Below are 221,815 nucleotides of genomic sequence, written 5' to 3' on the forward strand. Positions count from 1 at the left end.
AGCATCAGATCCTTGTTCGCGATCGGACCGAATATTGTGGCAATCATGCTTGCTTTCCCAATTCTGCGTCAGTTGGCGGTATCGGACGAACCATGAAGTGCATACTTGCGCATCGGAGGCGTCGAGCTGCTCCTGAAGTGGTCTCTGGAAGCGGGCTTCCCGACCGGGCGGTGGAGTCAGCGAGACGCGTCCTGCGAAGCTCGACATCCGACCGGAACCTTAGCAGGTTGGACCTCACGCACAACCGGAAACAGCGATCCGATCGTTTCGGAATCGATCGTTCCGCGATTGGTCTTGCCGCACGGGATCGTCTGGTTTTGACCGCTCACAAACTTGCCTCGCATTGATGCTACCTTGAAAACCGTTCCGGTCAAGGTGGGAATTCGTGTCAGGGATTGAGGCAGACATGGCGGCCAACGAAACGAGGGACCGCTGCCCTCCCACTATTCGAGAACCAGAATTTCCACGAGGCCGCGACGATATCGCTTCTCGTTTTGCTTCACAAAGATTTCGCGCCCCAGAAAGCTATAGCGTAAATGTAGTGATCATCACTATCGGTCGCGGCCCGCCAGCGACTTGAAATCATTCACTTTTCAGAACGCAGGGTTTAGGGGCACTCCCCTTTCCCCAACACTTCAAACCAGAACAAAACGTGTATTCCCCCATGAAAGTGGGGGAAAATCCGGGGACTCTGTTCTCTGGCTGTTCTGGTTCCGACAACTGAAAAGGAGATTCCATGCGCATCAAGGACGCGCGGGCGGTTCGCCAAGAGCCGAATCCGCGAGGCTTTAGAATGGTGGCGCGCTTCGGCCTCGAAGTGGTCGATGGCGTCGTCATATTCGATTGCTCAATTGTACAGGCACCAGACGGGCGAATGCTGGTCTACGGCCCGCTCGCCAAAAATGGCGCGCCGATTCTCGCGCTTGCGCCAGACATCCGCCGAGACATCGTTTCAATGACGCTACAGCAGGTAGGTATTGATGACCGTGAATACGCAAGCGCAGCCTAACTCAACTCCTTCGACCAACAGCCGCGACCAGCCGAAGGGGGCGACCGACCCCCGCAGGGCCGCGTGGAGGCCCTTCAGGGATATGTGCAACAGGCTGGCTGGCGATTCCGTTCTTGTGCCGCCATTGATGCGCCGGGACAGATTGACCCGCTATGACCTGACGCCCGTCGCGCACTGGTCCGATATTACAGAAGACGACATTCCCCGCCTGGCCATCCTGACGGATAGCTTCGCCAGATTCATCGGTCACGGTAACGATGCCAGCGTTGTCACGGTATGGCGCGAGGGAACGCCCATCGTGGTGCAGGTCGACGGCGAGCCGAACGAGGAAGCGGTCGATCTTGTGACGGATGTTATTTGCGGAAATATCGCTCGGATCGACCGTGCCGAGCGGGAATCCGTTGCCCCTGTGGCCGCGAATGACAATCGTCCGCAATCGGACGAGGTTCGACTGCGCGAGATGTTTGGCTCGGGCACGATGGGCTTCGATGGAGATACGCGCAGGCACTTCCTGTCGAATTGCTGGCACGAGGGCAAGCTTGGTGTTGCCATCATTGGCGATGACGGCGAGCCATATTTCGAGCCATATCAGACACAGCCGCGGCCTCCCATCCACGCTACGCCCTTCGTCCTTCGCGATCCCTCTAGCCTGCCGGAACGCGATTGGCTGTATGGCAAGCATTACATCCGGAAGTACCTGACATCGACAGTCGGCGCCGGTGGCGGCGGCAAGTCCGCCCATGCTGTTTCGGAGACCCTGGCCATGGTGACGGGCCGGCCATTGCTCGATCCCGACGGCCCGCTCATTGCGCCGCTGCGGGTTTGGTACATCAACGCCGAAGACCCGCAAGACGAAATCGATCGGCGCTTCCACGCGGCGGCCAAGCACTTCGACGTGACTGCGGAGCAGATCGGCGATCGGCTCTTTACAGACTCCGGTCGCGAGCAGGAATTCGTCATCATGCGGCAGGACGGGCGAGGCTTCAAAGTCTGCCAGCCACTGATCGACGAGATGGTAACAGAAATCCAGCGTCGCCAGATCGATGTCGTCATCATAGACCCGCTGGTTTCGACGCACGAGGTGCCGGAGAACGACAATGGTGCGATGCAGCGTGTGGCAAAGGCCTGGACGGAAGTTGCTGACCGGGCAAACTGTTGCGTTGAGGTGATCCACCACGTCGTCAAAAGCCAGAGCGAAGTCACCGCCGACAGTGCGCGTGGCGGCGGTGCGCTGAAGGACAAGACGCGCGGCATGCGCGTGCTTAACGCCATGACCGCCGGCGAAGCCGAGAAGGTCGGGCTGGAGAAGCCGGACGGCTATTTCAGGATCGACCACGGCAAGGTGAACATGGTCGCTTCTGGCCGCAGCCAATGGCGGCGCTTTGTCAGCGTTTCGCTTGGAAACGGTAAGGGCCTGGTGAAGACCGGCGACGAGATCGGCGTCGTGGAGCACTGGCGCTGGCCTTCCGCCGACATCCTTGCCGAGCGGGCAGCCGAGCAGCGGCGGGCTGTCGTGGCGGACGTGCCGGACGATCTGCTTGCCGGGTTAAAAGTGCGGCTGGGGGCAGGCGGCTACAAGTACGATCCGAAGGGCAAGCCGTGGGCCGGTGATGTTCTGATTGAGACCGGCATTGCGGCGGACAAGGACGAGGCAAGGGCCATGCTGGTCGCATGGATTGAAAGCGGTGAACTGGAAATATCCGATGAAGTTGACCCCGTGACCAGACACGAAAGGAAGTTCGTAAGGCCGGCTGCGACGATGTAAAAAGCGTCGTCGCAAAGGGTTGTCGCAGTCGTCACAAAAAGCACTGCGATGACGACGCAATCCCTTGAGGATGCGTCGTCGTTGCGGTGTCATCGCAAGAAAATCGTATCGTCGCAAATGGCCTTCGGCGCAGGGTGTCGGCGCAGATAAAAAACTTGACTCCAGCCCCGACTTGGCGGGTGTTGACATAAACCGCCGAGTCGCTCCTAATATTATAGATTGGACCATGAGTCCCGCCGCCTTGCCGGCCTCCGCTGCGGCCTTGCCGCCCCATGTCGACGGGACAGTCGATTTTTCACAAGACAGCCCGCCCCACACCGCCCCCGCGGTTTTCGTGCGCGCGTACTATATTAACAGCACCACCACCACGCCAGGAGGACCCATGAACCTTGCCGCCACCCGAGCCCGTGCCCGCCGCTGGACCGAGCACGACGCCAAGGTGCCGTTCCGAGACGAACGACTCTTTAGAATGAACGGCACCAACCCAACAGGCCGGCGGCCGCGCTCGTTCGATCTCCCGCAATTGCTGCGCCCGGCGAACGATAATCGGGAGGATGTCAGCGATGCGGCGTGATCTGATGAGCCGGCCGGCGCGTTTTGACGGTGCGCTTCGGGGGCGACGGATGAGCTGGCAGGAGTTCCGCGAGATCGTCCACGATCGGCAGACCGAAACCGAGGCTCGCAGCGCAGGCCTGCCTGTTCCGCCGGCAACAGCCCGCCGTCGACTGATTCCGGCCCCGGCCGTCGTTCTGAACCTGCCTCCACCGCCCAAGCCGCGCGCGCCCGTCGCCGCAAACGACAACGGCCCTGCCGCGGCTCCGGTGGTGCCGACGACCGTCAGCACGCCCGACCGCATACCAAACGCCCTGCGCAAATCGTCACCCGCGCTTTATCGGACGTTGTGCCGCCTTCGCGAGCTCGCCCGGCCTGCCGAACTTGACCAGCCTGACCTGACCCTCGCCTCGGCAAACGATAATACCGGCGTCGACGTCGATTACCGTCATGATATCGACCCCGGCAATGTCGAAGACCTTCTTGACGCCTATGCGGACGGCATGCGCAGCCGCGTCGTCGTCCACCGCAATGGAACCGTTGAACGTTTCGAGGGTGGGGTGAAGTACACAAAACCGTATCGCGGCAATGGCGAGATAGTCGAGATCGGCGGGCGCAGCAGTCGCGGCCGGTTTTTCGGGATGCGTTTCCATCGCGGCGCCCTCGTCGCCTATGCAAAAAACGGGAAGCGCGTCACGCCGTCTTATGACATTGGCGACGCGCGCGGCAGCGATGACGCTGAGATGCCTCGGGAAACAACCGCGTCGCCATCGGCGCACCCTGCGCTAGCCGAGATCGACAGGGCAGATGCGTGGGCGGACTTCCTTGCGCGAACGCCCGCCGCGACGGCGCGGATGCTTCGCGTCATCCTCGATGCGGACAACTTCCAAGAGGTGGCGCGCGCCGCCGATTTGACGCCGACCGCGCACAATGGTCGCCGCGTCACCGAGAAAATGTTGGCAGAAGCAGAAAAACTTCTCGCAGCATGACCGTTTCGGCCTGCGCCGCGCGGGTATGAGTAGGGGAGCACCCCATCCTCGACCGCCATTTCACAGCCCCGGCTTCGGCCGGGCTTTTCTTTCACCCTTAATTCGAAATCCCACAAAAATTGGAGGCGACCATGCGTTTGTCGGAGGTCGTACAAATCCTTGCACGCCGTCTCGACGTGCGACCGGGCCGCGTTTCAGCAATCGCTTCACGGCTCCAGCACGCAGGACTGCTTCCTATAACAGAGGGCAGCCGGCGATACCCCCCTGAGGTCGAAGTGGGTCATGCAGCCACGTTGCTACTAGCCGTTATCGGCGACCGTGGCCTCGGCTGTGTGCCTGATACTGCCTCGGCAGTTGGCGATTACCGCAGCCAGGACGGGGGGCGCCTCGCCGACGCCCTACTGGCCGTTCTCCGCGGCCAGGCTCAGCCCGGCGACCTGATAGTCAAACAGGACGGCGCGTCAGCGACGTTCAACGGCCACCACCTCGTGTTCGGCAATCCCGCTGAAGACGGCCCGGCACGGTTCGTAACCGGACCAACGCTGGCGGCGATCGTTGCCGAACTCTCGGGCGCACCGCCGGACCACGCTGATGCGGTGGCGGCAATCACGATAATAAGGAACCACTAATGGAAATATCTGACCTGATCGACGCGGCCGCTCGCGCTGCCGTCGAACACGACGACACGCCATCGGCGGATGTCGATCCATCGACCAACATTCGCCTCGCCGCAGCGATCCACGATGCCAGGCAGGCTTTGGCATCGCAAGGAATCAGCGACGACCGCATGTCGGCGGCTATCTCTTTAGCCAAACTCGAAACACGCATTGAAGCCGGTACTGCGACGCCGGCCATCCAAAACGAAATCAATCTTCTGAAGGAATTTTTGAATGACTAATATCGCCTCGATGATCACCGAAGTCGGCGAACAGTTTAACTCAAAGGCCGCCGACCTCGCCTCGCGTCTCTCTGAACTGGAAAAACGCGCTGCGCGTGAGCCTTCCGGCGACTACATCGCGGCTAACGACGATCTCCCGCTTGCCGCCGCACTGCTCGACAGCAAGGACGTTCAGAACCTCACCTCAACCTTCCGCGGCCGTGCCGTAGTCAAACTACAGGACGAGCGCGCTGACATCACCAGCGGTAACGGCACTGTAGGCGCCGGCAGGTCCGCGGGCACTAGCCTTGTTCCTGGCCATCGTGTTGACGGCATTGTCACGCCTTACCAGCGGGAACTCCGTATCCGCGACGTCATCGGTTCAGCCCGTACCACGTCTAGTTCTGTCGAGTTCGCGAAAGAGACTGGCTTCACCAACAATGCCCGCCCGGTTTCGGAGGGCACTACGAAGCCCAAGTCGGACCTGACCTTCAACCTGGTAACCGCGCCCGTCCGCACTCTGGCCCATACCTTCAAGATTTCGCGCCAGATGCTGGACGACGCTCCGGCCCTGGCAGCTTATGTTGGTCGACGCGGTACGTACGGCCTGCAGTTCGTCGAGGAACAGCAGGTGCTGTTTGGCGACGGTACGGGCCAGAATCTGAACGGTATCATCCCGCAGGCCGCCGTCTTCGACCCGCAGTTCTCTGACGCTGCTGACACGGCTTTTGATCGGGTGAATCAGGCGATCAGCCAGGCTGAAGATGCCGATGTGCCCGTGAATGCGATCGTGCTCAACCGCAGGGACTGGCGCCGAATGCTTGGAATCAAGGATGGCGACGAACGATATATCTCCAGCCAGTCGCCTTTCGGATCGCAGGCTCAACAGCTTTGGAACCTGCCTGTAGTTGCCACCAACGCGATGCCGGCCGGTGAATTCGTCGTAGGCGCATTCCAGGACGGCGCCACTATCTTTGACCGGCTCGATGTCGAGGTGTTGCTGTCGACCGAGAACGAGGACGATTTTGTTCGCAATCTCGCGACAGTAAGGTGCGAACTGAGATTGGCTCTCGCAGTCTTCAGGCCTGAAGCTTTCGTGGCTGGCGAATTGTACCCCGCGACCAGCGGCTAACAGCTAAGGCGGCAACCTCCTTGGGCTTCAAGCGCGCGCCTACAAGCGTCATGGTTGCCGCCGCCGAATGGTCATAGCCATGACGTAGCGCACCTCGCCGCACCGGGCCAGCCGGCCCTATGGGCGGCTACCGGCAGGCCACTTCCCGCGCCCGAGAGACCCCTTCGCCACATATGGCGTTGCTCGCGGCGCGGGCTTTTTTCTCATAGCAATGGATGGTTGGATGCCCTTCGGCAAGATTGAAAAATGGATTGAGGACCGTGGCTTTGGCTTCCTTAGCGATGACCAGCAGCCGCTGGCGCGCGGCGTGTTCGTGCACATTAGCGACATTGGGCACGCCCCTAATGTAGGTGACGCCTTCAGTTATGACCTTGTTGATGGTCGGGACGGCAGGCCGAAGGCATCTAATGTCAGGTCGATCTCCGTCGCCCGCGAGGAAGTCGACCGCGTTTTCGGAGCGGCCTGATGCACACTGTTAGTGTGTTCCCACGCGGCTCGGAGCCCCTGTAAAGGTCTCGTCGGCGAACATAGCGATTGCGATCGCTATGTGATCGCGCTGCCAGCCGGCGGCCTCCGCCATCTCGACCAGCTTCGAAAGCGATGGGGTTAGTGCGAACTTGCACTCCTCCAGGGTCGCGAGTGTCCCGCGCGCGTCGTGCGCTGGCGCATTGATGCGGTTGCGTTCCGCCATGTCACCTCCAGACCGTCTCCGCCCGAAGACTCATCTTCGCTGAGTCACTCCATGGCGGCAATTCACGGGTTGTAACTGGTTGTGACAGGGGGGCCTTCTGAAGTCCGGCGACGTAGGGGTCGCGTACCGCCGGGGTCCCCGCGCGTTGACGAGCGCTGCCCCGGTTCAAACAAAAAATCCAAAGGCGTTCAATAATGGTGAACAATGCAAGACCACCGGGCCACCTTCGGGCGGCAACCCGGCGCTGGTTTACGTCGGTCGTGGCCGATTACGACCTTGACCCGCATCATGTGCGGCTGCTCACCCTTGCCGCCGAGGCATGGGACAGGGGGCAAGCCGCTCGCGAGGTTATCGATCGCGACGGGATGACCTTCGCCGACCGCTTCGGTCAGCCGAAAGCCCGACCGGAAATCGCCATCGAGCGGGATAGCCGGATCGGTTTCGCGCGCCTCATTCGGGAGCTTGGCCTCGACGTCGAGCCGCCGCCGGAGGCGCCTCGCATGGCAAGAACCCGAGATTATGGGAGTCGAGCCTGATGCCGGTGCGCACCCGTAGAAACAGGCGCGCCACCCGCGCCGAGTTCAACGTGACGCCGGAGATTCGCGAAGCGTTCCGCGCCTATATCGAAAGCGCCCCCCCCCCAACGGTGGGTTCCATCCTTGGCCCGAACACTGGCGCCTCCACGACCTCCTCGACGAGACAGGCGCGCTGGCCATGCCGCTGTGTCCGCCTTGCTGTTACCACCCGCGGCTTTTTGGGATTCGGTGGGAATACCTGCCCAAAGCGATGGCAATCTATCGCAGTTTGGAGGCGCGGCATGCCCGTCCGTAAACGCAAGGACCGGCGGCGCCATGCGGTGCCCGACTGGAAAACCGAGATTGACCTAGACATTGGATGGCTTTCCGACCGCAGCGACGACGAGATGCGCGCGGCATGGGAAACCTACCGCGATTATATGATGGCCTTGCCTCGCCCGGCGGGCGAGGCCATGCGGCTCGGCGGGGTAAAGCCGGCCGCGATACAGGCGCCGGTGATGCCGAAGCTGGCGGCTATGGGTGGGGGCGGTGGCGGCAACGTCACGGTGTCGGTGCCGATCAACATCAGCGCGCCGGGCGCTGATTCCGCCGCGCTGGCGCGGGTTGAGCAGCAGGTGGTCAAGCTACAGCGCGACCTGCCGGCGACGGTTATTTCCACCGTGCGCAAGGCGCAGAAAAGCAACGTAAAACTTTAGGAGATAGACAATGGCCCTTTTTACGGCCGTCGCCGGCCTCGTCACTAGCGCCATCAGCGTTTTTATGGCTGGCGGGATCGGCACACCGCTACTTTCAACCAACTTTGAAGAATACAATCCGGAGGGCTGCGAATGACGGCAATCAACGTTTTTGTCAAAGACGATGGGATCCACTTCATCACCGACGGCATCACATACATGCCATCAGCAAAAGCGGCGGTGGGCCGGTTGGCCAAGGTTTTGTCCTTGCCATGGCTTGATGCGGCGATCGCGACATCTGGCACCGCAATTGCCGGATATATGATCGCTGCCGCCATTGGTGATGCTGCCATAGAGACATTCGACGGCTTGGTCGAGCACCTGCCGGAGATAGTGCGCAACGGCACATTGGAACTGCGCCGGGCTGGTCAGGCCCTCCTAAATAATTGCGAAATCGTAATCGGCGGCTGGTCTGAAAGTCGCGATCGATATGAAGCTTATGCGCTCGCCACGATGTCCCATAACGGTCAGCCTGCCTTCACCCTGCGTCCGGTGACGCGCTATCTCCGTCCGTATCCGAGCGCGACAATCTCTGCGCTGTTCGACCCGGCCTACGGCGCGCGCGATGGCATGGCCATTCTATCTGCGCAGCGTGACGCGCCCGGTGAAGGCGTGGACGGTCATCTAGCGGGGCGTGCGGTCGGAGCGTTTGGGCAATGGTCGCATCTGTCGCGCGACGGCCTCATGACCCGGTGTATCGGGACGTGGCCCGAAGACCTCGCGAAGATTGCGGGCCGGGAGGCGGGATGGCTGGAGGCGGCTTAGAGCGGCCAGCCCGACCTCGGTCCACGGAACGGGCTGGCTCATGGCTCGTTGTTCCTGCATGAAACCGAAGCGATCATTCTTCGCGTATTTTCTGGGACGAATGCTTATGGGCTTCGCTACCCTCCTGCTTGGCGGCGTTCTGGGTCTGGCGATCATGACTCAGATGCTTCTGTCCGAACGGAAGCCGTCAATTTCGCTCCCAGACACTCAGCAGGAGGGGCACCTAAAATGAAATCGAAAGCGCCGAGATGATTGTCCGAACCCCAAGCAGTGATGCAGCCACCCAGACTGAATGCGAAGAAGCAATTCGTGATGCAGTTGGAGAATTGATCGCTGCCGCCGTTGATGCTGGCTGGACGCGAGAGTGCGTTGTTGCAGCGATGGAGCAGGTGATTGTCGACGATAAGCTTTCTCGTGACAAAAGCGGCCCGGCCCTTTGAAGGGGGGGGCGGGTGGACCGGGCCGCTGGGACTGCTGAGTGCAGCGAGAGAACAATATAAGAACGTCGTCAGGAGTCAATGGCAGGGTGTCCCCAATTTGGGGAGGTCCCGTGAACGCCATTTTGTGTTCAATTCTTCCGCCGCAGCCCACATGGCGGCGGCGCGTTCATGATCGTTGGGGGCAACCGACAAGTTGTCGGTTGTAATGCTGGTGATCCAATCCGAGAACCGCGCATTGTCTCCAACCGGAAACAGCGCCCGCCCTTCGTTCAACGCCGCGCCGTATGCCAGCCAGCCGTCGATCGCGTCCGCGCACGCGCGCGGGCGTAGCAAGTGAAAGGGGAGGACGCCCAACCACTTCACTCTCGTCGCCCCTCGTGCACGCGCGCGAGGATGTAGGAGATAGGTATGGGCACCCATACCCAATTAGGCCGGCAAGCCGCCGGCGCGTGTGCGGAAAGACTGGTGCGAGAAATTCTCGCACCTACTCCTTCCGCGTCTCAACATTAGGGCAGCTACCCTCCCTAATGTTTTCACTTGCGCCCACAAAGTGCGAGAAATTCTCGCACTATTCCTTCCGCAGCCTAACGCCCGGTCCGTCGCCATTGTCCACCAGCTTCAGCACCTGCCAGCCTGCCGGCGTGATCCGCATCCACCGTGGACCGTGGATGTCGCCCTGCCATTCAGCCCAGCCGCGAAGACCCAGGCGTCGGCAGACGTCGACCATGTGGCTGGGCATTTCATTGTAGCCTCGCGGGCCACCGGCGAGAAACCGCAACGCAGCGATCTGTGGTTCGGTTAGGCGAACAACCGGCTTCTTGGAGAAGTAGCCGTTCGCACGGACCTGCTTGCCGAGTTCGGTCAGGACGATAGCGAGCTTTCGCCTCTTGGGGTTCGTGCGCACCATGCCGAGCTTGTCGAGTTCCTGCCAGACCACGACTTCACGGTATTCCATATCGTCCAATACCAAGCCGTTCTCGGCCCCGGCAAGACGGTCAACGAGGGCGATCTGGCTCGGCGTCAGCTTGTATATCAGGATGGGCTTGGAGGGCACTACGACTTATCCCGCAACCTCACCACGCCGTCGCCACGCTCGTCATTGATGAACTCTACTCCGGCTGCTTCTAGGGCGGTGCGGATGGCCTGCACTGTGCGCGGCATAAGTTCTTCCCCGCGCTCTAGTCGCGAAACCGTATCGGCTGACACGGCAGCGGCCTGCGCCAAGTCCCTTACGCCCCAGCCGAGCGCCGCGCGGGCCATTTTGCTTTGAACAGCGTTCATCGTAACCCTGTGCCGATTTCCTGTTGACGTACCGATTGTGTTAGGTTATCAGTACCACATACCGATTTCGTGACGCAACAAGGAGCCAGCCAGCATGCTTAACAAGGTCTCAACGCCCGCCCTCACCACCATCCCCGATGGCGGCTATATGTTCGAGGGTGACCTCAACGCCTTGCATCGCCTTTGCCGGAGGCCATTCGGATCATGGAGCTTGAACGCTCCGGGATACGCGATGGCAATGGCTTCTGGACCGGAAGCGATGTTGTGGGGGCGATTTGCTCCGATCTTATCGCCGCTGCCGAGACAGTCGCCTACGGCGCACCAAGAGACCGCGCAGCCCCCTGATGCGCACCGCTGCGAATGATAACTGGCCGTCATTCAGGACGGCGAGCGAACTTGCTGGCAGGGTCTTCCCTGTCAGCGAGCGCTGCATTCTGGACCAGGCACGCAAGTTTGGCGTGGGCCGGAAGCTTGGACGATGTATTGTTTTCTCGATTGATGACGTTCACAAGCTATATGAGGCGTTACCATGCCCCTCAAACTCGTCAGACGGCACGGGGCCGTCAACTGGTACTTGCGCGGCACCGTCCGCGGCATCCGCGTTGACGAAAGCGCAGGCACTCCTGACAAGAAAAAGGCCGAAGAAATCCGCGTAAAGCGGGAAAACCAACTTTTAGAAGAGTCGATCCACGGCCGCGCCGTCACCATGACGTTCGCGCAGGCCGCGCTCGACTATCTGGAAAAGGGCGGCAATCGCCGCTTCCTCGACAAGCCGCTTGCACATTTCGGCACGATACTCCTGTCGCGCATCGACCAGTCAGCCATCGAGAACGGGGCGCTGAAGATGTACCCGAAGGCGAAGGCGGCGACGCGGAACCGGCAGTTCTTCACGCCGACCAGCGCCGTCCTGCACCATGCTGCAAAGCGTGGCTGGTGCGCCGCGCCCGTCATAGAGCGCCCGGAACAGCCCGAGGGCCGAATCCGCTGGATCGAGATCGACGAGGCGAACCGCCTGATTGACGCTTGCGACCCCGCCTTCCGTCCGCTCATGGTGTTCCTGCTCTATACCGGCGCTCGCGCTGGTGAGGCTGTATGGCTGGACTGGCGGCATGTAGATCTTGAGCGTCGGCATGTGAACTTTGTCGACACGAAGAACGGCGAAAGCCGGGGCGTGCCGCTGGCCGAGCGTGTGGTCGAGGAGCTTCGGAAATCCAATCGGCGGGAAGGCCCAGTGTTCCTGACGAGGCGCGGCCAGCCGACCGGGCACGACCCAGCGCCATGCTTCAGCACCGTCTGGCTGACATAGTAGCGGTACAGCCGGTCGCCCTTGCGGGTATGCGTCGGCGAGAATGCGGCGCCATCGGGCCCGAACAGTAACCCCTTCAGCAGCGCGGGCGTGTCGGCGCGTGTACGGGCGGCGCGCTTCCGGGGGCTCTCCTGCAGGATCGCATGGACACGGTCCCACATCTCGCGGTCGATGATGGCGTCGTGCTCGCCGGGATAGCTGTCGCCCTTGTGGACCGCCTCGCCGAGGTAGGCGCGGTTGCTGAGCATCCGGTAGATGTATTTCTTGTCGATCCTGTTGCCGCGCGGCGTCCGGAGGCCCCGCGTGCCGACCTCCCGCGCCAGTTCCGTGCAGGACCCGATCTCAAGAAAGCGGTCGAAAATCCAGCGCACATGCGTTGCGGCTTCTTCGTCGACCACCAGTTTCCGATGCCCGACGCGGTAGCCGAAGGGCGGCACGCCGCCCATCCAAATGCCCTTGCGGCGGGAGGCCGCGACCTTGTCGCGGATGCGCTCGGCCGTGACCTCGCGCTCGAACTGCGCGAACGAGAGCAGGATGTTCAGCGTCAGCCGCCCCATCGACGTGGTGGTGTTGAACGATTGCGTGACCGAGACGAACGTCACGCCGTTCCGGTCGAACACCTCGACCAGCTTGGCGAAATCGGCCAGCGAGCGGCTGAGACGGTCGATCTTGTAGACGACGACCACGTCGACCAGCCCGTCCTCGATATCCTCCACCAATTGCTTCAGGCCGGGGCGTTCCAGAGTGCCGCCGGAAATGCCGCCGTCGTCATACTGATCGCGGACCAGCACCCAGCCCTCGGAGCGTTGGCTGGCGATGTAGGCCTCGCAGGCCTCTCGCTGGGCGTGCAGGCTGTTGAATTCCTGTTCCAGCCCTTCCTCGGAGGATTTTCGGGTGTAGACCGCACAGCGCAGCTTGCGGACGACCTTCGATTTTTCGGGCGGCTTCGTCATGTCCGCCCTCTGTGGTTCTTGAGCCCGAAGAACACCCAGCCGTTCCAGCGCGTGCCGGTGATGGCGCGCGCGATGGCGGACAGCGACTTGTACGGCCGACCTTGCCACTCGAAGCCGTCGGTGGTGACGGTGACGACCTGCTCGACACTGCGACGGCTGGGTTCCGGTCCGTGCGCTGGCCGAGAAAGGTGCCGGCGACGGCCCGCCGCATGTCCCCTTCATCGAAGCGGACGCCACGCTCGCGGCGAAACTGGCGCTGCAGGCCACATGGGCCAGCGGCGTCGGCATGGCGCTGTTCGTGGCGCCCGGCACAGTGTCCGCCCCTGGCGACGCCAAGGCGGAAAGCATCGTGCAGACGCAGGTCGTGCTGGTCGATCTCGACAATGGCGACATCGGCGCGAAACGCGACCACCTCGTGCAGCATCTCGGATGCCCGACGCTTGAAGTGGCGTCCGGCGGTGTCACCGCCGAGGGCCAGCGCAAGCTGCACCTCTACTGGCGCCTACGCGCGCGCATGTGCGCGCCTGTGGAGCGGATAGGGAACCATCCGTCACATCCGTCACACCCGTCACCAACCCTCCGGTTCGGATGGAGGACGGTGGCGGACTGCTCCGCTGCATCCTCGCGCTCGACCTCGGCACCACGACCGGCTGGGCGATCCGCGGCCATGACGGTCTGATCACCAGCGGCACCGTCTCGCTGCGCCCCGGCCGCTTCGACGGCGGCGGCATGCGCTATCTTCGCTTCACCAACTGGCTGACCGAGATCGACCGGCTGTCCGGGCCGGTTGCTGCGATCTGGTTCGAGGAGGTCCGCCGCCACGCGGGCACCGACGCGAGCCATATCTACGGCGGGCTCATGGCCACGCTGACCGCATGGGCCGAACTGCGCGGCGTTCCCTACGAGGGCGTTCCGGTCGGCACGATCAAGCGCCACGCCTCGGGCAAGGGCAACGCCGACAAAGCCGCCATGGTCGCCGCCGTCCGCGCCCGCGGCTTCAGCCCGGCCGACGACAACGAGGCCGACGCCATCGCCATCCTGCTCTGGGCGATCGAGACGAACGGGGGTGTCGCATGAGATGGCATCCCCACGGTTACGGCGGTCGGCGCCGCGATCCCGAGCAGGTCAAGCGCGAGGGCTGGCGGGAACAGGGCGTCCTCGCGGTCTCCGCCGATGACGATCGCCTCACCTGGCCCGAGCGTGAACTGGTCCGCCAGCTGGGCGAGAAGCTCTACGGCCCGCGCCCTTCCGATAGGGAGGCGCGCCATGGCCGGGCGCTTGCCCGAGACGTTAATGCCGGCCGCTCGGTCTACGAGAGCCGCGGCATTCTGATGCTGTAGCGGCGGCACGGCTTACGAAAGAACCCCATGGCATTCTGGTCAAACTGGTTCGGTGGTTTCAAACCGCCGGCTGCATCTCCGCGCGCCTCGTTCCAGGATGGGGGTGGCGGGATCGTCATTGCCACGAGCCAGCAGTTGGAGGAGGCGCTACGGTCGGGTGCCGTGACGGCATCCGGAACCATGGTGACGCCGGACGCGGCCATGCGGGTGGCAGCGGTCTATGCCTGTGTGCGCATCATCTCGGGCGCCGTGGCGACCTTGCCGCTGCATATCAAGCGCCGTGTCGACGAACGCACCCGTGAGGACGCCTCGGACACGCCGATCTGGTCTGTGCTGCGGAAAAAGCCCAACCGCTGGCAGACGCCATCGCAGTTTCGACGGATGCTGCAGGCGCATTTACTGCTGCGCGGCAATGCCTATGCGATGATCGTCCGGTCACGGGGATTGGTGCAGGAACTGATCCCGCTGCATCCTGACCGCGTCGTGGTGAAGCAAGGTGACGACCTCGGGGTAGAATACACCTACACCCGCCAGGACGGGCGGCATATAGAGGTGGTGCCGGTTTCTGAGACAGGGGCATAAGGTGGATCGCCCGATGGAAAGGACGATCCAGCATGAAGACACGCAGACGGTTTACGGCCGAGTTCAAGGCCAAGGTTGCGCTTGAGGCGATCCGCGGCGAGCGGACGATTTCGGAACTGGCGACGAAGCACCAGCTTCATCCGAACCAGATCACGCAGTGGAAACGGCAGGCCATCGAGAACCTGGCCAAGGCATTCGACGACAGGGCTTCGGATGCGCAGGCCGGCCGGGAAGCCGAGGTGACGAAGCTGCACGCCAAGATCGGCCAGCTCGTCGTGGAGCGGGATTTTTTGGCCAAAGCCTTCGATCGCTGAGCCTGGATCGGAGGAGAATGATGATCGATCCCGATCACGAACGGCTCTCGATCCGCCGCCAGTGCGAACTGGTCTCGATCTCGCGGGCCTCGTTCTATCGACAGCCGGCGGGCGAGACGCCCGAGAACCTCGAACTGATGCGCCTCATTGACGAGGCGTTCACGGAAATGCCGTGGTATGGCTCGAGACAGATGGCGCGGCACCTACGCCGTCAGGGCTGGTGCGTAGGCCGCAAGCGGGTCCGGCGGCTGATGCGCAAGATCGGCCTGTCACCGATCTACCAAGCGCCGAAGACCAGCGAGCCGCATCCCCAGCACCGCATCTATCCCTACCTGCTGCGGCATCTCAACATTGAGCGCCCCGATCAGGTCTGGTGCGCCGACGTGACCTACATCCCCATGCGGCGCGGCTTCCTCTACCTCGTCGCCATCATGGACTGGTTCAGCCGCAAGGTGCTGGCCTGGCGGCTGTCGAACACGATGGATACCGACTTCTGCGTCGCCGCTCTGGAAGAGGCGATCGCCCGCCATGGCAGGCCCGACATCTTCAACACCGATCAGGGAGCCAGTTCACCAGCTTTGCCTTCACCACGACGTTGAAGGATGCCGGCATCCGCATCTCCATGGACGGGCGCGGCCGGTGGATGGACAACGTCTTCATCGAGCGGTTGTGGCGCAGCCTCAAATACGAGTGCGTCTTCCTCAACGCCTTCGAGACAGGCGGTGAGGCCCGGGCTGGCATCGGTTCATGGATCGACTATTACAACCGGCGACGCCCCCACTCGACCTTCGACGGCAGGACACCCGACGAGGTCTATGCTACGGCAGAAATGATGGAGAAATTGGCGGCGTAAAAACCAACCCGATCCACCTTAGCCAAGCCGCCAAACTGTCTCACCAAGCGGGTCCACCTCATATCCGGCTCCGCCAGGATGAAGTGTTTCATCTCGTCGGGCTGACGCTCGATGGTGTCCATGGTGTCTCGGCTATTGCCTACGCCCGCGAGACCATCGGCCTGTCGCTCGCCATGGAAGATCATGGCGCTACCACCTTCCGCAACGGTGCTCGCGTCAGCGGCGTGTTGAAACACCCGAACAAGCTCGGGCCAGAGGCCGTCGCCCATCTGAAGGCTGGTCTGGAGGAGTTCCGGTCCGGCGGTGAGCAGGAGGGCAAGAACCTGATCCTCGAAGAAGGCATGGATTATGCCCGCATCGCCATGACCGCGGAAGATGCGCAGTGGATCGAGAGCCGGAAATTCTCGCGCACCGACATTGCCATGTTCTTCGGTGTCCCGCCGCACATGATTGGCGACACGGAGAAATCCACCAGCTGGGGCACCGGCATCGAGCAGCAGTCGATCGGCTTTGTTGCATATACGCTCGAAGACCATCTGACCATGTGGGAAGAGGCGATCAACCGCGACCTGATCGGCGCGGACGACATGCTCTATGCCCGCTTCAACCGGGCGGCGCTCGTCAAGGGCGACATCAAGGCCCGTTGGGAGGCCTACGTCAAAGGGCTGCAATGGGGCGTTTACAGCCCCAATGAGATCCGTGCGCTCGAAGACCAGAACCCGCGTGAGGGTGGCGACATCTTCTATCCGCCGCCGAACACCGCCGGGGTGCCGGCAGGTGGGGACCGCGATCGCCATGAGGATGATGGCGGCAGCGATGGTGACATTGACCCCAATGATGAGGACGAAAGCAGATGAGCCTTCTGGATAGTTTGAAACTGGCCGCGACGATGGTGGTCATGGGCGTTGTCAGCCTCGCGGTCATCAACCCTGCTTTCCACTTTGGCACCTTCATCGCCGGCATCACGCTTGGCGGATACTTTTTCCTGTTGGCGCTGGAGAACGTTCGATGAGCCTTCGCAGATTGCCCGAAGCGCGGGTCTTTCCTCGGCCGCAGAACTACCAGTGGGACGCACCGAGCGACGTGCTGGCTAAATGGGCCGAACATCCGCTTGTTGCCGCAGACGATGCCGACACCACGATCTCCATGTTCGACGTCATTGGCGAGGATGGCTGGTCCGGTGGCGGCGTCACCGTAAACCGCATCTCGGCAGCGCTGCGGTCGATCGGGAGCAAGGACATCACCGTCCGCATCAACTCGCCGGGCGGCGACATGTTCGAGGGGATCGCGATCTACAATCTCCTGCGGGCCCATCGAGCGAAGGTCACGGTCGAGGTGCTGGGCTGGGCGGCTTCCGCTGCTTCCATCATCGCCATGGCCGGTGACGACATCCGCATGGGGCTCGGCTCCTTCATGATGGTGCACAATGCCTGGGGCATCCTCGCCACCGCCTATCATGAAAGCGACCGCTTACGCACCATGGAGGAGTACGCCTCGGGCGCTGCCTATGAAGGGCGGGCCACGCTCGGCAACACGCAGCCGGGCGACGGCAGGCGCTTCAAGGGGCGCGGCTTCGTCCAGATCACCGGCCGGCGCAACTACACCGAGTGGGCAAATCGCCTCGGCGTCGACCTCGTCGGCAACCCGGCGCTCGCCGCTCGGATCGACCATGCCACCACGATCCTGATCGACGGCATGATGCTCGGCACCTTCACCGGCAGGAAGCTGCCGGATTACGTAGCCGGCACAAAGAAGGACTATGTCGGCGCGCGCCGCGTCGTTAACGGCACCGACCGCGCGGCCCCGATCGCCGGATACGCCCGTGCGTTCGAGACGGCACTGTCCGGTGCGGGATATGAAACCGCCGCGTCTCGGTCGCCGAGCGCGCCTACGCGCAAACCTGTGACATCACCCGTCGGCGTTGCGCCGGCCGCCGGAAGGCGCGACCTGCCGGCCGCCGTGGTCCTCGTCATCACCGTCCTGATGCTGGTCGCGGTCGCTGCATCGATTCTCGGAGGCTGACATGAGCACGCTCGCATCGATCCTGCTCGGGGCGGCAAGTGAACTTGCCGTGCCGGTCATCAAGAAGATCCTTGGCGACAGGCTCGGTGACGCAGGCGGCGAGATGGCCGGCGAGGTGATCGACGCCATCGCCGAAAAGGCTGGCGTGTCGCCTGACAGATTGCCCAACGTGCCGGCTGGCGAGCTACAGGACGCCATCATCGCGGCCGAGCCGAAAGCCGCCGACATCCTCATGCAGCATGTCGAAAGCCAGCGCCTGATGAACGAGACGCTGAAAGCCGAACTCGACAAGGGCGGGCCGACCTGGACATGGGCCTGGCGGCCCGGCTGGATGTGGCTGCTCGCCTTCGTCTGGCTCTACGCGCTGATCCTGCGCCCGCTCGCCAATGCAACCTTCGGCGCTGCAATCGAGGCCGTCGATCTCACCATCCTCATGACGCTGACCGGCGTGTTCACCGGCCTCTACATGGGCGGCCACACCGCCAAGAGCATCGTATCGGGATTGCGGAGGCACATCGATGACTGATCAGGCGCCGAAACGCTTCGAGGACCTGCCCGAGGAAACGAAAGCCTTCCTGCTTGCCCTGCGCCCTGACGAAGTGAAGACGCTCGACGACGGCATTCGTCTGGTCCGCTCGATCAGCACCGTGTCGGCCTTCGTCAAATGGCTCATCGTCGGCATTCTCGGCATTGCCGTCGGCATCGCCATGTTCGGCGAGAGCATCGCCAGGATCGTCAAATGGTTCCACACGTCAGGATGATCCGTGTCAAATGCCCCCGCTTGCGGTGCTGCAAGACTTCCAGTTAGATTCAGGAGCATGACAAGACCGCAAGAGGTGGCGGTGCTGGCCACCACCACACCCAATTTGCAGAACTTGATGCACAAAATCTGCTTTATGATTACAAGAAATCTGACACGGAATACCAATAGGCCACGCAGAGGCTGCCGACACGCAGGAATAGCAGGATTGGATCGTCACCGGTGAGCAGGAGAACGGATGGCGCGGAGAAGCCCGTTGTATCGGTCGATCTCAGCGATTTTGAGTTTGCATTAATAAACCCACATTCGGTTTCCACCGATGGGTAGAGACCTGCATGGCTGCGACTGGAAATCGAGGCCTTAGCTCAACGGATATTCTGACTCTTCACGCTGTCAACCACAGGGCCAAGGGGCGCCGCCTTGCCGAGATATGCATGGTCCTGAATATCGATGACACGCATCTCGTCGCCTATTCCCTGAAGAAACTCGTTGCTGCCCGTCTGATCGTTGTCAAACGCCAGGGACGGGAAAGCCACTATGAACCGCGCCGGGTTTGCCGGAGGCTCCAACTCCTGAGTAAGGTGGAGCATCATGAGCAAGACAACGAACAAGTTTTCTCCGGAAGTGCGTGAACGCGCGGTGCGGTTGGTCCTCGACAATGAGGGTTAGCATGGATCGCGGTGGCAGGCGGTGATGTCGATATCCGCGAAGATCGGCTGTTCGCCGCAGACCCTGAACGAATGGGTGAAGAAGGCCGAGGTGGACAGCGGCAAGCGCGCGGGTATCCCAACCGATATGGCCGAGAAGATGAAGGCGCTGGAACGCGAGAACCGCGAGCTGCGCCAGGCGAACGAGATCCTTCGCAAGGCGTCAGCGTATTTTGCGATGGCGGAGCTCGACCGCCGGTCGAAGTGATGGTGGGTTTCATCGACGCGCACGGGGTCGACCGGCGTCGAATGGCACTACATCGCGCCGGGCAAGCCGACACAGAACGCCTTCGTCGAGAGCTTCAACGGTCGCTTCCGGGACGAGTGCCTCAATGACACGCTGTTCTCGACGCTCTCCGAGGCCCGTAGCGTCATTACCTCATGGAAGGAGGACTACAACCATCACCGACCACACTCGGCCCTCGGCAACATGCCGCCGGCCGAGTTCGCAATGAAATCCACGCTGGAAAAACAGGCCGCATGAGGCCTAAAACAAAACCAAGGACTCTCCCTCAAGCCGGACGAGATTCGGGTCTCAGGTCAGAAGGGGTCCCTTTTGGAAGCCGATCACCCCGCCAACGGGGTCCTTATTCCATGCCTAATCACACCATGGTGCCATAGATCCCGATGAATTCAGGTCGAATCGACCTGAATTCATAAGCACGATCGATTCCAAAGAGATAGAGCAGGATGCGGGCGGAAAACCGCTTCACACTTTTCCTCATCCCGCTCTAGTGCCAGGGAATGTCTGACACACCTGCTGCTTCCGGCATGATCTGGTCGATTTGGACATCCGCGCACGCAAATCGAATTTTTCCTGTCCGCAAGTTTGATCCGTCCGGGGGCGACCTGCGTAATGACGATGGAGGGTACGGATATTGTCCTCTGCGAAACACTACTTGACACAATGGAGAAACGGAATGCTACGCAAGTTTCTGATGGGGGCTGCGGCAACGACCATGCTGGCAGGTGCCGCCATGGCGCAAGATGCGACCTCGGACATTGTTGATACGGCAGTTGCCGCGGGCGATTTCACGACGCTGGTTGCTGCGGTTCAGGCGGCCGGGCTGGTGGACACGCTGAAAGGTGAAGGTCCCTTCACTGTCTTCGCGCCGACGGACGCGGCCTTTGCGGCCCTTCCCGAAGGGACCGTGGACACGCTGCTGAAGCCGGAAAACAAGGATCAACTGGTCTCGATCCTGACCTATCACGTGGTTCCGGGTGCGGTCATGTCTTCGGATCTGACCGAGGGGATGTCGGCAGCCACGGTTCAGGGCGGCGAGGTGACCTTCACGCTTGATGGCGGCGCGAAAGTCAATGACGCCAACATCACCACGGCCGATATCGCGGCCTCGAACGGAGTGATTCATGTCATCGACGCGGTGATCATGCCTCCTGCCAACTGAGGCGAATGGCACAGTTGATCATATGTAAACCAGATAGACCCCGGCTGTATCAGCCGGGGTAGCGTTTTATAGCGATCAGCCGCGGCTGGATTTGGGGATGAACCGGTCGAACATTGCGAGCATGATGATTCCCGCGCCGCAGATCATGGCGATCAGCCAGTCGCCGGCGCCCGCATTGGCCACAATGACGCCGAACAATGCCCAGATGACACCGGCGCGATAGGACCAGACGTGCGGACGGACGAAGGCGACCGCAACAGCCGCAATCAGGACGCAAATGATCAGCGCAATGGCTGCTGTTCGCGGCGGCAATATGCCATATCCCGTCGCCACCACCGACAGGGCGACCCCTGATGCAGCCGTCAGCCAGCCGGTGTATAGCCCGATGGGTGCCCATTCGCGCCAGCCGGGCCCGACCCGCAGCATCGCCATGATCGCAGCCGCCGCCATCACCAGGATCATCGCCGTGGCGATCGATGGGGAACGGAGGGCAGCCTCGATCCAGAACACGCCGATGAACAGGCTGATGCCAAGGGGCCAGGCAGCGCGCCCCCAGCCCGGCATGGTTTCAGGGCGCCAAAGAGCCCATACCGAGGCAAGAATCAGCCCCAAATAGATCAGCCCCCAGATTGAAAAGGCCCATCCAACGGGTTGGGCGGGCCAGCGGTCCACCTGCACGGGAAAGCTTTCCGTGTAAAAGCCGCCAAAGCCATTCGACAGGACGGGCGAAACGGCGAAACCCACAGCCAACAGCAGTATGATGATCCTTGCGTTGCGGTCATTCATTTCAGGTCTCCGATATGGTGGCGCGAAACTGTGCCAAGGCCGCCAGCGCGGCATTGCGCCCCTTGGCCAGCATGGATGGGGGACCGGGGAGCCAAGGTCCGCGGTTCCACGCCGGTGGAATGCTTTGCAGCCAGACCTCAGCCTCTGGGTAAGAGGCACCGTCAAATCCAGCAAGCCAGCGCCGGCGATAATCGCCCTGAGGGTCGTATTGTTCCGCCTGCCTCTCGGGGTTGAAGATGCGGAAATAGGGCGCCGCATCGGGGCCGCAGCCCGCCACCCATTGCCAGTTCATCGCATTGGCGGCCGGGTCCCAATCGGTCAGGCAATCGGCGAAATGCGCCAGCCCCGCGCGCCAGTCGATCAGCAGATGCTTGGTCAACCAGCTTGCAACCACCATGCGCACGCGGTTGTGCATCCGGCCCGTCAACCACATCTGGCGCAATCCGGCATCGACCAGCGCCACCCCGGTTTCCGCCCGCTGCCAGCCGATCAGCTCGGGGGCGTCTTTGCGCCAGGGAAAGCCCTCCCATTCGGGACGGCAGCAGGCAACCGGCATCTGCGGGAACTCGATCAGCAGATGCCAGGAAAAGTCGCGCCAGATCACTTCGGACAGGAACTTGCCGATGCCGGCTGCGTGTTCGGGCGACACCTCGGCCCTCAGCATGGCTCTGGCCCAGACCACGCGTGGACTGATTTCTCCCACCGCAAGATGATCGGAGAGGCCGGAAGTCGCGTCGAGATCGGGGCGATCACGCCCGCCGGGATAGGCAGAGGCTCGGTCGAGAAAGTCGTCCAGCCGGGCAAGCGCGGCGCCTTCGCCCGCAGGCGGGGCAAACTGCTCCAAGGCGGCGCGGCCACGGTGCAGGTCCGGAGCGAGATCCAGTTTCAGTGGATCAAGCCCCTGAAGCGGCTCGGTGCAAGCTGTGATCCGCCGCGGCGCGTCAGCGGCGGGCCGATCGGGGCCGAGCTGCCGCACTGCCCGCGCAAAGGGGGAATAGACCCGATAGGCGCCCCCATTGCCTGTTCGGATCGCCCGGGGGTGCACCAGAAGATGGCCCGGATGCAGGACCAGCTCGGCACCCGCAGGCCGCAGGGCCGCCCGCATGCGGCCTTGCAGCGTCCGCATTTCGGATGTGGGCCAGTCGGACTGGTGCAGCCTGCGCACTCCCAGCCGCTTCATCAACGGTGGCAGGATCTCATCCGCCTCGCCGCGCAGGATCGTGATGCCCTTGCCGCCGGTGCGTTGCCGAAGGGTGGCATCCAGCGATTGCAGCGCGCGCATCAGCCGCCAGCGGCTGGCCGCGCCCTGCGTCATGGTCAGCCGGTCGATGATGAAAACCGGCAGCAGTGGACCATCGGCAATGGCGGCCTGAAGCGCGGGGTTGTCATGCAGACGAAAATCACGGGTCAGCCAGAGGATGCCGGGCGCCGTCATTCAAGCCGCCGCATCCGCGTGGTCAAGCGTCACCTGCACCACATCGCAGCGCCCTGTGGCAAAGGCAGCGGCGCAGCCCTCCAGATAGAACTGCCAGCCGCGCAGGAACGCGTCACCATAGCCAAGCCGCTCGATGCGCGGGCGCTGTTGCATCATCCTCTCGCACCAGATCCGGCAGGTGCGGGCATAATCCGGGCCGAAAGCGTGGCTGTCTTGGACGCGCAGCCCGGCCTTTGCGGCCTCATGGATGATGATCGCAGAACAGGGCAGCATGCCGCCGGGAAAGACATGCTGACGGATGAAATCCGAGCGGCGGCGATATACCGAAAACTCGGCATCAGGCACGGTGATCGCCTGCAAGACCGCCCGCCCACCCGGTGCCAGCCGCGCCTTGAGGGTGGCGAAATAGGTCGGCCAATAGCGTTCTCCCACCGCCTCGATCATCTCGATCGACACGATGTTGTCAAAGCTGCCCGTCACCTGACGGTAATCCTGAAGCCGCACCTCGGCGCGGCCATCCAGCCGGGCATCGGCATAGCCCTTTTGCGAGGGCGACAGCGTGATCGCGGTCACGTCATGGCCGTGATCCGCAGCAGCTTCGGCGAACCCGCCCCAGCCGCAGCCGATTTCCAGCAGGCTTTCGCCCGGTGTCAGTTGCGCCAGGATGCGCGCGTTCTTGCGGGCCTGCGCGCGCGGCAGATCATCGCCTTCACCAAACAGTGCCGAGGAATAGGTCATGCCGGGATCAAGCCACAACTGGTAGAACTCGTTCCCCACATCGTAATGCGCGCGGATATTGCGCCGCGATCCACGCAGACTGTTTGGCCGCATCAGTCGGTCGACCAGCCGCATTCGCATGGCCTGAAGCCGCCCCGGCTCTCCCCAACCGGCCCGAAGGCCAAGGTTGCGCAGGGCCAGCGACAGCGTCGCCTCCAGCGTCTCGCTGTGCCACTCGCCGGCGATCCAGCCTTCGCCCAAGCCCACATCGCCGCGCAGCGCCAGACGCGGAAGCAGCCGCCAGTCGCGGATCTGCAAGTCCGCCTCGGGGCCGGCGCTGCCAAAGCGGTGGCGCGTGCCCTCGGGCGTGGTAAGGGTCAGGATTCCATCGCCGATCCCTTCAAGGGCGGAAAGAAAGCGGGACTTGAGGGAGCGTGTCGCAAGGCTCATCGACTGATTTCCTGATCGGGTGGGGTGGGAACGCGGCGATAGGCAGCGCCTTTGAGTTTCAGGCGCAGCGCGTGCCAATAGATCTGGGCAATCACCCGCAGCGCACCGCCCGGCCGGCGAAAACTTGTTGCAAGAACCCCGAGGGTGGTCAGCGGCACCAGGCGCCCTGTCATGGCGGTGTCGATGCCGCCCGCGCCGTCCTGTTGTGCGATGCGGATGGCGATGCGGTCGGGGTGCAGGGCAAAGCGGAAATGATACTCCCCCGCCACGTCCTGAAAGGGCGAGACGTGAAACACCTTGCGCGCGGTCAGTTCCGTTTCAGCGGTAATCGGCGCAAGGTCGGGGCGGGCCAGCAGATAACTGTGGCGTTGGCCGAAGGTGTTGTTGACCTCGGCAATCGCGGCGATCAGCGCGTCGCCCTGGATCAGCATCCAGAAGCTGACTGGGTTGAACCAGTAGCCCAAGAAACGTGGCTGCGTCACCAGCACCAGCACCAGCCCCGGACGGCGGGCGATCCCGGCCGCGCCGAACTGCGCCCAGGCCCAGTGGGCGCCGGTGCCCGCGCCACGCGGGCCGCCGTGGTCGGAGTCGTAAAAGGCGATCAGGCCAAACCTGTTATGCCCCATCAGCCGGGGCGGGTGAAAATGTTCAGGCGCCAGCAGCAGATGATCGGCATGGGTACGGAATGTGTGGCGCAGGGCACCGCGCCGGGCATGGGTCACCAGCGCGGGCATCGCCAGCACCTCACCCGCCTCAAGCCGCGCGGCGAGGGTCATGGCAGCACCGCCACAGGCAGCAACCGCCGCGCGATGCGCATGGCGCTGGCAAAGCCGTCTTCGTGAAAGCCGTTGCGCAGCCATGCTCCAGCAAACCAGGTGTTGCGATTGCCCTGCATCGCGGCAATCCGCGCCTGTGCGTCCAACGCCGTAAGATCAAAGACCGGATGACGGAAGGTTACCTGATCGTAGATCAAACGCGGGTCGATCCCGTCACCCGCGTTCAGCGTGACAAACAGCGGATCGTCGTCCGGGACATTCTGCAGCCTGTTCATCCAATAGGTGACGGCCACACCCGCTCGCCCGGTATCGCCCCGGCTGACCCATGAACTCCAACATCTGCGGCGGCGCGGCATCACGGATGGGTCTGCGTGAAGGACAGCGTGGTTGGGCTGGAACCGGATTGCCGAAAGGGCGGCCTGTTCGGTCCCGTCAGCATCACTCAGCATCGCGAGCGCCTGATCGGCATGGGTTGCAAGGATGACATGATCGAAACTTTCGGCCTCTGCCCCTTTGGCGCGCAGGGTTACGGTCTCGCCGCTGCGCGTGACCGCCCCCACGGAAGTGCCGGGGCGCAGATCGACTCCGGCCTGCACCAGCGCCGCCAACAGGCGCTCGACATAGGAGATCGAGCCGCCGTCCACCGTCCACCACGGGTGATGCTGGCCGCGCGACAATAGCCCGTGGTTGCGCATGAACCGCACCATCGCACGGGCCGGGAAGGCCCCGATGTCGTGATCGGGCGTGGACCAGATCGCCCCGCAGAACGGATAAAGGTAATGGTCGCGAAATCGTGCACCCAGACGCATCCGCGCGATCAGGGCGGCGATGGTCATCTCGGGCGCTGCCGCCACTTCGGCCTCGGCCCCGGCATTGAAGCGCAGGATGTCGCGGATCATCAGGTGAAAGCGCGGGTCCACGATGTTGCGGCGCTGGCCGAACAGCGCATTGCCGGACCGCAGCGCATATTCCACCCCGCCAGCGTCCAGCGAGACGCCAAAGCTCATGTCGCTTTTGGCGATTGGCACGTCAAGGTCGCGAAACATCGCCGTCAGATGCGGGTAATTGACATGGTTGAACACGATGAACCCGGTATCGACCGGCTGATCGCCCCGCTTGCCGGCAAGAACCGTGCGCGCGTGGCCGCCAAGCCGGATCGCTTCTTCGTATAACGTAACATGATGGTGGCGCGACAGAACCCATGCGCAAGCCAGGCCCGATATGCCCCCGCCGACGATGGCAATTCGCTGCGGCGCGCCGTTGGTGATGTCAAAAGGCATCTGGACTCCACTAACTCTTTGAGAAGCTTACGCGTGGAACCTGGCCTTGGATCAATCAAACCGAAAAATTGCCGTAAGAATGATCTGCTACGCCTTGTCACCCGTATTGCATGGCATGAACACTGCATTTGCACCTGTCGAGCCTTGCACTTATAGAACGCTCAGTCCGATGGCACCGCCACTGGTCGATAGCGGTGCCGTGGGTGCCACAGTGGTGAGTCAGCAGCCGATGAGTGATCTTTCCGAGTTGAGTCGAGATTTGATCGCTGTCCGCGACAGCCGTGACCGCGCGGCGTTCGGACGGCTCTTTGACCATTTTGCCCCAAGGATCAAGGCGATGATGCTGCGCGGCGGGCTGCGCGACGGCACTGCCGAGGATGTGGTGCAGGATGTGATGCTTGCGGTCTGGCACAAGGCAGGGCAGTTTGACCCGCATCGCGCCGACGCGGCCGGTTGGATCTATGGCATTGCCCGGAACCGGCGCATCGACATGGCGCGCCGCCGCCCGCTGGCACAACCCGACGAGATGCCCGAGCTTGAGAGCCTGGAACCCGACGCAGACCAGATCATCGCTCTGCAGCAGGAGGCGCGCCACCTGGCCGAGGCACTTGCGCGACTCGCTCCCGAACAGGTCGAGGCGCTGCGCGCCGCCTATTTCGATGACGTTCCCCATAGCCGTATCAGTGAAATGACGGGCTTGCCGCTTGGCACCATCAAGTCCCGCATCCGCCTTGGCCTTGAACGCCTCCGGCACGAGCTGAAGAAGATAGCACCATGACCGCCATCCGCCACCACATCCCCGACGACATGCTTGACGCGTATCGCGCTGGAACCTTGCCACATGCCTTCGGCGTGGTCGTGGCTGCGCATCTGTCACTTTGCGACCAATGCCGCGCCCGCCACGAGGCGGCAGACATGATCGGCGGCGCGTTTTTGCTGGGTGCAGAGGGTGCAAACCTGCGCGCCGATGCACGCGACCGTATGATGGCGGCACTGGACGCACCGGCGCCGAAACCGCCCCCGCGCGCCTCTGGCCCGTTTCCCTCGGCTGTGATGCACGAATTGGGCGGAAGGCCGCCGCACTGGCGCATGTTGGGCGGTGGCATCCGCCAGCAGATCCTGACCACCGATCGTGAAGGCTCGCTGCGGTTGTTGTATATCCCGCCGGGCAAGGCCGTGCCCGAACACGGGCATAGCGGGCAGGAATTGACGCTGGTGCTGCAGGGCAGCTTTTCCGACAGTGCGGGCGCATTTCATCGCGGCGACGTAGAAGTGGCGCATGACGAGATCGACCACCAACCCGTGGCCGGCCCAGGCGAGCCTTGCATCTGCCTGGCGGCAACAGATGCGCCCCTGCGCTTTCGCGCGCTGATCCCGCGGCTGTTGCAGCCGATCTTCCGGATTTGAAGGATGGGCCATGCAGGCCGCCGCATCTGGATCATTGGTGCCAGCGCCGGGATCGGCGCTGCACTTGCCCGGGCGCTGGCCGGGCAAGGTGCGCAGCTGATCCTTTCCGCCCGCGATGGTGACGCGCTGGAGGTGCTGGCCACGGAATGCGGCGGTGCGCAGGCCCTGCCGCTGGATCTGGGACAACCCGAAACGCTGGCAGCGGTGGTGAAGCGGCTTGCGCTTGAGGCGCCGCTCGATGCGATCATCTGCACCGCCGCGCTTTATGATCCCGGTCGCGTCGCCGACATCGACCCCGCCCAAGCCGAGGCGATGGTGCGGGTCAACATCCTGGGCATGATCGAGGTCGCCCGCCAATGCCCCCCGCTGCTGCGCGACGGTGGACAGTTGGTGCTGTTCGGCTCGGTTGCGGGCTATATCGGTCTGCCGGGGGGGCAGCCTTATTCAGCGACCAAGGCTGCGGTGAACAACCTGGCCGAAACGCTTGCGGTCGAACTGGCACCGCGCGTGGACGTGCGGCTGGTCTGTCCTGGCTTCGTCCAGACCAGATTGACAGCAAGAAACGACTTTGCCATGCCCGCAATCATCACTCCCGAGCAGGCGGCAGAGGCGGTGCTGCGCGGGATGCAGCGGCGGGGATTCGAGATCCATTTCCCGCGCCGCTTCACCTGGGTGATGAAGCTGGTGCGGGCCTTGCCTTATGCGCTCTCGCTGCGCCTGTTGCGACGCTTGGGCTGATCGTTCAGTTAAATCGCCCCGAAAGTGCCAGAACGCCAATCCAGGCTGAAAATCCGGTCAGGAGCATGCCCCACAATCCATCGATGATGACCTGCTCCCACGACCAGTCGGCGAGCGTGGCGTAATTGGTCATCTCATAGGTACCATAACACATTAGCCCGATGACCATGCCTCCGATCAAAGCCTGTAGGGGATCGTTGCCCTTCAGCGCGGGCCAGGAAACCAGCCACACAAGCCCGGCGATATATCCCAGATAGAACAGCGCTGCCGGACCAAGCCGCAGCGGATCGGCAAGAAGATGGCCGACATTGCGCTCGAACACCGGCCGGATGAGAAACCGGATCCCTATCGCATCCAGAGCGAGAAACACCGCGGCGGTTGCAGTATAGAGAAGCGCGACTTGAAGCATGGGGAGTCCCTCGAAATTCTTGAGCTGCCAGTTGTCGTACAGCCGCCGCAGATAGGGCGAACCTTCTGCTATTCGGGCCATTTTCTTTGCTTTACGCACATAACCTCGCAGCAGATCAATTTTTGCGTGCAGAACGGCAGACTGATCGTCCCTCATCATAGACGACAGCGCCGAGCGCATTCGGGCCCCAGGGACGGTGTGGACGTCAACCTCCGCTGACACCTGACGGCATAACAATGCGCCAAACCAATGCTTTCCAAGCACGATCTGAGATCGTGTTCAAAAAAATATAATACAATCAATGCGTTACAATTGGAGAAGGTTGGATATCAGGCCCATCCCCTCCGCCAGTTTTTCTATTAACAAGCTGATTTACTTAATGTATTTGACCTCATTGGTCCTGTGACATACGAAATGACATACATGTTTTCGGTGGGCATGCATGGCCTCTGACGGCACGTATCGGACACTTGGTGATCACAAAGGCATCTGGTTTGGCCCGGTGCCTACGCCTTAGAAGGCGTTCCCAGCCCACGGCATTGTAGTTGCCAGCAACAGAAGGAACCTCGAGGAACATACTTCGGCACAGCCCGAGGTGATGGCGACGTCGACGGCTCTTTCTGCCGAAAGCTCGAATCGAGCCTTATGAATGACTACAGCCTCGCAGGTCTGCTATCGCGGCTGGCCATTGCTGCGCTCACCGGTTCCGCGAGTGAGATTAGGGGTATCGGCAGAAATGACGAACCGGATGCTGGCCGCGTTACACCGCCGACGGGCTTGACCAACGAGCTAGAGCGAAAAGTGCCGATCCCACCGGTAGGCAAATCGGCACCAACGGCTATTCGTCGTCGGCCGAAATCAGGTCCAGCGCCGACAACAACGCGTCCCTTTCGATCGCGCCGGCGAGGATCAGTTCCTTGCCGGTTTGCGTATCGGAGAGGCGGTCCACACCCACACCTTCCAGTACATCGTCGAGAGTCTCGGCCTGGACGAGGGAGAGCTGTTCAACATGTATCGCGAGGTGCCGTCGATCACCGACAAGGCGGCGTGGGCGCTCGACTACACCCGCCATCTCGACGATCCCGAGTTCAAGACCGGCACGGACGAGACCGACCAGGCCTTCCTGCGCGACCTGGTCGCCTTCTACGTCGTATTCGAGGGCATGTGGTTCTACACCGGCTTCGCGCAGATCCTGTCGCTCGGCCGGCGCAACAAGATGGTAGGCATCGCCGAGCAGTACCAGTACATCCTGCGCGACGAGTCGATCCATCTGAACTTCGGCATCGACGTCATCAACCAGATCAAGCTGGAGAACCCGCATCTGTGGACCTCCGCCTTCCAGGACGAGGTGCGCGGCATGCTGAAGGACGCGGCGGAGCTCGAGGCGTCTTACGGCCGGGACACGATGCCGCGTGGCTTCCTCGGCCTCAACGCGGCGTTGTGCGAGGAATATATGCACTTCATCGCCAACCGCCGCTGCGCCCAGCTCGGCCTCAGCCCCGTCTTCGCCGAGGCGGAGAACCCGTTCCCGTGGATGTCGGAGGCGATGGACCTGAAGAAGGAGAAGAACTTCTTCGAGACCCGCGTCATCGAATACCAGAACGGCGGCGCGCTGAGCTGGGATTAGGAGAAGGAGGAGGGGCCGGTCGCTGCCCGGCCGGCCTTTGCCCTTATTCGGTCTGCGTGCCGGGCTCGTGACCGGCGACGAAGATGGTGACGCCGTTGTCGTCGCCGAATTCCAGCGCGATCACGTCGTTCAGCAGCACCGAGCGCGAGTCGAGCGCGTGGTAGAAGATCGCGCTGCCCTGGATCTCGTTGCGCAGCTCGGTGATCTGGCTTTCGAACTCGGCCGCCTTGGCCTCGACCGCGGTTTCCTCGTCGCCGAAATCCGGCAGGAAGACGATGTCGACCCGGTCGATGCTGAAGCGGCGGCGCACCTCGCCGGTGTTCTGCGGCGTCTTCTCGATGGCGGCGACGATGCGGTCCTCGTCGTCGGCGACCGCTTCCTCGTTGGTGTTGACGTCGGAGCCGACGATGGCGTCGATGGTGCCTTCGGTGTTGAGGCCCTGCGCCATCAGCGGGCTGCCGGGCGCGACGGCGACGGCCAGCGCCGCCAGCAGCACGAGATGGAGGAAACCGGGCTTTTCCGGGGTGCGTATTGCGTTCAAGGATCAGTCTCCCTTTCCTTTACGCGGGACAGGTTAATGGGCTCGAAAGAACCCAATGCGCGAACGGCGCGATTGTTTCGCGCCTTTTTCCCGGCCGCGAACGGCGGGATGCGCCTCGCGAACGGCGAACCGTCCGTCGAGGGCGGGGAGGGTTTGGCCCTTTATGGCGGCGAGGTCAAGCGCCCGGGGGGAGGGAAGGCGGCGTGGCGCGGGGCCGCGCCCTCAGAGCGTGTCCTTCACCGCGCGGATCGCCTCGGCGATCGTTCCCGCCCACTTCGCTGCGTTTTCCGGCGTCCGGATCAGGTCGTTCCTGACCTCGAATTCGACGCAGGGCAGGCCGCGCTTCTCGCCGTGGACGGGGATGGCGTAGTCGGTCTCGTCGCCGACGCTGTAGGGCTCGTTGATACCGACGCAATAGCCGGTGTTCCGCTTCAGCCACTCGCCCACCGCCGGGGCGAACGCAGTGTCGCGCTTGTAGAGGACGCCGATTTCCCACGGCCTGCTGATGCCCCGGAACACCGGCGTGAAGCTGTGGATGGTGACGAGCAGCGTGCGCCGGCCCTCGGCCGCCCGTTGGTCGAGCGCGCCCGCGACAGCGTCGTGGAACGGCCAGAAGATCGCCTCGGCGCGCGCCTTCCGTTCCGCCTCGCCGATGCCGGCATTGGCGGGGATGACCGTGTCCTCGCTGCGGGCCGGGGTAAAGTCCTGAACGTCCGGCCGGCGGTTGCAGTCGCAGACGAGGCGCGAGTAGCGCTGCGTGAACAGCGGCGCGTCGAGCATCGCCGACAGCGTCGTCGCCACGTCCTTCGCGCCGATGTCCCAGGCGATGTGGCGCTGAAGGTCGGTGTCCGACAGCCCCATGTCGCCATAGGCGCGCGGGATCAGCCGGCCGGCATGCTCGCAGATCAGGAAGAAATCCGATTGCCCCCCGGCATTGTGAATCTCGAGCGGGTGCGGCTCGTCCTGCGCCAGGATCGGGAAGACGGCGGCCTGAACGGAACGGGTCAAGATGAAACCTCCTGGGCGAAATTGTCTGAAATCGTACAAAACCGCATGAAAAATTCAACTTGTATCTTTTCGTTGACGTTGCCGCGACGAGGACCCTATCATCGCGGCAACGAAAACATCGAGACATGAATTGAGGGGATGACGGGCCAGGCGATTATCGAGGCAAGGGGGCTTTCCATGCGCTTCGGCGGCGTCGTCGCCGTCGACGGCTATTCGCTGACCCTCGGCCGAGACGATCTCGCCGGGCTGATCGGGCCGAACGGCGCGGGCAAGACCACGGCCTTCAACCTCCTGACCGGCGTGCTGCGCCCCTCGGCCGGCTCCATCGCCGTCGACGGCCATGACATGACCGGGCAAAGGCCCCATCGGCTGGCCGCGGCCGGTCTGGCGCGCACCTTCCAGAACATCCGCCTGTTCGCCGACCTGTCGGTGCTGGAGAACGTGATGTGCGGCGGCCACATGCGCCGGGGATCCTCGCTGTTCCCGACGCTCGCCTGGTCGCCGTCCTTCCGCCGCAACGAGGCCGCCATCGCCGCGGACGCCGCCCGCATCGTCGGCGAGGTCGGGCTGTTGGCCGCCATCGACCGGCGGGCGGGAGACCTCTCCTACGGCGACCAGCGCCGCGTCGAGATCGCCCGCGCGCTGGCGACCGGCCCGAAGGCCCTTCTGCTCGACGAGCCGGCGGCCGGCCTGAACCCCAGCGAGACGCAGGCGCTGGTCGATCTGATCCGCCGCATCAACGGCGAGTTCGGCATCGGCGTCCTCGTCGTCGAGCACGACATGCGCCTCGTCATGGACCTGTGCCGGCGCATCCAGGTCATCAATCGCGGCCGCCTCGTCTGCGAGGGCACACCGGCAGAGGTTCAGGCCGACCCGGCCGTGATCGAGGCCTATCTCGGCACGCGGCGTCAGGGGGCGGCCCATGGCTGAGTCCGCCATGCTCGATGTGAAGGGGCTGAACGTCCATCGCGGCGCGACGCATGTGCTGAAGGATGTCTCCTTCGAGGTGGGCAGGGGCGAGCTCGTCGCGCTGATCGGCGCCAACGGGGCGGGCAAGTCCACCACCTTGCTCGCGCTCTCCGGGCTGCTGCCGGTCAAGGCGGGCAGCGCCGTGATGGCCGCCGAGGCCGGCCCGCTGGAGCTGACGCGCGCCTCCACCGAGGCGATCGTGCGCGCCGGGCTGATCCACTGCCCCGAGGGCCGGCAGATCTTCCAGTCGCTGACGGTCGAGGAGAACCTCGCCCTCGGCGCCTATACCCGCACCGACAGGGAATGGATCGAGCGGACGACGCAGGAGGTCCATGCGCTGTTCCCGATCCTGCGCGAGCGCGCCTCGACGCCGGCCGGCGCGCTTTCCGGCGGCGAGCAGATGATGGTGGCGATGGGCCGTGCGCTGCTCGGCGCGCCGAAGCTGCTGCTGCTCGACGAGCCCTCGCTGGGCCTCGCCCCCAAGGTGATCGAGACCATCTTCGACGTCATCGCCGAGCTGAAGGCGCGCGGCGTCACCATCCTGCTGATCGAGCAGAACGCGGCGATGGCGCTGGAGATCGCCGACCGCGCCCATGTCATGGAGAACGGCCGCATCACCCTGTCCGGCACCGGGGCGGAGCTTGCCGGGAACGACAGGGTGCGGCAGTCCTATCTGGGGGTCGCGGGATGAACCAGTACCTCTTCCAGCAGCTCATCAACGGCCTCGCGCTCGGCAGCCTCTACGCCCTCGTCGCCATCGGCTTCTCGATGATCTACGGCATTGTGCGGCTGATCAACTTCGCCCATGGCGACCTCGTGATGATCGGCGCGTTCTCGACGCTGGGCATGGTGCTCTACGGCGTGCCGTGGCCGCTCATCCTGATTTTCGTGCTGATGATCGGGGCGCTGGCAGGCATGACCATCCAGACCCTCGTCTTCCGCCCGATCATCGGCGCGCCGCAGGTCACGGGCTTCATCGCCACGCTCGCCGTTTCCATCGTCATCCAGAACACGGCGCTGATGATCCTGTCGGGCCAGCCGCGCAACTTCCTGTTCCCGGCGGCGATGCGCCAGCGCGTCTCGCTCGGCGGGGTCAGCGCCTCGATGACCGACCTCGTCATCATCGGCCTGACGATGGCGCTGATCGCGCTCCTGTTCGTCGTCGTCTACCGCACGCGGCTCGGCCGGGCGATGCGCGCCACCGCCGAGAACCTGATGGCGGCGCGGCTGATGGGCATCGCCGTCAACCGCACCATCCTCGCCGCCTTCGCCATCGGCTCGGCGCTCGCCGCCGTCGCCGGCCTGCTGTGGGGCGGCAAGTTCGGCCAGATCGACCCGCTGCTCGGCTTCGCGCCGGGCCTCAAGGCGTTCATCGCCTGCGTCATCGGCGGCGTCGGCTCCATCGGCGGCGCGATGCTGGGCGGCTATATCCTCGGCCTCGCCGAGGTGCTGTTCGTCGGCCTCCTGCCGCAGGAATATGCCGGCTATCGCGACGTGTTCGTGTTCTCGCTGCTGATCCTCATCCTTCTCGTCAAGCCGTCGGGGCTGTTTGTCCGCCATGTCGAAGAGCGCGCCTGAGACATCCGGGGCGGTGCCCCCGGCCGCAGGATCTGCCGCCGCCGCGCCGCTGCGGGCAGTGCTGGCGCTGATTGCCACTGCTGCGCTGGTGTGGCTGCTGACGCGGGGCGCGAGCCCTTACCTGACGACGCTGGTGGCGGTGATGTTCATCAACGCCGCGCTCGCCGTCTCGCTGACCCTCACCAACGGCATGACCGGCATGTTCTCGCTCGGCCATCCCGCCTTCATGACCATCGGCGCCTATGTCGCGGCGATCCTGACCTTCCCGTCGCGGCGCAAGGGCTCGATGCTGCCGGACCTTCCCGAGTTCATCGCCGGGCTCGACCTGTCGCTGCTGCCCGCCGCGCTGATCGCCGGCGTCGTCGGCGCGGCCATCGCCTTCCTTGTCGGCCTGCCGGTGCTGCGCCTGCGCGGCCATTATCTCGCGGTGGCGACGCTGGGCTTGATTGTCATCGTCCAGGGGCTGGCGATGAACTGGAACGGCATCACCCGCGGCGGCGCGGGCCTTTCCGGCATTCCGCGCCTGTCGAACATCTGGTGGGCCTTCGGCTTCCTGGCGCTGACCTTCGCCGCCGTCTGGCGGATCAAGCATTCCTCGCTCGGCCGGGCGATGATGGCGACGCGCGAGAACGACCTCGCCGCCGAGTGCACCGGCATCGACACGGTGCGCATGCGCATGCTCGCCTTCGTGCTCGGCGCGTTCTTCGCCGCCGTCGCCGGGGCGCTGATGGTGCACCTGATCAGCGTCGTCACGCCGCGCACCTATTCGATCCTGCTCGCCTTCAACCTCGTGGTGATGATCGTCATCGGCGGCTCGGGCAGCATCGTCGGCGCGGTGCTGGCCGCCTTCGCCATCACCGGCCTGTCGGAGGCGATGCGCCCGGTCGAGGAATCGTTCGGCCTCTACGGCATGAGCCAGGTGATCGTGGCGCTGAGCCTGATCCTCGTCCTCTATTTCCGGCCGCAGGGCCTGTTCGGCAGCGGCGAGCCATGGCCGGTGACGCGCTATCTCAACGGCAGGAGACGCTGATGGGCGAGCCCCGCGCGCAGGACGTCTTTAGCAGCCGCGCCCGGCCGCTCGAAGCGGCGCGCATGGCGCTGCTCGTCATCGACGCGCAGAACTGGGTGATGGACGAAGAGAACCGCCAGCCGCGCCCCCACTTCTACGAAGACGCGCGCGGCTTCGTCATTCCCAACATCGCCCGGCTGGCCGAGGCGTCGCGCCGCCTCGGCGTCGAGGTGATCTACACGGTGATGGAGAACTTCACCGAGGACGGGCGCGACCGCAGCCTCGACTACAAGCTGTCGAACTTCTTCATCGCGAAGGGATCGCACGACGCGAAGGTCATCGACGAATTGCGCCCCGGCCGCGACGAGATGGTGATCCCGAAAACCTCGTCCAGCCTCTTCAACTCGACCAATTTCGAGTATCTGGTGCGCAATATCGGCATCGACACCGTCGCGGTGACCGGCTTCCTGACCGACCAGTGCGTCGACCACACCATCCGCGACGGCGCCGACCGCGGCTTCCACATGATCTGCGTCAGCGACGGCGTCGCCACCGACACGCGCGCCCGCCACGAGGCCGCGCTCAACGCCTTCAAGGGCTATTGCCGCACCGAGACCACCGCCTCGCTGATCGCCGCGATGGAGCGCGATTTTAGCGCCGCGTGAGCGGGCAGGGGGCGCTTTGCCGAGTCCCGTTCGCGCCGACCCCTCACTGACCCTTCGGGCCACCTCTCCCCAGAGGGGAGAGGAAAAGGCCAAGCTGAATAAAATGCCGGCAAGGCGGCCGCGATTTTCCTCTCCCCTCTGGGGAGAGGTGGCGAGCGCAGCGAGCCGGTGAGGCGTCCGCGCCGACGTTGAACGTTACCTGGCCCCCCCTCAGTACGCCGCCGCATAGCGGGCGCACTGCTCCTCGACGGAGAGCTTGTCCATCATCTCGGCCTCGAAGCGCTTGTGCGCGAGATAGGCCTTCTTCAGCTCCGCCCCGAAGCTCTCCGCCAGCACGGTGTCGGCCTCGAACAGGTCGAGCGCCTCGCCGAGCGACTGCGGCAGGCGCACGATATCCAGTTCGCGCAGGCGTTCGGGCGAGAGGTTCTGCGGCGCGCCCTCGCACACGGCCGGGATCGGCAGGCCGGAATCGAGGCCGTGGAGGCCGGCGGCCAGCATCGCGCCGAGGACGAGATAGGGGCTCGCCGCCGCGTCGGCGGCGCGGAACTCGAAATGGAACTGCTTCGTGATGTCCGCCGTCTGGAAAACCGGGCAGATGCGCACGCCCGCCTCGCGGTCGCGATAGCCGAGATTGTTGTAGGCCGCGCTCCAGCGGTTCGGCGTCAGCCGCAGGTAGGAGATCGAGGCGGCGGCGGTGACGGCGGTGATGGCCGGCAGGCACGCCAGCATGCCGGCGACGAAGCTGCCGGCCCGCGCCGACAGGCCGTCGGCATGCGAGGGATCGTGGTTGACCGGCGCGCCGGTCGCGGCGTCCATCAGGCTGAAATGGACATGGACGCCGTTGCCGACCGCGTCGGGCCGCAGGATCGGCGTGAACGAGACCCGGCTGCCGAGATCGTGCGCGACCGCGCGCGCGATCTCGCGCACCGCCACCGCCTGGTCGGCGGCCGCGACGCCGACGGCCGGGCCGACGGTGACCTCGTACTGCTTCGGCCCATATTCCGGCATGAAGGTGTCGAGCGAAAGGCCCGCCTCCTTCAGCGCGCCGAGATAGCGCTCGGCGAACGCGCCCTGCCGGCGGAAGGAATCGAGCGCGTAGCTGGCGTTCGGCTTCTCCTCCACCGCCTCGTAGACGAATTCGTGCTCGAACGCGGCCTTGACCTTCAGCCCGTGGCGCTCCTCGATCGCGGCGAGGACGCGCTTGAGGAAGCCGCGCGGGCACACCGGCCACGGCGTGCCGTCGAGATGCAGGATGTCGCCCATGACGAAATGCTCGGCCGCGGCGTCCGACCCGAAATCGATGCGCACGCGGGTGTCAGGGTCGGGGATCAGCACGAGGTCGCCGAACGGCCCCCACGGGCTCGGCGCGATCGGCCCGTGCGCAGTGATCATGCTGTTGGTCGGCGTCCAGCCGATGCCCTTCTTCAGCCGGTCCGCGAGATCGGATGCCGGAAACCCCTTGCCCCGCGTCTGGCCGCCGAGGTCGGTGGTGCACAGCATTACGATTTCTTCTTTTTTCATCCTGGTCCCCTTCTTTCCCGTTCGGGCCTGTCCTATCCGGCGCGCTCGCCGCGCAGGACTTCGAGCCGCTCGATCCTCTTCCTGCCGTCGGCGCCGATCCGCGCCGCGGTCGCGCCGACCATCGCCTCGCCCAGCGCCATGCCCACCGTCAGCATGTCGAACACCGAGGGCGCCTCGACCGGAAACGGCAGCACGTGCCGGGCCACGCGCGAGATCGGTGATTGCCACACGTCGGTGAACAGCACCACGGTCGCGCCCTGCTGCGTCGCCGCCTTGGTGGCGAAGTCGATGACGTCCTGCTGGTAGCGGCGCACGTCGAACACGACGAGCACGCTGTTGCGGCCGATGTCGAGCAGCTGGTGCGGCCATCGCTGCGTCTGCCCGCCGATGACATGGATCTTGCCGCGCACGGCCGAGAGCAGTTCCGCGATATAGGTCGCGAGGTTTGAGGAATAGCGCCCGCCGAGGAAATGGATGTCGCGGCGCTGCTCGGCCAGCAGTGCGGCGACGTTGTCGAACTCGCTCGCCGGGACGACGCGCTCCAGCTCCTCGAGCCGCGCCGCGACATTGGCCGTGAACCGGCCGAGCGAATGCGAGGGCGCGCCGGCCTCCCGTTCCTCCGGCCGGCTGAAGCGCAGCAGCGGCGATTGCAGCGTCACCTCGAGATGCCGGCGCAGCGAATCCTGGAAATCGGCGTAGATGGAAAAGCCGAGGCGGCGCACGAGCCTGAGCACCGTCGCCGTGCTGACGCCGCTCTGCTCGGCGAATTCGGCGACGGTGTTGAGGCCGGCCATCGGGTAGTTGGCCATCAGGTGGCGCGCGGCGCGCGCCTCGCGCTGGCTCAGCGACGGCAATTCCCTTCTCAGGCGTTCAAGCACGTCGGCGGGTTCCGTTCCTGCCATGGACTTTCCTCCCCTTCCTGTATCAAATCAGACAAATTTGATTTGATGAAGAAAAATGTACCGTTCTGTTGACGAATGGCGCCAGCCATTGCATCCTTGTTTCATAAATGCCGCACGTTTTGCGGGCTGTCCGCAAGGCGTTGGGCAGGCGGCATAACAAAGGGGAAGCGAGATATGAAAGCACTTCTTTCCGTATCGGCCCTGGTCATGGCGGCCATGCTCGGCACCGCCGGCGCCCAGGATGTCATCAAGATCGGCGCGCTTTACAATCTGACGGGCGGCATGTCGTCGCTCGACGGCCCGTCCCTGAAGGGCGCGCAGCTCGCCGCCAAGCAGATCAACGCCGCCGGCGGCCTCCTCGGCAAGCAGATCGAGCTCATCGCCCCGGACGGCAAGACCGACCAGCAGGAAACCGCCATCGCCGCCCAGCGCGTGCTCTCGGAGGGCGTCGTCGCCGGCTTCGGCCAGTCCGACACCACCTTCGTCATGGCCGGCGCGCCGCTGTTCCAGGAAAAGGGCGTTCCGTTCCTCACCTCCGGCGCGACCCACCCCGAGCTGCCGCAATGGGTCGGCGACCACATGTTCATGACCGCCTTCGGCGACGACGACCAGTCCTACGCCATCGCCGACTACGTCTACGACAAGCTCGGCGCCCGCCGCGTCGCGGTGTGGACCGACAACTCGATGGACTTCACCAAGGCGCTGAGCAAGTTCTTCGTCGAGCGCTTCAAGGAGAAGGGCGGCGAGATCGTCGGCGAGGACATCTTCATGATGGGCGACACCGACTTCTCGGCCCAGATCGCCCGCCTCGCCGCCATCGATCCCAAGCCCGACGCGGTGTTCGTCTCGGCGATCCCGTCCGAGGCGGGCCTGTCGGTCAAGCAGATCCGCGAGCAGGGGCTCGATCTCAAGATCGTCTCGGGCGACGGCTTCGACACCCAACTCGTCTCGACCGTGCCCGGCCCCGAACTCGCCAACGACGTCTACTTCTCCACCCACACCTATCTCGGCGACGACCGCCCGGAGGTGAAGAAGTTCATCGAGGACTACAAGGCCGAATACGGCATCGAGCCGGAGAACTCCTTCGCGCCGCTCGGCTACGACGCGCTCAACCTGCTGGCCGACGCCATCAAGCGCGCCAATTCGGACGAGCCGGCGAAGATCCGCGACGCGCTGGCCGAGACCCGCGGCTTCAAGGCGGTCACCGGCGAGATCAGCTACACCCGCGAGACCATGGTGCCGCCGAAGCCGATCTCGATCATCAGCGTCACCGGCGGGGAATTCAAGGTTGAGGAAATCTGGCTTCCCGAGTAAGCCGGACTTCCTATGAGCGGACGGGGCCTTCGGGCTCCGTCTTCTTTTGTGTCTTACGAGCAAGAGGCAGGAATGAGCGAACAGGCCGGCAGCACCCTTGCGCGCTACGAGGGCAGGGACCGCAAGCTCGTCGCGGCGCGCACGGCCGTCCTCGTCGTCGACGCGCAGAACGCCGAGCTCGTTCCGGAAGTGCTGGCGCAGTATCCCGACTTCGACCGCGCCCTGCACGGCCGCGCCTTGCCGGCGATGAAGAGGCTGGTCGACGGCGCCCGCGCGAAGGGTGTCGAGATCGTCTACACGGTGATCGAATCCCTGACGCGCGACGGCCGCGACCGCTCGCTCGACCACAAGCTCTCCAACATCCACATCCCGCGCGGCTCGCATCTCGGCAAGGTCATCGACCTCGTCGCCCCGCATGACGACGACATCGTCCTGACCAAGACCTCGTCCGGCGTCTTCAACTCGACCAATATCGACTATGTCCTGCGCAATCTCGGCGTCGAGAACGTCGTCGTCGCCGGCTTCCTGACCGACCAGTGCGTCGACATGGCGGTGCGCGACGGCGCCGACCGCGGCTATTACATGATCTGCGCCGAGGATGCCTGCGCCACCTATACCGACGAGCGGCACACGACCGGCCTGCGCGCCTTCGGCGGCTATTGCCGCGTCCAGGACGTCGACGCGGTGCTGGCCGACCTCGTCTGAGGATCGGGCGTGCCGCGGCCGCCAGCCTTGGCGTAACATCGGCGTAACATTATCGTGACCCACGGCCGTCCGGCCGCGCGCCGCATCGTCCGCGAACGGGCGAAACGGCCGGCTGTCGCAGCGATTGCGGCTTTCGGCGGGGTGAAAATGCCGATCCGGCGCTTCGCCGCGTTGAAAGCGGTCGCGCGCGTCCCTATAACCCGATGAAACGGCAATGCGCGGCGGCCGGAATCGCCGCGGGCACTCCGGACAGAGAGGATATTCATGCCCTGGAGCAATCAGAGTGGCGGCGGCGGGCCCTGGGGCGGCGGCGGCGGAAACGGTGGCGGCCCGTGGGGCCAGGGACCGCGCGGTCCCGGCGGCCCGGGCGGGCCCGGCGGCACGCCGCCCGATCTGGAGGACATCATCCGGCGCGGCCAGGACAGGCTGAAGAACGCCCTGCCGGGCGGCGGCGGCGCCAACCCGGCCATGTTCGGCCTCATCGTCCTTGGCCTGGCCGTGCTGTGGCTGTTCCAGGCGGTCTATACCGTGCAGCCTGACGAGCTGGCCGTCGAGCTGCGCTTCGGCAAGCCCAAGGACGAGATTTCCGAGCCGGGCCTGCACTTCCACTGGTGGCCGATCGAGACCGTCGAGCGCGCGACCGTGGCCGAGCGCCTGATCAATGTCGGCGAGGCACGGGGCGGCAACGCCTCCACCGGGCTGATGCTGTCGGGCGACCAGAACATCGTCGACGTCCGCTTCTCGGTCGCCTATCAGGTCAACGACCCGAAGGCCTATCTGTTCAACGTCTCCGATCCCGACGCCACGCTCAGGCAGGTCGCCGAGAGCGCCATGCGCGAGGTGGTCGGCCGCCGTCCGGCACAGGACATCTTCCGCGACGACCGCCAGGGCATCGCCGAGGACGTGCGCGAGATCATCCAGAACACCATCGACGGCTATGCCGCCGGCCTCGCCGTCACCGCGATCTCGATCGAGGACGCCGCGCCGCCGCGCGAGGTGGCCGACGCCTTCGAGGAGGTGCAGCGCGCCGAGCAGGACGAGGACCGCTTCGTCGAGGAATCCAACCAGTATTCGAACCAGCAGCTCGGCCGCGCCCGCGGCGAGGGCGCGCAGATCCGCGAAGACGCGGCCGCCTACAAGAACCGCGTGGTGCAGGAAGCCGAGGGTGAGGCGCAGCGCTTCATCTCGGTCTACGACGAATACGCCAAGGCGCCGGACGTGACGCGCAAGCGTCTGTTCCTCGAAACCATGGAGACCGTGCTGAAGAGCTCGAACAAGGTCATCGTCGAGCAGGGCAGCGGGCAGGGCGTGATCCCCTACCTGCCGTTGCCCGAATTGCGCGCGAACCAGCAGGCCGGCCAGGGAGGCAACTGACATGGCAAACCGTCTTCCCTTCATCGCGGTCGCCGCCGCGATCGTCCTGTTCCTGATCTGGTCGTCGATCTTCGTCGTCAACGAGCGCCAGCAGGCCATCGTCCTGCGCTTCGGCGAGATCGTCGACGTCAAATCCGAGCCGGGCATCTACTTCAAGCTGCCGCTGCCCTTCATCGAGGCCGACAACGTCCAGATGATCGAGGACCGCGTCATGCGCTTCGACCTCGACGACATCCGCGTCCAGGTCTCGGGCGGCCGCTTCTACGAGGTCGACGCCTTCATCGCCTATCGCATCTCGGACCCGCGCCGGTTCCGCCTCGCGGTCTCCGGCTCGGTGCCGCTGGCCGAGCAGCGCCTGCGCACCCGCCTCGACGCGGCCCTGCGCCGGGTCTATGGCCTGCGCGGCTTCGAGGCGGCGCTGTCCGAGGAGCGCGGCTCGATGATGCGCGAGGTCGCCGAGCAGCTTCGCCCCGACGCCACCTCGCTCGGTCTCCAGATCGTCGATGTCCGCATTCGCCGCACCGACCTGACGGCCGAGGTGTCGCAGCAGACCTACGAGCGCATGCGGGCCGAGCGCCTCGCCGAGGCCGAGCGCCTGCGTGCCCGTGGCCGCGAGGCGGCGCAGCGCATCCGCGCCCGCGCCGACCGCGAGGTGGTCGAGATCGTCGCCGACGCGCGCCGCGAATCGGAGATCCTGCGCGGCGAGGGCGAGGCGGAGCGCAACGCGATCTTCGCCGACGCCTTCAACCGCGATCCCGACTTCTTCGAGTTCTATCGCTCGATGGCGGCCTATACGTCCGCCCTGCAGGGCTCGGGAACGACCATGCTGCTGTCGCCGGATTCGGACTTCTTCCGCTTCTTCGGCAGCGCGCAGGGGCAGGCGCAGCCCGCCCCCGCGGCTCCGGCGGCTCCGGCTGCGCCGGCGGCCCCCGCCGGCCCGGCGACACAGCAGTAGCGTGGACGATTTTCTCGTCGCGCTCGGCCTCGTGCTCGTCATCGAGGGCGTGCTCTATGGCGGCCTGCCGAACCTCGCGCGGCGGCTGGCCGCCGAGGTTCTGGCGACGCCGGAGCAGACACTGCGCACGGCCGGGCTGGTCGCCGCCGCCATCGGCGTCGGCATCGTCTGGCTGGTGCGGACCTGAGGGCGTGAAGGCCGGATCGTCCCGTCAGCGGGAAAATCCGGCCCGGAGCAAGTCCAGGAAAAGTGTGAAGCACTTTTCCGTCCGGAATTGCGTAGAAACGATCCAGCGCCGCAAACGCGCCTCAATCCCGGAAAGGATGGGGCGTCACGTCGGTTCCCAGTTCCACCCGGAGACGATTTCCATGGCTTCGACCTTTCTGTCTTCCGCAACCGGCCGGGCGCTGATCGGCGCGACGGCGCTCGGCCTCGCCGCGTCCGTGATCCCGCTTCACGGCGCGCATGCGCAGGAGGTCGCCCCCGCTCCCGCGCCGGCCGTTCCCTCGCACGGCCCGGCCTCGGTGGCCGACCTCGCCGAGGGGCTGCTCGACGCGGTGGTCAACATCTCGACCTCGCAGACCGTCGGCCCCCGGGGCGGCCAGCGCGGCGGCCCACGCGCCACCCCGCCGCGTCCGAGCCTGCCCGAAGGCTCGCCCTTCCAGGAATTCTTCGACGAGTTCTTCAACGAGAACAACCGCGGCGGCGAGGGCGGCCGCCGGGTGCAGTCGCTCGGTTCCGGCTTCATCATCGACGCCGCCGAGGGCATCGTCGTCACCAACAACCACGTCATCGCCGACGCCGACGAGATCGAGGTCAACTTCGCCGACGGCGGCAAGCTGAAGGCCGAGCTGGTCGGCACCGACCCCAAGACCGACATCGCGGTGCTGAAGATCGACCCCGGCCAGCGCAAGCTCACCGCGGTCCAGTTCGGCGATTCGGCGGGAATGCGCATCGGCGACTGGGTGATGGCGATCGGCAACCCGTTCGGGCTCGGCGGCTCGGTGTCCATCGGCATCGTCTCGGCGCGCGGCCGCGACATCAATTCCGGCCCCTATGACGACTTCATCCAGACCGACGCCGCCATCAACCGCGGCAATTCGGGCGGGCCGCTGTTCGACATGCACGGCCGCGTCATCGGCATCAACACCGCGATCATCTCGCCGTCCGGCGGCTCCATCGGCATCGGCTTCTCGATTCCCTCGCAGCTCGCGGTCTCGGTCATCGAGCAGCTGCGCGAGTTCGGCGAGACGCGGCGCGGCTGGCTCGGCGTGCGCATCCAGCCCGTCACCGACGACATCGCCGAAAGCCTCGGCATGGACGAGGCGCGCGGCGCGCTGGTCGCCGGCATCATCAAGGGCGGGCCGGTCGACGACGGGTCGGTGCAGCCCGGCGACGTCATCATCCGCTTCGACGGCAAGGAGGTGCGCGCCATGCGCGACCTGCCGCGCATCGTCGCCGAAAGCCCGGTCGGCAAGGCCGTCGATGTCGTCCTGATCCGCAAGGGCGAGGAGCAGACCGTCAAGGTCACGCTCGGGCGGCTGGAGGATGGCGAGCGCATCGCCGAGGACGGCACGACGCCGCCGGCCGACGAGGCGCCGGTCGCCACGGCCGCCGTGCTCGGCATGACCGTCGCCGAGCTCGACGACGCGGCGCGCGAGAAATTCGCCATCGCGGCCGAGGTCTCCGGCGTCGTCGTCTCCGAGGTGGCCGAAGGCTCGGCCGCGGCCGAGCGCGGGGTCGCCGCCGGCGACGTCATCACCGAGATCGCGCAGGAATCGGTCTCCACCCCGCAGGAGGTGGTCGACCGCATCGCGGCGCTGAAGTCGCAGGGCCGCCGCAACGCGCTGCTGATGCTGGCCTCGAAGACCGGCGAGCTGCGCTTCGTGACGATCAGGATGGATTGACCGCCGACGCGGTCGGGACTGAATGAGCGGCGGCTTCAGGCCGCCGCTTGGCGTTTGCGCCACTCATCGCGGGCGAGCGTGTAGAAGACGTGGCGCTTCAGCGCCGGGTGGGTGTCCGGCACCTTGGGATGGTCGAAATCACTCCCCGGCACGTGGCGCATGCCGAGGCGGCGCATGACGCCGACCGAAGCATGGTTGTCGTGGACGGCGAAGGAGACGATCTCGTCGAGGCCGAGCGTCTCGAAGCCGAAGCGCAGCCACGCCTCGCCTGCTTCGGTGACATAGCCCTTGCCCTGGAATTCCGGCGCGAGCCGCCAGCCGATCTCGGTCGCGCCAGCCGGGCGCGGCGGGATCGGCCCGGACGGATAGAGCCCGGCGAAGCCGGCGCAGGCGCCGCTCTCCTTCACCTCCAGCGCCGCGAAGCCGTAGCCGCGTTCCTCGTTGCCGGCGCGCAAGCTGTCGAGGAAGGCGTCCGCCTCGTCGCGCGTGCGGCGGAAGGGGAAGAAACGCATCACCTCCTCGTCGGAATTGATGCGGAAGAAGAGATCGCGGTCGCGATCCTCCCAGTTGCGGATGATAAGGCGTGGCGTTTCCAGCCGGATCACGCGACGAACTCCTCCCGGCGATAGCCCTGGAGGTAGAGCAGGGCGGTCAGGTCGCCATGGTCGATGCGGATCTTCGCGCGCTCGGCGACAGCCGGCTTGGCGTGGAGCGCGACGCCGGTGCCGGCGAGGTCGAGCATGTCGAGGTCGTTCGCCCCGTCGCCGACGGCGATGGCGTCGGCCGGCGTCAGGCCGAGCCCGGCCGCGATCTCGCAAAGCGCCTCGGCCTTCGCCTCGCGCCCGAGGATCGGGTCGGCGACCTCGCCGGTCAGCCGCCCGTCGCGCTCGATCAGCGTGTTGGAGCGGTGCTCGTGGAAGCCGAGCTTCGCCGCGATCGGGCCGGTGAAGGTGCGGAAGCCGCCGGAGACCAGCGCGGTACGCGCGCCGGCCGCGTTCATGGTGGCGACGAGCGCGCGCGCGCCGGCGGCGAGCGTCAGGCGCGTGTCGATGATCCGGGCGATGACGCCGGCATCCAGCCCCTTGAGCAGCGCGACGCGCTCGCGCAGGGCCGGCTCGAAGGCGATCTCGCCATTCATCGAGCGGGCGGTGATCGCCGCGACATGCGCCTTGACGCCGACCTCGTCGGCCAGCTCGTCGATGCATTCCTGGTCGATCATGGTCGAATCCATGTCGGCGAGCAGCAGCTTCTTGCGCCGCGTCGCCGCCTCCTGCACGGCGACGTCGACGGGCGCATGACTGAGCGCGGCGCGCAGCGCGGCGAGCGCGGCGCCGGCCTCGGCGCCCTCGGGCAGGTGAAGATCGGCGGCGACGCCCTCGGCCAGCCAGTCGATGGCGCTTGCGCCCACAGCGCGCAAGGCTCTATCAGCGAGGTCGGACCTGAGTTCCGGCCGGGAAGGATTGGCGATCAGCGTGGCGACGAGCGGCATGGGTGAACCTTGGGACATATCCGGGAGCGCGGCCGGCAGGCGACCGCTGAAGGGCGCGATCCTGATAGCCGGGCCGACCGCCAGCGGCAAGTCGGCGCTGGCCCTGAAACTCGCCCGCGAGACGGGCGGGGTGATCGTCAACGCCGATTCCATGCAGGTCTATGCCGGCCTGCGCGTGCTGACGGCGCGGCCGGACGCGGCGGACGAGGCGGAGATCCCGCATCTTCTCTACGGCCATGTCGATCCGGCGGAAAGCTATTCGACCGGCCGTTATCTGCGTGATGTCCCCGCCCTTGCCGGGGACGGGGCTTTTGCGGGACGAACGGCGATTTTCGTCGGCGGGACGGGGCTTTATTTCCGCGCCTTGATTCAGGGTCTTTCCGAAATGCCCGAGGTGCCTGAAGAGATTCGGCAAAAATGGCGCGCGGCGGCGCGGGAGGAGGGTGCGCCGGCGCTCCACCGGCTGCTCGGCGCGCGCGACCCGGCGGCGGCGGCCGCCATCCACGAGGCCGACGCCCAGCGCATCGTGCGCGCGCTCGAGGTGCTGGAGGCGTCGGGCCGGCCGATCTCGCATTGGCAGAAGGCCGCGGGCGCGCCGGCGGTCGATGCGGACAGCGCGCGGCTTCTCGTCATCGAGCCGGACAGGGACGAACTGGCGGCGCGGATCGCGCGCCGCTTCGACGCCATGCTGGACGAGGGCGCGCTGGAGGAGGCGCGGGCGATCGGCGCGCGCGGCCTCGACCCGGCCCTGCCGGCGATGAAGGCGATCGGCGTGCGCGAGCTTCTCGTCGCCGACCGGGGCGAGATGCCGTTCGAAGAGGCGGTCGAGCGGGCGAAGACGGCGACGCGCCGATACGCCAAGCGGCAGATGACGTGGTTCCGCACCCAGTTCGGCCCCGAATGGCGACGCATCGCCATGGGCGAGGCGGTCGATCTCCGTTGAAGGGAGCGCCTTATTCGTAGAGCCGCCGCAGCCCGTCATCGTCGCGGAAGCGGCGGCGGAAGCGGTCTTCCGGCTGCGGCGCGCGCTTTTCGGGCGGGACCGGCGGCAGGGACGGCGGCGGGTCGCCCGCCTGGAACAGCGGGTCGACCGGCAGGCCGAGGCCGGAGGGCTGCGCGGAGCCGGGCGTGGCCGCGCCGCGCAGATTGGCGACCAGCGTCTGGATATCGATCTCGCCGTCGCCGGCAGCCGGCTCGCTTTCCGGCCGGCGGCGCGCGCCGGGCAGGAGCGAGGGCGCGAGATACTCGAACTTCATGCGCATCGTCGTCGCCACGCCCTCGCCGAAGGCGATGGCCTCGCGCTGGCCCATCGACGACAGGAAGGACAGCGTCGAGGCCGAGGAATCGGCGATGGCCGAGCGGATGATGTCCTGGTCGACCTCGTTGGCCAGCCGCATGGCGAAGATGGTCGAGCATTGCGACAGGACGGTGGGGTCGAGCTCTCCCGGCCGCTGGGTGACGACGCCGAGATAGCAGCCGTACTTGCGCCCTTCCTTGGCGATGCGCGACAGCGCATGGCGGGTGGGCGCGAAGCCGAGGCGCGGGTCGGCCGGCATGTAGCGGTGCGCTTCCTCGCACAGCACGAGCAGCTTCAGCCGGCCCTGGCTGTTGACCGTGAGGTCGAAGGCCATGCGCGCCAGCACCGAGCACACCGAATTGACCACCTCCGACGGCAGCACCGAAAGATCGAGGCAGGTGATCGGCTTGCCCTCGTGCGGCACGCGGAAGATGCGGCCGACCGTCTCGTGGATGTTGTCGTCGATCAACCGCGAGGCGAACATGAAGCGATAGGACGGATCGTTCATCGCCGCGTCGATGCGGATGCGCAGCGCGCGATAGATCGGCCGCTCGCTCTTGGCCTCCAGCATGCCCATGCGGTCGTCGATCAGCCTGAGCACGTCGGCGATGCGGTAGGGCACGGGCGTATCGGCAGTGATGCCGCTGGCGTCGGCCGGGCGGCGCATCAGCGCGGCGCCGGACGGGGCGCGGTAGCTCTGCTTCGCGAGCGGGATCAGGTCGCGCAGCAGGTCGACCTCCTCCGGGATCGGCTCGCGGCCGCGATACAGCACCTCGACCAGCTCCTCCAGCCGGAACAGCCAGAACGGCAGCTCCAGCGTCCGGGTGTTGATGCGCACCGACTGGTCGGGGAAGGCGGCGGAGAACTCGTTGTGCGGGTCGAGGATCAGCACCCGCAGGTCCGGGCGCGCGCCGATGGCCTTGCGCACCAGCAGCGATACCGCCGTCGACTTGCCGACGCCGGTGGTGCCGACGACGGCGAAATGGCGGTTGAGCGTGTCATCGATGGCGATGCGCGCCTCGACCGTCTCGTCCTGCGCAAGCTGGCCGAGGGTCAGCCCCCGCCGGCCGGCGAGATCGTAGACGGCCTCGAGGTCGCGGGCGCGGATGCGATGGGCGATCGCGCCGATATGCGGATAGGCGGTGATACCGCGGTCGAACACCGGGCCGCGGCCCTCGACGTCGCGCACCTCGCCGACCAGCTCGATATGGACGTTGATCGGGTTGCGGCCGTTCTCGTCCCACGCCTGCACCGGCGTCTCGATGCGATAGACGAGGCCGACCGTGCGGATGGCGCCGAGATTGATCGAGACCATGCGACCGACGTTCCACTGGGCGAGAACCTGCGCCTGCTCGTCGCAGGCATAGGCCGCGAGCGTGGCGCGCGCGCCGTCGCAGTGGATGACGTGTCCAAGGACGCGCAGGTCGGGCTGCGCCGCGTCGCGCCGCTCCTGACTGGTCGTTTCGCCGGGTTCGGCCCGTTCAACGAACATCGATGGTTCCTACCCCCTGCCTCGAACCGCCACCCTAGCCGTACCGGGTTAAGGTCGCGTGTTTTCCGATGGTTAAGAATGATTGACGAGAAATCCCGTTAACCTTTCGGAAGCCACCGCGCTTAAGGGCCCGGAAATCGCCGCGTGCGACAAATACGTCCCGGCGTCCGTCCCGACGGTCGGCGCGGGCAGACAGGAGCTGCGGCTTTGGGCGGCATAGCGCTTTGCGACATCCTCGAACGGGGGCGCAACAATTTCGACCTCGTGCGGCTGGCCGCGGCCGCGTCGGTCATCGTCAGCCATTCCTTCCTTATCGCCGGCGGCCCGCTTTCCGCCGAGCCGCTGTCCGGCGTGTCGTCCTTCACGCTCGGCCAGCATGCGGTCAGCGTGTTCTTCATCCTGAGCGGGCTGCTGGTCGCGGCGAGCCTTGAGCGCAATCCCGAGCCGGTCGCCTTTCTCGGCGGGCGCGTGCTGCGCGTCTTTCCCGGCCTCGTTGCGTGCGTCCTCGTGACCGACATGGTGGTGGGGCCGATGGTCTCGCGCCTCGATCCTTTGGCCTATTTCACCTCGCCGCAGACCTGGCGCTACCTCTTCGTCACGCTGTCCCTGTTCACCGGGTACGGCACGCTGCCCGGCGTGTTCGAGCAACTGCCGGCGGCGGGGCAGGTCAACGTCTCGCTATGGACGCTGAAATACGAGATGCTGTGCTACCTCCTCCTGGCGCTGCTGGCCGCCCTCGGCCTGTGGCGGCGGCCGCGGCTGATGTGGCTGGGTTTCGCGGTGCTGGTCGGCATGCAGCTCTTCCGGCTGACGAAGGTGAGCGTCCCGGAGTTCGGCGTCGTCGATCAGGTGCTGCGCCTGGCGATCTGCTTCTTCATCGGGGCGGGCGCGTATCGCCTGCGCCACAGCTTGCGCCTGTCCGTGCCGGGGGCGCTGGTCGCCGTCCTCGCCTTCCTCACGGCGTGGCGGACAACGCTCGAGCCGCTGGCGAGCTATTTCGCCCTCGGCTACCTCGTGCTGTGCTTCGCGGCCCTGCCGCTTGGGCCGCTGCGCCGGCTCAGCGCCCGCGGCGACCTGTCCTACGGCCTCTACATCTATGGCTGGCCCGTCGGGCAGGTCCTCTTGCTGTGCGCTCCAGGCCTCGGGCCGGTCGAACTCGCCGCCGCTTCCATCCTCCTCGCCGCGCCGCTCGCCGCCCTGTCGTGGGCGCTGGTCGAGAAGCCGGCGCTGGCGCTGAAAGGCCGGCTGCCGGCGTGGGCGGCGGGGCGGCGGCAAGGCGTGCCCTCCGTTTTACCATTGACAGAAGAACGGAACGGCAATTACTGTCCGCGCCCATGAACAGGATCATTCTCATCGTAGGACAGCGCATGGGCAGGGCGGCGTAGCCGCCGGGCAACGACCACCCATGCGCGACCAAGGCTCCCCAGGGGGCCTTTTTTATTGCCTTCGACAACGGTACAGACGCAGCGGAACGCGTGAGCACAGGACGGGAAGAAAAAGATGAGCAACGCAGCCAACGAAGCCGGCAGGCGCGAGATGACCGGCGCGGAGATCGTGATCCAGGCGCTGAAGGACAACGGCGTCGAGCACATCTTCGGCTATCCCGGCGGGGCGGTCCTTCCCATCTATGACGAGCTGTTCCAGCAGGAGGAGATCACCCACGTCCTCGTCCGCCACGAGCAGGGTGCGGGCCACGCCGCCGAAGGCTATGCCCGCTCGACCGGCAAGGCGGGCGTCATGCTCGTCACCTCCGGCCCCGGCGCGACCAACGCGGTGACGCCCCTGCAGGACGCGCTGATGGACTCGATCCCGCTGGTGTGCATCTCCGGCCAGGTGCCGACGACGCTGATCGGCTCCGACGCCTTCCAGGAATGCGACACGGTCGGCATCACCCGGCCCTGCACCAAGCACAACTGGCTGGTGAAGGACGTCAACGATCTCGCCCGCATCATCCACGAGGCGTTCCACGTCGCCACCACCGGCCGGCCCGGCCCCGTCGTCGTCGACATCCCGAAGGACGTGCAGTTCGCGCGCGGCATGTACACGCCGCCGCAGCAGGCGCCGCGCACCTCCTACAATCCCAAGGTGCAGGGCGACATGGAGTCGATCCGCGAGGCCGTCGCGCTGATGGCGGGGGCGAAGCGCCCGATCATCTATTCGGGCGGCGGCGTGGTCAATTCCGGGCCCGAGGCCAGCCATCTCCTGCGCGAGCTGGCGGAACTGACCGGCTTTCCCGTCACCTCCACCCTGATGGGGCTGGGCGCGTATCCGTCGTCCGGCAGGCAATGGGTCGGCATGCTGGGCATGCACGGCACCTACGAGGCCAACATGGCCATGCATGACTGCGACGTGATGGTCTGCCTCGGCGCGCGCTTCGACGACCGCATCACCGGCCGGCTCGACGCCTTCTCGCCTCACTCCAAGAAGATCCATGTCGACATCGACCCGTCCTCGCTCAACAAGAACGTGCCGGTCGACATCGCCATCCGCGGCGATGTCGGGCGGGTGCTGGAGGACATGGTCCGGCTGTGGCGCGCCACGGTCAAGGCCGAGAAGGGCGCGCTGAAGCCGTGGTGGGAGACGATCGACCGCTGGCGCGGCCGCGACTCGCTTGCCTTCCGCAACAGCGACGACGTCATCATGCCGCAATATGCGATCCAGCGGCTGTACGAGCTGACCAAGGACCGCGACACCTACATCACCACCGAGGTCGGCCAGCACCAGATGTGGGCAGCCCAGCATTACGGCTTCGAGAAGCCGAACCGCTGGATGACCAGCGGCGGCCTCGGCACGATGGGCTACGGCCTGCCGGCCGCGCTCGGCGTGCAGATCGCCCATCCCAGCGCGCTGGTCATCGACATCGCCGGCGACGCCTCGGTGCAGATGACGATGCAGGAGATGGCGACGGCGGTGCAGTACGAGGCGCCGATCAAGATCTTCATCCTGAACAACCAGTATATGGGCATGGTGCGCCAGTGGCAGCAGCTGCTGCACGGCAACCGGCTGTCGCATTCCTATACGGAGGCGATGCCCGACTTCGTGCTGATGGCGAAGGCCTTCGGCGCCCACGGCATCCGCTGCGAGAAGCCGGGCGAGCTCGACGACGCCATCCGTGAGATGATCGACGTGAAGAAGCCGGTGCTGTTCGACTGCCGGGTCGCCAACCTCGCCAACTGCTTCCCGATGATCCCGTCCGGCAAGGCGCATAACGAGATGCTGCTGCCGGACGAGGCCACCGACGAGGCCGTCGCCAACGCCATCGACGCCAAGGGCAGGGAGCTGGTGTGATCTCTTCCGCGAGGAAGGCCGCCAATTCCTGAACGGGAACACGAGAAAGAGACGACACCATGAACGCCCAGCTTCAGCCCACCGGCTCCGCCTACTTCATCGCCCGCGAGACGCAGGCCGCCGAGAAGCACACGCTTTCCGTGCTGGTCGACAACGAGCCGGGCGTCCTTGCCCGCGTCATCGGCCTGTTCTCGGGGCGCGGCTACAACATCGACAGCCTGACGGTCTCCGAGACCGAGCATGAGGCGCATCTGTCGCGCATCACCATCGTCACGCGCGGCACGCCGCACGTGCTGGAGCAGATCAAGCACCAGCTCGAGCGCATCGTGCCCGTCCACCGCGTCAACGACCTGACCGTGGTGGCGCGCGCCATGGGCCAGGAGCGCCCGCTGGAGCGCGAGCTCGCGCTCGTCAAGGTGCGCGGCGAGGACAATGCCCGCGTCGAGGCGCTCAGGCTCGCCGACGCCTTCCAGGCCAAGGTGTCGGACGCAACGACCGAGCACTTCATCTTCGAGATCACCGGCAAGACCGCCAAGATCGACCAGTTCATCTCCATCATGCAGCCGCTCGGCCTGATCGAGGTATGCCGTACCGGCGTCGCCGCCATGAACCGCGGCCCGCAGGGCATGGAAGCCTGACGCGCCGCGCCGCCCGGGCCAGACGAGCGGGAGAGGCCGCCGCCGTTCCTTGCGCGCGGCCCGGCCGCTGACGCGTCCCTCGCGCAGCGCGATGCTGCGCCAACCGGCGGCCCGCCGCTGCCACAAGCTGCCGTTCCGGTTTCCGGCCAGTCTGGCCGGCCCGTTTCCGAGAGGACCGTAATGTCGCTCGATATCTTCGCGGCGCTGATCGCGTTCGCCTTCGTCACCTCGATCACGCCGGGGCCGAACAATCTGATGCTGATGGCGTCGGGGGTGAATTTCGGCTTCCGCCGCACCATCCCGCACATGCTGGGCATCGGCGTCGGCTTCCTTTCGCTGCTGCTCGGCGTCGGCTTCGGGCTCGGCGCGGTGCTCGCTGCTTACCCGCCGCTGCATGCGGCGCTGAAGGTCGCGGGCGGCGCCTACCTTCTTTATCTCGCCTGGCGCATCGCCATGGCCCGCTCGATGGAAAGCACCAAGGACGGGGGCGAGGAGTCGCGGCCGATGACCTTTCTCGAGGCCGCCGCCTTCCAGTGGGTCAACCCCAAGGCGTGGGTGATGGCCGTCACCGCCATGGCCGTCTACACCAACCCGCAGGCTCCGTTCCTGTCGGTCATGCTGGTGTCTGTGGCTTTCGCCCTGGTAAACGTGCCGTGCGTCTCGACATGGGCCGGATTCGGCGTCGCGCTGCGCGGCTTCCTCTCCGATCCCGTCCGGCTCAAATGGTTCAACATCGCCATGGGCCTGCTGCTCGTCGCCAGCCTGTGGCCGATGCTGAGATAGGCAATCGACGCGGTTTTGCCGAACTGGTAGAATCCGCCGCATGCTCGAAAGGCTCACGCCCGCCCGACTGCTCGCGGCCGCATGCGCGCTGCTGGTGCCCCTGTTCGTGCTCGGCTGGCTGACGCGCGAGGACCCGGCCGAGAAGCCGTGGCTTCAGGTGATGGGCGGCGGCTTCATCTTCAACTACCGCGTCGCCGACGTCTATTACGGCTTCACCGCGGCCGTGATGCGGCCACTGCCGACAGGCACCATCGTCGAGGCCGCGTTCGAGGACCCGGCCGGCGGCCCGCCTCACGTCGTGCGCCAGCGGGTCGGCGGCGCCGAGATGACGCGCCTCGCGCTGCGCTCGCCGCCCGTGCGCGGCGTGGAGGCAGGCAGGGACTACGCCGTTTCCCTCCGCGTCCTCGACCGCGAGGACGAGCATCTCCTGTGGTCGCGCGACCTCGCCTTCCGCAGCAACATCTCCGACACGGTCGTGCCCGACGTACCCCTGACCATCGGCCCCGGCTACACCCGCAACCCCGCGGCGGGTGGGTGAAGCGCCTGCGCCCTTGCCCCCGGCGCGCGAATCCAGCACTGATCGGCCATGCAGTTTTCCCCGCAACAGGACGAGGCGCTGAAGGCCGTCGCGCGCTGGCTGAAGGACGGGCACCGGCCGATCTTCCGCCTGTTCGGCTATGCCGGCACCGGCAAGACCACGCTCGCCCGTCATTTCGCCGAGCATATCGACGGGCAGGTGCAGTTCGCCGCCTTCACCGGCAAGGCGGCGCAGGTGCTGCGCTCCAAGGGCGCGGTGAACGCCCGCACCATCCATTCGCTGATCTATCGCCCGCGCGGCGAGGAGGCGGTGGAGGACGAGACCACGGGCAGGACTTCGATCAACCCCACCTTCTCGCTCAACCGGCAGAGCCCCGTCGCCAAGGCGGCGCTGATCGTTGTCGACGAATGCTCGATGGTCGACGAGCAGCTCGGCCGCGACCTGATGAGCTTCGGCACGCCGATCCTCGTTCTCGGCGATCCGGCGCAGCTTCCGCCGATCTCCGGCGGCGGTTTCTTCACCGAGCACGAGCCGGACCACCTCCTGACCGAAATCCACCGGCAGGCCGCCGACAACCCGATCATCCGCATGGCGCTCGACGTGCGCGAGGGGCGCGAGCTTTCCCATGGCGATTTCGGCAGGGCGAAGGTCATCACGCGCAGTGAGGTCGATCAGGACATGGTGCTGGCGGCCGATCAGGTGCTGGTCGGCACCAACCGCACCCGGCGGCGCTACAACCAGCGCCTGCGCGAGCTGAAGGGCTTCGACGCCTCCTATCCGCAGGCCGGCGACAAGCTGGTGTGCCTGAGGAACGACCCGGCCAAGGGGCTGCTCAACGGTTCGCTGTGGAAGGTCATGACTTCCTCGCGCGAAACGGTGAAGCCCGGCATCAACCTGCTCGTGGCGCCGGAGGAGGACGATCCCGACCGCGGCGTCGCCAAGATCAAGCTGCTCAAGGCCGCGTTCGAGGACCCGGACGCCGACATCCCGTGGCAGCAGAAGAAGCGCTTCGACGATTTCGACTACGGCTACGCCCTGACCGTCCACAAGGCGCAAGGCTCGCAATGGGACGAGGTGGTGCTGTTCGACGAGAGCTTCGCCTTCAAGGACACGCGCCAGCGCTGGCTCTACACCGCGATCACGCGGGCGGCGGAGCGGCTGACGGTGGTGAGGTGAGGGAGAGCGAATAGGGAATAGCGAATAGTGAGTAGGGAGTAGGGAGTAGTGAAAGGGGCCGGTGGCCCATTTCGCCGCCTTGGCTGGTCGCTGGCGCAGCATTCTGCCGCAGCTATCGTTCCCTACTCCCTACTCCCTACTCCCTACTCCCTACTCCCTACTCCCTACTCCCTACTCCCTACTCCCTACTCGCTCCCCTTCTTCCCTTGACTTTGACGTAAAGGTCAATGTTACCCTGCTCTGAGCAGTGGCTTTCGAATGGAGGAGAAGATGCCGAAGCCTCGACAGGGAGGCGCTTCGTCGCCTGCGGATGCCTCGCGGCGGGAAGGGAGCGGCGGGCGGGCATCGGGTGAAGCCGGTGCCGAAACAGGCCGCCCCGGAACACGCGGCGCCGCTGCGGGTGGTCCTGGCGCAGGTGTCGTCGGAGCAGGTGCTGCCGGAGCAGGTGATGCCGAAGCACGCGCTGCCAGCATGGGCGATCTTGAAGCGGCTTCCGCTGGCGCAGGTGGCGCCGGAGCGGGCGCATCCGGGGCGCACGACGTAAGGCGCGAGACGGCATTGTCCTTTTCCGCGGCGGACGGCTTTCCGCTCGGCGGGATGCTGTTCGAGGGCGCGGGCGAGGGGCCGCTGGTGCTGGTTTCCTCGGCGACGGCGACGCCGCAGGGGCTTTATGCCGGCTTCGCGCGGGCGCTGGTGAAGGCGGGCGCGCGCGCCGTCCTGACCTACGACTATCGCGCCACCGGCCGCTCGCCGCGCCCGGCCGGCTGGCGCGGGCGGATCAACTACAAGGACTGGGCGCTGCACGATTTTGCCGCCGCGCTCGCGGCGCTGGAGGCGGTCACGCCGGGCCATCCCGTGGTCGGCGTCGGCCAGTCCTATGGCGGCCACGCGCTCGGCCTGTCCGGCGCCGCCGACCGCTTCGCCCGCTATGCCATGGTCGCAAGCATGACCGCCTGGTTCGGCTTCCTCGACGACCGCCACGCATGGGCGCGGATGAACCTCGTCGGCGTTCCCGCCTCGCTGCTGTTCCGCGACACGCCGCGCTGGCTCGGCATCGGCGAGCCGATCCCCGGCTCGTGCTTCCGCGACTGGGCGCGCTGGTGCCGGATGCGCAACTATTTCTTCGACGATCCGGACCTGCCGGAAACCGCGCGTTTCGAGGCGGTGCGCCTGCCGATCCTCGCCATCGGCCTCACCGACGACCTTTGGGCGACACCGCGCGGCATCGCCGACTTCATGGCCCGCCACCCGAATGCCGAGGTCGAGGAGCGGTGGATCTCGCCGCAGGACGGCGGCGGGGCGATCGGCCATCTCGGCTTCTTCCGCTCGCGCTTCGCGACGACCCTGTGGCCGCCGCTGATCCGCTGGCTGCTGGCGGGGAGGGAATAGGGAGTAGTGAGTAGGGAGTAGGGAGTAGGGAGTAGGCTATGGACCATAGCCCCATGGCCCAGCCGGTAGCGGTCGATTGGCGGTTGCCGCCATGCTCCACACCCACTACTCACTACTCCCTATTCGCTACTCCCTATTCGCTATTCGCTGGTTTCACCATGCCCGCCAAGCTTTCCGTCAACCTCAACGCCGTCGCGTTGCTGCGCAACCGGCGGGACCTGCCGTGGCCGAGCGTGACGCATCTCGGGCGCCTCGCCCTGGCCGCCGGCGCGCACGGGCTGACCGTGCATCCGCGCCCCGACGAGCGCCACACCCGCCGCGCCGACCTGTCGCTGCTGCGGGCGCTGATCGACGACGAGTTCCCCGAGGCCGAGTTCAACATCGAGGGCTTTCCCGACGCGGCGTTCCTCGACCTGGTGGAAGCCAGCCAGCCCGACCAGGTGACGCTGGTGCCGGACGATCCGGCGCAGCCGACTTCGGACCATGGCTGGGATTTCGAAGCGCAGTCCGCTGTCCTCGCCCCGGCCGTCCGGCGGCTGAAGAAGGGCGGCTTCAGGGTCTCGCTGTTCGCCAACCCCGACGCCGCCGGCCTCGCGGCCGCGAAGGCAACCGGCGCGGACAGGATCGAGCTCTACACCGGCCCCTATGGCGGCTGCCACGACGACCCGGCGCGGGCGGCGCAGGAGCTTCGCCTGCTCGCCGCCGCCGCCGAGGCCGCGCGGGCGCTCGGCCTCGGCGTCAATGCCGGCCACGACCTCACCGTCGCCAACCTGCCGGCGCTGGTCAAAGCCGTTCCCTTCCTCGCCGAGGTCTCCATCGGCCACGGCCTGACCGCCGACGCGCTCGAATTCGGCATGGCCGGGACGGTCGCGCGGTTCCTGAAATCCTGCGGCTGGTAGGCGGGCAGGAGAAGGGCGGCACAGCCGCCCGCTCCCTCGGCGTCAGCCGGCGTAGGCCGCCTTGCTGGCGCGCAGGAAATCCTCCAGCCGGGCCGGGGCGCGGCCGGTGAGGGTGCGCAGGTCGTCCGTGGTCGCGGCAATGCGGCCCGAGCGGGTGTTGGCGTCGAACGAGGCTAGGAGCGCGGCGACGGGGGCCGGCAGGCCCGCTTTTTCCAGTCCCGCCGCCAGCTCGGCGTCCGAGACCTGAACGACAGTGATCTCCTTGCCCGCGATCTTCGAGACCAGCGCCGCGATCTCGCCATTGGTCGGGGCCTCGTCGCCGGTCAGCGTGTAGGTCGCGCTCTCGCCGACGGGCGCGGCGAGCACGGCGGCGATGGCCTCGGCGATGTCGTCGCGCGCAACATAGGCGGTGCGCCCGTCGCCGGCCGAGGTGTACCAGCGGCCGCTCGAAACCGCCTGCGGCAGGCTGCCGAGCAGGTTCTCGAAATACCACGAATTGCGGAAGATAACGTGGGGGATGCCCGTCGCCTTCACCGCCTCCTCCGAGCCGAAATGGTCGGGCGCGAACAGGATCGGCGAGCCCGGCTCGGGCTCCGGCATCGAGGTGTAGAGGATCTGGCTCGCCCCGGCCGCGGCCGCCGCCGCGATCGCCGCCTTGTGCTGGGCGAGGCGCTTGCCGGGCTCGCCGACCGCGTCGGTCGAGACGATAAGGATGCGCCCGCCGCCGGCGAAGGCGTCGTTCAGCGATGCGGGGTCGTCGAAATCGGCCCTGCGCGTCTCGATGCCCTTCGCGGCCAGCGCTGCGAGCTTTTCCGGGCTGCGGCTCGCCGCGACGATGCGGGACGGCGCGACCGCGAAGGTCTCGACGAGGTGACGGACGATCCGCTGCCCGAGATGGCCGGCCGCGCCGGTGACGATGATCCTGTCGCTCATGTCGGCGATTCTCCTGTTGACGATACGCTCTCTTTTTGAGACTTGCTCCTATCTAGAGACTTGCAGCCCGCGGTAAAGAAGGCAGTTTCGCGGGAGATGGTTACGCGCAGGGAACCGCCATGGACGCAAAGCCCGCCTCGCTGAGAACGAAGCTCCAGATCTACAAGGCCGGCGCGCCGGGCGGCGGCATCGGCGATTGCCCGGTGCGCGACGTCATCGCCAATGTCAGCGGCAAGTGGAGCTCGCTGCTGTTGATGGCGCTGGCCGAGCAGCCCTATCGCTTCGGCGCGCTGCGCCGTCTGGTGCCCGACATCTCGCAGCGCATGCTGACCCAGACGCTGCGCGACCTCGAGCGCGACGGCTACGTCCACCGCGAGGTGTTCCCGACTAAGCCGCCGAGCGTCGAATACAGCCTGACCGACCTCGGCCGCTCGCTCTACGGCTCGATGGTCCATCTGCTGAGCTGGGCGGAGAACCACCACGGCCGGGTCGTCGCCGCGCGACGGCGCTTCGACGGCGCGGGGGAGTGACCGGCGCGCGGCCGGCATTCGGGCTTTCGCCCGCCGGCCGGCCCGGTGTCCCATGGGTCTCGCCCGCCCGTTGCAAGGCCGGAATTTCCGCGACCGCCCGCCTTGGCGGCGTTTTCTTTTCCATCATGCCTCTTGCGCGCAAAACCATGGCGCTGTAAGCCGAACCGTAACGTACGGTACGGCATTGCGGAAAGCGGCGTTGACGGTGAAGACAGGGCAGGTGGCCGCAAGGGGCCAGGACGGGGACAAGGGCGCGCCGCGCGCGGCCGCTGCCCAATCCGCCGATACGCGTCTCGCCGGCGACGAGGAGTTCGGCTCCGAGGCGATCAGCCCGCGCCAGCGCGAGGTGCTCGACGCCGTGCTCGCGCTTCTCGTCGAGGGGCGCGAGACGCTGACCATGACGGCCGTCGCCCGCCGCGCCCGCTGCTCCAAGGAAACGCTGTACAAATGGTTCGGCGACCGTGACGGCCTGCTCGCCGCCACCGTGCGCTGGCAGGCCTCGCGCGTGCGCGCCGGCAATTTCGACCGCCAGCGCCTCGATGCGGCCATGTTGCAGGAAAGCCTGGAGCGTTTCGCCGCCAACTGGCTTTCCGTCATCTCCTCGCGCACCTCCATCGCTCTCAACCGCGTGGCGGTGGCGCATGCCGGCTCCGGCCGCAGCAATCTCGGCGCCATCGTGCTGGAAAACGGCCGCTTCGCCATCGGCGAGCGGCTGAAGCCGCTGCTCGAGGCCGGCCGGGAGGTCGGGCTGCTGGAGTTCGACGACACCGAATCCGCGTTCCGCACCTTCTTCGGGCTGGTCGGGCGCGACGTGCAGATCAGGCTTCTGCTCGGCGACGGGATCGAGATGAGCAAGGAAGGGATCGCCCGCGACGCGGCAGACGCGACGCGGCAGTTCTTCGCCCTTTACGGGGCGAATGGGACGCCGGCGCAAGCCGGCTGAGTTCACAGCAAGCAAGGGCCAGCAGGGCCGAAGGAAGGAGAAACCAATGCGTGTCTATTACGATCGCGACGCCGATCTCAATCTCATCAAGGGCAAGAAGGTCGCCATCATCGGCTACGGCAGCCAAGGCCGCGCCCATGCGCTCAACCTCAAGGATTCGGGCGCCAAGGACGTGGCCGTCGGCCTGAAGGCCGGCTCGGCGACCGCCAAGAAGGTCGAGGCCGACGGCCTCAAGGTCATGACCGTGGCCGAGGCCGCCAAGTGGGCCGACCTGATGATGATGGCGACCCCCGACGAGCTTCAGGCCGACATCTGGCGCGACGAGATCGCGCCGAACATCCGCGACGGCGCGGCCATCGCCTTCGCCCACGGCCTCAACGTCCATTTCGGCCTGATCGAGCCCAAGGCCACCATCGACGTCCTCATGGTCGCGCCGAAGGGCCCGGGCCACACCGTGCGCGGCGAATACCAGAAGGGCGGCGGCGTGCCGTGCCTCGTCGCCGTCCATCAGGACGCCTCCGGCAACGCGCTCGACCTCGGCCTCTCCTACGCCTGCGGCGTCGGCGGCGGCCGTTCGGGCATCATCGAGACCACCTTCAAGGAAGAGTGCGAGACCGACCTTTTCGGCGAGCAGGTCGTGCTGTGCGGCGGCCTGGTCGAGCTGATCCGCGCCGGCTTCGAGACGCTGGTCGAGGCCGGCTACGCTCCCGAGATGGCCTATTTCGAGTGCCTGCACGAAGTGAAGCTGATCGTCGACCTCATCTATGAGGGCGGCATCGCCAACATGAACTACTCGATCTCCAACACCGCCGAGTGGGGCGAGTACGTCTCCGGCCCGCGCATCATCACCGCCGAGACCAAGGCCGAGATGAAGCGCGTCCTCGACGACATCCAGACCGGCCGCTTCACCTCGGAGTGGATGCAGGAGTACCGCTCCGGCATGGCCCGCTTCAAGGGCATCCGCCGCCGCAACGACTCGCACCAGATCGAGGAAGTCGGCGAGAAGCTGCGCGGCATGATGCCGTGGATCGCCAAGAACAAGCTGGTCGACAAGGCCCGCAACTAGTTGGCCCGCAACTAGGAGGCCCGCAACCAGAAGCGGTCCTCACCGCCTTCCGGGCCGGCGCATCGCGATGAAGCGCCGGCCCGATTCTTCCATGCCCTCCCGCGTCGTGACCTCGGGCTGCCAGCCGAAGGCGCGCATGAAGGGCAGGGGATCGACCGTCAGGTCGTCGAAGAGCATGCCGGCGAGATGCGCCCGGCCCGTCGCCCGCGCGCCGAGGCGCAAGAGGGCAGCCGGCACGGGAACGAGCCGCGCCGGAATACCCATGCCGCGACGCAAGGAACGCAGCATGGCGGCGAGCGAGATCGTGCCTTCGTCGGCGATCTCGTAGCTGCCGGTCGCCGCTCCGCGCAGGCCGGTCGCCAGCGCCGCCGCCACGGCCGAGCACAGATTCTCCACCGCGAGCAGCGAGCGCCGGTTGCCGACCGCCCCGAAGGGCAGCGGCACGCCCGAGGCGGCGAGCTTCTGCAATCTCTGCCAGTTGCCCGGCGCGTCGAAGCCGTAGACCAGCGGCGGCCGCAGCACGATGCCCGTCCGGCCGCCTTCGGCGAAGCGCAGCACATGCGCCTCGCCGGCACGCTTCGAGCGGCCGTAACCGTGGTCGATCTCCGGGCCGGCGAGCCGGGCGGCGATGCTGCCGACATGGACGATCGCGCGCATGTCCGCCTCGGCCGCCTGCTCCACGAGACGGCGCGTGCCGTGATCGTTCACGGCGACGAAATCCGCCTCTGGCGCGTCCGGCCTGTGGGCGAGCCCGGCGAGGTGAATGACCGCGTCCGCTCCCTCCAGCGCCGCGCGCCATTCCGTGCCGCCATGGATGTCGCCGATGGCGACGAAGGGCGCGCCGTGCGGCCCCGGCCGCCGCCCAGCCTCGACCACGGCGTAGCCTTGCCCGGCCAGCAGCGGCACCAGCTGCCGGCCGATGAACCCGCTTGCGCCGGTGACGACGATCCTTCCGCTCACGCGCCTGTCGCTCCATTCATGCCTCGCCCCTTCCTTGCGCGAATGGCGGCGGCAGGCAAGAGGAGGGGATCACGGCTCGACGAACCCGCCTATCGCGACGGCGAGGCGGTCGGGCGCGATGTCCGCGTCGGGAAACACGAACGCGCCGTGCCGCACGGCGTGGCCGGCGACGTAGTCGAACTCGATCGACCGCTCCGCGCCGCCGTCCACGGCGTGGACGGTGACGCCCGCCGCCGCCCGGTCGCCATGGTTGCGGACCGCGACCCTGACCACCGCGCCGCTCTCGCCGCGCTCGACCGCCTCGACGGTCACCGACAGGCGGGGCGGGCGGGAATCGCCGGTCAGCGCCTGGAAGACGAGGAAGCCGACGAGGCCGGCGATGGCCACGCAGGCGATGCCGCCGACGATCCATTCGACCAGCGGCCTGTCGTTCGCGGATTTGCGCTTCGTCGTGCCCGGCATCGGGTCCTCCTCAAAGGATCAGCCGCGCGGCGGCCGCGCCGATGGCGCAGGGAAAGGCAAGGACGACCGCGGCCATGACGACGCCGTCGACGGGCATGCCGTCGGTGCGGGCGAAGATCCACAGCAGATAAAGGCTGATCGAGAGCGCGATGACTTAGCCCGGGAGGGTGAGGCGCACGAAGCCGCTCCACCACGGCTCCTCCGGCGAGACCTCGGAGCCGCCGGCGAATTCCAGCGCGAAGACGAAGCCGTGCATCAGCGCCAGCGAGAGCGCCGCCAGCGCCAGCGCGTGCCAGTGCGTCATCTGGTAGGAGATCAGCATCATCTCCTCGGTCGGCGCGACGTTGAAGCCGAGGAACAGCGCCCCCACCGCCATCAGGAACAGCTCGCCGCCATAGGGCTCCTCCTCGTCATCGAAATCGTCGTCCGACGAAGCGGCCCCGAACTGGCTCTTGGCCAGCAGCGCGCCGATGGCGGCCGGGACGACCTGGATCGTCAGCTTGCCGATCCATTCGCCGAGCGGCGTCCCGACGGTGATCGCGCCGAAGAGCAGCAGCAGGCCGGCGCAGACCGCGACGGCGATGCCGAGCGCGATCAGGCTGTCGAGCAGGTCGTCGCGCCAGCCGCGCGTGCGCTCGAAGCCGATGTGGCGCGACAGGAAGAACAGCAGCGGCAGCGCGCTGAGGACAAGGACGATCAGGCGGGGCCGGTCGAGGTAGAAGCCGAGCCACCACAGCTCCATCGTCATCAGCATCGGCAGCGAGAACACCAGCGCCCCGCCGGCCGCCCGCCCGAGGTCGCGCACCACCCGCGAAGCGCCATACCGGGACGCCGGCCGGGATGAATCCGTCTTGCCTGACAACGCGATGTCCTCCGTTGGCCGAACAACCGATAACCGCCCCCGGCGTTCCCGCGACGGTCGTCTTTTCCGGCGGGAACATTCGCCGCCGCTTGCCGTTCGAAGGCCACGATCACCGCGACGTGATCGGTCATTGCACCGAGAAAGGGAATATCCGTCATGGCCAAGGAAAAGACGCTGGAAGACCTGTTCCACGACACGCTGAGGGACATCTACTATGCCGAGAGGAAAATCCTCAAGGCGCTGCCGAAGATGCAGCGCGCCGCGCAGTCGCAGGAGCTGAAGGCCGCCTTCGAAAAGCATCGCGAGCAGACGGAGGGCCATGTCGAGCGCCTCCAGCAGGTGTTCGAGATCATCGGCAAGGCGCCGCGCGGCAAGACCTGCGACGCCATCGAGGGCATCGTCGCCGAGGGCGAGGAGATCATGGACGAGTTCAAGGACACGCCTGCGCTCGACGCGGGGCTGATCTCGGCCGCGCAGGCGGTCGAGCATTACGAGATCACCCGCTACGGCACGCTCAGGCGCTGGGCGAGCGAGCTCGGCCTCGCCGATGCGGCCCGGCTGCTCGAGGCGACGCTGAAGGAGGAGGCCAGGACCGACGAGGACCTGACGAAGCTCGCCGAGACTTCGGCCAACCAGCGGGCGCGCAAGGCGGCCTGATCCGCGTCGGCCCGGGAGCGAAAACCCGCTCCCGGGCCGCTTTTTATCGCCGGCAAGCCAGTCAGGAGGACCAGCCAGATGCCCGCACGCTCCCGCAAACCCGAAACCGCCGCCATCCACGACCAGACGCTCGCGCGCGGCCATGGCGGCGAGCTGCACCAGTTCGCCGAGGGCGAAACGCCCGTCCTCACCACCGCTCAGGGCGGCCCAGTCGCCGACGACCAGAACACCCTGCGTTACGGCGCGCGCGGCCCGAGCCTGATCGAGGATTTCCATTTCCGCGAGAAGATCTTCCATTTCGACCACGAGCGCATCCCCGAGCGCGTGGTCCATGCGCGCGGCTACGGCGCGCACGGCTATTTCGAAACCTATGAATCGCTCGCGAAATACACCCGTGCCGACATCTTCCAGCGCGCCGGCGAGAAGACGCCGGCCTTCGTGCGCTTCTCCACGGTCGCCGGCTCCAAGGGCTCGTTCGACCTCGCCCGCGACGTGCGCGGCTTCGCGGTCAAGCTCTATACGAAGGAAGGCAACTGGGACATCGTCGGCAACAACATCCCGGTCTTCTTCATCCAGGACGCGATCAGGTTTCCGGACGTGATCCATTCGGTAAAGCCCGAGCCCGACCGCGGCTTTCCGCAAGCCGCATCCGCGCACGACAATTTCTGGGACTTCATCTCGCTGACGCCGGAATCCATGCACATGGTGATGTGGGTGATGTCCGACCGGGCGATCCCGCGCTCGTTCCGCTTCATGGAAGGCTTTGGCGTCCATACCTTCCGCTTCCTCAACGACAAGGACGAGTCCAACTTCGTCAAGTTCATCTGGAAGCCGAAGCTCGGCCTGCAATCGGTGGTCTGGAACGAGGCGGTCAAGATCAACGGCGCCGATCCCGACTTCCACCGCCGCGACCTGTGGGATGCGGTCAAGGCCGGCAATTTCCCCGAATGGGAGCTGTGCGTGCAGCTCTTCGATCAGGATTTCGCCGACTCGTTCGACTTCGACATCCTCGATCCGACCAAGCTGATCCCCGAGGAGATCGTCGAGCCGGTGCCGGTCGGCCGATTGGTGCTCGACCGCATGCCGGACAATTTCTTCGCCGAGACCGAGCAGGTCGCGTTCATGACGCAGAACGTGCCGCCCGGCATCGACTTCTCCAACGACCCGCTGCTTCAGGGCCGCAACTTCTCCTATCTCGACACGCAGCTGAAGCGGCTCGGCAGCCCGAACTTCACCCATATCCCGATCAACGCGCCGAAATGCCCGTTCCACCATTTCCAGCAGGACGGCCACATGGCGATGCGCAATCCCGTGGGCCGGGCGAACTACCAGCCGAACTCGTGGGGCGAAGGCCCGCGCGAGAGCCCGGAGCGCGGCTTCCGCTCCTTCCCCGACGCGGTCGAGGGCCCCAAGGTGCGGCTGCGCGCCGAGAGCTTCGCCGATCACTACAGCCAGGCGCGGCAGTTCTACCGCAGCCAGACCGTGCCGGAGCAGCGCCACATCGCCATGGCGCTGACCTTCGAGCTGTCCAAGGTCGAGACGCCGGCGATCCGCGAGCGCATGGTGGCGCATCTGATCAACATCGACGACGTGCTGGCGAGGACCGTGGCCGAGGGGCTCGGCCTTCGCGACATCCCGGAGCCCGCCGACGCGGCCGTCGCGCCGCGCGACGACCTCGCCCCGTCGCCGGCGCTGTCGATCATCGAGAACGGCCCGGAGAGCTTCGCGGGCCGCAAGCTCGGCGTGCTGGTCAGCGACGGCGCCGACGCCGGCCTGCTGGCGGCGTTGCGCGCGACCTTCGAGGAGGAGGGCGCGACCGTGGAGATCATCGCCCAGACGGTCGGCGGCGTCGAGGCGTCGGATGGACGCCCGGTCGAGGCGAAACACAGGATCGACGGCGGCCCCTCCGTGCTGTTCGACGCCGTCGCGCTGCTGGTCTCGCAGGAGGGCGCGCGGATGCTGGCGAAGGAGCCGCCCGCCCGCGACTTCGTCACTGATGCCTTCGCGCATTGCAAGTTCATCGGCTATGCCGCGCCGGCCGTGCCGCTGCTCGAGAAGGCGGGCATCGCGCTCGACGAGGAGGACGAGGGGCTGATCGCGCTCGACGGAGGCGAGGCGGCCGCCGACTTCCTCGTCGCCTGCCGCAAGCTGCGGCTGTGGGCGCGCGAGGACCGGGCGCAGCCCTAGCGGAGCGGCGCCGATGTCGGACGCCGAGGTGGAAGCGGCCTCGCTCGCCGCGCTCGCGCAGGCCGAGGCCGCCTGCACGCGCTGCCCGCTCTATCGCGACGCCACGCAGGTCGTGCCCGGCGAGGGCCATCGTCAGGCGCGCATGATGGTGGTGGGCGAGCAGCCGGGCGACAGGGAGGACCTCGCCGGCCGGCCATTCGTCGGTCCCGCCGGCCGCCTGTTCGACGCCGCGCTGGCCGAGGCTGAGATCCCGAGCGATCGGGTGTTCGTCACCAACGCGGTCAAGCACTTCAAGTTCGAGCGGCGCGGCAAGCGGCGGCTGCACAGCCGGCCGAACGCGGGCGACATCGACCGCTGCAACTGGTGGCTCGGGCAGGAGCGCAAGCTGGTGGCGCCCGCCGTGCTGGTTGCGATGGGCGCGACCGCGGTCCGCAGCCTGCTGGGCAAGCCCGCCTCGATCTCGTCGCTGCGCGGCGAGGCGATCCGGCTGGAGGACGGGACGCAAATGGTGGCGACGGTCCATCTGTCATACCTGCTGCGCATCCGCGACGCCGATGCGCGGGAAAGCGAGCGGGCGGGCTTTATCGCCGATCTCAGGCGCGGCTGGGGGCTGGCGAAGGGCTGACGTTAGCCGGCACGGGCACGACGATGGTCGCGGAGAGCGGCAGGTGGTCGGAGGCGGTGCGGGCCATGAGGTCGGACGGGACCTCCGCCGCCACCGCCTCGATCCCCTCACCGATGAAGATATGATCGAGCCGCAGCAGCGGAAAGCGCGAGGGAAAGGTGGCTTTCGGCCGCGCGCCGGCATGAAGCTGCACGTCGCGCCCGTGGCGGGCGAGGTTGCGATAGGGCGCGGAAGTCGGGACGGCGTTGAAGTCGCCGACGAGCACGGTGGGGTTGTCGCGGCATTCGGCGCTGCCCAGCCATCCGGGCCCCAGCAGCGCGGCGACCTGCGCCATGCGCTCGCGCCGGCGCAGGCCGAGATGGGTGTTGATGACCTGAAGCCGCGTGCCGCCGATGTCGACCGACACCCAGATCGCACCGCGCGGCTCGCCGAGCGAGGGCAATGGCGCGGCCCGGACCAGCCGCGAGGGCAGCGCGGTGAGGATCGCGTCGCCATACTGCTCGTCCGCAAGGTGAAGGGCGGGGTGGAAATGCGCCTCCATGTTGAGATGCGCGGCGATCAGCCGGGCCTGGTCGAAGCCGCCGCTGCGCGCGCGCCCGACATCGACCTCCTGCAGCGCGGCGATGTCCGGCCGCGCCCTTGCGACGACCTCGGCGATGCGCGCCGGGTCGATCCTTCCATCGGTCCCACGGCAGGAATGGACGTTGTAGGTCATGATCCTGATGTGGCGCGGCGGCGGATGGCCGCCCGGTTGCTCCTTATGCATGGAAGGGGGAACCCGCGCGGCCCGGTTCCGTTCCGAACCTGAACACCCGGATCGCGCGAGGCCGCCCATGCCCTTTTCCAGACTTCTCATCAGGCTTGCCGTCGCGCTCGCGATAGGCGGCGCGGCGGTGCTTCTCTATCGCGCGCTCGGACGCTACACGCTCGAGGAGATCACCGACTCCGTTGCGGCGATCCCGGCCGCGTCCTTCGCCGGCGCGGCGGCGTTCGCGGCCGCCTCTTATCTGTGCCTCACCGGGTTCGACTGGCTGGCGCTGCGCTATGCCGGCAAGCCGCTCGCCTGGCGCCGCGCGGCGCTTGCCTCCTTCGTCAGCCTGTCGATCGGCCACAATATCGGCGTCGCCGCCCTGTCGAGCGGCGCGATCCGCTACCGCTTCTACACGCGCTGGGGGCTGGATGCGGGCGACGTCGCGAAGGTGATCCTGTTTTCCGGCGCGACGGTGGGGCTCGGGCTGGCGACGCTGGGCGGGTTCGGCCTGCTGCTCTACCCGGCCGAGGCCGAGCGGCTCGTCGGCATGGGCCGCCCGGCGCTGACGGGCGTAGCGGCCGCCTGCCTCGCCGTTCCCGTCCTCTACCTCGCGGCGAGCGCCTTCGTGCGCGGCAAGCTGCGGTTCCGCCGCTGGACGCTCGACCTGCCGGCCCTGCCGCTGGCGGCGGCGCAGGTCGCGGTCGGCACGCTGAACTTCGCCTGCGTCGCCGCCTGCCTGCACAGGCTGCTCGCCGCCTTCTCGGATGTCTCATATCTCGAGGTCGCGGCGATCTACGTCATCGGCAACGTCATGGCGCTGGTGAGCCATGTGCCGGGCGGGCTGGGCGTTCTGGAGGCGACGGTTCTCTATCTGCTGCCCGGCGGCGCGGCCATCGGCGCGCTGATCGCCTTCCGCGTCGTCTATTTCTTCGTGCCGCTGGCCTTCGGCCTGCCGCTGCTGCTGGCGAGCGAATATGTCCTGCGCGGCGCGTCGGGCGATCAGGACGCCCGGCGCGTCAGCCAGGAGAAGGCCGCGGCGGCGAGCTCGCGCGCCTCATAGATCGGCCGGAACGGCCGCGACGGATCGAGAAGGGCGGTTCCGGGCAGCGGCGAGGTCGGCCCCGTCAGGCCGATGGGGAAGGGCCGCAGCCCGCGCGGGCGCGTATTGAGGCGGTCGATGGCCCCGACCAGCGAGCCCCGGCGGATCGCGGCGGCGACGTCGCTTTCGCATGCGTCGAGATGCTCGGCCAGCAGGCGGCTGCGCAGCGCCGCGATCGCCTGCCGTTCGGCCAGCGTCCGCGCCTCGACGGCGACGTCGCATTCGGTGTCCAGCCCCTCGGAACGGTTGTTGAGGTTCGACGAGCCGACCCGCACGAAGACGTCGTCGACGACGACAACCTTGGAATGGATGAGCACCTCGCATTCGCCGCCGTCCCCGTCCGGCACGACGGCGTACATGACGCGCAGCCGGCCGAAGCTGTCCGCCTTCTTCAGCCCGCGGATGAGGCGGTCGCGGTTGTTGGCCATGACGAACTGCTCGAGCATGCCGCGCGACGAGCAGGTCACGAGGATGGCGACCTCCGGCCCGTAGGGCTCGCGCAGGCGCTGCGCCAGCGCCTCGCCGACGCCGAAGGACGCCAGATATTGCGTCTCGATGTAGATGTGGCGGCGCGCGGCCGCGATGGCGTCGTGGGTGAGGCGGATCGCGTGGCGCTGCTCGTTGAGGCCGTGAAGGTCGGGCGTCGTGCGCACGATGGCGGCGGCGCATCCCTCCATCGCCGCCGGCACGCCCTCGGGCCATTCGGGCGGCGGCGTCACCACGGGGGCCGGCCGATGGTCGGTCGCCGTTTCCCAGCGCCGCCGAGCGAGGTCCGCCACCGCGCGGGCGGCCGGGCCGCGGAACATCGTCTGGACATCGTGGACCGGGCCGTAGGACTTGCCGTTCGGCCTCACCCGGTGCGGGCAGTCGGGCGCATGCTCGCGCGTGTCCCAGCGCCCGGCGGTGACGTCGATGCCGCCGACGAAGGCGATGGCGTCGTCCACCGTCACCATCTTCTGGTGGTGCGAGCCGCGCAGGGCGTGGCGCGCGTCGAAGCGCAGATGGATGCGTGGATGGTTCGACCAGCCGTTCCGCCGGAACACCTTCAGCGAACGGCTCGAATAGATTGGCCCCATCGCCCAGACGAGGATGTGGATTTCGAGCTCCGGCCGCTCGTCGACCAGCCGACGCAGCAGCGCGCCCAGCGTCTCGCTTCCCTTGCGCGGGCGCAAGCGGATGTCGGGGTTGAAGTCCCATCCGACGATGCGGATCGAGCGGCGCGCAAGCGGCAGCGTCCGGTCGAGCGCGCGGAAATACTCCGCCCCGTCGACGAGGAAGGCGAGGGAATCCGCCATCTCGATCCGCCACGCATTGCGGCCGGGCATCACGATGGGTTGCTTCGACGGATCGGGGACGTGATGGTTCATGGCGCTTCGGACGATGGTTGAGATGCAAGCCAACTCGCGGCGCGGCCTTTGGTTCCTGCCGCTGGCGCCTGGGATGGAACAAGCCAGGTGCCGCATGGTTCGGGGCGAAAGGAGACGCCGCCATGAGCACGCCATTCCCCCGCCCGGAGCCAGATCCCGTCCCGCAGCCGCCCGCGCCGGCGCCGTTTCCGCCCAAGCCCGTGCGCGAGCCCGATCCGGAAGGGCTTCCCGACGAGGTGCCGTTGCCCAATCCCGACGAGAACGACAGCCCGCCCCAGCATGCGGACGGCTATCGCCCGTCGCAAATGCCAAGGGCCGGGCCGCAATCCTACCTGTCTTGCTGGTAGCCCTGATGGTGGGTGTTGATCCAGGAATTTCCCTGCTGGCCCTGTTTGTCGGGGTCGGCGGGCTTGTCGGGGCCTCTGGCGCGGGCCTCCTCCTTCGATTGCCTCGGGTCGGGCGGCCGCTTGGCGCTCCGGTTCTCCGGCGGAACGGGGGGCAGCTTCGAGGACATGGGGTTTCCTTTCCTGATTGGGGAGGCGAACGGCCTTCCGGGACCGAACCGTCGTTGCGCGGGATTGTTCCGGCCACGGACCGACCGTGGTTCATTTGCCGCATCGGCCGGTAAAATGTCCGTGCGCCGGCCTCCATCGGTCCCGTCCGGCTTGAAACGCCGGGAAAACCCGTCGATACCAAGGGTGAAGGGCGAGCCCGAAGGAGTGGGGCGAACGATGCAGAACCAGTGCAGCCAGGGGGATCTCCCCCGCGTCGATGTCGAACCCGCCCCCGGCGAATTCAACGACCTGCTGCGGGAGATCGAGAAGGAGCCGGTCTCCGAGCGGCTTCTCGAGCTTGCGCGCCAGTTGCAGGCAGTCCTCGTCAGCCAGCGCAAGCTGCGCGAGAGCGACGGCGTCCGAGCCGGGGACTGATCCCGCCGCTCCGCCCGACCGCTGGCCCGAACCCTTCCTTCCCTTCCTCGGAGCGATCCGGCGCCGTCGGCGCAACGGATTGATAAGTTTCCCGAAAGATAGCCGGCTCACGCCTTCGCGGGATCATGACAGCGATGGCCGATGAGGTTATCCTGCTGCACTTCGGAGTGCCGGACATTCGTTGCGATCGACAGATCGGGGTCGGGTGAGGGGTCGGACAGCGAAGGTTCTGAGGATGCTCGATTCGATGAAGTTCCTCAATGGCGGCGGCGAGATGGCGGTGGCCATCCGCAACCACGACTGGTCGGCCACCGGGCTCGGCTTCCCGCAGAACTGGCCGCCGGCGCTGAAGACCGCCGTCAGCATGGCGCTCAATTCCAAGTTCCCCAAATGCATCGTCTGGGGACCGGACCTCGTGTCGATCTACAACGACGCCTTTCGCCCCATCCTCGGCGACAAGCCGCCGGCGCTCGGCCGCTCGTTCCGCGATGTCTGGAGCGAGGTGTGGGACACCATCGGGCCCATCGCCGAGCGCGCCTATGCCGGGCAGGCGACGTTCATCGAGGATTTCCCGCTTGTCATCGACCGCTACGGCTATCCGGAGCAGACCTACTTCACCTTCTGCTACAGCCCGATCCGCGACGAGCACGGCGTGGTCCACGGCCTGATGGACACCGTCATCGAGACGACAGGAAAGATCGAGGCGCAGCGGCAGGCGCGCCTGCTCAACGGCGAGCTCGAGCACCGCATCAAGAACGCGCTGACCGTGATCCAAGCGATCATCAACCAGACCTTCCAGTCGGGGCGCGAGAAGGAGGAGATCCTCGGCGATCTCGGGCGGCGCATCGGCGCGCTGGCCGACGCGCAGACGCTGCTCACCCGCTCCAGCATGGCGGAAGCGGATATCGGCGAGATCGTCAACCATGCGCTCGCGCCGTTCCGCACCCGCGGGGAAAGCTTCCATGTCGAGGGAACCCCGGTCTCGCTGTCGGCCAAGCAGGCGCTGTCGCTGTCGCTCGCGCTCAACGAGCTGGCCACCAACGCCCTGAAATACGGCGCCCTTTCGCGCGGCGGCGGCATCGTGAAGATCGCGTGGAAGGCCGGCCGGCCGGGAACCGAGGACGAGTTCCGCCTCGACTGGAGCGAGAGCGGCGGCCCGCCCGTCTCGCGGCCGACGCGCAGGGGGTTCGGCTCGCGTATCATCGACACGGCCCTGCCGCAGGATTTCGTGGGCGAGGCCCGGCTTTCCTACGATCCCGACGGCGTGCGTTACGCGCTGACCACGCAGATGATCCATGTCGGCGCCGATCCCCGATTCCCGGAACAGGGCGGGGGATAGGAACCATTCCCGCCGCTGCCGCATTCCTGTCCGAGCACGGGAATCGACATGGGCATTCGCACCTTTCGCAGAAACTACCTGACGCGGCCGATCTATCGCTGGGCCGCGACGATCCTGCCGCCGATCTCCTCGACCGAGCGCGAGGCGATCGAGGCCGGAACTGTCTGGTTCGACGGCGAGCTGTTTTCCGGCAATCCCGATTGGGGAAAGCTGCTCGACATGCCGCCGGCGCAATTGTCGGCGCGCGCGCAGGCGTTCATGGACGGCCCGGTGCGCGCGCTCTGCGCCATGATCGACGACTGGAAGATCGCCTGGGAGGACCATGACCTGCCGCGCGATGTCTGGGATTTCATGCGCGAGAACAAGTTCTTCGGCATGATCATCCCCGAGCGCTATGGCGGCCTCGGCTTTTCCAACACCATGCATTCGGAGGTGGTGCGCACCGTCTCCTCGGCCAGCGTCGTCGCCGGCGTCACGGTCATGGTGCCGAACTCGCTCGGCCCGGGCGAGCTGCTGATGCATTTCGGCACCGAGGAACAGAAGGACCACTGGCTGCCGCGGCTCGCCGACGGGCGCGAGATTCCCTGCTTCGGCCTGACCTCCGAGGAGGCCGGCTCCGACGCCGCCGCCATGACCGACCGCGGCGTCGTCGAATACGGCGTCCATGAGGGCCGGCGCGTGCTCGGCGTGCGGCTGAATTTCGCCAAGCGCTACATCACGCTCGGGCCGGTGGCGACCGTGATGGGCCTCGCTTTCAAGCTCTACGATCCGCAGAACCTTCTCGGCGAGGGCGAGGAGCGCGGCATCACCGTCGCCCTCCTGCCGACCGCGACGCCCGGCGTGACCCATGGCGAGCGCCACATCCCGCAGTTCACCCATTTCCAGAACGGCCCGCTCTACGGCAAGGACGTGTTCATCCCGCTCGACTGGATACTCGGCGGCCGGGAGCGGATCGGCCAGGGCTGGAAGATGCTGATGACGGCGCTGGCCGCCGGGCGCGGCATCTCGCTGCCCTCGCAATCGGCCGCCTCGGCGGCGATGTGTGCGCGGGCCACGGGCGCCTATGCGCGCGTGCGCCGCCAGTTCGGCATCCCGATCTCGCAGTTCGAGGGCGTGCGCGAGCATCTCGCCGGCCTCGCCGCCAACGCCTACCTGATCGACGCGGCGCGGCGGCTGACGGTGGCGGCGCTGGACGAGGGCCACAAGCCCTCGGTGATCTCGGCGATCATGAAGTATCACGCCACCGAGCGCATGCGCCGCTCGATCGAGAAGGCGATGGACATCCACGGCGGCAAGGCGATCATCGACGGGCCGAGGAACCACATGGGCGGCCAGTACCGCTCCGCGCCCATCGGCATCACCGTCGAGGGCGCCAACATCCTGACCCGCAACCTGATGATCTTCGGTCAGGGCGCGATTCGCTCGCACCCCTTCATGTTGAAGGAGATGGAGGCGCTGTCCGAGCCCGACGAAAAGGAAGGGCTCGGCGCGTTCGACCGCGCCTTCTGGGGCCACGTCGGCCATGCCCTCGCCAATGCCGGCCGCTCCTTCGTGCGCGGCTGGTCGGGCTGCGCCATCGCGCCCGCGCCGGACGCGGCCGACCTGCCGCATCACTGGCAGCGGCTGTCGCGCTACGCCTCGGCCTTCGCGCTCCTTTCCGACATCGCGCTGCTGACGCTCGGCGGCGCGCTGAAGCGCAAGGAGGCGATCTCGGCGCGGCTCGGCGACATCCTGTCGGAGCTCTATCTGCTCGCCGCGGTGCTGAAGCGCTTCGAGGACGAGGGGCGGCAGAAGGCCGACAGGTCCATCGTCGACTATCTCATGGTCGAGGGCGAGGAGCGCATCTGCGCCGCCTTCGACGGCGTGCTGCGCAACCTGCCGGCGCGCTGGGCGGCGCTGCTCGTCCGGCTCGTCGCCTTCCCGTTCGGCATCGCCCATCGCGCGCCCTCCGACCGCCTGACCGACAAGGTCGCCGAGACCCTCTTGTCGCCCTCGGCCCAGCGCGACCGGCTGACGCCCGGCCTCTATCTCGGCGAGGGCCGGCAACACCACCCGATGTGCGACCTCGAGGAGGCGTTCCGGCTCGTCGTCGAGGCCGCGCCGCTGGAGAAGAAGCTGCGCGAGGCGAAGCTCGACGATGCGGGCGAGGCGCGCGAGCGCGGCCTGATCTCGGACGAGGAATTCGACCGGCTCGCCCGCGTCGGCGAGGCTGTCGCCCGCGTCGTCGCCGTCGACGCCTTCCCGATGGAGGAGGTGTCGCCGCAGCATGCCGTCGGGACGCGCAGCGAGGCGGCCGAGTAACTGCGCCGCGCACAGAACTTTTCGCCGCCTTGCGCGTTCGCCCTGATCGAAGAAGGAGAACTCCCATGCCTGCGAAATCCAAGGCCCAGCAGAAGGCGGCGGGCGCCGCCCTCTCGGCGAAACGCGGCGAGACCAAAAAGAGCGCGCTGAAGGGCGCGTCGAAGGAGATGGTCGAGTCGATGAGTGAAAAGCAGCTCGAGGAGCTGGCCTCGACCAAGCGCAAGGGTAAGCCGGAGCGCGTTTCCGGCTCATGACCAACGAGGAGATTCTGCTTCGCCTCGGGGTCGCGACGCTTGCCGGCGTCCTCCTCGGTCTCGACCGCGAACTGCGCGGCATCGCCGCCGGCATCCGCACCCATGCGCTGGTGGCGCTGAGCTCCGCCCTCATCACCGTCTCGGCAATGATGATCCATGAGGACTTCACCCGGCAGGGCCATTCCGGCGTCGACCCGCTGCGGGTGGTCCAGGGCCTCGCCCAGGCGGTCGGCTTCGTCGCGGCAGGGGCGATCTTCTTCGCCAAGGGCACGGTCCACAACCTGACCTCGGCAGCCAATATCTGGCTCGCCGCCGCGGTCGGCATCGTCGCCGGGGCCGGGCAGACGGTGCTCGTCGTCGCCGGCGTCGGCATCGGCATCGCCGTGCTGACCGTCGTGCGGGTCCTCGAAAAGGCGATTCCGGGCACCACCAAGTCGGATGACTGAGAGGTCTTTGCGGAACATTCCCGTTGTTGCGGCATTGCTTAATGAAGGCACACGGGAGGGATTGGATGCATGGCTGAAGCCTATTGCGGCCCAGCGCCGGCACCGGAGGCGCTGCTCGCGGCTTGGAACGCCGATGCCGTGGCCGTCGCCCTGTGCGCCGCGCTGGCGCTGGCCCATGCCCGCCGGGGCGAGCCGGCCGGCCGCTGGCCGCTCGGCGCCGCCATTCTCCTCATCCTTGCGCTCTTCCTGTCGCCGCTCTGCGCCCTGACGGTCGCGCTGTTTTCCGCCCGCGTCGCCCATCACGTCCTGCTCGTCGCCGTGGCTGCGCCGCTGCTGGCGCTGGCCTTTCCCGAACGGGCGGACGCGCCGCGGCGGATCGGGCTTTCCCTCCTCGTCGCCGTCCACACTCTCGTCCTGTGGCTGTGGCACGCGCCGCCGGTCTACGAGGTCGCGATCCGCGGCGCGCTGCCCTACTGGACGATGCAGGCGAGCCTGCTCGCCAGCGCCGTGCTGCTGTGGCGGCGCGTCCTTGCGCCGCGCACCGGGATCGGCCCGGCCGCGCTGGCGCTGCTCGCCACCGTCGTCCAGATGGGCATGCTGGGCGCGCTGCTCACCTTCGCGCGCGACCCGCTCTACGCGCCGCATCTCACCACGACGCTCGCCTATAGCCTCTCGCCGCGCGCCGACCAGCAGCTCGGCGGCCTCATCATGTGGGTCCCGGCGGCGCTGCCCTATCTCGTGGCCGCCGCGCTGTTGATCGGCAGCCGCCTCGAGCGGCCCCCGGCGCAGGCCGGCCGCCGATGATCTGGCTGAAGGTCCTTCACCTCGCGGCCATCGCGGTCTGGAGCGCGGGCCTCATCTGCCTGCCCGGGCTCTACGTGCAGCGCGCCCATGTGCCGAGCCGCGACTCGAAGCACCGGCTTCAGGCGATGGTGCGCTTTCTCTATGTCGCGGTCCTTTCGCCCGCCGCCTTCGTCGCCATCGGCAGCGGCACGGCGCTGATCTTCGTGCGCCAGTCCTTCGAGCCGTGGTTCTCGCTCAAGCTCGTCCTGGTCGGCGCGCTGGCGACGATCCACATCCTCACCGGCCTCGTCGTCATCCGCCTGTTCGAGTCGGGCAACATCTACCCCGTCTGGCGCTTCGTCGCGGTGACGGCGGCGACCCTGGCGGTGGTGACGGCGATCCTGGTCGTGGTGCTGATGAAGCCCGAGCTGCCCGACCTCTACCCGCAGGCGATGGCGGAGCCGGGCGCGCTGGCACGGCTCGTCGCCGACCTCAATCCTTTTCGGAGATGAGGAGGCCGATGCCGTGATCGAACACCAGCTTGCCGCCATGCCAGCCCGCCAGCGCGGTGAAGATGCAGGCGAGGACCGACACCATCAGCCCGTGCGGCAGCACCACCGTCTCGTCGACGAGGCGCAGGCCCCAGTTGAGGCCGGCGATCGAGATCAGCATCATCGCCGCGACCGCATGGGTCCAGCTCGCGACGCGCTTGCGGATGCCGGCGACGATGATCAGCTCGGCCGTGCCGAAGAGCCCTGCGCCGACGCCGGAGACGAAGGCGAGGCCGGCCGCCCACAGCCCGGCGCGCAGCCAGAACGGATCGGCCGTCCACCAGTAGAAGACGTCGCAGCCGAGCGTCGCGATGACGAAGGCGATGGGGAAATGCACGCTCATGGCATGGAGCGGATGGCCGGCGACTGCCACGGCCGACGCCACCGGCTCGCTGGCGACCTCCTCGATGACGGGGTTGCCGATGTCGCGAGTTTCGTTGTCGCGCGTTTCGTTCATCGCCGTTCTCCTTCGCGCAAGGCAAGCGCGGGAAGGGCCGGATGGTTCCGTGGCGCCCACGTTTTCCTCGCGCCGGCGCTCATCGCCGCGCCGTTCCTCACCGGTTGCGCCGGGCCGCTCTCGGCTCTCGCGCCGGAAGGCCCGGCCGCGCGCGGCGCGGTGCGTCTGTGGTGGATCATGCTCGCCGGCGGCGGCGCGATCTTTCTCGTCGTCTCGGCCGTCCTGATGCTGGCGATCCTGCGCCCGGCGGCGCTGCGCGCCTTCGGCCCCCGGCGGATCATCCTGTGGGGCGGGCTCGTTATCCCGACGATCATCCTCGCCGCGCTGGTGACGGCCGCGCTGGCGCTCGGCGAGCGGCTGCTCGCCACGCCGCGCCCGCCCGAAGACGCGCCGCTGCGCATCGAGGCCGTGGCGCGGCAATGGGTGTGGGAGTTCCGCTATCCCGGCGGCGCGGTCACCTTCGACCGGCTGCACATGCCGGCTGGGCGCGACGTCGATTTCACCGTCACCAGCGCCGACGTGATCCACTCCTTCTGGATCCCGCGCCTCGGCGGCAAGATCGACGCCATCCCCGGCCACGAGACCGTCGTGCGCCTGCGCGCCGACCGGCCGGGCGTCTATGGCGGGGTCTGCGCCGAGTTCTGCGGCACCGGCCACGCCGCGATGGCCTTCACCGTCGAGGCGCACGAGGAAGTCGGGTTCGCGGCCGCGCTGGCGGGGGAGGTGGAAGAATGAGCGCGCGCGAGGACAGGCCCGGACCGATCCACCTCCACCGCGAGCTGGCGGCGATCTGGGATACCCCCGCCGGCTGGGGCCGGCTGTCGGCGGTCAACCACACCGTGCTCGGGAAGCGCTTCATCGTCGCCGCCTTCGTCTTCTTCGCCATCGGCGGGCTGCTTGCCATGCTGATCCGCGTCCAGCTCGCCACGTCGCAGACCGCCTTCGTCGGGCCGGAGCTCTACGGCCAGATCTTCACCATGCACGGCACGGTGATGATGTTCCTGTTCGCGATCCCGATGTTCGAGGGCTTCGCCATGTACCTGCTGCCGAAGATGCTCGGCGCGCGCGACCTTGCCTTTCCGCGCCTGTCGGCCTACGGCTTCTGGTGCTATGTCTTCGGCGGCTCGATCCTGATCGGCGCGATGCTGGCCGGCGTCGCGCCCGACAGCGGCTGGTTCATGTACACGCCGCTGTCGTCGTCGGCCTACACGCCCGGCATCAACGCCGACGTCTGGCTGCTCGGCATCACCTTCGTCGAGATATCGGCGCTGTCGGCGGCGATCGAGATCGTCGTCTCGATCCTCAAGGTGCGCGCGCCGGGCATGAGCCTTGAGCGCATGCCGATCATGGCGTGGTATCTCTTGGTCACGGCGCTGATGATGCTGTTCGGCTTTCCCCCGCTCATCCTCGGCTCGATCCTGCTCGAGCTGGAACGCGCCTTCGACCTGCCCTTCTTCGATCCCACGCGGGGAGGGGACTCGCTTCTGTGGCAGCACCTGTTCTGGCTGTTCGGCCATCCGGAGGTCTACATCATCTTCCTGCCGGCGGCCGGCGCGGTGTCGATGATGATCCCGACCTTCGCCCGCCACGAGCTGGTCGGCTACCGCGCCGTCGTCGTCGCGGTCGTCGCAGTCGGCTTCCTGTCGTTCGGGCTGTGGGTGCATCACATGTTCACCGTCGGCATCCCGCATCTGGCGCTCGCCTTCTTCTCGGCGGCCAGCGGGCTGGTGGCGGTGCCGACCGCGGTGCAGATCTTCGCCTGGGTCGCCACGCTGGCGCAGGGAAAGAAGGTGCGCCTCGACGTGCCGATGCTCTGGCTCGGCGGCTTCTTCTTCATCTTCGTCATCGGCGGGCTGACGGGGGTGATGCTGGCCATGGTGCCGTTCAACTGGCAGGCGCACGACACCCATTTCGTCGTCGCGCACCTGCATTACGTGCTGGTCGGCGGCTTCGTCTTCCCGATGATGGCCGCCGCCTATTACTGGCTGCCGCACCTGACCGGCCGGGTCAGCGACCACCGGCTCTCCGTGCCGGCCTTCTGGCTGGTCTTCGGCGGCTTCAACCTGACCTTCTTCCTCATGCACCTGACCGGGCTGACCGGCATGCCGCGCCGCGTCCATGCCTATCCGCCCGCGGCCGGCTGGGACTGGCTCAACCTCATCTCCTCCGTCGGCGGCTTCCTGATGGCGGCGGGCTTCGCGCTGTTCGTGGTCGATCTTGTCGTACAGGTGCGCTACGGCACCGCCTTCCGGCGCAATCCGTGGGGCGCGCGCACGGCGGAATGGGCGACCCCGACGCCGCCGCCGTCCTACGCTTTCGCCTCGCTGCCGAAGATCGACGACCGTGCCGACCGGCTCGACCCGGACAGGCTCGGCGCGACGCTGGCCGGCGGCCGGGGCTATCTCGGCTTCACCCGCAACGGCTGGATGGAGACGCTGGGCGTCGACATGGCGAGCGGCAAGCCGGGCGAGGTGATCGTGCTGCCGCGCCAGACCTACAGGCCGTTGATCAGCGGCCTCGCCACGGGCTGCTTCGTGCTTGCCCTGCTGTTCAAGTTCTATCTCGCGTCGCTCGTGCTGCTCGCGCTGACGATCGCCTCGCTCGTCGCCTGGACAGCGGGCGTCGGCACCCGCGCCGATCTCGGCCCGCTCGCCATCGGCCATGGCGAGACCGCCCCGGTCCACTGGGAGACGCAGCGGCCGCCCTCGTGGTGGGCGATGGCGTTCGCCTGCGCCGCCGACGCGACGCTGTTCGCCTCGTTGCTGTTCGGGGCGCTGTTCCTGTGGCTGGTCGCGCCCGGCTGGCCGCCACCTTCCGCCGCCGCGCCGGCAATGGTGCCGGCGCTCGCCGCCGCGCTCGTCCTCGCCGCCACGGCCGCCTGCGGGCGCAGGGCCGTCGCCGCGCTCGGGAACGGGGCTTCGCCGGTCGCATGGCTCGCCGCCTGCGCCGGCGCGCAGGGCGCGACTGTCGCGCTGTTCGGGTGGATGGCGGCGGGCGTCCCGGCCCCGACCGTCCATGCCCATCACGCCACCGTCTTCGTCATCCTCGTCTATGCCGGAATCCGCGCCGCGCTCGGCGCGCTCCTCGCCGGCTACGGGCTGTGGCGCAACCATGCCGGCTATGTGTCGCCGGTGCGCAGCCTCGACCTGCGCATCGGCGCGCTGTGGCACGACTATGCGACTGTCACCGGCCTCGTGGCGCTCGGCGCCGCGATGCTGACGGCGTTCCTCGCTGGAGCGGTGGAGGCAGGCGGATGAGCGGGCGCGAACTGCTCCTGCTGGCGGCCGGCTTCACGCTGTGGGCCGTCGCCTTCGTCGCGCTCTACGCCATGCTCTCGGTCGGCTGCCGCTTCGGCTGGGACGGGATCGACCTCGCCGGCGGCGTAACGGTGCAGCGGGCGCAGCTCGTCACGCTCTTCCTCGCCTTCCTTGCCGTCGGTGCGTGGCTCGCGGTACATCTGCGGACAGGCCCCCGTGCACCGTTCCTCTCCCGCGCCGCCTATCTCGCGGCGCTCGCCGGGCTGGGCTCGATCGTGTTTTCCTTCGCGGCGGTGTTCGCGCTTTCGGAGTGCGTGTGATGGCGGGGAAAGAACTCCCAAGGGTCGTCATCGTCGGCGGCGGCTTCGCGGGGCTCGCCTGCGCGCGCGAGCTGGGCGGCGCGGACATCGCCGTCACCGTCATCGACCGCCGCAACCACAACCTATTCCAGCCGCTGCTCTATCAGGTGGCGACGGCCGCGCTGTCGCCGGGCGATATCGCCGAGCCGATCCGCAAGACGCTCGGCCGCCACCGCAACGTCACCGTGCTGCTCGCCGAGGTGACGGGCATCGACCTCGAGGCCCGCACCGTGCTGACCGACCGGCTGGAGCCGGTCCCGTTCGATCACCTCGTCATCGCCACCGGGTCGGACTACAACTATTTCGGCCATGACGACTGGCGCGAGATCGCCCCGGGCCTGAAGACGATCCGCGAGGCGCGCGCCATCCGCCAGCGCCTGCTCACCGCCTTCGAGGAAGCGGAGATGACCGCCGACGAGGCGGCGCAGCGCCGGCTGCTCACCAGCGTCGTCATCGGCGGCGGGCCGACGGGCGTGGAGATGGCGGGCGCCATCGCCGAGCTCGGCCGCTTCATGGTCTCCCGCGACTTCCGCCACATCGGCGCCGATCGCCTGCGGGTGGTGCTGGTCGAGGGCGGGCCGCGGCTGCTGCCCGCCTTTCCCGAGCCGCTCGCCGCCTATGCGGCGCGCCGGCTGGAACGCCTCGGCGTCGAGATCATGACCGAGCGCATGGTCGAGACCATGTCCGCCGAGGAGGTGGTGGCCGGTGGCGAGACCATCCCGGCCGGGGTCGTGGTGTGGGCCGCCGGCGTCAAGGCCTCGGCCGCCGCGCGCTGGCTGGGGGTCGAGGGCGACAGGATGGGCCGCGTGCCGGTCGATGGCTGGCTGGAGGTCGCCGGGCTCGACGGCATCCATGTGCTCGGCGACACCGCCCGCCTGATCGACGAGGCCACCGGCGAGCCGCTGCCGGGGCTGGCGCAGGTGGCCAAGCAGCAGGGCCGCTGGCTCGGCCGCGCATTGCGCCGCCGCATCGCGCGTGGCGAGCGCGGCGCGCCGTTCCGCTTCCGCGATCGCGGCAACGCCGCCGTCATCGGCAACAATGCGGCGGTGTTCGATTTCGGCTGGAGCCGGTTGAAGGGCCGCGCCGCGTGGTTCCTGTGGGCGCTCGTCCACATCCTCCTTCTCGTCAGCTTCGAGAAGCGGCTTCTCGTGTCGGTGCAATGGGCGTGGCGCTACGTCACCCGCCAGCGCGGCACCCGCCTGATCGACGAGCCGCTTCCAGTCGAGCCGCAGGAGGAGCCGGCCCCGGAGCTGACCGAAGGCTAGCGCCGCCTTTCGTCACGCGGGGAGAACGGCGGCCGGCGGCGCAGCGCCTGGGCGCGCACCCAGCCGGGCAGCAGCTCCGCCATCAGGCTTCTCAGTCTCTGCCACATCCTTGCCTCCTGTCCTGCCGTCTGCCTGAGAAGGGAACGAAGCCGGAGCGCCCGCGTTCCCGTTCTTTCACCGACGGTCCGTCCTCCATGGCGCCACGCAATTTCTGGAAAGGCTATCTGCGGCTTTCGCTCGTCACCTGCCGCGTGGCCATGACGCCGGCCATCTCGACCCGGCAGAAGGTGCGCTTCCACACCATCAACCGCGCCACCGGCAACCGCGTCGAAAGCCGTTACGTCGACGAGGCGACCGGCAGGCCGGTGCGCGAGGAGGACCAGCGGCGCGGCTATCCGGTCTCCGACGACCGGCTGGTCGTCATCGAGGATGAGGAGTTGGAGGCGGTCTCGCTCGAAAGCACCCGCACCATCGACATCGACATGTTCGTGCCGCGCGACGACATCGCCTGGATCTGGCTCGACCGGCCGCATTACCTGACGCCGGACGACAAGATCGCCGAGGAGGCCTTCTCCGTCATCCGCGACGCCATGGCCGCGACCGGCACGGTCGGCATCTCACGCCTCGTCCTCTACCGCCGCGAGCGCGCGGTGATGCTGGAGCCGCGCGACAAGGGAATCGTCGTCTGGACGCTGCGCTACGGCGACGAGGTGCGCGAGGCCGAGGACTATTTCGGCGGCCTCGACCGGGCCAAGCCCGACGCCGGGGCGCTGAAGCTGATCGGCCGGCTGATCGACGAGCGCACGACGGACTGGGACCCGGCCATGGTCGCCGATCCCGTGCAGAAGCGTCTGAAGGCGATCATCGCCGCGCGCAAGCGCAGGCAGAAGCCAGCGCCGCGCCGGCGCGGCGGCGAGGACGAGCCGGTCGCCACCCTCGACAACGTCGTCTCGATCATGGACGCGCTGCGCCGCAGCGTCGAGGCGGAGAAGAAGGCGAAGAAGCCGCGCTGAGTGACTTCGGAGGTTACCGACGACCCGACCGCCGGCGCCGCCCCTCATCCGCCCTTCGGGAACCTTCTCCCCGTGAATGGGGAGAGGATGCCGGCAGGTGAGGGGTGGCGCCGATGGTCGACGACTAACCCCGCGCTACTTCCTTTTGCCCGTCGCCCCGGCGACTTCCAGCGGCCGCGCCGCCTTTCGGAAATCCGCCCACGGATCGGCGGCGAGGTTGTCGAGCCGGGCGGCGGCGTTGGCGACCGTGAAGTGGCCCGAGCCGACGGACGGCTCCAGCTCGTCCCAGCCGAGCGGCATGGCGACGGTCGCGCCGGCACGCGCCCGCGTCGAATAGGGAACGATGGCGGTCGCTCCGCGGCCGTTGCGCAGATAGTCGATGAAGATCCGGCCCTTGCGCTCGGCCTTCGTCGCCTTGGCGATGAAGCGCTTCGGTTCATCGGCCGCCATCGCGATCGCAAGGTCGCGGGCGAAGCCCTTGACCGTGTCCCAGCCGGCCTTCGGCTTCAGCGGCGCGGCGACGTGCAGGCCCTTGCCGCCCGTCGTCTTGACGAAGGCCGCGAGCTTGACTGCCTCCAGCCGCGCGCGCACCTCGCGCGCGGCGTCGAGCATGACGCTCCACGGCACGCCGTCGCCGGGGTCGAGGTCGATCACAAGCTGGTCGGGCTTTTCGAGGTCGTCGAGCCGCGCCTGCCAGCCGTGGATTTCGAGCGCCGCGCCCTGCACCAGCCCGATCAGCCCGTCAAGCGAGTCGACGGCGAGGAGCGAGTTGTCGCCCTCCTCGTCCAGCGGGTCGACGGCGGTGAGGATCTCGCGGCTGACGCCCTTCCACGCATGCTTCTGGAAGAAGCATTTGGCCGCCGTGCCGCCGGGGCAGCGCAGCAGCGCCAGCGGCCGCCGCTCGACATGCGGCGCCATGAAGCGCCAGACCCGGGCGTAATAGCTCGCCAGCTCCTCCTTGGTGACGCCCGCATCCTTCCAGTAGACGCGGTCGGGATGGGTGAGCGCAACGGTGGGCTTCGCCCGCGCCGGCACCTTCGCGGCCGACGCGGCCTCGTCCTCGCGCACCACCTCGGCCGCCGGCTTGTCCTCGCGCAGACCGCGGAAGGCGGCGTGGCGCAGGATGCCGTCGGCGGTCCAGTCGCGGAACTCGACCTCGGCCACCAGTTCCGGCTCGACAAAACGCACGCCGCGCCGCGCGACGGCGTCGAGCCGGCCCGCGAAGGGGGAGGTGTCGCGCTCGATGCCGCTCAGGCGCTTGAACAGGTCTTCGGCGACCACCCGGCTGAAGCCGGTGCCGACCCGGCCGGCATGGCGCAGTTCGCCGTTCTCGTTGACGCCGAGCACCAGCGAGCCGATCGCCTTCGCCGAGGTCGAGGAGGGCACGTAGCCGCCGATCACCAGCTCCTGCCGATTGCCGCATTTCGACTTGATCCAGTCGCGGCCGCGGCCGGAGCGGTACTTGCCGCCGGCGAGCTTGGAGACGACGCCTTCGAGGCTGAGCCGGCAGGCATGGCGCAGCACCATCTCGCCGTTCTCCTCGAAATGCTCGCTGTAGCGCAGCTCGGGCGGCGCGTCCTTCAGGAGACGCGCCAGCGCTGCCTTGCGCGCGACGAGCGGCGTCTCGCGCAAATCCTGCCCGTCGAGATAGAGAAGGTCGAAGGCGTAGAAGGCGAAGCGGTCGCTGCGCCCGGCGCTCAGATCGGCCTGAAGCGCGGAGAAATCCGACGCGCCGCCCGAGGCTTCGACCACCAGCTCGCCGTCGATGAGCGCCTGGCTCGCCGGCAGGGCGGCGAGTGCCTTCGGCACCGCCTTGCCGAACCTTTCGGTCCAGTCGAGGCCGCCGCGGGTGAGGAGAGTCGCCTTGCCATTGTCGAGGCGCGCCTGAAGCCGGTAGCCGTCGAACTTGATCTCGTGCACCCAGCCGGCCGCGTCGGGCGCGTGCGGCTTCAGCGTCGCGAGCTGCGGCGGCACGAAATCCGGCATCGCCGCCTTCTTCGCGCCCTTGATCTTCGGCTCGGTCGCCTTCGCCTTGACGATCCGGCCTGTCTTCGACGACCAGCCGGGTTCCTCCTTTTCCACCTCGGCGATCCCGCGGCCGGTCTTCACCGAGTCCGGGCGTTCCTCGAGGATGTCGGGGTCGCCGGCCCCGCGCGCATGGGCGTCGTCGCCCTTGACGAGCAGCCAGTTGTCGCGCTTCTCGCGCGGCCGGCGTGCCATGCGGATAAGGTGCCAGCGGCCGTCGAGCTTCTCGCCGTCGAGCTCGAATTCGAGATGGCCCTTGGCGAGGCCCTTCTTCGCATCGCCGAGCGGCTTCCAGGTGCCGCGATCCCAGACGATCACCGTGCCGCCGCCATATTCGCCCTTGGGGATGGTGCCCTCGAAATCGCCGTAGTCGAGCGGGTGGTCCTCGACATGGACGGCCAGCCGCTTCTCGGCCGGCACGAGGCTGGGGCCGCGGGTAACGGCCCAGCTCTTGAGCACGCCGTCCATCTCCAGCCGGAAATCGTAGTGCAGCCGGCGCGCGTCGTGCTTCTGGACGACGAAGCTGTTGCCCGCCGCGCGCTTGCCCTGCCTGCCCTTCGGCTCGGGCGTCCGGTCGAAGTCGCGCTTTTGATGATAGACGTCGAGCGCCATGGCTCAGCCCGCCTTGCGCCGGGGGGCCGGTTTCGCCGTTTTCTTTGCCGCCGCGGCGCTCTCGCGCAACGCCTCCATCAGATCGATCACCTTGCCCTCGGCCTTGCGCTTCGGCTTCCTGATCTCGCGGCCCTCGATCTTCGCCTTGACCAGCTCGGCCAGCGCCGCGTCGTAGCGGTCGTCGAACGCGGCCGGATCGAACGTGCCTTCCTTGGTGGCGATGATGTGTTTGGCCAGGTCGAGCATCTCGCGCTTGATCTTCATCGGCGGGATGTCGGCGAACGCCTTCTCGGCCGGCAGCACCTCGTAGTCGAAGTTCAGCGTGTTCGCCATCAGGCCGCAGCCGCGCGGGCGCAGCATCACCGTGCGCACCCGGCGAAAGAGCACGGCGCGCGCCAGCGCCGCCACCTTCTTGCGGCGCATGCCCTCGCGCATCAGGGCGAAGGCCTCCTCGGCCCCCTCGTCGGCGGGGGTGACGAAATAGGGCTTGTCGAAATAGGCGGTGTCGACCTCGCCGCACGGGATGAAATGCTCGACGGCGAGCCGCTTGTCGCTCTCGGGGACGGCGGCCGCGATCTCCTCCGGCTCCAGCACGACATAGCTGCCCTTCGCCGTCTCGTAGCCTTTCACCTGATCCTCGCGCGCCACCGGCTCGCCGGATTGCTCGTCGACATAGTCGCGGCGGACGCGGTTGCCGGTCTTGCGGTTCACGATGTGGAAGGAGATGCGCTCGGAGGTGGTGGCCGCCGCACGGAGCGCGATCCCGCAGGAAAGCTCGCCGATGCTCAGATAGCCTTTCCAGATTGCGCGTGCCATGGCGACGGCCTCCTTTCGCTCGAAGAACACGGAGCACGCGCCAAGGTTCCGCCGCGCCTCGCTTCGCGGCGGCATGGACCACTCCCGTGTCCGGCGAGCCTGCCTACCAGCGGCCGTCCGCGCTCTGCGAATGGGCGCCGCCGGGGCTCGATATCGCCGACAGGGCCGCGCCGACCTCATGCTCCGGCGCGCTGCGGGCGAGATCGCCGAGCGACAGGATGCCGACGAGGCGCTTGTCGCGGTTCACCACCGGGATGCGCCTGATCTTCTGGTCGGCGAGGTTCTGGCAGACCTCGTCGGCGTCCTCGTCCTCGAAGCAGTACTTGATCTCGGACGACATGACGTCGCGGACCATCGTGTCGGGCCCCTTGCCGAGCGCCACCGCCCGGATGGCGATGTCGCGGTCGGTGAGCATGCCGACGAGCCGGTCGTGATCGCCGACCGGCATGACGCCGGCATCGATGTCGGCCATGACCGAGGCCGCCTCGCGTATGGTCTGGTCGGGCCGCGCGATCTGGACGTCGCGGGTCATCGCTTCGCTTACTTTCATGATCCGGTCTCCTTTTTCCGGTCCCTCCGCCCGTCGTTGCCCGAGGGGGAGTCGAAGCATCCCGTCAGGCGGCCTCGTGGCCGGCCTTGCTTGCCGCGCCGCGCGCCTCGCCTTGCCCCGCGGGCGGCTTGAGCGCGGCGAGGAAGGCGGCGAGCCATGCCGAGGCATTCTGCCGGGTCACGTGGTCGAGAAGCGCCGCGTGGCGGCGCTGGCGCTCCTTCAGCGGCATGGTCAGCGCCCGGTGGAGCTGGCGGGCCATGCCGTCGATGTCGTAGGGGTTGACGATCAGCGCCTGGCGCATCTCCTCCGCCGCGCCGGCGAATTTCGACAGCACCAGCACGCCGGGATTGTCGGGGTCCTGCGCCGCGACATACTCCTTGGCGACGAGGTTCATGCCGTCGCGCAACGGGGTGACGAGGCCGACCTGGCTGCCGCGGAACAGCGGCGCGAGCTTGCCGCGTGACACCGGGCGATGGATGTAGCGCACCGGCGTCCAGTTGAAATCCGAGAAGCGGCCGTTGATCGAGCCGGCCAACGCCTCCAGCTCCATGCGGATGTCGCCATAGGCGTCGACCTCCTCGCGGGTCGGCGGGGCGATCTGGAGGAAGGTGACGGTCTTCTCCAGCTCCGGGTGCCGCTCGAGCAGCCGGCCGAACGCCTTCATCCGCTCGGGCAGCCCCTTCGAATAGTCCAGCCTGTCGACGCCGATGATCTGGCGGCGGCCCAGCACCTGCCGGCGCATCAGGTCGATCTTCACCTCCTCGTCGGCGTCGTCCGCCAGCGCCGCGAATCCGGCGGCGTCGATGCCGATGGGGAACCTGTCGATGAGGACGGTGCGTTCGCCGACGCGGAAGCGGTTCTTCCCGACCTCGACCGCCGGCGTGTGCTCGGCGAGATAGAGCTTGAAATTGCCTGCGTCGGTATGGGTCTGGAAGCCGATCACGTCGTAGTCGAGGAGCGCGTCGACCAGCTCCGCATGGTTGGGCGAGGCGTGGAGCAGGTCGGGCGGCGGGAAGGGGATGTGCAGGAAGAAGCCCATGCGCTGGCGGCAGCCGAGCCGGCGCAGGTGGCCGGCCAGCAGGATCAGGTGATAGTCGTGGCTCCAGACGAGGTCGTCGGGCTTCAGGAACGGGACGAGCTGGCGGGCGAAGGTCTCGTTGACGCGGCTGTAGCCGGCGAAGAAAGCCGGCCGATAGTCGACGAGGTCGAGCCGGTAGTGAAAGAGCGGCCACAACACGCTGTTTGCATAGCCGAAATAGTAGTCGGCGACGTCCTGCGGCGACAGCGGCGCGGCCACCCGCTTCACCTTGCCGATGGTCTCGACGGTGGGATCGCCGCCGGTCTCGCCCTCCTTCTCGCCGTTCCAGCCAAACCAGACGCCGCCCCGTTCCCGGAGCGCGTCGGCCAGCGCCACGGCCAGGCCGCCGGTCTGCGTCGAGGCGCGCAGGTCGGCGACCCGGTTGGAAACGATGACCAGCCGGCTCATGCCGGCACCCCCGGCCGGCAGGCTTGCGGCCACGCGCGGGCCGCGCCGGACGGACTTCCGCCGGTATGGGAGGGGAACGCTCGGGCAGGATGGGGCATCATGGCAGGAGGGCGGCTTCGCCTTCTTTCCTTTTTCTCGCTACAGTCCGAACACATGGGCGGCGCATTTGTTCCCCGATAACGTCAACCCGCCGCCAGTTGCTCCAGCCACGCGGCGAAGGCGGCCCCGTCGGCGGCGCGATAGCGCGCGGCGGTCTCGCCCGGCCCGATCTTCAGCGACACGCCGCCCATGGCGTTGACGACAACGAAGCCTGCCTCGTCGGTGACGTCGTCGCCGGCGAAGAACGGCTGGCGGCTGCGGAACGGCGCTTCGCGCATGAAATCGGCGATGGCGTCGCCCTTGGTGCGGGCGGAGAGCTTCATCTCGATGACCTTCTTGCCCTCGACCAGCTGGATGCGGCCGTTCTCGCGCGCGAGGTCGATGGCGAAGGCGAGGCAATCGGCCGCCATCTCCGGCCGCTTGCGATAGTGCAGCGCAACCGATCCCGGCTTCACCTCCGCCAGCAGGCCCGGGCGGCCCTCGACGAAGCCGCCGACGAGCGAGGCGAGCCGGTGCTGCGCCCCGGCGTCGATAGGGTCCTGCGTCAGGCTGCCGCCCGCATCGCGCCGCTCCAGCCCGTGGACGCCCGCCGCCGGCAGGCGCAGCGGGTGGAGCATGGCGTCGAGCTGGGCGATGCTGCGCCCGGAGACGACCGCCACCGCTCCGCCGGCGGCGCGGTCCAGCCTGACGAGCGCGGCGCGCGTCGCCGGCGCGATGCACGCTGCGGCGGGATCGGCGACGATCGGCGCCAGCGTGCCGTCGAAATCGAGGAAGAAGGCCGTGCGGGAAGGCGCGAGAACGGCGGTCGAGATATCGGGGATCGGCAAGGTCGTGCTCCGGCTTTTGTTCCGTCCAATGCCCGTCGTCCCGCCCGTGTTCCGTAATATGTGCCGTGCGGCCCGGCGAGGGAAGCGGGAACGGTGGGAAGCGGGAACAATGCCTCGCTCGCGGCGGTTGGGCTGAGCCCATTCCCCAATGAGGAGCCCGATCATGGACGACATCAAGCAAAGCGACGAGGCCGCGGAGGAAGTAGCGAAGCAGCACCGCATCCAGGCGCAGGTCAATCGCGCCGACGAGGAGCGTGGCGACGAGGAAGCCGAGCCGAAGGCGATGCAGGCCGGCGCGCGCGCCTATCCCGTGCCGCCGTTTCCGCCCCAGCATCAGGCCAAGCCGGGCGACGAGACGCTGCTCGAACCGGCGCCGATGTACGACGCCCCGTACTGGCGCGGCTCCGGCAAGCTGGAAGGCAAGGTGGCGCTGATCACCGGCGGCGATTCCGGCATCGGACGGGCCGTCGCCGTGCTGTTCGCCCGCGAGAGGGCCGACGTCGCCATCGCCTATCTCAGCGAGCACGAGGACGCGGAGGAGACGCGGATGGCCGTGGCCGACGAGGGCGCGCGCTGCCTGCTGCTTCCCGGCGACGTGACGAGCGAGGCCTATTGCCGCGAGGCGGTGGCGGCGGTGATCGAGGAGTTCGGCGCGCTCGACATCCTCGTCAACAACGCCGCCTTCCAGTACCACGCCTCGGGGCTCGACGAACTGACGACCGAGCATTTCGACACGACGATGAAGACCAACCTCTACGGCTATTTCTTCATGGCGCGCGAGGCGGTGCCGCACATGGAGCATGGCGCGGCGATCATCAACACCGGCTCGATCACCGGCATCGACGGCAGCGAGGAACTGCTCGACTATTCGATGACCAAGGGCGGCATCCACGCCTTCACCCGCGCGCTCGCCGGCAACCTCGTGTCGAAGGGCATCAGGGTCAACGCCGTCGCGCCCGGCCCGGTGTGGACCCCGCTCAACCCGTCGGAGCGGCCGCCTGAGGAGGTGGCGCAGTTCGGCGCCAAGACGAAGATGAAGCGGCCGGCCCAGCCAGAGGAGATCGCCCCGGCCTACGTGTTCTTCGCCTCGCCGCAATGCTCGAGCTACATCACCGGCGAGATCCTGCCGATCATCGGCGGCTACTGAGAGAGTGGAGAAAACGGCGGGAACATTTTCCGCGAAGGCGCGGTTAGGCCCGTGTTCACCCACGAAGCAAACGTTGAAGGAGGAAATCATGACTCCCAAACTTCTCATTGCCGCCGCGCTCTCGCTCGGGCTCGGCACCGGATTTGCCATGGCGCAGAACGACGTGATCCAGCCCGACGCGTCTCCCGCGCCCGGCTCGGAGACCACGCTTCCGATGGGCTGGGAAGGCCCAATAGGCGATGCGTTCTTCGCCGACCCGGCGACCGGCACCCTGCGCACCGAGGACGAGGTCCGCGCCAACTGGCAGGGCCTGACCGAGGAGCAGCAGGCCGAGGTCAGGGCCTATTGCGCCACCGTCGACACGGCGGCCGCCGCGCCGCCCGACCAGATGACCGACGACCAGATGACCACCGGCAGCATCACGCCGGACGAGGCCAACCAGGTCGCGGCCATCCAGCAGGCCTGCGGGTGGGTCGACGCCATGTGACGGCGCGCAGCCATAAAGGCAGCGTTCGAGGCGGGGTTCAGGCCCCGCCTCTTTCATCTGACCCGTCATCTGGAGGGGGTAGTTTTCCGCAACCCATCGATCTTGATGTTGTCGCCGAAATCGGGGTCCGCGCCGAAAACCGCCGCCCTGACCAGCGAGACGGCGGTGCGCAGGCGGCCGAGGCCGCCCCACAGCTCGGCATCCTCGGGATGGAAGACGATCAACCGGATCGCGGGGTCGTCAGGCGTTTCCCACCATGCCCTGTCCGGCATGGCGAACAGCTTGCGGATCGCCGCTCTGTCGTTCGACACCGTGGCGTGGCCGGTGAGGGCGAGATAGGTGTGGGTGCGGGTATCGGCGAAGGCGAGGGAGACGGTCGGGAAGCGGCGGATCTGGTCGTCCTTCGCGCCGGCCTCGTCGGTCAGGACATAGATGGCGTTCTCCTCGCGGCGAGGCCGCGCGGCCACGGGCCGCGCGCGCTGGCGTTCCCCGTCCCATGTCGCGAGCATGCAGATGCCGATCGATCCGACGATGTCCCACATCGTGCCGATCGCCTCGTCGCGCGAAAGACTGCCGAACCTCCTCATGCCGATGCCGTCATTCGTAGGGAAGCAGCGCGAGGCCGGTTCCCACCGCGCCGACCGCGAAGGTGGCGGCGAAGCCCCAAATCATCATGGCGGCGGCGAGCGGCTCGTGGAGGAGGAAGTTCAGCCCGCTGTAGAGGATCCCGCAGACGAATCCCGCCGCGAGGCCGAGGCCGAAGCCGCCGGCGAAGTTGACGAGAAGGAAGCGCATCAGGGGTGCCATATGCGCCGAACCGCCGCGGGGAGCGAATGTTCCCCGCAGCGGCCGGTTCAGGCAGGCAGGACATCGCCGGCCGGATCGGGCGGGCAGTCGTCAGCCGATCGGCTCGAAGATCTCCGGGTTTTCCTCGCCGTCGACGTCGAGCCATCCCGCCAGCCCGCGCTCGACGCGGGAAAGCGAATGGTCGACGAGGACGTAGCGGCCCGGCACCTCGAGCTTGAACTCGACGATGGTCGCTCCGCCGGCCGGGACCGTCACGGTCTGGACATCGGTCTGCGGCGGCGACGTCACCGAGCCGTTGAGATAGACGCGGTCGAAGATCTCACCGATGACGTGGAAGGATGAGACGAAGTTGGGGCCGCCTACGCCGAAGAAGATGCGCACCGTCTCGCCCACCGACGCCTTCAGCGGATAGTGGTCGGTGAGCGCCCCGACATGGCCGTTGAGGACGAAATATTCCGGCCGCTCATTGAGCAGCTTGTCGTAGCTCTCGGTCAGCGTGCCGGTCGAGCCGAACGGCTCCTCGGTGTAGATCTCGCCCTGCATGACGTAGAACTCGCGGTCGACTGGCGGCAGCCCGCCCTCCGGCTCGACGAGGATCAGCCCGTACATGCCGTTGGCCATGTGCATCGCCACCGGCGGTACGGCACAGTGATAGACGTAGAGCCCGGGATTGAGCGCCTTGAAGCGGAACGCCTTCTCCTCGCCCGGCGCGGCCAAGGTCACTTCCGCTCCGCCGCCGGGGCCGTTGACGGCGTGGAAGTCGACATTGTGCGGCATCCAGCTGTCCTCGTGGTTGCGCAGATGGACCTCGACCGTGTCGCCGACCCGCACGCGCACGAAGGGGCCGGGCACGGTGCCGTTGAACGTCCAGTAGCGGAAGGTCGCCCGGTCATCGAGCTTGGCCTCCAGCTCCACCGTCTCCAGATCGACGCGGACGGTCTCCGGCCCGCGCTCGCCGATCGGCGGCGGCACGACGGAAGGATCGTGCGCGATGTCGTTCGCCACCGGCGAGGGCACCGAATAGGCGCGCTGGCTCAGGTGCCCCGCCGGCGCGCTGCGCGAGGTGTGCCCGGATGCGTGCATGGCGACGTGGTCGTGCTGCGCAGCCGCTTCCCCAGCGAGGGCGAGCGATCCGAGCGTCAGGCCGGCGGAGCCGGCAAGGAGCGAGCGGCGGGAAATCGATCCGCTGTTCTCGTCCCCCGTCGCCCTGGCATGGCTGTCGCTGTCCGCCGTCGGGGTTTGCGGGAATATCGGTCGGTTTTCGGTCATCGTTCCATCCTTGATTGCTGATGCCCTGCGCCCCCCAAGGGTCAAATCTCGTCGCGGCGGCGAAGTTCCTTGTCATGGCCTGCGAAGGCGCGCCGGCATCCCCGCGCCGGGCATTAAATTTCCTTCGCGGCCGGAACTTCCCAGCAGGGTCCGCATTAAAATTCGAGGGGCGATTGCTCAGCGCGCAATGAGGAGGCCAGCCCGGTGCCGGCACTGAAAGAGCAGGACTCCGCAGCCCCGCAGGTGGAAATAGTCGACTTGATTCCCGCGCTGCGCGCCTTTGCCAGAACCTTCTACCGGGAAACCAGCGAAGCCGACGATCTGGTGCAGGAGACGCTGACGCGCGCCCTGGCCAGCATCCATCAGTTCCGCCCCGGCAGCAGCATGAAATCGTGGCTGTTCACGATCATGCGCAACGCCTTCTACACGAAGGTCAGGATCGAGACGCGCGAGGCGCCCGGAGCGGCCGAGTGCGTGTCGCAGCGCCCGGCGGCGGACGCGACGCAGGAATGGTCGGCCCGGGGCCGCGAGATGGAACGGGCGATCCAGCGCCTGCCCGAGCAGCAGCGCGAGGTGCTGATGCTGATCGGCGTTCTCGGCGTCTCCTACGACGAGGCCGCGCGCATCTGCGGCTGCGCGATGGGCACGGTCAAGAGCCGGCTCAACCGGGCGCGGCTCAGGCTGCTCGACGAGCTAGGCGAGGAGTCGCCGAACTCCTCCGTCCAGCATGACGAGAGCCATCCGGTCGGGTCGCTGCAGCGCCCGAGATGAAACATCGCCCCGGCCCGTCGCCATGCGCGTCCGGGCCCGGGCGGCAGGCATTCTGATGAGGTGAAGAAATGGTCAAGCTACCCGAAACCAAGGCACGCCAGGGTCGTCTCGGACGTCCCGTCCTTTTCGTTCTCGTCATAAGCCTGCTTCTGGCGATGGTCGTCTGGTGGGGCGTCGAACTCTATGGCGACGCCATCGCGCCGGAAGAGCCGGTCGGCAGCGCCCCGCAGGAGGAGCAGCAGCCCGCCGACGCGCAATAGGGCCGGCGGACCCACTCCCGCTCTGCGGCGTCAGTCGTAGGGCAGCTTGCCGAGCGCGGAATAGCGCTCGTTCAGGCCGTCGAGCCGCTGCATGTCCGCCTTGGCGAGCCGGATGTCGAATATGTCGAGGTTTTCTTCCAGATGCTCCCTGCTGCCCGCCTTGGGCAGCGGCACGACGCCGTGCTGGACGTCCCAGCGCAGCAGGATCTGCGCCGGCGTCTTGTCGTAGCGCTCAGCGATCGTCGCCAACGTCGGGTCGTCGAGCCGCGTCATCCGGGTGAGCGGGCTGTAGGCCTGAAGGACGATGGCGTTCTCCTCGGCATGGCGCAGCATGTCCTCGCTGTGGCCGAACGGGCTCCACTCGATCTGGTTGACCACCGGCACCACGCCCGTCGCCTCGGCCAGCGCGTCGATCGCGGCGGCGGAATAGTTGCTGACGCCGATGTCGACGGCAAGGCCGTTCTCCCTTGCGCGGATCAATCCCTGCCAGAGGATTTCCCCCACCCCGTCCTGCGGCGGCCGGTGGATGAGGACGAGGTCGGCGTGGTCTAGGCCGAGCTCGTCGAGGCTGCGGCCGAGCGCCTCGTAGGCGTCGTCGGTTTCCTCGACCTTGGTGGTGAGGTAGAAGTCGGGCCGGGCGAGGCCGCTGCGGCGGATGCCTTCGCCGATCCCTTCATGGGTGCCGTAATCGCCGGACGTGTCGATGAGGCGATAGCCGACCTGCAAGGCGGTCCGGATCGCGTCGGCGGTGTCGCGCGTCAGCTTCCAGGTGCCGAGGCCGATGACGGGAATGGTGTTGCCGGTGTGCAGCATCCTGTCGCTCGTCTTGTCGAACATCCTGTCGGTTGCCTTGTTCATGGCCGGTCCTTTCTCCTTGCATGGGAATGCGAGGCCGCGCCGCGCCTCTCGGGGGAAAGGCGCGGGCGGTCTTGTCTTAGGGGAATTGCTAGCGGTCGCCGCGTTGCTTGAAGGCGTCGCCGAGGGTCCGCTTCTCGGGGTCCTTGAGGTTTTCCCCGGCGGCATCGCGATCCTCGGCCGGATCGTCCCTGGCGGGCAGGTAGCCGCGCGGCCGGTTTTCGGGCGGCCCTTCCCAACGCGGTTTCTGGTCGCTGGTGCCGGGCGGGCCGTTCTTCGGTGCGGTCATCTCATGTCTCCTTCGCTGGGGAGCTAACCGGCAAGCGAGGGAGATGTTCCGGGGCTGTCTATCGCAGCCGGGCGCCGATGGTCTCCATCTGCTCGATCTCGCGGCGCTGCGCCTCGGCGATCTCTCCGCACAGGGCGACGAGCTCGGGGTCGGCGAGCCTCGCCTCGCGGCACATCAGGATGGCGCCGGAGTGATGCGGGATCATCGAGCGGACGAACTGGCGGTCGTCGATCAGCCATTGCGCGCGGGTCGCGGCGAAGGCGACGACGAACAGCACCGTGAAGCCGGCATAGAGCGCGAGGTTGAGGCGCCTGCGGCGATACATGCCGCCCATGGTCGCCAGCATGAGGATGCCCATCGGCGCGACCATCGCCAGCGCCATGTAGAAGGTGTTGAGGTTGTTATAAAAATCCCGCCACCCGTCGATCATGGCGAACATGACGAGATACATGACGGCGAGGCTGAGCACCATGTTCACGGCGAACAGCAGATAGGGCCGTCCGTGATGCGCCCCGTGATCCTCGCGCTCGTCGTGATGCGCCATGTCAGGCCTGCGGCAGCGGCTTTGCCCCGCCACTGATGGCGGTGGTGGTGATGGAGACCGGATCGCTGGCCGGGAAGCTGTCCTCCAGCCCCTCGTCGAGCTGCTCCTCGAGCGTTTCCGCGTCGAGCTCCCGGTCGGTCGCGGTCGGCTTCACGTTACGGGACTCGGCCAGCGTCTCGCGGATGATGCCGGCCTCGCGCAGCCGGGCGCTTTCGGCCGCGAAGGCGCGCGAGGGCTCGGTTCCGGGGTCTTCCTGATGGTTCTCGATGGCGGCCATGCCGTCGAGCGCGGCGCGGATGTTGGCCGCCGCGTCGCCGGTCGCCTGACCCAGCGCCACCACCAGGATTTCGCGCAGCGCGTTCAGCCTGCCTTCGATTTCCGCATTGGTCAGATCAGACATGACATCGCTCCTGGTCGAGAGTTTCGCAGACAGCGGAAACGGGGCCGCGCCGCTTATGTTCCGCGCCGGGAACAATCTCCGGCAGGGGCGGGTTCGAAGGATACGCAGCCACCGGCGCGGCCCCGGACGAAGCGGCGGCCGCGTTGGCGGCATCGGCAAGAACCGCCGCCGAGGAGGCCATGCGATGACCAGCCCCATGCCCGATCCCGTCCCCCGCCCGCCGGACAATCCTGAACCGGGCCCGGTTCCGGGCGACCCCGCGCCGCCGCCGGCACCGCCGGAGATTCCGCCGCCCGGCGAGCCGCCGCCGGACCTGCCCGGCCCCGGACCCGACGAGACGCCGACGCCCGCGCCGCCGGAAACCGATCCCCCGTCCATTCCGGAAGAGGTGCCGCGCGGCGGCGGTGCGCTTTCGCGGGCGTTGCTTCTGTGTGCCGTCCTGCTGCTGGGCGGCGGCATGGCGGCGGCGCGTGCCGACGCGGAGGTTCCCGAAACGGGGAACGGCGACGATCCCTGCCAGGTCGAGCCGGCGCAGCCGGGCGATGAGGAAAGCCGCGAGGGCGAGCGCGCCCGCCCGGCGCTGGAGAATTGCAACGGCATCCTCGCCCCGCCGCCCACCGGCGACGAGGAGATCGAGGAGCCGCCGCCCGATACGGGGACGACCCCGGTCATTCCGCCGGGAACCATTCCCGAGCCCGAGCCGGAATAGGCTTCAGCGTCGCGCGAACGGCTTGCTGAGGAAGGGCGATCCGGCGAGGCCGAAGCGCCACGGCTGCTCCACCGCCTTCGAAATGCCGATGCGCGGGCCGACGACGAGGTCGCGCGGCCCGGCGGCCGGTCGCAGCGCGAACGGCGCGCCGAGGAAGGACAGCCCGTCGAACGAGCGGTCGACGCCGAGGGCCTGCGCGAGCCGTCCCGGGCCGGAGCAGAGCTGGCGCAGCCCGGCGACGCCGCGGCGCGCGTGCATGGTCTCGATTCCCGTGCGCGGCTCGATGGCGCGCAGCAGCACCGCGTTTCCCGGCCGGCACACGGCGTTCAGGCACCAGTGCATCCCGTAGGAGAGATAGACATAGGCCGCGCCCGGCGCCTCGAACATCGTGCCGTTCCGGCGCGTCGGGCCGCGATAGCTGTGCGAGGCGGGATCGTCCGCCGCATAGGCCTCTGTCTCGACGATGACGCCGCCGACGCCGTCGACCAGGAGCTCGGCCCCGACGAGGTCGCGGGCAACGGCGACCGCGTCGCGGTCGAAGAAGCGGGCGGGCGGCATCGTAGTCATGCGTCGGCTGTCTTTCGCGATTGCGCCGTGCGGCGCGGTGGACGTTCTTGCCACAGCCGCGCCGGCGACGGAACCCGGCGGGTGCGGAACAACGCGCAGTGGCTGCCGCGAGACGATCTCAGGCGCGTGATCCTGAGACGCAAGGCCGGCACCGGCCGGCGCAGGATATGAAACGTGATGAGCGCCGCCGCGAATTGTCTGGCTCCCGGCCCCGGATAATGCGAGTGTCCTATGTCGTCCTGTCGTTTCAGGGGAGGGGAGGCCGACGAAGCCTTGCCCACGCATCCTGAAGGGAAATGACATGATCGATCTGAATCGGTCCCGTTCGGGCATCTTCTATCCTCACGAGCTCGAATGGATGGCGCGGGAACTGCGCAAGGGCGACAAGCCCGACGAGCCGACCTACGAACGCGAGGAACGGGCGCGCTACATCGTCAGCAGCCGCGACCTGCTGCGCGAGGAGCTTTCCGACGCATAGGGGCGACGGCGGCCCGCTGAGGCGCGAACGCCGGCTGCTCCCGCGGGGGGCGGCATCGGGCGCGGCCGGCCTGCGCGCCGTGCGCGAAGCACCGCCGTTTTCCGCCCGGAACAGAATTTATTTCGTGAAGGAACAGCCTGGACCGGTGCCTGTTCGGTGGGTGTGCGAGGCGAATGGTCGCCCCGCCGACAACAGGAGAAGCATCATGCCGAACCAGGGTGGCACTCACGAGCAGAACGTGAAAGCCGGCCAGCAGGGCCACAAGAACGACCAGCGCCAGCAGGAGCGCCAGGCCGCGCCCGGCAAGAAGGACGACGGCCAGCAGCGCGGCGGCGGCGGCAATTTCGCCCAGGACCGCGAGCGCGCTTCCGAGGCAGGCCGCAAGGGCGGAAAGCACTGATGGCATCAGCGGTCGAGAAGCCCGTCCGGCGCGAGCCGGGCGGGCTTTCGCTTGGCCGCGGCTTCATTCGGTACGGCATAGGGTCATGCGCTTCGCCGCCGTCATCCGTCTGGGCATCTGCCGGGCCTGTCAGCCGCGGCGCAGCTGCTGGCGGTCAACATCGTCGCCGTCTTCGGCGAGCGGTTCACGGCGTTGCAGGCCTTGGGCCTCGTCCTCGCGGCGATCTCCATCGTCATGGTCGTACGGGATCGTCCGGCTCGTAGCGCCTCACGAGGCCGGGGCCGGGCCGGGCTCGTCGTCCTCGGTTTCCAGAAGGTCTGTCAGCGCGCCGACGCGGGAACCGGGCAGGGGGCGACCCTCTCCCATCAGCGCGTCGTCGTTGTGCAGCCAGTTCCACGCCTCGCGCAAATCCTCCAGCGAGGCGCCGGTCGCGACGAGGCTCGCCGCCAGCTCGCTGTCTACGGGCCCGAGGACGGAGACGATCTCGTCATAGGTCATCGCTGTGCTCCCGAATGATGGTCGCCAGCACGGCTAACCCGCCGGATGGGCCAAAGTTCCGAAGGCCGGCCCTCCCGATCTTCCGCTTGCATTTGGCCGCATCGCCGCCGAAGCTGAACCCGGCCCAGAGGGCGGGGAGCAGAGGAGGAGGCCATGCAGCACTTCGTACCGAGACAGCTTTCGTTCGCCATTGCCCTGACGCTCGGCTCCGCATTGGGATCGGCCGCGTTCGCGGCCTCGCCCGCGCCGGCCGAGGGCGAGAACGGCATGGTGGTGAGCGCCCAGCACCTCGCCTCGCAGGTCGGCGTCGACGTCCTGAAAAGCGGCGGCAATGCCGTCGACGCCGCCGTCGCGGTCGGCTATGCGCTGGCCGTCGTCTATCCGACCGCCGGCAATCTCGGCGGCGGCGGCTTCATGACCATCCGCCTGAAGGACGGGACGACGACCTTCCTCGATTTTCGCGAGCGCGCGCCGCTGGCCTCGACGAAGACGATGTATCTCGACGCCGACGGCAACCCCGTCCCCGGCGCCTCCACCGACGGCTATCTCGCGGTCGGCGTGCCGGGCTCGGTCGCCGGCATGGAGACGGCGCGCGAGAAATACGGCACCAGGACGCGCGAGGAGCTTATCGCCCCGGCGATCCGGCTGGCGAGCGAGGGCTTCGTGCTGGAGCCCGGCGACATCGCCTCCTTCGCCGAGGGCAACGACATGCTGGCGCAGGACGAGGCGGCGGCAAAGATTTTTCTTAACGACGGCAAGCCGCTGGCGCTGGGCGCGCGGCTGGTTCAGGCGGACCTTGCGAAGTCGCTGACGGCGATTTCCGAAGGCGGCGCGGACGCCTTCTACAGGGGCGAGATCGCCGACCTGATCGTCAGCGCCAGTACCGCCCATGGCGGCATCCTGGCGAAGGAGGATTTCGAGCAATATACGGTGCGCGAGCTGGAGCCGGTGAAGTGCAGCTATCGCGGCTACGACATCGTCTCCTCGCCGCCGCCTTCGTCGGGCGGGCTGGTGATCTGCGAGATCCTCAACGTGCTGGAAGGCTATCCGATCTCCTATCTCGGCTACGGCTCGGCCGAGACGGTGCGGCTGATGGTCGAGGCGATGCGGCACGCCTTCGTCGACCGGAACACGGCGCTGGGCGACCCGGATTTCGTCGACAATCCGGTCGAGAAGCTGACCAGCAAGGCCTATGCCGAGGAAATCCGCGCCCGCATCGACCCGTACCGCGCCGGGGTGAGCGAGGCGCTGAAGCCGGCGGATTTCGGCGAGTCCACGGAGACGACGCACTATTCGATCATCGACAGGGACGGCAACGCGGTGGCGGTGACCTATACGCTGAACGGCTCGTTCGGCATCGGCAAGGTGGCCGAGGGCACCGGCATCCTGCTCAACAACGAGATGGACGATTTCACCATCAAGCCCGGCGTGCCGAACCTTTACGGGCTGGTGCAGGGCGAAGCCAACGCCATCGAGCCGAGGAAGTCGCCGCTGTCGTCGATGAGCCCGACCGTCGTCTCGAAGGACGGCGAGCCTTTCATGGTGATCGGCAGCCCCGGCGGCGCGCGCATCATCACCATCACGCTGTCGGCGATCGTGAACGTCATCGACCACGGCATGGATTTGCAGGAGGCGATCGACGCGCCGCGCATCCACCACCAATGGCTGCCCGACCGGGTGCTCATGGAGCCCTATGCGCTGTCGCCCGATACGCTCCGGCTGCTCGCCGGCATGGGCTATCGCGTCGGCGTCGATCCCGACTGGACGATCTGGGGCGAGGCGGCCGGCATCCTCGTCGGCGGCCGCAACCTGAAACAGATCGCGGCCGGCGACGGCGCCCGCTACTATGGCGCCATCGACAGCCGGGCGACGGCGGGCGCCGCCATCGGCTATTGAACGAAAGGGGCGCCGCGCGAGCGGCGCGCGCCACTCAACCCTCGGCCTTCATCGTCCGGGCGATCTCGAGGAGCTTCGCCCGGTCGCTGCCGTGCCGGGCCACCAGCTCCTGCGCCTGCAAGGGCGACAGGTCGGTGTTCTCGATGAGGTAGCGAACGGTCGCTTCCTCTTCATTGTCGGGGTCGAGCCATTCGTGCTTGTCGTCGGTCATTCCGCCTCCTCCTCCGGTGGTGCGGCGCCGTCCTCGGGGGAGATCGCCGGGGCGATGTCGGTCTGCGGCGGCTCAGTGGTGTCGCCGTCCGGCACGGGGGCGAGGGCCGGGGCGCTTTCGCCGGCCGCGCCGTCGAGGGGCGTTGCGGTTTCCTCCACCCGGTCGGTCGGGATGGGCTCGGGCGTCACCGAGCCGTCTGCGTTGGCGACGCGCCAGACGGTGTTGCCGGCATCGTCTGCGATCAGCAGCGCCCCCGTTCCGTCGATGGCGAGGCCAACGGGACGGCCGCGCGCCTGGTCGCCGTCGAGGAAGCCGGTGACGACGTCCTGCGCCGGCCCCGAAGGCCGCCCGTCCGTGAACGGGACGAAGATCACCTTGTAGCCGTTGAAGGCCTTGCGGTTCCAGCTGCCGCGATTGCCGACGAACGCGCCGCTGGCGAACGCCTCGGGCATGGCGGAATCGTTGGTGAAGGCGAGCCCGAGCGCCGCAACGTGGCTGGACAGCGCATAGTCGGGGGAGATGGCGGTCTCGACGAGGTCGGGGCGCGGGGGATAGACCCGCTCGTCGACATGCTGGCCGTAATAGCTCCACGGCCAGCCGTAGAAGCCGCCTTCCTGCACCGAGGTCATGTAGTCGGGCACGAGGTCCGGGCCGAGCTCGTCGCGCTCGTTGACGACGGTCCACAATTCACCCGTCTCAGGGTGGATGTTGAGGCCGTTCGGGTTGCGCAGGCCCGAGGCGAACACCTTGGACGCGCCCGTCTCGCGATCGACCTGCCAGATCGCCGCGCGCCCCTTCTCCGCCTCGAGACCACGCTCGCCGGCGTTGGAATTGGAGCCGACCGAGGCGTAGAGGGTGCGCCCGTCCGGGCTGAGCGCGAGGTCCTTGGTCCAGTGGTGGTTGATCGGCCCGCCGGGAAGCGGGGCGAGGATCGTCGGCTCGGCTGTGATCTCCGTCGCGCCGAGCTCGTAAGGATAGCTCAGGACCGCATCCGCGGCCGCGACATAGAGCGTGCCGTCGTGCCAGGCGACGCCGAACGGCGAGGTCAGCCCGGTCAGGAGGTCGACGCGCTCGTCGACCTCGCCGTTGCGGTCGGTGTCGCGCAGCAGGGTGATGAGGTTGGTTTCCTTGTCCCCGCCGGCGTCGCCTGCCGCCATCGCCATGATCCAGCCCCGGATCACGTCCTTCGGCCGGTTGAGCGGCTTGTCGGGCGGCGCCTTGGACTGCACCACGAGCACGTCGCCGTTGGGCAGCGTGTGGACGGTGCGCGGGTTGGCGAGGTCTCGCGCATAGGCCGTGACGACGAGGCCGTCGGGCACGGTCGGCGTCTGCCCTTCCTGCCAGCCCACCACCTCGGCGACCTTGAGGTCGGGCACGAGGTTTCGGGAGGGGGCGGGAAGCACGGGTTCGGGGCCGACCTGCCGGCTGGTGTCAAAATCGTCGGCTTCGCCGCAGCCGGCCAGTGCGAGGGCCGTGCCCGCAAGGGCGAGGAGGGGTAGCGATCTAGACATGACGCACTCCGATCCGGCCGAAGAAGGCTGTCACGCACATCGCGATCACGGTGAGCACGGAGACCGTCAGGCCATAGGGCATGACGGCGGTTATGCCGTCTGCGGTGTGGATGAAATTGTTGAGGGTAGCGAGCACGAGGACGACGAGCCCCGCGACATAGTAGGGCCAGGGGAAGCGTATCCCGCCGAGCAGCCGGACGAGGCCGGCGAGGCCGGCGAACACGATGCCCGCGAACAGCAGCCATTCGGAGAAGTGCAGCCACTGGAGGTTCGCGGTCTGCCAGTAGGCTATGTCGGTCACGACGGTCAGCGTGAACGCCGCTATCGGAAAAGCGGACAATATGCGGTAGGTCGAATCCGCCGCTCTGACGCGGGCGGATGGCGCGTAGGTGTAGCTCATGGGTATCGCCTCGAATGTGTGCCTCCAATGCGATACGGGCGACCGCGCAAATGGTTCCAAATTTGGTCGGCGCGGGACGCGGGGTCCGGGAACCCGGACGCGCGATATTCGTTGAGCCGGGCCGATTGTCGGGGGTTCTCGAATGCGCAAGCTTGACCTGCGGACCGGAACGCCGGTGTGGAAGACCTATCGCTCCCGTCGCGTCGCGGAGGCGCGGCTGACGCGCGATCTTAGTACGGATGTGCTCATCGTCGGCATGGGCATATCCGGGGCGATGACGGCCGACCTGCTGACGGAAGCCGGCCACGACGTCGTCATGCTCGACCGGCGCGGCCCCTCGCTCGGCTCGACGCCGGCCACGACCGCGCTGGTGCAGTTCGAGGTCGACGTGCCGCTCACCCGGCTGCGGCGGATGATCGGGGCCGAGAAGGCGACGCGCGCGTGGCGGCGCGCAAGGCTGGCCGTGGCCAATCTGCGCGGGCGTATCGAGGAATTGCAGATCTCCTGCCGGATGGCCGACAGGCCGACGCTCTACCTTGCCGGCAACGTGCTCAGCGGCGGCGATCTCAGGCAGGAGGCGCAGATGCGCGCAGCCGCCGGGCTTTCCGCGCGCTATCTGACGGCCGGCGCGCTGCAATCCGGCTTCGGCATCGCGCGCGACGGCGCGATCCTGTCGGACGGCAACCTCGCGCTCGACCCGGTGAAGCTGACGACGGGCCTGCTTTCGCATGCGAGCGCGCGCGGGGCGCGCCTGTTCGCGCCGGAGGAGGCGGTCGAGATCGGTTATCGCCGCGGCTCCGTCGAGGTCGCGACCCGGTCCGGCCACCGGATCGAGGCCCGCCATGTCGTGCTCGCGACCGGCTACGAGCTGATGGACGCGGTCAGGAACGACCGCCACGAGATCATATCCACCTTCGCGATCGCCACGCGCCGCCAGCCGAAGGACAGGCTCTGGCCGGGCGAGGCGCTGATCTGGGAAGCCTCCGATCCCTACCTTTACCTGCGCACCACCCATGACGGGCGCGTCATCTGCGGCGGCGAGGACGAGGAGTTCGAGGACGAGGCGAGGCGCGACGCCCTGATCCCGCAGAAGGTGAAGCGCATCGCCGACAAGCTCGGCAAGCTGCTTCCCGCGGTCGACCCGACGCCAGACTTCGCCTGGGCCGGCAGCTTCGGCACGACGCGGACGGGCCTGCCGCTGATCGGCGCGGTGCCCGGCAGGCCGCGGATCTTCGCCCTGATGGGCTATGGCGGCAACGGCATCACCTTCTCGCGCATCGCCGCCGAGCTGATCCGCACCGCGCTCGCCGGTCACGAAGACGCGGACGCCGACCTGTTCGCACTTTAGGCAGGCGTCGGCCTCATGACTTCTGCTGAGGTGTCGAGCGGCCGACGCCGAGGTAGTGGATGCCGTGGTCCGACACCGTCTCGGGGTCGTAGAGGTTGCGGCCGTCGAAGATGACGGGGACCTTGAGCGTCGTCCTGACGCGCTCGAAGTCGGGCGCCTGGAAGCCGCGCCATTCCGTCACGATCACCAGCGCGTCCGCTCCGGTCAGCGCGGCTTCCCGGCTGTCGACGAGGACGAGGTCGTCGCGCGCGCCGTAGATGCGCCTGCATTCGTTCATGGCTTCGGGGTCGAAGGCGCGCACGCTGGCGCCGGCCTCCCAAAGGGCTTCCATGAGCGTGCGCGACGGGGCGTCGCGCATGTCGTCGGTGTTGGGCTTGAAGGCGAGGCCCCACAGGGCGAAGGTCCGTCCCGCCAGATCGCCGTCGAAATACTGCGCGATCTTGCGGAACAGGAACTGCTTCTGCTCCCTGTTGCGCGCTTCCACCGCCTTCAGCACCCTGGCGTCGAAGCCGATGCCGTCGGCGGTGCGGATCAGGGCCTGGATGTCCTTGGGAAAGCACGAACCGCCATAGCCCGCGCCGGGATAGATGAAATGATAGCCGATGCGCGGATCGCTGCCGATGCCGCGCCGGACGTCCTCGATGTCGGCGCCGAGCCTGTCGGCCAGATTGGCCATCTCGTTCATGAAGCTGATCTTGGTGGCGAGCATGCAGTTGGCCGCGTACTTCGTCAGCTCGGCCGAGCGCGCGTCCATGACGATGATCTTCTCATGGTTGCGGTTGAACGGGGCGTAGAGCTCGCGCAGCACCTGCTCGGTCCTTGCGTTCGAGGTGCCGAGGATGATGCGGTCGGGCTTCATGAAATCCGCGACGGCCGAGCCCTCCTTCAGGAATTCGGGATTGGACGCCACGTCGAAGCTCAGGTCCTCGCGGCCGCGCGCGGCAAGCGCCTCCGACAGCCGCGCCCGCACGAGGTCGGCCGTGCCGACCGGCACGGTCGACTTGGTGACGAAGATGCGGTGGCCGTTCATGTGCCGGGCGATCGTCTCGGCGACAGCGAAGACATATTTGAGGTCGGCCGATCCGTCCTCGTCGGGCGGGGTGCCGACGGCGATGAACTGGACCTCGCTGTGCCCGACGCCCTCGGCCGCCTCGGTGGTGAAACGCAGCCGGCCCGCGGCGACGTTCCTTTTGACGAGATCCTCCAGCCCGGGCTCGAAGATCGGGATCTCGCCCTGTTTCAGCCGCCGTATCCTGTCGGCGTCGACATCGACGCAGATCACTTCGTGCCCCGCCTCGGCCAGCGCCGCCGCTTGCACGAGACCGACATAGCCGATGCCAAAGATGGTTGTCTTCACGGTTCAATGTCTCCGGCATGCTGGACGCCCGCTTGCGGCAGGCGCCGTCGTTGGTCGATCGGCAGGTCGGTATCGATCTCGCCGAACCACTTCGGGGCAGATACCGCTAATTGCCGGTCACATCAAAATACAAGGAAGATTTCGTCCCGAAGACATAGCCGAGGCGGCCGGCGATCCAGCCCAGCGTCCGCGCGGCGTTCAGCGCGGTCTTGCCGCCGGTCAACGGTATGGCGAGGAAGAGAAGCGCGCAGGGTGGAATCTTGACGAACGATCCGAGCACCGCGTGAAAGGCCGCGCTGTGCCAGGGCAGGTTCTTCCTGCTCATATGCGTGTTCGACTGGTCGCGGGCGCGCTGGTACTGGTATCTGAAGCTCAGCCGGTCGGGCGATATCGTCTCGTAGACGAAGGCGTCCGCCACCCAGCCCGTCGCTATGCCGGCCTTGCAGGCGTCGGAATAGAACTTCGCGTCCGTTCCGCCGGTGAACCTCATGCCTTCATCGAACCATATGTCGTGGTCCGTGAAAAGGGACGTTTCGGCGAGCCAGTTGTTGGTGACGACGGTGACGCGCCTGGTCGAGTTCAGGTCGGCTCTCCTCTTCGCCCTGTTTTCCTTGTGCCTGTAGCGGAAATCGATGTTGGAGAACATCTTGCGCTGAAGGTAGGAGAGGGGCTCCGTCGGCATTCTTGCCCGCAGGGGAGCGCCCATGAGACGGGCCCTGCTGCTGCGGTAGCCGGCGATCATCCGCACCAGCCAGTCCTCGGCCACGACCTCGTCGTCGTCGACGAAAAGCAGCAGGTCGGCCTTTCCGGCGATCGCTTCCCGTGCAGCGCGGTTCCGGCCGAAGGGTATGCCCAGATTGGGCTCGAGCACATAATCGAGTTCGGCATGGTCGAAGCGGGGGCGAAGCTCGTCCACGACCGGCTTCGACAGCTCGGACGTGTCGTTCTCGACGATCAGGCAGGTGACGCGGCACCGTTCGGGGATCGCCATCCTCGACCACGACAGCAGCAGCTCCTGCAGCATCCTCGACCTTCTGCGCGTCAAGGCCGCTACATAAACCGTCAGTTCCCGACCACCCCGATCCAACTGGACATTCCCGTTTTCATGCCTTGAAGCCCGGGCGCACGTCCTGAAGAGGGCCCCCGGGTTGACGTTCACTGCGATCGTCCGGCGATATCGTCGCCATGCCGGATATCGCTCGGATCGCCCATGCACTTGCAAGCAATGAACCCACTATGACGGATCGAGGCGCGCGAGTCATTATTCCCGCCAGTGTTTTTCGACCCATCGAACAGGTTTCGTGAAGCTGCGCAGATAGGCGAAGGCCGACTGCCTCTTCGACCGCTGTCCGATCCCGGCCAGATAGTCGCGAATGCCGCGCCCCGGCTTCTGCCGCGAGCCGCCGGCAATGGCATGCTCGGGATGGAAGCCGCCGGGGAAGATGACGATGCGCGCATCCTTCGGCAGACGAGCTGTCATGAAGAAGTTCAAGGGGAAGGGCGGCTTGCAGTGATGGCGGAAATGGCGCACCCATGCGTTGGGGAAGAACGCCACGCCTCCCGGCGCGTTGCGCGTCACGAACCGCTGCTCGTACTCGTAGCGGTCGGCGATTCCTTGAGGATCAGCGCGAAATGCCTCCTGCAGCGGAACGAGCTTGCCCACCGGAAAGCGGTAGACCGAGGTTTGCCCGAGCCGCTCGAGCGGCCGCACGGGGTTGCGGGCCAGTATAACCTGATCGGGCGTTCCGACCGAAAAGAACGGGTCGAGGCTCCCGACGACCACGACGTCGAGGTCGAGGAACAGCACCGGCCCTTCCAGCGTCCCGAGGCGTGGTCCCCACAGTCGCGATTTCTGCCAGATTCCCTTGGAGTTGACCGGCATCTTGGCGTCGATCGGCGGCAGGTCCTCGCACAGCACCTCGGGCCTGATGCCCTCGCGGTTGTCGGTGAAGCAGGTGAAGGTGAAGGGCGGCGTGATGTTGCGCTCGACCATCGCATAGAGGCGATTGATGAAGCGCGGGCCGTACTTCGTTCCCCAATTGATGGCGACAACCTGCTTAACAAGGCTCATTCGGGTCTGCTTTTCTTCGGCGCATCGAAAGGTTCAGGGGTCGGTCGCGGCGTCCGTCTGGCCGGCGTCGGCCCCATGGTCCCGGCTCCGGGCGGCCGGGTGAGGCATGAGCCTTTTCGACGGCGCATTTGTCAAGCCTCGGTGGATCAGCTCCACCACCATCCCGGCGCCTCGGCCTTGAAGCCGCGCGCCTCGAGGTCGCGATAGAGCGGGTCCAGCCGCTCGCGCAATCTCCGCAGCTGCTGCTCGGTCAGGTCTTCCCCACGGCCGGCGTTCATGCGCTTGTCGACGTCGGGCTTGCGATAGTCGAGGTTCAGCCAGTCGCACAGATCGCGCATCGTCTCGGGCCGGAACAGGGTCTCGTAATAGAGGAACCGGGTCCGGTCGAGCATCCCGGCCTCTTTCAGGGAATCCGCCGTGTAGCCGTAGTCCGAGCGCATCCAGACCCGGCTGCCCTCGCTTACCTGTTCCACAAGCGTGTCGATCGGCACGCCGGCCTGCCTGCGGCGGCGCTGGTGGCGGATATGCGAGGCCGCCCGCTTGGCAGGGTCGCGCATCATGAACAGGAAACGGACATCCTTCGTCATCCCGGCGATGTCGCGCAAGGTTTCCGGCGGCAGGTGCGAATAGGCCGGCGAAATCTCGCCGAAATGCGTTTGCCGCCCTATCCGTTCGGCGAAATAGGAAAGATAGTCGTCGATCGTGGCCAGCCGGCCCAGCTGTGCCAGCGCGCGCAACTTATCCCAGTGACGGGGCCTCCTGAACGGCTTGTCGAGGACAAGGGCCTCCATCTGCAAGGCACGGTAACTCTCGTCCCGGCCCTTGAAGGGGTTGTCGCGAAGCTGGTTGAAGAAATTCATCTCCTTGACGGGCGAGTGCAGGAACTGAGGCAGTCCACCGAGATAGGTGGACAGCCACGTCGTTCCTCCTTTCATCGCCCCGAGGCCGATGACGAAGGTGCGGTCGCGCAATTGCTCCGGCCGAACCGAGGAACGCAGAAGGGATCGGAGAATTGATGCCATTACGTTTTCCAATCGTGGGGAATATCCATGATGCGGCGCGCGCGTTCCCTGTCGGGTGAACCGAAACGGTCATCCAGCATGGCAAGCGTCCGCAGCACCGCCTTGTTGCGACTCTGATATCGGATCGAGTGCGAGCCTTTTCCGTCCAGCATGCTGGTCGATGCGCCCGAGCTCAGCCGCAGCACGCTGGTGTCTGCATATTTGAACATAAAAAGCTCGGCCGCATCCCGCTCCACTTTCGGCAACCAGCTGTAGTTGCCCCAACGGTCCCATGGGCCGGGCACGCCTATCCGCTGCAAAAGCGATACCTTGTCGCGCAAACCGTAGGGATAGATCTCGTCGAACCCTTTCGGGGCGCAGGCATGGACGGCGATTTGCGGCTCCTCGACGCTGTCCGGGGCAAGTTCGATGCGCGCGGCATCGTCATTCGACACGAGGCGCTGCATGGGGACCACGGCATAGGGAACGAAGGGCGGCGAGGCGAGGCTGGCCCGAAGCCGCTCGATCGCATCCGCCCTCACGAAACATCCCCCGTCGAGGAGCAAGGTCCACTTTCCCAGCTGGCGCCCTCTCTCGAGCGCGGCGTTGCGCGCGCCGTTGATGTTCATCGCATAGTGAACCTTGGCAACGCAGGCCCACAGCCGTTCTCGATCCCTGGCGTTTTCCTTCAGCGAAGCAAAGGCATCGGACAGAAAGTACTCGTCCCCGCCAAAGACGGAGGTATCGCATTCCCGGGCGACGTACTCCTCGCCGAGAAACGGGAGCACCATCGCTTCGTGCCCGTGTTTCTCGACCAGTCCCTTCGCGTCTTGCTCGGTATCCTCATCGAAGATGCGGTTGAGCACGAAAACCTTCCGGCAGCCCGGAAAGGCGGGTTCGTTGTCGAGAATGAAAGCAAGGTTGCGCAGCGCCTGGCCGCTGCCATGCCGGGGGTAGAGATCATTGCCGACGACGCGCGCCAGCACGAGGTCGTCTGCATCTTCGGCACGGATGGGGAATGCACCGCCGACGGTTGCGACGGCTCTTCGGCGGCGGCGCTCTTGCCGCCAGAAATGAAGCCTGGACCTCAACCGGCTGAATGGCCCGCTCATCGAGTCCATCCGGCAAAAGACAGCATCCGGCGAAGCGCGCGCCCGAATCCCGGGGCGGGCTCGGGGTTTTCGGCAATGGCCGCCGCTTCGGCCTGCCAGCGCTCGAGTTCAGGCCGCATGCGGGCCATCATCGGCCCATAGTCGACCGTCTCGGGATAGCGCCCGAACCCCTCGCGAAACGGGCGGTCTTGCGGGAACCACGCATCCGCGACGCGGGCGTTCGAGGCGGCATATCGTGCGAGGAAGGCTTCGGCCTCGGCGCGCGGAACGGTGCGGCGTTCGCCAGCGACCTCGGCTTCGATCCGGCGCAGCAGCGCCCGATAGGGTTCGTTGCGTTCGCCGTTCGGCAACTGGACCCGGTTGTGGCGGTTGAGCTGCGATATGAGGAATTGCGCCTCGGCGGAAAGCGCCGAATTGAGGACGGGTATGGCCGTCTCGTCTCCGGCGGGCTGCCCGAGAATGTCGCAGAAGGCGCGGACGGGGCCGGGCGATCCGCCGGGCGGATCATAGGAGAGCACGGTCAGCCGCGCATCGGCGAGCGCGGTGAAGCGGGAAATGATGCGCTCGTAGTCGAAGAACTCCAGCGCGTCGTCGACGGAGCGCCCCGCAGGCAGCATGGGAAAGCTGTTGCCGGAAAGATCGGTGAATACGCCGTCGAAGTCGGCATGGCCCGCCCGCAGCGCGGAGCTGAAGCGGCTGAGCGCCAGCTCGTCCTGCCGCCGCAGGAAGATCACGAAGTGAATGTCGTCGACATGCCGTCGCAAGAGGGAGACCAGCCGCTCGATCTCCGACGGCGAATGAAGGCGGCTGCTGATCAGCTCGGACGTGATGACGACGCGATTCCAGCCGGGCGTGGCGTCGAGCTCCCGCGCGAGTGAGCGGGCGACCCCGTCGCGCAGTTTGCGTTCGCTCAGTCCGTCGCGGGCAAGAAGATGCCCCTTGATGTTGTCGATCACGCCGTCGTCGAGGCAGGCGGCCACCAGTTTCGTATGGTTGGGCGATCCGATCCGGGTCGGGACGAGAATGCCGCAATCCAGGAGCCGTGCCTGATTGGTAACCAGCCAGTGCTGGATCGCGGTGGAGCCCGTCTTCTCGACCCCGACATGGACGATCGCCGTGCGCCGGGTCACTGTGCAGCGCCTCCGATCCACCGATGGAAGAATGAGCGCACGGTACTGCTTCGTGCATCTGTTTGCCCGATTTTGCGCTCGATCGTCGCGCGCAGCTCGGCGAGACGTTCGGGATCGACCGGCGAGAAATCCTCGACCCTGTGCAGCGAGTCGAGTTCCGGATGACCCGTGGTGCCGACCAGACCGTAGTCCACGTTTGTAAACCGGATGCCGGCCTCATCCCGAAGCCAGATCAGGTCGGCGGAGCGCGCCACCAGCGCGTCAGCGATCTCCGGTCTCAATGAGGGCTTCAGGTTGCCGCCGAGCGCATGGTCTGCCTCGCGCAACGCGCGAACGATCTTGCCCCGGCGTCCATCTTGCATGTCGGACGATGACCTTGCATGGCTCGCCCCTATCTCCTGGAGCAGCACCGCTGCCTCGTTGGAGACGCTCTCGTTGCCGCGTTCCTTGTTCCCGCCACGCTTCAGGGCCGGCAGCGCGATCGGCAGGTACTTCGTGCAAAAGTCGGTGAGGATGTCGCCTGCCGCAAGCTGTGCGGGTGCGAAGGCGTTTATGGAGACAAGCTCGAAACCATTCGCTCGATAGGCCTGGATGGCCGACCGGCAATAATCAGGGCGAAAGAGTGAGATTCGTTTAAGCATCCGGAGATTCTGATTCATTCGCGACAGGAAGAAGCCGACAGGATCGCGCACATAGCCGACCACCGTCACGCGATCGCAGATTTCGGAGAGGCGCTGCCTGAAGCCTGGGCTATCACCGACTTCCCAGAAGCTTTCCGCACTCAAGACGAGCGTGTCGTGCGCGCAGGTCTCGATCTCGGACTTGAGAGAGAGCCAGTAACGTTCGGACAGCTCGCTTAACGCTTCGCCTTTGAGATGGGTTATCCGGCGTAGCCTGGGATTCTCCTTCCCGGTCATGCTCGGGATAATCAAAGAGTGCTTGTGCTCCGCAGGTTTTGCCCTGACAGGATAGAGAATTCTGTTCCGCAACAGCTCGGTCGCATTGGCCGAAAGCACAGTCTGCAAGGCTGTCGTGCCGGTCTTGGGATGACCGATATGAAGAAGCAGATGTGTCAAGCTGTCGTTCTCCCAGCCCAACATACAGAAGAGTGCGCGCTAGGCGGCCCCAAAAAATTGCAGGCGAGTTCGCTTCGAAGCCGACCTTGAGTGATGTAACCGGAATGAGGATTCGACAATCCGACCGCCGGACCGGGCTGGCCACCGATCGATGCTGGATTGCGGAGACGGCCGGTCTTCCAGACCTCGACATGCGCGATCGTTATTCGCCGGGTCATGGAGTTGTGCTCCCGAACCATCGACGGACCAGGGAGTATACAGGCGCTCCGCGGCCATAAACACGCGCTATTTTCCGCTCCGTCATTGCGCGCAGGGCGGCGAGGCGATCGGGATCGATCGGCGAGAAGTCCTCCACGCTGTGGAGCGAGGCGAGATCGGGATGGCCCGTGGTGCCGACGAGGTCGTAATCCACATTCGCGAACTGGATGCCGGCCTCGTCGCGGAGCCAGATGAGATCGGTGGAGCGTGCCACCTGCGCGGCCTCGATTTCCGGCTTCAGGGAAGGGCGCAGATTGCCACCGAGCGCGCGATCCGCTTCGTAGACGATCCGCACCGTTTTGCTCCGGCGCGAATCCCTGGCGTCCGGACTGGCATCGGGAGAGGAAGTCGAATGCGCGCGCGCGACTTCCTGAAGAATCACCATCGCTTCGTTCGAAATGCTTTCATTGCCGCGCTCGGCATTCCCGCCGCGTTCCAGCGCCGGCAGGTCGGGACGCAGGTACTTCGTGCAGAAATCCGTCACGATGTCGCCATTGGCGAAGTGTGCGGATTCAAAGACGTTGATCGACGTTTCAAAGCCATTTTCTCGATAAGCGTCGATTACGGAGCGATAGTAATCCTCCTGAAACAGCAATATCCCGCGAAACATGCGGATTCGCTGGTTCATCATTGAAAGAAAGAAACGCGCAGGATCACGCAAGTAGCCGACTGCCGTTATATGATCGCAAACCTCCAGCAGGCGCTTCCTGAAATATTCCGAGCGCGCTGCGTCAACATCCCAAAGCCATTCCCAACTGAGGATCAGCGTGTCGTGAGAATGCTGCTTCGTTTCGGCTTTGACCGAGTCCCAATAGCGTTCCGACAGTCGGCGGAGTTCATCGCCTTCCAGACCGTAGCGGCCGCGGATGACGTGATCGTCGCAACCTGTCAGGGCAGGTTTCGCGAGAGCATGGTTGTGAAAGGATGGCTTCGCCTTCGTCGGGTAAAGGACTCCCGCCTCCAGCAGCCGATCTGCGTTTGTCGACAGTACCGTCTGCAAAGCAGTCGTGCCGGTCTTGGGATGACCGATATGAAGGATCAGATGCGTCAAGCCGTCGCTTCCGTGTCAGTTGGCCGGAAAGAGCATCGAGACCGCATCAATATCGACGTACTGCTCCAGCCCCAGCAGCGTTCACAATCCCAATGCCCGGTTCCCCCTTGGTGTCCGTCAGTCTCTATCAGCCGTCCGCCGCCTCTTCAATGATGGCTTGTGGCGGTTGCCGGCTGCGTTCTGCGGCGGGCGCGTCTTCGCTGCCGGTCGGGGCGAGGGAAGTGTTGCAGCCGGGCGAGGCGATCCATATAAGGACGACGATCCAATGGACGGCGACCGCGGCTCGGCCCGAACAAGGGCCGGCGGCGGGATTTTCGCTTTAGCCGGCGCCCCGCGCGGTCGGACGGTATTTGTACAGCACGAGATCACCCGGACGGATCGGCGGGAAGGTAGAACGACATGGCGCCGCGATTGACCCATCTCCAGAAGCTGGAGGCGGAATCCATCCATATCTTCAGGGAGGTGGCAGCGAGCTTCTCCCGACCGGTCATGCTCTATTCGATCGGCAAGGATTCGTCCGTGCTGATGCATCTCGCCTTCAAGGCGTTCTATCCGGCCAAGCCCCCCTTTCCCTTCCTCCATGTCGACACGACGTGGAAGTTCCGCGAGATGATCGCGTTCCGCGACGCGATGGCGGCCCGGCTCGGCTTCGACCTGATCGTCCACATCAACGAGGACGGCGTGCGCGACGGCATCAGCCCGTTCCGGCACGGCTCCAACGCCCACACCCATGTCATGAAGACCGTGGCGCTTCGCCAGGCGCTCGACAAGTACCGCTTCGACGCGGCCTTCGGCGGCGCGCGGCGCGACGAGGAGAAGTCGCGCGCCAAGGAGCGCATCTTCTCCTTCCGCAACGCCAGCCACGCCTGGGATCCCAAGAACCAGCGCCCGGAGATGTGGAACATCTACAACACCCGCATCGCCGACGGGGAATCGATCCGGGTCTTTCCCCTGTCCAACTGGACCGAGCTCGACATCTGGCAGTACATCCTCCAGGAAAACATCCCCATCGTTCCGCTCTATCTGGCGAGGCCCCGCCCGGTCGTCGAGCGCGGCGGCATGCTCATCCTGAAGGACGACGAGCGCATGCAGCTCCTGCCGGGCGAAGAGGTGGTCGAGCGCCGGGTGCGGTTCCGCACGCTGGGCTGCTACCCGCTGACCGGCGCCATCGAATCCGACGCCGACACGCTCGAGGCCATCGTCGGCGAGATGCTGACGGCGCGCACCTCGGAGCGGCAGGGTCGGCTCATCGACCGCGACGAATCCAGCTCCATGGAAAAGAAGAAGCGCGAGGGGTATTTTTGACATGCGAGCCCCCATGCCGGAAAAGCGCGAGGGCGAGACGAGCGGCCGCGAGGACATCGCGGACGTGCGCGCCTATCTCGCCGCGCAGGAAAACAAGTCGCTGCTGCGCTTCCTGACCTGCGGCTCGGTCGACGACGGCAAGTCGACGCTGATCGGCCGCCTTCTCGCCGACACGCGCCAGATCTTCGAGGACCAGCTCGCCGCGCTGGCGCACGATTCGCGCCGCCACGGCACCACTGGCGACGAGGTGGATTTCGCCCTCCTGGTCGACGGCCTCGAGGCCGAGCGCGAGCAGGGCATCACCATCGACGTCGCCTATCGGTTCTTCGCGACGCCGGCCCGCAAGTTCATCGTCGCCGACACGCCCGGCCACGAGCAGTATACCCGCAACATGGCCACCGGCGCCTCGACCGCCGATCTCGCCATCGTCCTGATCGACGCCCGCCAGGGCGTCCTGCGCCAGACCCGGCGCCACACCGTCATCGCCTCGCTGCTCGGCATCCGCCACATCGTGCTCGCGGTCAACAAGATCGACCTCGTCGGCTTCGACCGCGGCGTGTTCGACCGGATCGTCGCCGACTATTGCGCATTCGCCGACGGGCTCGGCTTCTCCTCGATCCAGCCCGTCCCGCTCTCCGCCCGCTACGGCGACAATGTGTGCGACCGCTCGCAGCGCACACCCTGGTATGACGGCCCGACGCTGCTGTCGCATCTCGAAACCGTCCCGGTCGACGCGGAGGCCGCCGCGCTGCCGTTCCGCTTCCCGGTGCAGTATGTCAGCCGGCCGGACCTCGATTTCCGCGGCTTCGCCGGCACCATCGCCTCGGGCACCGTCGCGCCCGGCGATGGGGTCGTCGTCGCGAAGTCGGGCCTTGCCAGCCGGGTCAGGCGCATCGTCACCCATGACGGCGACCTCGACGTCGCCGTCGCCGGCCAGGCGGTGACGCTGGTGCTCGAGGACGAGGTGGAGGTCGCGCGCGGCAACATGCTGGTGACGCCGTCCGACCGGCCGGAGGTCGCCGACCAGTTCGCCGCCAATCTCGTCTGGTTCGACGAGCACGCGCTGATGCCCGGCCGCAACTATATCCTGCGCACGGCCACCGACCAGGCGAGCGCGACCGTCACCGATCTGAAGCACCGCATCGACATCAACGACTTCTCCCACGAGGCCGCCAAGTCGCTGGCGATGAACGAGGCTGGCGTCGTCAACATCTCGACGCGCATGCCGATCGCCTTCGACCCTTTCGCGCAGAACCGCGCGACCGGCGCCTTCATCCTCATCGACCCGCTGACCAACGCGACGGTCGGCGCCGGCATGATCCTGCACGGCCTGCGGCGGGCGCAGAACATCCACTGGCAGTCGCTGGACGTCGACAGGCGCGCCCGCGCCGACCTCAAGCACCAGAAGCCGGTGATGCTGTGGTTCACCGGCCTGTCGGGGTCCGGCAAGTCGACCATCGCCAACCTCCTGGAGCGCAAGCTGCACGCGGCCGGCCGCCACACCTACCTGCTCGACGGCGACAATGTGCGCCACGGGCTCAATCGCGACCTCGGCTTCACCGAGGCCGACCGGGTGGAGAACATCCGCCGCGTCGCCGAGGTCGGCAGGCTGATGGTCGATGCCGGCCTGATCGTGCTCGTCTCCTTCATCTCGCCGTTCCGGGCGGAGCGGCGGATGGCGCGCGAGCTGATGCCGGCGGGCGATTTCGTCGAGGTCTTCGTCGACACGCCGTTCGAGGAATGCGCCCGCCGCGATCCGAAGGGGCTTTATGCCCGCGCGCTGAAGGGCGAGATCAAGAACTTCACCGGCGTCGATTCCCCCTACGAGCCGCCGGAAACCCCGGAGATCCACCTGCGCACGCTCGGCCGCTCTCCCGAGGACATGGTCGAGATCCTAGACCGCTGGCTGGCGGCGCGCCATCTCGGCGAAGAGACGGACGGCAACGGCTCCGGCAGGTGACGGAACGGCGGGCAGGGGAGAGCCAAGGCCCGGCTATCTGTCGGTTCGCCTTGACGGAGTCGGGCGGACCGCGCCGGATACAGGCTGGCCCTGCCGGTGGCCCCAAGGCTAGTCGACGAACCGTCTTACGACCCATGAATAGCCGTCTCCCGCGTACCGAACCGGGGTGGTGACGACCGCCCGCAGCGATGCCTTGTCCGGAATGGCCTTTCTCACGACGCTCAGCGCGCGGGCGGCGAGATTCGCCTTCCCGTCGCCGTCCTCGATCGTCGCCGGCGTGTCGTCGCCGGCGGGGGCTCCCGCAAGTTCCGGCCCGGACGACGGTTCGATCGTATCCGCCACCGTCGTGCCGTTCGCGCCTTCGCAGACGGCGACGATGACGGGATAGTTCGCGTCCTGATGACGGCTCATGTAGGATTCGGCCTGCGCATCGCAGAGCGCGACCGTCTGCCATTGCTGGTCGACCGTGTCGATGTAGTGGCATTGCGTCACGCTGTCGTCGCAACCCATGATCGTCATGACAATGAGCGCAGCTTTCATGTTCGCCCTTTCGGAAACCGGTCCTCCGCTTAAGGGATCGAATTGCCGCCAAACTATGACACGGGACGCGCGTGCCGAGGGTGCGCCGATAAGGCTTGAGGGATCGGCCTGCGGCTTCTACGATAGGGGCCAACGACAACGATAAGACACGAAAAGGGGATACAATGACGATGATGAGGATCACGAAGCTGGCGGCGGCGACGGTGGTTGCATGCGCTGCCGCGTTCACGCTCGGCGCCCAGGAGATGAGCTTCTTTCGCATCGCCACGGGCGGCACCGCGGGCACCTACTTTCCCATCGGCGGGCTGATCGCCAACGCCATCTCCAACCCGCCCGGCTCGCGCCCGTGCGAGGAGGGCGGCAGCTGCGGCGCCCCCGGCCTCGTCGCCACGGCGCTCGCCTCCAACGGCTCGGTCGCCAACATCAACGGCATCGCCGGCGGCTCGCTCGAGTCCGGCTTCTCGCAGTCCGACGTCGCCTACTGGGCCTATACCGGCACCGGCGTGTTCGAAGGCCAGGCCAAGGTCGAGGGCCTGCGCACGATCGCCAACCTCTATCCCGAGAGCATCCATATCGTCGCCCGCGCCGATTCCGGCATCGACAGCGTCGCCGACCTGAAGGGCAAGAAGGTCTCGCTCGACGAGCCCGGCTCCGGCACGCTGGTCGACGCGCGGCTGATCCTCGCGGCCTACGGCATAACCGAGACCGATATCGAGCCGGAATATCTCAAGCCGAACCAGGCCGCCGACCTGATGCGCGACGGCAACATGGACGCCTTCTTCTTCGTCGGCGGCTTCCCCGCCGGCGCGATCGCCGAGCTGGCGACCAGCCGCTCGATCAAGCTGGTGCCGATCACCGGCGCGGAGGCCGACGCCGTGACCGGCGAATACGGCTTCTTCTCGAAGAACACCGTGCCGGGCGGCACCTATGAAGGCGTCACGGACGACGTCCAGACCCTCGCGGTCGGCGCCCAGTGGGTCGTCGGCGCGAGCCAGCCCGACGATCTCGTCTACGAGATCACCAAGGCGTTGTGGAACGAGAATTCCCGCCGCCTGCTCGATTCCGGCCACGTCAAGGGCAAGGAAATCCGGCTGGAGACTGCGCTCGAAGGCATCGGCGTGCCGCTGCATCCGGGGGCGGAGCGCTACTATCGCGAGGCGGGCCTCGTAATCCCCGGCGTGCAGTAGTCCATCGCACGGATAGGACCGGCAGGACCGGCGCTGGCGCCGGTCCTGTTTTCCCGGTTCGATCCGGTTCCCTTGTTTCCTGGCGGTGGACACGGCCATGACCGAGACGACCACGCTCGACGAGCAAAAAGCGCGCGAGTTGGAGGAGAAGTTCGACGCCGAGATCCGGTTCCGCCCGCTGGGCCCGGTGGCCGGATGGCTGGCCGCGGCGGCGCTGTTCTCGCTCTCGGCCTTCCACTACTACACCGCCGGCTTCGGTCTCCTGCGCGAGGTGACGCATCGCGGCGTCCACATGGCGTTCGTGCTGGCGCTGATCTTCCTCGTCTTCTCTGGCCGGCGCGGCGACACGAAGCTCTACGGCTCGTCGCTGTGGCGGCCGGCGGGCATCCCGCTCTACGACTGGGCGTTCATGGCGGCTGCCGTCGTCAGCACGCTCTACGTGCCGTGGATCTTCCACGATCTCGCCTTCCGCGTCGGCAACCCGCTGCCCGTGGACGTGGCGATGGGCACGCTGCTGATCCTCGTGCTGCTTGAGGCCACGCGCCGCTCGATGGGCTGGCCGCTGCCGGTCATTGCCGTGATCGTGATGCTCTACGCACTCTACGGTCGCTATGCCCCCGGCATGCTCGTCCATCCCGGCGCGTCGTGGCCCTCGGTCGTCAATCATCTCTACCTCACAAGCCAGGGCATCTACGGCCTGCCCGTGGGTGTGGTGGCGACCTATGTCTTCCACTTCGTGCTGTTCGGCGTGCTGGCCACCCGCATGGGGCTGGGCCAGCTCTTCATCGATATGGCGACCGCGCTGGCGGGCCGCTATTCCGGCGGGCCGGCCAAGGTGGCGGTGGTGTCGTCGGCGCTGATGGGCACCATCACCGGCTCCTCGATCGCCAACGCGGTGACGACCGGCGCGCTGACGATCCCGGCGATGATCCGCATCGGCTACAAGCGCCATTTCGCGGCGGCCGTCGAGGCGGCGGCCTCCACCGGCGGCCAGATCACCCCGCCGATCATGGGCGCGGCCGCGTTCCTGATGATCGAGTTCCTTGGCATCCCCTACACCCACATCATGATCGCGGCGCTCGTGCCGGCCTTCATGCATTTCTTCGGCGTGCTGATGCAGGTCCATTTCGAGGCCAAGCGCCGCGGCCTGCGCGGCCTGACGAAGGAGGAGATGCCGCAGATATGGAAGGTGCTCAGGCGCGACTGGCCGACGCTGTTCCCGCTCTTCGTGCTGATCGGCATCCTGATGAACGGCTATACGCCCTATCTGGCCGCGTTCTGGGGCATCACGCTCTGCATCCTCGTCGGGCTGCTCAACCCGCGCAACCGGCTGAGCGTCCGGGACGTGCTGGAGGGCTTCGTCACCGGCGCCAAATACGCGCTCGCCGTCGGGGCGGCGGCGGCCACGGTCGGCATCATCATCGGCGTCGTCACGCTGACCGGCGTCTCGTTCAAGGTCGCCTACATGGTCACCTCGACCGCGTCGGGCTGGGCGACGGCGATGGAGCCCTATATCCCGTTCGGCCTGATGAGCGTTGCCGGGCTGACGCTGCTGATGACGCTGCTTCTAACCGCCGTGGTCTGCATCGTCATGGGGACCGGCGTGCCGACCACCGCCAACTACCTGATCATGGTGGCGGTGACCGCGCCGATCCTGGCGCTGCTCGGCGTCGAGCCGATCGTCGCCCATTTCTTCGTCTTCTATTACGGCATCCTCGCCGACATCACGCCGCCGGTGGCGCTGTGCGCCTACGCAACGGCCGGCATCGCCAATTCCAATCCGTTCTCGACCGGCAACACCGCCTTCCGTCTGTCGATGGGCAAGGCGCTGGTGCCGTTCGTGTTCGTGTTCTCGCCGTCGATGCTTATCATGGTGCAGAACTTCTCGCTGAGCGAGTTCCTGCTGTCGACCTATGGCTGCGTGCTCGGCATCACCGCGCTGTCGGCCGCCTTCTCCGACTACCTCGCCGACCGGCTGTGGTGGTGGGAAAGGATGCTGCTCGCCTTCGCGGCGATCCTGCTGGTCGCGCCCGAACTGACGACCACCATCGTCGGCACGCTGATCTTCCTGCCGGTCGCGCTGAGGCCGCTGCTCCGGAAGCGTGACGCCGTGGCAGAGCCGGCCTGAGACGTCGCTATTCTCGCGGAATGCGCCAGTCCGGATCGGCGTCCAGCATGTCGCCGATCGTGATGACGCTCCCGATCGTGCTGCCGCTGATCACCGCGGCGGGCTACGACAAGGTCTGGTTCGGCGTCTTCCCGATCATCGTCGTCGAGATGGCCCAGATCACGCCGCCGGTGGGGATGAACATCTTCGTCATCCAGGCGCTGACGGGCGAGAAGCTGGGCACCGTGGTCAAGGCGGCCTTCTCCTTCTTCGTGCTGATAGTGTCCTTCACCTTCGTCCTCGCCGTCTTTCCCGAGATCGTCATGTTCCTGCCGTCGCTGCTGTGAGGCGCACGGCCTCGCCTCCCGGCGAAGCCATCGGTTTCGAAGTCAGCGGCCGCTCCCGCTCGTCGCGACACGATCCGGGTGCCTGGCGGCGAAATAGCCGGATGGCGGGAGCGGAATGGCGAACCACAACAGGGTCAGCACGCCCAGCAGGAGCAGCCAGAAGGGCAGGGGACGCGAGGGCTCGGGCTTGAAGCCGGCGAGGATCGCGAGCGCGTCACGCGCCCGCGATCGGGGAACCAGAATGGCGATGCCGCCCAGCGCGACCGTGTAGTGCCACGCGACGGAAGCCGTCTGGCGCGTTTGCGGATGCGCGAATATGCCCGCCGATTCCAGCATGGCGCAGGCCATCTGCGCCTCCATCTGGCCATAGGCATGGCCGACGGCCACGAGGTTGGCGCTCTCAGGCGAGTCGATAGGCGTCATGGTCCCGTGCAGGCATGGTTTCTACAGTTCGCGCACGAACGCCGCGAAATCCGCGCGCAGCTCCGACAGCCTTTGCTCCGCCTGCCGGCGGCGCTCGCCCAGCTCGGCGATACGGTTCTCCTCGTCCTCCAGCATGGAGACGTAGCGCTGGCCGAGCCCGCTGTCGCCCGGCACGGCGGCGAGGTTCTCGCGGATGCGGGCCTGATTTTCCGACGCCTGTTCCACCTCACGCCCGATCTCGGCGACCTGCGTTTCCGCGCGCGCGATCTCGCGCCGGCGCTCAGCGAGGTCGGTCAGCTTCCCGGCGGTCTGCTGATCGTCGATCTGGCCAGACCAGAAGACGAGCGTGTCCGTGTCGGCCTCGACCAGCCCGATGCTCTCCGTCTCGGTCCGCTCGAAGGTCGCGGCGATCCTCGCCGTCCCGCCCGCCTCCAGCTCGGCGCGCAGCCGGTGATGGGTCGGCGTCTCCTCGTCCAGCGCCGGGGAGGAGAAGCGCCAGCCCGGCCTGCGCGGGTGCTCGATCATGATGGTGCGCGGCGCGTCCTCCGCGCCGTGGATGGTATAGGTCGTGGTGGCGCGGGTGATGCTCGTCGCCCTCAGCACGCCTTCGGCGAGGCTGGCGCGGTAGAGGATCTCGTCGCGTCCCGCCTCTGTCGTCACCTCGACCTTGCGGTCGGCGGCGAAGCTCACCATCCGGCTTTCGTCCGGGGGCAGGCCCTGCAACTGGGCGTCGCCCGCATAGCCTTCCCCGTCCGGCGCATAGACGGTGACGATGCCGGCCGGCAGGCTGGCGCCCGTGGTGTTCTCGATCCTGATCGCCGAGATCGGGTGGACGTCGCCGCGCTCGGGCTGGAACAGCGAGATGCGCTCCGCGGTCAGCGTGGCGTCGATGAAGGGTACGGAGAGGGTGCGTCCGGCCGGCAGGTCGACGGGGGCGGGCAGGCGATAGACGGCGGCCGCCTCGCCCTCGGCCGCGACGGCCTGCGCGGCTGGAGCCGATGGCGACACGGGCGCCGGCGCCGCCTGCGGCGCGGCGACCATCTTGCGCCCGAGAGAGGCGGCCTGGTCCGAGAAGAGCTCGACCTCCTCGGCCGCGACCCCCCTGAAGCGGTCGGGTCGGGGCGGTTCTGCGGTCTGCGCCATCACGGGGATTTCCGGCCGCTCGTGCCAGTAACGCTGGTGAAGACGCTGCGCGAGCGTGACCGGCGCGCCGGAGGAAAGGGTGACGGCGACGCCGCCCCAGTCCTCGCCGGTCGCGTTCTCGATCACCGCCCAGGCCTGGAGCCGGGCCTCCTCCGCGGAGCCCAGCATCAGGCGGTAGGCCGTCTTCCAGACCGGCGCGGGCACGACATAGTCGAGGAACACGTCGCGTTGCCCGTCGCCCTCCAGCGCGATCGCGACGGTGCGCGTGCCGTCCGTGCGGCCGCGGCCGCTGACGGCGGCCGCCTCGCGCAGGCTGTCGCGCATCGCCGGGTCGAGAATGTCGAGCTCGGTGTCGGCCCGCAGCCGCAGCACCGCGATCCGGCCCTCCGCGGTCATGACCGACAATAGCGGCTCGCGCGCGGCGTCGGCGCCTTCGCCCGGCTGTGCCGTTTCCACGCCGAGCACCGTGCCTTCGACGGTGCGGCCGCCGGAGGAGGCGCGCACGGCGATGCCCTGCAGCGCGGCGAGCAGGCGCGGCAGCGCATTCATGTCGTCCGGCGAGAAGGGCAGGCGGCGGAAGGTCTCCTCGACCGGCGACAGCCCGTCCAGCGACATCGAGGCGACGCCGCCGGCGGGGTCGCGCACGATGAGGCTCTTGAGGATGTCGTCCACCTGATCGAGCGGGACATCGAAGCCGAACCCGGCCGCGCCGTCGACCCGCACGCTGCGGCGGATCTCGGCGAGCCCGCCCGACGACAGCGTGACGGCCTCGATCCGTTGCCGCGCATCGTCCTGCGCCAGCGCCAGTCCGACCGGCAGCGCGATCACCGCGCAGGCGCCGATCAGCACCTTGCTCAAACCGGCAAGAACGCCCGCTTCGCCTGTCCTCATCGATGGCCTCCCTTGGCTCGCATCCGTCGTTCAGCCGCGCCCGTGGCCGGCTCTACTCTCCCGCCCTCAGGCAGCACCCGCCATGGACGGTCCCGTCCGGCGTGACCACGATCCCCTCATAGGGAAACCCGATGTCGCTCATCCCGTCGGAGCAGAAGCGCTGGTTGCGCCACGCGGCCAGATGGCCGACGCCGTCCCCGCCCTCCAGCCGGATGGCGTAGCGTCCGGTCAGGCCGGCGGCGCGCGTCATCGGGCCGGCCTGCCAGGTCTTTGCCTCGTCCGTCGGCGTCTCGAACCGCGCCTCGCCGCCCGTCACGCTCACGCTCCAGAACGGCTCCGTGCCGGTGCAGCGCAGCGGAAACGTCTCGTCGCCGGTGGGCGGCGCATCGTCGACGGGCGTGAGATAACGGGCATTGACCCAGCTGAGGCCGTCGCCGCCGACCACCTGCCACCAGACCGCCCCGTTCGCCTCCATCCGCGTGCCGGCGACCGCCACGCCGCTCGCATCCGGCTCCAGCGTGCCGGTGATCTGCGCCGTCGGGTCGGGCTGCGCGCGGATGTTGAGGACGTCGCCGGCCGCCACGCCGGTCACGCGGTAGAGCCGCGCCGGCTCGGGCGTCTGCTCCTCTGTTGCCAGCGCCGGCAGGGAAAGCAACGTCACCATCGCGACGAGCGCGGCGATCCTGAGGCGCATGACGGTTCTCCTTGCTGCGGCCGTTCTGCGGAGGGTAGCTCGCCTGTCTGTCGCGCAACAGCGGCAAATGGATGGCAAGGAGATATTTCAGATCGGCCCGTCGCGGGCGCGGGCTTCAGCCGCGCCGGGCGGCCTCGATCGCGGCGACGTCGATCTTCTTCATGTCCATCATCGCCTCGAAGGCGCGTTTCGCTTCGGCGCCGCCGGCGGCCATCGCCTCGGTCAGGACGCGCGGCGTGATCTGCCACGAGATGCCCCATCTGTCCCTGCACCAGCCGCACACGCTTTCCTCGCCGCCATTGCCGACGATGGCGTTCCAGTACCGGTCTGTCTCTTCCTGGTCGTCCGTGGCGACCTGGAACGAGAAGGCTTCGCTGTGCTTGAACGCCGGCCCGCCATTGAGACCGATGCAGGGGATGCCGAGGACGGTGAAATCGACCGTCAGGACATCGCCCGCCTTGCCGGACGGATAGTCGCTGGGGGCATGGTGGACGGCGTTCACCGCGCTGTCGGGAAAGGTCTCGGCGTAGAAGCGGGCAGCGGCCTCGGCGTCCTTGTCGTACCAGATGCAGACGGTGTTCTTTGCAATGGTCATCGCTTGTCCTTTCGCCTTTGGGGTCAGTCCGGATCCGGCATCTTGTTGAGGTGCAGGATGTTGCCGTCCGGGTCTTTGAACCAGACGAGCTTCATGCCGTCGGCATGATGGATGTTGTCGCGGAACGCGCCGATTTCGGGATAGTGCTCGAAGACGACGCCTTTGGCGGCGAGGTCGGCGACGATCGCCTCGATATCGCCCTCGACGTCCCAGACCGCGGCGTTGGCGCGGTTGGTGCCGGCCGCGTCCGAGCGGTAGACGACGAGCCGCGTGGCGCCGGTGCGGAACGCCATCACCCCGTCCATCTCCTCTTCGACGAGTTCGAGGCCGAGCACCTGCGAATAGAAGCGCCGCGCACGCGCGATGTCGGAAACCGCGACGATGGCCGAGGAATTCCAGTCCCTGAGCATGGCCTCCTCCTCTATAGCCAGCTTGACGATAATGTTGATATCAACATAATTAACCGATGTCCAGCCGAACGCCGAATCACGAAATCGTACCGCTCGAAACGACGCATTACGTGCGCGACCATTGCCTGTGCCTCTACGCGCAGCGCGCCGCGCGGATGCTCGCGCGCCGCTTCGACGAGGCGCTGCGGCCGCTGGGCCTCACGAGCGGCCAGTTCTCGCTTCTGATGTCGCTGAACCGCCCGCTGCCGCCGACGCTCGGCTCGGTGGCCGCGCTTCTGGCCATGGATCGCACGACGCTGACCGCGAACCTCAAGCCGCTGGAGCGCGACGGGCTGATCGAGCTGCGGCCCGACGAGAAGGACCGGCGCGCCCGCCGCCTCGTGTTGACCGAGAGGGGGCGCGGCCTCCTGTTCCGCGCCGTTCCGGTCTGGACGGCGACGCATCGCGATATCGAGGCCATGCTGGCCGCCGGCGGCGCCGACCGCCTGCGGGCGGACCTCAACGCGCTTCTGGGCCGCGACGACGGGAAGGATCGCTCTTAGGACCCCTCCCGCCGCAGCCGCTCATTTCTTGATCCGCCAGCCGGTGCGGAAGATGGCCCATATCGCGACGAGGCATGCGGCCAGGAAGGCGCTGATCGCGACGAGGCTGATGCCGACGGCGACGTCGGCCTGCCCGTAGAACGACCAGCGGAAGCCGCTGACGAGATAGAGCACCGGGTTGAAATGGCTGACCGCCTGCCAGAAGGGCGGCAGCATGTCGATCGAATAGAAGGCGCCGCCGAGGAAGACGAGCGGCATGACGATCAGCATGGGAATGAGCTGGAGCCGCTCGAAATTGTCGGCCCAGATGCCGATGATGAAGCCGAACAGCGAAAAGGTCACCGCCGTCAGCACCAGGAAGACGGCCATGACGAACGGATGCGCGATCTCGATGGGCACGAACAGCGCCGCCGTGGCGAGGATGAGCAGGCCGAGCGCCACCGCCTTGGTGGCGGCCGCGCCGACATAGCCGACGACCAGCTCCATGGCGGAGACCGGCGCCGACAAAAGCTCGTAGATCGTGCCGACGAATTTCGGGAAGTAGATGCCGAAGGAGCCGACGGCGATCGCCTGGGTGATCATGGTCATCATGATCAGGCCCGGCACGATGAAGGCGCCGTAGGACACGCCGCCGATGTCCTCCATGCGGCTGCCGATGGCGCCGCCGAAGACGACGAAATAGAGCGAGGTGGACAGGACCGGCGAGACGATGCTCTGCCAGAAGGTGCGCCACCAGCGCGCCATCTCGAACCTGTAGATGGCGCGGATCGCGAGGAGATTCATTGCGCGGCCTCCTTGCGGGCATCCCGCCGCACGAGGTTGACGAAGATCTCCTCGAGCGAGTTCTGGCGGGTGGAGATGTCGCGCATGGCGATGCCCTCGCTGCGCAGGTCGGAGAGCAGCGCGGAGATGCCGGTGCGCTCCGCGTTGACGTCGTAGCTGTAGGCGAGCGTCGTTCCGTCCCCGCCGAGCGCGAGGCCGTAGCGCGACAGCGCCGCCGGCACGGCGTCGAGCTTCTCGCGCAGCTCGATGGTCAGCACCTTCTCGCCCATCTTTCGCATCAGCGCGTCCTTGGCCTCGACCAGCACCAGCTCGCCATGGTTGATGACGCCGACGCGGTCGGCGATCTCCTCCGCCTCCTCGATGTAGTGGGTGGTGAGGATGATGGTGACGCCGGAGCGGTTGAGCCGCCGGATCAGCTCCCACATCGACTTGCGCAGCTCGACGTCGACGCCGGCGGTCGGCTCGTCGAGGAACAGGATGCGCGGCTCGTGCGCCAGCGCCTTGGCGATCATGACGCGCCGCTTCATGCCGCCCGACAGGTTGATGATCTTCTCCTTGCGCTTGTCGAGGAGGGAAAGGTCGGCAAGCACCTCCTCGACCTTGGCGTCGTCGCGCGGCTTGCCGAACAGGCCGCGCGAGAAGGAGACCGAGGCCCAGACGGTCTCGAAGGCATCGACATGCATCTCCTGCGGCACCAGCCCGATCAGGCTGCGCGCGGCGCGGTAGTCGCGCACGATGTCGTGCCCGCCGGCCGTGACGGAGCCGCCGCTGGCGTTGACGATGCCGCAGACGATGGAGATCAGCGTGGTCTTGCCGGCGCCGTTCGGCCCGAGAAGGGCGAGGATCTCGCCCTCCATGATGTCGAGGTCGACGCCCTTCAGCGCCTCGAAGCCGTTCTGGTAGGTCTTCGTCAGGTTCCTGACGGATATGACTGGCTGCATGGTCCGGTCCCGTGTGAGCTGTAGAGGGCGCATATAGGTCTCCGCGAGGCGACCGTCACCCGGCGCGTTGCTGACCGGAGCGCTCTTTCGCGTCGATCCCGGTCGGAGGCTGGACACCCCTCGCAAAGGATTCACGCTCTGCGGTGGTCCCGGAAAGGTCGGAAGCATGAGAAGAAATGGCTGCCGTTTCTGAATACGTATCGAACCATGTGCATCGCGCCGGAGCCCGATTTCAAGCGCGTGCTTGAGGATATCCGCGAACTTCAGCTGGCCGCCTGACGGCATTTCGATCACCGTTTAGGGGATGGTTGACGATGTTGCCGAATCGAATGTACAGTGACAGCTAAACAGAAAACGGAGACAGGAGCCATGACCAGCGGGAGGGAGAAGTTCGGGGCATTCATCCGCCGGGAGCGCGAGGCGCGAGAGATCGGGCTGCGCGAAATGGCCAAGAAAATCGGAGTGAGCCCGACCTACATGTCGAAGGTGGAGCGCGACGAGTTCACGCCGCCGACCGAGGACAAGGTTCGGGCGATCGCGCACATTCTCGAATGCGATCCGGACGAATTGCTGGCCATGGCGGGGCGCGTGCCTTCCGACCTTGCTGACATCATCAAGCGGCAGCCCGTCGAAATGTCGGCGCTGCTGCGAACCGCCAACGGCCTGAGCGCCGAGGAACTGGCCCGGCTCTCTCGGGAAGCAGGAAAGGCCAAGGGTAAGTGAACCCACGGGGGCATGGCCCCGCCGATGCAGATGAAGGATGACAGATGAGCCGATTTGTTCCCTATCTTGCCGAAGAGGCTATCGAGCGCGACGCCGCATCCCTGATCGGAGAGTATGAGCGCGCACGGGGCGTTACGATCGAGCCGCCAATCCCCGTTGAGGACATCGTTGAAAAGTACCTCAAGCTGCGGATTGAGTTTGACGACATGCACGCTCGCCACAATATCCCGCGACCTCCGAACGGCCAGCCCGATATTCTTGGCGCGATCTATGGTGACGGCAGCATCTTCATCGACGAAAGCCTCGACCCCGAGGAGAATCCGACGCGGGAGGGCCGCTATCGCTTCACCCTGGCGCATGAGGGCGGCGGGCACTGGCGGCTGCATCAACACCTCATCGTACAGAATACAGCGCAGGCATCCTTCCTTGATGCCGCGAGCGAACCCAGGTTCATCTGCCGGACGAGCGAGGCAAAGGAGCGGGTGGAATGGCAGGCCGATTTCTACGCCTCCTGTCTGCTGATGCCGCGCAAGATGGTCTTTGCCTTGTGGGACGAGTTGTTTCCTGACCGGAAGCAGCGCGTACTCCAGCCGGAAACGCCAATCGCGCACGCCTTCGTCGAGATTCCACGCATCCGTGCTTCTGTCGGCGATTTCGACATCTCCGAAACGGAGGATGAGGCGCTGGAGAAGTTCTGCAAGCCTCTGGCCGAGCGCTTCGTCGTGTCTCCCATCGCCATGCGTATCCGGCTGGAAAAGCTCGGCTTGCTTCATCGTGTGGTACCGCTCCAGCGGCTTCTGTCCGGCAGGTGATCTGGCCCCTTTTTTTGAGGAGATTGTAAAGTGTCAAGTGGACAGACGAAATGCGGCGTATCGGTGCGGGACAACGGGTTCGAGACCCGAGACTTCTATCTCGCATGCTTTTTGCGCTGCACCGGTTACGAACTTCTCGATCTGCGTGCCGAGGGAAGGCGCAAGGTCTTCGTTTTCCGCGACCGGCCGTCCCGGCGCGATGACGTACTGTCGTTCTACGGCGATGGGGCGATGGTGCCGCCCCTCGCGTTCTCCACCACCGTCAAGGACATGAAGGCGCTGCTGCACAATGCTTGAAAGAACTCCCTTTTCCGACACCGACCAGACCAGCGGCCCTCAGTTGCGCCAGGCGCTCGATCAGATTGACCAGATCGTTCTCGACGGTCTGCGCCATGGCCACTTCCGATGCACGATTTCCAGCGGGATCGGCAAGAACAACCGCCGCGATCTCGTGATCGAGGCCGGGAAATCCCACAAGTTCACCATCCCCGTGGACGAGCTGCCGCGCTGACATGGTGCGCAAACGGGCGATCCCTGCGATTGGGACGCCGAACATGCAAATGACGATACGATCCAGCGCCATCGGTGGGAGTCCGAGACCGGAGATCAGGGGCACGGAGCGGCGAGAAGCCGACCGTGAGATCTTCGGTGAAAGCTGCAAACGACAATCTCAATGACGAACTGATCGGACGAACCCGCGAGGTCTGGCAACCGCGCCTCGGGCGCGATCTGAGCCGCGACCAGGCGAAGCAAATTGCGTCCAGCGTGACCGGATTCTTTGCCGTCCTGGCCGAGTGGTCGCGGGCCGACATGCCGTACCCGGCGAACGACAATGGTGGCGGCACGACCTTTGATGATGAGGGGGTGCGCGATGACCGCTGAAACCATCGCCAGGGCACTTGGAGGGCGCAAGGTCGGACAAGGCTGGACGGCGCGCTGTCCGGCCCATGACGATCGCGAGCCCAGCCTCTCCATCCGCGATGACGGCGGCAAGGTGCTGGTTCGCTGTCATGCAGGGTGCGACCAGCATGACGTGATCGCAATCTTGAAGGAACGGGGACTGTGGGACACCAGGCAGCATTTGACCGTCCGGAAATCGCACCGTAGCAAGATGTTGCTACAGCATCCCGATCCGCATCAGGCGGAACGGAGTGCATACGCGCTTTCGATCTGGCAGTCCGCGCTTCCCACCGAGGGCACGCCGGTCGAAGCCTATCTCGCGTCGCGCGGTCTGACCTGCTCGCTCCCGTCATCATTGCGTTTTCACGCGGGCCTGAAGCACCCATCGGGCGGCTTCTTTCCCTGCATGGTCGCGCTGGTGACGCGGGGCGCCGACGATACGCCACTGGCCATCCATCGCACGTTCCTCGCCCAAGAGGGCCGGGCCAAGGCACCGGTCGTACCCGCAAAGATGATGCTCGGCCCGTGCCGGGGTGGTGCGGTTCGCCTGGAGGAGCCTGACGAAGTCCTGATGATCGGCGAAGGCATCGAGACTTGTCTCGCCGCCATGCAGGCGACCGGGAACCCTGCGTGGGCAGCGTTGTCCACCTCCGGACTGCGGGCGCTCGACCTGCCAGATAGCGTGCGCAACGTGATCATTCTGGCCGATGGCGACGATCCCGGCGAAGCCGCAGCACGCGCCTGCGCCTCGCGGTGGATGCGGCAGGGGCGGCGGGTGCGCATCGCTCGACCTCCCCGTGGTCTGGATTTCAACGATGTATTGCTCGGCCGCGTGTCCGACATCGAGGAGGGCAGGCAATGAGTAGCGAGATTGAAGGCGAAGACCTGAATCCTATCGTCGATGCCATCGACGCGGCCGAAGAAATCACCGATCCGCTTGACGGTCTGGTCGAGAAATCCGCCGAAGACCCCGGCGCGGCATTCGCGCCCGAGATTCTTGAACGGCTGGTCGCCCTCAAGGCGGAGGACCGCGCAGCTTTCGAAGCCTTGCGCGCGAAACTCAAGAAAGCCGGATGCCGGGTGACGGCGCTGGACGAGGCCATGGCCGAAGAAACCGGCGATGGCGGGCGTGGCCCGACGCAGGCTGACATCCTGATCGACCTCGCAGGCGGGGCGGAGCTGTTCCATTCGGCGGACGGCACGGCTTTCGCCGACATCATGATCAACGATCATCGTGAAACCTGGCCAGTACGCACGAAAGGCTTCCGTCGCTGGCTGGCGCGGCAATTCTTTGAGCAGACCAGCGGCGCGCCAAGTTCCGAGGCGCTGCAATCCGCGCTCAACGTTATCGAGGCAAAGGCTCATTTCGACGGGCCGGAGCGGTCGGTGTTCATTCGTGTCGGTGGCCTTGACGGGCGGCTCTATCTCGACCTCGGTGACGACGCTTGGCGAGCGGTGGAGATCGACGCGACCGGCTGGCGGGTGATTGACCAGCCGCCTGTGCGGTTCCGGCGCGCGGCCGGCATGCAGCCGCTGGCCGTGCCGGTGCCGGGCGGGTCGGTGGGCACGCTGCGCGCATTCCTGAATGTCCAGTCCGATCAGGATTTCGTGCTGGTGGTGGCCTGGGCGCTGGCATGCCTGCGCAATCGGGGTCCCTATCCGGCGCTCGTGCTGTCAGGCGAGCAGGGTTCGGCGAAATCCACCTTCTCGGCAATCCTGCGGGCGCTCTTGGACCCGAACACGGCGCCGTTGCGCGCCCTGCCGCGTGAGGACCGCGACCTGTTCATCGCCGCGAGAAATGGCCATGTGCTGGCCTTCGATAATGTGTCGGGCCTGCCGGCATGGATTTCGGACACGCTCTGCCGGCTGGCCACGGGCGGCGGTTTTGCGGTGCGCCAGCTTTATACCGATCAGGATGAGGTGCTGTTCGATGCCGCACGTCCGGTGATTCTCAACGGGATCGAGGACATCGTGACCCGGCCGGACCTTGCCGACCGTGCGGTGTTCCTGACACTGGAACCAATCCCCGAGATGCGACGCCGACCGGAGGCGGAGCTGTGGGCGGCGTTCGAGGCAGAACGCGCGCATATCCTCGGCGTCCTGCTTGATGCGGTGGTGGAGGGCCTGAAACGGCTTCCCGATACTCATCTGCCCAAGCTGCCGCGCATGGCAGACTTCGCGCTGTGGGCTTCGGCCTGCGAAACCGCGATCTGGCCTGCCGGCACATTCTGGTCAGCCTATTGCGGAAACCGCGACGACGCCGTTGAAGGCGTGATCGACGCTGATCCGGTTGCCGCTGCGGTGCGCGCCGTGATGACAGAACGGACGGAGTGGACGGGAACTGCCTCGGATCTTCTGGGCGCCCTTGGAGAAGCGGCAGGCGAGCGTATCACCAAATCCAAGACCTGGCCCGATAGTCCTCGGGCGCTGGCGGGCCGGCTGCGCCGGGCGGCGACCTTCCTGCGCAAGATCGGCATCGACATCGGTTTCGAGCGCGAAGGGCGGGCGCGGACGCGAACCATCCGCATCACCACGGCCGGCAAACCCGCCTCGCCGGAAACCCGAGGGGCGCAACCGTCCGCATCGTCCGCACCGCCCGCCGATCGGCCGAAGGCCGGTTCCGGCAATGGCTTCGCCTCGCGGGGCTTGCGGACGGTCGGCGAGTTCGCGGGCGGTTCAGCGGGCGAGCCTGGCGCTACCGTCCGCGCCAACATGTTGAAATCGAACGCTGAGGCCGATGCGGACGGTGCGGACGCAAGCCGCCCACCTCAATCCGCGCCGGAAAATGCGGGCTGGAGGATGCGGCTATGAGCGCTGTCCAAGCCCTCAAGGCCGCGCGCGATGCCGGCGTTCGGATCGACGTCGATGGCGATGCCCTCACGCTGGACGCAGACACTGCGCCGGATGCCGCCGTGCTGGACCTGCTTTCGCGTCACAAGGTCGAGGTGATCTTGCTGCTGCGCACCGGCAGCGATGGCTGGTCGGGCGAGGACTGGCGCGCCTTCTACGACGAACGGGCAGGCATTGCCGAGTTCAACGGCGGCTTACCACGCGATCAGGCCGAGGTCCGCGCCTTCGCCTGTTGCATCACCGAATGGCTCAACCGCAATCCGGTGCGCTCGCCGCCCGGTCGCTGCCTCGGCTGCGGTGGAAGCGAGCACGCCCACGACGCGGTGCTGCCGTTCGGCACAGAACCGATCGGCCATGCCTGGCTGCATTCGCGCTGCTGGGACGCCTGGCACGCAGGCCGGAACGCCGAAGCCGTCGCCGCCCTCTCAACCTTTGGAATCTCGATGAGGACATCGCCATGAGCACCAGGAAACCCGCCACCCACGCGCCGAAAACCGTACTCGCCGACGATCCCGACGATCGCAAGGGCCGGCTGAAGACTATCGGCGGATCGCAGTCCGACCACTGGAACAACACACTGGCCAATCAGGCGGTACAGGCACTATGGGTAAAGAACTCGGATGCCCAGGAGCGGGACCGCCAGCTGAGTGCCACCGTCGCTGGACTGGCTGGCATCGGTCCGAAAGATGAACTGGAAGGCATGATGGCGGCACAGTTGGTCGCCGCCCACAACGCCGCGATGGAATGCTACCGCCGCGCCATGATCGGCGAACAGACATTCGAGGGCCGTCGCGAGAACCTCAACCAGGCGAACAAGCTGTCCCGCACATGGGCGACGTTGCTCGAAGCCCTCAACCGGCATCGCGGCAAGGGCCAGCAGAAAGTAACCGTCGAGCATGTCCATGTTCATGCGGGTGGGCAGGCCGTTGTCGGGACGATAGAGCGGCCGGGGGGTGGGGGTCGAACGAAAACGGAGGAACAACCCCATGCAAAGTAGATTGAAAATGCACCTGAGCCTGCGCTGCGGCGCGCGCACCCGGAACGGGACGCCGTGCCGATCCCCCGCGATGGCGAACGGACGCTGCCGGATGCACGGCGGCAAGGCGCCAGGCGCGGCCATGGGCAATAGCAATGCCCTCAAGCACGGCCGCTATACCGCCGACGCCATCGCCGAGCGGAGGGAACTGGCTGCGCTCATCCGATCCATGCGAGGCGTTATCGAAGAGGTGGATGGATAGGTTGCTGGCCCGTGGGCGCTTTCTGCGGTTCCTCCCCGTGGAGTCCGTATGCGGGAAAGCCAGGCGCAAGGCCGGTGCAGCGTGGCAGTGGGAATTGCCTAAACTCAACACCCGCCTGAAGAAAGTCACGGGTCCTTCCGGGCGATCTGCGTATGCTGGCGGGCGAAGCGCGGCGCGTGGCCAGCCACTGGATTCTTTTTTTGGGAATCCACCGGAATCCGGAATCCATTGTGTTTTAGGCCATATTGGCCAATATGAGCGGAGAGAATGGCGGGGAGTCGCATGCAGACCCTGAGCGCGAAAGACGCGAAGTATGGTTTCGGGCGATTGATCGACCTGGCTCGCGCCGATCCTGTTGCTGTTGCCAAGCATGGGCGCCCCGTCGTCGTCGTCATGGCGATCGAGGAGTATCAACGCTTGAAGGCGCTGGATGAGTGCGAGAAGCCGCCGGCGAAAGAGGGGCAGGGATGAGCGGGAACAAGGCGGGGGGCCGCTGAACGCATGGACAAGAGGAGCCTTACCGAACGCGATATCTGCACGAAGTTCATCCTGCCCGCCGTCAAGCGCGCCGGCTGGGACGAGATGGCGCAGGTGCGCGAGGAGGTCTATTTCACCAAGGGCCGCATCATCGTGCGCGGCAAGCTGGTGACGCGCGGCAAGGCGAAGAAGGTCGACATCGTACTCTATTACAAGCCGAATATCCCCATCGCGCTGATCGAGGCCAAGGACAACAATCATCCGGTCGGCCACGGCATCCAGCAGGGCCTCGACTACGCGATGACGCTGGACATCCCCTTCGTGTTTTCCTCGAACGGCGACGGCTTCGTGTTCCATGACCGCACCGGGCAAAGCGTTCCAGTCGAGACAAATCTCGGGCTCGACGCCTTCCCGTCGCCGGCCGGTCTATGGGCACGCTATCGCGCCTGGAAGGGGCTCGACGCGGAAGCCGAGAAGATCGTGCTTCAGGACTATTTCGACGACGGCAGCGGCAAGACACCACGCTATTATCAGGTGAACGCCGTCAACGCGGCGATCGAGGCCATCGCCAAGGGCCGTGACCGCGTGCTCCTGGTGATGGCGACGGGCACGGGCAAGACCTATACCGCGTTCCAGATCATCTGGCGGCTCTGGAAGGCCGGCCGCAAGAAACGCATCCTGTTCCTTGCCGATCGCAACGTGTTGATCGACCAGACGATGGTGAACGACTTTCGCCCCTTCGGCGCGGCGATGGCGAAGCTATCCACCAATGCCAGGACCATCGAGCGACAGGACGGAACCGCCGTCGATCTGCCGCTGGCACTCGATAACAGGCGGCGCATCGACACCGCTTTCGAGATTTATCTCGGCCTCTATCAGGCGATCACCGGCCCGGAGGAGCGGCAGAAGCTCTATCGCGAGTTCTCTCCAGGCTTCTTCGACCTCATTGTCATCGACGAATGTCATCGCGGCAGCGCGGCCGAGGATTCGGCATGGCGGGAAATCCTCGCCCACTTTTCCGGCGCAACGCAGATCGGCCTCACCGCCACGCCGAAGGAGACGGAATACGTCTCCAACACGGAATATTTCGGCGAGCCGGTTTTCACCTATTCCCTGAAACAGGGCATCAGCGACGGCTTTCTCGCGCCCTACAAGGTCATCAAGGTTCACATCGACCGTGATGTGGAAGGCTATCGCCCCGAACTCGGCCAGCTCGATCGCGACGGCAACGAGGTCGAGGACCGCATCTACAACACGAAGGATTTCGACCGGCATATCGTGCTCGACGACCGCACGGTGCTGACCGCGAAGAAAATCACCGAGTTCCTGAAGGAAAGCGGCGACCGCTTCCAGAAGACGATCGTGTTCTGCGTCGATGAGGAGCACGCGGCGCGGATGCGGCAGGCGCTCGTCAACGAGAACGCCGATCTGGTCGCGGAAAATCAGCGTTACGTCATGCGCATCACGGGCAGCGACAAGGAAGGCCAGGACCAGCTCGGCAATTTCATCGACCCGGAATCGAAATATCCCGTGCTGGTGACGACTTCGCGGCTGCTCTCGACTGGTGTTGATGCGCAGACCTGCCGGCTGATCGTGCTCGATCGTGCGGTGGGCTCGATGACCGAGTTCAAGCAGATTGTCGGGCGCGGCACCCGCGTTCATGAGGACAGCAAGAAGTTCTTCTTCACGCTGATCGACTTTCGCGGCGCGACTAGCCATTTTGCCGACCCGGATTTCGACGGCGACCCGGTGCAGATTTACGAGCCGAGCGACGGTGATCCGATCACGCCGCCCGACGACGCGCCGCAGGGCGACGACGCCATCCCGCCGGAACCCGGCGAGGACGAAACGGTGGTCGATCAGCCGGGCCTACCATTGCCGCCAGGTGGCCCGATCCGCAAGATCTACGTCGATGGCGTCGGCGCCCGCATCCTGGCCGAGCGCGTCGAATATCTCGACGAGAACGGCAAGCTCGTCACCGAATCCCTGCGCGACTTCACCCGGACGGCGCTGAAAAAGCGTTTTGCCAGCCTCGACGATTTCCTCCGGCGCTGGAAATCCGCCGAGCGCAAGCAGGCGATTATCGAGGAACTGGAGGCCGAGGGCCTGGCGCTCGATGCCGTCGCCGATGAACTCGGCAAGAACCTCGACCCGTTCGATCTGATCTGCCACGTCGCCTTTGATCGGAAGCCGCTTACCCGCCGCGAGCGGGCCGAGAACGTCAAGAAGCGTGACGTGTTCACCAAATACGGGCCGCAGGCCCGCGCCGTGCTCGATGCGTTGCTGGACAAGTATCGCGACGAGGGCGTGCTCAATCTCGACGATGCCAATGTGCTGAAGGTCACGCCCTTCACCGCGATGGGCAGCGTCGTGCAACTCATCAAGGCGTTCGGCGGCAAGGAGGGCTTCGAGAAGGCCGTCCACGAAATGCAGGACGCGCTCTACCAGGAGACCGCCTGAGCCATGATCGTCCGCACCACCGTCAAATCCATTCAGGACATCATGCGCCAGGACGTGGGCGTCGATGGCGATGCGCAGCGCATCAGCCAACTCACCTGGCTGTTCTTCCTCAAGATCATCGACGATCAGGACCAGGAACTCGAACTGACCAGGGACGGCTATCGCTCGCCGATCCCGGAGAAATTCCAGTGGCGAAACTGGGCGGCGGACCCGGAGGGCATCACGGGCCAGGCGCTGCTCGATTTCGTCAATGACGAACTGTTCCCGGCGCTGAAGGGTTTGCAGGTCTCCGACAGGCCCGGCGACCGCCGCCGCGTGGTGCGCGACGTGTTCGAGGACGCCTACAACTACATGAAGTCCGGCCAGTTGCTGCGGCAGGTGGTCAACAAGATCACCCAGGTCGATTTCAACAATCTCGACGAGCGGCGGCATTTTGGCGAGTTCTACGAGCAATTGCTCAACGATCTGCAATCGGCCGGCAATGCAGGCGAGTATTACACGCCGCGCGCCGTCACCGCCTTCATGGTGCAGATGGTCGACCCGCATCCGGGCGAGGTGCTGTTCGACCCCGCCTGCGGCACGGGCGGCTTCCTCTCCTGCGCGATCAACCACATGGAGGCGAACTACGTCCGCACACCGCAGCAGCGCGAAAAGATGCAGGGCGGATTGCGCGCGGTGGAAAAGAAGCAACTGCCGCACATGCTCTGCGTCACCAACATGCTGCTGCACGGCATCGAGGACCCGAGCTTCGTCAAGCACGACAACACGCTGGCCCGGCCGCTGATTTCGTGGAGCAAGGACGAACGCGTCGATATCGTCGTCACCAATCCGCCCTTCGGTGGGCGTGAGGAAGACGGCATCGAGAACAATTTCCCTACCTTCCGCACCAAGGAAACCGCCGACCTGTTCCTCGCGCTGATCGTGCGGCTGCTCAAGACCGATGGCCGCGCCGCCGTGGTGCTGCCGGACGGCACGCTGTTCGGCGAGGGCGTCAAGACGCGGCTGAAGGAACATCTGATGGAGGAGTGCAACCTCCACACCATCGTTCGTTTGCCCAATTCGGTGTTCAAGCCCTATGCCTCGATCGGCACCAACCTGCTGTTCTTCGAGAAGGGCACGCCGACGCGCGACATCTGGTTCTACGAGCATCGCGTGCCCGAGGGCCAGAAAGCCTACTCGATGACCAGGCCGATCCGGCTGGAGCATTTTCAGCCCTGCATCGACTGGTGGGGCGGCAAGGATCGGATTGGCCGCGAGGAGACGCCGCAGGCGTGGCGCGTGACCGCCGAGGAGGTGAAGGCGCGCGGCTATAATCTCGACATCAAGAACCCGCACAGCGTTGCCGACGATCACGGCGACCCGGAGGCGCTGCTGGCGGACCTTGCCCGCACCGAGGCCGAGACGGTAACCTATCGCGACCAGTTGAAGGCAATCCTCGCCGAGGCGCTGCTGCGATGAGCGCCGGCCCGATGAACGCGGAACGCCTGCTGGCACATTACGAGAAAATCGCCGACGCGCCCGACGCCATTGCGCGGCTGCGGCGCTTCGTGCTCGATTTGGCGGTGCGCGGCAAGCTCGTGCCGCAGGACGCCAGCGACGAACCGGCGTCGGAATTGCTGAAGCGGATCGCGAAGGAAAAGGCGCGGCTAGTGAAAGCGGGGGAGATCAGGAAGCCGAAGGTGCTTGCCGACGTGGAAGAGCCGCCTTTCGACTTGCCGCAGAACTGGTGTTGGACACCGATCCGCGAAGTTACGAGTGATCGAGGACAGGAAATCCCACAATCGACCTTCACCTACATCGACGTAACCGCCATCAACAAAGAGGCGGGTATTGTCGCGGAACCGAAGGTTTTGGAGGCCAGCGAAGCGCCGAGCCGGGCGCGCAAGATCACGCGCAAGGGCGATGTGATCTATTCTTGCGTTCGCCCATACCTGTTGAACGTCGCCGTCATCGAGTGCGATTTTGATCCGCAGCCGATTGCAAGCACTGCCTTCGCCATCCTCAACGGGCACGGCCTCGTAATACCGCGCTATATTTGGATCGTGCTTCGCAGTCCGTTCATGGTGGAATGCGTCGAGGAGAACCAGCGCGGGCAAGCCTATCCGGCCATAAACGACGCAGACTTCGCAGTCTTACCCTTTCCCCTCCCACCGCTCGCCGAGCAGCAGCGCATCGTCGCCAAGGTCGATGAATTGATGGGCCTGTGCGAGCGGCTGGAGGCGGCGCGGGGGGGGCGCGAGGCAGTGCGCGATCGGCTGGCGGCGGCGAGCCTCGCCCGCCTCAACGCGCCCGATCCCGGGACATTTCAGGCCGACGCCCGCTTCGCCCTCGACGCGCTGCCGGCGCTCACCACACGCCCCGACCAGATCAAGGCGCTGCGCCAGACCATCCTCAACCTCGCCGTCCGCGGCAAACTGGTGGAGCAGGACCCGACCGACGAAACGGCGTCTGAACTGCTGAAGCGGATTGCGGCGGAGAAGGCGGGCAACGGCAAACGGCAGAAGGAACTGCCCGAAATCGACGCCGAGGAGTTGGGCGAGCTTCCACCAAACTGGTCGGCGGTGCCGCTGATCGCGCTCGGGACGTGGGCGATCGGATCGGGCTTTCCGAAGAACGAACAGGGCCAGACAGATGGTCCCTACTTCTTCTTGAAGGTCAGTGACATGAACCTTCCCGAAAACAACAAGTTCATCACGACAGCCAACAACACCATTGACGATGAAGCGGCCATGCGCATGCGCGCGGCAATTCATCCACCCGGAACAATCATCTTCCCAAAGATCGGCGGAGCCATCGCGACCAACAAGCGGCGCATCCTGACGCGCGGCTCGGCTATCGACAATAACTGCTTAGGGATCACGTTTGCCTCCGACATCGTTGTCGAGTGGGCTTACCTGCTGATGACCACGCTGGACTTCACGCGCTACCAAGCTGGAACAGCGGTGCCGGCCCTGCAACAGGGCACGCTGGCTGGAATCCCCGTCGGCCTCCCACCCCTCGCCGAACAACACCGCATCGTGGCTAAGGTCGATGCCCTCATGGCCCTCTGCGACCGGCTGGAGGCCGCCCTCATTACCGCCGACACCACCCGCGCCCGCCTCCTCGAAGCCCTCCTCCACGAGGCCCTGGAGCCGGCTGCCGAAGCGGTCACGGAGGCCGCGGAATGAACGCGTTCTTTCCGCAACCAACCTATTACACTGCCCGGCGCACCAATCGCGCCGTCGGCATCGAGCAGTTAGTCAAGGAGTTCCCCATTGGCATCCAAGGATAAGCGATACTTCTTCGCGGTCGGGCAGAAGAGCTTCGAGGCCGGCGCAAGCGCGAACCATTTCTCTACCGTGGTGCCGATTGCCGACGTGAACGGCGAGATCATCGACGACCGCCCGTCCGAGTTCCCCAATCGCGGCCGGGCCTGGTGGATGCTGCGCGGCGAGGCCCGCGTGACCCATGCGCCGCCGGGCTGCCTCATCATGTCGGGGATCGAGGATGCGATGGACCTCTCGTCCTCGCCCGACAAGGACATCTATCAGCTTCTGCAACCCACGCTTCCCGGCCTGAAAGACCTGATCGAGATCCTGACGCCCGGCGCCGAGATCACCGATCCGAACGCTTTGCTCGACGATTTCCGGATGCGCTGCGATCACGAGCCGACGCGGCATGTCCTCGTGCGGATCGGCGATTATCTCTACGGGCCGCTAAAGGTCGAACTGGACCGCCCCGAGAATGACCGCATGATCGAGCCGGAAATCCGCTTCAGCAAGCCGGTCGCGCCGCATGTCGTCTACCGGATCGCTGTGAGCGAGGCGGAGGGGCGCCTCGGCCATATCCGGCACAAGGTGATCGTGCAGCGTGATGCCAGCAAGCCGAACGATCAGGTCGGGCACACGGTGCGCTACGAGGCGATCACCGGCGCGCTGTATGAAGACCTGCGGGAGGGAGCGCAGGAGGTCGACCTCGTTTCCCTGCAAGATGCCGTCCGACAGGTTTCGAGGGATTTCCTGTCGCGAAAGGAGCGGCGCGAGTTTCTCGAACGGCTCGGCCGATTTGCCGAGGAGGCGCAGTCGTCCCCGACCGTGATCGCGCGCGTTCAGAGCTTTCTGAACGAGCAGCATCAGGAACTTGACGCGCTGGATCAGATTTTCGACGCGTTGCTCTCGGACGAAGCCTTCAAGCCAAAGATCGACAAGGCGGTCGCGGCAGAGGTCGAGAAGCGCGTGGACGCGCAAGCGGCCCAGATCGACGCCCGCGCCAAGGAGCGCATCAAGGACCTCAGCACCCAGTTGGAGAACCTCAGGGCCGACTACGCTGCCGAGAAGGAAAAGTTCGATGCCGAGAAGGCTCGCCGTCACAAGGCACTCGACGAGGAACTGGCTGCGAAGAAGGAAGCTGCGGAACAGGAACTCAAGGCAAAACGGGAGGAGCTGAGCCAACAGGAAGAACTGATCAGCCAAAGCCTTGAAGCGGTTGCAGAACGACTGTCATCAGACCGCACGGGCGTGCTCAATGACTTCCTCGCGCTCGAACCTCTCCTGCGACGCCTGGGTCTTGGCGGAGGGCCAAGGTCTGACACCGCTTCGGAGCAGGCTTCAGCTGCAAGGCCGTCGGCACCCGCGTTGAACCTGCCTGACTTCCCGGCATCCGCGCCTGATCGGGTGCCCATGTCCGAGGAAGCATTCTTCGAGCGGTTTGTTACGCATGTCGAGGACTGCGGCTTCATCTTCGACCGCGAGGACCTGCTGGCTTTCCATCTTTCGGCGAAGGAGCGAGCGCCTGTCATTTTGGGTGGTGTCTCCGGGTCCGGCAAATCGTCTCTGCCCGTCCTTTATTCGGAAGCACTGGCAGGGGAGGACGCCGGAAGGAACTATCTGGCCGTGGACGTGAACCCATCTTGGACCAGCCCTGCAGACCTTCTCGGCTATACCGACGCGCTGGAACACCGTTTCATTCCGGCCGCGTCGGGCCTGCTGAACCAAATGATCCTCGCCTCCCATGCGCGCGAGGCTCTCGGGACGTCCGCGCCGGTGTTCTCCGTCTGTCTCGAAGAAATGAACCTTGCGCAGCCCGAGCACTACCTCGCAGATATCATTCAGGCGATTTCAAGAGCGCCAGGGAACCAGTTCATCAGCGTCTTCGATCCCAGCGCAGTGCGGGAAGACGATCCCTTTCGGCCATACGCACGCCTCGAACTTGCGCCGAACCTGATAATCGCCGGGACAGTGAACTTCGACGAAACGACGCGACCGTTGTCGATGCGCCTTCTTGATCGGTGCAACCTGATCGAGTTCGTCGTGAGTGAACGTCTTCCCGTTCTCGGAATGTCTGCACAGACCGGCGCGCGGGTGGTTGAGGGACCAGCCGTGCTGCAGGCGGACCGGGACCGGTGGACACGGAACACCAACGTACCGGCTCGGGCAATTGAGATCTTGGGGGAGATACAGCCTGAACTCAGTGTGCTTGGCTGTGGGCTCACCCACCGGCGCCAGACGTCGATCTGCCATTTCATCGCAAATGCACCAGAGGGTCTTTGCAGCTTCGATCAGGCGCTGGACATGCAATTGCGCCAGCGCATCCTGCCGCAGATACGGGGGCTGTACCGACCGGGGGCTCTGGAGGCCTTGGGGCGTCTGGCGGAAAAACTTGGGAAGGAATCCGACGTTCCGCGAACCCTCGAATCGCTCGCCCGACTTGAGTCTGACGCACGCGCATCTGACGACATGTTCCTCGGTGAAGAATGACACAGTTCGTCATCTTTTCCGGTCGCTCGACGCTGCTCAAGGTTCCTGTTGGCAAGTCTCAGGCCACGCCCAGCTTCGAGGTGCAGGAAACGATGCCTATCGGGTTTCGCGTTGACGATCCGTCCGAAGACCAGGAGTTCAAAATCTCCATCGGCGATGTGCCGCTTGGAGACGATGTGCCCGCGGAGGATTTCGGCGACACGATCAGGTGGCGGGCCGGCCAGCATCTTAGCGGCGCATCCGGCGTGACCCATATCAGCCTGCGCGATGCGGCAACCGGGGATGTGCTTGCGCGCTCCCTCGCGCTGGTCGAGCCCAGCAAACTGTCTGCGAGAGCCTATGACGCCATGTTCGCGGACATGCGGCGTATCAGCGTCGAATTGTTGCTCGACCTGATCTCAAAATCCCGTCTGGCGCTTGCGCAGCGTCCCTCGTCGCGCAGTGGCGGTGTGCAACCGCTCACGGCGCGTCTGGAGCTGAGCCAGATCCGGCAGTTCTGGAGCCGCCTCTCGCCGATCCTGGCGGACATTCTCGAGGATCCGCACATGGAACTGCGTCAGCGTCGGTCGATCCGGCGGCCCAGACCCGGAGAGCGGCTGATGCCGGATGTCCTGCGGCGATTTGCACAGCGCGGGCTCGGCGCTCGCGAAGCGGTGCGAACCGGAGCGCTCGTCGAGCTTCCCACGGCGATGCCGGACCGGAATACCCGGGAAAACAGTGTGATCGTCGCTTTCATGGACATGCTCTGGCGGCGGGTCGATCGCAGCCTGAAGCGTGCCCGGGCCGAACGCGAAATGCGTGTTGCGCGCCAACGCAGCTTCGGACTCGACGATGCGGCGCTGGCGCGATTCATCCAGCTGCGCGAGGAGCCGAAGATCGCCAGGCTGCAGGAAATCATCGATGCTGGCGAAGGCATCGTGACTGAGATCCGCAGGGCGATGCGCAGTTTTGCCGTGCCTGTCACCCGCATGAGCCGACAGGATTTTCTCGGCACCTTCAACAGCCCATATTTCCGGAGCCACCGGCATTATGCGCGCGCTGCGCGACTGATGCACGCGTTCCTAGACACGACCGCAGTCGTCGTCGAGCAAGGAGACGCCGAGGGCGCCAAGTCGATCGAAACGATCTTCGAGCAGTGGGTCTTCTTCCAGATTTCCGCTGCATTCCAGGCTGTAGGGCTGAGCTGCATCTCGCACAACTCGATCTTCGAGCCGATCGCTCGGGATCGATTTTCCGTCGATCTCGACCGAAATGCTGCGATAGACTTTGCTGCCAAGGATGGGCGTATCCTACGTCTCCGCTATGAGCCGACGATCCTGCGACTGCAGGCGGCGCAGGGCATAGATTCGATTTACCAGGAGCAATCGTCGTGGGCCTGGACGCCGGACATCGTCGTGGAGGTGCTTGTTCCCGGCCGCGATCCGCGTGACTATCGGCTGGCCTATGCCGCCGTGATCGACGCCAAGTACACAACCGCGGGCAACGTCTGGGATCGTCTTGAAAAGATCGAGAAGTACCGTGAGATCCGAAGCGTCGACACTGGCAATCAGATCGCTCGGCAGGTCTGGGTGGCGGCGTCGATCGAAGCCTCGCTGCAACCACGCGACAAGGCTGTTGCATGGTCTTCCGGTGGTGAAGTCAGCGCTGACCCCGGAGATGTGATCCTTGGTGTAGTTGGCGCCGATCCCGCAGACCCTGATAGAACTGGCCCGACCCTGAGGGCTTTGGTGCTCGGCATTCTAAATCATGCCGAAGCATATGCGCTTTCCAACCGCTCGACGGCGGCGCAGAGAGCTTGATGATCGCGATGTTTAGTGATAGCTAAACATTATGCCAGCCAGGACACGCATCACCAAGCCATCCGCCCCGCCGCCCAGCACGCGCGCTGTGATCTACGCGCGTGTCTCCTCCAAGGAGCAGGAGAAGGAGGGCTACTCGATCCCTGCGCAGTTGAAGTTGCTCAAGGACTACGCCGCCGCTGAGGGCTTCACCGTGGCGAAGGAGTATGTGGACGTCGAGACCGCCAAGCAGACCGGCCGCAGCGCTTTCGGCGAGATGGTGACTTGGCTGAGGGCGCATCCCGATGTGCGGGTGATCCTTGTCGAGAAGACCGACCGGCTCTATCGCAACCTCAAGGACTGGGTGACGGTCGACGAGCTGGACGCCGAGATCCACTTTCCGAAGGAAGGCGTTGTGCTGTCGCGCGAGTCTCGGTCTTCGGAAAAGTTCATGCACGGCATCAAGGTGCTGATGGCGAAGAACTACATCGACAACCTGTCCGAGGAGGCCCGCAAGGGCCAGCAGGAGAAGGCCGAGCAGGGCATTTGGCCAACGAAGACGCCGCTCGGCTACCTGAACGTCACCGGCCCGAACGGGCGCAAGGTCATCGCCGTCGATCCAGAGGTCGCGCCGATCGTCTCGAAGCTGTTCGAGTGGTACGCGACCGGCGAGTTTGCGTTGAAAGAGGTGGCCAAGAAGGCCCGCGCTGCTGGTCTCGTCTACAAGAAGAGCTGCGCGCCGGTTCCCACCAGCACCGTGCATTCGATCCTGCGCAATCGCCTTTACACCGGCTGGTTCGAGTGGAACGGCAAGCTCTATCAGGGCAAGCACGAGCCGCTGGTCTCGGTCGAGGCATGGGAGCGGGTGCAGGGCGTGATGGATGGCCGGAACGCCAGCAAGCATCGGCGCATGACCCACGACTTCGCCTTCTCGGGCCTGATCGCCTGCGCGCGCTGCGGCTGCTCGGTGGTCGGCGAGATCAAGAAGCAGAAATACATCTACTATCACTGCACCGGCTACGCCGACAAATGCCGGGGCGAGCCCGCATCCTGTCGCCGCAAGTATGTGCGCGAGGAGGTTCTTGAGCAGCAGTTCACCGCCATGCTCGGCCAGCTCCGGTTCGACGACAAGATTCTGGACTGGGTGCGCGAGGCGCTGCACGCCAGACATGCGGACGAGCGCCACGAGCACGAGGAAGCGATCAAGCGGCTCCAGGCCGAGCACAGGCGGCTCGGCGAGCGGATCAGCACCATGTATGTCGACAAGCTCGACGGCAAGATCGGCGGCGATTTCTTCGACAAGATGGCTGGCGAATGGCGAGAGGAACAGCGCCGCTTGCAGCGCGACATCGACCGCCACGAGGAGGCCGAGCAGTTCTACATGGACGAGGGCATCCGGATTCTCGAACTTGCCCGGAATGCTCAGGCGCTGTTCGAACGCCAGACCGCCCGCGAAAAACGCCGCCTGCTCAACTTCGTACTTTCGAACTGCTCTTGGGAGGATGGCGAGGTGGTCGCCACCTTCCGCCAACCCTTTGATCTCTTGGCGGAAACAACGGCTATTGCCGCCCGTTCAAGTGTAGGAAGCGGCGGCAAATCCGCGAAAAGTGAGATTTGGCTGGGGCGCCTGGATTCGAACCAGGGAATGGCGGTACCAAAAACCGCTGCCTTACCGCTTGGCTACGCCCCAACGCGACGGGCGGTTCAATACCCCGCATGGCCGGCAACGTAAAGACGGAACTTGCCGCCGGCAAGGCGTCCTTTCGGCCCGTGACGGTGGCCGTTGCGGGGCGCGATGGCGCGACGGGCCGGCGTTTGGCTATTGCCGCCGGGCACCGGGGGCGCTATCGGCTTTTCCATGACTTCCTTGCCGGACGACCGCATCATCCTTTCCGCCATCGAACCGCTCGTGCTGGATGCGGGGCGGCGCATCGTCGAGATCGCCTCAGAGGGGTTCCGGGCCGAGATCAAGGCCGATGAATCGCCGGTGACGCGGGCGGATCGCGAGGCCGAGGCCATCCTGCTTTCCGGGCTGCGCCGGCAGTTCCACGCGATCCCCATCGTTGCTGAGGAAGAAGACTCTGCCGGGCTTGCCCCGCGCGAGACGGGAGACGTGTTCTTCCTCGTCGATCCGCTCGACGGCACGCGCGAATTCGTGCGCGGCGGCGACGACTACACCGTCAACGTCGCCCTCGTCCGGGGCGGCGTTCCGGTCGTCGGCGCGGTCTACGCGCCGGCCTGCCGTCAGCTTTATCTCGGTCGGCCGGGCTTCGCCGAGCTGGTGGAGGCCGATGCCGGCCACCGGCCGTTGGCGCGCCGTGGGATAGGCGTGCGGCAGCCTTCGGCTCCGCTCATCGTTGTCGCCAGCCGCTCGCACGGCTCCCCGGCGACGGAGGACTACATCGCCCGTCTCGGCTCTGTGGAGCGGACGAGCATCGGCTCGTCGCTGAAATTCTGCCTTCTCGCCGCGGGCAAGGCCGATCTCTACCCGCGCATGGGCCGTACCATGCAGTGGGACACGGCGGCGGGCGACGCGGTGCTGCGCGCGGCCGGCGGCCTGACGCGCCGGCTCGACGGCGCGGTGCTCGGCTACGGCGCCGGCACGGTGGCGGGGGACGAGCCGTTCGCCAATCCGCATTTCATCGCCGAAGGCGGGCATGGCGGCGCCGCAGCGCCGCGCGGAACGGATGCGGCGCTCGCCTGTTCCGATGGCGCATGACAGGGATGGGCTGGACAAGGATGGGCTGGGATGATCTCGATCGTCGAAACCGCACCCTATGACGACCAGAAGCCCGGCACCTCCGGCCTTCGCAAGAAGGTCCCGGTGTTCCGGCAGAAGAACTACGTCGAGAACTTCATCCAGTCGATCTTCGATTCCGTCGCCGGCTTTCGCGGCGAGACGCTGGTGATCGGCGGCGACGGCCGCTATTTCAACCGCGAGGCGATCCAGATCGCGATGCGGATGGCGGCGGCCAACGGCTTTGGCCGCGTCATCGTCGGGCAGGGCGGCATCCTGTCGACGCCGGCCGCCTCTCATCTCATCCGCAAGAACCGCGCCTTCGGCGGCATCATCCTCTCGGCCAGCCACAATCCCGGCGGGCCGGAGGGGGATTTCGGCATCAAGTACAATATCGGCAATGGCGGGCCCGCGCCCGAGAAGCTGACCGAGGCGATCTACGCCCGCAGCCAGGTGATCGATCGCTACGCCACGGTGCGCGCCGTCGATGTCGATCTCGACACCGTCGGCCAACTGATGCTCGGCGACATGACGGTCGAGGTGATCGATCCGGTCGCCGATTATGCCGAGCTGATGGAGGCGCTGTTCGACTTCGGGGCGATCCGTGCCCTGTTCGCCGGCGGCTTCCGCATGGCGTTCGACGCGATGCACGCCGTCACCGGGCCCTATGCGGTGGAGATCCTGGAGCGCCGGCTGGGCGCGCCCGTCGGCACCGCGCGCAACGCCGTGCCGCTCGAGGATTTCGGCGGGCACCATCCCGACCCGAACCTCGTCCACGCGCGGGAACTTTACGACCTGATGATGTCGCCCGAGGCGCCGGACTTCGGCGCGGCGTCGGACGGCGACGGCGACCGCAACCTGATCATCGGGCGCGGCATCTTCGTCACGCCGTCGGATTCGCTGGCCATGCTGGCGGCCAACGCCCATCTCGCGCCGGGCTATGCGCAAGGGCTGAAGGGCATCGCCCGTTCGATGCCGACCAGCGGCGCGGCCGACCGCGTGGCGCAGAAGCGCGGCATCGGCCTCTACGAGACGCCGACGGGCTGGAAGTTCTTCGGCAACCTGCTCGACGCCGGGCTCGCCACCATCTGCGGCGAGGAGAGCGCCGGCACCGGCTCCGACCATGTGCGCGAGAAGGACGGGCTGTGGGCCGTGCTGCTGTGGCTCAACATCCTCGCCGCGCGGGGGGAGAGCGTGATGGAGATCGCGCTCGGGCACTGGGCCGAATACGGCCGCAACTACTATGCGCGCCACGACTACGAGGATATCGACACCGCCGCCGCCGGGGAGCTGATGGCGGCGTTGCGGCAGAAGCTGCCGTCGCTGCCGGGGCAGCGGTTCGGCGGCCTTGCGGTCGAGGCGGCCGACGATTTCGCCTATCGCGATCCGGTCGACGGCTCGGTCAGCGAGGGGCAGGGCGTGCGCGTCCTGTTCGCTGGCGGCTCGCGCATCGTCTTTCGCCTGTCCGGCACCGGCACCTCTGGGGCGACGCTGCGCGTCTATCTCGAATGCTACGAGCCGGATGCGGCGCGCCACGGCCGCGAGACGCAGGAGGCCCTGTCGGGCCTGATCGCGGCGGCCGAACGCATCGCGGAGATTTCCCGGCGCACCGGCCGCGACGCGCCGAGCGTCGTCACCTGACGCTTCCGGCATCTTCCAGCAGCGGGCCGTTCAGGGGGCCGGCCAACGGGCCGGGATGCGCGCATTCGGCGATGCTGGTCTTGTCCAGCTCGGCGAGGAACGCCTCCCGCGCCGCGGCCAGCCGGCCGCGCACCCGGCATCCCGGCGTCAGCAGGCATTCGCCGCCATCGGTGCGGAAGCATTCGACGATGGCGTAACGCTGCTCGAGAAAGCGGACGATCTCGCCCAGCCCGATCGCCTCGGGCGCGCGGGCGAGGCGCATGCCGCCGCCTGCGCCGCGCTGGGTGGCGAGGTAGCCGCCGCGGCCGAGATCCTGAACCACCTTGGCGAGATGATTATAGGGAATCGCCAGTTCCTCGGCGAGGCGGGCGGTCGTGGTCTGCCTTTCCGGCGTGCTGGCCAGGACGATCAGCACGCGCAGCCCGTAATCCGTGAAGGCGGCAAGGCGCATCGGCTCTCCTCAAATCAGCATTTACAATGCCGAATTACCGGGCTATAAAATGGAATATAAAATACCATTTTAAGCGAGGCCCGTCCATCGCCCGCCGAGGCCGGCAGGCCGTAGCGGGGCTGGTTCCTGCGGCCATCGCATTCCATCGACCCTCGCAAACGGGAGCATCCGACATGCCAGCATCGACCACGACCGCTTCGCCACAGGCGCGAACCGTCGGCGACATCGCCGCGTCCACGCCGGGCGCGACCGCCGTTTTCCGCCGCTTCAGGATCGATTTCTGCTGCAACGGCGATCTCGACGTCGCCGCCGCGGCCGCGCGGCGCGGCGTCGATCCGGTCGAGCTGGAGCAGGCGCTGGACGAGCTGGCGGCACCGGCGTCCGAAATGCCGGCCGCGATGGACAGCGACGCCCTGATCGACCACATCCGCACCTGCTACCATCAGGCCCACCGGCAGCAATTGCCCGAGCTGATCGCGCTGTCGCGCAAGGTCGAGGCGGTGCATCGCGAGCATCCGCAGGTTCCCGCCGGGCTGGCCGAGGCGCTGCGCCGGATCGCCGCCGACCTCGAGGACCACATGGCCCGCGAAGAGGCGTCGCTGTTTCCGGCGATGCTCGACGCGGACGGGGAGGAACTCGGCCTTTCCATTGCGGCGCTGCGCGCCGAGCATGACGGGCAGGGGCAACTGGTCGAGCTTCTGGAGACGATGACCGGGCGCTTCGCGCCGCCCGCGGGCGCATGCCGGTCGTGGCAGGCGCTCTATATCGGCGCCGCCCGGTTCGTCGACGACCTGATGGAGCATATCCACCTCGAGAACAACGTGCTCTTCCCGCGTTTCGCCTCGCCGCGGGACGCGTCCGCATGAGCGCGGACGAGGGATAATAGCATCCCTACTGCACGAGGACGGCGCGGCCGCAGGTCGCACCGTGGACGCGGATGTCGGCCTGCCCGAGCGACAGGCCGAGCATCTTGAGGACCTCGCCGAGCAGCATGTCCACCGGGCCGGCGGCGGCGCGGATCGTGCCGGCGAGCAGGGCCGTCGTATTCGGGGGCAGCGTGATCAGCGGAATGTTCAGGAAGCCGAGGCCGACGCTGATCTCGAGCGACAGGCTGGAGAACAGCGATTCGGTGAGCGACGTCGCGATCGTGCCGGTCGAGACCTGACGGACCTTGCGGCCGTCGATGTCGCTCATGGTGAAATTGAGCCGCTTGTAGTTGATCGCGCCGATCTCGGCCTGCGCCTGTCCGGTCACGTTGACGGCGGTGACCTGGATGAGCTTCGCCGGCGAGCGCGGGGCCGGATTGGCGAAGTTGACGATCTTCGACGGATCGACCTCGGCGAGATAGAGGTTGGCGATGCCGGGCCGCGCGTCGATCGCCACCTTGATGCTGTCGCGCCGGCCGGTCGGGCAGGAGATCGCGTCGAGCTTCGCCTCGGCGTAGGCGAGCTCGAGATAGAGCGGCAGGCGGATGCGCGCGCCGAGCAGGCCGGTCAGCAGCGGGTTGTTGCCGATGTCGACGACGACGCGCAGCCGCGTCTGCGCCGTGCGCACCACCTCGCCGGAGGAGCCGATGGCGAACCACGGCGATTTCTGCGGCGGCTCGCCGATGGCGAGGTCGACCGAGACGGCGAGCAGGCCCGGCAGCGCCGCGCCGAGGTCGAGCTTCACCTGCCGGCCCTGCCCGGCGAGGATCGCGCTCATCGACAGAAGCTCCATCACGTCGACCTCGGCCCCCACCTGCTGGATCGTCGCGCGGGCGACGCTGCCGGAAAGCCCGATCAGCTGCGACAGGGGGAACGTGCCGCTGCCCGGCGCGCCGGCCTGAGTCGCGAGCGTTTGGCTGGCGGTCTGCGCCCGGCCGCCGATGCCGGGGGTCTTCGACAGCACCTTCGCGACCTGACCGAGCGAGACCTCGGCGTCGAGGACCTCGTCATAGCTTCCCGCCGTCAGGTCGAGCTCCGTCGCCAGGCCGTCCAGGAAGGAGAGGAGCGAGACACGTGCCCCCAGCAGCGCCTCGTAGTCCATCACCGTCAGCGACACGGTCGAGCCGGTCAGGCCGCCGAGCAGGGCGTTGGCGATCCCATCCTTGAGCTCTAGCAAGCGCGAGCCGACCGAGAACGCGGCCTTTCTGTCCGTGGCGGCCGTCGCCTCGACGACGATCTGCGGCGGCGGGATGATCGAGGCGGCGAAGTAGCGCGTGCCCGTCTTGCGGTAGGTCACCTTGACGGCGTTGACGTCGCCGCCCTCGCCGGGAGCGCGGGTGAAGCGCTCGGCCGGCGGGATGGTCAGCGCCGACAGATAGCGGCCCCGCGTCAGGACGGCCGATTCTGCGACGCTGGCGACCTCGTCGCCCGGCTGCCAGCGCACCTTGCCGTCGTCGCCGATCGTGCCGAGCGCGATGTGGTGGACGCCGTTGTCGGCGAAGACGAGCCGCGCCGCCTCGACCGGGTCGTGGAGATTGGCCGCGACGGTGATGGCCGCGAGGTCGGCAAGGCTCTGCGCCCTGCGCTTTTCCAGATAGAGCGAGCCGGCATCGACGGCGAACGCCGCCAGCGCCAGCGCCATCGGCGTCACCGTCGCGGTCATCATCGCGAAGTTTCCGCCCGTGGCGCGGACGAAACGGCACAGCAGCAGGCGCGTTCCGGAGAGAGCCGGCATCATATGCCTCCCATGCGGATGGTCGAGCGGCGCGAGATGGTGCGGTTGGGCATCGGCAGCCGCTCCCACAGTCCCCAGATCGGCAGGTCCGTCGCGTCGTAGCTGATGCTGACGTCGAACTGGGTGTCGTCGTTGACGCTGTCGCCGACCTCGACGACGAGCTTGCTGCGGTCGATGAAGAGGTAGCCGTCGGCGTTGCGCTCGATGAAGAGCCGCGCCATGTCCTGCCGCTCCTGGGTGTCGAGGCCGGCGACCGCCGTGCGCGCGGCATCGGCCGAGAGCTGCTGCACCGAATGCGCCGCGCCGAAATAGATGCCGTAGGCGCTTATTCCCAGGAGCAGGAACAGGTAGAGCGGGAGGAGGAGGGCGAATTCGACCGCGGCTGCGCCCGAAATGTCGGTCGTGAGACGGCGCCGGTCGGGAAGGGGGGCTCGATTGCGCATGCGACAAATTTACGCACAGGCAAATGGGGAAAGGATAAGCTGGTCATGCAATCTAAGGTTGTATATGGCGGCAACCGCCGCGCGGGATGCTGAGGCGGCGTCATTGTTTTTCTGGATTTTCAGCCGCGCAGGGCCTACTTCGGAAGGGATGGACAATCCCTCTCGCCATTTTTCGGACAGCCCCCCTCGTTCCGGAGACCGCCGATGCGCATGACGCTCCACACCGACTACGCGCTCCGCATGCTGATCTACCTCGCCAGCCGGCCCGGCAGGATCTGCACGGTGAGCGAGGTGGCCGATGCCTATCGTCTGTCGCGCAACCACCTGCTGAAAGTGGCGCTGCGGCTGCGCCGCATGGGTTTCATCGACACGACGCGCGGGCGAGCCGGCGGCATCCGCCTGGCGAAGAACCCGTCCGAGATCAATCTCGGCGTGCTGGTGCGGGGAACGGAGGAGGATTTCTCCCTCGTCGAATGCATGCAAGGGACCGGGGGCTCCTGCGTGATCTCGCCGATCTGCCGGCTCAAGGGAATTTTCGGCGAGGCGCTGGAAGCCTATCTCGCCGTGCTCGACCGCTACACGCTCGCCGACGCCACGCGCAACCACGCGGGGCTGAAGATCCTCCTCGGTCTCGATGCCGAGGCCGCGTGAGGCGAGGGCGATGCCGTCTTTTCCGGCCGGCGGTGTGGCGCGGGCGGCGCTGTCGCCTATATTGAAAGAGGAACGCTCAGGGAGGCGATAGCGCATGCTCCGCAGGAAGGACCGCACGGGCAAGACGGGCGGGGGAAAGGCATTTTCCCGGATTCCCGCGCTGCTGCGCGGCGTCAAGCCCGACATCTCCCTGTCCTTCATGCCTGACGGCGGCGACACGCTGATCGCGTCCTACAACGTCCACAAGGGCATCGGCTTCGACCGCCGCTTCGATCCCGCCCGCATCATTTCCGTGATCCGCGAGATGAACGCCGACGTCATCGCGCTCCAGGAGGCGAGCGGCCGCTTCGGCGCGCGCGAGAGTCTGCTGGACCTCGATCGGCTCGAGCACGAATGCGGGCTGGTGCCGGCTCCGGTGAGCGGCATGGACGGCCAGCACGGCTGGCACGGCAACCTGATCCTGCTGCGCGAAGGGACGGTGACGTCGGCGCGCCAGCTCACCTTGCCGGGCGTCGAGCCGCGCGGGGCGCTGGTCATGGACCTGACGCTGAAGACGGGCCCGCTGCGCATCATCGCCGCGCATCTCGGCCTCCTGCGCAACTCGCGCGCCAAGCAGGTGGAGACGCTGCTCGGCGAGGCGCAGGCGCATGACGAGCGGCCGACCCTCTTGATGGGCGACCTGAACGAATGGCGGCTGGGCCGCCGCTCGGCGCTGAACGGCCTCGCGCCCGAGTTCGGCCCGCTGCATGCCACGCTGCCGAGCTTTCCATCGCGCTTTCCCGTGCTTGCCCTCGACAGGGTGCTGGGCAGGCCGCACGATCTCATCTGCGGCGTCGAGCTGCACGACACGCCGCTCGCCCGCGTCGCCTCCGATCACTTGCCGATCAAGGCCTCGATCAGGCTCGGCGAGGCGGCCGCGCCCGGCGACGACGAGAGCGCCGCGGCATAGCGCATGCCTCCCGAAGCGGGAACCCGGTGTCGGGAGACAGGCATGAGGACAGGCAACCGAACGAGCGAGAGGAGAACGAGATGGCGATTTCAGGGGCCCAGTGCCGCGCCGGCCGCGCGCTGGCCGAGCTGTCGCGCGACATGCTGGCGAAGCTGGCGAAGGTCGACGCCGTGGCTATCGAGCATTTCGAGCGCAAGCTGGGCAAGCCCGACGCTGCCACGGTCGACGCGATCGGGGCGGTGCTGGAGGCGGCGGGCATCGTCTTCATTCCCGAAAACGGCGGCGGCGTCGGCGTGCGGCTGAAATTCACCGCCTCGGAAGCGAAGCGCATCGCCACGCTCGAGAACGAGGGCGGCAATGTCGGCCTCGACGACGTCCAGCAATAAAGGGGAAGCCTGCCCGGCCTATGGCCGTTATTTCCCGGTGCTTTCGTAGAGGGTGTCGAGATAGCTTTCGAGGAAGCGCCGCCGCTCGCGCCGCGCCGCTTCCTGCCCGCTGTCGTAGCCGGCCATGGCGCGCTGGCCTTCGCGGAAGGCGTCGAACGCCTCCCGCGCCACCGGCAGGACGATCCGGTGCGAGACGGAATTGATCACCGCCTGCCACACCGCCGTCGTCAGGATGTACTCGACCTGGCGCGGGTTGCCGCCGGCCGCCTTCGCGGCCTCGCGCGCGTGTTCCAGCATGTCCCGCCCGTCCGCGCCGCCGGCCTGCCCGGCGGCGCGCAGGCGCACGACGCTGGCGTAGAAGCGGGCCAGCGCCGCGTTCTCCTCGTCGCCCGCGGCCCGCGCCTCCGCCTCGCTGGCGGCGAACGCCTTCTCCACCTCGGCGAGATCGGCGCTGCGCATCAGGAGCGCGGCGCGCTGCACCAGCAGCGAATAGCGGTCGAGGGGCGTTGCGACATAATCCTGCGCGACGTCGAGCGCGGCCGCGCCAAGCGCGTCGTCGCCGATGTCGAGCGCGCTTTCGGCGAGGCGGATGAAGATGGTCCAGACAAGGTACCTGCCGCCGTCGCCGGCGAGCCCTTCGCGAAATGCCGGCCGCGAGCGGCCGTCCCACGGCTCCTGCGCGATCAGATCGACCGCTTCGCGCAGCATCGCGACCGCCTCGCGGTTGCGGTTCTCGACGGCGTAGGCGACGCCGGTCAGCTGGCGGCTCCACGCGTTGACCGTCCTGACCGCGCCGGGTTCCAGCCCCGCCCCCTCGGGCAGGACCGCGCGCGCGGCGAGCATGATCGCCTTCGCGGTGTCGTAGGCACTGAGCGCCTGCTCGGCCTGCTGTAACAGGTCGAGCGCGCTCTGGAGTGCCGAAGGCATGTCGCCGCCGGACCCCGATCCTTCCAGCCGCGCCCATTCGCGCGCTTCCGTTTCGAGCTCTTCGCGCGCTTGTTCTCCGAAGCGCTCTCCGAGCCACAGCGCGGCGATAGTCGCCGTCTCGACGGCCTCGCCGTAGCGGCCGAGATCGGCGAGCGCATAGGCGCGAGAGACGAGAAGCGCGTTCTTCACCTCGTCGTCCTCCTGCTCCGGGGCGACTGCCAGCACCAGCCCCTGATCGGCAAGCTGGAGCGCGAAGGCGGGGTCGTTCTGGTTGCGCACCAGATCTGAGTAAACCGCGAAGACGAGCGCGAAGGAGGGATCGAGCTTGCCGTTGTGCGGCGCTTCGCGCAGCGCGACGCTGAAGATCGAACGCGATTCCTCGTAGTCCGCCTTTTCCTTGAAGGCGAGGAAGGCGCGCTCGATAACCTCGTAAGGATCGACATGGTGGGCATGGGCTGTCGGGGCAAGCAATGCCACGCAACCGAGCAGCACGGTGCAAAAGCGTTTCATGCGCCTTCCCCGACGACGACGAAGGGAGCCCACGAGGCGGGATGCGCAAGCGACGGGTCGCTCGTGTCGTCCATAAGCGCCAGCATCGCCCGGCGCAGCGCCTCCGAGCGGCCGGCGCCGTCGCCGAGCGCGGCCATGGCGTCGGCGGTCAGCCGCGCGGCCGCGTCGTCGCGCACTGGCCAGTGCGAGACGAGGATCGAGCGCGCGCCGGCATAGAGGAAGGCGCGGGCGAGGCCGGAAAGGCCTTCCGCGCCCGGCTTGCCGTCGCTGCCGGCGGTGTTGCAGGCCGACAGCAGCACCCAGTCGGCCGAGAGCTTCAGGCCTGCGACCTCCGAGGCGGTGAGCAGCCCGTCATCCTCGGGGGTGGCGATGTCCGGCGGGGTCATCACCAGCGCAGGTTCCGCGAGGCCCGGCAGCTCGCCCGAAAGCAGGCCATGGGTGGCGAAGGCGATGACGGCGGTGGAGGAGAGGTCGATGGTCTTGACCGCCGCCTCGCTCGCCGCCGCGCCGAGGAAGAGGCTGTCGGCTTCCGCGCCGAGCGTCTGCGCCAGCCGGGTGAGCTCCGGCCCGGTCTGCGGCAGGGCGGGCAGGGCGCGCACGGTGGCGACATCGGCGAGCGCGCCGCGGAAGAAGCTTTCCGCCGGCGCGGAGGCGACGACGGCCTCGCCCGCGCCGAGGCCGATCAGCGGCGCGCCGAAGCCGCGGAACGGCTCGCGCGCGGCAATGTCCTCTTGCCCCTTCTGCCCGCGCACGACTGCGAGGCTTTCCACCGAGGGCAGGGTGGTGAAGGCGAGGCGGCGGGCGAGCCACGCGGTGCCGCGCATGGCCTCGGGGTCGGTGTCCGCGCCCTCCGGCCGCTGCGAGACGAGGACGGAGAGCGGCAGGCTGGCGAGCGGCCCGTCCGCCACCACGAAGACGTGGCGCTTGCCGGCGAGCACGGGCTCTACCGGCTCCACGAGCTGGGTGTAGAGGAAATAGGCGTTCATCCGGTCGAAGGCGGCGATGCGCGGCTTGTCCATGCCCTCGACGAGGGTGATCGCGCCGCGGCTGACGCTGGCGGGATCGAGGGCCTTGCGCAGCGCGGCGATCTCCTCGCCGAGCCAGTCGGACCACATCGGCGCGCGATGCCAGGCGGCACCGTCGCGGCCGATCGCCCAGACATGGGTGCCCGCGGTGCCGGGCAGGAAGAACAGCAGCGCCTCGTCGTCCTTCAGCAGCGCCTGCACGTCTGCGACCGTCAGCGGCTGCGGCTCGGCGAGCTCCGCGTAGCGCGGGAAGTCGGCGGCCAGCTTCGCATCGAGCGTCGCGACCTCGGCGCGCAGCGAATCGATCTCGCCGCGCAGGGCGACCTGCGCCGGGCCGGCGGCGGCATGGAGAAGCTCGACCTCCTTGCGGGCGAGCAGCTCGAGGACGTCCTGCCGCTGGCGGATCAGCGCGGCAAGCTCCGGCGAGCCGCCGGCCGTGCGCAGGCCGAGCTGGCGCAACGCCTTGCCGGCCGAGGAAAGATAGGCCCATTGCGCGGCCTCGAACGCCTCGTCGATGGCCGGCCGTTCCGTTGCGGCCGCGCCCGCCGTCATCGCAAGCACCAGACACGCGGCGCGCAGCAGCGCCGTCAACCCGCCGGATCGCGCCATACGCGACATCTCCCAAACCCCAAGCCGGATCGGTTGTGAGCCGCGATTGTGACGATATGGCGGAACGATGCGCAAGCCGTTCCGGCAGAAAAGCGGGCACGGGCCATATTCACCTTGATCGCACGCGCCGATCTTCATTAGGGATGAGGGGATCATTCGTGCCGAAGGACCCGCCCATGAGCATCAACGTCGCCCGGATCGGGCTTGCCCGCGACTTGAGCGAGCGCGCGCGTGCCGGTAGGCCGGTGCGCATCGGCCTGATCGGCTGCGGCGAGATGGGGACCGACATCGTCACCCGCGTCGCGCATATGGAGGGCGTCGTGGTCGGCGTCATCGCCGAGCGCGATCCCCAGCGCGCCCTGAAGGCCGCTTCCATCGCCTATGGTGAGGACGGCCATGCGCACGAGGCGGGCACGGCCCCGGCGATCGACGCCGCGATGGAGGCGGGCAAGATCGCCGTGACCGGCGATGCCGGCCACGTCATCGGCAGCGGACTGGTCGACGTCGTCGTCGACGCGACCGGCGTGCCGGCGGTCGGTGCCGAGATCGGCCTCGCCGCGATGGAGAACGGCAAGCATCTCGTGATGATGAACGTCGAGGCGGACGTGACCATCGGCGCGTATCTGAAGAGCGAGGCGGAGCGGCTCGGCGTCGTCTATTCGCTCGGCGCGGGCGACGAGCCCTCGGCCTGCATGGAGCTGATCGAGTTCGTCTCGGCCATGGGCCACCCCATCGTCGCCGCCGGCAAGGGCAAGAACAACCCGCTCAACGTCGACGCCACGCCCCCCGCCTACGAGGAGGAGGCCGCGCGGCGCAACATGAACGTGCGCATGCTGGTCGAGTTCGTCGACGGGTCGAAGACCATGGTCGAGATGGCGGCCATCGCCAACGCCACCGGCCTTGTTCCCGACAAGGCGGGCATGCACGGGCCGGCGGCGACGCTTCCCGAATTGTCGAGCGTGCTGGTGCCGGAGCGCGACGGCGGCGTGCTCGCGCGCGTCGGGGTCGTCGACTACACCGTCGGCAAGGGCGTCGCGCCGGGCGTCTTCGTCGTTGCCGACATGTCGCATCCGCGCATCCGCGAGCGCATGGAAGACCTGAAGATGGGCAAGGGCCCGTATTTCACCTTCCACCGCCCCTATCACCTGACCTCGCTCGAGGTGCCGCTGACCTGCGCCCGTGTCGTCCTTCACGGCAAGGCCGACATGGTGCCGCTGTCGAAGCCGGTGGCCGATGTCTGCGCGCTGGCCAAGAAGGACCTGAAGCCCGGCGACCGACTCGACGCCATCGGCGAATATTGCTACCGCGCCTGGATCATGGGGGCGGGAGAGGCGCGCGCTGCCCGCGCCATTCCCTGCGGCCTGTTGCAGGGCGGCACCGTCACCGCGCCGATCGCCAGTGGCGAGCTCATCACCTACGCCAACGCCGCGCCCGCGCCGGGGTCGAAGATCGCCGAGCTGCGCGCCCGGCAGGACCGGCTGGTCTGGGGCAAGGCGGCGGTTTAGATGCGACGCGCGGGTATTGTCACGCGCCGTTCATAGAGGCGATGCAGGGAGAGAACCGGAGGCGGCCGTTCGGGCCACCCCGGAAAAGGGATGCAGTCAGGAGGCATCATGAAGATTTTTGTGAACACGCTCGCGGCCGGGCAGCTTGCGCTGGCGCTTCTCGCCGGCGCGGCCCATGCCGGCACGCTGACGCTCTACACCTCGCAGCCCGAGGCCGACGCGACCAAGACGGTCGAGGCTTTCAAGGCGGCCAATCCCGGCGTCGAGGTCGAAATCTTCCGCTCGGGAACGTCCGACCTCCTGACCAAGCTCGCCGCCGAGTTCGCGGCCGGCGCGCCGCAGCCCGACGTGCTCTTGATCGCCGACGCCGTCAGCATGGAGCTGCTGAAGAAGGACAACAGGTTGCTCGCCTATCCGGAAGCGGATGTCGAGGGGCTGGCGCAGGACAGCTACGACGCGGAGCGCACCTATTTCGGCTCGAAGCTGATCACCACCGGCATCGCCTACAACACGGCGGCGGCCGAGAAGCCGGAAAGCTGGGCCGACCTCGCCAAGCCCGCCTACAAGGACGGGGTGGTGATGCCGAGCCCGCTCTATTCGGGCGCGGCCGCCTACATGATGTCGGGCATCGCGCTCGATCCGGCGCTCGGCTGGGACTTCTACACAGGCCTCAAGGACAACGGCACTATCGCCGTGCGCGGCAACGGCGCGGTGCTGAAGGCCGTGGCCGGCGGCGAGAAGCCCTATGGCGTGCTGGTCGATTTCATGGCGCTCAACGCGAAGGCTGAAGGCTCGCCCATCGAGTTCGTCTTCCCGGCCGAGGGCGTGAGCGCCGTGACCGAGCCGGTCGCCATCCTTTCGAGCGCGAAGAACCCCGAGGACGGCCGGCGCTTCGTCGATTTCATCCTGTCCGACGACGGCCAGAAGCTGGCGCGCGACATGGGCTACCTGCCCGCGAAGGCGTCGGCCGGCCGGCCCGACTGGCTGCCCGAGGGCGTCGAGATCAAGTTGATGCCGGTCGATATCGAGGCCGTGACCGAGCGCATCGAGGCCGACAAGGCCGGCTTCGCCGAGCTGTTCGGCGGCTGAGTCGGCGCGCGGGGCGGAACGGCATTTGGCGTCGCAGGCGGAACTGAGGAGCGGCCGGAGCCAGGAGATGGCTCTGGCGGCGGCGGTCGCGGTGGCGATCGCCGTCTTTTCACTTCTGCCGATGCTGCGGTTGCTGCGCGAGACGGTGGCGCCGGCGGGCGGCCTGTCCTTCGCCGTCATCGAGGCGGGGCTGGCGAGCCGGTCGACATGGGTCGCGACCGTCAACTCGCTTGTCGTCGGCGTCGGCGGCACGGTGCTGGCGGTGGCGCTCGGCACGCTGGTCGCCCTCGTCGTGACGCTGACAGACATGCGCGGGCGCGGCGCGTTCATCCTGTGCTTCGTCATGCCGCTGATGATCGCGCCGCAGGTGACGGCGCTGGCCTGGCTCCAGCTTTTCGGGCCGGCGAGCCCTTTCCTCAAGCTGATCGGCCTCGCGCCGCCGATGGGAAGCCGCAACCCGCTCTATTCGCCGGGCGGCATCGTGCTCTTGCTCGGCGTGCAATATGCGCCGCTGGTGTTCCTCCTGGTGCGCGCCGGCCTGCGCCGTCTGCCGCGCGAGCTGGTCGAGGCGGCGCGGGCGGCCGGAGCCGGCCCCTTCACCGTGGCGCGCACGATCATCCTGCCGCTGATGACGCCGTCGATCATGGCCGCCGCCGCGCTCGCCTTCGTCTCCTGCGTCGGCAATTTCGGCATTCCCGCCTTTCTGGGCATCCCGGCCAACTATCTCGTGCTGCCGACGCTGATCTACCAGCGGCTGGCCGCCGGCGGGCCGGCCGCGCTCGGCGAGGCGGCGTTCCTCTCGGTGCTGATCGGCGTCATCGCCATGGCCGGCATCGTCGCGCAGGAGCGGATGAGCCGCCGGCGCGACTATCGCACCTTCGCCGCCTCGCTGGCGAGCGAGCCCTATGCGCTCGGCCGCTGGCGCGTGGCCGTCGAGGCGACGATGTGGGCGTTGATCGCGGTGATCCTCGTCCTGCCGCTCACCGGCCTCTTGCTGTCGTCGCTCGTCCCGGCCTATGGCGTCCCGCTTTCCGCCTCTACAGTGACGCTCGACAACTACCGCTTCGTCATGGTCGAGCATGCCGCCTCGCGGCGCGCCTTCGCCAACAGCCTCGGCCTGTCGCTGTCGGCCGCCGTCTTCGCCGTCTTCGCGGCGCTGCCCATCGCCTATTTCGTCGCCTGGGGCCGGCAGGGCTGGGTGCGGCTCGTCAACCTCTCCATCGAGCTGCCCTACGCGCTGCCGGGCGTGGTGCTGGCGATCGCCGCGCTGCTGCTGTTCCTCAAGCCGCTGCCGCTGACGGGCCTGCACATCTACAACACGGTCTGGATCATCCTCTACGCCTATCTCGCGCGCTTCCTCGTCCTTGCCGTGCGCCCGACCGTGAGCGGGCTGCACCAGATCGACCGGGCGCTGGAGGAGGCGGCGCAGGTGGCGGGGGCCGGCCTGTTCGCGCGGCTGCGCGGCATCGTCTTTCCGCTGGTCGCGCCGGCGGCGATGGCCGGCGGGCTGCTGATCTTCATGACCGCCTTCGGCGAGTTGACGGTCTCGGCGCTTTTGTGGTCTTCCGGCGCGGAGACGATCGGGGTGGTGATGTTCTCCTTCGAGCAGGGCGGCGATTCGAAATATGCGGCGGCGATCTCGGCGCTGACCGTGGCGCTGACCTTCGCGCTGATGGTGGCGACCAACCTCGCTGCCCGGCGGCTGCCGCGCGGAGTGCTGCCATGGCGCGACTGAAGCTTTCCGGCGTCACCAGAACCTTCTCCGGCGTCGACGCGGTGGCCGACGTGTCGCTCGACGTCGCCGACGGCGAGTTCCTCGCCGTGCTCGGCCCCTCGGGCTGCGGCAAGACCACGCTGCTGCGCCTGATCGCCGGCTTCGAGCGGCCGGACGCGGGCGAGATCGCCATCGGCGGCGCCGTCGTTTCTGGCGCCGGCGTCATGATCTCGCCGGAGAAGCGCCGCGTCGGCCTCGTGTTCCAGAACTACGCGCTGTGGCCGCACATGACCGTGGCGCAGAATGTCGGTTACGCGCTCAAGGTGGCGAAGGTCGCACGCGAGGAGGCGGCGCGCCGTGTGGCGGATGCGCTGGCGCTCGTCGATCTGGCCGGCTTCGGCGAGCGCTATCCGGCCAGCCTTTCCGGCGGCCAGCGCCAGCGCGTGGCGCTGGCGCGCTGCCTCGTCGCCGCGCCCTCGCTCGTCCTGTTCGACGAGCCGCTGGCCAATCTCGACGTCCATCTGCGCGCCGCGATGGAGGAGGAGTTCGCCGCCTTCCACCGCCGCACCGGCACGACCATGGTCTACATCACCCACGACCAGGCCGAGGCGATGGCGCTCGCCGACCGCATCGCCGTGATGGACGGCGGCAGGCTGGTGCAGGTCGCGGACCCGCGCACGCTCTATCGCGAGCCGGCGACGGCGATGGTCGCCTCCTTCATCTCGCAGGGGATGGTGCTGCCGGTGACGGTGTCGGGCGCGGAGGAGGCCGGCCTTTGCCGCGTCGAGGCGCTGGGGCAGGAGGCGCTGGTGCGCTGCCGGCCGGGCGAGGTGGCGCGGAAAACGGGCCTGATCTGCTGCCGCGCCGCCGATATCGGGCCGGCCGCGGCCGGTGGGCCGGGGATAGACGGCACGGTCAGGCGCGCCGTCTACAAGGGCGGGGCGACGCGGGTCGAGGTCGCGCCGCTCGCCGATCCGTCGCTGGTTCTGCGCTTTGATGCCAATGAAGCCGCATCCTTCGAGCCGGGCGCACCTGTGCGCGTGCGCATCCGCTCCGGCTGGCTGATCCCCGCTGCCTGAAGCGTCAGGAAACCGCCTTCACCCCTTCGAGAATCAGCGTCGTCGCGATGTCGGCATAGTCCTCGCGGGTGATCGGGCCGTTGGGCCGGAACCACATATAGACCCAGTTCATCATCCCGAAGAGCGACATGGTGACGGGCATCAGCAGCGGCCGGTCCTTGTCGAGGTTCGGGTTGATCTCGCGGATGATGTTCGAGAACATGCGCACGATGCTGCGCTCGATCGCCTGAAGCTCGGCGACCTGCTCCGGCGCCAGCGTGCCGACGCCGTTGAGCTGCACCTTGTGCTGGTCGTCGGCGTCGCGGTAGTTGTCCAGCACCTGCCGCACCAGAAGCCGCAGGCGCACGTCCGGCGGCTGGTCGGGACGGTCGGCGGCGCGGATGTCGGCCTCGAGCCGCGCCAGATGGGTGCGCACGATGTCGAAGATCAGCGCATCCTTGCCCGGATAGTAGTGGTAGAGCAGGGCCTTGGAGACGCCGCTGCGCGAGGCGATCTGCGACATGGACGCCTTGTCCATGCCGAGCTCGGCAAAGACCGCCGCCGCGTTCTTGAGGATCGCGTGCTGCTTTTCCTCGAAATCGACTGCTCTCGTGCGTGCCATTCGTGCCCGTCTCCCGCCATGCCGGCCCCGACCGGACCGGCATGCGTTTCTAGTCTTTCGGTCGCTAGTCTTTCGGTCGATTGTCGACCACGCGTTTGGCCTTGCCTTCGGAGCGCGGGACCGAGCCGGGATCGCGGATCGCGATCTTCGTGCTGACGCCCACGACGCTCTTGATGTGATGGGCCAGTTCCCGCGCCGAGGCGGCGCGCGTGGCGTCGTCGGCGGCGTCCGGCGCGCATTCGACATGGACCGTCATGTCGTCCATGCGCCCGGTGCGCGTGAGTTCTATCTGGAAATGCGGCGCAAGACCACGGCATTTGAGGATCTGCTCCTCGATCTGCGTCGGGAAGACGTTGACGCCGCGCAGGATCATCATGTCGTCGGAACGGCCGGTGATCTTCTCGATGCGCCGCATCGAGCGCGCCGTGCCGGGCATCAGCCGCGTCAGGTCACGCGTGCGGTAGCGGATGATCGGCAGCGCCTCCTTGGTCAGCGAGGTGAAGACCAGCTCGCCCGGCTCGCCGTCCGCCACCGGCTCGCCGGTCTCGGGGTCGATGATCTCGGGATAGAAATGGTCCTCCCAGACGTGGAGGCCGTCCTTGGTCTCGACGCATTCGTTGGCGACGCCGGGGCCCATCACCTCGGACAGGCCGTAGATGTCGACCGCGTGCATGTCGAAGGCGGCCTCGATCTCCTCGCGCATCGAGTTCGTCCACGGCTCGGCGCCGAAGATGCCGACGGCGAGCGAGCTCTTGCGCGGGTCGAGGCCCTGGCGGCGGAATTCGTCGAGGATGGACAGCATGTAGGAGGGCGTCACCATGATGATGCGCGGCTTCAGGTCCACCATCAGCGAGATCTGGCGCTCGGTCATGCCGCCCGAGACGGGGATGACGGTGCAGCCGAGCTTTTCCGCGCCGTAATGCGCGCCGAGCCCGCCGGTGAACAGGCCGTAGCCGTAGGAGACGTGGACGATGTCGCCCGGCCGCCCGCCCGCGGCGCGGATCGAGCGCGCGACCACGGTCGCCCAGGTGTCGATATCCTTTTGCGTGTAGCCGACGACGGTCGGCTTGCCGGTGGTGCCGGACGAGGCATGGACGCGCGCAACCTTCTCGCGCGGCACGGCGAACATGCCGAACGGATAGGTTTCGCGCAAATCCGCCTTGGTGGTGAGCGGGAACTTCGCGAGATCCGACAGCGACTTCAGGTCGGACGGGTGGACGCCGTGCGCGTCGAAGCGGGCGCGGTAGAAGGGCGAATTGTCATAGGCATGGCCGAGCGACCATTTCAGGCGCTCGAGCTGGAGCGCGGTGATCTCGTCGCGCGAGGCGGTCTCGATCGGCTCCAGATCGCCGGGGCGGGGCGAAAGATCTTCCATGTCGGTGTTTCCTCCGGAACAGTCTCTACCGGCCGTCCTCCACGGCCGGGCGGGCGTCAGCGGCCCGTGAAATTCGGCTTGCGCTTCTCGAGGAAGGAGGCGACGCCTTCCGCGTAGTCCGCGCCCTTGCCGACCTCGCGCTGGTAGTCGCGCTCAAGGTCGAGCTGGGCGTCGAGCGTGTTGGTCGCAGCCGCCTGGATCGCCTGCTTGGTCAGGCCGAGCGCCCGCGTCGGGCCGGCGGCGAGCCGGGCAGCGAGCGATTGCGCCTCGTCCATCAGCGCCGCATCGTCGCAGCAGCGCCAGATCAGCCCCCATTCGGCGGCGGTCTCGGCCGAAAGCGGCTCGGCGGTCAGCGCCAGCGCCTTGGCGCGCGCTTCGCCCAGAAGCTGCGGCAGCGCCCATGTGCCGCCCGAATCCGGCACGAGGCCGATCTTGGAGAATGCCTGGATGAAGCGGGCAGAGCGCGCGGCCAGCACGATGTCGCAGGCCAGCGCGACATTGGCGCCGGCGCCCGCCGCCACGCCGTTGACCGCGCAGACGACCGGCTTGGCCAGTGAGCGGATCTGGCGCACCAGCGGGTTGTAGAAGGTCTCGATCGTATAGCCGAGGTCGGGCTTCTCGGTGGCATTGGGGTCGCGGTCGCCGAGGTCCTGGCCGGCGCAGAAGCCGCGCCCGGCGCCCGTCAGCAGCACGGCGCGCACGTCGGCGTCGGCATGCGCCCGCTCGAGGCCGGCGCGCAATGCCAGGTGCATCTCCTCGTTGAAGGCGTTAAGCTTGTCGGGACGGTTGAGCGTCAGGCGCAGGACACCATCGGCGAAGGCCGACAGGATGGTTTCCGATCCGGGCATTGTTCCTCCTCGCCGCACCCTCGAGCGGCAACAAAAAAACAGTTGCATAAACCGGCCGGTCAGTCAATTATAAACCAGATTTGCCGCTGCGGCAGATCCGGGAGGCATCTGACATGACGCAATCCTGCGCGCATCGACGCGCCACGGCTGGCCATTTTCCGGACGCTCCGCACCCTGCGGTCCACCGGGGCGAGGGCGGCCGGCGCAGCCGCGTGCAGGCAAGGGCGACGTAGGAAGATCGCATCGTTCCCGTGCGGGAGGCGCGGGAACGATGACCGCAAGGAACGAGTTCCGTTTTTACCGTTGGGAGGAGAACCGACATGAAACTCAATAACGCTACCGCGCTTGCCGGCACGCTGGCCCTCGCTCTCGGCTTCGCCATGCCGGCGAGCGCCGACATCCGCATCGGCGCGACCCTGTCCGAAACCGGCCCGGCCGCGTTCCTCGGCGACCCCGAGGCCAAGACGCTGAAGATGCTGGTCGCCGAGATCAACGAGGCCGGCGGCGTCGGCGGCGAGAAGATCGAGCTGATCCTCTATGATGACGGCGGCGACCCGAACAAGGCGCGCACCTTCGCCACCCGCCTGATCGAGGACGACGAGGTCGTCGCCATCATCGGCGGCACGACGACCGGCACGTCGATGGCGATCATCCCCGTCGTCGAGGAGGCGGAGGTGCCGTTCATCTCGCTCGCCGGCGCGATCGAGGTCATCGACCCGGTGCAGCCCTTCACCTTCAAGACGCCGCACACCGACCGCATGGCCTGCGCCAAGATCTTCGAGGACATGCAGAAGCGCGGCTTCACCAAGATCGGCATGATCTCGGGCTCGGACGGCTTCGGCGCGTCGATGCGCAAGCAGTGCCTCGACATCGTCGGCGACTACGACATCGAGGTCGTGGCCGACGAGACCTATGCGCCGACCGACGCCGACATGACGCCGCAGCTCACCAACATCAAGGGCACGGCCGGGATCCAGGCGGTGCTGAACCCCGGCTTCGGCCAGGGGCCGGCCATCGTCACCCGCAACTATTCGCAGATCGCCGTCGGTCTGCCGTTCTACCAGTCGCACGGCGTCGCCTCCGACAGCTTCATCGAGCTGGCCGGCAAGGCCGAATCCGAGGGCGTGCGCCTGCCCGGCACCGCGCTGCTCGTCGCCGGCATCCTCGCCGAGGACGACCCGCAGCGCGAGGTCGCGGTCGCCTACAAGACCAAGTACGAGAGCGAGACCGGCACGCCCGTCTCCACCTTCGGCGGCTACGCGCACGACGCGCTGCGCATCCTCGTCGACGCGCTCGGCCGCGCCGGCAGCGCCGAGCCGCAGGCGATCCGCGACGCGATCGAATCGACCTCCGGCTTCGTCGGCACCACCGGCACCGTCACCATGTCGCCCGAGGACCATCTCGGCCTCGACCTGAGCGCCTTCCGGATGCTCGAGATCCGCGACGGCGGCTGGACCCTCGTCGAGTAGCCGTCAGCCGAGGCCGGCCGGGCGCGGGAGGCGCGTCCGGCCGCCGCTCTTCATGCCGCGGGGAGGCGAGGCATGCCCGAACTGATGCAGTTCCTGATGTCGGGGGTGACGGTGGGCGCGGTCTACGCGCTCGTCGCGCTCGGCTTCACCATCATCTACAACGCGTCCGACGTGGTGAACTTCGCCCAGGGCGAGTTCGTCATGCTGGGCGGCATGCTGACGGTGCTGTGCTACGCTGGCGGCCTGCCGCTGCCGGTCGCGGCGCTGATCGCCATCGCGGTCACGGCCGCCGCCGGCGTCGCGCTCAACAAGCTGGCCATCGAGCCGGCGCGCGGTGCGCCCGTCGTCTCGCTCATCATCATCACCATCGGCGCCTCGATCTTCATCCGCGGCGTCTCGCAGCTCGTCTTCGGCAAGCAGCTCCACCGCTTCCCGTCCTTTTCCGGCGACGCGCCGATCCCGGTGCTGGGCGCGACCATCCTGCCGCAGAGCCTGTGGGTGATCGCCGGCGGCCTTGCCGTCTTCGTCGGGCTATGGCTGTTCTTTACCCGCACGCTGACCGGGCGCGCGGTGCTCGCCACCGCCAACAACCGCATGGCCGCGCAGCTCGTCGGCATCAACACGCGCTATGTCATGTCGCTGTCCTTCGCGCTGTCGGCGGCGATCGGCGCGCTGGCGGGCGTGCTTGTCACCCCGATCACGCTGGTCAGCTACGACATCGGCATCTCGCTGGCGCTGAAGGGCTTCGCCGCCGCGATGCTGGGCGGCATGGGCAACCCCAAGGGCGCGCTGGCCGGCGGCCTGCTGCTCGGCCTGATGGAGGCACTGACGGCGGGCTATCTCAGCTCGCAATACAAGGACGCGGCCGCCTTCGTCGTCATCCTCGGCGTGCTCTTCTTCATGCCGCAGGGCCTGTTCGGCACCAAGACCACGGAACGGGTGTGACGGCGATGCGGCTCTCGACGAAAGCGACGACGCTTCTTCTCCTGGCGCTGGCGATCGCGCTCGCGCCGCTTCTGTTCCCTTCCGCCTTCTATTACCGGGTCGGCGCGCTGATCTTCATCAACGGCCTCGCCGTCACCGGCCTCGTGGTGCTGATCGGCTATGCCGGACAAATCAGCCTCGGCCATGCCGGTTTCTTCGGCATCGGCGCTTATGCCTGCGCGCTGGCGCCGGCGCATCTGGGCCTCCATCCCGTCCTCGCCATCGTCTTCGGCGCGGCGCTGTCGGGCGGCATCGCCTGGCTGGTCGGCCGGCCGATCCTGCGGCTCAAGGGCTATTACCTCGCCGTCGCCAGCCTCGGCTTCGGCGTGCTCGTCGCCATGGTGCTGGCTAACGAGGCGTGGCTTACCGGCGGGCCGGACGGCATCGCCGTGCCCGATCCCGGCCTGCGCGCCGCCCTGCGCGATCTCGGCATCGAGGTCAGCAACGCCCAGTTCTGGTACGGCGCCTGCGGCCTCGTGCTGGTCGTCGGCGCGTGGCTGGCGCTCAACCTGCACGACAGCGCGACCGGGCGGGCCTTGCGGGCGCTGCACGGCTCCGAAGTCGCCGCCCGCACCGTCGGCGTCGACGTCGCCCGCTACAAGCTGCACGCCTTCGTCATCTCGGCGGTCTACGCCTCGGTCGCCGGCTCGCTGCTTGCCTTGCAGAACCGGCTGGTGACGCCGGACATGGCCGGCTTCATGCATTCCATCGAGATGGTGACGATGACGGTTCTCGGCGGCGCGGCCTCGGTGCCGGGCGCGATCCTCGGCGCGGCGATCCTGACCGCGCTGCCGCAGGTGCTGACCGTGTTCCAGGAATACGAGATGCTGATGCTCGGCCTCGTCATGATGCTGGTGATGATATTCATGCGCGAGGGGCTGCTGCCCAGCCTCGTGCGCCTGCTGCGGGGGAGGGGTCAATGAGCCTGCTTCGCGTCGAGGGCCTCGGCATCGATTTCGGCGGCCTGCGCGCCGTCAACGATGTCGGCTTCGGGTTGGGTCCGGGCGAGATCGTCTCGGTCATCGGGCCGAACGGGGCCGGCAAGACCACGCTGTTCAACATGATCTCCGGCCTCTATCTGCCGGCGCGGGGCCGCGTCACGCTCGACGGCGAGGACGTGACCGGCATGGAGCCGCATCTGCTCGCCGCGCGCGGGCTGTCGCGCACCTTCCAGAACCTCCAGATATTCCATGCCATGACCGTGCTGGAGAATGTCGAGGCCGGGCATCATCTGCACGAGAAGGGCTCGGTGGTCGCCGACCTTTTGTCGCTGCCCTCCTCGCGCCGGCGCAACGCGGCGACGCGCGAGAGCGCCTATGCTCTGCTGGAGCGGGTCGGGCTGTCGCGCGCGGCCGGGCACGAGGCGGGCTCGCTGTCCTACGGCGCGCTGAAGCGGCTGGAGATCGCCCGGGCGCTCGCCCTGAAGCCGCGCGTGCTGCTGCTCGACGAGCCGGCTGCGGGCTGCAACGCGGTCGAGACCGAGGAGATCGACCGGCTGGTGTCCGATGTCGCGGCGTCGGGCGTCGCCGTGCTTCTGGTCGAGCACGACATGAAGATGGTGATGCGCATATCGAGCCATCTCGTCGTCCTCGACCATGGCGAGAAGATCGCCGAGGGCGAGCCGGCTTTGGTGGCGCGCGACCCGCGCGTCATCGAGGCCTATCTCGGCGCCCAAGCCGGAGAGGATGCCGGGGAGGACACCCATGCTCACGGTTGAGGGGCTGCGCTCGCGCTACGGCCGCATCGAGGCGCTGCACGGCATCGACATCGAGGTCGGCTCGGGCGAGATCGTCGCCGTGGTCGGCGCCAACGGCGCGGGCAAGACGACGCTGCTGCGCTGCCTGTCCGGCGTGCAGCCGGTCTCGGCCGGCTCGATCATCTTTCGCGGCGAGCCGCTGACCGCTGTGCCGGCGTGGCGGCGCGTCGAGCGCGGGCTGGCGCAATCGCCCGAAGGGCGGCAGATCTTCACCAACCTGACGGTCGAGGAGAATCTGCGCCTCGGCGCGTTCCTGTTCAGCGACGACAAGGTCGCGCGCGACATGGACGAGGCCTTCGCGATGTTCCCCATCCTGAAGGAGAAGCGCAACCTGCCGGCCGGCGGGCTTTCCGGCGGCCAGCAGCAGATGCTGGCCATCGCCCGCGCGCTGATGGGGCGCCCCTCCTGCCTGCTGCTCGACGAGCCATCGATGGGGCTGGCGCCGATCCTGGTGGCGCAGATCTTCGACGTGGTGAAGAACCTGCGGAGCCTCAACGTCACCGTGCTGCTGGTCGAGCAGAACGCCTTCGGCGCGCTGTCGATCGCCGACCGCGGCTACGTCATGGAAACCGGGCGCATCATCATGGGCGGCCCGGCGGCCGAGCTGATCGCCGACGAGAAGGTGAGGGAAGCCTATCTGGGGATTTGACGCCGGGGGTGCTATAATCCCGCCGTCGCGATATGTTACAATTTGGCCGTAAAATTCTGTTGAAATGTAACGCATCGAATGCTAAATAGATAACCGTCCGGTCGGTCAATGAATAATCGACGCGACCGGACGCCAATGCGAGGCCCGGCAGCGCGGCAAGGAGGAAAGCCATGTATGCCCAGATGGTCAGGACCGACAGCGACGGCGTGAAGTCTCTCGAGGAGATGTCGTTGCAGGAACGCGCGTTTCAGGACCGCGTCGATGCCGGCGAGAAGATCGAGCCGAAGGACTGGATGCCCGAAGCCTACCGCAAGACGCTGATCCGCCAGATCGGCCAGCATGCCCATTCCGAGATCGTCGGGCAGTTGCCCGAAGGCAACTGGATCACCCGCGCCCCGACGCTGGAGCGCAAGGCGATCCTGCTCGCCAAGGTGCAGGACGAGGCCGGCCACGGCCTTTACCTCTACTGCGCCGCCGAGACGCTCGGCGTCAGCCGCGACGAGCTGCTCGACAAGCTGCATTCGGGGAAGATGAAATACTCCTCGATCTTCAACTATCCGACGCTGAACTGGGCCGATATCGGCGCGGTCGGCTGGCTGGTCGACGGCGCGGCGATCATGAACCAGGTGCCGCTCCAGCGCACCTCCTACGGCCCCTACAGCCGCGCGATGATCCGCATCTGCAAGGAGGAGAGCTTCCACCAGCGGCAGGGCTACGACATCATGATGAAGATGGCTGAAGGTTCGCCAGCCCAGAAGGCGATGGCGCAGGATGCGCTGAACCGCTTCTGGTATCCGTCGCTGATGATGTTCGGCCCCTCCGACAAGGATTCGGTCCACTCGGCGCAGTCGATGGCGTGGAAGATCAAGATCAACACCAATGACGAGCTGCGGCAGAAATTCGTCGACCAGACCGTGCCGCAGGCGAAATATCTCGGCCTGACCATCCCCGACGACAAGCTGGCCTGGAACGAGGAAAAGGGCGGCTACGACTTTTCCGAGCCGGACTGGAGCGAGTTCTTCGAGGTGATTTCCGGCAACGGGCCGTGCAACCGCGAGCGCCTCGGCGCGCGCGTCAAGGCGTGGGAGGACGGCGCCTGGTTCCGCGAAGGGCTGATGGCCCATGCGCGCAAGAAGGAGGCGCGCCGCGCGGCCGCCTGAGGCCGCGCGCGCCGAAAAAAGAACAGCCAGCCGGGCGGTTATCGCGCCCATCGGGACAGCCAGCGACAGGAGGAAGCGCCATGTCTCACGAATGGCCTCTATGGGAGATTTTCATCCGCGGCCAGCACGGCCTCAACCATCGCCACGTCGGCAGCTTGCACGCGCCCGACGCCGAGATGGCGATCAAGAACGCCCGCGACGTCTACACCCGCCGCAACGAGGGCGTATCGATCTGGGTGGTGCGCTCGTCCGAGATCGCGGCGAGCTCGCCCTCCGACAAGGGACCGCTGTTCGAGCCGTCCAACTCCAAAGTCTACCGCCACCCGACCTTCTTCAAGATTCCCGACGAAGTGGGGCATATGTGATGGCCGCGCTTCTCGACGCCGACACCGGGGCCGATATCGACCGCGCCGGCCTGACCGAGTTCCTGCTGCGCATGGGCGACAACGCGCTCGTCCTCGGCCATCGCGTCTCGGAATGGTGCGGCCACTCGCCGGTGCTGGAGGAGGACATCGCGCTCGCCAACACCGCGCTCGACCTGATCGGCCAGACCCAGCTCTGGCTCGGCCTTGCCGGCGAGGTCGAGGGCAAGGGCCGCACGGCCGACAACCTCGCCTATCTGCGCGACGCGCACGCCTTCCGCAACCTCCTGCTGGTCGAGCTGCCCAACGGCGATTTCGGCCGCACGCTGATGCGCCAGTTCCTGTTCGACGCCTGGCACCTGCCGATGCTGAAATGGCTGGCCGCGTCCTCGCGCGATCCGCGCATCGCCGAGATCGCCGCCAAGGCGGTGAAGGAAGTCGCCTATCACGTCGAGCGCTCGGCCGACCTCGTCATCCGCCTCGGCGACGGCAGCGAGGAAAGCCACGCCCGCATGCAGACGGCACTCGACGAGCTCTGGCCCTATACGGGCGAGATGTTCGCGGCCGACGCCGCCGACGAGGCAGCCGCCGCGGCCGGCATCGCGCCGTCTGTTCCCAGCCTGCGCGAGCCGTGGGAGGCGGTGGTGGACGAGGTTCTGGCCGAGGCGACGTTGAAGCGCCCCGATGGGACCTACGCCCACAAGGGCGGCAGGAGCGGCAGGCACACCGAGCATCTGGGCTATATCCTGGCCGAGATGCAGTTCCTGCAGCGCGCCTATCCGGGAAGCACCTGGTAGGAGGGCGAGGTGGACGCCGCGACCCTGCCTTCGGTGGAGACGGTCTGGCAATGGCTGGGCGAGGTGCCGGACCCGGAGATCCCGGTGATCTCGGTGGTCGAGCTCGGCATCGTCCGCGACGTCGCCTATGACGGCGACACGCTGGTCGTCGCGGTGACGCCGACCTATTCCGGCTGCCCGGCGACCTCCATGATCGACCTCGACATCGAGGCGGCGCTGCGCGGCCACGGGGTGGAGAGCATCAGGCTGGAGCGCCGGCTTTCCCCGGCCTGGACGAGCGACTGGATCGGCCCGGAGGCGCGCGAGAAGCTGCGCGCCTACGGCATCGCCCCGCCGGTGGACGGCACCGCCGCCGACGGGCGGCTGGCCCGCCGCGCGGAACGCCTTTCCGGCGGCAACGCCGCCATTTACTGCCCCCGCTGCGGGTCGCCGGCGACGGAAAAGGTGAGCCAGTTCGGCTCCACCCCGTGCAAGGCGAGCTACCGCTGCACCGAATGCCTGGAACCGTTCGACTATTTCAAATGCATCTGAGGATGCGACTTCAATGCATCCGAGGATGCGGCAGGGAGGCACCATGTCACGCTTTCATCCGCTCGAAGTCACCGACGTGCGCCGCGACACGCGCGACGCCATCGTCGTCACGCTGAAGCCGCGCGAGGAGGACCGCGACGCGTTCCGCTTTACGCAGGGCCAGTACCTGACCCTGCGCCGCCGCTTCGACGACGCCGAGCTGCGCCGCTCCTATTCGATCTGCGCCGGGCTCGACGACGCGTCGCTGCGCGTCGGCATCAAGCGCGTCGACGGCGGCGCGTTCTCGACCTGGGCCAACGAGAATCTGCGCCCCGGCGACCTGATCGAGGCGATGCCGCCGATGGGCAATTTCCACCTGCCGCTGGAGCCTGAGGCCGGGCGCGAATATCTCGGCTTCGCCGGCGGCAGCGGCATCACGCCGGTGCTGTCCATCGTCAAGACCGTGCTGGCGCGCGAGCCGGGATCGCGCTTCACGCTGGTCTACGCCAACAGGCAGGTCTCCTCGATCATGTTCCGCGAGGAACTGGAGGACCTGAAGAACCTCTATCTCGGGCGGCTGTCGATCATCCACATCCTCGACAGCGAGGGGCAGGAGATCGACCTTTTCACCGGCCAGATCGACCGGGCGAAGTGCGACGCGCTGTTTTCGCACTGGATCGACCTGAAATCGGTCGACGCCGCCTTCATCTGCGGGCCGGAGCCGATGATGCTGGTGATCGCCGAGGCGTTGCGGGCGCACGGTATGGCCGAGGAGCGCATCAAGTTCGAGCTGTTCGCCTCCTCGCAGCCCGGCCGCCTGCCGCAGAGGCAGCGCACGGAAGGTGCAGCCGACGCGGCCGCCGCCTGCGAGGCGACGGTGACGCTCGATGGTGTCACCCGCAGCTTCACCTTCCCCAAGCAGGGCCAGAGCCTGCTCGAGGCCGCGCTGGAGCATTCGCTCGACGCGCCCTATGCCTGCACCGCGGGCGTGTGCTCGACCTGCCGCGCCAAGGTGCTGGAAGGCGAGGTCGAGATGCTCGTCAACCATGCGCTCGAGGATTACGAGGTCGAGCAGGGCTATGTGCTGACCTGTCAGTGCTACCCGGTCTCGGACCGCATCGCCGTCAGCTACGACCAGTAGCGGCGGACGTCAGGGAGGAGGATGCGATGAGCGAGACCATGCCGATCGAGGACTATCTGGCCAAGGGCGGGGTGCTGACCTCGCCGGGCAACGCGCCGGCGCGCTACCGGGCCGAGCTGTTACGGCTGATGGCGAGCTTCGTCGACAGCGAGCTGGCCGGCTCCGCCGGCTTCGCCGACACGATCAACGACGCGCCGGGCATCAAGGAGCGCATCTCGGCCGCGCGCATCGTGCTGGAAAAGACCGACCATGCCGGCCGCGTGCTGGAGGTGATGGCGAGCTTCGGCGCCGATGCCGGGCGCTATGCCGTGCATCACCCATGGGCGGCGCGGCTGCCGCGCGAGGCCGACATCGGCGCGGCGCGGCAGGGCGGCGACCGGCGGCTCGCCGTCTTCCACTACCCGTTGCAGGGCTGGGTCGACGCCGTGACCATGAACGTCCTGATGGGGCGTGCGGTCGTCATCGAGCTGAAGGAGCTGGAGCGCGTCTCCTACCAGCCGCTGGCCGAGGTGTTCCGCGCGATCACCCCGCGCGAGACGCGCCACGCCGAGCTCGGGCTGGAAGGGCTGAAGCGCATCGTCGAGACGCCCGAGGGTAGGGCTGAGGCTCAAGGATCCGTCGATTACTGGCTGCCGCGCGTGGCGGCGAGCTTCGGCGTCTCCCGCTCGGCCCGCCACGACATGCTGGCCAGGCTCGGGCTGCGGCACGAGCCCAACGAAGCCCTGCTTGCCCGCTGGCAGGCGGACATCGCGGCGGAACTCGCCGCGCTCGGTCTCACCACCAAGGAAGGATAGACGCATGAATGTCGCGGTGTCCCCCACCCGCCGACTTGAAAGCTATGTTTGCGGAGAATGGCGCAAGGGCGGCGGCGAGGGGACGATCCTTCGCGACGCCTCGACGGGCAGCCCCGTCGCGCTGATCGATTCTTCCGGCATCGACTTCGCAGCCGCGCTCGCCTATGGCCGCGAGAAGGCCGGGCCGGCGCTGCGGCGCCTGTCCTTCCACGAGCGGGCGGCGATGCTCAAGGCGCTCGCCCAGGCGCTGATGGCGCACAAGGACAAGCTCTACGCGCTGTCCACCGCCACCGGCGCCACCCGCGCCGACAGCTGGGTCGACATCGACGGCGGCTTCGGCACGCTGCTGACCTACGCCTCGAAAGGCCGGCGCGAGCTGCCCAACACGCGCGTGCTGCTCGACGGCGACGTCGAGCCGCTGTCGAAGGACGGCACGTTCAGCGCCCAGCATATCCTGTCGCCGCTGCAAGGCGTGGCGGTGCACATCAACGCCTTCAACTTCCCGTGCTGGGGGATGCTGGAAAAGCTGGCGCCGACCCTGCTGGCCGGCATGCCGGCCATCGTCAAGCCGGCGAGCCAGACCGCCTACCTGACCGAACAGGTCGTGCGGCGCATGGTCGGGAGCGGCATCCTGCCGGAAGGCGCGGTGCAGCTCGTCTGCGGTTCGCTCGGCGACCTGCTCGACCATGTCGACGGGCAGGACGTGGTCACCTTTACCGGCTCGGCCGCGACCGGGCGCATGCTCAAGGCGCATCCGGCGATCCTCGCCAATTCCGTGCGTTTCACCATGGAGGCCGACAGCCTGAACGCGGCGATCCTCGGCGAGGATGCCGGCCCCGGTACGCCGGAGTTCGACCTCTTCGTCAGGGAGGTCGCGCGCGAGATGACGGTCAAGGCCGGGCAGAAATGCACGGCCATCCGCCGCGTAATCGCCCCGCGCCGCCATGCCGACGCGCTGGTCGCGGCGCTGCGCGAACGGCTCGGCAAGGTCGCGCTCGGCAACCCGGCCGACGAGGCCGTGACCATGGGGCCGCTGGCCAGCCTTTCCCAGCGCGAGGAAGTGCGCGCCCGCATAAACGACCTTGCCGGCGAGGCCGAGATCGTCGCCGGCGACGCCGCCAATCCGCGCCTCGCCTCGGGCGATCCGGAGGCCGGGGCGTTCGTCGAGCCGGTGCTGCTCTATTGCGACCGGCCGCAGGGCGCGCGCGCGATCCACGACGTCGAGGCGTTCGGCCCGGTTTCCACGGTCATGCCCTATGACGGCTGGGAGGAGGCGGTCGCGCTCGCCCGGCGCGGCAAGGGCAGCCTCGTCGCCTCCGTCTTCACCGACGATCCGGCCTTCGCGCAGGAAGTGGTGCTGGGCCTCGCCCCGTTCCACGGCCGGGTGATGATCGGCAACCGCGCCAGCGCGAAAAGCTCGACCGGCCACGGCTCGCCGCTGCCGATGCTGGTGCATGGCGGGCCGGGCCGGGCCGGCGGCGGCGAGGAGCTGGGCGGCCTGCGCGGCGTCGTCCACTACATGCAGCGCACGGCGGTGCAGGGCACGCCGGGACTGCTGTCGGCCGTCACCGGGCGCTGGCTGGAGGGCGCCGGCGTGCGCGAGGACGGGGTCCACCCGTTCCGCAAGTCGCTGGCGGACCTCGAGGTCGGCGACCAGCTCGTCACCGCCGCGCGCAAGGTGACGCTGGACGACATCGAGCATTTCGCCGGCTTCACCGGCGACACCTTCTACGCCCACATGGACGAGGACGCGGCGAAGGCCAACCCGTTCTTCGACGGGCGGGTGGCGCATGGCTATCTGATCGTCTCCTTCGCCGCCGGCCTGTTCGTCGATCCCGCCCCCGGCCCGGTGCTGGCCAATTACGGCATCGACAATCTGCGCTTCCTGACGCCGGTCTATCCCGGCGACGAGCTGCAGGTGCGGCTGACCTGCAAGGAGATCAACCCGCGCAGCGGGGCGGAGCACGGCGAAGTGCGCTGGGATTGCCGCGTCACCAACCAGACCGGGGCGGTGGTGGCGCAATACGACGTCCTGACCATGGTGGCGAAGACCGCCGACTGAGCCTAGATCGCAAAAGAAAAAGGCCCGGCGTCGCGGCTTGCGACGCCGGGCCTTGTCGTTTCAGGACCGGATCAGCGGCGGGCGAACAGCGCCCACACGGCCGGGATCAGCGAGGCGGCAAGCGCGGCCTTGATGACGTCGGCGAGGACGAACGGCACGACGCCGAACTGCCACGCCTTTTCGACGCCGAGGAGGGTGGCGAGCCAGGCGAAGCCGAAGGCGAGGATCAGCGCCACGCCGACCAGCATCACCGAGAACAGCTTGACCGGGTTGCGGTCGAAGCCGCGGTCGGCGGCCCAGCCGACGAGCGCGGTGGCGAGGATCATGCCGAAGAGGTAGCCGCCCGTGGTGCCCATCATGTAGGCGATGCCGATGCCCTTCTCCGGCGTCGACTGGAAGACCGGGAAGCCCATCGCGCCCTCGGCGAGATAGAGCAGGAAGGTCGCGAGGCCGAGGCGCATGCCGTAGGCGGCGGCGATGGCGAGGACGGCGAGGTTGCCGAGATAGAGATCGACCGGGCCGAGCACGACCTTGGTCTTGGCCGCAAGGGTGAGCAGCAGCGTGCCGCCGACGGCGAGCAGCGCCAGCATGGCATAGCGGGCGACGCCCTTCTCGGGCAGCGTGAGCGAAACCAGGGGACGGGACAGAACGGCTGCGGACATTGACCTCTCCATGGGAAAGCGGACGGATGCGATGGTTTCCCCTATATGGCCTTCCATGATATGCGGCAACTCGTTTCGCCGTCTTTCGTCAACTCGCACCGGTATCGCCGCATGGCCATCGACTTCGACATCGCATTCGAACCCGCCTATGGCGAGGCGGTGCCGGTCGCGCCCGGCGTCGCGCGGATGACGGTCAACAACCCGAGCGCGTTCACCTTCCACGGCACCAACAGCTATATCGTCGGCACCGACACGCTGGCGGTGATCGACCCCGGCCCCGAGGACGAGAATCACCTGCGCGCGCTTCTGGCCGCGATTCGCGGCCGGCCGGTGAGCCACATCCTCGTCTCGCACACCCATGTCGACCATTCGCCGCTTGCCGCGCGGCTCGCCGCCGAGACCGGCGCGAGGGTGCTGGCCGAGGGGCCGCACCGGCCGGCACGGCCCCTGCGCATCGGCGAGATCAACCCGCTCGACGCCAGCGGCGACGAGGCCTTCGCGCCGGACGCGCTCTTGAAGGACGGCGAGGTGGTCGAGGGCGACGGCTGGGCGCTGCGCACGGTCTTCACCCCCGGCCACACCGCCAACCACGTCGCCTTCGCCATCGAGGGGACGGGCATCCTCTTCTCGGCCGACCACGTCATGGCGTGGTCCACCTCCATCGTCGCCCCGCCCGACGGCGCGATGGCCGACTACATGGCTTCGCTCGACCGGCTGCTCGAACGCGACGACGCCCTCTATCTGCCCGGCCATGGTGGCCCGGTGACGCAGCCGCCGGCCTTCCTGCGCGGCCTGAAGGCGCACCGCAAGATGCGCGAGCGCGCGATCCTGGAGCGGCTCAGGACGGGCGACCGGACGGTGCGGGAGATGGTGGCGGCGATCTATCGCGACGTCGACCCGCGCCTGCACGGCGCGGCCGGGCTTTCCGTGCTGGCGCATCTGGAGGACCTCGCCGGGCGCGGCATCGTCGCCGTCGAGGGCGAGCCGTCAATCGACGGTGTTTTCATTCCCGTCTGAGGGCGGGATGTCGATGATCTCCAGCGACTGGCGCTCGAGCTCGGCGGCGAGGGCGGCCATGAAGCCGTTGATGCGCCGCGCGTTCGAGCCGAGGTCGTGCGGGCCGTAACGCGAGGCCATGCGCATGTCGACGAAGGTGGTTTCCTCCTCGTCCGTCAGGCGCAGCACCGCGTCGGCGGGAAAGCGCAGGAGAAGGCTCGGCGCTTCCATCTCGATGGAGATCTCTGTCCGCCCGCCGGCCGATGTCGGCATCGGGCCGTGGACCCGCCAGCCGCGTGCGGCAACGACGGGTGCCAGCGCCGCCAGAACGCGCTCGACCGAGGCGTCGAGGCGCCGGCCGGCCACGTCCGGGTAGGTGCGCATCTGAAGTGCCGCCGCTTCTGCCGTGACCGGGCCGATGACATTCATCTGCGCCGTGCGCAGGCGCGGCGCGATCACGAAGGCGGGCGGCTCGTCGAGGTCGGTCGAGACGTCCGTTAGCGCCGGCAGCGTGAGGTAGAGCCAGCCGGCGACGGCATAGGGCGCGAGCACGATCAGCGACAGAACCGTCGCGGCGAGCGAGGCCTTGCCGGCCTTGTCGCCGTTGCGCCACAGTTGCGAGAAGCCGCCGACGGCGAGGATGAGACCGGCGAGGGCGAGCGCCGCCACGAGGACCAGCGTCCACAGGAAGCCGAACGTCTCGACCAGCCCGTAACGGTGGCCGACGCCCGCCGTGACGAGAAGCACGAGCGAGAAGGCCGAGAGGCGGCGCGCCCACCCGGCCGTCTTCGAGACCCTGCGCTGCGGAAATGCCGCCATCGAAATCGCCCTGCCTGAGAATTAGCGCCGCAGGGTTCCCTATGGAACGCTGCGCGCCAAACCTCAAGCCGTCGGCAGGCGGTAATCCCTGAACTGGTCTCGCAGTGTCGTCTTCTGGATTTTGCCGGTTGCGGTGTGGGGGATCTGGTCGACGAAGACGACGTCGTCCGGCATCCACCATTTGGCGATCTTGCCGGCGAAGAACTCGAGAAGCTCCTCCTTCGTCGTCTGCCTGCCTTCCTTGCGCACCACCACCAGCAGCGGCCGCTCGTCCCATTTCGGGTGGGCGATGCCGATGGCCGCCGCCTCGGCGACGTCCGGATGGCCGACCGCAAGGTTCTCGAGATCGATGGTCGAGATCCACTCGCCGCCCGACTTGATGACGTCCTTGGCCCGGTCGGTGATCTGCATGTAGCCGTGCGGGTCGATATGGGCGACGTCGCCCGTGTCGAACCAGCCGTCCTCGTCGAACTGGTCGGCGCCGGCCCCGCCGTAATAGGCCCGCGCCACCGCCGGCCCGCGCACCTTCAGCCGGCCGAAGGTCCTGCCGTCCCACGGATGCTCGACATCGTCGTCGTCCGTCACCTTCATCTCGACGCCGAACGGCGCGAAGCCCTGCTTCTGCGCGATGTCGAGCCGGGCCTCGCCGGTCAGGCCCGCATAGTCGGGCTTCATCGTGCACAGGCTGCCGAGCGGGCTCATCTCGGTCATGCCCCAGGCATGGACGACCTCGACGTCGTAGTTCTTCTCGAACTTCTCGGTCATCGCCCGCGGGCAGGCCGAGCCGCCGATGACGACCCGCTTCAGGTGCGGCAGCGCCTTGCCGGTCTGCTCCAGATATTGCAGCAGCATCAGCCACACGGTCGGCACCGCGGCGGTGAAGCTGACCTTCTCGCCGTCGAGCAGCTCCCAGATCGCCTCGCCGTCCATGCGCCCGCCCGGCATCACCAGCTTGGAGCCGACCATCGGCGCGCTCTGCGCGAGGCCCCAGGCGTTGGCGTGGAACATCGGCACCACCGGCATCACCACGTCGCGCGCCGAGATGCCCATCGCGTTCGGCGTCGAGGCGATCAGCGCGTGGAGCACGTTGGAGCGGTGGGAATAGACCACGCCCTTCGGGTCGCCCGTGGTGCCGGAGGTGTAGCACATGCCGCAGGCCGCGTTCTCGTCGAGCGTCTTCCAGGCGAAGTCGCCGTCCGCCTCCTTCAGCCATTCCTCATAGGCGATCGCGTTGGCGAGGCTGGTCTGCGGCATATGCGCGGCGTCGGTGAAGACGACGACCTGCCTGATCGTCGGAACCTGCGGCACGATCTTCTCCGCCAGCGGCAGGAAGGTGAGGTCGACGAACAGCGCCTTGTCCTCGGCATGGTTCATGATCCAGGCGATCTGCTCGGGGAACAGGCGCGGATTGAGCGTGTGGTAGACCGCGCCGATGCCGTTGATGCCGTACCAGGCTTCGAGGTGATTGGCCGTGTTCCAGGCCATGGTGGCGATGCGGTCGCCCTCGGAAAAGCCGGCGCGCTCCAGACGCTGCGCCACCTTCAGCGCCCGGGCGCGGGCCTGCGCATAGGTCGTGCGCACGATCGGCCCCTCGACCGAGCGCGACACGATCTCCCGCCCGCCATGCTGGATCGCCGCATAGTCGAGTATCTTGTGGCACAGCAGCGGCCAATCCTGCATCAGTCCAATCATCGCGCTTATCCTGCAAGTAAAGCTATGGGGACGGCAGTCTTTGCCGGAACGCCCCGTCTTGTCCAGCCCGTTGCGCGGCCCGCGCCGGCGTGCCGCATCGATTTGCCGGAAGCGGCGCGGTGCAGGGGCTTGCAACGTGGCCGGGCCGGCTATCCGGCGGAACATCCGTTCCCATTCTGCAACCGCCCGCAACCTCTACACAGCCGATACGTGCTTTTGTTCACTTAATGTTCTTGATCGCGACCGGGAAAGGTGCTTATCTTCCAGAAAGGCGCTTTAGGATGTTCGTTGGGGGCCGGCCGGGGATGCGGGCCGGCAAGCGGGAGGAAACCATGATCGCGCGGGTCACGACCGTTGCATTCCAGGGGGTGGAGGCCGTTCCCGTCGACGTCCAGGTGATGGTCGCGCCGGGCAAGGTCGGCATGCAGATCGTCGGTCTCGGCGACAAGGCGGTGATCGAGAGCCGCGAGCGGGTGCAGGCGGCATTGCATGCCTCGGGCCTGTCGATGCCGGCCAAGCGCGTCACCGTCAATCTCGCGCCCGCCGATCTGCCCAAGGAAGGCAGCCATTACGATCTGCCGATCGCGCTCGGCCTGATGGCGGCGCTCGGCGCCATTCCGCACGATGCGCTTGCCGGCTATGTGGTGCTCGGCGAGCTGGCACTCGACGGCACGACCGCGCCGGTCGCCGGCGCGCTGCCCGCGGCCATGGGCGCCGTCGCGCTCGGCAAGGGCCTGATCTGCCCGCACGGCGTCGGCGCCGAGGCGGCCTGGGCCGGCGCCGACATCGACGTTCTCGCGCCCCGCAGCCTGATCGCCATCGCCAATCATTTTCGCGGCGTGCAGGTGCTGGCCCGGCCGGAGCCCGCCGTCCACGCCGCCGCCGACAATCTGCCCGACCTTGCCGACATCAGGGGGCAGGAGGGAGCGCGGCGCGCGCTGGAGGTGGCGGCGGCCGGCGGCCACAACCTCCTCATAGCGTAAACAAAAGACCTTACTTCCATTCAATCCAACGAAAGGGCCTCGCTTTGACTACCGAAACCACCAGCTTCACCACCCCGAACGTCTTCCCCATCCTCACGGCCTCCACCACCGACGCCGAAATGCTCCGCTTGCTACGTAACCCCGAGATCGCCATCGGGTTTGCCTTGGAGCATCTACAGCCGTGGGAACTAGGCATGTTCTTCCGGGACTGGAAGGATGACGCCGACATGACCGGATGGCTTCGCGAGTGGCGTGAGGAACAGGACGCGGCCAGAACCACCTAATCACCACATCGCCGTCTACTCCCGGCGACCCGAGGCCCCGGCTTTCCGTCCTAGATGGCGAGCTTGGGGCCTTTTCTTGTGTGGCTCAATTGGAAGACGCAGCAGATTTTGGATCACCCGCAATAATCATAAGTATCAACCAGATACTTTATGCTGTGGCGCACAAGTGGCTTTATATTTTTATTATTGAAAATCAATAACTTACCTTGTATAAGGGGATGTTAGTTCACGGTAACTGGCAGGCCCGCCAAGCATAGAGAGGCCAGCCCCACGGCGGGAATGCCGTGAGTACCCATGTGGGCAGGCCCAAGGGCCTGAGGGACGAGCATGGGGAGTGTGTCTAGGCCTGTTACCGGCCTACTGACGATGATCTATGGAGGATCGAAACGCATGAGGTCTTATGGACAGCGTACTATCTACTTGGGCGATGAATACCGGAAGCCCCGGAAGCCTCTCAGAGAGATACGCTATTCCACCCACCAGAGTACGGGGCGAAAGGCTTTAGACATAGTGGAGCGAGAACGCGCCTCACGTTCGCTCCGAGCAGAGCAGCAAAGGCTTTTCGCGCAGATAAGTCATGAATCAATAGCTCAAGCAAACGCCGCGCCCGCAGCCGCCGTCTAGCGGCCAGTTAAGGCCGACCGACCGGCCACCCCACCATCAAAACCATCACCGGCCTGCCAGCCCTTCCGGTCACTCGACCGGGAGGACGCGGGCCTTTTGTCGTCCACAAAGGAGAATCCCTTGGACACCACTACCGACTTCGCCTCATCACCACTCATAACTCCCGAGCGCCTTGAAGCCGATCCTCAGGCCGCCCTAGCAGTCCGCCCCGCATGGCTCCATGCCGTCCATCTGGAATACCCGGAGGGCCATGAGGAAGACCCCGCCCGCTTCACGCCTGCCGTGACTATCGTGCTGGGCCGGAAGCATGTCACCTCCAAGGGCTTTTCCCTCCCTCAAGTGGCCTTCATGCTGGAACTCACCCGGTTCCGAGGGGCCACCATCGTCACGAACCACAACGGCACTGGCCGCCACTACGAGCGCATAGCCTTCACCGGATACCCCGAAGACCTCACGATGCTGAGCAGGGTCTTCTCCGGGGCCACGGAATACGTCCAGACCAAGGTGGACGGCATCCAGTCCGACATGAGGGCCGAGAACCTCAGGCACGACCCGGCGGAGAAGATCGGCAGGGACGCCCGCCAAGTCGTCTTGGGCCACGCCGAGCGCATCGCCAAGCAGATGGAGGCGAGCGGGAGGATGCCGCCCCACCTCACCGCAGAGGCCTATCTGGACAACATTCGCCGCCTCCTCGTCCTCATCGACCAAGAGGCTGCCGGACGGGAGCTTTCCGACCTTCTCCCGACTACCAAGAACCCGGAGGCATGAGGCCCATGGACAACATCAGGACCGAAGAAGAACTCCTCCAAGAAGCCATGAGGCGGCTAGAGGCCGAAGACACCGCTCCGCCTCACCAGCCCGCCGCCGACATGCCGGAAGACGCCAAGACACTCCTTGAGGCCGGCAAGGAGGTCTGGGACTCCATCGGGGCCGGCATGGCAAAGGCCGGGATCGAGACCAAGGACTTCATCTTCGGGGAGCCCGAGGAGCACGAGAAGTCGGACTTCAGGCGGGGCATCGAGAACCGCGCTCAGGAACTTCAGGAGTCCAGTGTCGTAAACTCCGTGACCATGGGCATCACACAGATCGCCACCGGGCTAATCGGCGCGGGTAAACTCATGGCCCCTATCAAGGCCGTCCAGAAGCTCAAGGGCTCGGGGACAGCCGGTAGGGCCGCCTACGAGGTGGGTCTAGGTGCAGCGGCCGGTGCCGTGGTGATCGACCCCCACGAGGAGCGCCTGTCGAACCTCATTGAGGACTTCCCGTCCCTACAGAACCCCGTGACGGAGTACCTTGCGGCTGGCCCCACGGACAGCGCCGCAGAGGGCCGCTTCAAGAACGCTCTGGAAGGCATCGGCGTGGACTTCGCGCTCATCGGCGTGGTGAAGGCCATCAAGTTCATGCGCTCGGGCGACCCAGCGGCGGCCAAGAAGGAGATCGCCAAGCTGGAGCGTGGGGGCTACGCCTCCGAGGCCGAGGCCGCACGGGTCGCCAACCAGAACGAGTTCGGACTGGACTTCGGGCTAGCGCCCCGAGAAACGCCCGTAGAGACTAACACAGGCCCGGCAGCGTCCGTCGAGGCCACCACACCAGCCCGAGGCCGAGAGGCCGTCCCTGAGTCTCCTAGAGGCGAGGAAGCTCGTCTTGAGTTCGAGGAGCGGGCCGCCGTTCTTGAATATGAGGGGGGTCTTTCCCGCGCCGAGGCCGAGCGCCAAGCCGCAAGCGAAACAGGTTATCGGCCGGAAGGTGTCGGGAGGGCGACCAGCCCGAGCGGAGAGACCAATCAAACGGGAAGGATTAATCCCGACCTCCCTTCCCCTATCCGGGAGACGCCGTCGAGTGTCGCCCCGAGAGGCCCCGCCTTGGTGGACGCTTCACCTGAGGCCGTGGCAAAAATCGTCCTGGACACTGAGGCTGACCTAAAGGCCATCGCCAAGTTCGGCTCCCGTGAGGCCGCCATAGAGGCCGGCCGGATCACAGGCCGGTCAGCATCCCGGCTCCCGTGGCAGAAGCTAATAGAGACCCCGGATGGTCTCCGCGAGTTTCTGTCCAATGCCGAGGCCGCCACCAAGCGCCAGATGGACGCCATCAAGGGCGGAGATGTTCTGTCCGACTCCACCGTCAACGCCAAGGTACGGGAGATGGCCGAATGGTACGGGGAAGACCCGGCCACCCTCATGGGCGAACTTGTGGAAGCCGGGGGAGCCGCCGCCCAGATGACCGCCCGCATGGAGGCCGCATATCTCGTCACCAACCGCATGTTTCAGGAGACCTATGAGCTTGCCTTCAAGCTACAGAATGGAATGCTGGACGAGTTTGGAGGAGATGCAGCGAAGGCAGCAGCCGAACTCCGGGACCGGCTCAGGCTGTCCGCTTCCATCCTCGCCTCCGCCCAATCCATGAGGGCCAACGCGGGGCGGACCATGCGGCGGCTCCGGGGACAATTCCAGATCAAGCCCGAAGACCTAGCATCGCTCGACGGGATGGACGCCTCCCGGCTGGCAGAACTCATTGCCTCCACCAAGGGCGACCCGAAGAAACTGGCACAGGTGGCAAATCCGACATTCCTTCGCCGGGCGATGAACGAGGTCAATTTCAGCCTCACCAACTCCCTGCTCTGGCTCTACCCCACCCATGTGGTGAACGTCACGTCTAACGTGGTGATGCTTCTTGGCAGGCCTACAGAAAAGCTCCTCGGGGCCATCGCCATGGGGCCGAAGACGAGCGGGGACATTCTCAGGCAGCAGGCCATTGCGGAATATTCCGCCACCGCCGCCGCACTGGGGGACGCTTGGCAATCCATGGCGATGGCCTTCCTCCGGGGAGACTCCATTCTCAACCCCCACAACACCGAGTTCTTCCAAGGAGCCATCACACAGCAGCCGCTACAGTGGAAGTCGGGGGGAGGCATCATGGGTCTTGCCGAGAACGCATGGAAAGCCGCGAACTATCGGAACATCGTCGGACTGCCCACGCGGACACTTGGGGCCGTGGACGAGTTCTTCAAGACCCTCCGCTATCGCGCCTATGTGCAGGGACAGGCGGCCGGCCGAGCGCATTCCTTGGGCCTCACCGGGGAGGACTTCCAGCGATACCTCAGGGCCGAGATGGAGAAGGCGATAGACCCGGCGACGGGGCAGGCGCTGGACCAGCGGGCACTAAGGGAAGCCCAGACCGCCACCTTCCAGAATGAACTCCTCGCCGGCACGGCGGGGGCGACCATACAGCAGGCAAGGAACCGGCATCCCGTCCTGACCCTCATCCTGCCATTCGTGAAGACCCCGGTGAATGTGCTCCGCTACGGCTGGAAGATGACTCCCGGCCTCAATCTCATCCAGAAGGAGTTCCGGGAAGCCATCGCCGGGGCGCACGGGGCGGAGGCCAAGGCCCACGCCATAGGGCAGATGGCGCTAGGCGTCACCTTCATGGGCCTCGCCGCCATGCTGACGCTCAATGGTCGCATGACGGGGGCGGGACCGGCCGAGCCGAGACTTCAGGCCGAACTCAGGGCCACCGGATGGCAACCTTACTCCTATGTCTTCGAGGAGGAGGGCGGCACCAAGAGGTATGTCCCAATGGGCCGCTTTGATCCGGCTGGCATGGCGTTCGCCACCATCGCCAACCTCATGGACGCCCTACGCCAGAACCCGGAGAGCAGCGGGGTGGAGTCAGGCATCGGGGCAACGGCCCTTGCGCTTGCCAAGGCATTTTCCGATAGGACATTCCTTCAGAACATGCACCAAGCCCTTGAGGCCCTGAGCGATCCTGAGGCCAGAGGCGAGAGGTGGTTGGGGAATATTGCGGGCAACGCCATCCCGCTTTCCTCCGCCCTCCGGGGTCTCAATCCCGACCCGTATCTTCGCGAGGCTCGCTCCTTTGTGGATACCACCTTGAAGAACTTGCCGGGATTCTCCGCAACCCTGCCGCCCGTTCGGGATGTCTTTGGGGAGCCGGTTGCCCGCCGCATCGGCATCACCACCGACCAGAAGGCCGACCTAGTGGAGGCGGAACATAGCCGTATCCTCATTGAGACGGGGAGGGGTATCGGCAAGCCAGAACCGGACTTCGAGGGGGTGGACCTCCGCGATGTGACCTTGGAGTCGGGCCAGAACGCCTATGACCGCTATCAGGAACTCAGCGGCCATATCCCCGGCCAGAAGCCGCTCAAAGACCACCTTGCGCGGCTCATCAAGTCCGACGCCTATCAGGACATGCCAGATGGAGAGGCCGGCGTCGTCGGCACTCGGCTCAACGCTTTGGGGCGCATCGTGACGCAACACCGGCAAGCGGCCCGAGCGCGTCTCCTGAGGGAGAGCCCCGAGCTTCAGTCCTTGGTGAAGGCCCGCCAGAGAAAAGCGCGGGGGGCGATCATTCAGAACCGCAGCCAGCGGGCGGGGGGTCAACCGGGAGCAAGGGAACTACTGGATGCCTTGGGGCCGCAGGAGGCCGGCGTTGGCTCAGGCCACGGGGAGGCCCAGAGCATTCTCGATCAACTACGAGCCCAAGAGACGGCACGGCCTACCATCCCCGGAGGTCTGCGGGCAGTAAGCGCGGAACGGCTCGAAAGACTGCAACTGAAGCGTGAGGATGATATTCGCCGCGCCGATGAGAGCATAAGCCGCCGTCGCTAGGCTAACAATGACCAGATAGTGACGCCGAACTTGCTAGTGGTAGGCGACCCAAGGAGGGAGGGGGAGTGGGTGCTTCCTCCCTTCACCTAACCCGTTTGCGTCAGGCAGTTTATAAGTTTGGCCCACGGCACCTCGCTCAGGATTTGTATCGCGTAGACTGACGTGAAGACCCACGGAACCAGCACCTCCACCTTATGAAATGGTCTGTGGCGCTTCCCGTCTTTATCAGGGTCCAGCTTTTCCCATTCTGCTGCGAAAGGTTGCTCGACCATTCGGGTCTCTACGTCTGTGATTATAGCGAATTTCGCAGCGTTCAAAGTCTTATAGCTTCCAATATTCCAGACCCAAAGAAAGCATATAGCGAACCCGGCGACGGAGATAAGCGTAACACTCCTCCCAGTTGAGGCAATAGTTCCAAGATAGGCCGACCCGCCAACTAGTAATGTGTTGATCGAAAGATAGAACCCGTTAGCTTCCTGCCGCCGCTGGCTTACCCGGTCTGCCATTTCTACGAGCATCTTGTAAATTTCGAGCCGTTCGGATGCCTCGCGATCAGAAAGCCTCTCGCTCGCAATCACTATTGAATGTTGATTGTCCTCCATCGCTGCTAGAGCCTTGAGAGGAAGCCGCTGATGGTGCTCCAGTTCCAATCGTGGACAAAGACACCTTGAAGCTCACTTGGGATGGTCCAAGGCCGATTTTCTCTCGTGGTATAGATTCCGAGAAGAGGAATTCCTTCTTCCCGAGAGGTTTTAATCTCCCAACGCTGTCCTGACGCCCGCTCCGTATTGGCACTCACTAATGCTATTGTCCCATCGCACCCCCTTATTCGGGACCGACAGCGCGTCTTCCATTCCGTATCCCACGGCTCCTTTACTGACATGTCAGTAAACTCAAACGAAGACCTCTCATTGCGGGCCTGTCCGACCAGATAGTCACGTGCCCATTTGTCCTCGATAGCAAAGGCTATAAAAATCCGATGGTGCATAGCCATAGAAAATCCCTCAACATTTCCACGCCTTGTTTGGTAACATAAGCCATGATCTAGAAGCTAAGCAGCTCTCCTCTTTCCCCGAAAATTTTGCCAGTTTCAAAGTATCCGTTGCGCCAGCTACCTGTTGATTTACGCCCTGAGGCCGTTTCGCCGCGCCACTGCGCTGCTATCCTTAGGCCTCAAAGGGGGAATCAGAATGTCGGCTCCATGCGCCATATGGCAGACGCGAACGTATGATAGTGGTCGCGGCGAGAGCGGCTCTCAGTACCTTTCTCCCCGAGCCGGGGGATTGTACGAAATAACCGGCAGCGCCAAAGCCACTCTGGGCCGCCTCAATGATCGGCAAAAAGCGTATCTCACAACATGGCTGGTGAACCAGCACTGGCTTGGCGTCGAGTGCCCTAAGGTCGGCAGCGCACAGATAGAGGCATCGAAAGCAGCAATCTCTCTATCTGTAGCAGATAGGCGCGATAGGCTTCTCCGGGAGATTGCCGACCACACACCCGCCCTAGGGCAGACAACGGATTACCGCGACCATCACGTCATGTGGGTAGTAGGGGAGCCTAAGAGGGAGAACAGCCGCTGGGCCGAGCACGATGCCCTGCTAGCGGCAACTGAGTCTATAGGAATCGAGGAGGTAGAAGCTCTAATAGCTTTCGCCGTCGCGCAGGGCCTACTGTCAAACAAATCTGGGCTTGCCCTGACCTTCGATGGCCACGCTCATCTGGATAGGCTTCGAGGAGCCTCAACGGACTCCCTACAAGGATTCGTTGCGATGTGGTTCGGGGCGGACGTGGCAGAAGCATACGACAAGGGTATTGCGCCTGCCATTGCTGACGCCGGTTACAAGCCAATGAGGATCGACCAGAAGGAGCATAACAACAAGATAGATGATGAGATCATTGCCGAGATTCGACGTTCCCGATTTGTCGTGGCAGACTTCACATGCGGCCTCATTGGAGAAGGCGAAGCGGCGACCGCTATTCCACGCGGCGGCGTCTATTACGAAGCTGGCTTTGCTCAGGGTCTAGGGATTCCGGTTATATGGATGTGCCGGGAGGACCACATCAACTATGTCCACTTTGATACCCGGCAGTTCAACCACATCACATGGACTACCCCCGAGGAACTCAGAGAGAAGCTCCGCAATCGAATTGGAGCGCTGCTTGGGGATGGGCCGTTGCGGGGATAGGGCTTCTATTGCCACTATTCGGAAGTGGCTCCCCGAGGGGGTGATCCGGCAGGGGTCTTAGATAGGCCCCAAGCCGCCGCCTGATCATCGCCAAGCTCCTCCAAGGCCTCCTCCCAGTCCCGGAGGGCCTCTAGGTATCGCTCCTGAAGCTCGTCGGTGGTTGGTGGGCGGACCCTGAAGAAGCGGCGATGCAGCGTCTTTGGGGTCTCGTGGCCGTCCCACTTGATCCTGAAGAAATCCGCCCGCCGGCCTCTACCTACAACCGTACCCTGAAGTGCCTGCCTACCGTTCCACTCAACGGACAGCGGCCAAGCGTCGGCATAGTCCTGCGTCGAGTGGCACCTGTCGCCCGGCTTCGGGTCCTTACTCACGGCTCTTTCCATCCCGCCATCATCACTTCGTCCTTGGGTCCTTATCGCAGGGACGCCGACAAGGAGCAATCCAAAATGACCTCACGAAACAGGAGGCGAACGCAAGCCGCCGACATCAAGCGCCGCGCCACGGCCCCAGCGCCAGACGGCCCGGAGCAATGCGTCGTGGCGGGATGCCAGAGACCCACCCAACGCTCAGCCAGAAAGGGCCTCTCAGAGACCTATTGCCGCGTCCACATGGAGCGCCAAGCCCGCCACGGACATCCCACGAGGTCCAGCTACTCCAAGGCGGAGCTTGTGCCGTTCCGCAAGGCCGCGCTCGGCTGGTATCGCCAGCACCACCACGAGGCCCACGTCCGCCAAGCCATCGCCCGGCTAGAGAGCCTCATGTTCTTCCAAGGCCACCCCAAGGACCACGACCAGCAGCGATGGATGGCCCCGAAGGACAAGGCGCGGAACGTCCTCGCGCGGCTCCATCGGGAGGGTAAGACCGGAGAGCAGCTATTCCTCATAGTCCTCAGCGTTCGGGCGGCCTACGCCGAACTAGGGCCGCATGGATACCCCGAGTTTCCGCTTGTGGTCATCGCCAAGCAGGCCAAGCGCCTCAGGGGAGCGGGCGGAACGCCTCGTCGGGCGGGATCGTCCCGGCTCGCCCCCAAGGAACTCCGCCCAAGGGGCCTCTATCTCCGCACTCTTGGGGAGATGATCGAGGAGAAAGCCGACATAGACCGGGACACCATTGAGGAGGTCAGGCAGCGAGCAATGCCTTCTGTCAGGCAAGCACAGGAGGCGGCATGGGAGCAGGCCCTAGCCCAGATCGAGGAGGCCAAGGCCCGACGATACGAGGAGGAACGCACCACCGCGTTGCTCCGAGTCATGGGCCGAGCCGGGAGCATCACCGTTGGAACATCTTGATGAGAGATTGAGTGAACGCAAGAGGGGGGGGAGTGGGCCTCCGAGTGAACAATAGGGCGGAAGCCCTCTCCATCTTCCTCGACCCGTGGCTCACCTCCAAGGGCGACTCTCTAGCCGCCATCGTGGACTACCTCATGTCCACCACCGCGCAGCACTCCAAGCCCCGCATCAGGTCGGAACGCAGGGACGCCACCGAGCGCCGACACTTCCTCATGGGCAACATCGCGGCCAACCTTGCGCACCTCGCCCTAAGCCCCAGCCGGGAGGCAGGGCAACTCCTCGCCATCGCCACCGCCAAGACCAAGCCGACACGCTATGGCCGGGAGGGCTACCCCCAAGGCCTGCTCAAGGGAGCCGTGGAGTCTTTGCAGGCGGCGGGGATGCTCACCGTCCATCCCTACGTCTTCAAGCAGCGCACCACGGCCGTGGAGCCGACCCCCGCGTTTATAGACCTACTGGACCGGCATGGCGTCCGCCTCAGGGACATCGGGCGGGACGCGGGCGGGGAGACCATATGGCTCCGCGCACGGCAGGGTGATGGTGAGAATGAATGGAGCCGCAATGGCCCGCTGGAGAAACGCCTCGTCGCCTATGAGGACACCGAGGAGACCATCAAGCTCCGCGCCGAGGTGGAGAGGATAACGGAGGTCTTGGACAATGCGGGAATTGCGTTTGCCGGGGAGCCTATAGGGCCGCTTGCCTTGCGCCGGTCCTTCCTCCTCAGGTCTCCCCATGCACCCCGAGCGTTCAACCTCAATGGCCGCATCGCGGGAGGCTTCTGGCAGACCCTTAAGGCAAACAAGCGCCACCTCATCACCATCGGAGGTCACCCTGAGACCGGGCTTGGCGGGGAGGACATCGCGGACCTTGATTACGTCTCCATGTTCGCCATGCTGGCTTACCTCAAGGCAACCGGGAGCCTGCCGGAGGGAGACCCCTATGCAATCCCCGGCTTGGAGGGACACCGGGGCGGGGCCAAGCTGGCGCTCATATCGCTCCTGTCCAGAAGTGGAGACCTGAAGCTCCTTGCGCCCAAACTCAAGGCCGTGCTGCCGCAGGACTGGACGGCAAGGAGGCTTGTGGAGGCCATGACCGCGAAGCACGGCCCTATCGCCCACCTCTTTGGGGCGGACGTGGGGATAGAACTCATGCACACAGAGAGCCGCGTCCTCATGGCTGTCCTTCTGGAGCTTGCCGATAAAGGCATCCCGGCCCTGCCGATGCACGATGGAATAAACGTGAAGGCCTCAGACCGGGAGGCCGCACTGGAGACCATGCAATCAGTCTCCGCAAAGCTGCTAGGCGTAGCGTTGCCCGTGAAGGAAAAGCCTATAGTCTGCCTCCCCGTGCAACATTTGGGAGGGGAACATGCACGACTTCAAGCTACCGGAATCAATCGCCAAACTCGTTGAGGCAAGGAATGGCGTCCGAGAACACTACCGGGCGATCATGGAAGGGCGCGGATGTGATGTTGCTTTGAGGTTTACTTTTGATGGGAATCTTGTCGGAGACCTTGGGAAGGCCGTGGCGGCTGAACTATTCGACATTCAAATCGTCAAGACGAAGCGCGGCACTGGGATAAATGGCTATGCGAAGGATGGCAAAGCGGTCCAGATAAAGGCGACAGCCACGGGGCGCGGCCCATCCTTTCTCCCTACGGAAAGGTCAGCATATTATTTCCTCTTCTTCGGCTTCGATCTTGACGTTGAAACCCCTGAGAATAGAAGGGGCAGCGTTCTGTTCAATGGCCCCTGCCACCTTGTAACGAGCTTACTACCAGCAGAGTTTACGGGACTAAAAGCTATTTCACTTGCCGAAGTTCGCAAAGCTAACGAGCGAGTCGGCGAGAGTAAGCGGTTGAAACGCATCGACACGGCCTAACTTGCCACTATACCTCCCTCCTAGCCTCTCCCTCCTAGTGGAGGACTCTTGGAGACAATATCGGTCTCTCCTCCCTCATCGACCTCTTAGACCAGATGGAGAGACGTGAGGGACGACATTGGGGATGAGGGAAGCGGAGCCGGGGGCATTGGTGCTCAAAGTGACTGACATCATGCCGGACAACTCTTTGCCTCCCGCGAGGTCTCAGGAGGATGGTGAGGGTTTACCTCCTCCCACCGCAGCCACTTCAAGCACTGTCGTTCCCCAGTTTCCCTAATGCCTGTCCGTCGTCAGGGTTTTTGGGACAACAGGCGGCGTGAGCTAACGGAGGCTCTGGTCCATCAGGTTTGTCACATTAGGCCGCTGCATCTCGATGAAGCAAGCGGCGCTGTTTGATGGTTTTGCGTTTGATCCTTTCCCTTTCCAGCGTGATGATATCGCCGCGCCCGAAGTAGACGTCGGCAGGGGTGAGATTGTCGAGGCTCTCGTGGTAGCGGCGGTGGTTGTAGTGATCGACGAACGCCGCGACCTGCTGCTCGAGATCACCCGGCAGGAAGTAGTTTTCGAGCAGGATGCGGTTCTTCAACGTCTGGTGCCATCGCTCGATCTTGCCTTGGGTCTGAGGATGGCAGGGCGCCCCGCGCGTATGTTCCATGCCCTTGTCGGATAGCCATGCGGCCAGGTCGGAAGAGACGTAAGAGGGGCCGTTGTCGGACAACAGCCGCGGCCGCTGCACCACCCTGGCGCTGTCGCAGCCAGAAGCCTGCAGCGCGATGGTCAGCGTGTCGGTGACGTCCTCGGCCTTCATCGTGGTGCACAGCTTCCAGGCGATGATGTAGCGAGAGAAGTCGTCGAGCACGGTCGACAGGTAGAACCACCCCCAGCCGATCACCTTCAAGTAGGTAAAGTCGGTCTGCCAGAGCTGGTTGGGCGCCGTCGTCTTGTCGTGGAACTCATCGGCGGCCTTGATGACGATGAAGGCGGGGCTGGTGATCAGGTCGTGGGCCTTGAGCAGGCGATAGACTGAGGATTCCGAGACGAAGTAGCCCCTCGTGTCGGTGAAGGTGACCGCCAGTTCCCGTGGCGACAGCTCCGGCTCGTTCAACGCCAGCTCAATGATCTGATCGCGTTTCTCCTCGGGGATGCGGTTCCAGACCCGGTTCGGCCGGGGCCTGCGATCCTCCAGCGCATCGACACCGCCGGCCAGGAAACGGTCATACCAGCGATTGAAGGTCGAGCGCGGAATACCGAGTTTTTGCAGCGTGCGCCGCGCCGACAGATGCGACTGCTCGACGAGCCGAATGATCTCCAGCTTCTCGGATGCGGGGTATCTCATTCGTCGTCGCCCCCATCCGCAATCATGCTTTTTTTAAGAATCCGCAGTTCCAGCGCCTGCTCGGCGACGACCTCCTTGAGATCGCGCGCCTCCTTGCGCAGAACCTTCACCTCGTCGCTGGTGGCGGCGCGCGCCGTATCCCCGGCAAGCCGCTTCTTGCCGGCTTCCAGGAATTCCTTCGACCAGGTGTAATAAAGGCTCTCCGCGATCCCCTCGCGCCGGCACAGCGCCGCGATCGACTCTTCGCCGCGCAAGCCCTCCAGCACGATGCGGATCTTCTCCTCGGCCGAATATTGCTTGCGGGTTGCGCGGCGGATGTCTTTGATGACCTGCTCTGCCGGCGCTTTCCCGGTTCCGGATTTCTGTCTCATCTTCGCTCCTTTGAAAGGCTACGATGAACCAGAAATCCTCCGTTCTCAGTTAAGCCGATTTGGTCCCATCAGTGCTGACGCCGGACAGGCACCGCCGCCTGCTAGCCAATCTTGTGGCCACCCTCTTCGTGGCAAGCGCAGCCGTGGCAATATTTGCCCTGGCCTTCGGGCCGGCCTTGCTCCGGTAGGATCACCACTCCTCCCCGACGATCTTTAGGCGAGTAACGCCGCCGTGCTGCCAATGGAAATCTAGAGCCGGCCCCGGCCCATCCCAATGCACTACCACGCGCTCAAAGAGTTGCCTTAACGCGGCATTTGCCGCCGCAGCATCCAAGGGGTCTCTGGCCATTGCTTCCCGGAGGCCACGCAAGAGGGCCTCCCTTGAGACCACATTGCGGCCAGCCTCCAAGGCCGCCATCTCTTGCTCCTCCCGCCTGACTTGTGCCAGCCTTGCCTCAGCCTTCGCTAGCTCCGCGCGGACGGTCTCAGAAGGGCCACCATCAAGGAACTCCACAAACCGCTCAACCCGCGCCGAGAGGGTCTTCCGTTCCTCCGCAAGTCGCCTTGCCACATCCTCAAAGGTCTTAGACCCCGTAGGCATCTCATAGGCGAGGCGCTCATGGGCCTTGATGATATGCGGCTCCACGCGGTCCACTCTCACTCCGCGATAGTCACACCCGGCACCGGCCTTAGCGCGGCTGCAAACAAGGTACGGATGGCCGCCCTTAGGGCCGTTCCCCTTGTTAACCCGCAGCATGGAGCTTCGGCAGTGAGGACACCGCGCCAGACCCGCCAGAAGGTGAGAGACCTTGCGGCTACCGGCAGACTGCGCCGGGCCCCGCTTGGCAGACCTCATGGCCTTTGCCCGTGCGAACGTCTCCGCGTCTACCACCGCAGGGTAGTAGCCGGGGAGGGGGGATTGCGGCTTTCTCAGCTTCCTCCCGGCCTCATCATATTCGAGGGTGTGAGGCGTAAACTCTCCGAGTGTGGCCCGACTGTCGAGAATCTTGAGGACATAGGAGCGATGCCAGAACTTGGCCCGCCCAAAGGGCTTTACGCCTTCCTCATTGAGCCTCTGTGCGATTGAATGGGTTCCTTCGCCGCCGAGGAAAGCCCCGAAGATGCCCCGTACGACCGCCGCCCGTTCCTCGACCACCGAGAAGCCCCTACCAGCGCCCGTAGAGCGGAGCCATGCGGGGGCGATGGAGGTGATTGGCCGGTCTCCAGCATCCTCCCGTTTCTTCTCCCATGCTGCCTTGAGGCGTCTTGACTTGGTGGCGCTTTCCTCATGTGCCCGAACAAGGACGAGGACGGCCTCTAGGAGTGCGATATCGGAGTTTCCATCGTCCGCCCCGTAGACCCGCCCATTAGTCAGCGTGACGACCTTGATGCCCGCCTTTACGATTTTGCGCAGCTCCATCATGGCGTCCCAAGGGTCAGCACGAGACATACGGTCAAGGCTTTCCATCAAGAGGTAAGACCCTTGAGGAATTGCGCCTTGCTGGACCGCAACGAGGAACTCGCCTAGCTTCCCCGTCTGGATATTCGCGCCACGGAACGCCGATACGCCGAGGTCAGCAAAAGACCTAGTGTCCAGCACAAGGCCGTGCTCTCGCGCATACCGGGCGGCAAGCTCAGTCTGGCGACGGAAGCTATCACCGCGCATTTGCTCAGGCGTCGAGAACCGGAGGTATGAGAAGGCGAGGGGAGGAGAGGCCACAGACATAAAAATCTCCATCAATGTGAAAAGGTCTCTTGTCAATACCATGCTGATGATCGGCCCGCCGGGCGCGGGAAAGTCGATGCTGGCGCAGCGCCTTCCCTCCATCCTGCCGCGGCTCGCGCCGCGCGAGCTTCTCGAGGTGTCGGTGGTGGCCTCGCTCGCCGGCGAGATCGCCAGCGGCAGGCTGTCGGATCGCCGGCCCTTCCGCGCCCCGCACCATTCAGCGACCATGCCCGCCCTTGTCGGCGGCGGCGCGCGGCTGCGGCCGGGCGAGGCCTCGCTCGCCCATTGCGGGGTGCTGTTCCTCGACGAATTGCCGGAGTTCTCCCCGCAGGTGCTGGATTCGCTGCGCCAGCCGCTGGAGACGGGCGAATGCGTCGTCGCCCGCGCCAATGGCAGCGTTTCCTTTCCCGCCCGCTTCCAGCTGATCGCGGCGATGAATCCGTGCCGCTGCGGCATGGCGGGCGAGCCGGGCTTCCGCTGCGCCCGCGGCCCGCGCTGTGAGAGCGACTACCGGGCGCGGATTTCCGGGCCGCTGCTCGACCGCATCGACCTGCGCATCGACGTGCCGGCGGTATCCGCCGCCGATCTCATCGCCCCGTCGCGTTCCGAGGCGAGCGCGGCGGTGGCGCATCGCGTCGCGCTTGCCCGCGAGGTCCAGGGGCGGCGCTACCAGGCGTTCGGCCTCGATCCGGCGACCACCAACGCGCAATGCCCGGTGGCGGTGATCGAGGAGGTCGCCGCGCCGGACCATGCCGGAGCCGCGCTGCTGCGCGACGCGAGCGAGAAGCTGGCGCTCTCGGCTCGCGCCTATCATCGCGTGCTCAAGGTCGCCCGCACCCTCGCCGACCTTGACGGCACTGAGACGGTCGGGCGCATGCATCTGGCGGAGGCCATCTCGTGGCGGATGACGAATGAAAGGCAGGCGCGGGCGGCGTAGGCGGGTATCGCACAGGCGGGAGGAGGAACAGGCCGGAGCAGCGGGGAGGGCGTTCGTCGGGTTCGTCGCCCCGTCCGCTCGATGCGGTCGGGCTCACGCGACGCAGGGCGATTCCGTCTGGCTGCAAGGCTCTGGCCAGCTTGCGAGGCTTGGGAAAGAAAGACGCCCGCGAGAGGCGGGCGTCTTCGATTGGATAGATTTTTCCGCCGGGTCACGAAGGCTTCCCGGCAGCGGAAAGTGTCAGCGCTTGCGGCCGAGGCCGGTCTTCTTGGCCAGCGCGGAGCGGGCCGCGGCGTAGTTGGGGGCGACCATCGGATAGTTGGGCTCGAGGCCCCACTTCTCGCGATACTGTTCCGGCGTCAGGCCGTAATGGGTCATCAGGTGACGCTTCAGCGACTTGAACTTCTTGCCGTCCTCGAGGCAGATGATGTAGTCGTCGAAGACCGAACGCTTCGGGTTGACGGCAGGCTTCTGCTTTTCTGCGGGGGCTTGCTCGGGAACGCTGCCGACCCGGCCGAGCGCGGCATGAACTTCGGCGATGAGATTGGGAAGCTCGGCCGCCGGTACGGGGTTGTTGCTGACATAGGCCGAGACGAGATCGGCCGTCAGCTCAAGTAGAATATCCTGATTGGCGGTAGGTGTTTCGGAATTGCTCATTAACATGGCCCTGATGGTGAATAGATGGAATGAACGGGGCGCATGCACCCCGCCATGACGCGTGGTGACGCCTTTTGGCGGCGCCTTCGATTCACGCAATCGTTTCATAAATGATCCCGATCACGTAACAAGTCAATTCAATGCCCGGAAAAAGACGGAAGTAGAACGCGAGATTCCGGTTTCATTTGCATTCATCTTGAGGCTGCGCCGGTTACACTGTGTATCAATCGGTGATTGATCTGCATCTTCGTGCAACTTTAAGTAAACTGGCCGAACCGGATCGTGGACGGATCGTCGCCGGGGCGGCTGTGGGCCCCGGCATCCTTTTTCGCGCGAGGCGGTCGGGCGGGGCGGAAAGTGCCGTGGCGGGCTGGAAAGGCCGGACTATCCCGTTGTTTTGGCCCGGTTTATGTCGCCGTGACGATTTCGCCCGCCGGCAATATGGTCTATTGCGCAACCGTCGCGAACCGCATGCGGGTCGCGGCTACCGACCATCGAGGAGCGCCCTTCATGACCCGTCCTGCTTCCTTTCCCGTCCTTCTCCCGCCGCGGGCCGAGGCGCGTCCGGTCACGGATGTCCGCCACGGCATCGCGCGCACGGATGAGTATGGCTGGCTGCGCGCCGACAACTGGCAGCAGGTTTTCCGCGACCCTTCCGTGCTCGATCCGGCGATCCGCAGCCATCTCGACGCCGAGAACGCCTACCAGAGCGAGCTGATGGCCGACACGGCCGCGCTGCGAGAGGCGCTGTTCGGGGAGATGAAGGGCCGGATCAAGGAGGACGATTCGAGCGTGCCGATGAAGGACGGGCCCTTCGCCTACGGCACCTCCTACCGCACCGGCGGCCAGCATCCGCGCTTCTTCCGCACGCCGCGCGACGGCGGCGCGGAGACGATCCTGATCGACGGCGACGCGGAGGCCGCCGGCAAGGCCTATTTCCGCCTCGGCGGCGCCGATCATTCCTCCGATCACCGGCTGCTCCTGTGGAGCTGCGACGACAAGGGCTCGGAGTTCTTCACCCTCAAGGTGCGCGACGCCGAGACCGGGACTGATTTCAAGGACGAGATCGCCGACACAGGCGGCTCGGGCGAATGGGACGCCGCCAATCGGGGCTTCTTCTATACCCGGCTCGACGAGAACCATCGCCCGTCGCGCATCTTCCACCACCGGCTGGGCGACGACCCGGCCACGGATCGCCTGATCTACGAGGAGACGGATCCCGGCTTCTTCATGGACGTTGCCGGCACGCGGCTCAACGACTGGATCATGATCGGCATCAACGATCACGAAACCAGCGAATACCGCCTGCTTCCGGCATCCGACCCGCAGGCGGAGCCGGTGCTGGTCAAGGCGCGCGAGGAAGGCGTGCAATACGATCTGGAGGCGGGCGGCGACGTCTTCTTCATCCTGACCAATTCGGGCGGAGCGAAGGATTTCCGCATCATGACCGCGCCGGTGTCGGACCCGCGCGAGGAGAACTGGCGCGAGCTGGTGCCGCACGAGCCGGGCCGGCTGATCCTGTCGATCCTCGCCTTCCGCGACTGGCTGGTGCGGCTGGAGCGCAAGGACGGCCTGCCGCGCATCGTCGTGCGCGCCCGCGCCGGCGGCGAGGAGCACGTCATCGCCTTCGACGAGGAGGCCTATTCACTGGGGCTCAACGGCTCCTACGAATACGACACCGACGTGATCCGCTTTTCCTATTCGTCGATGACGACACCGGCCCAGGTGTTCGACTACGACATGCGCACGCGCGAGCGCACGCTTCTGAAGACGCAGGAAGTGCCTTCGGGGCACGATCCGGAGGATTACGTCACCCGCCGGCTGATGGCGAAGGCTGAGGACGGCGCGCTGGTGCCGATCTCGGTGCTCTACCGCAAGGATACGCCGCTCGACGGCTCCGCGCCCTGCCTGCTCTACGGCTACGGCGCCTACGGAATCTCGATTCCGGCCGGGTTCAACACCAACTGCCTGTCGCTGGCCGATCGCGGCTTCGTCTACGCCATCGCCCATATCCGCGGCGGCAAGGACAAGGGCTATGCCTGGTACGAGGACGGCAAGCGCGAGAAGAAGCGCAACACCTTCAGCGACTTCATCGCCGCGGGCCGGCATCTGGCAGCGGAAGGGTTCACCGCCCATGACCGGATCGTGGCGCAGGGCGGCTCGGCCGGGGGCATGCTGATGGGCGCGGTCGCCAACATGGCGCCGCAGGACTTCGCCGGCATCATCGCCGAGGTGCCGTTCGTCGACGTGCTCAACACCATGCTCGACGCCAGCCTGCCGCTCACCCCACCGGAATGGCCCGAATGGGGCAATCCGATCGAATCGGCCGAGGACTACCGGACGATCGCCGCATATTCGCCCTACGACAATGTCGGGCGGCAGGCCTATCCGCCGATCCTCGCCGTCGCCGGCCTCACCGACCCGCGCGTCACCTATTGGGAACCGGCGAAATGGGTGGCGCGGCTGCGCGCCATGAAGACCGACGACAATCCGATCCTGTTCCGCATCAACATGGACGCCGGCCATGCCGGCGCGTCGGGGCGGTTCTCGCGCCTCGAGGAGATCGCATATTCCTACGCCTTCGCGCTGAAGGTGACCGGCAAGGCGTGAGCGCAGGCGGGGGGCATCTCCCGCCGCCTGCCGGGCTCAGTAGGCGTCGGGGTGCGCCGGGATCGCCTTCAGATAGGCGGCGATGGCCTCGCGGTCGGAGGCGGGAAGCTCGGCCATGTTGCGCACCACCGAGGCCATCTTGCCGCCGACGGAATCGTAGTCGGGCGTGAAGCCGCTTTCGAGCAGCACGACGATGTCGTCCTCGCTCCAGTCTCCGAGGCCGCCTTCGCCGGAGGTGATGTTGTCGATGGTGCCGCGCCCTTCCATCGAGGCCGCGCCGGCCAGCCAGCGGCTGGTGTCCAGCCCGCCGAAGGCGTTGCGCGGCGTGTGGCACTCGCCGCAATGGCCCGGCCCCTCGACCAGATATTGCCCGCGGGCGACCTCAGGCGAGGGATCGTCGAGCGCGACCGCGGGGGAGGGGGTCAGGTAAAGCCGTTTCCACAGGCCGATGCCGCGGCGGACGTTGAACGGGAAACCGATCTCATTGGCGCCGGCACTGCCTTCCACCGCCGGCAGCGTCTGCATGAAGGCGTGAAGGTCGCCGACATCCTCGATTCGCATGCGGGCATAGGAGGTGTAGGGGAAGGCCGGATAGTAATGCGCGCCCTCGGGCGAGACGCCGCGCAGCATGGCGTTGGCGAGGTCCTGCGCGCTCCAGCCGCCGATGCCGTCGCGCTCGTGCTGGGAGATGTTGGGGGCGACGAAGGTGCCGAACGCGGTGGCGAAGCGCTCGCCGCCGACGAGGCGCAGGCGATCCTCGCCCGTGGCGCCGGGCGCGGCGTGGCACGAGGCGCATCCGGCGGCCCAGAACACCTGTTCGCCGCGCGCCGCATCGCCCGGGCCGAGCGCGGCGAGCGTTGCGGCGACGAGCCGGTCGGGCTGGGTCATCAGCCAGAAGCCCGCGCCGCCCACCACCGCGAGCGCCACGCCGGCAATGGCGAGCTTGCGCAACAGAGCCATCGGAGCGCCTCCGATCCGTTATTCGTTGCGATATTTTTCATGGCACGAGCCGCAGCTTCCGCCGACCGGGCCGAAGGCGGCCTGGAAGGCGGCGAGGTCCTGCGGCGCGGCGGCGACAGCGGCCGCGACGGCCTGCGCATATTTCTCGTTCTCGGCCTTGTATGCGTCGAAATCGTCCCAGATCGCCGACGCGGCCTTGGTGTCGCCGGTGTCGCTGCCCTGCGGCCACAGCGCGTCGACGTCGGCGGCGGCTTCGGCATTGGTTTCCAGCTTCGCCAGCGCCTCGTTGACGGCTGCGGCGTCGAAATCGGCCCGGCCCTGGGCGATCGGGCCGAGGATGCGCATGATCTGGCCGCGCTCCTTCATGTTCGCCTGGCGCTGTTCGAGCGGGTCTGCGGCGGCGCCGGCGACCGTGATGGAAAGGGCGGCGGCGGCGAGGGCGAACAGTTTCATGAAATGCTCCGTTTGCTGGCAGATGCTGGCGCGAGAACGCGATCTTGTCGGATTCGTTCGCAAGATGAAGTCACAACCATGGTGCGGCGCGTCACGCTTGCGTGATGGTTGTTGCGCCAAAAGAAAAAGCCCCGGCGGACCGGGGCTTTCTGCTTGCGTCTTCGGCGAAGGCCGGCGCTTACCTGGTAGCCGCCTCGTAGCGCTCCAGCACGTAGTCCCAGTTGATGAGGCTGTCGACGAAGGCTTCGAGATATTTCGGGCGGGCGTTGCGGTAGTCGATGTAGTAGGAATGCTCCCACACGTCGACGCCGAGGATCGGGTCGCCGCCGTGGACCAGCGGGTTCTCGCCGTTCGGGGTCTTGGAGATCTCCAGCTTGCCGTCCTTGACCGAGACCCAGGCCCAGCCCGAGCCGAACTGGGTGGTGCCGGCATTGATGAAGTCGGCGCGGAACTTGTCGTAGCCACCGAGATCGGAATCGACCGCCTTCTGCAGCTTGCCCGGCAGGCTCTTGCCGCCGCCGCCCTTCTTCATCCACTTCCAGAAATGGATGTGGTTGTAGTGCTGGGCCGCGTTGTTGAAGAGGCCCTGGTTCTTGCCGAACGAGGCCTTCACTACCTCCTCGACCGACTTGCCTTCCATGCCGGCCTCGGCGGCGAGCTTGTTGCCGTTGTCGACATAGGCCTTGTGGTGCTTGTCGTGGTGATATTCGAGCGTCTCCTTCGACATGAAGGGCTGGAGCGCCTCGTAGTCGTAGGGCAGTTCGGGAAGTTCAAAGGCCATGGAAAATCTCCCTTCATGGATCGGTGGGGCGTACGATACCTCCTAGATAGGCGCGGCGCGCGACGGCGCAACGCCCATCCCGGATATGTTCCTTAGCGCCTATCGCACAGGTGTGGAATGCGCCCATTCCCAATAGAGCTCCCGCGCCTTCTTGGCCACGGGTCCGGGCTGAAGATCGCGGTTCTCCATGCGAATAACGGGCACGACCTTGGAATGGTTGCCGGTGGAGAAGATTTCGTCCGCGTTCATGAAATCGGCGACCGAAAGCGCCTTCTCGCTGACCCGGTAGCCGGCCGCGCCGAGCAGCGACATGGTGCGCGCGCGGGTGATTCCGGCGAGGAACGCGCCGTTGGCGACCGGGGTGAAGACGTGGCCGTCCTTGACCATGAACACGTTGGACGAGGCGGTTTCCGCCACGTTGCCCAGCATGTCGCGCACCAGCGCGTTGTCGTAGCCGCGCGCCTTGGCTTCCATGATGGCGCGGCCGTTGTTGGGATAAAGGCAGCCGGCCTTGGCGTTGGTCGGCATGGTCTCGACGGTCGGCCGGCGGAAGGGCGACACGGTCAGCGAAAAGCCGCTGGGCGGCAGCATCGGCGACTCGTAGAGGCAAAGGCAAAAGCGGGTAGTCTCCGGGTCGGCCGGCACGCCCATATAGCCGCCGTCCTCGGCCCAGTACATCGGCCGGATGTAGACGGCGGTGTCGCGGTCGAACTTGCGCAGGCCCTCCCATGTCAGCGCCTCGATCTCCTCGGCCGCCATGGTCGGCTTCAGCCCGAGCGCGGTGGCCGAGGCGTTGACGCGCTGGCAGTGAAGGTCGAGGTCGGGCGCGATGCCCTCGAACCAGCGCGCCCCGTCGAACACGCTCGAGCCCAGCCACATGGCATGGCTGCGCGGGCCGAGGATGGCGGGATTGCCTTCGTGCCAGTCTCCGTCGATGAAGGTCCAGGTGCGGCTCCAGGCGGGCGAGGGTCGGCTCATCGGGAATGTCCTTGCTATCGGGATTCTGTCTTTCAGGGCTTGTCTCAAGGCGGGCGAGCATCGAATGCTCTTTGGAAGCCCGCGTCAACCGACAGGAAAGAGGTTCCTTCGGTCCAGCCATAGCTTGCCAATCGCGTTGCTTGACCCCGGCAGAAGATTGGGATTGAAGTCCTGCGCGAAAGGCATGTTCCCATGGCATATTCGGCTTACGTCTTCGACGCCTACGGCACCCTGTTCGACGTGCATGCGGCCGTGCGCCGCCATGCCGGGGCGGTCGGCCCCGACGGCCAGCTCCTGTCGGAGATCTGGCGCGCCAAGCAGCTCGAATATTCGTGGACCCGCACGCTGATGGGCAGCTATCGCGACTTCTGGCAATTGACGGAAGAGGCGCTCGACTATGCCTTCCGCAAGGTGCCCACGGCCGACCCCGCCCAGCGGCAGAACCTCCTCGACGCCTATTGGCAGCTCGATTGCTACCCCGAGGTGCCGGCCGTGCTGAAGGCGCTGAAGGCGGCGGGCGGGCGAATCGCGATCCTGTCCAACGGCTCGCCCGCGATGCTCGAATCGGCCGTCCGCTCCGCCGCGCTCGACCTCGTCGTCGACGAGATCTTCTCGGTCGACGCGGTGCGCCGGTTCAAGACCGACCCGCAGGTCTACGACCTCGTCACCACCGCGTGGCGGCTCTATCCGCAGGCGGTGTCGTTCCAGTCCTCCAACCGGTGGGATATTGCCGGGGCGCAGAAATTCGGCTTCCGCACGGTGTGGATCAACCGCTCCAGCCAACCCGACGAATATCGAGACCACGAGCCGGAGCTGATCCTGCCGTCGCTGGAGGGGATGCTGAGCGCCATGTGAGCGATGCGACCGTCCGAACAGCACGGAATGTTACCGCGATGCAACAGACGGGTCTCGCTCCGGCGTTTGCGATTTGTTATCCATGTTTCGAGCAAATTTCGTGACAGCTTCTCCGCCCGGCTGGAATCGGGCGCGGTTTCAGGGGGAAAACCGTGCCGTACCCGGTCGTTTCAAAACCTGCCTTCAATAGCCCCGATGGAGCCGACGTGACCGCCGCCCTTGACAAGAATCCGCTTTCCCGACGCGCGCTGCTGGTCGCAGCGTCGGCGTCCGTCGCTTCGGTGGCCCTCGCGGGCTGCACCACCACCGAGGGCGGCCGCAGGCCGGGCGAGCGCCAGCCGGCGGAGCCGCCCGCGCCCAGCCTCGGCTCGCCGGCCGCGATGTATGCGGCGGTCAACGATGGCGGCCACGCGATTCCGGCCGTGCCGTGGGAGAAGATCAACAAGCGCTACCTGCGCCAGATCGTTCCGGACCCGACGGGCGAGGCGCCCGGCACCGTGGTCGTCGATACCGGCAACCATTTCCTTTATGTGGTGCAGCGGTTCGGCCGCTCGGTGCGCTACGGCGTCGGCCTCGGCCGCCAGGGTTTCGAATGGTCGGGCAAGGGCGTCATCGAGTGGAAGCAGCACTGGCCGCGCTGGCATCCGCCGGCAGAGATGATCGAGCGGCAGCCCGAGCTGAAGAAATACGCCACCGAATACGACCCCAAGACCAAGGAATGGAAGGGCGGCATGGCGCCCGGCGTCAACAACCCGCTCGGCGCGCGCGCGCTTTATATCTACCAGAACGGCAAGGACACGCTCTACCGCCTGCACGGTTCGCCGGAATGGGCGTCGATCGGCCGGTCGGTGTCCTCGGGCTGCGTGCGCCTGATCAACCAGGACGTGATCGACCTCTACGACCGCGTGTCGGAGAAGTCGCCGATCGTCGTTACCTCGGGCCTGCGCGTCACCGCCTGAGGCGGCTTTCCGCGTGGGCGGATATGTCTTGAAGGGCGGATAGCAAGCGCGGGTATGTGCGGGCGAGCCTTCTCAAGAAGGCCGCCGCCTCCGCATCGCGCCCGATCGTCAACGGGTATTGCAACGAACCGATCAACAGGGCTTGCTCGAAGGCAATTTCTGCCGCGTCGGCTCCGCCAATCCGCGCAAGGCATGTCGCTGCATCGGCAAGCCGCCTCGCACCCACCCGCACGGCGAAGTGGACCAGGTGCCCGCGCGCATCGTCGCTGCATCCAGCCTCGATCATGCCTGCCAGACGCTCGGCGGCCTCGCTATTGCCAACGGTGCCTTCCGGCACATGCCATGCGTGTTCCATCGACAGCCACCGTATCGCAGCGGGCAGCGAGGCCCGGATCACGTCATCTTCCCGAACCTCGCGCACGCGGCGAAAACGGGTCCGCATCGTATAGGACTCGCCATAGTCGATGGTATCCGCTCGCCACGCGATGAGAAAATCATCGAGCGGCAGGGATGCGAAAGGGTAGCCTTGCGGGTCGTGCATCCGCACCCATCCGTCGTCCACGGCAAGCACGACGACATAGTGGTCCGCTCCCATTGGACTATCCATGCCGGGCTGATGCCGCAGGTTGCCCATCTCCACGGGGCCGACCCAGACCGGGCCTTCGGCGAGCGCCGATCCGAGCCGGGCAAGCGCATCCTCCGTGCTGCCGCCCTTGGTGACGGTCGAGGTCCAGCCCATCGCGTCGAGAGCCGTATCGAAACCGGCTTCAGGGGTCCATCCATAGGGACCGAAGAACGGCAGGGCGCCGCCCAAAAGCTGCATGCCGAAAGGGCTGCTGGTGGCGAACTCGATGACTGCTGTCGACGGCGCATCCCTGCCAAGCATCATCGCGAAAGAATTCGCGTAGCAGTATGGCCCGGAGCCGATATAGGGAACATGCTTCATGAGATTGCCTCCGACATGAATGCGAGAGGCACGACAAGAGCGGCATTTTCTCAAAAATTGTCAACGGTCGTCGCGGGATTCCCGAAGCCGCAGCAAGAACGACTGCACGGCATCGGCACTCGCATACGGCCGCTATCTCTTCCGCAGGCTGCCCAGAATCCCGCGCACCAGCTCGCGGCCGAGGGTCGAGCCGACGGTGCGGACTATCGACTTGATCGCGGTCTCGGTGACGCTCTGGCGCTGGCGGCCGCTGCTGCGCGTCGGTGCGCGGCGCGGGGCTTGCCGGCTGCCGCCGCCGTCGAAGTCGGGGAGGGTCCAGCCGGAGCCGGAGTCCGAGCCGGCGCGCCGGTCGCCCTGCCGCCCGTTGCGCTGGCGCTCCTTGTCCTCCTGCGCGCGGCGGTCGTCGTCCTCCTTGGCCTTCGCCGCTTCCTCGGCCCGCTTCTGGAGGATCTCGTAGGCGGATTCACGGTCGACCGTCTCGTCATACTGGCCGGCGACGGGGCTGAGGCCCATCACCGTCTTGCGCTCCTCCGGCGTCACCGGGCCCATGCGCGCCGAGGGCGGGCGGATCAACGTGCGCTCGACCATCGAGGGAATGCCCTTCTCCTGCAAGGTCGAGACCAGCGCCTCGCCGGTGCCGAGCTGGGTGATGGCGGTGGCGCAGTCGAAGTCGGGGTTGGGACGGAAGGTGTCTGCCGCCGTCTTCACCGCCTTCTGCTCGCGCGGCGTATAGGCGCGCAGCGCGTGCTGGATGCGGTTGCCGAGCTGCGCGAGCACCGTTTCCGGCACGTCGAGCGGGTTCTGGGTGACGAAATAGACGCCGACGCCCTTGGAGCGGATCAGCCGCACCACCTGCTCGACGCGTTCGAGAAGCGCGCGCGGCGCCTCGTTGAACAGGAGATGCGCCTCGTCGAAGAAGAAGACGAGCTTCGGCTTGTCCGGGTCGCCGACCTCGGGCAATTCCTCGAACAGCTCGGACAGGAGCCACAAGAGGAAGGTGGCGTAGAGGCGCGGGCTGCTCATCAACTTGTCGGCGGCCAGCACGTTGATCGCCCCGCGCCCGTCGCGCGTCGTGCGCATCAGGTCGGCGATCTTGAGCGCCGGCTCGCCGAAGAAATTGTCGCCGCCCTGTTGCTCCAGCACGAGGAGCTGGCGCTGGATCGCGCCGACCGACTGGCGCGAGACGTTGCCGTAGCGCGCGCCGATCTCCTGCGCCCGCTCGGCCATGTTGGCCAGCATCGCCTGAAGGTCCTTCATGTCGAGAAGCAGCAGCCCTTCCTCGTCGGCGATGCGGAAGGCGATGTTGAGCACGCCTTCCTGCGCTTCCGACAGGTTCATCAGCCGCGACAGGAGCAGCGGGCCCATCTCCGACACGGTGGCGCGGATCGGGTGGCCCTGCTCGCCAAACAGGTCCCAGAAGATGACCGGGAACTCGGCGAACTCGTAAGGGTCGAGTCTGATGGTCTCGGCGCGCTTCAGGAGGAAATCCTTGGCCTCGCCCATCATCGAGATGCCGGCGAGATCACCCTTGATGTCGGCGCAGAACACCGGCACGCCGGCGCTGGAGAAGCCCTCGGCGAGGATCTGCAGCGTCACCGTCTTGCCGGTGCCGGTCGCGCCGGTGACGATGCCGTGGCGGTTGGCGAATTTCAGCAGCAGCTCTTCCGCCTTCTGGTAGCTGTCGTCCGGCTTGCGGCTCGCCCCGAGGAAAAGGGCGCTTTGCTGCTGATCCCACATCTGTCGTCTCCGATCCTGTCCGGATGCCGGTATAGCCAGCGCGCTTGCCTCTGCCAATGCGCGTCGCGCAAGGGAAGCCGTTGCCGAATGAACACACGAGGAATGAATCGGTCCGGCAGGGGCGCCAATCGGCCCATGCTGCATTGCAGGGCTGTTCTTGCGACCCTATCTTGCCGGGCGAGTGTTGCCCTGGATTCTTCTGCGTCCGGGCACGCACGGGAGAAGACATGGAAGCGGCGATCATCAGCACCGGCAGTTTCGCGCCGATCGGCCGTTCCCAGTGGCTCGAATCGTCGAGGACGGGCGCGCCGCTGTCGCCGTCCTATGCCGATCTCCAGTTCGAGAAGCTGCGCCAGAACGGCTCGGAAAGCGCGGTCGACGCGCATCCGGGCGCGGCATGGACGATCGTGCAGCGGGTCGACGACATCGACGCGCGCCGGGCGAACCACCAGGCGCAGGACGACGTCGCGCAGGGCGCGACGGGCCTCGCGATCATCTTCCAGGACGCGCCCAACGCCTTCGGCTACGGCCTGCCGGCGAAGCCCGAGGCGCTCGCCGCCGCGCTTCATCACATCCCGCTCGACCAGGTCTATCTGCGCATCGATGCCCATCCGGCGAGCCGCGCCTCCGTCGACTGGCTGATCGAGCTGATGCGTCGGCGCAAGATCGATCTCGAGCGCATCAGCCTGTCCTTCGGCATCGACCCGGCGGCGATCTTCGCCGGAACCGGCGCGCTGCGCATGTCGATCAAGGCGCTTCACGCCTCCATGCCGCAATCGCTCGCCCATTTCTTCGCCATGGGCATCCCGGCGGTGCTGCTCGAGGCCGACGGGCGCCTCGTCCACAATGCCGGCGGCACCGAGGCGCAGGAGCTCGGCGTCATGCTGGCCTCGGCCGTGTCTCACCTGCGCATGTTCCAGGAGGCGCGCCAGCCGCTAGTCTACGCCGCGCCGCATATCGGCTTCGCGCTCGCCGTCGACCAGAACCAGTTCCTGTCGGTCGCCAAGCTGCGAGCCCTGCGGCGCCTGTGGGCGAAGGTGCAGGAAATCTGCGCCATTCCGCCCATCCAGGCCAAGATCCACGCCGAGACGTCGTGGCGGATGCTGGGCGCGCGCGATCTCGACACCAACGTGCTGCGCACCGCGCTCGCCGCCTTCGCCGCCGCCGCCGGCGGCGCCGACACGATCAGCGTCCTGCCGCACACGCTGCCCTGCGGCCTGCCCGAGGAGCGGGCGCGGCGGGTGGCGCGCAACGCGCAGCTCGTGCTCGCCGACGAGACGCACCTGTCCTTCCTCGGCAGTCCTTCGGCCGTCTCGGAGGAGCTCGACATCCTCGCCGCTTCGCTGTGCGAGGCGGCGTGGGAGGAGTTCCGGCAGATCGAGGCAGAGGGCGGGCTGCTGGCCAGCCTCGCCGCCGGCCATGTCCAGCGGCGGATCGCCGAGACACGGGCGTTGCGGCTGGAGCGGATGCGCGAGGAACCGCGCCGCGTCGCCGACGAGGCCGGCGAGGCTCCGGCCGTGATCGTGCCGGCCGCGCAGCGGCGCGAACCCTCGCCGGAAGGCGTGGTGTTCTGCGAAAGGCTGCCGGCGATCCGGTTCGACGAGATGCTGGGCGAGGGCTAGAGCAGCGGGCGTTCCGGCGAACGCTGCTTCCGCTGCTCCAGCTTCTTTTCCTAGCCGCATTTATGCGACGCGAGACGATTCCGTCTGACTGCAAAATGCTCTAAGCCCACCCTTTCCGCCGGCCGCCGCGCCGGCGTCTCCCGCCTCGTTTCTCCTCGTGGCATGCGACGTGCTTCGCTTCCTGCGGACCGCAGGGAGTTGTGCCGAAAATGAACAGACGCAGCCTGATCGCTTCCGCGCTCGGCCTTGTCGCCGGCGGGGCCGCATCACGCCCGGCCGCCGCGCAGCCGCTGGCGGACCTGACCGTGACGGCGGCGATCCGCGGCTCGATCGATGCCTCCGAGTTCGGTATCTGGCCCGACGCGCTCGACGACCAGAGCCGCGCCTTCCGCCGGATGCTGGACAAGGCGGCCGAGCGCGACGCGCCGGTGTTCCTGCCGCCGGGCAATTACGTCGTGTCGAACATTCGCCTGCCGCGCAACGTCAGGCTCGCCGGCATTCCGGGCGCGAGCCGCATCATCTACAGCGGCGACGGCTATCTGTTCGCGGCCGAGGACGCGGCGACGATCGACCTTTCCGGCCTGATCTTCGACGGCGCCAACCGCCCGCTGGGCGCCGAGGCGCAGGCGCTGGTCGAGATGCGCCGGGTCGAGGCCTTCACCATGGATCGCTGCGAGGTGATCGGCAGCGGCGGCTCTGGCGTCGCGCTGGAGCGCGTGTCGGGCCGCGTTGAACGCTCGACCATTGCGGGCGCCGCCGCCTACGGCCTTTATTGTGTCGAGGCGGGACAGATGCAGATATCCGGCAACAGCGTGCGCGACTGCGGCGAGGGCGGCATCCTCGTCCACCGCTGGCAGAAGGCCGGCGACGGCTCGCTGGTCAGCGGCAACCGCATCGAGCGCATCGGCGCCAGAAGCGGCGGCACCGGGCAGTACGGCAACGGCATCAACATCTTCCGCGCCGGCAACGTCATCGTTTCCAACAACCACATCGCCGATTGCGCCTTCTCGGCCGTGCGCGCCAACAGCGCCGACAACGTGCAGATCCTCGGCAACCAGTGCCTGCGCTCGGGCGAGACGGCGATCTATTCCGAATTCGCCTTCGAGGGGGCGGTGGTGTCGTCCAACCTGGTCGACGGCGCGGCCAACGGCATCTCGCTCGTCAATCTCGATCAGGGCGGCCGGCTCGCCGCCTGCACCGGCAACGTCGTGCGCAATCTTGTCGATCGCCCGCCTTACGAGCCTTACTTTCCGGACGTGACCGCCGCCTTCGGCACCGGCATTTCGGTAGAGGCCGACGCGGCGCTGACCGGCAACGTCGTCGAGGGCGCGCCGCGCTACGGGTTCCTGATCGGCTGGGGGCCGTTCCTGCGCAACGTCACTGCCACCGGCAACGTCGTGCGCGCCTCGCGCGAGGGCTTTGCGGTGTCTGTGGTCGAGGGCGCGGGCTCGGTTATCATCGCCGACAACGTCATCGACGGGGCGGAGCGCGCGGTCGTCGGCTATCGCTGGCTCGACGCCGCCACCGGCGACCTCGCGGCGGGCGACGGCGGCAATTTCCGCCATTTGCGGGTCGAGAAGAACCTCGTCAGTTGAGTGGTTCCGCCGGCCTGAGCGCACCGACCTCGATGCCGTTCCAGTTCTTGAGGACGGGACGGGCCATTTCGCCCATCGTCGCCGAAAGGCCGGGATCGCTTGCCAGCAGTTTTTGCAGGACGGCGGCGACCGCCACCTCGGCGGCGCGGGCCGCGCCGTCGTCGCATCTCAGCGCGATGCCGAGGCCGAGCTCCGGCACCGCACCGCAATAGACGCCTTCCGCGCCGACCTTGACCATGACGCGCCCGCCCGCCGCGCGCATCAGCCGCGTGTCGAGCCGGTCTGTGCCGGCGACAAGGAAGGGCTCGGCCATGCAGGCCTCGATGAGCCGCCGCGCCGCCGTCGCACGGGCGGGGGCGAGGCCGGTGCCCGTCGCCATGCGGGCGAAGCCGTGGGCGAGGTTTTTCAGCGGCACGGCATAGGTGGGGATCGAGCAGCCATCGGTGCCGCAGGCGGACACCGCGTGCGCCGCCCCGGTCACTCCCTCCATGGCGTCGCGCACCGCCTCCTGCGCGCCGTGGCTTGCCGCGACATAACCGCGATGGTCGAGGCCGGCGTGGCGGCAGGTGCAGAGGAAGCCGGCATGCTTGCCCGAGCAGTTGTTGTGGAGAGGCGAGGGGGTCTTGCCGGCAGCGGCGAGGTCGAGCGCGGCTTCCTGCCGCGTCGGCCAATGCGCGCCGCATTCGAGCGCGTCCTGGTCGAGCCCGGCTTTCGCCAGCATGGCGGCGGCGAGCGCGGCGTGCTCGGTCTCGCCCGAATGGGAGGCGCAAGCCAGCGCCAGCTCGCGCTGGCCGAAGCCGTAGGCGTCGGCCGCGCCGGATTCGACGAGCGGCAGCGCCTGGATCGCCTTCACCGCCGAGCGCGGGAAAACCGGGCGCTCGACGTCGCCGAGGACAAGCACGGGCGTGCCGTCGCCGTCGACCACCGCGACCGCGCCGCGATGGCGGCTTTCGACCGTGCCGCCGCGCAGCACCTCAACCAGAACCGGGTTTGCCATGACATCCTCTGCCGAACGATGGGATCGGCATAGCCGGGCGCGCGGGCGGATGCAAAGCCTATCGCGGCGACCTATCGCGGATCGGATCGCATCAGGCCGGCGGCCATGAAGCCTCCGTCGACGGCGAGCGTCTGGCCGGTGATATAGCTGGCGGTCGGCGAGAGCAGGAAGGCGATCGCGGCCGCCACCTCGTCCGGCTCGCCACAGCGCCCCTGCGGCACGCGCTCCAGCCAACGGCGGCGGGTTTCCTCGCCGGCACGCGCTGCGTCGGTGTCGAGCGGGCCGTGCGCAATGAGGTTGACCCGCACGTCGCGCGGGGCGAGCTCCAGCGCCAGCACTTCAGAGACCAGCTTGAGCCCGGTCTTCGACGCGCCGTAGGCGAGAAGGCCGTGGCTGGCACGCAGGCCGGAGACGGAGGCGACATTGACGATGGACAGCGCGTCGCCCATGCGCTCCACCGCCGCTTTCGCCACCGTGAAGGCGGCGACGAGATTGGCGTCGAGCACCTGCCGCAGCAGCTCGACGCCGGTTTCCATCGCCGGCAGGTCGCAATACGCGCCGCCGGCGTTGACGAGGCCGCCGAGCGGGCCGAGCGCGTCGACAGCCTGATCGAACGTGTCGGCGATCTCGTCTTCGTCGGTCGGGTCGGCGAAGAGGAAGATGGCGTTCTCGCCGGCCAGCATATCCTCGGCCGACGCAAGGGCCTCGCGGTTCGTGTCGAGGATGGCGACGGGCCAGCCATCATCGAGGAGCCATTCGACAGCGGCGAGGCCGATGCCGGAAGCGCCTCCGGTGACGATGGCGGATGGCTTCATGCCGCTCCTATTTGATCCGTTCGAGAATCGACACGTAGTTGGCGACGGCCGCGCCGCCCATGTTGAAGACGCCGCCGAGCTTGGCGCCCTCGACCTGGATGCCGCCGGCCTCGCCGGCGAGCTGCATGGCGGAGAGGACATGCATGGAAACGCCGGTGGCGCCGATGGGATGGCCCTTGGCCTTGAGGCCGCCGGAAGGATTGACCGGCAGGCGGCCGCCCTTCTGCGTCTGGCCTTCCAGCGCGACCTTCGCGCCCTCGCCACGCTTCGCCAACCCCATCGCCTCGTACTCGATCAGCTCGGCGATGGTGAAGCAGTCATGCGTCTCGACGAAGGAAAGGTCGTCGAGCGTGACGCCGGCGTTCTTCAGCGCGCGGCCCCATGCTTCCTCGCAGCCGTCGAACAGCAGGATGTCGCGCTTCGACATCGGCAGGAAGTCCTGCACATGCTCGTTGGCGCGGAAGGCGATGGCGCGGCGCATGCCGAGCGCGGTCCGCGTATCGGCGAGGACGATGGCGGCGGCGCCGTCGGAGACCAGCGAGCAGTCGGTGCGCTTCAGCGGGCCGGCGACGAACGGGTTCTTCTCGCTCTCGTTGCGGCAGAACTCGTAGCCGAAATCCTTGCGCATCTGGGCGTAGGGGTTCTCGACGCCGTTCTTGTGGTTCTTGGCCGCGATATAGGCCAGCGCGTCCGACTGGTCGCCGTGGCGCTGGAAATAGGCGGCGGCGATCTTGCCGAAGACGCCGGCGAAGCCGGCCGGCGTGTCGCCGTCTTCCGGCAGGTAGGACGCCTTGAGGAGGTTCTCGCCGATCTGCGGGCCGGGCGTCGTCGTCATCTGCTCGACGCCGACGACCAGCACCACGCGCGCGGCGTTGGCATCGATGGCGCGGATGCCCTGGCGCACGGCGGCCGAGCCGGTGGCGCACGCGTTTTCCACGCGCGTCGCCGGCTTGAAGCGCAGGCGGTCATCGGCCTGGAGCACGAGGCTGGCGGTGAAATCCTGGGCCGAGAAGCCGGCGTTGAAGTGGCCGAGCACGATCTCGTCGACCGCGTCGGGGCCGATGCCGGCATGGTCGAGCGCTTGCGTCGCCACCTTGACGATCAGGCTCTCGACGGTCTCGTCGGCCAGCTTTCCGAACGGCGTATGCGCCCATCCCACGATGCAAGCGGTCATTTTGTCTCTCTCCCTCGGCTTGAAGAATAGCACAGCCGCGTCTCGCTCGCGCGGCCGATTATTGTTCAATTATGAACTTGTTGTGCAGCGCAGTAAAGCGGCGAATGGCCGGCCGCTGGCCGGCCGTGACGGATTGCGGCTTGGCATGACGGTATGAGGGGCGCTAGGCACCGGATGGAATAGTATATCCGGGGCATGCGCGCGCGGAGGGCGGGAACGATGACAGAGGCGGATTTCGTGATCGTCGGCTCGGGCTCGGCCGGGTCGGCGATGGCGTATCGTCTTTCGGAAGGCGGGAAGAACACGGTCGCGGTGATCGAATATGGCGGCACCGACTACGGCCCGTTCATCCAGATGCCGGCCGCGCTGTCCTACCCGATGAACATGCGCCGCTACGACTGGCGGTTCGTGACCGAGCCGGAGCCGCATCTGGGCGGGCGGGTGCTGGCGACGCCGCGCGGCAAGGTGCTGGGCGGCTCCTCCTCGGTCAACGGCATGGTCTATGTGCGCGGCCATGCCCGCGATTTCGACCACTGGGCCGAGCAAGGCGCGACCGGGTGGTCCTTCGCCGACGTGCTGCCCTACTTCCGGCGCATGGAGAACGCCGCCGGTGGCGAGGAGGGCTGGCGCGGCACGGACGGGCCGCTCCATGTCCGGCGCGGCCCGCAGCAGAACCCGCTCTACGCGGCGTTCGTCGAGGCCGGCCGGCAGGCGGGCTTCCAGACGACGCGCGACTATAACGGCGCGAAGCAGGAAGGCTTCGGCCCGATGGAGCAGACCATCCACAACGGAAGGCGCTGGTCGGTGGCCAACGCCTATCTGCGCCCGGCGCTCAGGCGGGGCAATGTCGGGCTGGTCAAGGGTTTCGCCCGCCGCGTCGTCATCGAGAACGGACGGGCCGTCGGCGTCGAGGTCGAGACGCGGGGCCGGGTGCGCGTCGTCAGGGCAAGGCGCGAGGTGATCGTCGCCGCCTCGTCGATCAACTCGCCGAAGCTGCTGATGCTGTCGGGCATCGGCCCGGCGGCGCATCTGAAGGAACACGGCATCGAGGTCGTCGCCGACCGGCCGGGGGTGGGGCAGAACCTCCAGGACCATATGGAGCTGTACATCCAGCAGGAATCGCTCCAGCCGATCACGCTCTATTCCAAGCTCGGCCTGTTCTGGAAGGCGCGGATCGGGGCCGAGTGGCTGTTCTTCAAGACGGGGCTGGGGGCCTCGAACCATTTCGAGGCCGCGGCCTTCGTGCGCTCGCGCGCCGGGGTCGACTATCCCGACATCCAGTACCATTTCATCCCCGTCGCCATCCGCTACGACGGCAAGGCGGCGGCCAAGGCGCACGGCTTCCAGGCGCATGTCGGGCCGATGCGCTCGAAATCGCGCGGTGCGGTGACGCTGCGCTCGGCCGACCCGTGGGAGCGGCCCGTCATTCGCTTCAACTACATGTCGCATCCCGACGACTGGGCCGATTTCCGCCACTGCATCCGGCTGACGCGCGAGATCTTCGGCCAGCCGGCCTTCGACCTCTATCGCGGGCGCGAGATCTCGCCCGGCACGGATGTCGAGACCGATGCGCAGCTCGATGATTTCATCAGGGCGCATGCGGAAAGCGCCTACCACCCCTGCGGCACCTGCCGGATGGGCGGCAGGGACGACCGGGAAGCGGTGGTCGACCCCGAATGCCGGGTGATTGGGGTCGAGGGGCTGCGCGTCGCCGATTCGTCGATCTTCCCGCGCATCACCAACGGCAACCTCAACGCGCCGTCGATCATGACCGGCGAGAAGGCGGCCGACCACATTCTCGGCCGCAAGCCGCTGACCCCGTCCAATCTGGAGCCGTGGATCAATCCCAACTGGCGGGAATCCGACCGTTGAGCTAGACCGGAGAGACCGGAAGCCCCCTTCGGAGAAAATGGCACATGAAGCAGAACCAGCTCTACATCCTTATCGGCGCGCTGATCGTCGTCGTCATCGGCCTCGGCATCTATATTTTCCAAGAGCAGTCGAAGCCGTCCGGCGTCGAGATCAGGCTCAACGAATCCGGCATCTCGATCCAGGAGAACTGAGACCCCCGGCAAGGAGACGCGGCATGAAAGCCCAGCCAAAGGCATCGCACTACATCAACGGCCGGTACGTCGATGACGAGCAGGGCCGGCCGCTGGAGGTCATCTACCCGGCCACCGGCGAGGCGATCGCCAGGCTTCATGCCGCCACGCCCAACATCGTCGAGCTGGCGGTGGAGGCCGCGCGCGCCGCGCAGGACGAGTGGGCGCGCGTGCGCCCGGCCGAGCGCGGCCGCATCCTGCGCCGCGCCGCCGACATCCTGCGCGCCCGCAACGACGAGCTCGCCCGGCTGGAGACGCTGGACACCGGCAAGCCGGTGCAGGAAACCGAGGTCGCCGACCCGGCCAGCGCCGCCGAGGCGCTGGAGTTCTTCGGCGGCGCGGTCGCCGCCTTCCACGGCGACTATGTCGATTTCGGCGGCGGGCCGTTCGCCTATACAAGGCGCGAGCCGCTCGGCGTGTGCGTCGGCATCGGCGCCTGGAACTATCCGATCCAGGGCGTGGGCTGGAAATCGGCCCCGGCGCTCGCCATGGGCAACGCCATGGTGTTCAAGCCGTCGGAGAACACGCCGCTCTCGGCGCTGGCGCTGGCCGAGATCTACACCGAGGCCGGGCTGCCGGACGGCCTGTTCAACGTGGTGCAGGGTTTCGGCGAGGTCGGATCGGCGCTCGTCACGCACCCCGAGGTCGCCAAGGTGTCGCTGACCGGCTCGGTGCCGACGGGCCGCAAGGTGCTGGCCGAGGCCGGCGCGCGGATGAAGCACGCGACGATGGAGCTCGGCGGCAAGTCGCCGCTGATCGTCTTCGACGACGCCGATGTCGAGAACGCCGTCGGCGGGGCGATGCTGGCCAATTTCTATTCGACCGGGCAGGTCTGCTCGAACGGCACCCGCGTCTTCGTGCAGGAAGGTATTTATGACCGCTTCCTCGAACGGCTGACCGAACGCACGGCGAGGATCAGGATCGGCGATCCGCTCGACCCGGCGACCCAGATGGGACCGCTGATCAACCGGGCGCAGCTCGACAAGGTGAGAAGCTATATCGCCATCGGCCAGGAGGAGGGGGCGCGGCTCCACCATGGCGGCGGCGAGCCGCAGCTGCAGGGCTTCGAGGGCGGGTTCTTCATCGAGCCGACCATCTTCACCGGGGTGCGCGACGACATGCGCATCGCCCGCGAGGAAATCTTCGGCCCGGTGATGAGCGTCCTCACCTTCCGCGAGGAGGGCGAGGCGATCGAGCGCGCCAACGACACCGAGTTCGGCCTGTCGGCCGGGGTGTTCACGCTCAACCTGCCGCGCGCCCACCGGGTGATCGCGGAGCTGAAAGCGGGAAGCTGCTGGATCAACCACTACAATCTGGCGCCCGTCGAGCTTCCCTTCGGCGGCTTCCGGCAGTCGGGCGTCGGACGGGAAAATTCGCTCGCCGCTCTGGCGCATTATTCCCAGTTGAAGTCGGTCTATGTCGAGACGGGCGACGTCGACAGCCCCTACTGATCTTTATCGCTTTTCGTCGTCTTCGACACTTGCGGGCAGGGCATGCGGGCGCTATAAGCCCGCCCTGTCGGTCGCGGAGTGTAGCGCAGCCTGGTAGCGCACCTCGTTCGGGACGAGGGGGTCGGAGGTTCGAATCCTCTCACTCCGACCAACATTTTATAAAATCCCGAAAACCCTGAAAATCCATCGCCTTGCCGGCTCCTGCTCATGCAATGCGGGCGCAACCCGGCTGCGCGCGAAGCCGCTTCAGGGCCTGCATCAGGGCGATGTGGCGGTTCAGGTCGTAGCTCCAGTGCCGCCTGAGGCCGCGCAGGCGCTCGCGCTCGACGAGGCGGGCGAGCCGGCGGCGCAGGCGGTCCTTCTCCTGCGGCGCGGCGGCGAGCGCTTCCGCGAGGTCGACGCCGCAGGCGAGGAAGAAGGCGACGGCCTGCCGCGCCTCCTCCGTCTCGCGCCGCTTCCGCGCCGAGAAGGCGCGCGTTTCGTCATCAAGTCCAGCCATCGAATGCTCCGCTGCGGAAAGTGCCCGGCAATCTTCCGGGCTGGCGGGCGGGCGTGGACAAAGCCTGGCGGGCGCGATGGGGACGGTGGGGAAAACAGACGCGGAATCAACAGGAAGGGAAATTCTCCCGAGTAATCAGTTCTCTATTTGTTCACTTTCAACGGCATCCCTGATATAAGAAGATATTCCTATGAATAACGGGGGCGCAGGTGCGTGCAGCGAAGGTGAAATGGCGGGGAGCCCGATCCGGCGAGGAGAAGGACCCGGCCCGGCGTGACGGGCAGCTTCGCGCCGACGCCGAAAAAGGCGGGAATGGAACCGACGGCCGGGCGGATTCCGGCTCGGGCCGGTCCGGCGGCGTGGGGAAATCCCGTCCGCGGGCTGTGCCGGCCGCCGCGGCGGCGTCGCCCGACGCAGCGCGCGACCATGTTCTCGCCGCCTGCGAGGGCGTCATCGACATCGCCGCCATATTGTTCAACGTGTCGGGCAAGGATTTGCGCAGCCCCCGCCGCTCGACGCTCGCGGTGAGCAGGGTGCGCCAGATCGCCATGTATGCGGCGCATGTGCGGCTCGGCTTCACCATGGGCGAGGTCGGGCTGGGATTCGGCCGCGACCGCACCACCGTGCTCCACGCCTGCCACCAGATCGAGGATCTGCGCGAGGATGAGGAGTTCGACGACATCGTCGCGCGGGTCGAGCAGGTCATCGCGGTGGCCTTCGGCAAGCGCGCGCAGGACTGACGGCATGACGGACAGGGTGACAGAGCCAGGCCGCGCCGGCGTGCGCGTGTTGCGTTTCCTCGCCGGGGGCGAGGCGCGCCTGAGGCCGGCGGCCGCGCCGGGGCTGTGGCTGCTCGAGCGCGGCGAGAAGGGGACGATGGCGGTCGATGCGGCTCTGCTCGCCGCGCTGGAAGAGCGCGGCATGGCGGCGCGGCACGGGCAGGCGCTGGCCCTGGCGGCGGCGGGCCGGGCGGCGCTGCACCATGGTGCCGTCGAGCGAAGCGAGCCGTTGCTGGCCGCACCCCGCGAGCCGGGACACACCGTTATCGAGACCCGCGATGGCTACGACACCGTCACCGTCAACTGGTCGGAATCGCCGCTGGGGCTCCTGCATAGGCGCAAGGGCAAGGACGGCAAGCCGTTCATCGACGCGCGCGAGTTCCGCGCCGGCGAGCGGCTGCGGGCGGACTATACGAGGGGACAGATGATGCCGCGCCTCGGCGTCAACTGGGACGCGGCCGGCTCGGCCGGGCGGCGGCGCGGCGAGGGCGGCGGCATCGCCGACCTGACGGACGCCGCCCTTGCCGCGCGCAGGCGGGTCGAGGCAGCGATCGAGGCGGTCGGGCCGGAGCTTGCGGGCGTCCTCATCGACATATGCTGCTTCCTGAAGGGTGTCGAGCAGGTGGAAAGTGAGCGCGGCTGGCCGGCGCGCTCGGCCAAGGTGGTGCTGAAATCGGCGCTCGGTGCGCTGGCGCGCCACTACGATCCCGGCCGGGGCGGAAAAGACGGCCGCTCGGCGCGTCCAGCGATCCTGCACTGGGGGGCGGAGGATTATCGGCCGTCAATCCGGCAGTCTTGACGGGGAGCAAAGCGCAGGGCGAAAATCCTAAAGCGTGTCGCGCCTTATGCGCATCACTGGCACCGCTTGCACTGCCCCTCATCCGGCTGCCGCCACCTTCTGGCCGTGAACGGGGAGAAGCGAACTGCCATCCATGCTTTCGCCAATCGCAAGCGTGGCAAAGAGGATGTGGCGGCGCGGCCGGCATTCCTTCTCCCCGTTCACGGGGAGAAGGTGCCCGAAGGGCGGATGAGGGGCGGCGCAGGCGCTCGAAGATCGCGCGCATCCGGAGCGGGCAAGACGCGACCGGCCTTAGCTATACGGCGGGAGGGGGCTCAGGCCGTCGCGGCAGATGCCGATGCGTTCTCGGCCTCGCGGCGGATGCGCTGGATCATCGAGCGCAGGCCGTTGGCTCGCTGCGGGGTCAAGTGCTCGTCGAGGCCGAATTCGCGCAGGACGGTTTCGGCGTCGGTGGCGAGGATCTCGGAGGCCCTGCGCCCGGAAAACAGCGCCAGCACGATGGCCACGAGCCCGCGCACGATATGGGCGTCGGAATCGCCGAGGAAGGTGATGACCGGATCGCCGCCCGCGCCGCGGCTGGTGTGGAGCCAGACCTGGCTGACGCAACCGGGGACCTTGTGCGCGTCGTCGCGCGCCTCTTCCGGATAGGGGGAAAGGCCGGCGCCCAGCTCGATGATGTAGCGGTAGCGGTCCTCCCAGTCGTCAAGGAAGGAGAAGTCCTCGCGGATGCTGTCGATCGTCGCGCTCATGCGGCAAGGATATAGGGCAGAGGGCCGCCGCTGTCACTCCTGAACCGCCCGCTCGCGGCCGCCGCGGTTACTCCTGAACCGCCCGCTCGCGGGCGGTGGGAACCGGCACGGAGCCGGTGTGCAGCGGCTCGCTCTCGCCGGCGGCGGTGATCTGCGCCGGCTGCTCGCCGAACTTGTCGTCCAGCATGTCGTAGGCGATGCGCGCGCCTTCGCGCGCCCGCACGCCGATGGTGTGGACGGCAGAGCGCCCGACCTCGCAGGCTTCTGGGCGGCGCTCGCACAGGCCCGACACGTCGTCGATGACGGCGCGGGCGGCGAAGAAGGTCTCGAGCGCCCCGACGGTCGGCTCGCCATTGCCGTTCGTGCC

The 221,815-nt window shown here is 66.7% G+C and carries 225 protein-coding genes, 2 tRNA genes, 10 pseudogenes and 1 other annotated feature (2 of these 238 cut by a window edge); of the genes and pseudogenes, 148 read left to right on the forward strand and 89 right to left on the reverse strand.

Translation table 11 applies throughout. The annotated features are described in order from the left end of the window. Nucleotides 1-47, reverse strand: partial view of an HdeD family acid-resistance protein gene (locus M9945_RS07965; protein ID WP_367944078.1) — the beginning only. It extends 529 nt beyond the left edge of the window; only the first 47 of its 576 coding nucleotides appear in the window; the start codon lies at nt 45-47; its stop codon lies beyond the left edge, outside the window. A 689-nt stretch (nt 48-736) separates the two neighbouring features. On the opposite strand from M9945_RS07965, the gene M9945_RS07970 reads away from it, so the two are divergent. From M9945_RS07970 to M9945_RS08005, 8 genes are all read left to right on the forward strand, one after another. After that, entirely contained in the window at nt 737-1,009 is a 273-nt protein-coding gene (locus M9945_RS07970) for a hypothetical protein (protein ID WP_367944079.1), read from the forward strand. A gap of 142 nt (nt 1,010-1,151) precedes the next feature. After that, on the forward strand, nt 1,152-2,774 hold the full coding sequence (locus tag M9945_RS07975; RefSeq protein ID WP_367944080.1) for an AAA family ATPase: 1,623 nt from the start codon (nt 1,152-1,154) through the stop codon (nt 2,772-2,774). A 382-nt stretch (nt 2,775-3,156) separates the two neighbouring features. Continuing rightward, nucleotides 3,157-3,348: a hypothetical protein gene (locus tag M9945_RS07980; protein WP_367944081.1), complete on the forward strand. Its 192-nt coding sequence runs from the start codon at nt 3,157-3,159 to the stop codon at nt 3,346-3,348. After that, the gene (locus M9945_RS07985) at nt 3,338-4,315 is read left to right on the forward strand and encodes a hypothetical protein (protein ID WP_367944082.1); all 978 of its coding nucleotides are present in this window, start codon (nt 3,338-3,340) and stop codon (nt 4,313-4,315) included. The genes M9945_RS07980 and M9945_RS07985 overlap by 11 nt, the downstream gene beginning before the upstream one ends. Nucleotides 4,316-4,446: 131 nt before the next feature. Then, nucleotides 4,447-4,944 (forward strand): hypothetical protein, encoded by a 498-nt coding sequence (locus M9945_RS07990; RefSeq protein WP_367944083.1) that lies wholly within the window; start codon nt 4,447-4,449, stop codon nt 4,942-4,944. Further along, nucleotides 4,944-5,213 carry a hypothetical protein gene (locus M9945_RS07995; protein WP_367944084.1) on the forward strand — a complete coding sequence of 90 codons (270 nt, stop codon included), beginning with the start codon at nt 4,944-4,946 and terminating at the stop codon, nt 5,211-5,213. The genes M9945_RS07990 and M9945_RS07995 overlap by 1 nt, the downstream gene beginning before the upstream one ends. Beyond that, a complete protein-coding gene (locus tag M9945_RS08000; RefSeq protein ID WP_367944085.1) occupies nt 5,206-6,324 on the forward strand; it encodes a phage major capsid protein in 1,119 nt (372 codons plus the stop codon). The genes M9945_RS07995 and M9945_RS08000 overlap by 8 nt, the downstream gene beginning before the upstream one ends. Nucleotides 6,325-6,547: 223 nt before the next feature. Continuing rightward, entirely contained in the window at nt 6,548-6,790 is a 243-nt protein-coding gene (locus M9945_RS08005; RefSeq protein ID WP_367944086.1) for a cold-shock protein, read from the forward strand. 9 nt (nt 6,791-6,799) lie between these two features. Here the strand turns inward: M9945_RS08005 and M9945_RS08010 are convergent, their stop codons facing one another. Beyond that, nucleotides 6,800-7,015 (reverse strand): hypothetical protein, encoded by a 216-nt coding sequence (locus tag M9945_RS08010; RefSeq protein ID WP_367944087.1) that lies wholly within the window; start codon nt 7,013-7,015, stop codon nt 6,800-6,802. A 194-nt stretch (nt 7,016-7,209) separates the two neighbouring features. Between M9945_RS08010 and M9945_RS08015 the strand changes: the two genes are divergently transcribed. The 5 genes from M9945_RS08015 (at nt 7,210) to M9945_RS08035 (ending at nt 9,490) form a co-directional block, all read left to right on the forward strand. Next, nucleotides 7,210-7,551: a P27 family phage terminase small subunit gene (locus M9945_RS08015; RefSeq protein ID WP_367944088.1), complete on the forward strand. Its 342-nt coding sequence runs from the start codon at nt 7,210-7,212 to the stop codon at nt 7,549-7,551. A gap of 281 nt (nt 7,552-7,832) precedes the next feature. Further along, nucleotides 7,833-8,246: a hypothetical protein gene (locus M9945_RS08020; protein ID WP_367944089.1), complete on the forward strand. Its 414-nt coding sequence runs from the start codon at nt 7,833-7,835 to the stop codon at nt 8,244-8,246. Between the two features lie 10 nt (nt 8,247-8,256). After that, nucleotides 8,257-8,382 carry a hypothetical protein gene (locus tag M9945_RS08025; protein WP_367944090.1) on the forward strand — a complete coding sequence of 42 codons (126 nt, stop codon included), beginning with the start codon at nt 8,257-8,259 and terminating at the stop codon, nt 8,380-8,382. Further along, nucleotides 8,379-9,050, forward strand: a complete 672-nt coding sequence (locus M9945_RS08030; protein ID WP_367944091.1) for a hypothetical protein — start codon at nt 8,379-8,381, stop codon at nt 9,048-9,050. Before M9945_RS08025 ends, M9945_RS08030 begins: the two co-directional genes overlap by 4 nt. A 248-nt stretch (nt 9,051-9,298) precedes the next feature. Continuing rightward, nucleotides 9,299-9,490, forward strand: coding sequence for a hypothetical protein (locus M9945_RS08035; RefSeq protein WP_367944092.1), 192 nt, complete (start codon nt 9,299-9,301; stop codon nt 9,488-9,490). A gap of 568 nt (nt 9,491-10,058) precedes the next feature. Here M9945_RS08035 and M9945_RS08040 read toward each other — a convergent pair. Together M9945_RS08040 and M9945_RS08045 are read right to left on the reverse strand one after the other, a co-directional pair. Beyond that, nucleotides 10,059-10,544 (reverse strand): hypothetical protein, encoded by a 486-nt coding sequence (locus M9945_RS08040; RefSeq protein WP_367944093.1) that lies wholly within the window; start codon nt 10,542-10,544, stop codon nt 10,059-10,061. Then, nucleotides 10,544-10,771: a helix-turn-helix domain-containing protein gene (locus M9945_RS08045; protein WP_367944094.1), complete on the reverse strand. Its 228-nt coding sequence runs from the start codon at nt 10,769-10,771 to the stop codon at nt 10,544-10,546. Before M9945_RS08045 ends, M9945_RS08040 begins: the two co-directional genes overlap by 1 nt. A gap of 844 nt (nt 10,772-11,615) precedes the next feature. Between M9945_RS08045 and M9945_RS08050 the strand changes: the two genes are divergently transcribed. After that, nucleotides 11,616-12,077: a tyrosine-type recombinase/integrase gene (locus M9945_RS08050; protein WP_367944796.1), complete on the forward strand. Its 462-nt coding sequence runs from the start codon at nt 11,616-11,618 to the stop codon at nt 12,075-12,077. On the opposite strand, the pseudogene M9945_RS08055 reads toward M9945_RS08050, so the two are convergent. Then, nucleotides 12,035-13,030: pseudogene (locus tag M9945_RS08055) on the reverse strand (recombinase family protein); the annotation flags it as partial. The gene M9945_RS08050 and the pseudogene M9945_RS08055 sit on opposite strands and share 43 nt — an antisense overlap. Further along, nucleotides 13,027-13,149, reverse strand: a pseudogene (locus M9945_RS08060) (DUF2924 domain-containing protein); the annotation flags it as partial. The pseudogenes M9945_RS08055 and M9945_RS08060, both read right to left, overlap by 4 nt. Before the next feature lie 167 nt (nt 13,150-13,316). On the opposite strand from M9945_RS08060, the gene M9945_RS08065 reads away from it, so the two are divergent. From M9945_RS08065 to M9945_RS08130, 14 genes and pseudogenes are all read left to right on the forward strand, one after another. Then, on the forward strand, nt 13,317-13,709 hold the full coding sequence (locus tag M9945_RS08065; RefSeq protein WP_367944095.1) for a hypothetical protein: 393 nt from the start codon (nt 13,317-13,319) through the stop codon (nt 13,707-13,709). Further along, nucleotides 13,637-14,107, forward strand: a complete 471-nt coding sequence (locus M9945_RS08070; RefSeq protein ID WP_367944797.1) for a hypothetical protein — start codon at nt 13,637-13,639, stop codon at nt 14,105-14,107. Before M9945_RS08065 ends, M9945_RS08070 begins: the two co-directional genes overlap by 73 nt. Further along, nucleotides 14,104-14,370 carry a hypothetical protein gene (locus tag M9945_RS08075; protein WP_367944096.1) on the forward strand — a complete coding sequence of 89 codons (267 nt, stop codon included), beginning with the start codon at nt 14,104-14,106 and terminating at the stop codon, nt 14,368-14,370. Before M9945_RS08070 ends, M9945_RS08075 begins: the two co-directional genes overlap by 4 nt. Nucleotides 14,371-14,397: 27 nt before the next feature. Then, a complete protein-coding gene (locus tag M9945_RS08080) occupies nt 14,398-14,952 on the forward strand; it encodes a phage portal protein (protein ID WP_367944097.1) in 555 nt (184 codons plus the stop codon). 32 nt (nt 14,953-14,984) lie between these two features. Beyond that, nucleotides 14,985-16,119, forward strand: a pseudogene (locus M9945_RS08085) (IS3 family transposase). After that, the gene (locus M9945_RS08090; protein ID WP_367944098.1) at nt 16,014-16,976 is read left to right on the forward strand and encodes a phage portal protein; all 963 of its coding nucleotides are present in this window, start codon (nt 16,014-16,016) and stop codon (nt 16,974-16,976) included. The pseudogene M9945_RS08085 and the gene M9945_RS08090 overlap by 106 nt, the downstream one beginning before the upstream one ends. Beyond that, entirely contained in the window at nt 16,973-17,131 is a 159-nt protein-coding gene (locus tag M9945_RS08095; protein ID WP_167518142.1) for a hypothetical protein, read from the forward strand. Before M9945_RS08090 ends, M9945_RS08095 begins: the two co-directional genes overlap by 4 nt. Then, nucleotides 17,128-18,141 (forward strand): head maturation protease, ClpP-related, encoded by a 1,014-nt coding sequence (locus M9945_RS08100; protein ID WP_367944099.1) that lies wholly within the window; start codon nt 17,128-17,130, stop codon nt 18,139-18,141. The genes M9945_RS08095 and M9945_RS08100 overlap by 4 nt, the downstream gene beginning before the upstream one ends. Nucleotide 18,142: 1 nt before the next feature. After that, entirely contained in the window at nt 18,143-18,667 is a 525-nt protein-coding gene (locus M9945_RS08105; protein ID WP_367944100.1) for a 3TM-type holin, read from the forward strand. After that, nucleotides 18,660-18,902, forward strand: coding sequence for a hypothetical protein (locus M9945_RS08110; RefSeq protein WP_367944101.1), 243 nt, complete (start codon nt 18,660-18,662; stop codon nt 18,900-18,902). The genes M9945_RS08105 and M9945_RS08110 overlap by 8 nt, the downstream gene beginning before the upstream one ends. Nucleotides 18,903-19,236: 334 nt before the next feature. Further along, nucleotides 19,237-19,533, forward strand: a complete 297-nt coding sequence (locus M9945_RS08115; protein WP_367944102.1) for a winged helix DNA-binding protein — start codon at nt 19,237-19,239, stop codon at nt 19,531-19,533. Further along, nucleotides 19,493-19,839: pseudogene (locus tag M9945_RS08120) on the forward strand (transposase); the annotation flags it as partial. The gene M9945_RS08115 and the pseudogene M9945_RS08120, both read left to right, overlap by 41 nt. Further along, nucleotides 19,774-19,876 (forward strand) — a sequence feature (AL1L pseudoknot). (Overlaps the previous pseudogene by 66 nt.) After that, nucleotides 19,853-20,092 (forward strand): annotated as a pseudogene (locus tag M9945_RS08125) (transposase); the annotation flags it as partial. Its footprint overlaps the feature before it by 24 nt. A gap of 436 nt (nt 20,093-20,528) precedes the next feature. Beyond that, entirely contained in the window at nt 20,529-21,014 is a 486-nt protein-coding gene (locus tag M9945_RS08130) for a fasciclin domain-containing protein (protein ID WP_090617789.1), read from the forward strand. 75 nt (nt 21,015-21,089) lie between these two features. Here the strand turns inward: M9945_RS08130 and M9945_RS08135 are convergent, their stop codons facing one another. The 5 genes from M9945_RS08135 to M9945_RS08155 are packed head-to-tail and all read right to left on the reverse strand — an operon-like array spanning nt 21,090 to nt 26,458. Continuing rightward, nucleotides 21,090-21,800 (reverse strand): hypothetical protein, encoded by a 711-nt coding sequence (locus M9945_RS08135; protein WP_147428079.1) that lies wholly within the window; start codon nt 21,798-21,800, stop codon nt 21,090-21,092. 1 nt (nt 21,801) lies between these two features. After that, the gene (locus M9945_RS08140) at nt 21,802-23,235 is read right to left on the reverse strand and encodes a deoxyribodipyrimidine photo-lyase (protein WP_287885342.1); all 1,434 of its coding nucleotides are present in this window, start codon (nt 23,233-23,235) and stop codon (nt 21,802-21,804) included. Further along, nucleotides 23,236-24,402: a cyclopropane-fatty-acyl-phospholipid synthase family protein gene (locus M9945_RS08145; RefSeq protein ID WP_062563576.1), complete on the reverse strand. Its 1,167-nt coding sequence runs from the start codon at nt 24,400-24,402 to the stop codon at nt 23,236-23,238. It lies immediately after the preceding gene. After that, nucleotides 24,399-25,178 carry a DUF1365 domain-containing protein gene (locus tag M9945_RS08150; protein WP_090617780.1) on the reverse strand — a complete coding sequence of 260 codons (780 nt, stop codon included), beginning with the start codon at nt 25,176-25,178 and terminating at the stop codon, nt 24,399-24,401. Before M9945_RS08150 ends, M9945_RS08145 begins: the two co-directional genes overlap by 4 nt. Further along, nucleotides 25,175-26,458: an NAD(P)/FAD-dependent oxidoreductase gene (locus M9945_RS08155; protein ID WP_367944103.1), complete on the reverse strand. Its 1,284-nt coding sequence runs from the start codon at nt 26,456-26,458 to the stop codon at nt 25,175-25,177. The genes M9945_RS08150 and M9945_RS08155 overlap by 4 nt, the downstream gene beginning before the upstream one ends. Before the next feature lie 229 nt (nt 26,459-26,687). Here M9945_RS08155 and M9945_RS08160 point away from each other — a divergent pair, with 229 nt between their 5' ends. Genes M9945_RS08160 through M9945_RS08170 form a run of 3 tightly spaced genes read left to right on the forward strand, consistent with a single transcriptional unit; the run spans nt 26,688 to nt 28,603 of the window. Then, on the forward strand, nt 26,688-27,236 hold the full coding sequence (locus tag M9945_RS08160) for a sigma-70 family RNA polymerase sigma factor (RefSeq protein WP_287885349.1): 549 nt from the start codon (nt 26,688-26,690) through the stop codon (nt 27,234-27,236). Continuing rightward, nucleotides 27,233-27,865 (forward strand): ChrR family anti-sigma-E factor, encoded by a 633-nt coding sequence (locus tag M9945_RS08165; RefSeq protein ID WP_119898624.1) that lies wholly within the window; start codon nt 27,233-27,235, stop codon nt 27,863-27,865. The genes M9945_RS08160 and M9945_RS08165 overlap by 4 nt, the downstream gene beginning before the upstream one ends. A gap of 3 nt (nt 27,866-27,868) precedes the next feature. Beyond that, nucleotides 27,869-28,603, forward strand: coding sequence for an SDR family oxidoreductase (locus M9945_RS08170; RefSeq protein WP_062563581.1), 735 nt, complete (start codon nt 27,869-27,871; stop codon nt 28,601-28,603). Nucleotides 28,604-28,607: 4 nt separating this feature from the next. On the opposite strand, the gene M9945_RS08175 is transcribed toward M9945_RS08170, so the two are convergent. Further along, nucleotides 28,608-29,192, reverse strand: coding sequence for a DUF2177 family protein (locus tag M9945_RS08175; protein ID WP_367944104.1), 585 nt, complete (start codon nt 29,190-29,192; stop codon nt 28,608-28,610). 757 nt (nt 29,193-29,949) lie between these two features. On the opposite strand from M9945_RS08175, the pseudogene M9945_RS08180 reads away from it, so the two are divergent. Further along, nucleotides 29,950-30,639: pseudogene (locus M9945_RS08180) on the forward strand (ribonucleotide-diphosphate reductase subunit beta); the annotation flags it as partial. 43 nt (nt 30,640-30,682) lie between these two features. Here M9945_RS08180 and M9945_RS08185 read toward each other — a convergent pair. Together M9945_RS08185 and M9945_RS08190 are read right to left on the reverse strand one after the other, a co-directional pair. Then, nucleotides 30,683-31,180, reverse strand: a complete 498-nt coding sequence (locus tag M9945_RS08185; protein ID WP_367944105.1) for a hypothetical protein — start codon at nt 31,178-31,180, stop codon at nt 30,683-30,685. A gap of 222 nt (nt 31,181-31,402) precedes the next feature. Further along, nucleotides 31,403-32,188 carry an N-formylglutamate amidohydrolase gene (locus tag M9945_RS08190; RefSeq protein WP_367944106.1) on the reverse strand — a complete coding sequence of 262 codons (786 nt, stop codon included), beginning with the start codon at nt 32,186-32,188 and terminating at the stop codon, nt 31,403-31,405. A 138-nt stretch (nt 32,189-32,326) separates the two neighbouring features. Between M9945_RS08190 and M9945_RS08195 the strand changes: the two genes are divergently transcribed. Genes M9945_RS08195 through M9945_RS08215 form a run of 5 tightly spaced genes read left to right on the forward strand, consistent with a single transcriptional unit; the run spans nt 32,327 to nt 36,409 of the window. Further along, nucleotides 32,327-33,118, forward strand: a complete 792-nt coding sequence (locus M9945_RS08195; RefSeq protein ID WP_367931004.1) for an ABC transporter ATP-binding protein — start codon at nt 32,327-32,329, stop codon at nt 33,116-33,118. A gap of 7 nt (nt 33,119-33,125) precedes the next feature. Beyond that, nucleotides 33,126-33,848 carry an ABC transporter ATP-binding protein gene (locus tag M9945_RS08200; protein ID WP_367944798.1) on the forward strand — a complete coding sequence of 241 codons (723 nt, stop codon included), beginning with the start codon at nt 33,126-33,128 and terminating at the stop codon, nt 33,846-33,848. After that, on the forward strand, nt 33,845-34,735 hold the full coding sequence (locus tag M9945_RS08205; RefSeq protein ID WP_367944107.1) for a branched-chain amino acid ABC transporter permease: 891 nt from the start codon (nt 33,845-33,847) through the stop codon (nt 34,733-34,735). Before M9945_RS08200 ends, M9945_RS08205 begins: the two co-directional genes overlap by 4 nt. Nucleotides 34,736-34,748: 13 nt before the next feature. Then, entirely contained in the window at nt 34,749-35,765 is a 1,017-nt protein-coding gene (locus M9945_RS08210) for a branched-chain amino acid ABC transporter permease (protein ID WP_367944108.1), read from the forward strand. Continuing rightward, nucleotides 35,765-36,409: a cysteine hydrolase family protein gene (locus tag M9945_RS08215; protein WP_367944109.1), complete on the forward strand. Its 645-nt coding sequence runs from the start codon at nt 35,765-35,767 to the stop codon at nt 36,407-36,409. The genes M9945_RS08210 and M9945_RS08215 overlap by 1 nt, the downstream gene beginning before the upstream one ends. Nucleotides 36,410-36,619: 210 nt before the next feature. On the opposite strand, the gene M9945_RS08220 is transcribed toward M9945_RS08215, so the two are convergent. Continuing rightward, a complete protein-coding gene (locus M9945_RS08220; protein ID WP_367944110.1) occupies nt 36,620-37,930 on the reverse strand; it encodes a glutamine synthetase in 1,311 nt (436 codons plus the stop codon). Between the two features lie 32 nt (nt 37,931-37,962). After that, nucleotides 37,963-38,832 (reverse strand): MurR/RpiR family transcriptional regulator, encoded by an 870-nt coding sequence (locus M9945_RS08225; RefSeq protein WP_367944111.1) that lies wholly within the window; start codon nt 38,830-38,832, stop codon nt 37,963-37,965. A gap of 174 nt (nt 38,833-39,006) precedes the next feature. Here M9945_RS08225 and M9945_RS08230 point away from each other — a divergent pair, with 174 nt between their 5' ends. The 6 genes from M9945_RS08230 (at nt 39,007) to M9945_RS08255 (ending at nt 45,087) form a co-directional block, all read left to right on the forward strand. Next, nucleotides 39,007-40,146 carry an ABC transporter substrate-binding protein gene (locus M9945_RS08230; RefSeq protein ID WP_367944112.1) on the forward strand — a complete coding sequence of 380 codons (1,140 nt, stop codon included), beginning with the start codon at nt 39,007-39,009 and terminating at the stop codon, nt 40,144-40,146. A 72-nt stretch (nt 40,147-40,218) separates the two neighbouring features. Beyond that, nucleotides 40,219-40,851 carry an isochorismatase family cysteine hydrolase gene (locus tag M9945_RS08235; RefSeq protein WP_367944113.1) on the forward strand — a complete coding sequence of 211 codons (633 nt, stop codon included), beginning with the start codon at nt 40,219-40,221 and terminating at the stop codon, nt 40,849-40,851. Nucleotides 40,852-41,115: 264 nt separating this feature from the next. Then, nucleotides 41,116-42,225: an FtsH protease activity modulator HflK gene (gene hflK / locus M9945_RS08240; RefSeq protein ID WP_367930996.1), complete on the forward strand. Its 1,110-nt coding sequence runs from the start codon at nt 41,116-41,118 to the stop codon at nt 42,223-42,225. A gap of 1 nt (nt 42,226) precedes the next feature. Continuing rightward, nucleotides 42,227-43,180: a protease modulator HflC gene (gene hflC, locus M9945_RS08245; RefSeq protein WP_367944114.1), complete on the forward strand. Its 954-nt coding sequence runs from the start codon at nt 42,227-42,229 to the stop codon at nt 43,178-43,180. A gap of 1 nt (nt 43,181) precedes the next feature. After that, nucleotides 43,182-43,367: a DUF2065 domain-containing protein gene (locus tag M9945_RS08250; protein WP_367944115.1), complete on the forward strand. Its 186-nt coding sequence runs from the start codon at nt 43,182-43,184 to the stop codon at nt 43,365-43,367. 181 nt (nt 43,368-43,548) lie between these two features. Continuing rightward, nucleotides 43,549-45,087: a DegQ family serine endoprotease gene (locus M9945_RS08255; RefSeq protein WP_367944116.1), complete on the forward strand. Its 1,539-nt coding sequence runs from the start codon at nt 43,549-43,551 to the stop codon at nt 45,085-45,087. 35 nt (nt 45,088-45,122) lie between these two features. Here the strand turns inward: M9945_RS08255 and M9945_RS08260 are convergent, their stop codons facing one another. Both M9945_RS08260 and serB read right to left on the reverse strand, forming a co-directional pair. Next, complete coding sequence (locus M9945_RS08260) at nt 45,123-45,692, reverse strand: GNAT family N-acetyltransferase (protein ID WP_367930992.1); 570 nt, start codon at nt 45,690-45,692, stop codon at nt 45,123-45,125. Further along, nucleotides 45,689-46,576, reverse strand: coding sequence for a phosphoserine phosphatase SerB (gene serB, locus M9945_RS08265; protein ID WP_367944117.1), 888 nt, complete (start codon nt 46,574-46,576; stop codon nt 45,689-45,691). Before serB ends, M9945_RS08260 begins: the two co-directional genes overlap by 4 nt. On the opposite strand from serB, the gene miaA reads away from it, so the two are divergent. Further along, nucleotides 46,575-47,519, forward strand: a complete 945-nt coding sequence (gene miaA / locus M9945_RS08270) for a tRNA (adenosine(37)-N6)-dimethylallyltransferase MiaA (RefSeq protein ID WP_367944118.1) — start codon at nt 46,575-46,577, stop codon at nt 47,517-47,519. The genes serB and miaA overlap by 2 nt on opposite strands. Nucleotides 47,520-47,529: 10 nt before the next feature. On the opposite strand, the gene M9945_RS08275 is transcribed toward miaA, so the two are convergent. Then, a complete protein-coding gene (locus M9945_RS08275; protein WP_367944119.1) occupies nt 47,530-49,365 on the reverse strand; it encodes an ATP-binding protein in 1,836 nt (611 codons plus the stop codon). A 207-nt stretch (nt 49,366-49,572) separates the two neighbouring features. Here M9945_RS08275 and M9945_RS08280 point away from each other — a divergent pair, with 207 nt between their 5' ends. The 9 genes from M9945_RS08280 (at nt 49,573) to M9945_RS08320 (ending at nt 58,076) form a co-directional block, all read left to right on the forward strand. Further along, nucleotides 49,573-50,703 carry an acyltransferase family protein gene (locus tag M9945_RS08280; protein WP_367944120.1) on the forward strand — a complete coding sequence of 377 codons (1,131 nt, stop codon included), beginning with the start codon at nt 49,573-49,575 and terminating at the stop codon, nt 50,701-50,703. A 162-nt stretch (nt 50,704-50,865) separates the two neighbouring features. Next, complete coding sequence (locus M9945_RS08285) at nt 50,866-52,653, forward strand: acetolactate synthase 3 large subunit (RefSeq protein ID WP_367944121.1); 1,788 nt, start codon at nt 50,866-50,868, stop codon at nt 52,651-52,653. 59 nt (nt 52,654-52,712) lie between these two features. Continuing rightward, a complete protein-coding gene (gene ilvN / locus M9945_RS08290) occupies nt 52,713-53,291 on the forward strand; it encodes an acetolactate synthase small subunit (RefSeq protein WP_367930986.1) in 579 nt (192 codons plus the stop codon). Nucleotides 53,292-53,471: 180 nt separating this feature from the next. Then, entirely contained in the window at nt 53,472-54,074 is a 603-nt protein-coding gene (locus M9945_RS08295) for a LysE family translocator (RefSeq protein WP_367944122.1), read from the forward strand. A 40-nt stretch (nt 54,075-54,114) separates the two neighbouring features. Further along, nucleotides 54,115-54,612: a hypothetical protein gene (locus tag M9945_RS08300; RefSeq protein ID WP_367944123.1), complete on the forward strand. Its 498-nt coding sequence runs from the start codon at nt 54,115-54,117 to the stop codon at nt 54,610-54,612. A 48-nt stretch (nt 54,613-54,660) separates the two neighbouring features. Continuing rightward, nucleotides 54,661-55,788, forward strand: coding sequence for an ATP-dependent RecD-like DNA helicase (locus M9945_RS08305; RefSeq protein WP_367930983.1), 1,128 nt, complete (start codon nt 54,661-54,663; stop codon nt 55,786-55,788). Nucleotides 55,789-56,146: 358 nt separating this feature from the next. After that, nucleotides 56,147-56,332: a hypothetical protein gene (locus M9945_RS08310; RefSeq protein ID WP_367944124.1), complete on the forward strand. Its 186-nt coding sequence runs from the start codon at nt 56,147-56,149 to the stop codon at nt 56,330-56,332. Between the two features lie 53 nt (nt 56,333-56,385). Next, a complete protein-coding gene (locus M9945_RS08315) occupies nt 56,386-57,177 on the forward strand; it encodes an alpha/beta fold hydrolase (protein ID WP_367944799.1) in 792 nt (263 codons plus the stop codon). A gap of 158 nt (nt 57,178-57,335) precedes the next feature. Beyond that, nucleotides 57,336-58,076 carry a pyridoxine 5'-phosphate synthase gene (locus tag M9945_RS08320; protein WP_367944125.1) on the forward strand — a complete coding sequence of 247 codons (741 nt, stop codon included), beginning with the start codon at nt 57,336-57,338 and terminating at the stop codon, nt 58,074-58,076. Nucleotides 58,077-58,118: 42 nt separating this feature from the next. Here M9945_RS08320 and M9945_RS08325 read toward each other — a convergent pair whose 3' ends face one another. Then, nucleotides 58,119-59,009, reverse strand: coding sequence for an SDR family oxidoreductase (locus tag M9945_RS08325; RefSeq protein WP_367944126.1), 891 nt, complete (start codon nt 59,007-59,009; stop codon nt 58,119-58,121). Nucleotides 59,010-59,128: 119 nt separating this feature from the next. Here M9945_RS08325 and M9945_RS08330 point away from each other — a divergent pair, with 119 nt between their 5' ends. The 3 genes from M9945_RS08330 (at nt 59,129) to ilvC (ending at nt 61,548) form a co-directional block, all read left to right on the forward strand. Then, nucleotides 59,129-59,539, forward strand: a complete 411-nt coding sequence (locus M9945_RS08330; protein ID WP_367931837.1) for a winged helix-turn-helix transcriptional regulator — start codon at nt 59,129-59,131, stop codon at nt 59,537-59,539. 325 nt (nt 59,540-59,864) lie between these two features. After that, the gene (locus tag M9945_RS08335) at nt 59,865-60,482 is read left to right on the forward strand and encodes a TetR/AcrR family transcriptional regulator C-terminal domain-containing protein (RefSeq protein ID WP_367944800.1); all 618 of its coding nucleotides are present in this window, start codon (nt 59,865-59,867) and stop codon (nt 60,480-60,482) included. A 46-nt stretch (nt 60,483-60,528) separates the two neighbouring features. After that, nucleotides 60,529-61,548 carry a ketol-acid reductoisomerase gene (gene ilvC / locus M9945_RS08340; RefSeq protein WP_367944127.1) on the forward strand — a complete coding sequence of 340 codons (1,020 nt, stop codon included), beginning with the start codon at nt 60,529-60,531 and terminating at the stop codon, nt 61,546-61,548. Nucleotides 61,549-61,587: 39 nt separating this feature from the next. Here the strand turns inward: ilvC and M9945_RS08345 are convergent, their stop codons facing one another. The 3 genes and pseudogenes from M9945_RS08345 to M9945_RS08355 all read right to left on the reverse strand — a co-directional run bounded on the left by M9945_RS08345 (nt 61,588) and on the right by M9945_RS08355 (nt 64,024). Then, on the reverse strand, nt 61,588-62,508 hold the full coding sequence (locus M9945_RS08345) for an NAD-dependent epimerase/dehydratase family protein (protein ID WP_367944128.1): 921 nt from the start codon (nt 62,506-62,508) through the stop codon (nt 61,588-61,590). Nucleotides 62,509-62,577: 69 nt separating this feature from the next. Continuing rightward, complete coding sequence (locus M9945_RS08350; protein ID WP_367944129.1) at nt 62,578-62,970, reverse strand: hypothetical protein; 393 nt, start codon at nt 62,968-62,970, stop codon at nt 62,578-62,580. A 10-nt stretch (nt 62,971-62,980) separates the two neighbouring features. Beyond that, a pseudogene (locus M9945_RS08355) lies at nt 62,981-64,024 on the reverse strand (TIGR02587 family membrane protein). Here M9945_RS08355 and M9945_RS08360 point away from each other — a divergent pair. From M9945_RS08360 to M9945_RS08370, 3 genes are all read left to right on the forward strand, one after another. Further along, on the forward strand, nt 63,989-64,489 hold the full coding sequence (locus M9945_RS08360) for a ferritin-like domain-containing protein (protein ID WP_367931316.1): 501 nt from the start codon (nt 63,989-63,991) through the stop codon (nt 64,487-64,489). The pseudogene M9945_RS08355 and the gene M9945_RS08360 overlap by 36 nt on opposite strands. 78 nt (nt 64,490-64,567) lie before the next feature. Next, a complete protein-coding gene (locus M9945_RS08365) occupies nt 64,568-66,676 on the forward strand; it encodes a catalase (protein ID WP_367944130.1) in 2,109 nt (702 codons plus the stop codon). Nucleotides 66,677-66,689: 13 nt separating this feature from the next. Further along, on the forward strand, nt 66,690-67,301 hold the full coding sequence (locus M9945_RS08370) for a UdgX family uracil-DNA binding protein (protein ID WP_367944131.1): 612 nt from the start codon (nt 66,690-66,692) through the stop codon (nt 67,299-67,301). Here M9945_RS08370 and M9945_RS08375 read toward each other — a convergent pair. Continuing rightward, nucleotides 67,270-68,067, reverse strand: coding sequence for an endonuclease/exonuclease/phosphatase family protein (locus tag M9945_RS08375; protein ID WP_367944132.1), 798 nt, complete (start codon nt 68,065-68,067; stop codon nt 67,270-67,272). The genes M9945_RS08370 and M9945_RS08375 overlap by 32 nt on opposite strands. Before the next feature lie 67 nt (nt 68,068-68,134). Between M9945_RS08375 and M9945_RS08380 the strand changes: the two genes are divergently transcribed. Then, nucleotides 68,135-69,112: a lysylphosphatidylglycerol synthase domain-containing protein gene (locus tag M9945_RS08380; protein ID WP_367944133.1), complete on the forward strand. Its 978-nt coding sequence runs from the start codon at nt 68,135-68,137 to the stop codon at nt 69,110-69,112. Here the strand turns inward: M9945_RS08380 and M9945_RS08385 are convergent. Further along, nucleotides 69,052-70,518 (reverse strand): phospholipase D-like domain-containing protein, encoded by a 1,467-nt coding sequence (locus tag M9945_RS08385; protein WP_367944134.1) that lies wholly within the window; start codon nt 70,516-70,518, stop codon nt 69,052-69,054. The genes M9945_RS08380 and M9945_RS08385 overlap by 61 nt on opposite strands. Before the next feature lie 122 nt (nt 70,519-70,640). Here M9945_RS08385 and M9945_RS08390 point away from each other — a divergent pair, with 122 nt between their 5' ends. Continuing rightward, nucleotides 70,641-70,865: a hypothetical protein gene (locus M9945_RS08390; RefSeq protein WP_367944832.1), complete on the forward strand. Its 225-nt coding sequence runs from the start codon at nt 70,641-70,643 to the stop codon at nt 70,863-70,865. Here the strand turns inward: M9945_RS08390 and M9945_RS08395 are convergent. Beyond that, nucleotides 70,847-71,032 carry a hypothetical protein gene (locus M9945_RS08395; protein WP_367944135.1) on the reverse strand — a complete coding sequence of 62 codons (186 nt, stop codon included), beginning with the start codon at nt 71,030-71,032 and terminating at the stop codon, nt 70,847-70,849. The genes M9945_RS08390 and M9945_RS08395 overlap by 19 nt on opposite strands. Nucleotides 71,033-71,249: 217 nt before the next feature. Here M9945_RS08395 and M9945_RS08400 point away from each other — a divergent pair, with 217 nt between their 5' ends. The 7 genes from M9945_RS08400 (at nt 71,250) to M9945_RS08430 (ending at nt 77,082) form a co-directional block, all read left to right on the forward strand. Next, nucleotides 71,250-71,447 carry a hypothetical protein gene (locus tag M9945_RS08400; protein ID WP_367944136.1) on the forward strand — a complete coding sequence of 66 codons (198 nt, stop codon included), beginning with the start codon at nt 71,250-71,252 and terminating at the stop codon, nt 71,445-71,447. Nucleotides 71,448-71,694: 247 nt separating this feature from the next. Beyond that, nucleotides 71,695-72,786 carry a sensor histidine kinase gene (locus M9945_RS08405; protein WP_367944137.1) on the forward strand — a complete coding sequence of 364 codons (1,092 nt, stop codon included), beginning with the start codon at nt 71,695-71,697 and terminating at the stop codon, nt 72,784-72,786. A 48-nt stretch (nt 72,787-72,834) separates the two neighbouring features. Next, a complete protein-coding gene (locus M9945_RS08410; RefSeq protein ID WP_367944138.1) occupies nt 72,835-75,087 on the forward strand; it encodes an acyl-CoA dehydrogenase in 2,253 nt (750 codons plus the stop codon). A 65-nt stretch (nt 75,088-75,152) separates the two neighbouring features. Continuing rightward, nucleotides 75,153-75,341, forward strand: coding sequence for a DUF3008 family protein (locus M9945_RS08415; RefSeq protein ID WP_367944139.1), 189 nt, complete (start codon nt 75,153-75,155; stop codon nt 75,339-75,341). Beyond that, nucleotides 75,338-75,787, forward strand: coding sequence for an MgtC/SapB family protein (locus M9945_RS08420; protein ID WP_367944140.1), 450 nt, complete (start codon nt 75,338-75,340; stop codon nt 75,785-75,787). The genes M9945_RS08415 and M9945_RS08420 overlap by 4 nt, the downstream gene beginning before the upstream one ends. 69 nt (nt 75,788-75,856) lie before the next feature. Continuing rightward, nucleotides 75,857-76,591 carry a cytochrome c oxidase assembly protein gene (locus tag M9945_RS08425; RefSeq protein WP_367944141.1) on the forward strand — a complete coding sequence of 245 codons (735 nt, stop codon included), beginning with the start codon at nt 75,857-75,859 and terminating at the stop codon, nt 76,589-76,591. Further along, on the forward strand, nt 76,588-77,082 hold the full coding sequence (locus M9945_RS08430; protein ID WP_367944142.1) for a CopD family protein: 495 nt from the start codon (nt 76,588-76,590) through the stop codon (nt 77,080-77,082). Before M9945_RS08425 ends, M9945_RS08430 begins: the two co-directional genes overlap by 4 nt. On the opposite strand, the gene M9945_RS08435 is transcribed toward M9945_RS08430, so the two are convergent. After that, entirely contained in the window at nt 77,063-77,578 is a 516-nt protein-coding gene (locus M9945_RS08435) for a DUF2231 domain-containing protein (protein ID WP_367944143.1), read from the reverse strand. The two genes, M9945_RS08430 and M9945_RS08435, sit on opposite strands and share 20 nt — an antisense overlap. A gap of 81 nt (nt 77,579-77,659) precedes the next feature. On the opposite strand from M9945_RS08435, the gene coxB reads away from it, so the two are divergent. The 5 genes from coxB to M9945_RS08460 all read left to right on the forward strand — a co-directional run bounded on the left by coxB (nt 77,660) and on the right by M9945_RS08460 (nt 83,472). Continuing rightward, the gene (gene coxB / locus M9945_RS08440) at nt 77,660-78,313 is read left to right on the forward strand and encodes a cytochrome c oxidase subunit II (RefSeq protein WP_367944801.1); all 654 of its coding nucleotides are present in this window, start codon (nt 77,660-77,662) and stop codon (nt 78,311-78,313) included. Further along, a complete protein-coding gene (gene ctaD / locus M9945_RS08445) occupies nt 78,310-80,835 on the forward strand; it encodes a cytochrome c oxidase subunit I (protein ID WP_367944144.1) in 2,526 nt (841 codons plus the stop codon). Before coxB ends, ctaD begins: the two co-directional genes overlap by 4 nt. Then, a complete protein-coding gene (locus M9945_RS08450; protein ID WP_367944145.1) occupies nt 80,832-81,155 on the forward strand; it encodes a hypothetical protein in 324 nt (107 codons plus the stop codon). Before ctaD ends, M9945_RS08450 begins: the two co-directional genes overlap by 4 nt. Continuing rightward, on the forward strand, nt 81,155-82,459 hold the full coding sequence (locus M9945_RS08455; protein WP_367944146.1) for an NAD(P)/FAD-dependent oxidoreductase: 1,305 nt from the start codon (nt 81,155-81,157) through the stop codon (nt 82,457-82,459). Before M9945_RS08450 ends, M9945_RS08455 begins: the two co-directional genes overlap by 1 nt. 194 nt (nt 82,460-82,653) lie before the next feature. Then, nucleotides 82,654-83,472 (forward strand): Ku protein, encoded by an 819-nt coding sequence (locus M9945_RS08460; protein WP_367944147.1) that lies wholly within the window; start codon nt 82,654-82,656, stop codon nt 83,470-83,472. A 135-nt stretch (nt 83,473-83,607) separates the two neighbouring features. On the opposite strand, the gene ligD is transcribed toward M9945_RS08460, so the two are convergent. From ligD to otsB, 5 genes are all read right to left on the reverse strand, one after another. After that, nucleotides 83,608-86,109, reverse strand: coding sequence for a DNA ligase D (gene ligD / locus M9945_RS08465; protein ID WP_367944148.1), 2,502 nt, complete (start codon nt 86,107-86,109; stop codon nt 83,608-83,610). 3 nt (nt 86,110-86,112) lie between these two features. Beyond that, complete coding sequence (locus tag M9945_RS08470) at nt 86,113-86,925, reverse strand: Ku protein (RefSeq protein ID WP_367944149.1); 813 nt, start codon at nt 86,923-86,925, stop codon at nt 86,113-86,115. Nucleotides 86,926-87,028: 103 nt separating this feature from the next. Next, complete coding sequence (locus tag M9945_RS08475; protein ID WP_367930755.1) at nt 87,029-87,475, reverse strand: CBS domain-containing protein; 447 nt, start codon at nt 87,473-87,475, stop codon at nt 87,029-87,031. 64 nt (nt 87,476-87,539) lie between these two features. Continuing rightward, the gene (locus M9945_RS08480; protein WP_367944150.1) at nt 87,540-88,961 is read right to left on the reverse strand and encodes a trehalose-6-phosphate synthase; all 1,422 of its coding nucleotides are present in this window, start codon (nt 88,959-88,961) and stop codon (nt 87,540-87,542) included. Between the two features lie 182 nt (nt 88,962-89,143). Next, nucleotides 89,144-89,887 (reverse strand): trehalose-phosphatase, encoded by a 744-nt coding sequence (otsB, locus tag M9945_RS08485; protein WP_367930757.1) that lies wholly within the window; start codon nt 89,885-89,887, stop codon nt 89,144-89,146. 163 nt (nt 89,888-90,050) lie between these two features. Between otsB and M9945_RS08490 the strand changes: the two genes are divergently transcribed. Then, nucleotides 90,051-91,034, forward strand: a complete 984-nt coding sequence (locus tag M9945_RS08490; RefSeq protein WP_367944151.1) for an SDR family oxidoreductase — start codon at nt 90,051-90,053, stop codon at nt 91,032-91,034. A gap of 88 nt (nt 91,035-91,122) precedes the next feature. Further along, entirely contained in the window at nt 91,123-91,521 is a 399-nt protein-coding gene (locus M9945_RS08495) for a hypothetical protein (RefSeq protein WP_367944152.1), read from the forward strand. 65 nt (nt 91,522-91,586) lie between these two features. On the opposite strand, the gene M9945_RS08500 is transcribed toward M9945_RS08495, so the two are convergent. The 3 genes from M9945_RS08500 to nirK all read right to left on the reverse strand — a co-directional run bounded on the left by M9945_RS08500 (nt 91,587) and on the right by nirK (nt 93,597). Continuing rightward, on the reverse strand, nt 91,587-92,108 hold the full coding sequence (locus tag M9945_RS08500) for a pyridoxamine 5'-phosphate oxidase family protein (protein WP_367944153.1): 522 nt from the start codon (nt 92,106-92,108) through the stop codon (nt 91,587-91,589). Between the two features lie 10 nt (nt 92,109-92,118). Then, nucleotides 92,119-92,316, reverse strand: a complete 198-nt coding sequence (locus M9945_RS08505; RefSeq protein WP_367944154.1) for a hypothetical protein — start codon at nt 92,314-92,316, stop codon at nt 92,119-92,121. A 102-nt stretch (nt 92,317-92,418) separates the two neighbouring features. After that, on the reverse strand, nt 92,419-93,597 hold the full coding sequence (gene nirK / locus M9945_RS08510; protein WP_367944155.1) for a copper-containing nitrite reductase: 1,179 nt from the start codon (nt 93,595-93,597) through the stop codon (nt 92,419-92,421). Nucleotides 93,598-93,801: 204 nt separating this feature from the next. On the opposite strand from nirK, the gene M9945_RS08515 reads away from it, so the two are divergent. Together M9945_RS08515 and M9945_RS08520 are read left to right on the forward strand one after the other, a co-directional pair. Continuing rightward, nucleotides 93,802-94,368 carry a sigma-70 family RNA polymerase sigma factor gene (locus tag M9945_RS08515; RefSeq protein WP_367944156.1) on the forward strand — a complete coding sequence of 189 codons (567 nt, stop codon included), beginning with the start codon at nt 93,802-93,804 and terminating at the stop codon, nt 94,366-94,368. Nucleotides 94,369-94,436: 68 nt separating this feature from the next. Then, a complete protein-coding gene (locus M9945_RS08520; RefSeq protein WP_367930764.1) occupies nt 94,437-94,628 on the forward strand; it encodes a hypothetical protein in 192 nt (63 codons plus the stop codon). Between the two features lie 30 nt (nt 94,629-94,658). Here M9945_RS08520 and M9945_RS08525 read toward each other — a convergent pair whose 3' ends face one another. The 4 genes from M9945_RS08525 to M9945_RS08540 all read right to left on the reverse strand — a co-directional run bounded on the left by M9945_RS08525 (nt 94,659) and on the right by M9945_RS08540 (nt 96,716). Beyond that, nucleotides 94,659-95,486: an aldo/keto reductase gene (locus tag M9945_RS08525; RefSeq protein ID WP_367944157.1), complete on the reverse strand. Its 828-nt coding sequence runs from the start codon at nt 95,484-95,486 to the stop codon at nt 94,659-94,661. An 88-nt stretch (nt 95,487-95,574) separates the two neighbouring features. Next, nucleotides 95,575-95,772: a hypothetical protein gene (locus M9945_RS08530; protein WP_367930766.1), complete on the reverse strand. Its 198-nt coding sequence runs from the start codon at nt 95,770-95,772 to the stop codon at nt 95,575-95,577. A 58-nt stretch (nt 95,773-95,830) separates the two neighbouring features. Next, nucleotides 95,831-96,316: a DUF305 domain-containing protein gene (locus M9945_RS08535; protein WP_367944158.1), complete on the reverse strand. Its 486-nt coding sequence runs from the start codon at nt 96,314-96,316 to the stop codon at nt 95,831-95,833. Between the two features lies 1 nt (nt 96,317). Continuing rightward, nucleotides 96,318-96,716: a hypothetical protein gene (locus tag M9945_RS08540; protein WP_367930768.1), complete on the reverse strand. Its 399-nt coding sequence runs from the start codon at nt 96,714-96,716 to the stop codon at nt 96,318-96,320. Nucleotides 96,717-96,900: 184 nt separating this feature from the next. Here M9945_RS08540 and M9945_RS08545 point away from each other — a divergent pair, with 184 nt between their 5' ends. Continuing rightward, entirely contained in the window at nt 96,901-97,425 is a 525-nt protein-coding gene (locus M9945_RS08545; protein WP_367944159.1) for a hypothetical protein, read from the forward strand. 3 nt (nt 97,426-97,428) lie between these two features. On the opposite strand, the gene M9945_RS08550 is transcribed toward M9945_RS08545, so the two are convergent. Continuing rightward, complete coding sequence (locus tag M9945_RS08550; protein WP_367944802.1) at nt 97,429-97,983, reverse strand: DNA-3-methyladenine glycosylase; 555 nt, start codon at nt 97,981-97,983, stop codon at nt 97,429-97,431. Between the two features lie 310 nt (nt 97,984-98,293). Here M9945_RS08550 and M9945_RS08555 point away from each other — a divergent pair, with 310 nt between their 5' ends. Both M9945_RS08555 and M9945_RS08560 read left to right on the forward strand, forming a co-directional pair. Further along, entirely contained in the window at nt 98,294-98,470 is a 177-nt protein-coding gene (locus tag M9945_RS08555; protein ID WP_367944160.1) for a hypothetical protein, read from the forward strand. Between the two features lie 205 nt (nt 98,471-98,675). Next, nucleotides 98,676-98,870: a KGG domain-containing protein gene (locus M9945_RS08560; RefSeq protein WP_367930771.1), complete on the forward strand. Its 195-nt coding sequence runs from the start codon at nt 98,676-98,678 to the stop codon at nt 98,868-98,870. Between the two features lie 267 nt (nt 98,871-99,137). Here the strand turns inward: M9945_RS08560 and M9945_RS08565 are convergent, their stop codons facing one another. Then, nucleotides 99,138-99,368: a hypothetical protein gene (locus M9945_RS08565; RefSeq protein ID WP_367944161.1), complete on the reverse strand. Its 231-nt coding sequence runs from the start codon at nt 99,366-99,368 to the stop codon at nt 99,138-99,140. 153 nt (nt 99,369-99,521) lie between these two features. On the opposite strand from M9945_RS08565, the gene ggt reads away from it, so the two are divergent. Then, on the forward strand, nt 99,522-101,264 hold the full coding sequence (ggt, locus tag M9945_RS08570; protein WP_367944162.1) for a gamma-glutamyltransferase: 1,743 nt from the start codon (nt 99,522-99,524) through the stop codon (nt 101,262-101,264). A gap of 34 nt (nt 101,265-101,298) precedes the next feature. On the opposite strand, the gene M9945_RS08575 is transcribed toward ggt, so the two are convergent. The 3 genes from M9945_RS08575 to M9945_RS08585 are packed head-to-tail and all read right to left on the reverse strand — an operon-like array spanning nt 101,299 to nt 103,386. After that, nucleotides 101,299-101,475, reverse strand: a complete 177-nt coding sequence (locus tag M9945_RS08575; protein ID WP_367944163.1) for a hypothetical protein — start codon at nt 101,473-101,475, stop codon at nt 101,299-101,301. Continuing rightward, nucleotides 101,472-102,986, reverse strand: coding sequence for a sorbosone dehydrogenase family protein (locus M9945_RS08580; RefSeq protein WP_367944164.1), 1,515 nt, complete (start codon nt 102,984-102,986; stop codon nt 101,472-101,474). Before M9945_RS08580 ends, M9945_RS08575 begins: the two co-directional genes overlap by 4 nt. Continuing rightward, nucleotides 102,979-103,386: a DUF2231 domain-containing protein gene (locus M9945_RS08585; RefSeq protein ID WP_367930776.1), complete on the reverse strand. Its 408-nt coding sequence runs from the start codon at nt 103,384-103,386 to the stop codon at nt 102,979-102,981. The genes M9945_RS08580 and M9945_RS08585 overlap by 8 nt, the downstream gene beginning before the upstream one ends. Nucleotides 103,387-103,528: 142 nt before the next feature. Here M9945_RS08585 and M9945_RS08590 point away from each other — a divergent pair, with 142 nt between their 5' ends. Continuing rightward, a complete protein-coding gene (locus M9945_RS08590) occupies nt 103,529-104,734 on the forward strand; it encodes an NAD(P)/FAD-dependent oxidoreductase (RefSeq protein WP_367944165.1) in 1,206 nt (401 codons plus the stop codon). Nucleotides 104,735-104,747: 13 nt separating this feature from the next. Here M9945_RS08590 and M9945_RS08595 read toward each other — a convergent pair whose 3' ends face one another. The 8 genes from M9945_RS08595 to M9945_RS08630 form a co-directional block, all read right to left on the reverse strand. Continuing rightward, nucleotides 104,748-106,091, reverse strand: coding sequence for a UDP-glucose/GDP-mannose dehydrogenase family protein (locus M9945_RS08595; RefSeq protein WP_367944166.1), 1,344 nt, complete (start codon nt 106,089-106,091; stop codon nt 104,748-104,750). Between the two features lie 106 nt (nt 106,092-106,197). Then, nucleotides 106,198-107,307: a glycosyltransferase family 2 protein gene (locus tag M9945_RS08600; protein WP_367944167.1), complete on the reverse strand. Its 1,110-nt coding sequence runs from the start codon at nt 107,305-107,307 to the stop codon at nt 106,198-106,200. Between the two features lie 45 nt (nt 107,308-107,352). Beyond that, nucleotides 107,353-108,162, reverse strand: a complete 810-nt coding sequence (locus tag M9945_RS08605) for a glycosyl transferase (protein ID WP_367930779.1) — start codon at nt 108,160-108,162, stop codon at nt 107,353-107,355. Between the two features lie 146 nt (nt 108,163-108,308). After that, nucleotides 108,309-109,184: a sulfotransferase gene (locus tag M9945_RS08610; protein WP_367944168.1), complete on the reverse strand. Its 876-nt coding sequence runs from the start codon at nt 109,182-109,184 to the stop codon at nt 108,309-108,311. Beyond that, nucleotides 109,184-110,275, reverse strand: coding sequence for a hypothetical protein (locus tag M9945_RS08615; RefSeq protein WP_367944169.1), 1,092 nt, complete (start codon nt 110,273-110,275; stop codon nt 109,184-109,186). The genes M9945_RS08610 and M9945_RS08615 overlap by 1 nt, the downstream gene beginning before the upstream one ends. Continuing rightward, complete coding sequence (locus M9945_RS08620) at nt 110,272-111,255, reverse strand: hypothetical protein (RefSeq protein WP_367944170.1); 984 nt, start codon at nt 111,253-111,255, stop codon at nt 110,272-110,274. The genes M9945_RS08615 and M9945_RS08620 overlap by 4 nt, the downstream gene beginning before the upstream one ends. Nucleotides 111,256-111,401: 146 nt before the next feature. Further along, nucleotides 111,402-112,481 carry a hypothetical protein gene (locus M9945_RS08625; RefSeq protein WP_367930782.1) on the reverse strand — a complete coding sequence of 360 codons (1,080 nt, stop codon included), beginning with the start codon at nt 112,479-112,481 and terminating at the stop codon, nt 111,402-111,404. A 214-nt stretch (nt 112,482-112,695) separates the two neighbouring features. Further along, a complete protein-coding gene (locus M9945_RS08630) occupies nt 112,696-113,790 on the reverse strand; it encodes a hypothetical protein (protein WP_367930783.1) in 1,095 nt (364 codons plus the stop codon). A 399-nt stretch (nt 113,791-114,189) separates the two neighbouring features. Here M9945_RS08630 and cysD point away from each other — a divergent pair, with 399 nt between their 5' ends. Together cysD and cysN are read left to right on the forward strand one after the other, a co-directional pair. Further along, nucleotides 114,190-115,095 (forward strand): sulfate adenylyltransferase subunit CysD, encoded by a 906-nt coding sequence (gene cysD, locus M9945_RS08635; protein ID WP_367944171.1) that lies wholly within the window; start codon nt 114,190-114,192, stop codon nt 115,093-115,095. A gap of 13 nt (nt 115,096-115,108) precedes the next feature. Continuing rightward, nucleotides 115,109-117,055 carry a sulfate adenylyltransferase subunit CysN gene (cysN, locus tag M9945_RS08640; RefSeq protein ID WP_367944803.1) on the forward strand — a complete coding sequence of 649 codons (1,947 nt, stop codon included), beginning with the start codon at nt 115,109-115,111 and terminating at the stop codon, nt 117,053-117,055. A gap of 108 nt (nt 117,056-117,163) precedes the next feature. Here cysN and M9945_RS08645 read toward each other — a convergent pair whose 3' ends face one another. Further along, on the reverse strand, nt 117,164-117,595 hold the full coding sequence (locus M9945_RS08645; protein WP_367944172.1) for a hypothetical protein: 432 nt from the start codon (nt 117,593-117,595) through the stop codon (nt 117,164-117,166). Nucleotides 117,596-117,759: 164 nt separating this feature from the next. On the opposite strand from M9945_RS08645, the gene M9945_RS08650 reads away from it, so the two are divergent. The 3 genes from M9945_RS08650 to M9945_RS08660 all read left to right on the forward strand — a co-directional run bounded on the left by M9945_RS08650 (nt 117,760) and on the right by M9945_RS08660 (nt 121,236). Then, entirely contained in the window at nt 117,760-118,782 is a 1,023-nt protein-coding gene (locus M9945_RS08650) for a TAXI family TRAP transporter solute-binding subunit (RefSeq protein WP_367944173.1), read from the forward strand. 97 nt (nt 118,783-118,879) lie between these two features. Then, entirely contained in the window at nt 118,880-120,910 is a 2,031-nt protein-coding gene (locus M9945_RS08655) for a TRAP transporter permease (protein ID WP_367944174.1), read from the forward strand. Nucleotides 120,911-120,957: 47 nt separating this feature from the next. Beyond that, nucleotides 120,958-121,236, forward strand: coding sequence for a TRAP transporter large permease subunit (locus M9945_RS08660; RefSeq protein WP_367931806.1), 279 nt, complete (start codon nt 120,958-120,960; stop codon nt 121,234-121,236). Between the two features lie 42 nt (nt 121,237-121,278). Here M9945_RS08660 and M9945_RS08665 read toward each other — a convergent pair whose 3' ends face one another. The 5 genes from M9945_RS08665 to M9945_RS08685 form a co-directional block, all read right to left on the reverse strand. Then, on the reverse strand, nt 121,279-121,659 hold the full coding sequence (locus M9945_RS08665) for a hypothetical protein (protein WP_367931805.1): 381 nt from the start codon (nt 121,657-121,659) through the stop codon (nt 121,279-121,281). 21 nt (nt 121,660-121,680) lie between these two features. After that, nucleotides 121,681-123,693, reverse strand: coding sequence for a DUF4139 domain-containing protein (locus M9945_RS08670; RefSeq protein ID WP_367944175.1), 2,013 nt, complete (start codon nt 123,691-123,693; stop codon nt 121,681-121,683). Between the two features lie 52 nt (nt 123,694-123,745). Next, entirely contained in the window at nt 123,746-124,387 is a 642-nt protein-coding gene (locus M9945_RS08675) for a hypothetical protein (RefSeq protein WP_367944176.1), read from the reverse strand. A gap of 115 nt (nt 124,388-124,502) precedes the next feature. Beyond that, nucleotides 124,503-124,976: a VOC family protein gene (locus tag M9945_RS08680; protein ID WP_367931807.1), complete on the reverse strand. Its 474-nt coding sequence runs from the start codon at nt 124,974-124,976 to the stop codon at nt 124,503-124,505. A gap of 29 nt (nt 124,977-125,005) precedes the next feature. Beyond that, complete coding sequence (locus M9945_RS08685; RefSeq protein WP_367931462.1) at nt 125,006-125,392, reverse strand: VOC family protein; 387 nt, start codon at nt 125,390-125,392, stop codon at nt 125,006-125,008. 56 nt (nt 125,393-125,448) lie between these two features. On the opposite strand from M9945_RS08685, the gene M9945_RS08690 reads away from it, so the two are divergent. After that, a complete protein-coding gene (locus M9945_RS08690; protein WP_367944177.1) occupies nt 125,449-125,934 on the forward strand; it encodes a MarR family winged helix-turn-helix transcriptional regulator in 486 nt (161 codons plus the stop codon). Between the two features lie 21 nt (nt 125,935-125,955). On the opposite strand, the gene M9945_RS08695 is transcribed toward M9945_RS08690, so the two are convergent. Continuing rightward, complete coding sequence (locus M9945_RS08695) at nt 125,956-126,717, reverse strand: ABC transporter permease (protein ID WP_367944178.1); 762 nt, start codon at nt 126,715-126,717, stop codon at nt 125,956-125,958. Continuing rightward, on the reverse strand, nt 126,714-127,658 hold the full coding sequence (locus M9945_RS08700; protein WP_367931465.1) for an ABC transporter ATP-binding protein: 945 nt from the start codon (nt 127,656-127,658) through the stop codon (nt 126,714-126,716). The genes M9945_RS08695 and M9945_RS08700 overlap by 4 nt, the downstream gene beginning before the upstream one ends. A 369-nt stretch (nt 127,659-128,027) precedes the next feature. On the opposite strand from M9945_RS08700, the gene M9945_RS08705 reads away from it, so the two are divergent. The 17 genes and pseudogenes from M9945_RS08705 to M9945_RS08785 form a co-directional block, all read left to right on the forward strand. Beyond that, nucleotides 128,028-128,381, forward strand: a complete 354-nt coding sequence (locus tag M9945_RS08705) for a helix-turn-helix domain-containing protein (protein WP_367944179.1) — start codon at nt 128,028-128,030, stop codon at nt 128,379-128,381. 44 nt (nt 128,382-128,425) lie between these two features. Next, the gene (locus M9945_RS08710; protein WP_367944180.1) at nt 128,426-129,193 is read left to right on the forward strand and encodes an ImmA/IrrE family metallo-endopeptidase; all 768 of its coding nucleotides are present in this window, start codon (nt 128,426-128,428) and stop codon (nt 129,191-129,193) included. A gap of 30 nt (nt 129,194-129,223) precedes the next feature. Further along, nucleotides 129,224-129,490 carry a DUF5659 domain-containing protein gene (locus M9945_RS08715; RefSeq protein ID WP_367944181.1) on the forward strand — a complete coding sequence of 89 codons (267 nt, stop codon included), beginning with the start codon at nt 129,224-129,226 and terminating at the stop codon, nt 129,488-129,490. Beyond that, a complete protein-coding gene (locus M9945_RS08720) occupies nt 129,483-129,704 on the forward strand; it encodes a hypothetical protein (RefSeq protein ID WP_367944182.1) in 222 nt (73 codons plus the stop codon). The genes M9945_RS08715 and M9945_RS08720 overlap by 8 nt, the downstream gene beginning before the upstream one ends. Before the next feature lie 137 nt (nt 129,705-129,841). Then, complete coding sequence (locus M9945_RS08725) at nt 129,842-130,075, forward strand: hypothetical protein (protein ID WP_367944183.1); 234 nt, start codon at nt 129,842-129,844, stop codon at nt 130,073-130,075. Further along, nucleotides 130,065-130,955 (forward strand): toprim domain-containing protein, encoded by an 891-nt coding sequence (locus M9945_RS08730; protein ID WP_367944184.1) that lies wholly within the window; start codon nt 130,065-130,067, stop codon nt 130,953-130,955. The genes M9945_RS08725 and M9945_RS08730 overlap by 11 nt, the downstream gene beginning before the upstream one ends. Continuing rightward, nucleotides 130,952-132,904 carry a hypothetical protein gene (locus M9945_RS08735; RefSeq protein ID WP_367944185.1) on the forward strand — a complete coding sequence of 651 codons (1,953 nt, stop codon included), beginning with the start codon at nt 130,952-130,954 and terminating at the stop codon, nt 132,902-132,904. The genes M9945_RS08730 and M9945_RS08735 overlap by 4 nt, the downstream gene beginning before the upstream one ends. Next, nucleotides 132,901-133,404, forward strand: a complete 504-nt coding sequence (locus tag M9945_RS08740) for a hypothetical protein (protein WP_367944186.1) — start codon at nt 132,901-132,903, stop codon at nt 133,402-133,404. Before M9945_RS08735 ends, M9945_RS08740 begins: the two co-directional genes overlap by 4 nt. Then, nucleotides 133,401-133,940, forward strand: coding sequence for a hypothetical protein (locus M9945_RS08745; protein ID WP_367944187.1), 540 nt, complete (start codon nt 133,401-133,403; stop codon nt 133,938-133,940). The genes M9945_RS08740 and M9945_RS08745 overlap by 4 nt, the downstream gene beginning before the upstream one ends. Then, nucleotides 133,930-134,181: an HGGxSTG domain-containing protein gene (locus tag M9945_RS08750; protein WP_367944188.1), complete on the forward strand. Its 252-nt coding sequence runs from the start codon at nt 133,930-133,932 to the stop codon at nt 134,179-134,181. Before M9945_RS08745 ends, M9945_RS08750 begins: the two co-directional genes overlap by 11 nt. 282 nt (nt 134,182-134,463) lie before the next feature. Next, on the forward strand, nt 134,464-134,652 hold the full coding sequence (locus tag M9945_RS08755; RefSeq protein WP_367944189.1) for a type II toxin-antitoxin system Phd/YefM family antitoxin: 189 nt from the start codon (nt 134,464-134,466) through the stop codon (nt 134,650-134,652). A 30-nt stretch (nt 134,653-134,682) separates the two neighbouring features. Next, nucleotides 134,683-137,118, forward strand: coding sequence for an EcoAI/FtnUII family type I restriction enzme subunit R (gene hsdR / locus M9945_RS08760; protein ID WP_367944190.1), 2,436 nt, complete (start codon nt 134,683-134,685; stop codon nt 137,116-137,118). 3 nt (nt 137,119-137,121) lie between these two features. Then, the gene (locus M9945_RS08765; RefSeq protein WP_367944191.1) at nt 137,122-138,576 is read left to right on the forward strand and encodes an N-6 DNA methylase; all 1,455 of its coding nucleotides are present in this window, start codon (nt 137,122-137,124) and stop codon (nt 138,574-138,576) included. Continuing rightward, nucleotides 138,573-140,285, forward strand: a complete 1,713-nt coding sequence (locus tag M9945_RS08770) for a restriction endonuclease subunit S (protein ID WP_367944192.1) — start codon at nt 138,573-138,575, stop codon at nt 140,283-140,285. The genes M9945_RS08765 and M9945_RS08770 overlap by 4 nt, the downstream gene beginning before the upstream one ends. 87 nt (nt 140,286-140,372) lie before the next feature. Continuing rightward, nucleotides 140,373-142,853: a hypothetical protein gene (locus M9945_RS08775; protein ID WP_367944193.1), complete on the forward strand. Its 2,481-nt coding sequence runs from the start codon at nt 140,373-140,375 to the stop codon at nt 142,851-142,853. Then, complete coding sequence (locus M9945_RS08780) at nt 142,850-144,652, forward strand: nuclease domain-containing protein (protein ID WP_367944194.1); 1,803 nt, start codon at nt 142,850-142,852, stop codon at nt 144,650-144,652. Before M9945_RS08775 ends, M9945_RS08780 begins: the two co-directional genes overlap by 4 nt. 31 nt (nt 144,653-144,683) lie before the next feature. Beyond that, nucleotides 144,684-145,679, forward strand: a pseudogene (locus tag M9945_RS08785) (recombinase family protein); the annotation flags it as partial. 567 nt (nt 145,680-146,246) lie between these two features. Here the strand turns inward: M9945_RS08785 and M9945_RS08790 are convergent. Beyond that, nucleotides 146,247-146,321: transfer RNA gene (locus M9945_RS08790), tRNA-Gln, on the reverse strand. Nucleotides 146,322-146,489: 168 nt separating this feature from the next. On the opposite strand from M9945_RS08790, the gene cysQ reads away from it, so the two are divergent. Both cysQ and M9945_RS08800 read left to right on the forward strand, forming a co-directional pair. Next, nucleotides 146,490-147,350 carry a 3'(2'),5'-bisphosphate nucleotidase CysQ gene (gene cysQ / locus M9945_RS08795; RefSeq protein ID WP_367944195.1) on the forward strand — a complete coding sequence of 287 codons (861 nt, stop codon included), beginning with the start codon at nt 146,490-146,492 and terminating at the stop codon, nt 147,348-147,350. 30 nt (nt 147,351-147,380) lie between these two features. After that, nucleotides 147,381-149,009 (forward strand): alpha-D-glucose phosphate-specific phosphoglucomutase, encoded by a 1,629-nt coding sequence (locus tag M9945_RS08800; RefSeq protein ID WP_367944196.1) that lies wholly within the window; start codon nt 147,381-147,383, stop codon nt 149,007-149,009. Here M9945_RS08800 and M9945_RS08805 read toward each other — a convergent pair. Further along, nucleotides 149,002-149,460, reverse strand: coding sequence for an Rrf2 family transcriptional regulator (locus tag M9945_RS08805; RefSeq protein WP_367944197.1), 459 nt, complete (start codon nt 149,458-149,460; stop codon nt 149,002-149,004). The genes M9945_RS08800 and M9945_RS08805 overlap by 8 nt on opposite strands. A gap of 173 nt (nt 149,461-149,633) precedes the next feature. On the opposite strand from M9945_RS08805, the gene ric reads away from it, so the two are divergent. Then, nucleotides 149,634-150,326, forward strand: a complete 693-nt coding sequence (gene ric / locus M9945_RS08810) for an iron-sulfur cluster repair di-iron protein (protein ID WP_367944198.1) — start codon at nt 149,634-149,636, stop codon at nt 150,324-150,326. Nucleotides 150,327-150,351: 25 nt separating this feature from the next. Here ric and M9945_RS08815 read toward each other — a convergent pair whose 3' ends face one another. After that, nucleotides 150,352-152,121, reverse strand: a complete 1,770-nt coding sequence (locus tag M9945_RS08815; protein WP_367944199.1) for a pilus assembly protein TadG-related protein — start codon at nt 152,119-152,121, stop codon at nt 150,352-150,354. Further along, a complete protein-coding gene (locus M9945_RS08820) occupies nt 152,121-152,564 on the reverse strand; it encodes a TadE/TadG family type IV pilus assembly protein (RefSeq protein WP_367931471.1) in 444 nt (147 codons plus the stop codon). Before M9945_RS08820 ends, M9945_RS08815 begins: the two co-directional genes overlap by 1 nt. A 204-nt stretch (nt 152,565-152,768) precedes the next feature. Here M9945_RS08820 and M9945_RS08825 point away from each other — a divergent pair, with 204 nt between their 5' ends. From M9945_RS08825 to M9945_RS08835, 3 genes are all read left to right on the forward strand, one after another. Then, a complete protein-coding gene (locus M9945_RS08825) occupies nt 152,769-153,215 on the forward strand; it encodes an Rrf2 family transcriptional regulator (protein WP_367931472.1) in 447 nt (148 codons plus the stop codon). Nucleotides 153,216-153,414: 199 nt separating this feature from the next. Next, complete coding sequence (locus tag M9945_RS08830; protein WP_367931479.1) at nt 153,415-154,164, forward strand: endonuclease/exonuclease/phosphatase family protein; 750 nt, start codon at nt 153,415-153,417, stop codon at nt 154,162-154,164. An 80-nt stretch (nt 154,165-154,244) separates the two neighbouring features. Next, entirely contained in the window at nt 154,245-154,550 is a 306-nt protein-coding gene (locus M9945_RS08835; protein ID WP_367944200.1) for an XRE family transcriptional regulator, read from the forward strand. 27 nt (nt 154,551-154,577) lie between these two features. Here the strand turns inward: M9945_RS08835 and M9945_RS08840 are convergent, their stop codons facing one another. Beyond that, nucleotides 154,578-155,987 carry a hypothetical protein gene (locus tag M9945_RS08840; RefSeq protein ID WP_367944201.1) on the reverse strand — a complete coding sequence of 470 codons (1,410 nt, stop codon included), beginning with the start codon at nt 155,985-155,987 and terminating at the stop codon, nt 154,578-154,580. Further along, the gene (locus M9945_RS08845) at nt 155,984-157,621 is read right to left on the reverse strand and encodes a CHAT domain-containing protein (protein ID WP_367944202.1); all 1,638 of its coding nucleotides are present in this window, start codon (nt 157,619-157,621) and stop codon (nt 155,984-155,986) included. The genes M9945_RS08840 and M9945_RS08845 overlap by 4 nt, the downstream gene beginning before the upstream one ends. A gap of 176 nt (nt 157,622-157,797) precedes the next feature. Here M9945_RS08845 and M9945_RS08850 point away from each other — a divergent pair, with 176 nt between their 5' ends. The 4 genes from M9945_RS08850 to M9945_RS08865 all read left to right on the forward strand — a co-directional run bounded on the left by M9945_RS08850 (nt 157,798) and on the right by M9945_RS08865 (nt 163,008). Next, the gene (locus M9945_RS08850; protein WP_367944203.1) at nt 157,798-159,126 is read left to right on the forward strand and encodes an NAD(P)H-dependent oxidoreductase; all 1,329 of its coding nucleotides are present in this window, start codon (nt 157,798-157,800) and stop codon (nt 159,124-159,126) included. A gap of 108 nt (nt 159,127-159,234) precedes the next feature. Next, nucleotides 159,235-160,215 carry an ABC transporter substrate-binding protein gene (locus M9945_RS08855; protein WP_367944204.1) on the forward strand — a complete coding sequence of 327 codons (981 nt, stop codon included), beginning with the start codon at nt 159,235-159,237 and terminating at the stop codon, nt 160,213-160,215. Between the two features lie 67 nt (nt 160,216-160,282). Continuing rightward, complete coding sequence (locus M9945_RS08860) at nt 160,283-161,950, forward strand: ABC transporter permease (RefSeq protein WP_367944205.1); 1,668 nt, start codon at nt 160,283-160,285, stop codon at nt 161,948-161,950. Then, a complete protein-coding gene (locus M9945_RS08865; RefSeq protein ID WP_367944206.1) occupies nt 161,938-163,008 on the forward strand; it encodes an ABC transporter ATP-binding protein in 1,071 nt (356 codons plus the stop codon). The genes M9945_RS08860 and M9945_RS08865 overlap by 13 nt, the downstream gene beginning before the upstream one ends. A 4-nt stretch (nt 163,009-163,012) precedes the next feature. On the opposite strand, the gene M9945_RS08870 is transcribed toward M9945_RS08865, so the two are convergent. The 3 genes from M9945_RS08870 to paaG form a co-directional block, all read right to left on the reverse strand. Beyond that, complete coding sequence (locus M9945_RS08870; RefSeq protein WP_367931159.1) at nt 163,013-163,609, reverse strand: TetR/AcrR family transcriptional regulator; 597 nt, start codon at nt 163,607-163,609, stop codon at nt 163,013-163,015. Between the two features lie 64 nt (nt 163,610-163,673). After that, the gene (gene paaK / locus M9945_RS08875) at nt 163,674-164,984 is read right to left on the reverse strand and encodes a phenylacetate--CoA ligase PaaK (protein ID WP_367944207.1); all 1,311 of its coding nucleotides are present in this window, start codon (nt 164,982-164,984) and stop codon (nt 163,674-163,676) included. Nucleotides 164,985-165,040: 56 nt separating this feature from the next. Then, nucleotides 165,041-165,832: a 2-(1,2-epoxy-1,2-dihydrophenyl)acetyl-CoA isomerase PaaG gene (gene paaG, locus M9945_RS08880; protein WP_367931158.1), complete on the reverse strand. Its 792-nt coding sequence runs from the start codon at nt 165,830-165,832 to the stop codon at nt 165,041-165,043. A gap of 320 nt (nt 165,833-166,152) precedes the next feature. Between paaG and M9945_RS08885 the strand changes: the two genes are divergently transcribed. The 12 genes from M9945_RS08885 (at nt 166,153) to paaZ (ending at nt 177,516) form a co-directional block, all read left to right on the forward strand. Then, entirely contained in the window at nt 166,153-167,301 is a 1,149-nt protein-coding gene (locus M9945_RS08885) for an ABC transporter substrate-binding protein (RefSeq protein ID WP_367944208.1), read from the forward strand. Between the two features lie 72 nt (nt 167,302-167,373). Then, nucleotides 167,374-168,246 (forward strand): branched-chain amino acid ABC transporter permease, encoded by an 873-nt coding sequence (locus tag M9945_RS08890; protein WP_367944209.1) that lies wholly within the window; start codon nt 167,374-167,376, stop codon nt 168,244-168,246. 5 nt (nt 168,247-168,251) lie between these two features. Beyond that, entirely contained in the window at nt 168,252-169,208 is a 957-nt protein-coding gene (locus tag M9945_RS08895; protein WP_367931162.1) for a branched-chain amino acid ABC transporter permease, read from the forward strand. Beyond that, nucleotides 169,205-170,002, forward strand: a complete 798-nt coding sequence (locus M9945_RS08900) for an ABC transporter ATP-binding protein (RefSeq protein WP_367944210.1) — start codon at nt 169,205-169,207, stop codon at nt 170,000-170,002. The genes M9945_RS08895 and M9945_RS08900 overlap by 4 nt, the downstream gene beginning before the upstream one ends. Continuing rightward, nucleotides 169,989-170,690 carry an ABC transporter ATP-binding protein gene (locus M9945_RS08905; RefSeq protein ID WP_367944211.1) on the forward strand — a complete coding sequence of 234 codons (702 nt, stop codon included), beginning with the start codon at nt 169,989-169,991 and terminating at the stop codon, nt 170,688-170,690. Before M9945_RS08900 ends, M9945_RS08905 begins: the two co-directional genes overlap by 14 nt. A gap of 170 nt (nt 170,691-170,860) precedes the next feature. Continuing rightward, nucleotides 170,861-171,850 (forward strand): 1,2-phenylacetyl-CoA epoxidase subunit PaaA, encoded by a 990-nt coding sequence (gene paaA / locus M9945_RS08910; protein ID WP_367931153.1) that lies wholly within the window; start codon nt 170,861-170,863, stop codon nt 171,848-171,850. An 80-nt stretch (nt 171,851-171,930) separates the two neighbouring features. Next, nucleotides 171,931-172,215, forward strand: a complete 285-nt coding sequence (gene paaB / locus M9945_RS08915) for a 1,2-phenylacetyl-CoA epoxidase subunit PaaB (RefSeq protein ID WP_367931152.1) — start codon at nt 171,931-171,933, stop codon at nt 172,213-172,215. After that, entirely contained in the window at nt 172,215-173,009 is a 795-nt protein-coding gene (gene paaC, locus M9945_RS08920) for a 1,2-phenylacetyl-CoA epoxidase subunit PaaC (protein ID WP_367944212.1), read from the forward strand. Before paaB ends, paaC begins: the two co-directional genes overlap by 1 nt. A 9-nt stretch (nt 173,010-173,018) precedes the next feature. Next, on the forward strand, nt 173,019-173,540 hold the full coding sequence (gene paaD, locus M9945_RS08925; protein ID WP_367944213.1) for a 1,2-phenylacetyl-CoA epoxidase subunit PaaD: 522 nt from the start codon (nt 173,019-173,021) through the stop codon (nt 173,538-173,540). Between the two features lie 43 nt (nt 173,541-173,583). After that, nucleotides 173,584-174,660: a 2Fe-2S iron-sulfur cluster-binding protein gene (locus M9945_RS08930; RefSeq protein WP_367944214.1), complete on the forward strand. Its 1,077-nt coding sequence runs from the start codon at nt 173,584-173,586 to the stop codon at nt 174,658-174,660. A gap of 26 nt (nt 174,661-174,686) precedes the next feature. Beyond that, nucleotides 174,687-175,454, forward strand: a complete 768-nt coding sequence (locus M9945_RS08935) for a Phenylacetic acid catabolic protein (protein WP_367944215.1) — start codon at nt 174,687-174,689, stop codon at nt 175,452-175,454. Between the two features lie 4 nt (nt 175,455-175,458). Beyond that, complete coding sequence (gene paaZ, locus M9945_RS08940) at nt 175,459-177,516, forward strand: phenylacetic acid degradation bifunctional protein PaaZ (protein WP_367944216.1); 2,058 nt, start codon at nt 175,459-175,461, stop codon at nt 177,514-177,516. Between the two features lie 71 nt (nt 177,517-177,587). Here paaZ and M9945_RS08945 read toward each other — a convergent pair whose 3' ends face one another. Further along, nucleotides 177,588-178,178, reverse strand: a complete 591-nt coding sequence (locus M9945_RS08945) for a biotin transporter BioY (protein ID WP_367944217.1) — start codon at nt 178,176-178,178, stop codon at nt 177,588-177,590. A gap of 111 nt (nt 178,179-178,289) precedes the next feature. On the opposite strand from M9945_RS08945, the gene M9945_RS08950 reads away from it, so the two are divergent. Beyond that, on the forward strand, nt 178,290-179,195 hold the full coding sequence (locus tag M9945_RS08950; RefSeq protein WP_367944218.1) for an MBL fold metallo-hydrolase: 906 nt from the start codon (nt 178,290-178,292) through the stop codon (nt 179,193-179,195). Here the strand turns inward: M9945_RS08950 and M9945_RS08955 are convergent. Both M9945_RS08955 and M9945_RS08960 read right to left on the reverse strand, forming a co-directional pair. Next, a complete protein-coding gene (locus M9945_RS08955) occupies nt 179,166-179,993 on the reverse strand; it encodes a DUF1499 domain-containing protein (RefSeq protein WP_367944219.1) in 828 nt (275 codons plus the stop codon). The two genes, M9945_RS08950 and M9945_RS08955, sit on opposite strands and share 30 nt — an antisense overlap. A gap of 63 nt (nt 179,994-180,056) precedes the next feature. After that, entirely contained in the window at nt 180,057-181,685 is a 1,629-nt protein-coding gene (locus M9945_RS08960; protein WP_367944220.1) for a fatty-acid--CoA ligase, read from the reverse strand. 332 nt (nt 181,686-182,017) lie between these two features. On the opposite strand from M9945_RS08960, the pseudogene M9945_RS08965 reads away from it, so the two are divergent. From M9945_RS08965 to M9945_RS08980, 4 genes and pseudogenes are all read left to right on the forward strand, one after another. After that, nucleotides 182,018-182,662 (forward strand): annotated as a pseudogene (locus tag M9945_RS08965) (magnesium chelatase domain-containing protein); the annotation flags it as partial. Between the two features lie 50 nt (nt 182,663-182,712). Beyond that, nucleotides 182,713-182,952, forward strand: a complete 240-nt coding sequence (locus M9945_RS08970; RefSeq protein ID WP_367944221.1) for a hypothetical protein — start codon at nt 182,713-182,715, stop codon at nt 182,950-182,952. Between the two features lie 744 nt (nt 182,953-183,696). Next, a complete protein-coding gene (locus M9945_RS08975; RefSeq protein ID WP_367944222.1) occupies nt 183,697-184,344 on the forward strand; it encodes a hypothetical protein in 648 nt (215 codons plus the stop codon). Between the two features lie 5 nt (nt 184,345-184,349). Continuing rightward, nucleotides 184,350-188,207: a hypothetical protein gene (locus tag M9945_RS08980; RefSeq protein WP_367944223.1), complete on the forward strand. Its 3,858-nt coding sequence runs from the start codon at nt 184,350-184,352 to the stop codon at nt 188,205-188,207. An 86-nt stretch (nt 188,208-188,293) separates the two neighbouring features. Here the strand turns inward: M9945_RS08980 and M9945_RS08985 are convergent, their stop codons facing one another. Continuing rightward, nucleotides 188,294-188,809: a hypothetical protein gene (locus M9945_RS08985; protein WP_367944224.1), complete on the reverse strand. Its 516-nt coding sequence runs from the start codon at nt 188,807-188,809 to the stop codon at nt 188,294-188,296. Nucleotides 188,810-188,814: 5 nt separating this feature from the next. Continuing rightward, nucleotides 188,815-189,201 (reverse strand): TIR domain-containing protein, encoded by a 387-nt coding sequence (locus M9945_RS08990; protein ID WP_367944225.1) that lies wholly within the window; start codon nt 189,199-189,201, stop codon nt 188,815-188,817. 289 nt (nt 189,202-189,490) lie between these two features. On the opposite strand from M9945_RS08990, the gene M9945_RS08995 reads away from it, so the two are divergent. From M9945_RS08995 to M9945_RS09010, 4 genes are all read left to right on the forward strand, one after another. Then, complete coding sequence (locus M9945_RS08995) at nt 189,491-190,393, forward strand: hypothetical protein (protein WP_367944226.1); 903 nt, start codon at nt 189,491-189,493, stop codon at nt 190,391-190,393. A gap of 668 nt (nt 190,394-191,061) precedes the next feature. Continuing rightward, the gene (locus tag M9945_RS09000; protein WP_367944227.1) at nt 191,062-191,679 is read left to right on the forward strand and encodes a hypothetical protein; all 618 of its coding nucleotides are present in this window, start codon (nt 191,062-191,064) and stop codon (nt 191,677-191,679) included. 44 nt (nt 191,680-191,723) lie between these two features. After that, a complete protein-coding gene (locus M9945_RS09005) occupies nt 191,724-193,091 on the forward strand; it encodes a hypothetical protein (RefSeq protein WP_367944228.1) in 1,368 nt (455 codons plus the stop codon). Beyond that, nucleotides 193,048-193,560 carry a hypothetical protein gene (locus M9945_RS09010; RefSeq protein ID WP_367944229.1) on the forward strand — a complete coding sequence of 171 codons (513 nt, stop codon included), beginning with the start codon at nt 193,048-193,050 and terminating at the stop codon, nt 193,558-193,560. The genes M9945_RS09005 and M9945_RS09010 overlap by 44 nt, the downstream gene beginning before the upstream one ends. A 355-nt stretch (nt 193,561-193,915) precedes the next feature. Here the strand turns inward: M9945_RS09010 and M9945_RS09015 are convergent. Continuing rightward, nucleotides 193,916-195,267, reverse strand: a protein-coding gene (locus tag M9945_RS09015; RefSeq protein ID WP_367930840.1) for an IS3 family transposase whose coding sequence is annotated in 2 segments (ribosomal slippage) — nt 193,916-194,931 and nt 194,931-195,267 — 1,353 coding nt in all. Because the reading frame shifts where the segments join, the coding sequence is not laid out codon by codon here. 190 nt (nt 195,268-195,457) lie between these two features. Further along, nucleotides 195,458-197,029 carry a recombinase family protein gene (locus M9945_RS09020; RefSeq protein ID WP_367944804.1) on the reverse strand — a complete coding sequence of 524 codons (1,572 nt, stop codon included), beginning with the start codon at nt 197,027-197,029 and terminating at the stop codon, nt 195,458-195,460. A gap of 4 nt (nt 197,030-197,033) precedes the next feature. Between M9945_RS09020 and M9945_RS09025 the strand changes: the two are divergent. Then, nucleotides 197,034-197,930 (forward strand): annotated as a pseudogene (locus tag M9945_RS09025) (YifB family Mg chelatase-like AAA ATPase); the annotation flags it as partial. Between the two features lie 240 nt (nt 197,931-198,170). Here M9945_RS09025 and M9945_RS09030 read toward each other — a convergent pair. Beyond that, nucleotides 198,171-198,587 (reverse strand): MucR family transcriptional regulator, encoded by a 417-nt coding sequence (locus M9945_RS09030; protein ID WP_367931277.1) that lies wholly within the window; start codon nt 198,585-198,587, stop codon nt 198,171-198,173. Between the two features lie 510 nt (nt 198,588-199,097). Here M9945_RS09030 and M9945_RS09035 point away from each other — a divergent pair. After that, nucleotides 199,098-201,197, forward strand: a complete 2,100-nt coding sequence (locus M9945_RS09035) for a S9 family peptidase (RefSeq protein WP_367944230.1) — start codon at nt 199,098-199,100, stop codon at nt 201,195-201,197. A 36-nt stretch (nt 201,198-201,233) separates the two neighbouring features. Here the strand turns inward: M9945_RS09035 and M9945_RS09040 are convergent, their stop codons facing one another. From M9945_RS09040 to M9945_RS09055, 4 genes are all read right to left on the reverse strand, one after another. After that, nucleotides 201,234-202,157: a c-type cytochrome gene (locus tag M9945_RS09040; RefSeq protein ID WP_367944231.1), complete on the reverse strand. Its 924-nt coding sequence runs from the start codon at nt 202,155-202,157 to the stop codon at nt 201,234-201,236. An 18-nt stretch (nt 202,158-202,175) separates the two neighbouring features. Further along, the gene (locus M9945_RS09045) at nt 202,176-202,610 is read right to left on the reverse strand and encodes a cytochrome c (protein WP_367944232.1); all 435 of its coding nucleotides are present in this window, start codon (nt 202,608-202,610) and stop codon (nt 202,176-202,178) included. A 178-nt stretch (nt 202,611-202,788) separates the two neighbouring features. Further along, a complete protein-coding gene (locus M9945_RS09050) occupies nt 202,789-203,391 on the reverse strand; it encodes a superoxide dismutase (protein WP_367944233.1) in 603 nt (200 codons plus the stop codon). 99 nt (nt 203,392-203,490) lie between these two features. Next, nucleotides 203,491-204,369, reverse strand: coding sequence for a branched-chain amino acid aminotransferase (locus tag M9945_RS09055; protein ID WP_367944234.1), 879 nt, complete (start codon nt 204,367-204,369; stop codon nt 203,491-203,493). A gap of 192 nt (nt 204,370-204,561) precedes the next feature. Here M9945_RS09055 and M9945_RS09060 point away from each other — a divergent pair, with 192 nt between their 5' ends. Both M9945_RS09060 and M9945_RS09065 read left to right on the forward strand, forming a co-directional pair. Further along, entirely contained in the window at nt 204,562-205,224 is a 663-nt protein-coding gene (locus tag M9945_RS09060) for a haloacid dehalogenase type II (protein ID WP_367944235.1), read from the forward strand. A 206-nt stretch (nt 205,225-205,430) separates the two neighbouring features. Further along, nucleotides 205,431-206,183, forward strand: coding sequence for a L,D-transpeptidase (locus M9945_RS09065; RefSeq protein ID WP_367944236.1), 753 nt, complete (start codon nt 205,431-205,433; stop codon nt 206,181-206,183). On the opposite strand, the gene M9945_RS09070 is transcribed toward M9945_RS09065, so the two are convergent. After that, nucleotides 206,173-207,129, reverse strand: a complete 957-nt coding sequence (locus M9945_RS09070; RefSeq protein ID WP_367944237.1) for a hypothetical protein — start codon at nt 207,127-207,129, stop codon at nt 206,173-206,175. The genes M9945_RS09065 and M9945_RS09070 overlap by 11 nt on opposite strands. A gap of 132 nt (nt 207,130-207,261) precedes the next feature. Then, the gene (locus M9945_RS09075; protein WP_367944238.1) at nt 207,262-208,866 is read right to left on the reverse strand and encodes a helicase HerA-like C-terminal domain-containing protein; all 1,605 of its coding nucleotides are present in this window, start codon (nt 208,864-208,866) and stop codon (nt 207,262-207,264) included. A gap of 227 nt (nt 208,867-209,093) precedes the next feature. On the opposite strand from M9945_RS09075, the gene M9945_RS09080 reads away from it, so the two are divergent. Continuing rightward, on the forward strand, nt 209,094-210,488 hold the full coding sequence (locus tag M9945_RS09080) for a methylmalonyl-CoA mutase family protein (protein ID WP_367944239.1): 1,395 nt from the start codon (nt 209,094-209,096) through the stop codon (nt 210,486-210,488). Between the two features lie 209 nt (nt 210,489-210,697). Next, nucleotides 210,698-212,083 (forward strand): TIGR03808 family TAT-translocated repetitive protein, encoded by a 1,386-nt coding sequence (locus M9945_RS09085; protein WP_367944240.1) that lies wholly within the window; start codon nt 210,698-210,700, stop codon nt 212,081-212,083. Here the strand turns inward: M9945_RS09085 and M9945_RS09090 are convergent. The 3 genes from M9945_RS09090 to M9945_RS09100 form a co-directional block, all read right to left on the reverse strand. Beyond that, nucleotides 212,076-213,080: an asparaginase gene (locus tag M9945_RS09090; protein ID WP_367944241.1), complete on the reverse strand. Its 1,005-nt coding sequence runs from the start codon at nt 213,078-213,080 to the stop codon at nt 212,076-212,078. The genes M9945_RS09085 and M9945_RS09090 overlap by 8 nt on opposite strands. 71 nt (nt 213,081-213,151) lie before the next feature. Next, nucleotides 213,152-213,895, reverse strand: a complete 744-nt coding sequence (locus tag M9945_RS09095) for an SDR family NAD(P)-dependent oxidoreductase (protein ID WP_367944242.1) — start codon at nt 213,893-213,895, stop codon at nt 213,152-213,154. Between the two features lie 7 nt (nt 213,896-213,902). Beyond that, nucleotides 213,903-215,069, reverse strand: coding sequence for an acetyl-CoA acetyltransferase (locus M9945_RS09100; RefSeq protein WP_367931260.1), 1,167 nt, complete (start codon nt 215,067-215,069; stop codon nt 213,903-213,905). Nucleotides 215,070-215,288: 219 nt separating this feature from the next. Between M9945_RS09100 and betA the strand changes: the two genes are divergently transcribed. The 4 genes from betA to M9945_RS09120 all read left to right on the forward strand — a co-directional run bounded on the left by betA (nt 215,289) and on the right by M9945_RS09120 (nt 218,773). Next, nucleotides 215,289-216,941, forward strand: a complete 1,653-nt coding sequence (betA, locus tag M9945_RS09105) for a choline dehydrogenase (RefSeq protein ID WP_367944243.1) — start codon at nt 215,289-215,291, stop codon at nt 216,939-216,941. A gap of 44 nt (nt 216,942-216,985) precedes the next feature. Further along, the gene (locus M9945_RS09110) at nt 216,986-217,132 is read left to right on the forward strand and encodes a hypothetical protein (RefSeq protein WP_367930539.1); all 147 of its coding nucleotides are present in this window, start codon (nt 216,986-216,988) and stop codon (nt 217,130-217,132) included. Nucleotides 217,133-217,155: 23 nt separating this feature from the next. Beyond that, nucleotides 217,156-218,622, forward strand: coding sequence for a betaine-aldehyde dehydrogenase (gene betB, locus M9945_RS09115; RefSeq protein WP_367944244.1), 1,467 nt, complete (start codon nt 217,156-217,158; stop codon nt 218,620-218,622). A gap of 74 nt (nt 218,623-218,696) precedes the next feature. Then, nucleotides 218,697-218,773: transfer RNA gene (locus M9945_RS09120), tRNA-Pro, on the forward strand. A gap of 54 nt (nt 218,774-218,827) precedes the next feature. On the opposite strand, the gene M9945_RS09125 is transcribed toward M9945_RS09120, so the two are convergent. Continuing rightward, nucleotides 218,828-219,121, reverse strand: a complete 294-nt coding sequence (locus M9945_RS09125) for a cytoplasmic protein (RefSeq protein WP_367944245.1) — start codon at nt 219,119-219,121, stop codon at nt 218,828-218,830. A gap of 209 nt (nt 219,122-219,330) precedes the next feature. Here M9945_RS09125 and M9945_RS09130 point away from each other — a divergent pair, with 209 nt between their 5' ends. Together M9945_RS09130 and M9945_RS09135 are read left to right on the forward strand one after the other, a co-directional pair. Further along, entirely contained in the window at nt 219,331-219,861 is a 531-nt protein-coding gene (locus tag M9945_RS09130) for a helix-turn-helix domain-containing protein (protein ID WP_367944246.1), read from the forward strand. A gap of 4 nt (nt 219,862-219,865) precedes the next feature. Continuing rightward, entirely contained in the window at nt 219,866-220,699 is an 834-nt protein-coding gene (locus M9945_RS09135; protein ID WP_367944247.1) for a DUF6456 domain-containing protein, read from the forward strand. Nucleotides 220,700-221,013: 314 nt separating this feature from the next. Here the strand turns inward: M9945_RS09135 and M9945_RS09140 are convergent, their stop codons facing one another. Both M9945_RS09140 and M9945_RS09145 read right to left on the reverse strand, forming a co-directional pair. Beyond that, nucleotides 221,014-221,448, reverse strand: a complete 435-nt coding sequence (locus tag M9945_RS09140; RefSeq protein ID WP_367944248.1) for a SufE family protein — start codon at nt 221,446-221,448, stop codon at nt 221,014-221,016. 67 nt (nt 221,449-221,515) lie between these two features. Continuing rightward, nucleotides 221,516-221,815: the 3' portion of a DUF5330 domain-containing protein gene (locus M9945_RS09145; RefSeq protein ID WP_367944249.1), read on the reverse strand. Its footprint extends 63 nt past the window's final position; only the last 300 of its 363 coding nucleotides appear in the window; its start codon lies beyond the right edge, outside the window — the gene reads right to left on this strand; its stop codon occupies nt 221,516-221,518.

This window comes from Aquamicrobium sp. (assembly GCF_023954335.1).
Lineage (GTDB): Bacteria > Pseudomonadota > Alphaproteobacteria > Rhizobiales > Rhizobiaceae > Aerobium.

Bases quoted from the DNA above. Each gene is read 5' to 3' on its own strand.
- M9945_RS07970 (WP_367944079.1), top strand. From the start codon at position 737: ATGCGCATCAAGGACGCGCGGGCGGTTCGCCAAGAGCCGAATCCGCGA.
- M9945_RS07980 (WP_367944081.1), top strand. From the start codon at position 3,157: ATGAACCTTGCCGCCACCCGAGCCCGTGCCCGCCGCTGGACCGAGCAC.
- M9945_RS07985 (WP_367944082.1), top strand. From the start codon at position 3,338: ATGCGGCGTGATCTGATGAGCCGGCCGGCGCGTTTTGACGGTGCGCTT.
- M9945_RS07990 (WP_367944083.1), top strand. From the start codon at position 4,447: ATGCGTTTGTCGGAGGTCGTACAAATCCTTGCACGCCGTCTCGACGTG.
- M9945_RS07995 (WP_367944084.1), top strand. From the start codon at position 4,944: ATGGAAATATCTGACCTGATCGACGCGGCCGCTCGCGCTGCCGTCGAA.
- M9945_RS08000 (WP_367944085.1), top strand. From the start codon at position 5,206: ATGACTAATATCGCCTCGATGATCACCGAAGTCGGCGAACAGTTTAAC.
- M9945_RS08005 (WP_367944086.1), top strand. From the start codon at position 6,548: ATGCCCTTCGGCAAGATTGAAAAATGGATTGAGGACCGTGGCTTTGGC.
- M9945_RS08010 (WP_367944087.1), bottom strand. From the start codon at position 7,015: ATGGCGGAACGCAACCGCATCAATGCGCCAGCGCACGACGCGCGCGGG.
- M9945_RS08015 (WP_367944088.1), top strand. From the start codon at position 7,210: ATGGTGAACAATGCAAGACCACCGGGCCACCTTCGGGCGGCAACCCGG.
- M9945_RS08020 (WP_367944089.1), top strand. From the start codon at position 7,833: ATGCCCGTCCGTAAACGCAAGGACCGGCGGCGCCATGCGGTGCCCGAC.
- M9945_RS08025 (WP_367944090.1), top strand. From the start codon at position 8,257: ATGGCCCTTTTTACGGCCGTCGCCGGCCTCGTCACTAGCGCCATCAGC.
- M9945_RS08030 (WP_367944091.1), top strand. From the start codon at position 8,379: ATGACGGCAATCAACGTTTTTGTCAAAGACGATGGGATCCACTTCATC.
- M9945_RS08035 (WP_367944092.1), top strand. From the start codon at position 9,299: ATGATTGTCCGAACCCCAAGCAGTGATGCAGCCACCCAGACTGAATGC.
- M9945_RS08045 (WP_367944094.1), bottom strand. From the start codon at position 10,771: ATGAACGCTGTTCAAAGCAAAATGGCCCGCGCGGCGCTCGGCTGGGGC.
- M9945_RS08050 (WP_367944796.1), top strand. From the start codon at position 11,616: ATGTACCCGAAGGCGAAGGCGGCGACGCGGAACCGGCAGTTCTTCACG.
- M9945_RS08065 (WP_367944095.1), top strand. From the start codon at position 13,317: ATGGCGCTGTTCGTGGCGCCCGGCACAGTGTCCGCCCCTGGCGACGCC.
- M9945_RS08075 (WP_367944096.1), top strand. From the start codon at position 14,104: ATGAGATGGCATCCCCACGGTTACGGCGGTCGGCGCCGCGATCCCGAG.
- M9945_RS08080 (WP_367944097.1), top strand. From the start codon at position 14,398: ATGGCATTCTGGTCAAACTGGTTCGGTGGTTTCAAACCGCCGGCTGCA.
- M9945_RS08090 (WP_367944098.1), top strand. From the start codon at position 16,014: ATGGATCGACTATTACAACCGGCGACGCCCCCACTCGACCTTCGACGG.
- M9945_RS08095 (WP_167518142.1), top strand. From the start codon at position 16,973: ATGAGCCTTCTGGATAGTTTGAAACTGGCCGCGACGATGGTGGTCATG.
- M9945_RS08100 (WP_367944099.1), top strand. From the start codon at position 17,128: ATGAGCCTTCGCAGATTGCCCGAAGCGCGGGTCTTTCCTCGGCCGCAG.
- M9945_RS08105 (WP_367944100.1), top strand. From the start codon at position 18,143: ATGAGCACGCTCGCATCGATCCTGCTCGGGGCGGCAAGTGAACTTGCC.
- M9945_RS08110 (WP_367944101.1), top strand. From the start codon at position 18,660: ATGACTGATCAGGCGCCGAAACGCTTCGAGGACCTGCCCGAGGAAACG.
- M9945_RS08115 (WP_367944102.1), top strand. From the start codon at position 19,237: ATGGCTGCGACTGGAAATCGAGGCCTTAGCTCAACGGATATTCTGACT.
- M9945_RS08130 (WP_090617789.1), top strand. From the start codon at position 20,529: ATGCTACGCAAGTTTCTGATGGGGGCTGCGGCAACGACCATGCTGGCA.
- M9945_RS08135 (WP_147428079.1), bottom strand. From the start codon at position 21,800: ATGAATGACCGCAACGCAAGGATCATCATACTGCTGTTGGCTGTGGGT.
- M9945_RS08140 (WP_287885342.1), bottom strand. From the start codon at position 23,235: ATGACGGCGCCCGGCATCCTCTGGCTGACCCGTGATTTTCGTCTGCAT.
- M9945_RS08145 (WP_062563576.1), bottom strand. From the start codon at position 24,402: ATGAGCCTTGCGACACGCTCCCTCAAGTCCCGCTTTCTTTCCGCCCTT.
- M9945_RS08150 (WP_090617780.1), bottom strand. From the start codon at position 25,178: ATGACCCTCGCCGCGCGGCTTGAGGCGGGTGAGGTGCTGGCGATGCCC.
- M9945_RS08155 (WP_367944103.1), bottom strand. From the start codon at position 26,458: ATGCCTTTTGACATCACCAACGGCGCGCCGCAGCGAATTGCCATCGTC.
- M9945_RS08160 (WP_287885349.1), top strand. From the start codon at position 26,688: ATGAGTGATCTTTCCGAGTTGAGTCGAGATTTGATCGCTGTCCGCGAC.
- M9945_RS08165 (WP_119898624.1), top strand. From the start codon at position 27,233: ATGACCGCCATCCGCCACCACATCCCCGACGACATGCTTGACGCGTAT.
- M9945_RS08170 (WP_062563581.1), top strand. From the start codon at position 27,869: ATGGGCCATGCAGGCCGCCGCATCTGGATCATTGGTGCCAGCGCCGGG.
- M9945_RS08175 (WP_367944104.1), bottom strand. From the start codon at position 29,192: ATGCGCTCGGCGCTGTCGTCTATGATGAGGGACGATCAGTCTGCCGTT.
- M9945_RS08195 (WP_367931004.1), top strand. From the start codon at position 32,327: ATGACGGGCCAGGCGATTATCGAGGCAAGGGGGCTTTCCATGCGCTTC.
- M9945_RS08200 (WP_367944798.1), top strand. From the start codon at position 33,126: ATGCTCGATGTGAAGGGGCTGAACGTCCATCGCGGCGCGACGCATGTG.
- M9945_RS08205 (WP_367944107.1), top strand. From the start codon at position 33,845: ATGAACCAGTACCTCTTCCAGCAGCTCATCAACGGCCTCGCGCTCGGC.
- M9945_RS08215 (WP_367944109.1), top strand. From the start codon at position 35,765: ATGGGCGAGCCCCGCGCGCAGGACGTCTTTAGCAGCCGCGCCCGGCCG.
- M9945_RS08220 (WP_367944110.1), bottom strand. From the start codon at position 37,930: ATGAAAAAAGAAGAAATCGTAATGCTGTGCACCACCGACCTCGGCGGC.
- M9945_RS08225 (WP_367944111.1), bottom strand. From the start codon at position 38,832: ATGGCAGGAACGGAACCCGCCGACGTGCTTGAACGCCTGAGAAGGGAA.
- M9945_RS08230 (WP_367944112.1), top strand. From the start codon at position 39,007: ATGAAAGCACTTCTTTCCGTATCGGCCCTGGTCATGGCGGCCATGCTC.
- M9945_RS08235 (WP_367944113.1), top strand. From the start codon at position 40,219: ATGAGCGAACAGGCCGGCAGCACCCTTGCGCGCTACGAGGGCAGGGAC.
- hflK (WP_367930996.1), top strand. From the start codon at position 41,116: ATGCCCTGGAGCAATCAGAGTGGCGGCGGCGGGCCCTGGGGCGGCGGC.
- hflC (WP_367944114.1), top strand. From the start codon at position 42,227: ATGGCAAACCGTCTTCCCTTCATCGCGGTCGCCGCCGCGATCGTCCTG.
- M9945_RS08255 (WP_367944116.1), top strand. From the start codon at position 43,549: ATGGCTTCGACCTTTCTGTCTTCCGCAACCGGCCGGGCGCTGATCGGC.
- miaA (WP_367944118.1), top strand. From the start codon at position 46,575: ATGGGTGAACCTTGGGACATATCCGGGAGCGCGGCCGGCAGGCGACCG.
- serB (WP_367944117.1), bottom strand. From the start codon at position 46,576: ATGCCGCTCGTCGCCACGCTGATCGCCAATCCTTCCCGGCCGGAACTC.
- M9945_RS08275 (WP_367944119.1), bottom strand. From the start codon at position 49,365: ATGTTCGTTGAACGGGCCGAACCCGGCGAAACGACCAGTCAGGAGCGG.
- M9945_RS08285 (WP_367944121.1), top strand. From the start codon at position 50,866: ATGAGCAACGCAGCCAACGAAGCCGGCAGGCGCGAGATGACCGGCGCG.
- ilvN (WP_367930986.1), top strand. From the start codon at position 52,713: ATGAACGCCCAGCTTCAGCCCACCGGCTCCGCCTACTTCATCGCCCGC.
- M9945_RS08295 (WP_367944122.1), top strand. From the start codon at position 53,472: ATGTCGCTCGATATCTTCGCGGCGCTGATCGCGTTCGCCTTCGTCACC.
- M9945_RS08300 (WP_367944123.1), top strand. From the start codon at position 54,115: ATGCTCGAAAGGCTCACGCCCGCCCGACTGCTCGCGGCCGCATGCGCG.
- M9945_RS08305 (WP_367930983.1), top strand. From the start codon at position 54,661: ATGCAGTTTTCCCCGCAACAGGACGAGGCGCTGAAGGCCGTCGCGCGC.
- M9945_RS08315 (WP_367944799.1), top strand. From the start codon at position 56,386: ATGCTGTTCGAGGGCGCGGGCGAGGGGCCGCTGGTGCTGGTTTCCTCG.
- M9945_RS08320 (WP_367944125.1), top strand. From the start codon at position 57,336: ATGCCCGCCAAGCTTTCCGTCAACCTCAACGCCGTCGCGTTGCTGCGC.
- M9945_RS08325 (WP_367944126.1), bottom strand. From the start codon at position 59,009: ATGAGCGACAGGATCATCGTCACCGGCGCGGCCGGCCATCTCGGGCAG.
- M9945_RS08330 (WP_367931837.1), top strand. From the start codon at position 59,129: ATGGACGCAAAGCCCGCCTCGCTGAGAACGAAGCTCCAGATCTACAAG.
- ilvC (WP_367944127.1), top strand. From the start codon at position 60,529: ATGCGTGTCTATTACGATCGCGACGCCGATCTCAATCTCATCAAGGGC.
- M9945_RS08350 (WP_367944129.1), bottom strand. From the start codon at position 62,970: ATGCCGGGCACGACGAAGCGCAAATCCGCGAACGACAGGCCGCTGGTC.
- M9945_RS08360 (WP_367931316.1), top strand. From the start codon at position 63,989: ATGGCCAAGGAAAAGACGCTGGAAGACCTGTTCCACGACACGCTGAGG.
- M9945_RS08365 (WP_367944130.1), top strand. From the start codon at position 64,568: ATGCCCGCACGCTCCCGCAAACCCGAAACCGCCGCCATCCACGACCAG.
- M9945_RS08370 (WP_367944131.1), top strand. From the start codon at position 66,690: ATGTCGGACGCCGAGGTGGAAGCGGCCTCGCTCGCCGCGCTCGCGCAG.
- M9945_RS08375 (WP_367944132.1), bottom strand. From the start codon at position 68,067: ATGCATAAGGAGCAACCGGGCGGCCATCCGCCGCCGCGCCACATCAGG.
- M9945_RS08380 (WP_367944133.1), top strand. From the start codon at position 68,135: ATGCCCTTTTCCAGACTTCTCATCAGGCTTGCCGTCGCGCTCGCGATA.
- M9945_RS08385 (WP_367944134.1), bottom strand. From the start codon at position 70,518: ATGAACCATCACGTCCCCGATCCGTCGAAGCAACCCATCGTGATGCCC.
- M9945_RS08390 (WP_367944832.1), top strand. From the start codon at position 70,641: ATGAGCACGCCATTCCCCCGCCCGGAGCCAGATCCCGTCCCGCAGCCG.
- M9945_RS08395 (WP_367944135.1), bottom strand. From the start codon at position 71,032: ATGTCCTCGAAGCTGCCCCCCGTTCCGCCGGAGAACCGGAGCGCCAAG.
- M9945_RS08400 (WP_367944136.1), top strand. From the start codon at position 71,250: ATGCAGAACCAGTGCAGCCAGGGGGATCTCCCCCGCGTCGATGTCGAA.
- M9945_RS08405 (WP_367944137.1), top strand. From the start codon at position 71,695: ATGAAGTTCCTCAATGGCGGCGGCGAGATGGCGGTGGCCATCCGCAAC.
- M9945_RS08410 (WP_367944138.1), top strand. From the start codon at position 72,835: ATGGGCATTCGCACCTTTCGCAGAAACTACCTGACGCGGCCGATCTAT.
- M9945_RS08415 (WP_367944139.1), top strand. From the start codon at position 75,153: ATGCCTGCGAAATCCAAGGCCCAGCAGAAGGCGGCGGGCGCCGCCCTC.
- M9945_RS08420 (WP_367944140.1), top strand. From the start codon at position 75,338: ATGACCAACGAGGAGATTCTGCTTCGCCTCGGGGTCGCGACGCTTGCC.
- M9945_RS08425 (WP_367944141.1), top strand. From the start codon at position 75,857: ATGGCTGAAGCCTATTGCGGCCCAGCGCCGGCACCGGAGGCGCTGCTC.
- M9945_RS08430 (WP_367944142.1), top strand. From the start codon at position 76,588: ATGATCTGGCTGAAGGTCCTTCACCTCGCGGCCATCGCGGTCTGGAGC.
- M9945_RS08435 (WP_367944143.1), bottom strand. From the start codon at position 77,578: ATGAACGAAACGCGCGACAACGAAACTCGCGACATCGGCAACCCCGTC.
- ctaD (WP_367944144.1), top strand. From the start codon at position 78,310: ATGAGCGCGCGCGAGGACAGGCCCGGACCGATCCACCTCCACCGCGAG.
- M9945_RS08450 (WP_367944145.1), top strand. From the start codon at position 80,832: ATGAGCGGGCGCGAACTGCTCCTGCTGGCGGCCGGCTTCACGCTGTGG.
- M9945_RS08455 (WP_367944146.1), top strand. From the start codon at position 81,155: ATGGCGGGGAAAGAACTCCCAAGGGTCGTCATCGTCGGCGGCGGCTTC.
- M9945_RS08460 (WP_367944147.1), top strand. From the start codon at position 82,654: ATGGCGCCACGCAATTTCTGGAAAGGCTATCTGCGGCTTTCGCTCGTC.
- ligD (WP_367944148.1), bottom strand. From the start codon at position 86,109: ATGGCGCTCGACGTCTATCATCAAAAGCGCGACTTCGACCGGACGCCC.
- M9945_RS08470 (WP_367944149.1), bottom strand. From the start codon at position 86,925: ATGGCACGCGCAATCTGGAAAGGCTATCTGAGCATCGGCGAGCTTTCC.
- M9945_RS08475 (WP_367930755.1), bottom strand. From the start codon at position 87,475: ATGAAAGTAAGCGAAGCGATGACCCGCGACGTCCAGATCGCGCGGCCC.
- M9945_RS08480 (WP_367944150.1), bottom strand. From the start codon at position 88,961: ATGAGCCGGCTGGTCATCGTTTCCAACCGGGTCGCCGACCTGCGCGCC.
- M9945_RS08490 (WP_367944151.1), top strand. From the start codon at position 90,051: ATGGACGACATCAAGCAAAGCGACGAGGCCGCGGAGGAAGTAGCGAAG.
- M9945_RS08495 (WP_367944152.1), top strand. From the start codon at position 91,123: ATGACTCCCAAACTTCTCATTGCCGCCGCGCTCTCGCTCGGGCTCGGC.
- M9945_RS08500 (WP_367944153.1), bottom strand. From the start codon at position 92,108: ATGAGGAGGTTCGGCAGTCTTTCGCGCGACGAGGCGATCGGCACGATG.
- M9945_RS08505 (WP_367944154.1), bottom strand. From the start codon at position 92,316: ATGCGCTTCCTTCTCGTCAACTTCGCCGGCGGCTTCGGCCTCGGCCTC.
- nirK (WP_367944155.1), bottom strand. From the start codon at position 93,597: ATGACCGAAAACCGACCGATATTCCCGCAAACCCCGACGGCGGACAGC.
- M9945_RS08520 (WP_367930764.1), top strand. From the start codon at position 94,437: ATGGTCAAGCTACCCGAAACCAAGGCACGCCAGGGTCGTCTCGGACGT.
- M9945_RS08525 (WP_367944157.1), bottom strand. From the start codon at position 95,486: ATGAACAAGGCAACCGACAGGATGTTCGACAAGACGAGCGACAGGATG.
- M9945_RS08530 (WP_367930766.1), bottom strand. From the start codon at position 95,772: ATGACCGCACCGAAGAACGGCCCGCCCGGCACCAGCGACCAGAAACCG.
- M9945_RS08535 (WP_367944158.1), bottom strand. From the start codon at position 96,316: ATGGCGCATCACGACGAGCGCGAGGATCACGGGGCGCATCACGGACGG.
- M9945_RS08540 (WP_367930768.1), bottom strand. From the start codon at position 96,716: ATGTCTGATCTGACCAATGCGGAAATCGAAGGCAGGCTGAACGCGCTG.
- M9945_RS08545 (WP_367944159.1), top strand. From the start codon at position 96,901: ATGACCAGCCCCATGCCCGATCCCGTCCCCCGCCCGCCGGACAATCCT.
- M9945_RS08550 (WP_367944802.1), bottom strand. From the start codon at position 97,983: ATGCCGCCCGCCCGCTTCTTCGACCGCGACGCGGTCGCCGTTGCCCGC.
- M9945_RS08555 (WP_367944160.1), top strand. From the start codon at position 98,294: ATGATCGATCTGAATCGGTCCCGTTCGGGCATCTTCTATCCTCACGAG.
- M9945_RS08560 (WP_367930771.1), top strand. From the start codon at position 98,676: ATGCCGAACCAGGGTGGCACTCACGAGCAGAACGTGAAAGCCGGCCAG.
- M9945_RS08565 (WP_367944161.1), bottom strand. From the start codon at position 99,368: ATGACCTATGACGAGATCGTCTCCGTCCTCGGGCCCGTAGACAGCGAG.
- ggt (WP_367944162.1), top strand. From the start codon at position 99,522: ATGCAGCACTTCGTACCGAGACAGCTTTCGTTCGCCATTGCCCTGACG.
- M9945_RS08575 (WP_367944163.1), bottom strand. From the start codon at position 101,475: ATGACCGACGACAAGCACGAATGGCTCGACCCCGACAATGAAGAGGAA.
- M9945_RS08580 (WP_367944164.1), bottom strand. From the start codon at position 102,986: ATGTCTAGATCGCTACCCCTCCTCGCCCTTGCGGGCACGGCCCTCGCA.
- M9945_RS08585 (WP_367930776.1), bottom strand. From the start codon at position 103,386: ATGAGCTACACCTACGCGCCATCCGCCCGCGTCAGAGCGGCGGATTCG.
- M9945_RS08590 (WP_367944165.1), top strand. From the start codon at position 103,529: ATGCGCAAGCTTGACCTGCGGACCGGAACGCCGGTGTGGAAGACCTAT.
- M9945_RS08605 (WP_367930779.1), bottom strand. From the start codon at position 108,162: ATGAGCCTTGTTAAGCAGGTTGTCGCCATCAATTGGGGAACGAAGTAC.
- M9945_RS08610 (WP_367944168.1), bottom strand. From the start codon at position 109,184: ATGGCATCAATTCTCCGATCCCTTCTGCGTTCCTCGGTTCGGCCGGAG.
- M9945_RS08615 (WP_367944169.1), bottom strand. From the start codon at position 110,275: ATGAGCGGGCCATTCAGCCGGTTGAGGTCCAGGCTTCATTTCTGGCGG.
- cysD (WP_367944171.1), top strand. From the start codon at position 114,190: ATGGCGCCGCGATTGACCCATCTCCAGAAGCTGGAGGCGGAATCCATC.
- cysN (WP_367944803.1), top strand. From the start codon at position 115,109: ATGCCGGAAAAGCGCGAGGGCGAGACGAGCGGCCGCGAGGACATCGCG.
- M9945_RS08645 (WP_367944172.1), bottom strand. From the start codon at position 117,595: ATGAAAGCTGCGCTCATTGTCATGACGATCATGGGTTGCGACGACAGC.
- M9945_RS08650 (WP_367944173.1), top strand. From the start codon at position 117,760: ATGACGATGATGAGGATCACGAAGCTGGCGGCGGCGACGGTGGTTGCA.
- M9945_RS08655 (WP_367944174.1), top strand. From the start codon at position 118,880: ATGACCGAGACGACCACGCTCGACGAGCAAAAAGCGCGCGAGTTGGAG.
- M9945_RS08660 (WP_367931806.1), top strand. From the start codon at position 120,958: ATGTCGCCGATCGTGATGACGCTCCCGATCGTGCTGCCGCTGATCACC.
- M9945_RS08665 (WP_367931805.1), bottom strand. From the start codon at position 121,659: ATGACGCCTATCGACTCGCCTGAGAGCGCCAACCTCGTGGCCGTCGGC.
- M9945_RS08670 (WP_367944175.1), bottom strand. From the start codon at position 123,693: ATGAGGACAGGCGAAGCGGGCGTTCTTGCCGGTTTGAGCAAGGTGCTG.
- M9945_RS08675 (WP_367944176.1), bottom strand. From the start codon at position 124,387: ATGCGCCTCAGGATCGCCGCGCTCGTCGCGATGGTGACGTTGCTTTCC.
- M9945_RS08685 (WP_367931462.1), bottom strand. From the start codon at position 125,392: ATGCTCAGGGACTGGAATTCCTCGGCCATCGTCGCGGTTTCCGACATC.
- M9945_RS08690 (WP_367944177.1), top strand. From the start codon at position 125,449: ATGTCCAGCCGAACGCCGAATCACGAAATCGTACCGCTCGAAACGACG.
- M9945_RS08695 (WP_367944178.1), bottom strand. From the start codon at position 126,717: ATGAATCTCCTCGCGATCCGCGCCATCTACAGGTTCGAGATGGCGCGC.
- M9945_RS08700 (WP_367931465.1), bottom strand. From the start codon at position 127,658: ATGCAGCCAGTCATATCCGTCAGGAACCTGACGAAGACCTACCAGAAC.
- M9945_RS08705 (WP_367944179.1), top strand. From the start codon at position 128,028: ATGACCAGCGGGAGGGAGAAGTTCGGGGCATTCATCCGCCGGGAGCGC.
- M9945_RS08710 (WP_367944180.1), top strand. From the start codon at position 128,426: ATGAGCCGATTTGTTCCCTATCTTGCCGAAGAGGCTATCGAGCGCGAC.
- M9945_RS08720 (WP_367944182.1), top strand. From the start codon at position 129,483: ATGCTTGAAAGAACTCCCTTTTCCGACACCGACCAGACCAGCGGCCCT.
- M9945_RS08730 (WP_367944184.1), top strand. From the start codon at position 130,065: ATGACCGCTGAAACCATCGCCAGGGCACTTGGAGGGCGCAAGGTCGGA.
- M9945_RS08735 (WP_367944185.1), top strand. From the start codon at position 130,952: ATGAGTAGCGAGATTGAAGGCGAAGACCTGAATCCTATCGTCGATGCC.
- M9945_RS08740 (WP_367944186.1), top strand. From the start codon at position 132,901: ATGAGCGCTGTCCAAGCCCTCAAGGCCGCGCGCGATGCCGGCGTTCGG.
- M9945_RS08745 (WP_367944187.1), top strand. From the start codon at position 133,401: ATGAGCACCAGGAAACCCGCCACCCACGCGCCGAAAACCGTACTCGCC.
- M9945_RS08750 (WP_367944188.1), top strand. From the start codon at position 133,930: ATGCAAAGTAGATTGAAAATGCACCTGAGCCTGCGCTGCGGCGCGCGC.
- M9945_RS08755 (WP_367944189.1), top strand. From the start codon at position 134,464: ATGCAGACCCTGAGCGCGAAAGACGCGAAGTATGGTTTCGGGCGATTG.
- hsdR (WP_367944190.1), top strand. From the start codon at position 134,683: ATGGACAAGAGGAGCCTTACCGAACGCGATATCTGCACGAAGTTCATC.
- M9945_RS08765 (WP_367944191.1), top strand. From the start codon at position 137,122: ATGATCGTCCGCACCACCGTCAAATCCATTCAGGACATCATGCGCCAG.
- M9945_RS08770 (WP_367944192.1), top strand. From the start codon at position 138,573: ATGAGCGCCGGCCCGATGAACGCGGAACGCCTGCTGGCACATTACGAG.
- M9945_RS08780 (WP_367944194.1), top strand. From the start codon at position 142,850: ATGACACAGTTCGTCATCTTTTCCGGTCGCTCGACGCTGCTCAAGGTT.
- cysQ (WP_367944195.1), top strand. From the start codon at position 146,490: ATGACTTCCTTGCCGGACGACCGCATCATCCTTTCCGCCATCGAACCG.
- M9945_RS08800 (WP_367944196.1), top strand. From the start codon at position 147,381: ATGATCTCGATCGTCGAAACCGCACCCTATGACGACCAGAAGCCCGGC.
- M9945_RS08805 (WP_367944197.1), bottom strand. From the start codon at position 149,460: ATGCGCCTTGCCGCCTTCACGGATTACGGGCTGCGCGTGCTGATCGTC.
- ric (WP_367944198.1), top strand. From the start codon at position 149,634: ATGCCAGCATCGACCACGACCGCTTCGCCACAGGCGCGAACCGTCGGC.
- M9945_RS08815 (WP_367944199.1), bottom strand. From the start codon at position 152,121: ATGCCGGCTCTCTCCGGAACGCGCCTGCTGCTGTGCCGTTTCGTCCGC.
- M9945_RS08820 (WP_367931471.1), bottom strand. From the start codon at position 152,564: ATGCGCAATCGAGCCCCCCTTCCCGACCGGCGCCGTCTCACGACCGAC.
- M9945_RS08825 (WP_367931472.1), top strand. From the start codon at position 152,769: ATGCGCATGACGCTCCACACCGACTACGCGCTCCGCATGCTGATCTAC.
- M9945_RS08830 (WP_367931479.1), top strand. From the start codon at position 153,415: ATGCCTGACGGCGGCGACACGCTGATCGCGTCCTACAACGTCCACAAG.
- M9945_RS08835 (WP_367944200.1), top strand. From the start codon at position 154,245: ATGGCGATTTCAGGGGCCCAGTGCCGCGCCGGCCGCGCGCTGGCCGAG.
- M9945_RS08840 (WP_367944201.1), bottom strand. From the start codon at position 155,987: ATGAAACGCTTTTGCACCGTGCTGCTCGGTTGCGTGGCATTGCTTGCC.
- M9945_RS08845 (WP_367944202.1), bottom strand. From the start codon at position 157,621: ATGGCGCGATCCGGCGGGTTGACGGCGCTGCTGCGCGCCGCGTGTCTG.
- M9945_RS08850 (WP_367944203.1), top strand. From the start codon at position 157,798: ATGAGCATCAACGTCGCCCGGATCGGGCTTGCCCGCGACTTGAGCGAG.
- M9945_RS08855 (WP_367944204.1), top strand. From the start codon at position 159,235: ATGAAGATTTTTGTGAACACGCTCGCGGCCGGGCAGCTTGCGCTGGCG.
- M9945_RS08860 (WP_367944205.1), top strand. From the start codon at position 160,283: ATGGCTCTGGCGGCGGCGGTCGCGGTGGCGATCGCCGTCTTTTCACTT.
- M9945_RS08865 (WP_367944206.1), top strand. From the start codon at position 161,938: ATGGCGCGACTGAAGCTTTCCGGCGTCACCAGAACCTTCTCCGGCGTC.
- M9945_RS08870 (WP_367931159.1), bottom strand. From the start codon at position 163,609: ATGGCACGCACGAGAGCAGTCGATTTCGAGGAAAAGCAGCACGCGATC.
- paaK (WP_367944207.1), bottom strand. From the start codon at position 164,984: ATGGAAGATCTTTCGCCCCGCCCCGGCGATCTGGAGCCGATCGAGACC.
- paaG (WP_367931158.1), bottom strand. From the start codon at position 165,832: ATGCCCGGATCGGAAACCATCCTGTCGGCCTTCGCCGATGGTGTCCTG.
- M9945_RS08885 (WP_367944208.1), top strand. From the start codon at position 166,153: ATGAAACTCAATAACGCTACCGCGCTTGCCGGCACGCTGGCCCTCGCT.
- M9945_RS08890 (WP_367944209.1), top strand. From the start codon at position 167,374: ATGCCCGAACTGATGCAGTTCCTGATGTCGGGGGTGACGGTGGGCGCG.
- M9945_RS08895 (WP_367931162.1), top strand. From the start codon at position 168,252: ATGCGGCTCTCGACGAAAGCGACGACGCTTCTTCTCCTGGCGCTGGCG.
- M9945_RS08900 (WP_367944210.1), top strand. From the start codon at position 169,205: ATGAGCCTGCTTCGCGTCGAGGGCCTCGGCATCGATTTCGGCGGCCTG.
- M9945_RS08905 (WP_367944211.1), top strand. From the start codon at position 169,989: ATGCTCACGGTTGAGGGGCTGCGCTCGCGCTACGGCCGCATCGAGGCG.
- paaA (WP_367931153.1), top strand. From the start codon at position 170,861: ATGTATGCCCAGATGGTCAGGACCGACAGCGACGGCGTGAAGTCTCTC.
- paaB (WP_367931152.1), top strand. From the start codon at position 171,931: ATGTCTCACGAATGGCCTCTATGGGAGATTTTCATCCGCGGCCAGCAC.
- paaC (WP_367944212.1), top strand. From the start codon at position 172,215: ATGGCCGCGCTTCTCGACGCCGACACCGGGGCCGATATCGACCGCGCC.
- M9945_RS08930 (WP_367944214.1), top strand. From the start codon at position 173,584: ATGTCACGCTTTCATCCGCTCGAAGTCACCGACGTGCGCCGCGACACG.
- M9945_RS08935 (WP_367944215.1), top strand. From the start codon at position 174,687: ATGAGCGAGACCATGCCGATCGAGGACTATCTGGCCAAGGGCGGGGTG.
- paaZ (WP_367944216.1), top strand. From the start codon at position 175,459: ATGAATGTCGCGGTGTCCCCCACCCGCCGACTTGAAAGCTATGTTTGC.
- M9945_RS08945 (WP_367944217.1), bottom strand. From the start codon at position 178,178: ATGTCCGCAGCCGTTCTGTCCCGTCCCCTGGTTTCGCTCACGCTGCCC.
- M9945_RS08950 (WP_367944218.1), top strand. From the start codon at position 178,290: ATGGCCATCGACTTCGACATCGCATTCGAACCCGCCTATGGCGAGGCG.
- M9945_RS08955 (WP_367944219.1), bottom strand. From the start codon at position 179,993: ATGGCGGCATTTCCGCAGCGCAGGGTCTCGAAGACGGCCGGGTGGGCG.
- M9945_RS08960 (WP_367944220.1), bottom strand. From the start codon at position 181,685: ATGATTGGACTGATGCAGGATTGGCCGCTGCTGTGCCACAAGATACTC.
- M9945_RS08980 (WP_367944223.1), top strand. From the start codon at position 184,350: ATGGACAACATCAGGACCGAAGAAGAACTCCTCCAAGAAGCCATGAGG.
- M9945_RS08985 (WP_367944224.1), bottom strand. From the start codon at position 188,809: ATGGAGGACAATCAACATTCAATAGTGATTGCGAGCGAGAGGCTTTCT.
- M9945_RS08990 (WP_367944225.1), bottom strand. From the start codon at position 189,201: ATGGCTATGCACCATCGGATTTTTATAGCCTTTGCTATCGAGGACAAA.
- M9945_RS09010 (WP_367944229.1), top strand. From the start codon at position 193,048: ATGCACGACTTCAAGCTACCGGAATCAATCGCCAAACTCGTTGAGGCA.
- M9945_RS09030 (WP_367931277.1), bottom strand. From the start codon at position 198,587: ATGAGCAATTCCGAAACACCTACCGCCAATCAGGATATTCTACTTGAG.
- M9945_RS09035 (WP_367944230.1), top strand. From the start codon at position 199,098: ATGACCCGTCCTGCTTCCTTTCCCGTCCTTCTCCCGCCGCGGGCCGAG.
- M9945_RS09040 (WP_367944231.1), bottom strand. From the start codon at position 202,157: ATGGCTCTGTTGCGCAAGCTCGCCATTGCCGGCGTGGCGCTCGCGGTG.
- M9945_RS09045 (WP_367944232.1), bottom strand. From the start codon at position 202,610: ATGAAACTGTTCGCCCTCGCCGCCGCCGCCCTTTCCATCACGGTCGCC.
- M9945_RS09050 (WP_367944233.1), bottom strand. From the start codon at position 203,391: ATGGCCTTTGAACTTCCCGAACTGCCCTACGACTACGAGGCGCTCCAG.
- M9945_RS09055 (WP_367944234.1), bottom strand. From the start codon at position 204,369: ATGAGCCGACCCTCGCCCGCCTGGAGCCGCACCTGGACCTTCATCGAC.
- M9945_RS09060 (WP_367944235.1), top strand. From the start codon at position 204,562: ATGGCATATTCGGCTTACGTCTTCGACGCCTACGGCACCCTGTTCGAC.
- M9945_RS09070 (WP_367944237.1), bottom strand. From the start codon at position 207,129: ATGAAGCATGTTCCCTATATCGGCTCCGGGCCATACTGCTACGCGAAT.
- M9945_RS09075 (WP_367944238.1), bottom strand. From the start codon at position 208,866: ATGTGGGATCAGCAGCAAAGCGCCCTTTTCCTCGGGGCGAGCCGCAAG.
- M9945_RS09080 (WP_367944239.1), top strand. From the start codon at position 209,094: ATGGAAGCGGCGATCATCAGCACCGGCAGTTTCGCGCCGATCGGCCGT.
- M9945_RS09085 (WP_367944240.1), top strand. From the start codon at position 210,698: ATGAACAGACGCAGCCTGATCGCTTCCGCGCTCGGCCTTGTCGCCGGC.
- M9945_RS09090 (WP_367944241.1), bottom strand. From the start codon at position 213,080: ATGGCAAACCCGGTTCTGGTTGAGGTGCTGCGCGGCGGCACGGTCGAA.
- M9945_RS09095 (WP_367944242.1), bottom strand. From the start codon at position 213,895: ATGAAGCCATCCGCCATCGTCACCGGAGGCGCTTCCGGCATCGGCCTC.
- M9945_RS09100 (WP_367931260.1), bottom strand. From the start codon at position 215,069: ATGACCGCTTGCATCGTGGGATGGGCGCATACGCCGTTCGGAAAGCTG.
- betA (WP_367944243.1), top strand. From the start codon at position 215,289: ATGACAGAGGCGGATTTCGTGATCGTCGGCTCGGGCTCGGCCGGGTCG.
- M9945_RS09110 (WP_367930539.1), top strand. From the start codon at position 216,986: ATGAAGCAGAACCAGCTCTACATCCTTATCGGCGCGCTGATCGTCGTC.
- betB (WP_367944244.1), top strand. From the start codon at position 217,156: ATGAAAGCCCAGCCAAAGGCATCGCACTACATCAACGGCCGGTACGTC.
- M9945_RS09125 (WP_367944245.1), bottom strand. From the start codon at position 219,121: ATGGCTGGACTTGATGACGAAACGCGCGCCTTCTCGGCGCGGAAGCGG.
- M9945_RS09135 (WP_367944247.1), top strand. From the start codon at position 219,866: ATGACGGACAGGGTGACAGAGCCAGGCCGCGCCGGCGTGCGCGTGTTG.
- M9945_RS09140 (WP_367944248.1), bottom strand. From the start codon at position 221,448: ATGAGCGCGACGATCGACAGCATCCGCGAGGACTTCTCCTTCCTTGAC.